We start from the raw sequence: 230,686 nt of genomic DNA, 5'->3' as shown, positions 1-230,686 counted from the left end.
CTAATAGACATAGAGAGTATGATGAAGTATTCCCTTGGGATCATATAGATGTGGGTGTTAGCAAGAAGTTCTTAATAAGAGAGAATGAACTTTCAAAGACTGAAGCTTTAACTCCTGATTGTAGACATAAATGTAATGCTTGTGGTATAAATACTGATTTAGCAAGGGGGTTATGCTAATGAATGTTATAAGATGTAAGCTTATTAAAGAAAATGATATGATATATATATCGCATCTGGATCTTCAAAGACTTTTACAACGAGTTTTAAGAAAAGCTGGGATTAAGGTAGCTTATTCTCAAGGATTTAATCCTCATCCAAAAATCTCATTTGGACAGGCTTTATCTTTAGGTGTTACAAGCTATGGAGAGTACATAGATGTTGAACTTGAGGATGTAGTTAAAGAAGATGAATTTTTAAGTAGAGTGAATAGTGCACTTCCAGATGGAATAAAAATTCAGAAGGTAAAGTATATAGACAAGACTACTACTAAGTCGTTGAGTTCATCTATAAGCCATGGCTCATATGAAATAAGCATGAATATAGATTCTGACTTAGATATTGAAGACATAAAATCTAAGGTTGGAGAGTTTATGAAGCTTGATGAAATAATAAACGTAAAAAAGAATAAAAAAGGAAAATTAAAAGAAGTAAATATAAGACCTTTAATAAAAACATTGAAAGCTATATCTTTAAAACAAAATATACTTACTTTAAATATGGTAGTTGCAACTGGATCTAGTGCAAACTTAAATCCAAATGTCTTAATAGATAAGCTAAATGGATTTGGTGATATAGGTATAGATCTTGAGAATCTTAAAATAACTAGAAATGATTTATATATAGAAAACAAAAATAAACTTGTAGCACCTATGTAGGAAGTGATTTAATGAAGAGTTTATTAGTTGATGTTGCATTATATCAATCTAAGGTTGCTTATGTTGAGGATGGAAAGGTAGTAGATTTATTTATTGAAGATAAAATGAATGAAAAGCTACAGGGAAGGATATATAGAGGAATAGTAAAAAATGTTCTTCTTGGAATGGAAGCTGCATTTGTAGACATAGGCATTGATAAGAATGCGTATTTAAAGCTTTCTAAAGGTCATAATATAAAAACAGGACAAGAAGTACTTGTTCAGGTTAATAAAGAAGCAATAAAAGATAAAGGACCTAAAATAACTCAAGAAATAAGTATACCAGGTAGATATTTAGTATTAATGCCTACTAGAGATGATATAGCTATATCAAATAAGATAAAAGATAAAGAAGAAATAAAAAGAATTAAATCAATAGTAGATGAAATCGGTACTAAGGGCATGGGTCTTATAATAAGAACTGAGGCTATAGACAAACAAGAAATAGATTTCAAAGATGATTTAAATGAACTATTCAAAATATGGGATGAAATTCAAAAATATAATAAACTAGGTATGGGGTCTAGACTTTTGTATAAAGATTTAGATTTGACATTAAAGGTTATAAGAGATATTTTTACACCAGATTTTGAAAAAATAATTGTAAACAACAAACAAGAATATGAAAAAGTAGTTGATGTTCTAACTAAAATAGATAAATCTTTTAAAAATAAGGTTGAACATTTCGATGAAGGACTTGACTTGTTCGATTACTACAAAATAAAAAAAGATTTGAAAACTGCTTTAAATAGGAAGGTTTGGCTGAAAAACGGAGCTTATATAATAATAGATAAGACAGAGGCAATGACAGTTATAGATGTTAATACAGGTAAATTTACAGGTAAACTAGGGCTCGATGAGACTGTATTCAAAACCAATTTAGAAGCATGCAAAGAAATAGCTAGGCAAATAAGACTTAGAAATGTAGCTGGAATTATAATTATAGATTTTATAGATATGAGAAATGATAATTATAAACAGCAAATTCTAAAAAAACTTCAAATATACTTAAATAAAGATAAGACAAGAGCTCAAGTATTAGGAATGACAAACTTAGGGCTTGTAGAAGTTGTTAGAAAGAAATCTAATGATACATTAGATAAATATTTTGAAGCACAGTGCATTTACTGTAGTGGACAAGGAAGTTTAAAATCTAAAAATAAAATACTAAGTGATATAGAAAAAGAAATAATAAGACTTAAAAAGCATACAAGCCTTGAAAAAGTTTTATTCAAATCTTCAAATTATATATTTAATATAGCAAAAAAAGATGACTTTAAACATATAAAAGAAATATCTAAATATTATGAAATTAACATTGAAATTTCAGAGGATAAGGATTTAAATCCAAATGATATAATAACTATATATTAAAGTAAAAATTTTCTTGACAACAAATTAAAACTTTGATAATATTTATATCTGTAGTAAGTAGCCGCACAATCCGGGTTACAAAATCCTAATTAGGTACCTAGAATTGGCGAGACTGGTTTGAGGAGGTGTAACATAATGTACGCAATAGTAGAGACAGGTGGAAAGCAATACAGAGTTTCTGAAGGAGACGTAATATTCGTTGAGAAATTAGAAGCTAATGCAGGAGATGTTGTTACTTTAGACAAGGTATTAGTTTGTTCTAAAGACGGAAATCTTGTAGTAGGAAATCCAGTAGTTGATGGAGCTAAAGTTGAGGCTAAAGTTTTAGAGCAAGGAAAAGCTAAAAAAGTTATAGTTTTCAAATACAAGCCAAAGAAAGACTACAGAAGAAAGCAAGGACATCGTCAACCTTTCACTAAATTAGTTATAGAAAAGATAAACGCTTAATTCTATGATTAAAATTGTGATAAGAAGAAATTTCGAAAGTGATATAGTTGAATTTGATGTGAAAGGCCATGCAGGATTTGCAGAACATGGGCAAGATATTGTTTGTGCAGCAGTTTCTGTATTGACTCAAACAGCACTGATTGGAATACATGAATATGCGAAAGTAGAGTCAGAGTATAAAATCAGTGATGGAAAACTTCGATGCAAAATACCTTTTGATATTTCGGATGATAAAAGAAACATAATTAATCCTATACTTGAGACTATGGTATTAGGACTTGAAAATATAAAAGAAGAATACTCTTCTTATATAAAAATTAAAGAAGAGGAGGTGTAATTATGATGTTAAAAATGAACCTTCAGTTATTTGCCAGTAAAAAAGGAGTTGGTTCTTCTAAGAACGGACGTGACTCTATATCAAAAAGACTTGGAGTTAAGAGATATGACGGACAAGTTGTTACTGCTGGAAGTATAATAGTTAGACAAAGAGGAACTAAAATTCATCCAGGAAATAATGTAGGAAGAGGCGGAGACGATACATTATTTGCTAAGGTTGATGGAGTAGTTAAGTTCGAAAGAAAAGATAAAAAAAGAAAGCAAGTTAGCATATATCCAGTTGCTGCTGCTGAATAATCAAAAAGGAGTGTTTTTAAACACTCCTTTTTATAATGAATAGGAAATATATTTAGATAAAGATTACTTTATAATGAATAGGAAATTGATATCTTTTAAATAATAAATTATATACCTTTAAAAATATAGATAGATATAGTTTTAGTAATGAATTTCTAAAGAATCAACCTTGTAATGTTTGAAATAAAGATTGTTTTATAATGAATAGGAAATTTAAAAGAGGATTGCCCTTTCAGTTAGTAGAATAACATAATTATAACTTAATATGAGGAGGGCTTTATTTGAAAAAAATTAATGACTCGGATTTAAAATACTGGAATTTAATAGATGATTTATTGAAACAACAAAGACATGATTTTTTGAATGAAATACAGATAATATTTGGGTACATAAAACTTAATAAAATAGATGAAGCTGTTGAATATATAAACAAAGTTAGAAAAGAAGCATCTATTAAATCTAAAATTTCAAATATAAGTTGCATGGACTTATATTTTATAATTGAAAAAAAACTAAAACAGTGCCTGTCTAAAGGGCTTAATATAGATTTTGAAATATATACAAATGCTGAAAGAGAAAACTTTAAAAACAAAGAATTATCAAAAAGCTTAACATATATGGAAAGAGCATTAGATGTAATATTTAATTATATGAATAATAATAGCCAATTTGAAGAATATATAATTTATATTGAAGAAACATCAGATTGTTTTATATTGAAAGTTGCTCTTGAATATTTAAAAGACATTGAAAGTATAAAAAAAGAGCTTGATTCAGATATTACCGAAATTATTATTGAAGAAGGTTATCTGATATATGAAATTGAGCTTGAATAAAGGGTGATAAGAATGTTTATAGATAAAGCTAGGATATTCGTTAAATCTGGAAAAGGTGGAAATGGAGCGGTTGCTTTTAGAAAAGAAAAATACGTTCCGGCTGGAGGGCCTGCTGGAGGAGACGGTGGTAACGGAGGTAACGTTGTATTTGAAGTCGATGAAGGTTTAAGAACACTGATGGACTTTAGATATAAGACGAAGTATAGCGCTGAAAATGGAGAAGATGGAAAAAAGAAAAGAATGCATGGTAAGTCTGTGGAAGATTTGGTTCTTAAAGTCCCTCCAGGAACTTTGATAAGAGACGAGGAGACAAACCTTATAATAGCAGATCTTAGAAACCATGGAGACCGTGCTATCGTTGCTAAAGGTGGATCTGGAGGAAGAGGTAATACACACTTTACAACTGCTATAAGACAAGCTCCAAGCTTTGCAGAAGCTGGTAAAGAGGGACAAGAAAGATGGATTATATTAGAACTTAAGATGATAGCTGATGTTGGGTTGGTTGGATTCCCGAATGTAGGTAAATCAACGTTTTTATCTGTTGTAACAAAGGCTAAACCCAAAATTGCAAACTATCATTTTACTACTATAAAGCCTAATTTAGGAGTGGTTCAAACTAAATTTGGAGATTCTTTTGTTCTTGCAGATATTCCTGGGCTTATAGAGGGAGCTCATGAAGGAACAGGACTTGGACATGCGTTCTTAAGACATGTTGAAAGAACTAAGGTGCTTATTCATATAGTTGATGTGTCTGGAATAGAAGGTAGAGATCCTATAGATGATTTTGATAAAATAAATGAAGAATTAAAATTATATAACGACAAACTAACTACTAGATCTCAAATAGTAGTTGCAAATAAAATGGATATACCTGAAGCTAGAGAGAATTATGAAACATTTAAAGAAGAAATTGAAAAAAGAGGATACAAGGTATTTGCTATGTCTGCTGCTACAAGAGAAGGTATAGATGAGGTAATAAGTTATGCAGGCACTATAGTAAAAGAGACAGAAGATATAGAATTAGTATCGGAAGAGGAAATGTTAAAAGAAGAGGACGTAAAGCCTAAGAAAGAAGAAATAGAGATAACTAACGAAGATGGAGTTTTCGTAATACAAGGAAAATCTCTTCAAAGACTTTTATACTCTGTTAACTTTGAAGATATGGAATCTGTTCAATACTTCCAGAAAATAATGGAGAAGAAAGGCGTGTTCCAAAGGTTGAAGGATATGGGTGCGCAAGATGGAGATACAGTTAGATTATATGACTTAGAATTTGAATACTACGAGTAGGGTGGAGGATATTATGTTAAAAGGAAAACAAAGATCTTATTTAAAGGCTATGGCAAATAAAACAAAGTCTATAACTCAAATTGGTAAAGAAGGAGTTACAGAAGCGTTTTTAAGCCAATTAGAAGATGCTTTAGAAGCTAGAGAGATAGTTAAGGTTACAGTACTTGAAAATAGTGGACTTGATACAAAGGAAGCTGCAAATGCAGTAGCAGAAGCTGTAAGAGGAGAATTTGTTCAAGCTATAGGTTCTAAATTCACTATATACAAGAAAAATATTGAAAATCCTAAAATAGATTTACCTAAATAATGAAATCTTATAAATGATACCCGTATTGATTTTAAATTAATACGGGTATTATCATGCCTATATTTAGAAGGGTTATGAGAAGTAGGATGTATATAACTTGACGTTTTTACAATTATGGTGTAAAATTACACTATGGTTGCAAGGATTCTAAATAGAGGAGATAGTAAAAATGAAAGAAAAAATAAAAAGTATTACATATATAGTATTGAATTCATTATATATTGTTGTTATGGGATTTTCTTTAATGATTTATACATCATTGAATAAAAATCTTCCGTGGTACGAATCCTGTGGAACTCAGTTTTTAGCAATACCTATATTAAGTGTACCTATATTATTAGTGTTGGGAATATGTTTAAAAGTTTTAAGTAAAAAGTATGCTATGAGCAGTTTAAATATAAAGGTTCCTTTCTATACAATAATGGGAATGTTTCTTCCTCTTGTTATAGATGGGGGTTTATCTAAAATAACAATTGCTATTGGTACATTCTTTTGTGTAGCATTTGTGTTTGTCGATATTTATGCTGTTATAAGAACTTTTAAGAGTTTAAATCAATCTACTTAAAGGAGTAAATCCTTTTTTACTCTATAGGAAATAATATAATTTTTAAATTCATTTTTTAACTATTTGATTTAGAAAAATGATATACTATTTTGATGTGATTGTAGTTTAAAAAAACAAATGATTGGGGGAGTCGATTAATGAAAATTAAAAAGAAGTTAATACCTGTTATATGTGCTACTTTATTATTTACAGGTTGTGTAAAGCAACAAAGTGCAGTTGAAAATAAAGAAGAAATTAAGCAAGAAGTTGCTGGTGAATTTGCTAAAAAATCAGAAGAAGAGCAAAGCAGGATTATGGATGAATTCCAAAAGCTAATTGAAGGTGATATGAGTGAGATAGAGGTAATGAAATTCGTAAACAATAATATTGATACAATGTCTAAAGAGAATGCTTCTAAACTTGTTCTAGGTATAGAAAAAGTTCAAGGTGAACGCATGTACAAATTCTTTTCAGACGATATTAAAGAGGAATTACAAAAACTAGATTATTTTGTTGATTTAAATAAGTTAGAAAGCTACAATATAGAAAGTAAAGAATTAAAAGAGTTTTTAACTGTAGCTAAAAAGTCGGGATATAAACTTATAGCTCCTGAAGGAATGTATGATTTAATAAAAGATTATGAATTTTTAAAGAATGAATATAGTGAATATGTGACTGAAGAAATTGCAGATTATTTAAATATAGTTGCTATGGAATCTAAAGAACCTTTAATGGATGATGGAGAAGTTGTTATTTCATGGGATGAGGTATATAAAAGACTTGCAGCAAGTGAAAAATTCCTTCATGATTACCCAAAATCTGAAAAAGTAGAAGTAATAAAACCGCTTTATCTTGATTATGTAATGTCATATTTATATGGAGCAAATAATACTCCTGTTTTTGATTATTCAATGAATCAAGATGAGGCTGATACTATGAATGAGAAGGCTAAGGCAAGCTATTTAAGTATTGATTATAAAGCAAGTTCGTTTGGACAACTTGTTAAAACTTACATAGAAATATTAGAAAAGAACGAGTTTAAATTAACTGATGAAGTTGATGAATACAGAAAAGGAATTTACGAAAAGTTAAATATGTAATAAGTTTAAAAGAATTAATTAAAGGGATAAAAGAAAAAACTTTTATCCCTAATAAAATTCAGTATTCATGATTTTGTTTACTACTTTTCTTACGGTATCATAATCAAATCCTTTATAAGTAAGGTGACTAGATAACTTTCGATATACTTTATTTTTATCCTCGTTCTTTATTTTTTCGTATTTTTTATTTCCCAGGTAAAGCGCATTCTTAAATTCTTTATCATCATCTATTTCAGATTCAAGTGCGTTATTTATTGTTGAACTATCAATTCCCTTTGAATATAAAGTCTGTTTGATTTTGTTTTTGCCATATTTATTTATATTCACTTTATCTTTTACTATGTTTTTTGCTAGATGTTCATCATCTATAAATTTGTATTTTTTTAAAAAATCTAGAACTCTCTCTATTGTTTTTTCATCGAATTCATTTTTTGAAAGTTTGTATATTATATTATTTTCGGATTGAGATGATCTAGATAGTATATTTAAGGCTTTATTCTTAGCTTTTAGATACATCTCATCATCTATTATTTTTTGAATAGAGTCTTTATCTATTGTATTTCCTTTTTTTAGTTGTAGAGTATAGACTAAATCTTTATATACTCCCATAAAAAATTCATCATCTACATAAATGTTTACTCTATCTGTGTTCTTTTGTTCTTCTACTTTTGTTATCTTTGGCATATAATCATCCTTTTTTGTTTAGTTAAAAAACTATATAACAGAACCTAATAACAACAGTTCTTCATTATCGTTGTATATCTTATCAAACTGAGATATAGGAAGTGGATTTACTCCTTTTCCAACTTCTACTGTGTATCCTGGGCGTTTATATTCTTCTATAAACCAATCTTTATATCCGGAATAAGAAGTGATTCCATAAGGTTCATCTAAAAGGTATCCGCTAACTTCAGAAAAAGACTCTCCTATGTCTTTGGATTCCGGTGGAGCCATATTCATATAGTTCCAGTAAATAACTTCTCCTTGAGAGTGGTAAGCAAGAACTAATCTAGGATCTATAGCTCTAGTAAATTCTACAACTGCCTTTGACTCTGGCTCTGATTCTGGATATTCTCCTGAGTATCTTGTAGGTCCAGGGCCTGTAATTCCGTATAAAGCTTCTGCCTCTTTTGATAATTCCCAAGAAGCATCATAGTTATGATTAAGATCAACTCCTCTAATATTAGCACTCCAATTTTTAGAAAAATCTGTACTGCCATTGTTCCATTTTATTAAATCATCATAATAAGGATTATCTTCTGAGAGTCCATTTAAAACTAAATCTACTCCATCTGGATTTACCATAGGCATTATATAAATTGTACTTTGTTCCCAAATATCTCTTGGATTATAACCTCTTAGTGTCTTGTTTTTAGAATATGCTTTAGAAAAGTTTTCTATAAATTTCATTAAAAGAGGAGTTGTTATCCATTCAATAGCATGGTGAGATCCATTAAAAAATACCTTGTTAGGTCCATTTCCTAGTTTAACTGAATATAGATTTTTGTCAAGAACGCTTTTTCCAGAATTAGATACTTCTATAAAGGGGTATCTCTTTTTTAAAGCTTCTAAATCTTTTTCTAAAATATCATAGGTATAGTCTATATTAGTATCAACTATATCGAAGTTATATGGAATTACAATAATATCTCCTTCTTTTATGTTATTTAAACTTATATTGGGATTTGCTGTTAATATAGAGTTTACAGTAGTGTTGAAATCTTTTGCTATTTTAGAAAGTGTATCTCCTTGTTTTATTGTGTACTCCTGATAGCCAAGAAGATATTTTTGTAAAGCTTCATATGTTTGAGAATCTAATTCCTTACTTGGGCTTAGGTTGTTGTCAATTTGAAACTGTTCAAGCGCACTTTGAGTTTGAGATCCTAATATGCCATCTATTGGTCCGGGGTCGTAGGATAATTTTTTTAAAAGTGATTGTAATTGTTTGATTTCTGTAGCTTTATAATTCATATTATCAACCTCCGAAAATAATATTGTATTAATATTTTATAGAATTTCAAAGTTTTGGTGAATAATATAATTATAGATGCATATTAGCTTAAACTTGTTAAATTGATTTATATATCTTTAATTTTAAAAAGAAATATTATATAATATGTAGGTTAGTAATATAAAAGAGGTGTTTAAATGAATGTAAGTGATATTTTAAAAAAAGCGATTATTATCAATAAGAAAAAATCAAAAACATTACATACTAGAACAAATCTGAAAAAAATAGGTATAATGGGAGGTACTTTTAATCCTATTCATTATGGACATCTAGCAACAGCAGAGGCGGTAAGAAATAGATATGATTTAGATAAAATTATATTTATGCCATCTGGAAATCCACCTCATAAATCTAAAAAAGAAATCATAGATAAAAAACATAGATACAATATGACTATGATTGCTACTATGAGTAATATTTATTTTGAAACATCAGATATTGAAATAAAAAGAGATGGTATGACGTACACTGTAGATACTCTTGAACAGTTAAAAGAAAATTATAAAAACTCTCAAATATTCTTTATAACAGGTGCTGATGCGTTATGTGATATAGATAGTTGGAAGTATCTCGATAAAAACTTCGAATTAGCTACGTTTGTTGGAGCAACAAGACCAGGAATAGAGTGTGATGAAGTAAATCAAAAAATAGATCAATTAAAACAAAAATACAATGCTAACATACTTAATATATATGTTCCGTCTCTCGATATATCTTCCACTGATTTGAGAGAAAGAATAAAAAAAATAGAGTCTATTAAGTATTTACTGCCTGAAAATGTGGAAAAATATATTTATAAAAATAATTTATATAGGTGATATTATGGAATTAAACGAGATGATACAAATCTTAGAAAAAACAATAACTCCAAAAAGGCTGAAACATTCACTAGGAGTGGTTGAAAGTGCTAAGCGATTGGCTAATATTTACAAAGAAGATATAGAAAAAGTAGAGGTAGCAGCTCTGTTACATGACTGCGCAAAATGTCTAAACAAGGAAGAAGTATTACATTTAGTCCAAAAATATGATATATTATTAGATGATATTGAAAAAAAAGAGACTGAGCTTGCACATGGAAAAATAGGTGCTTATTTATGTAAAGAAGAATTTAGCGTCTATGACAATGACATATTATCAGCTATAACATATCATACAACAGGTAAAAAAAACATGAGTAAACTTGAAAAAATAATATATTTAGCGGATTTTATAGAACCAAATAGAAATTATGATGGAGTCGATAAACTTAGAAATATAGCTTATAATGAAGGGTTAGATGAGGCTTTACTTATGGCATTTGACAATACTATAAAATACGTTATTTCTATAAGAAAGATTATTCATCCTAGAACTATTGAAGCTAGAAACTTTTTACTTGGAGAATTAAATGAAATATAGGAGTGATAACTTTGAAGCACTTTTTTAAAATTTTTATAGTTTTTTTCGTTATATTTAGCATGATATTTGGAACGAGTTTATATCTTATTGTAGCTAAAGAAAACGATCAATTAGTAAAAATCCCAATGCCTGATGAAGTACCTACAACTGTACCTGGAGATGAAGAGAGAGTTAATGTACTGCTTCTTGGGGTTGACAGCTTAAATGGAGATAAAAAAGGTATTAGAACTGATACTATGATGGTTTTGAGTATGGACCCTAAAACAGGTGATTCATCAATATTATCAATACCAAGAGATACTAGAGTTAAGATAAGAGGTAGAAAAGGGTATGATAAAATAAATGCTGCACACGCATATGGAGGAGTTGAATTATCTGTTCAAGCTTCTAAAGATCTTTTAGGAATACCTATACATCATTACGTTAAAGTAGATTATCAAGCACTTTATAAGACAGTTGATGATGTGGGGGGAGTTGAGGTCTATGTTCCTATGAATATGAAATACAATGATCCTTACGCTACTCCACCTCTTCACATAAACCTTTCAAAAGGAACTCAGGTCTTAAATGGAGATAAGGCTATGCAGTTTTTGAGATTTAGAAAGGGATATGCTAATCAAGATCTTGGTAGAATAGAGTCACAACAGAAATTTATGGACGCTCTAGCTAAAAAGGTTCTAAGTGCATCATCTATATTTAGAATAAAAGATTATATAGATACTTTTAATATGTATGTAGATACTGATATGAGTGTATCTGAAATGGCATCACTTGGTATGGAAGCTAAAAATATAGATATAAATAATATAAGAAAAGAAGTTGTTCCAGGAACTGCTATGTATATAAACGGAATATCTTATTACAATCCTGATAATAATAAAATAAATAAATTAGTAAATGAGCTCTATTATGCTAATAATAATCAAAATAATACAGATTTAGATATTGCCGTGCTTAATGGTTCAGGTTTATCTGGAGTTGCAACAGACGTTTCTAATAAGCTTGCACGTCAAGGATTAAAACCAGATACAGTGGGCAATGCTGATGATTTTAATAATCCTAAGACTATAATATATTATGATACTAAAAAAGAAGAAGCTGAAAAAATAAAAAAGATTATAGGAAAAGGCCAGTTGAAAAAAGACAAATCTAAGCTTGAAGATAAAGATATGGATATAATAGTGTTAATAGGTAAAGACATTCGAGGAGGAAATTAAATGATAGAAAATATTGAAAAAATGGTAAAAGTAGCATACGATGCTATAGATGATAAATTAGGAGAAGATACGATTATTCTAAATGTTGGTAAAATATCTTCTGTTGCTGATTATTTTATAATAACTAGTGCATCATCAGAAAGACAAGTAAAGGCTATAGCTCATAATGTAGAAGATGAGCTTAAGAAGAATGACGTATGTGTTATATCAAAGGAAGGACAAGATACATCAAGATGGATACTTCTTGATTATGGAGATGTAGTAGTACATATATTCCATGATGATGAGAGGGATGTATATAGTTTAGAAAGATTATGGAAAGATGCACCAAACGTAGATATTGACAATTTAGTTTAAAAGTTGTATTATATGTAGATAATAGTCTAGAGTAGTAAAAGGAATTTGTTCTTTAAGAGAGCTAGTGGTTGCTGGAAACTAGTAGAGCGGACCTTTGAACTTGCTAGTTAATGCTATTAGGGGTGGCTCCCTTATAAGCTACACTAAGAGGGCTTTTTAGCCAATTAGGGTGGTACCGCGAGATATACTCCTCGTCCCTAAATGTATAGGGATAGAGGGGTTTTTTATATACAAAAATATATGAAAAAGCAAAATTATAATATAAATTTAGGAGGATTAAATATGTATGATTTTAAACAAATAGAACCATATTGGCAAAAAAAATGGGAAGATGAAAAAACTTTTGAAACTGTTGAAAATGATAAGCCTAAATATTATGTTTTAGAGATGTTCCCATATCCATCGGGAAAAATTCATATGGGACATGTTAGAAACTACTCAATAGGAGATGTTGTTGCTAGATTTATGAAAATGAAAGGATATAATGTACTTCATCCTATGGGATGGGATTCATTTGGATTACCAGCAGAAAATGCAGCTATAAAGCATGGAATTCATCCGGATAAATGGACAAGAGAAAATATACAAGAGATGAAAGAACAATTAAAACTTTTAGGTCTTAGCTATGATTGGGATAGAGAAGTGGCTACTTGTCTTCCTGATTACTATAAATGGACTCAAGATTTATTTTTAAAGTTCTATGAAAAAGGACTAGCATATAAGAAAAAATCATTCGTTAATTGGTGTCCATCTTGTGAAACGGTTTTAGCTAATGAGCAAGTAGTCGGAGGCGAATGTGAAAGATGTGATTCTGCTGTAATTAAGAAGGACTTAGAACAATGGTATTTAAAGATAACTGATTATGCAGAGGTTCTTTTACAAGATATAGACAAGCTAGATGGATGGCCTGAGAAAGTTAAGATAATGCAAAAAAACTGGATAGGAAAGAGTACTGGAGCAGAGGCTGATTTTGAAATAAAGGGATATGACAAAAAGTTAAAAATATTTACAACAAGACCAGATACTATGTATGGTGTTACTTATATGGTACTAGCTCCAGAACATGAATATGTTGAGGAACTTGTAAAAGGAACAGAATATGAGGCAGCTGTTAAAGAGTTTAAAACTAAAATTCAACATATGAGTGAGATAGAAAGAACTTCTACCGATACTGAAAAAGAAGGTGTGTTCATAGGAAGATACTGTATAAATCCATTAAATGGACAAGAGATTCCTATTTATATAGCTAACTATGTAATGGTAGATTACGGAACAGGAGCTATAATGGCAGTTCCAGCACATGATGATAGAGATGAAGAATTTGCTAAAAAATACGAACTAGAAATAATACCTGTTATAGATGAAGATTCAAAAATGATAAATTCAGAAGAATTCAATGGAATGGATTCTAAAGAAGCTTTTGAAAAAATAGTTGAAAAATTAGAAGAATCTAAAATAGGTAAAAAGACTATAAACTATAGATTAAGAGACTGGTTAATATCAAGACAAAGATATTGGGGTTGTCCTATTCCGATAGTTTATTGTGAAGATTGTGGAACTGTTCCTGTTGAAAGAGAGAATCTACCTGTTGAATTACCAACTGATGTTGAATTTACAGGAAAAGGACAATCTCCTTTAATAACTTCTGAAAGCTTTATGAATACAACGTGTCCTAAATGCTCAAAGCCAGCTAGAAGAGAAATGGATACTATGGATACATTCATAGATTCATCTTGGTATTTCTTAAGATATATAGATGCTAGAAATGAAAATGAAGCTTTCGATAAAGAGCTAGTACAAAAGTGGATGCCTGTTGACCAATATATAGGAGGAGTAGAACACGCTATACTTCACCTGCTTTACTCAAGATTCTTCGTTAAGGTTTTAAAGGATTTAGATATGGTAGATTTTGATGAGCCATTTAAGAACTTATTAACTCAAGGAATGGTATTAAAAGAAGGAGCTAAAATGTCAAAGTCTAAAGGTAATGTAGTTAGTCCTTTAGAGATAATTGAAAAATATGGAGCGGATACTGCTAGATTATTCGTATTATTTGCTGCACCTCCTGAGAGAGATTTAGATTGGTCTGAACAAGGTGTAGAAGGATGTTATAGATTTATAAATAGAGTATTTAGATTAGTAGAAGAGTTAAAGGATTGTGTAAATGCAGAGACTAATCTTGAAAATTTATCTAAAGAAGATAAACAAGCTAGATTTGTTATACATTCTACAATCAAAAAAGTTACTGATGACATATCTGGTAAATTTGGATTCAATACTGCAATATCTGCTCTTATGGAGCTTGTTAATGAGATGTACAAGTATAAAGAAAATGAAAATAGAAAAGAAGGTATACTAAAAGAAGGTATAGAAGCTATAGTAACTATAATCTCACCATTTACACCACACGTTGGAGAACAACTTTGGAGTATTATAGGAAAAGAAGGAAGTGCATCAGAAATATCATGGCCTGAGTATGATGAAACTGCTCTTGTTAAGGATGAGATAGAAGTTGTTGTTCAAATTAATGGTAAGGTTAGAGGTAAGTTAAACTTAAGTGCTAATGTTACAAGAGAAGAAATGCAAGAAAAGGCATTAGCAGATGAAAAAATAAAAGAACTTACTGAAGGCAAGGAAATAGTTAAAGTTATAGCTGTTCCTAAAAAATTAGTTAATATAGTTGTAAAATAAAAAAAGTTGGACATTGTGACTTAATTGTGATACAATTTTAAAAAAATAAAATATTAATAACCTAAGGTAGAGGAGCCGCAATTAATATTAGTTTTATGGAGCTGGCAAGCTTTGAAGTAAGACGAAAGGAATTGTGGCCGAAGATAAATGATATGCAAAGTCATTTTTCTGGCTGTATGCAAAATATGTATGCAGCTGTCATCGGTTTCGATGGAGAGCTACAGAGGTTTTGTTTGAGTATATTAAAACAGCTTGAGCATTCCTTTGGGGTGCTTAGGCTGTTTTTTATTTATACTCAAAAAATAGGGGTGTGATTTAGATGAGGTTATTTGGAAATTACAATGTTAAAGAAAATGAGATGTATATACATGATTTTAAGTTATCTGATATAGCTAAAGAGTTCAAAACTCCTTTATATGTATATGATGAAGAGTTAGTAAGAAACAACATAAGAAAATTCAAGCAAAACTTTGAATGTTCAGGTAAAAATATAGTAGCATATGCGGGCAAGGCTTTTTTAACACCATATATGTGTTCTATATTAAAAGAAGAAGGTGCTTATTTAGATGTAGTATCTGGAGGAGAATTATATGTAGCTAAATACTCAGGCTTTCCTATGAAAAATATTATTTTCCATGGAAATAACAAAAGTAAAAATGAGATAGTTATGGGAATTGATTATGGAGTTGGAAGGTTTGTTGTAGATAATTTTACAGAACTTAAAATGATAGATGAAATAGCGGGTCAAAAAAATAAAAAAATAAATGTGTTGATTAGGATATCACCAGGTGTTGATTCTAATACACATGAATATATAAAAACTGGTGTTATAGATACAAAATTTGGATTCAGTATGAATGAAAAAGATTATTTAGGAGCTGTTAGAAACTGTTTAGAATATAAAAATATAAATCTTTTAGGTATTCATTGTCACGTTGGGTCTCAAATATGTGAGGTTGAGACTTACATAAACTTATCTAATGTTATGATGAATATAATAAAAGAGATTAAGGAAATTTTTAATTATACTATAGAAGAATTTGATATAGGAGGTGGATTTGGAGTTTATTATAATGAAGATACAAATCCAACAGATATAAGAAATTATACAGATACTATATTAAATTCTACAGAATCAAATGCGATCAATATGAATATAAAAATGCCAAGAATAATAATAGAACCAGGAAGATCTATTATAGCTAATTCTGGTGTTACTATTTACGAGGTTGGAGCTATAAAAAATATAAAAGGAGTTAGAAAATATGTATCTGTAGATGGAGGAATGACGGATAATATAAGACCTGCTCTTTATAAGGCAGAGTATGAGGTTGCATTGACTAACAGGGTTGAAGATAGATTTGTTGAAAAAGTTACTGTATGTGGAAAGTGTTGTGAAAGTGGAGATATATTGATAAGGGATGTCGATCTTCCTAAAGTTAATGAGGGAGATTTGTTGACAATAATGTCTACAGGAGCTTATGGATATTCTATGGCAAGTAACTATAATATGGCTCTAATACCTGGTGTTGTATTCGTAAATAAGGGCGAATACAAGCTTGTTTGCAAGAGACAAGACTACAATGATTTGATAAAAAATTGCATATAAAAATATAATAAAAACGTAAAATAATGAAATTTAAACCGGCTAAAACTAGTGTGAAAAGACTATAAAAAAACGAAAAACACTGTCCAGTTCCTGTGAACAACAGTGTTTTTTATTTGGAATATAATAGTTCGATAAATTATAAAATTGTGAAAACGATTTTCTTGTTGATTTTTAGCAAAATACGATGTAAAATACATGTTGTGGAATAATTAACTTAAGGAGTGATAATAATGGCGAAAGTTACTTTAGAAGATGTTAAAAAAGCAAGAGAAGCAATTAGTGGTATAGCAGTTAAAACTAAATTATTAGAATGTACAGCTCTTAGTAATATGAGCAATAATAGAGTATTTTTAAAATTAGAAAACTTACAAAAGACAGGATCTTTCAAAATAAGAGGGGCTGTTAATAAAATAGCTAACTTAACTGAAGAAGAAAAGCAATGTGGAGTTATAGCATCAAGTGCAGGAAACCATGCACAAGGAGTTGCTTTAGGAGCTAAGATGAATGGAATTAAAGCTACTATAGCTATGCCTGCGACTGCGCCACTTGCAAAGGTAGCTGCTACTAAGTCTTATGGAGCAGAAGTTGTATTAAACGGACTTGTATATGATGATGCTTATGCAAAGGCTGTAGAAATACAAAAAGAAACAGGAGCTACATTCCTTCACCCATTCAATGATCCATACGTTATAGCAGGACAAGGAACTATAGCGCTTGAAATATTTGAAGATCTTGAAAACGTTGACATAATATTAGCGCCAATCGGTGGTGGCGGTATAATATCTGGTATTGCTGTTGCTGCAAAAGCATTAAATCCAAAAGTTAAGATAATAGGTGTTCAATCAGAAAATATAGGTTCTATGAAGGCATCAAGAGAAGCTGGAGAAGTTACAACATTCTTTAAAGCTCCAACAATAGCTGATGGTATAGCTGTAAAGACTCCTGGAGATTTAACTTTTGAAATAATAGAAGAGTTCGTAGATGAAATAGTAACTGTAACTGAAGAAGAAATAGCTCAAGCAATTCTTTTCTTAACAGAAAAAGATAAGATAGTTGCCGAAGGTGCTGGTGCTGTTTGTACAGCTGCTATAATGAGTGGTAAAGTAAAAGAAACTAATAAGAATGTAGTTGGAGTAATTTCTGGCGGAAACATAGATGTAAATATGCTTTATAGAATAATAGATAAAGGATTAGAAAAAGAAGGAAGAAGATTATGCTTTAATACTATACTTCCAGATAAGTGTGGAGAAATGTTAAAGTTCATAAACTTAATAGCTGAAACTAAGGCTAATATACTTCATATAAACCAAAGTAGAATGGGTAATGAAGTTCTTTTAGGAACTCAAGAGGTAGATATAGTTCTTGAAACTTTTGATAATGATCATATAAAAGATATAATATCTAAGGTTGAAGAAAATGGATACCAAGTAAAAGTTAAAAATAAATAATATAAACTAAAATTTACCTTTTATTATTATAAATTTATAGTATAATTAAAATAAATCAAAGATTTTTTTAGGAGGGTTTTAACATGAACAATCAAGTAATTCATACAGATAATGCACCAAAGGCTATAGGACCATATTCTCAAGCTGTAAAGGCTGGAAACTTATTATTCGTATCTGGACAAGTTCCATTTGACCCAGCTACTATGGAAGTAGTTGAAGGTGGAGTTAAAGAGCAAACTGCTAGATCATTAGAAAATGTAAAAGCTATATTAGCTGAAGCAGGAGCTACTTTTGCAGATGTAGTAAAGAGTACTGTATTCATTAAAGATATGAATGAATTTGGACAAATCAACGAAGTATACGCTGAGTACTTCGGAGAAAACAAGCCAGCTAGAGCTTGTGTAGAAGTTGCTAGACTTCCAAGAGACGTTAAAGTTGAAATTGAAGTTATAGCAGTTGTAAAATAATAAAATATTTAATTTAAGACTGTTAGCATTATAATGCTAACAGTCTTTTTTTTATACTTATAACTTAATGTTTTTTTCTTAGATTATATGTGAGTTATCAAAACTATCTATGGAAATACTATTCATATAACGATATTCTCAATACAACTAAGTTTTATAGGAAAATATCTAAAAATCTATAAAAAGTAAATTATTTAAGATGAATAAAAAATTATAGAAAAATATAATTTTTTAAAACTTATTTTATTATATCAAGAATAAAGTAGATGTAAAAAAGTAAAAAATAATGTATGGAAAACGATTTATTATATTTATAAATATAAAATATTATTAATAAATTACAAAATATAATAAAATTAATAATAAAATGCGTGTAATATATTGAAAAAAAATATAGTATAATGATATTTTTTGTAGTATAATTAATTTGTAATAATTAAACTATCATATTGTGTAATTTGAAAGGAGAAACTAATGAAAGACTATAGTGTTTTTGATGTAGTAGGGCCTAATATGATCGGACCTTCAAGTTCTCATACAGCAGGTGCTGCAAAGCTAGGAAGTATGGCAAGAAAAATGGCAGGGGGAAGTGTTAAAAAAGTAAAGTTCTTACTTCATGGATCTTTTGCTCAAACTTATAAGGGTCATGGTACTGATAAGGCTCTTGTAGGAGGAATATTAGGATTTTCTCCGGATGATGACAGAATAAAAACATCATTTGAAATAGCTAAAGAAAGAGGATTAGAGTTTGAAATGATTCCAACAGATTTAGGAGATGATAAACATCCTAATACTGTTAAGTTTATAATAGAGACTGATGATAATAGAAATGTAGAAGTTATGGGAGCTTCAATTGGAGGCGGAAATATAAAAATAACTGAATTAAATGGATTAGCGATACAATTTACGGGAGCATATCCAACTTTAGTAGTTAAACAATGGGATTTACCAGGAGCTGCAGCTCATATAACTAATTGTGTTGCTGACAACAATATTAATATAGCATTTATGAGTATATATAGAGAAGAAAAAGGAAATGAAGCTTTTACTATAATAGAGGCTGATGACAAAATTGATTCTAATGTAATAGTTGATATAAAGTCTAATAATAAGTTAATACAGGATGCATTTATAATAGAAGAAATGTAAATATTGTAGGGAAAAGGTGATATTTATGAATTTTACTAATGGTAAAGAATTATTAGATATATGTGAGAAGCAAAATAAGACAATATATGAAGTTTGTATAGAGAGAGAAATAGATTTAACTTCAAAGACTAGAGAAGAAATAATGGAAAGAATGTCTCGTAGTTTAGAGATAATGAAAAATTCTATTAATAAGAGTATAACAGAAGATATAAAGTCAGTTGGAGGTCTTATAGGCGGAGAAGCAAAGCTTATAAGAAATAGATTAGAAACTAGTAAAACTGTATGTGGGTCTTTAATGTCAAAAGCTATAAGTGCTGCTATGGGAGTTTTAGAGGTTAATGCTTCTATGGGTCTTATCGTTGCCGCACCTACAGCAGGGTCGTGTGGAATACTTCCTGCTGCTATAATAACAGTTGCTGAGGAATACGGATTAAGCGATGAAGATATGTTAAATGCAATATTTGCTGGAGCTGCTATAGGAGCTATAATAACAAGAAATGCTACTGTTGCAGGAGCAGAAGGCGGATGTCAAGCGGAAACTGGTGCAGCGGCAGCTATGGCAGCAGCTGGTGTAGTTGAGATGATGGGAGGTAGCCCAAGACAAGCTATACATGCAGCATCTACTACATTAAAGAATATAATGGGACTTGTATGTGATCCGATAGCTGGACTTGTAGAGGCTCCATGTCAAAAGAGAAATGCTATAGGAGTTGCAAATGCATTAATATCTGCTGAAATGGGACTTGCTGGAGTTGAAAGTATAATACCATTTGATGAGGTTGTTGAATCTATGTATAAAGTAGGAAAAGCTCTTCCTATGGAGCTTAGAGAAACAGCTTTAGGTGGTGTAGCAGCTACTTGCACAGGATGTAGTATAACTAAAAGAGTATTTGGATAAAAATAAGGTGCTGGGAATTCCCAACACCTTATTTTTTTCTTTTATTTATGTATCTTACCAAAAGCATTATAGAAAAAATTACTAATGATATTAATAGCATTATTTTGACTACAGACCATAATATTCTTAATATTTTATTTATGTCTACATTAAATAATATAGAGTTTATATCTTCTAATGCAACCAGGTTAACAGAAGATATTACTTTGCCATTTCTTGAAATTTGTATTTTTCCTACATTGTCACCTTTTTTTATAGGTATTTCAAGAGGTTCTTTTAACATTATTTTAGTTTTTATATCCTCTATATTTTCATCTTTTTTAGTAACTATATCGAAATCTTCTTGTGCTTTGTATTTCAAGATCTTCTCTTTAGTGAATAGAATTTTTTTACTTCCAAGTTCAGCATCTTTACTTATAATATTGTGTTTTGTATAATTGTCGAATCCATAATCTATTACAGTTCTGGAATCTTTATAAACTTCGTTTCCTTCAGATTTTAATACAACTGAAATTAATCGGAATCCGTCTTTTTCCCCACTAGATACTAAGCATTTTCCTGCAATATCCGTATAGCCTGTCTTTATTCCGTCTATTAAATCATACTTTATATCTACAATAGAGCCCTTATACTCTATTGTATTTCCTCCTCTAACTCCCCATAAAAACTTATTTGTACTTTTGAAAACTCTATCATAGGGATACTGCTCAGTTGCAGCAATTTTAATGTATGTAGATTTAACTATCTCTCTAAATTTATCATACTTCATACATTCTTTTGCTATTAAAGCTAAATCGTATGAGCTAGTGTAGTGATTCTCATCTGGAAGTCCATTAGGATTAACAAAATGAGTATTTCGTGCGCCTAATTCTTCTGCTCTTTTTGTCATAAGCTTTGCGAATTCTTCTGTAGAGCCTGAAATATGATTAGCAAGAACTACAGCAGCATCATTTGCAGATTTAATAAGAAGAGCTCTTAAAAGCGTTTCTACTGTAAATGATTCCCCTTGCTTAATATAAATGGAACTACCATCTATATATCCTAAATCATAATCTATAGTCACTACTTCATTTAAATCACAATTTTCAAGAGTTAAGAGAGCGGTCATAATCTTTGTTGTTGAAGCTGGATACATTTTTTTATGTATGTTTTTGCCGTACACAATTTTGCTAGTATCATAATCCATTACAATTGCAGACTCTCCTAAAATACTAGGTCTTTCATCTGCAAAAGAAGTTATAAAGGAAGATGATATTAAAAATATTGCTAGAACTAATGATGTGATTTTTTTCATATATACCTCCTTTGCTTGACAATACAATATGATTTTAGTATATCATATTTTTGTCAATAATATAGAACAGGAGGGATATTTTATGAATTTTAATAAAAGAAACTGTACTGTATTTTTTAGTATATTATTGATTGTGACTATAAGTATGTTTGTAAACAATAAAATAAACTTTGGAAAAGCTGTATATGTAGTAAGCCCTAAAGAAGATAAGTATATTGAGCAAGAAAATGATATTAAAGAAAATATAAGTTTGGAGAGTGAAGAATTAGGTATTGAGGATGAAGACTTAGAAATTGCAGTATTTATAAGTGGAGAGATAAGTACGTGTGGAGTTGTAAATATGAAGAATGATTCAAGGCTTATAGATGCAGTTGAAAAGCTTGGAGGTCTTACCCAAAATGCAGATATGAATAGAGTTAACTTAGCTATAAAATTAGAGGATGGAGCTCACTATATAATTCCTAGTGTTGAGGATAAAGAAATTCAAGCAGATTCTAACGATGATATTGAAAATGATACAGATTATAATAATTATAGTAATTCTAATAATAATTATAATTCTGATAATCATTATAACTCTAATGAAACAGTATCATCTAAAGTGAATATAAATAGAGCCAGTGCTAGTCAACTTAAATCCTTGAATGGAATTGGAGATGTTACAGCTTCAAGAATTGTAGAATATAGAAGCCAAAATGGAAATTTCAAAACTATAGATGAGATAATGATGGTAAAAGGAATAGGTGAGAAAAAATTTGAATCGATAAAAAGCGATATAAAAGTAAAATAAATACAATATGAGCTATTTTACCTAATGAATATACTATCGCTTATATCTATAGAATTAAAAATCTTTAATATATCATCATTTTTAAACCTCACACATCCTAATGATTCTTTTGTTCCAATACTTTTTTCATTATTTGTTCCATGTAATCCATAAGATTTTTTATTTAAACCTATCCAAGCTGACCCATACGGACTTTTGTTTTCTTTAGGATCTTTATTATTTAAATCACTCTTTTGAGATTGATCCATGGCATTATTGTAATTATTGTCTTTTTTTTCAGAGTCGTCCTTTTTCTCGCCTCTTACACTCTCTTCTTTGTCTTTACTATCTAACATACTTTTCTCACTTTCTGTAGATAATAAAGCCTTATTCTCTACATACAACATTCCTATAGGTGTAGGAGTTTCTTCGTCTCCTATAGATACAGGATATTGCTCAGTAATCTTATGATTCTCTAACAAATATGCTTTTTTACCTTTAGTATCAACTATAACTTTATTTTTACTTTCATTAAATTTAGATAGAGAAAAAGGGGATTTCTCCCCTTCTACTTTTGCAATATAAAATTCATAGTTATCTTTTGAATCTTTATCCCATAACACCTGATATGCTATCTCTCCATTAGCATACCTCATATTTAGCAATATCTTCGATTTATCAGTCTTAGACTGTATATCTTCCAGCTCTTTAGTAGCTTTAAGTATTACTTGGGTTAATTTCAAGTCTGCTGATATACGCATATTAGCTATATAAGTGTCCTCATCTATATCTTTTAAATTAAGTACATTTCCATAATAAAAAAATGTATTTTTCTCTTTTGTTATTTTTTCTTCTGCATGAACATTATATATAACATTTTCTGTTCCATGTTTAAAGATATTGAATTTATTTGCTATATCTATATTTTTTGTAACCATAAATATATTTGCTAAAAAAGATAAAAAGAGTAAACAGATAAGTAATGCCATAGTAAATATAGGCTTGTTTACTTTCTTGCTTTTCTTTTCGGAAGTATCTACAGATCTATTTAAACTCATTTTCAAATTATTTAAATCCTTATATTTTTTAGCAGCTTCTTTGCTTCCTTGAGAAGCTAATATATGGAATACATTCATAGCTTTATCTGTATATCCTTTACTTTGATATTCTTTTCCTAGCTCAAACAATGCTTCTTCATTGCTGCTATCTAACTTTAAAACCTTTTTGTACCAATTGTGATCATTTTTAGATATGTACATATTATTTTTAACCTTAATCAAATTATCTTTCACTTCTTATGGAATCCTCCTTTTTATAGATATAGTAATCTTAAATCTTTATATCTATTTTTACTATTATTGAATTTATTTGCTATATTTATACTTTTTGCAACCATAAATATATTTACTAAAACAAATAAAAGGAGTAAGCATGTAAGTAATGCTATAGCAAATATAGGCTTGTTTACTTTCTTACTTTTCTTTTCAGAAGTATCTACGGATCTATTTAAACTCATTTTCAAATTATTTAAATCTTCATATTTTTTAGCATTTTCTTTATTTCCTTGGGAAGCTAAGATTAATATAAATAGAGTCAGTGCTAGTCAACTTAAATCCTTGAATGGAATTAGAGATGTTACAGCTTCAAGAATTGTAGAATATAGAAGCCAAAATGGAAATTTCAAAACTAATAGATGAGATAATGATGGTAAAAGGAATAGGTGAGAAAAAGTTCGAATCGATAAAAAACGATATAAAAGTAAAATAAATACAACTATAAAACAAAATATGATATTATATACTTATGTTAGCGACATGAGTTATGCGCTAGTATGAAGCTAATTTTGTACCAAGAAGGACGGTGGATCTAAATGGAAAATAAAATAAGATTAACTCAGATGACGACTTCTGCAGGATGAGCCGCAAAAATTGGGCCAGAGGATCTGGCTAAAGCTCTTAGTAATCTGCCGAAAATAGAAAGTGATAAGCTTATAGTTGGTCTTGATACAGCGGATGATGCTGCTGTTTATAAATTAAATGAAGAAATGGCATTGATACAGACTTTAGATTTTTTTACACCTGTTGTAGATGACCCTTATTTATTTGGTCAAATAGCAGCTACAAATTCATTATCTGATATATATGCAATGGGGGGGAAACCTACTGTTGCCATGAATATAGTATGCTTTCCATCTTGTGAAAATATGAGCATACTTGGTGAAATATTAAAGGGTGGATTTGATAAAGTAAAGGAAGCAGGAGCCTTATTGGTAGGAGGACATACGGTTGATGATAAAGAACCTAAATATGGTCTTTCTGTATCTGGGCTTGTACATCCTGATAAAGTTTTATCAAATGCAGGAGCTAAAGTTGGAGATGTATTAGTTATAACAAAGCCTGTTGGAACCGGTATAATAAATACTGCTATAAAAGCTGATATAGCAGATAAATCTGTAGAAGATGAAGCAATTAAGATTATGACTCATTTGAATAAATACGCAGCTATTGCTTTTGATGAAGTAGATGTAAACTCGGTAACGGATATAACTGGGTTTGGACTTTTAGGACATACTCTTGAAATGGCAAAAGCATCTGATGTTTGTATTGAAATCAACTCTAATGAAGTTCCTATAATAAACTCTACGATTGACTTTGCTAAGATGGGAATAATTCCAGAGGGAATGTATAAAAACATGAGTTATATGTCAGATGATGTAGAAAGTGAAGGCATAGAGCAACATATAATGGATATTTTATATGACCCACAAACATCTGGAGGATTATTAGTTTCAGTTGAAAAAGAAAAAGCAGATGAGTTAATAAATAAAATGATAGAAAATGGGTCTATAGAGGCGAAGATAATAGGAAATGTGGTCAAAAAAGAAGGTAAACATATAAAAGTTAAATAAAGAGGCTAGCCCCTCTTTATTTTTTTACAAATTTTAAAAAAGTATACGTTTAAAATGTTCATAGGAAGACTTTTTTATAGTCTAAAATATGTTATAATTGATTGTAAAAAGTATTTTTTGAAAAAGTTATATATTAATCAAACTAAAAATAGATGAAGGGGCGATCAACTTGAATAAGAAGAAACTATTTTCTTTATTACCATCTGTAGATGAGGTACTAAATGATAAAATTGTAATAGAATTAATCGAAGAATACCCTAGAAGTTTAGTTGTTGATACAATAAGAAAAAACATAGATGCTATAAGAAAAAATATAATAAGTTTAAAGGAAGAGCAAGCAGAGGATTTTTCTATAGATTATGATGAATTTATAAATAATATTGTAAATGAATTGAGATTATCTTATTCTCTTTCATTAAAAAAGGTTATAAATGCAACTGGAGTAGTTATACACACAAATTTAGGAAGATCTCTTTTAGCTGATATTATAAAAGAGGATGTTTGGCAAGTAGCGTCAAGATATTCTAATTTAGAATACGATATAGATAATGGTAAGAGAGGTTCTAGATATTCTCATCTGGAAGAAATAATTAAAAAAATAACAGGAGCTGAAGACGTACTAGTAGTAAATAACAATGCAGCAGCTGTTTTATTAGTTCTAAGTACTATGTCAAAAAATAAAGAGGCTATAGTATCAAGAGGAGAACTTGTTGAGGTTGGAGGATCATTTAGAATACCTAAGGTTATGGAAGAAAGTGGTGCAATATTAAGAGAGGTAGGTGCCACTAATAAGACTCACTTGAGAGATTATGAAGAGGCTATAAACGAAGAAACAGGAGTATTACTTAAGGTTCATACTAGTAATTATAGAGTATTAGGTTTTACTGATAGTGTTGATATAGATGAATTATCTAAACTATCAAAGGAACATGACATACCTGTAATTGAAGACTTAGGTAGTGGTTTGTTTGTTGATATATCAAAATATGGTCTTAGCTATGAGCCTACGGTTATAGATTCTCTTAAAAAGGGTGCAGACATAGTAACTTTTAGTGGAGATAAAATACTAGGAGGGCCTCAAGCTGGAATAATTGTAGGTAAGAAAGAATATATAGAAAAAATGAAGAAAAACCAGTTAACTCGTGCATTGAGAGTAGATAAATTAACTATAGCAGCTCTTGAGGCTACGTTTAGACTTTATTTAGATGAGAAAAAGGCAGTTAAGGAAATACCTACTTTAAGAATGCTAACTTATTCTATGGATGAATTAAATGATAAAGTTCAAACATTATATAAGATTATAGAAAACAAGAATTTAGATGCTGATATTAAAATCGAAGATGGACATTCTCAAGTTGGAGGAGGATCTATGCCTCTTGAAACTATAGATACTAAGGTTATAACTATAGTTCCTAAGAACATGGGTGTGTCTGAGCTTGAGGAAAGATTAAGACTTAGCGAAGATAATATTATAGCTAGAGTGTATGATAATAAATACGTTTTAGATGTTAGAACTATATTTGATGATGAATTTGAGATTATATCAAAACAACTAGAGACAGTGCTAAAATAGGAGGGTTAGTATGAAAAATATAATAATAGGAACAGCAGGACATATAGATCATGGAAAAACAACTCTTATAAAATCTCTTACAGGAAGAGAGACAGATAGATTAAAGGAAGAACAAAAAAGAGGTATATCAATAGACTTAGGATTTACTTATTTTGATTTACCTAGTGGAAAAAGAGCTGGTATAGTAGATGTTCCAGGTCATGAAAAGTTCATAAAAAACATGTTGGCTGGTATATCAGGTATAGATATGGTTTTACTTGTTGTTGCTGCAGATGAGGGCGTTATGCCTCAGACTGTTGAACATTTAGATATTATGAGTTTTTTAAATATAGAAAAAGGAATTATAGTAATAACAAAGTGTGATATGGTAGAAGATGATTTCTTAGAGCTTATAAAAGAGGATGTAAAGGAGAAGGTTCAAGATACTTTCTTAAAAGATGTATCTATAATAGAAGTTGATTCTATAAGCAAAAGAGGAATAGATGAATTAATAGGTGAGATTGATAGGATAAGTGATGAGGTTAAAGATAAAAATTTAAATGCTCAGCCTAGATTAAATATAGATAGAGCTTTTTCTGTTAAAGGATTTGGAACTGTAGTTACTGGTACATTGATAGAGGGGAGTATAGATGTAGATGATACTTTAAATATATACCCTCAAAATAAACCTACAAAGATTAGAAGTATACAGGTTCATGGACAATCTGTAAAAACAGCTTATGCAGGTCAAAGGGTAGCTATAAATTTATCTAATGTTAAGGTTGATGAAATTGAAAGAGGAAATGTATTAGCTTATCCTGAATCATTAAGTGAATCTATGATGTTGGATGTAAAACTTTCTTTAGTTAAACATTCGTCTAGAATGGTAAAATACTGGGATAGAATAAGGTTTTATCATGGTACTAGAGAAATCCTAGGTAGAATAGTTCCTATAGACAAAGAGGTTTTAAATCCGGGTGAGGAAGGTTATTGTCAAATAAGGCTTGAAGAAACTATTGTAGCTAAGAATAAGGATATGTTTGTAATAAGATTTTATTCTCCTATGGAAACTATAGGTGGAGGAATTATACTTGACTCAAATCCTAAAAAACACAAGAGATTTGATGCAGATGTTCTTAATTCTCTACAGTTAAAGGAAAAAGGAGATTTAAAAGAAATAATAGAAGAAATTATAAAAAAACATAGCAAAGAATACCCTATTTTAAATGATATTGCTGTTTACATTGGCGAAAAAAGGGAAATAATACAACAAGAGATAGATGTTTTGTGTGAACAAAACAAGATCATGAATATAAACAGTATATACATACACAAGAGTTTTTATGATGATTTAAAAAATAATATTATAAGAGTATTATCTAATTCTCATAAAAACAATCCTCTTAAAAAAGGAATATCTAAAGAAGAATTAAGAACTAGAATAGAGAAAAATTTAAAAACTAAGGATTTTGATGTTTTATTAAATCTTATAGTAAAGGATAATGATATAAAGATTGTAGATAATATAGCTAGCTTATATGATTTTGAAGTTGCATTTAACAAATCCCAATTAAATATACAAAAAGATATAGAAACTAAGTTGAAAAATGATAAGTTAACACCTAGAAATATATCTGAAATTATACAAGATAGAAAAGAGTATCGAGAAGTTTTAGAAGCATTATTAGGAGATACACTTGTTATGGTTACTGATGATATTATATATCATAAGGAGAATTATGACATGGCAGTTGATATGGTGAAAAAACATTTAGAAGAAAAGAAGACTTTGACTTTATCGGAATTTAGGGATTTAATAGATGCGAGTAGAAAGTATGCCATGGCCCTTTTAGAAGATTTTGATAGAAACAAGATAACAAAAAGACTAGGAGACAAAAGAATGCTTTTCTAGGAGGAATGCTTATGGTAAAAATATTAATAATAGATTCTCGATTATTATTAATAAAGGAAATAAAATATGCATTTGAATATGAACACTATAGAATTGATAAAGTCAGTAGCTCACAAGAGGCTTTAAGCAAAAAATATAGCGATTATGATATAATAATAATAGATTCTGAAATAGGAAAAAAAGACGGATTTCAGTTGTGTAAAGAAATAAGAGATATATCAGAGGTACCTATAATAATGATAACCCCACAAGGAGAAGACTATAAAAAGATAATGGCACTTGAAATTGGAGCCGATGATTGTCTGTCAAAACCTGTTAATATATTAGAACTTAAGGCTAGAATAAAGGTTATATTGAGAAGAATTCAAAAAATAGAAGATGTAGGAATGCTATCTGAATTTAAGGTTGGAAACTTCGAAATAAATACACTTGGTAGAAAAGTTATTTATAAAAAAGAATATATAAATTTAACAGGGAAAGAATTTGATTTATTATTATTTCTAATAACTAATCCGGGAGAAGTATTTGATAGAGAGTATTTACTTCAAAAAATATGGGGATATGAATATTATGGAGATTTAAGGACGGTAGATGTTCATATAAGAAGACTTAGAGAAAAAATAGAAATGAACTCTTCAAGTCCGAGATACATATTAACTAAATGGGGAAAGGGATACTACTTTAAAAAAAGTTAAAAAAACCTATTTAGTTTAGGAGGTAAATATGAGAAAAAAATTATATTTTATAATGATGATATCAATTCTGATGATATTTGCAGCTGGATGCAATAATAAAGCGTCAAATAGCGATATCAAAAAAGAAGAAGTTAAACTTTATTACTCTAGTATCGACAATTCAAAGATACATTGGGTTACAAGGCCTGTAGAGTATATAGACGGGGAAAAATACGATGTTACTTTAAAAGCTTTATTAAATGGTCCTTATTCTTCTAATATGGTTAGAAGTATAAATGAAAAAACAAAAATAGTATCTATAAACAAAGAAGATGATATATTGCATATAGACTTATCTAAGGATTTTTTCGATTTTAAATCAGATATGGATGAAGTTAATTCGGTGATAACTATTAGTAATACTTTAAATCAATTTGAAGAAATAAATGGTATAGAAATAAAAATCGAAGGTAAGGACTTGATATCTCCTGATGGTGAAAAGTATGGAATATTAAAAGCATTTAATTTAAGTGATGAAAAAAATGCATCTCTTACTCTATATCTTCCGGATGAGAATTTAGAATACCTTGTCCCTATTAAAACTAATATTGTAGTAAAAGAAGGAGAATTAATAGGTCAAAAGGTTATCGAGCAGCTTATAATCGAATCTGATAAGCAAGAATATAACGTAGTACCTAAAGGAACTAAATTATTGAACTATTCACAGGATAAGGGAATAGCAAATGTAGACTTAAGCCAAGAGTTTATAAAAAATTCAAGTGGAGGATCAACAGCTCAGACTATGGCTATATACAGTATAGTAAACTCTTTAACAGAATTTAAAAATATAAATAGTGTATTATTTTTAATAGAAGGAAAAAGTGTAGAAGGTTTTTCTCATTATGAATTTAACAAACCTTTTTCTAGAGATGAAAGCTTGGTAAAACATTAGTTAAAAGCCATATGAATTTTGATTCATATGGCTTTTGGCTGGATTGCAAATTATAAAGGGGGCGAGAGACCTGTATTAGATTATCTGATGGACAGGCTGTATTATATGAAAAATACTAAATGGCAGATTAAACTAGGAATTATGTTGCTGATACTATCAGCTGTATTGTATTATATAAATTATATTGTATTTCATGATCTTCACCATATGTTTGTATTTTTATTGGAAGATTTAGCATTTATACCTATAGAAGTTCTTGTTGTAACATTGATTATAGATAGAGTTATTGAAAAAAGAGAAAAACAGCATCTTATTCAGAAACTAAATATAATCATAGGAGTATTTTTTACTGAGGCTGGAACTGAAATATTGAAATTTTGTGCAAGTAATGATGAAAATGTAGGAAATATAAAAGATAAACTGATTATTACAAATAACTGGTCAGATTCTGATTTTAATAATGCTGTAAAAATTATAAATAATCATACATATTCCATAAAAATAGAAGATGTTGATTTTGAAAAAGTAAAATCTTTTCTTGTAAGCAAAAAAGATTTTACTATGAGACTTTTAGAAAACCCTAATCTAATTGAGCATGAAACTTTTACGGAATTATTAAATTCTATATTACACTTAGAGCAGGAATTGATAATCAGAGATATATCTACATTATCTAAAGACGATATAGAGCACATGGAAATTGATGTTAAAAGAGTGTATAAATATATATTAACTGAATGGGTGTATTATATGAGGCATTTAAAAAAGAAATATCCTTATTTATTTGTAACTGCTATCGATAACAATCCTTTTAAAAAAATGTAAAAGTATAAGCAGAAGTTACAAAAAATTAATTAGTCTTTTTTAATAACAATTTAAATTATGATATATTAAATAATAGTTATTTGAAACTTATGCAAGTTTCAAATAACTATTATTTATTTTTTAACCTTTGTATACCTCCTATTATTAATCCAATAGGTACTATTGAAGCAATGATAAACTGTATTGATTCTATTTTAAATCCATTCTTAAATAGAGTATAAATAAAAGGTAATAGCATAAAGATTCCCCAAATTATTAAAAATAAAGGATATTTGTTTAATCCTGTTAAAGGTTTTTTTACTCTTCCAGTCCCGATGTAATGTCCAGGATTATACTGATTGTCTTGCCATTCTTTTAATTCTTCTAATTCATCATTAAAATCTTTTCTTTCGTCCATAAAATTATAGCCTCCTTTGTTTAACAAAGTAATGAAAAATTATTAATAGAACTTATTTTTATTATAACATAATTAATGTATAAGAAATTGGAGGAATATTTGCGATAATATTGGGAATATTACTATAGAAATATTATATATATCAATTGTGTTTTATTAACATATCCTATTACATCGTCAAAATCATAGCAAAAATGACAAAAAGTACTTGCAAAAATACAATATGCATGTTATTATATAGAGGTGGTAAGGGAAAGTCATAACATGGGAGTAGATGGTGGCTGGTGTTGCCTCTGGTCTTCAAAACCAGTTCGGGGAGTTAAGAGCTTCCTGGGTAGGTTCGATTCCTACATATTCCCGCCAATTAAACGAATAAAAGACCTCTTATATAAGAGGTCTTTTATTCGTTTAATTGTTTTTTCTCTGTTAATTTAAAAATCTTTTCATTTTCATCCCAAGTGTATAGCTCTTGTTGTGAAGTTTTACTAATTTCTTTAAAGTCTTCTTTCTTAGGTGTAGATACAGACTTTGCCTTTGATTGAATGTTTGTAGTTATTGCAAGTATTTTAGGAATGTCTTCATCTAGATAATCTATTGATGTTTTTTGGATATTTTTATTCCAAATATCATTAGGAGCATTTTTATCAAGCCAAATATCCTTGTATATTTCATCGTAATAAATAGATTTTTTGAAAGTATTTTTAAACGAGTTATTATCAAAATAGAAGACTTCAACAAAATTATCTATAAAGAAAGCACCTAAACGTTCATCTAATAATTGTTCTACTACTAAAAAATTCTTAAATAAAGATATGTTTTTTACTGGAGACAGATTTGTTATTTTAGTTTTGTAAAAATACTTATCATTCATACTGTCCTCGTATATGGCTATTAATGCGTTGTCTTTGGATAAATTTAGACTAAATAGAATGTCCTGTTTATCATTAGGAAGAACATCTAACTTATATATTTTAAGGTCTATATAATCTATGTATTCATTCCAATTGTTATATCCAGTAGCATTTAACACATTCTTTATTATTTGCTTTCTCAACACCTCGTTCTTTGGGTCATCCTCAGAAGAACTTAAATAATTATCTACTACATTTTTATCGATTAAGCTATTATAGCACTTAGGAAAAAGTATAAAACAGTTGATTGCTATTAGAATACTTAAAATAAATACTAATTTTCTCAAAAAATCACCCCTTACATATTTATTAATATATGGCTTGGGCATATTCTAATAATTTTATATATTTTTTAGGTTGTTTATCTCATCTAATATTTTTTTTATAAACCCGTCATCAAGATCAAATAAAGAGTATATTTTTTGTTTATTTTTATTCAAATTACACTTTAAAATTTCTTCATTGAACAATAAATAATTTTCATTATTTAAATAGATTCCTGCTAATTTTAAAGTATCTTCGTAATTCGATATTAATTTAGATATTTTAGTTATAGGATAATTATTTATATATTTTGGTGATTTTTTGAAATATAGTATAGATTCATTATACGCATTTACAAAATTTCTTATTGCAGAGATTATATCTTTATCTTCTTTTGTTAAAGGAGGATTTTTTTTATTTGTTTTTTTGTAGATAACTTTTTTAGGTACTTTTTTGAATTTTATATTGTTTTTTTTCTTATTTTGTAGTTTACTATAAAAATGGTCCGAATTTAATACAAAATTAGAGCTTAAAGTATCGTTTGTAGGTTTATTAACTTTATTTATTGGATCGATTTTGGGTATATTATTAACTGGAGATTTATTAGTGATTTTCATAATGTTGATTCTAGAACTATTTATTCTGTTGATCATAATATCACCTTCCTTTAATGATATATCGTTAATATTATATGATTTATATAGGTGTTTTAGATTAAAAAATAAAAATAGGAGGCATAGTATGCAGAAAAATTTTTCTATGAGAACAGAACTTTTATTAGGAAATGAAGGAATGAATAAGCTTAAGAATTCGAAAGTTGCAGTTTTTGGAGTAGGGGGAGTGGGAAGTTTTGTATGTGAAGCTTTAGCTAGAGCTGGGGTAGGAACTTTAATAATGGTAGATCATGATGATATAGATATAACCAATATAAATAGGCAATTACCAGCTCTTCATAGTACTGTTGGAAAAAGTAAGGTTGAATGTATGAAGAAAAGAATACTTGATATAAATCCTGATATAAATGTTATAGCTCATAAGAGATTATATGACAAAGATAGTGCAGATGAGCTGTTAAGCAAAGATTATGACTATGTAGTAGATGCTATTGATATGGTATCGTCTAAAATAGATTTAATAGAGAGATGTTATAAAAATGATATAAGAATAATGAGCTCTATGGGTATGGGAAATAAATTAGACCCTACTAAGATAGAGGTTACAGATATAACTAAAACTCATATGTGCCCTTTAGCTAAGGTTATGAGAAGAGAACTAAAAATTAGAAATATCAAAAAATTAAAGGTTGCATATTCAACAGAGAAACCTATAAAGCCTGTTAAGAGTATATCTAGTGAGTCAAAGAGAGAAACTCCTGGAAGCACATCTTTTGTTCCTTCTGTAGGTGGTCTTATAATAGCATCTGTTGTAGTTAATGATATAGTTAGTCAATAAATAGTTCATTCATTAAATCGTTTACTTCTTTTTTTAGTTTATTTGTTTCATTCAAATCCAAGGAGATGCTATCTTTATTTATTAATATTACATCTCCTTCTTTTGCTGATTTTGGAAGTTTTGATATGTTTATATCTATAAATGATTTATCTTCAAGTTCTACTATTGCAAATTTATTTTCAAATCTATCTATTATTCCTCTCATCAAAATCATCTCCTATAGTTTTAATGGTCTCTTATAACTAAAAATCTCATAGCCGTCACAAAAAAGCACTATATCGTCTTGTTTATCTGTTCTATACAAAGGTATATTATATTTTTTTAAAAGAGTCAATGTTTTTTCACTTGGATGGTTGTATTTATTATTATGCTTGCAAGAAATGATTGCAATATCAGGACTTACCTTTAAGAGGAAACCTTCGCTTGTTGAAGATGAACTTCCGTGATGACCTAATTTTAGAATATTAGATTTTACATTGTAATTTGAATTTATCATATCTTGCTCATTTTGAAATTCAGCATCTGCTGCGAATAAAAAACTTTTGTTTTTATAAGTTGATTTTATAACTAATGAACATAAATTATTTTCGCTATAATTTTTCATAGGACTTAAAACATTGCATTTAATAAATTTACCTAATGAAAAACTCATTCCTGATTTAGCTTTATGTATTTTTAAGCTTTTATTTTTAGCTACTAAGAGAACATCTTTGAATGTATTTGTATTATGACTTTTATTTGGCATATAAAAATAACCTATATCAAAATTGTTTATTATATAATCAAGACCTCCTATATGATCTGCATCAGGGTGTGTTCCTACCAAAATATCTATTTTTTTGATATTAAGTTTATTTAAATAATCAACTACTTTTTGACCATGAGAATTATCTCCTGCATCTATTAACATGGTTTTGTTGTCTGGAGAAATTAAAAGAGTACTATCACCCTGTCCTACATCTATAAAATGAACAGAAAGCAAATTTTTATTTAAACTACAATTTATAGATTCTTCATTTATTTGTGAACAACTGCAAAGGATAGTTGATAATATAATAAATGTTACTAAGAATATTCTTTTCATAAGCCACCTCCATTAAATAGTATTGAGTTATTTCACAAAATTAATAAGTTTATCAAAAAAGAAAATGGGGAATATATTAAAAAGTTATTAAAAACTTCAAGTTGATGATTACAAATACCTGTTGAGGGTATACAAGAATATATGATAGAATAGATAGAGTCAAAGGAGGTAGATTCACATTTTTAAACCAGTAGATATAGAAGTAAAAAATGAACTAGATGAATATTTAAAAAATTTAAATTATGAAGCTTGTGAATATAACTTTACAACGTTATTCATGTGGCAGCATTTATATAAAACTATGTATTATAAAGGAAAAAATTTTATAGTTATTATAGGTGAATATGAGGACCAGAAATTCACTGTAATACCTCTCGCCGAAAAGGAAAATTTAAAAGACGCATTTGAATTTATTGTAGATTATTTTAAAAACAATGATCAAAAAATCCATTTAAGAGCTGCAACAGGAGAATTTGTTGAATTTTTAAAGGAAAATTATAACGAAAAATTTAATTATATAGAAGAAAGAGACTATTTTGATTATGTATATTTAGGAGAAAACTTAAGGAAACTTCCGGGTAGAAAATATCAAAAGAAAAGAAATCATATTAATTATTTTTTAAAAGAGTATGAGGGTAGATTTGAGTATAAAAGATTGCATGAAGAGAATTTTGATGAATGCCTAAACCTTTTAGAAAAATGGACTGAAAATAAAGAAGATGATGAAAGTATATTAAGTGAAAAAATTGCAATTGAGAAGGTATTTAAAAACTACGATAAGCTAGATGTAAAAGTAGGAGGAATCTATATAGACTCTAAATTAGAAGCATTTACATTTGGAGAATATTTAAATGAGAATATGGCACTTATACATGTAGAAAAAGCTAATGCAGAAATAAGAGGATTATATCCTATAATAAATAAGTTGTTTTTAGAAAACGAATTTGAAGATGTTGAATTCGTGAATAGAGAAGAAGACTTAGGGGTTGCAGGTTTAAGAAAAGCCAAACTATCTTATTATCCATATAAATTCGTAGAGAAATATACTGTACTGGAGGTTTAATATGAAAGTTAGATTTGCATATAATGATGATCTACAAGAAATAAAAAATATGTGGGAATACTGTTTTGGCGATACTGAAATGTTCATGAATTATTATTTTGATGATAAATATAAATGTAAAAATACATTAGTAGTTGAATATAAGAATAAAATAATATCTTCTCTTCAACTAAATCAATATAAAATAAAAATAAATAATAATATATATGATACATCTTATGTTGTAGGTGTATCTACACTCCCTGAAGCTAGAGGAATGGGTGTTATGAAGGATTTGATGAATGCTTCTCTTGAATATCTCTATGACAAGGGTCAAGTAGTATCTGTACTTATGCCTATAGATTATAGATTGTATAGAAAGTTTGGATATGAACATTGCTATGATCAGATAAACTATGAAATAGATATGGAGCTTTTAAAAGATTTTAAATCAAATGGTATTTTTAAAAAAGCTTCAAACGAAGATATTAATTCTATTATAGATATTTACGATTGCTTTTTAAAAAATAAAAATGGATACGTAAAAAGGGATAAAAAATATTATGAAATATTATTTAAAGAAATAGAATCAGAAAGCGGATATATATATATGCATGAAAATGAAGAAAAAATAGATGGATATATAATATACTTTAAAATGGACGATACTATGTTCATAAGAGAAATTGCTTATAAAAATATAGATTCTTTAAAATCTATATTAAAGTTTATATACAATCACAATACTCAATTTAAAAAAGCTAGCATTAACTCTGTCATCGATGACAAAATAAAGCTTATAATTCCAACACTTAAAAAAATAAATATGAACATAAAGCCATTTATGATGGGAAGAGTAATAAATGTCCAAAAATTTATAAATGATTTAAATATAAAGGAAGATATAAATTTAAAATTGAAAGTAAAAGATGAGTTTATAGATCAAAACAATAAGATATTTTTGATAAATAATAAAGACGTGATAGAGTGTTTATCTACTGATGAAGAAGATGTTTCCATAGATATAAATACATTTAGCCAATTGGCTTTTTCTTATATAGATGTAGATGAAGCAGTGTTTTTAGGAAATATAGATATGAGAAATACTAGTTGTATTAATATTTTAAAGAAAATATTTAATAAAAAGACTAATTATATAAATGAATACGTTTAAAGAGCCAAGTGCCCTTTTTAATTTTGGTTAAATTATAGAATTTTTAAACTGCAGATAATATTACTTAGAGAACAGAAGTAACAATTATTTTGAACAATGAAGTCTGTAAGACTCGTTGGCGACATGAGTCAATGAGGTAGCATTAGACGGATTTTGTGAATAAAGATATTATTTGTGAATAAAGATATTATAGGAGGTGAATAGGATGGAAGCTTATTCGTATCTTATAATAATACCTTTAATAGTCAGTATAACTCAAGTTATAAAAACAGCAGGAGTTCCAAAAAAATTTGCACCACTAATATCATTAGTTATAGGAATGGTGTTATGTATATTTTATGAAAGTAATGTAGATATAAAACAGCGCGTGTTAGACGGTATAATAGCAGGACTTATTGCTAGTGGGTCATTCTCTGCATTCAAAAGTGTTGCGAAATCTAATAAAAAATGAAATTGTATCGGTTCAATGATTATTGTTATATAAAATTTTCCTTGGTATAATGGAGTTGAAATAATATAATAGGGGGAAATTTTATGAAAAATACAAAATTATCTAGTTTGGTTCTTATGGGACTTATGACTGCAATGGTTTGTGTCGGCACAATGATGATTCAGATTCCTGTACCTGCGACTAATGGGTTTATAAATATAGGGGATAGTATAATATTTATAACGTCTGTTTTGTTTGGACCTGCAGCTGGTATGGTAGCTGGTGGAATAGGTTCAGCTCTTGCTGATATATTAAGTGGATATGCTCATTGGGCATTATTTACATTAATAATAAAAGGTCTTGAAGGATTAGTAGTAGGTATTTTAGTTAAAAAATATAAAAATAAATTTATATTATCTACATCAATGGTTATAGGGTCTATAGTTATGGTAGTAGGTTATTATATTGGTGGAGGAATATTAAAAGGAAGCTTTATAGTATCTTTAGAATCTATTCCTTGGAATGCAGTTCAGGGAGTTTCAAGTACTATAATAGGAGTTTTAGTATCTAGTGCAATAATGAAGACTAACTATATGAAAGTAAACAAGACTGCGAAAAACTAAATTTAAATATATTTTAAATCCGGAAATTATAAAAATAATTGCCGGATTTTTGTTTGTTTATATAGGCCTTTGATTATAATATCAAATAACATTGAGTAAAAAGGAATGATATAAATGAGAAGACCTATTCTCCTAATTTTATTTATAAGTATTATAATTTCACTTGTATATACAAAAAACTATAAGGATAAATTTTATGATATAGAAGATAAATATATAAAGGTTGAAGGTATTGTTAAAAATGCTATTTATAAAGAATACTACTATGAGTACGGGGTTGGGAATTTTTTGATAAGAGATTTTAATAAAACTCAAAAAATAAATATAGGAGAATATATTTATGTAAAAGGAATTTTTAAAAGTTCATATAATATGATGGTAGATGAGTTTAATTATGGAATGTACTTGAAATCAAGAGGAGTAGATGGAATAATAAATTCTGAGTATATAAGATCATGCAAATCCCATAATATATACTCCTATATAAAAAAAGTGAGAACAAGTTTAGAATATTCAACAGAGAATATTTTTAGAGAAAATTCTTCGTTTATAAATGCTTTAATATTAGGAGATAAGTCTAAACTAGACATAAATATAAAAAAAGCATTTTCAAGGGCAGGAGTAAGTCATATAATAGCTTTATCAGGTCTTCATATAGGTATACTCATATATATTATTACCCTTATTATCGGAAGGATTAAAAGTTTATTAAAATTTTTTATAATAAGCTTATTAATATGTTTATATTCCTTTATTGTAGGGTTTAGAGGATCAATGTTTAGAGCTTGTATTTTCAGTTTTATAATATATTTATCTGTGTTCGTACAAAGAGAGTATGATGGTATATCTACTCTTAGTTTTGTAGGAATTATTTTATTTATAATAAATCCGTTTATTATATATGATATAGGAGTTCAGTTGTCTTTTTTAGCTACGATATCTATAATATATTTTTATAATAAAATTGATAAATACATAAGATGTCCTTTGATATCAACAACATTATCTGCGAGTATACTGACTATACCTGTTGTTTATTACAAATTCAACATTATATCCAACATATTTTTAATAAGTAATATTTTGATAGTGCCTACTGTAGGAATACTTATAGGGTTGATTTTTATGTGTATTATTTCTTATTATATTAATTTTAACATTATTTATTTGATGTTATCTAAAATAGTTTCTTTTATAATACTCTATATAAAATCTATTGTATTTTATTTATCTAATATGAAATATTCATATATAGAATTTGAAACTGTGCGTTTGAAATTAGTCGTGCTTTATTATATACTTTTAATGGCATATATGATATATAGCGAAAGAAAAACAGTAAAGGAGCAAATAAATGAAGTACGGGGATATAATTAAAGATATAAAAGCGAATAAATACCAAAAGGTATATACATTTTATGGTAAAGAAACATATCTTATAGATGGATTGATAAAAAAATTTAAGGAGAGTCTAAACAGTGCGTTTATAGATTTTAATTTTTCTACAATAGATGGAGGCCAAACTAGTTTAGATGAAATTATAAGTAGCTTAGAAACTATTCCTTTTATGGATGATAGAAAGATTATAGTTGTTAAAAATTTTGAAATTTTAACTGGTAAGAAAAAGAATTTCACACAACAGGATGAAGAAGAAATTTGTGAGTATATAAAAAATACTCCAGACCATGCTATATTAATATTTGTAGTTTATTCGGATATAGATAAGAGAAAAAAGTTTAGTAAGGAACTTGGAAAACATGGAATATTGTTAAACTGTAATAAACTAGATAATAATGAACTCCTTAAATGGGCTCGAAAAAAATTTAAAGATGAAAATGTAGAAATAGATAGTTCTACATTGAACTATTTTTTGAACAATCTAGATTATCAAAATAAGAACTCGGATAAGACCTTATCTGATGTAGAAAATGAAATTATAAAGGTAACTTCATTTGTAGGATCGGGTAAAAAAGCTTCAGTAAAGGATGTGGATGAGTTATCATCTAAAAAAATAGAAAATGATATATTTAAATTAATAGATTTTATAGGAAATAAAAATGCTAGTGAGGCAATAAAAATATTAAATGATATGATTGTTAAAGGTGAATCTCCTTTAATGGTTTTGAGTATGATTTCAAGACAGTTTAAAATAATAATGCAGGCTAAGGCGTTAAATAGAAAAGGAAATCCAGAAGGCGTTATAGCAAAATCTTTAGCAATTCATCCATATGTTATAAAAAAGGCATTAATACAAAGTAAAAAATTTGATAATCCTACGATAATAAGACTACAAAATGAACTTTTAGAGGCTGACTACAGCATAAAAAATGGCCTTAAAAAGGATATATTGGCTTTAGAAATTATAATATCCAAATTCTGCCTATAGGCAGAGTTTGGATATTAAAAAAAACCCCGTGTATTGGGGTTTTTCTAGTATATTAACCTGCTATAGTGTTTAACTTTTTAGCTAGTTTAGATACTTTTCTAGCAGCAGCGTTCTTGTGCATAGTTCCTTTAGCAGCTACTTGGTATATTTTCTTTTCAGCAGATCTGAAGTTGTTTATTGCTTCTTCTTTGTTTCCAGCAACTAAAGACTCTTCAAATTTTCTTATAGCAGTTTTAACTTGAGATTTTCTAGCTTTATTTAAAGCTGTTTTCTTAGCTATAACGTTTATTCTTTTCTTAGCTGATTTTATGTTAGCCAATCTGTTCACCCCCTTGTATGTATAATGGTTCTTCAAATATCAACAAAGTAGATTTTATCAGAAACAAAACTAAAAATCAAGGATAAATATAGATTAATGATATTTTAAAGTGTAACTTTTAATATAATAGACAAAAATCCGAAAAAATATAATAAAATCTCTTAATTTGTCTTAAAAATTAAAAAATTTTGTATTTAAATATATAAAAATTTAGATAATATATGTGCATATGAAGTTATAAAAAAACAAAAAATTGTAAAAAATAAATAGTAAATATTTATTATAGATTATGGAGGGGTACTTTTGAAGAATATAAGAACTGATTTAGCTATTGAAGCAAGAGAAATGTATAGTGAAGAAAGAGATGTTGAAATACCTGGAGTTAAAGTTGATAAAGAAGAAAATGAGGATTATTCAGTTACTAGAATTGAAATTATGGACGATAAAGGAAAAGAAATAATGGGAAAAGAAAAAGGAAACTATATTACTATAGAATCTAAGTATTTGACATTCGATGATGAAGAATCTAGAAATACAATTGTTGGATGTGTGAGTACAGAATTAAATAAATTATTTGGCGATGAAAAAAATAAAAAGACACTGATAATAGGTCTTGGAAACTGGAATATAACATCTGATGCACTTGGTCCTAAAACTGTATCAAAGACATTAGTTACTAGACATTTATTTAAAGCCTATAATAAAGAAGAGGATAAGGATTTAAGTGAAGTAGCAGCTCTTAGCCCTGGTGTTATGGGAATAACAGGTATAGAAACTAGCGAAACGGTTAAAGCCTTAGTAGAGATGATAAAACCTGATAGAGTAGTTGCTATAGATGCATTAGCTTCTAGAAAATTAGAAAGAGTAAATACCACTATACAGATATCTACTGCAGGAATATCTCCTGGAGCTGGAATTGGAAATATAAGAAAATCTTTGAATGAGGAGTATTTAAATGTACCTGTGATTGCAATTGGCGTTCCTACAGTTGTTGATGCTGCCACATTAACATCTGATGTTATAGATATGACTATAGATAACCTTATGAAAGAAAGTGCAAAAGGAAAACAATTTTACAATATGTTAAAATCATTAGAAGAAGAAGAAAAATATAGTTTAATTAAAGAATTACTAGAGCCATTTGACCAAAATGTAGTAGTCACACCTAAGGATATAGATGAAATAATAGACAATTTAGCTATAATACTTAGTATGTCTTTAAATAAATCACTACATCCAGGAATAAATTAATAAATCTTCTCATAATATTTATAAATAGATTCAATATTATTTTACGAAAGAGGACAAGAATTAGGGGAGGTATACAAATGAAAAGAAGATCAATAATATTAAGTATTATCTTAAGTATATCTTTTGTGGCTATTTTTTCTATTACAAGTAAGGCTATTAGTTCAAATGAAGAAGATTTTTTAAAATATTTAATAACTAAAACCTATCCTGAACTAAAGGAGGAAAAAAAGAACAAAGGACTATTCAAAATTGGAATTAATATGTTTAAAAAAGATGAAAAGCAAACTAGAACTAATAAAGATGGAGAATTTATAAAAATAACTGTTAACGATAAGAAAAACACACAAAACAGCAATAAAACTGTAAAACAAGCAAAACCTATAAAGCCTCAAGTACCACAAAAAGTAGAACTTGTTAATGGAAAGCCTCAAATTTTGATATATCATACTCATGCTACTGAAAGTTATGAGCCAGAAAGAACTGGTAATTATCACTCTTTAAATAAAAAGTATACAGTACTAGCTGTAGGTGAGGAGTTAAAAAAGAACTTAGAGAAAAAGGGATATAGTGTTTTACATAATCAGGAATATCATGATTATCCATCTTTTAACGGATCTTATTCAAGATCTTTAAAAACAGCTAGAAGTGTATTAAGTAAATACGATAGTATAAAGTTTATATTCGATATACATCGAGATGGAATAGAAATAAAAAATGAAGAAATGAGAAAAAGTACGAGAAAACGAGAGACTGTTACTATAAATGGAGAAAAGGTAGCAAGATTTTCAATAGTAGTAGGACCTGAAAGCCCTAATAAAACAGAAGTAGAGAAGTTCGCCAATTATATAATGGATATAAGCAATAAAAAATATCCAGGTCTTGCAAAAAAAGTCATAGTAAAGCCGTATGGGAAATTTAATCAATTTTTATCAAATAATTACGCTTTGGTAGAAATTGGAGGAAATGCAAATACTATAGACGAGTCTTTGAATACTGCTAAATATTTATCAGAGATACTGGATGAGGTTTTAAAAAATATGAAAAGGTGATCTTTATGGGAAGACTAGAAAAAACTATAGAAAATAAAAAAAATAAGAAAATTGTAAGAACTAGAAGATTGTTTACCTTGGTTACCTTTATAATATTTTTATACTGCATAAACACAGTTGATTATAGAACTAGAACTTTTATGGGTATTTACGATAAACCTATTTATTATAAAGTATATACATTTGTTGAAGGCTTATCTTATAAACTAAGATAAGCCTTGTTTAGTTGATATAAATATTAAATGAATAAAAATTTATTGAAATATAGATAATTACATTATAAAATAAAGATTAGATTACTTGTTAAAATAAGTTTATATATGCATATTTTAATATAGATGAGGAGGAAACATAAACGAATGAATAAACAAAGTAGAACTCGTAATTTCAGTATAATAGCTCATATAGATCATGGAAAATCTACTTTAGCTGATAGATTAATTCAACACACAGGACTTATTAGTGAAAGAGACATGAAAGATCAGCTTTTGGATAATATGGATTTAGAAAGAGAAAGAGGTATAACTATAAAGCTGCAAAATATAAGATTGGTATACAAGGCTAAAGACGGTAATGAATATTATCTAAACTTAATAGACACTCCGGGTCATGTCGATTTTAACTATGAGGTATCAAGAAGTCTTGCAGCTTGTGAAGGTGGGCTTTTAGTAGTAGATGCGGCTCAGGGGGTTGAGGCACAGACTCTTGCTAATGTGTATTTAGCAATAGATCAAGATCTTGAAATAGTACCGGTTATAAATAAAATAGACCTTCCAAGTGCTAGACCGGATGAGATTAAGGAAGAAATAGAGGATATAATCGGAATTGATGCATCTGAAGCTCCTTTAGTATCTGCAAAAGAAGGTCTTAATATAGAAGATGTACTTGAGGCTATAGTTAAAAACATACCTGCTCCAACAGGTGATAAAGATGCTCCTTTAAAGGCCTTAATATTTGATTCATACTATGACAGCTACAAAGGAGTGGTGGCATATATAAGAGTATTTGAGGGAACTCTTAAAAAAGGTATGAAAATAAGAATGATGAATACTAAAAAGACTTTTGAAGTTACAGAGGTCGGCGTTATGGCACCTGGACAAGTTCCTATTGATGAATTATGCGCAGGAGATGTAGGATATGTCGCAGCTAGTATAAAAGAGATAAGAAGCTGTCAAGTTGGAGATACTATAACAGATGATGAGAACCCAACAGATGAACATATGCCTGGTTACAAGAAAGCAACACCTATGGTTTATTGTGGTATTTACCCGGCAGAAGGAGAAAAGTATGAAGATATAAGAGATGCACTTGAAAAATTACAAGTAAACGATGCTGCACTTGAATTCGAGGCAGAAACATCAGCCGCTTTAGGATTTGGATTTAGATGTGGATTCTTAGGACTTCTTCATATGGAAATAATGCAAGAAAGATTAGATAGAGAATTTAACCTTAACATAATAACTACTGCTCCATCTGTTATATACAGAGTTACTAAGCATGATGGGGAAGTATTGATGATACAAAATCCAACTAACCTTCCTCCAGTTGCAGAAATACAAATGATGGAAGAACCGATTGTTACATCTAATATAATAGTTCCTAATGATTATGTAGGAGTTGTTATGGAGCTTGCACAAGAAAGACGTGGAGAAATGAAAAATATGGAGTATATAGATACAAGAAGGGTTATGCTTCATTATGAACTTCCGCTGAATGAGGTTATATATGATTTCTTTGACGCTTTAAAGTCTAGAACAAGAGGCTATGGATCTCTAGACTATGAATTCAAGGAATATAAACAAGCAACTTTGGTAAAATTAGATATACTTATAAATAAAGAACAAGTAGATGCACTATCTTTTATAGTACATGAAAGTACAGCATATAATAGAGGTAAGGTTATGTGCGAAAAATTAAAAGATGAAATACCAAGACATCAATTTGTAGTTCCAATACAAGCTTCTGTTGGAAATAAGGTTATTGCAAGAGAAACTGTAAGAGCACTTAGAAAAGATGTTTTAGCTAAGTGTTATGGTGGAGATATATCTCGTAAGAAGAAGTTACTTCAAAAGCAAAAAGAAGGTAAGAAGAGAATGAGACAAATAGGATCTGTAGAGGTTCCTCAAAAAGCATTTATGTCAGTACTGAAAATAGATTAACAATAACAAAGAGTCCTAAAATATTACTTTGTAGTATTTTAGGGCTTTAATATTAGGAGGAATTATATTGGAAAGAGGACTTTATGTACATGTACCTTTTTGTATAAAAAAGTGCAATTACTGTGATTTTAATTCTTTTAAATTAAACTATGAAGATAAAAAAAATTATATTAAAAGTATAATAACTGAAATGAAACTTTACTCTAAACAATTTGATAAAGATTGTTTTTCAACTGTATTCATAGGAGGAGGAACACCGAGTATCTTAGAAAATGAAGAACTTAAATTGTTAATAGACAATATACATAGTAATTTCAATATATCAGATGATGCTGAAATTAGTATTGAAGCTAATCCTGGGACTTTAACTAAAGAAAAATTAAATACGTTGTATTTATCTGGTGTCAATAGACTTAGTATGGGCCTTCAATCAAGTGATAAAAAACATTTAGCGTCCCTTGGAAGAATACATTCATATGAAGAATTTAAAGAAAACTTTGAGATAGCAAGAAAAATTGGATTTGAAAATATAAATGTAGACTTAATGTTTTCTCTTCCTGATCAAACTTTTGATCAGTGGAAACAAACTCTTAAAGATGTTATAGCTCTAAATCCATCTCATATATCTGCATATTCGCTTATAATAGAGGATGAGACTGTCTTTGGGACATTATATGATGAAGGAAAACTAGAACTGTTAGATGAAGAATTAGATTTGAAAATGTATTATTACACAAGAGATTATTTAAAAGAAAATGGATATAATCAATACGAAATTTCAAATTATGCAAAAGATAAAAAGGAATGTAAGCATAATATATTATACTGGAAGTGCGGTCAGTATTTAGGGCTTGGACCAGGATCTCACTCTTATTTAAATAAAGAGAGATTTTCAAACTACAAGGATATAAAAACATACTGTGAAAAACTAAAAGATTTTGAACTTCCTATAGAACATGTAGAAAAGCTTGATAAACAAGACATGATAGAAGAAAAAATATTTATGGGACTTAGGATGAATGAAGGTATAGACTTGAAAAAATTTAATAAAGAATTTGAAGTTGATTTTATGAAAATGTATAAAACTGAAATGGAATCTTTAAAAAATAAGAATCTTGTAAGGCTTGTTGGTTCTAGATTATGCCTTACAAATGAGGGAATAGATATAAGTAATAAAGTGTTTATAGAATTTTTGGAAAAGTAATCTTGACAAAATGAAATAATAGTGATATTTTAAATGCATAAGGTTTTTAGCACTCAGATGTGGTGAGTGCTAACAGCGAAGAGGTGATTCTTGTGAGTTTAACTGAAAGAAAAAGAAAGATACTTGAGGCAATAATAAGTGATTATATTGAGAATGCTGAAGCTGTAGGATCTAGGACCATATCAAAAAAGTATGAATTAGGAGTGAGTGCAGCTACAATACGAAATGAGATGTCTGATTTAGAAGAGATGGGTTACTTAATTCAGCCTCATACCTCTTCGGGTAGGGTACCATCTGAAAAGGGATATAAACTATATGTAAATAGCTTAATGAAGGAAGATGATTTAACAGATCCAGAAAGACAGTTTATAAAGAAGTCTATAATAAAAAATATGGGTGAAGTTAGATATTTATTAGAAGACACACTGAAACTTCTTTCTAAATTTACTAACTGTACGTCTGTGGCATTAACGCCAAAGGCTAGTGAAAGTAAGATAAAGCATTTGCAAATAGTATATGTTAGTGAAAATAGCATTTTACTCATTATAATAACTGATAAAGGTGCTGTTAAAAATACCTTGATAAAACATAATATGCAAATGAATCAAGAAAAAATTGATATAATCTCTAAAATGTTAAGCGAACATTTTATTGGAAAAACAATGAGTGATTTAGATGAAGACTTTATTAGGTATGTAAATTCTAAGATGCTAAATTATAATAAGGTTTTGGATAACATATTAGATGGGATATATTACAATTTATCTCAAACCGATGATTTAGAGATTTTGCTAAATGGAGTTACCAATATATTCAATTTTCCTGAATTTAATGATATAGTAAAGGCTAAGGCTTTTTTAAATCTATTAGAGGAAAAGCAGACTGTTGCAAATATATTGAACACCAAAGGTATAACTAAAGAACATCTTAATATAGTTATAGGTAGTGACAATTATGATGATATAATAAAAGACTGTAGCGTTATAACAGCTACTTGCGATATAGATGGTGTAGTTATAGGCAAAATAGGGATTATTGGACCTACTAGAATGGATTATTCAAAGATGTGTTCTATAGTCAACTGCGTAGGAGATGTGCTAAAAAATTCTATTAAGAAGAAATTGTAATATAGATTGTTAAGGGGTGAAAGTTTTGAAGGAAAAAGAAATGCCTGAAAATGAATTTGATCAAGAGGTTGAACAAGATGTTGAACAAGATGTTGAACAAACAGAGGAATCTTGTGAAAATATAGATTCTAAAGACAATGAATTACAAGAAGCTAAAGATTCACTACAAAGACTTCAAGCAGATTTTAATAATTATAGAAGAAGAGTAGAAAAGGAAAAAAGTGATATAAGCTTATTTGCAAATGAAAAGATAATAACAGAATTACTTCCAGTTATGGATAATATGCAAAGAGCTCTTGACTCTTCGGCTGATGATGAAAAAGAAAGTGGTATCTACAAAGGTGTAGAACTTGTGTTAAAACAATTAGTAGATACTTTAAATAAGTTTGGAGTAGAAGAAATACAAACAGATGAATGTGATTTTGATCCAAATTATCATTATGCTGTGCTTCAAGATGAAATAGAAGGTGTTGAGCCTAATAAGGTAGTAGATGTATTACAAAGAGGATATAAGTTTACAAATAAAGTTATAAGACCAGCAATGGTTAAAGTATCAAAATAGATATAAATGGAATTTAAAGGAGGATATATATATGAGTAAAGTAATTGGAATTGATTTAGGAACAACTAATTCATGTGTATCAGTGCTTGAGGGAGGAGAACCAACAGTTATAACTAATGCAGAAGGAATGAGAACTACTCCATCTATTGTAGCTTTTGGAAAAGATGGTGAAATAATAGTAGGAGAGCCTGCAAAAAGACAAGCTGTTACTAACCCTGAAAAAACTATAATGTCTATAAAAAGACATATGGGAACTGATTATAAGGTTAATATAGATGGAAAAGATTATAGCCCACAAGAAATTTCAGCTATGGTACTTCAAAAGTTAAAATCTGATGCAGAAGCACACTTAGGAGAAACTGTTAAAGAAGCTGTTATAACTGTTCCAGCTTATTTCACAGATGCTCAAAGACAAGCAACTAAGGATGCAGGTAGAATAGCGGGACTTGAAGTTAAGAGAATTATAAATGAGCCAACTGCTGCAGCTTTAGCATATGGTCTTGATAAAGCTAATGAAGATCAAAAGATATTAGTATTTGACTTAGGTGGAGGTACTTTCGATGTATCTATACTTGAAATTGGAGATGGAGCGTTTGAAGTTTTAGCTACTAACGGAAACAATCACCTAGGTGGAGATGACTTTGATGAAGTAGTAATCAACTATATAGCTGAGGAGTTCAAAAAACAAGAAGGTGTAGATTTAAGAGCTGATAAAATGAGTCTTCAAAGATTAAAAGAAGCTGCTGAAAAGGCTAAAAAAGAGCTTTCAAGTGTTATGACTACAAATATAAACTTGCCGTTCATAACTGCAACAGCTACTGGACCAAAACACTTAAATATGGATCTTTCAAGAGCTAAATTTGAAGAACTTTCATCTAAATTAGTAGAAGATACTATGGAGCCAACAAGAAAAGCATTAGCAGATGCTGGACTTAATCCATCGGATATAGATAAGGTATTATTAGTTGGAGGATCAACTCGTATACCAGCTGTTCAAGAAGGTATCAAGAAGTTTATAGGTAAAGAATCTCATAAAGGAATAAACCCAGATGAATGTGTATCTGTAGGAGCATCAATTCAAGGTGGAGTATTAACTGGAGAAGTTAAAGATTTATTACTTTTAGATGTTACTCCTTTATCTCTTGGAATTGAAACTTTAGGAGGCGTATTAACTAAGATAATAGAAAGAAACACTACTATACCAACTAAGAAATCTCAAGTATTCTCTACGGCTGCTGATAATCAAACTGCTGTTGATATTCACGTTCTTCAAGGTGAAAGATCTATGGCAACTGATAATACTACACTTGGAAGATTCCAATTAACAGATATTCCACCAGCACCAAGAGGAGTACCTCAAGTAGAAGTTACATTTGATATAGATGCAAATGGTATTGTTCATGTTTCAGCTAAGGATATGGGAACAGGTAAAGAGCAAAAGATAACTATTACATCTGATACAAATCTTTCAGAAGAAGAGATAGAAAGAAAAGTTAAAGAAGCAGAGATGAATGCTCAACAAGATAAGGAAAGAAAAGAAAAGATAGAAGCTGTTAATAATGCAGAATCTACTATATATCAAACAGAGAAGACTTTAAATGAATTAGGAGATAAAGTAGGAGCAAATGATAAAGCAGAAATAGAAGCCGCTCTTAAGAATTTAAAAGAAGTTAAAGAAAAGCAAGATGCAACTTCAGAAGAACTTAAAAAAGCTACTGAAGATGTAATGACTAAATTCCATAAGGTTTCTCAAGAAATGTATCAACAAGCAGCTGCTGATCAACAAGCACAAGGAGCTGAAAGTCAAGAAGGTCCTAAGGACGATAATGTTGTTGATGCAGATTATGAAGTTGTTGATGACGAAAAATAATATAAATAGCTTGTGGCAAATAAAGTCACAAGCTATTATTATGATATGGGCGGTGATATAAGTTGAGTAAAAGGGATTACTATGAAGTGCTTGGTGTTGATAAAAGTGCTTCAGACCAGGAGTTGAAAAAAGCATACAGAAAGCTTGCTATGAAATATCATCCAGATAGAAATCCAGACAATAAAGAAGCTGAGGAAAAGTTTAAAGAAGCAAATGAGGCTTATGAGATCCTTTCAGATGCTCAAAAAAGACAAAACTACGATCAGTTTGGGCATGCTGGAGCAAATGGAGGATTTGGAGGCCAAGGCGGATTCGATTTTAATGGATCTGGATTCGGTGGATTTGAAGATATATTTGGAGATATGTTTGGGGACATATTTGGCGGCGGAAGATCAAGAAGAAATGGTCCAGAACGAGGTTCTGATATAAGATATAGAATGACTATTTCTTTTGAGGAAGCTGCATTTGGAACTGAAAAAGAAATTAGTATAAATAGAAGTGAAAATTGTGATGAATGTTCTGGAACAGGAGCAAAACCTGGAACATCTAAAAAGACTTGCTCTACTTGTGGTGGTTCAGGTGAGGTAAAACAAGCTCAAAGAACTCCATTTGGGACTATGATGAATGTTAGACCTTGTCATACTTGTTCAGGTACTGGAAGTATAATTGAAACGCCTTGTACTAAATGTAGTGGTAAAGGTGAGATAAACAAGAAAAAGCAGGTAAATATTAAAATACCTGCAGGAATAGATGATGGTTCTGCAATAAGACTTTCTGGAGAAGGTGAATTAGGCTTAAGAGGAGGTCCAAGAGGAGATTTATACGTTGTAATAGATGTATTACCTCATAAATTGTTTGAAAGAGATGGAAATAATGTATACTGTGAAATGCCTATAACATTTGCACAAGCTGCTCTTGGCGATGAGGTTGAAGTTCCTACTCTTGATGGTAAGGTTAAATACAAGATACCTGAGGGAACTCAAACTGGAACTGTATTTAGACTAAGAGAAAAAGGGGTTCCAAGACTTAGATCAAAAGCAAGGGGAGACCAGTATGTAAAAGTTGTAGTAGAGGTTCCTAAAAGACTTTCAGAAAAGCAAAAAGATATATTAAAGCAATTTGCAAAAGAAAGTGGAGAAGAAGTTCATGAACAACGTAAAAACTTCTTTGATAAAATGAAGGATTTATTTAAATAGAATATAAAATATTAAAAAAGTAGCTATCTAGGTTTCGTGTAAACGAGATTTAGATAGCTACTTTTTTGATTAAGTACATAATTTTTCTTATTGTTCTTGATCTTCATTATTTAAATATGGATATTTACCTCTAGGTGTGAAAGTTGTATGAAGATATTTATGAGATACATCAGATAATGGTTTTCCCAAGAATTCCTCGTAAATTTGATGTATTCTAGGGTTATTATGCGATCTTCTTATATTTTTATTGCTATCAACATTATAAAGCGTATCAGCTCTATTGTGTCTGTAGCTTAAAGATATATACTTATAATCTCTATTTGCAAGAATTGGCTGACCGCCTCCACCTACGCATCCTCCAGGACATGCCATAACTTCCATGTAATCAAATTTTTTCTTTCCTGATTTAAAATCTTCAATAGCTATTCTAGCATTTTTTGTACCGTGAGCTATAGCTATAGTAATAGTCTTATCTCCAATATTTACAGTTCCGTATTTTAAACCACTTTGACCTCTAGCATCTTCATAATCAGGAACAGACATTTCTTTTCCTGTAATTAATTTATGAGCACTTCTAACGGCTGCTTCTAATACTCCACCTGTAGCTCCAAATATCATACCAGCTCCACTGAATTGGTCAAAAGGTTCATCATATTCGCTATCTGATAAATTAGCAAAATCTAGGCCTACTTCTCTAATCATTTTAACTAACTCTCTAGTTGTAAGAACATGATCTACATTCCTAAATCCATCTGAAGTCATCTCCGGGCGTGCAGCTTCGTACTTTTTAGCTGTACAAGGCATTATAGCTACTGTAACTATCTTACTTGGATCTATATTGTATTTTTTAGCATACCAGGTTTTTGTTAATGCACCACACATTTCATGAGGAGATTTAGTAGATGACAGGTTATCTAAAATTTCTGGATAGAAATTTTCTGCGAACTTAACCCAACCAGGGCAACAAGATGAGTATAGAGGAAGCTTTTCGGGTTCATTTAAGAGTCTATCAACTAATTCGCTACCTTCTTCCATTATTGTTAAATCAGCAGTAACATCTGTTGCAAATACTTTATCAAACCCAATCCTTCTAAGTGATGTAACAAGTTTTTTAGTTACAAGTGTACCTACTGGCATATTGAAAGATTCTCCAATTGTTACCTGTATAGAAGGGGCTGTTTGAGCTATAACTATTTTATCGGGATCCGATATAGCCTTCCAAACACTGTTTATTTCTTCTTTTTCAGTCAAAGAACCTGTAGGGCAGGCAAGCACACATTGACCACACATTATACAAGTTACATCCGCTAAATCCTTTTTAAAGGCAGGAGCTATTATAGTGTCAAGACCTCTATTTAAAGGAGAGTATACATCACAATCTTGCATAGTATTACAAGCGGCTATACATCTTCTGCAATGTATACACTTATTATAATCTCTTTGTATAGCTGGATTGTTGTCGTTGAATCCATAATCTTGCATTTGTCCGGTGTAAGGTATGTTTCTAATGCCTAAATTATCTGCTAGGTTTTGAAGCTCACAGTTCAAATTTCTAATACAAGTTAAACATTCTCTATGGTGGTTTGATAACAACAGTGTTATAGCTGATTTTCTAGCTTTTCTAACTTTTTCTGTATTAGTTTTAATCTTTAACCCTTCTCGTACAGGATAAACACAAGAAGCTTGAAGATTATTAATACTCTCTATTTCAACGACACATACTCGACAAGCACCTATTTCGTTTATACCCTTTAGGTAGCATAGACTAGGAATTTCAATACTGAGCATTCTAGCAGCTTCAAGTACAGAGATTCCTTCAGGAACTTCATAATCTATATTGTCTATGGTTATATTGACTATTTTATCTTCGTTATTTTCTTTATTAGTTTTCATAAATTTCACCTGCCTTTATTTTTTATATATTGCATCTACTGGACATTTCGGAATACATGCTCCGCATTTAATACAAGTATCCTGGTGTATAGTGAAAGGAGGTTTTTTTATTTGACCTGAAATAGCAGTTACTGGACATATTTTGGCACAAATTCCACAGGCAATACATTTTTCGTCTGAAATAACGACCTTCAAAAGATTATTACAAACTCCAGCAGGGCAAGTCTTATCTTTTATGTGGGATATAAATTCACCTTCAAAATATTTAAGTGTACTTAAAATAGGGTTAGGTGAAGTTTGACCAAGTCCGCATAAAGAAGCATTTTTTATATCGTATGAAAGTTCTTTTAATATATCTAAATCTTCCATTTCTCCTTTTCCAGCAGTTATTTTATTTAATATTTCTAAAAGGCGTTTTGTACCTATTCTACATGGAATACATTTTCCGCACGATTCTTCTTGAGCAAATTCAAGATAAAATCTAGCAATATCAACCATACAGTCAGACTCATCCATTACTATCATACCGCCAGAACCCATCATAGAACCTATATCAGTTAAAGACTTGAAATCTATTTTTGTATCTAACAATTCACTAGGTATACATCCGCCTGATGGGCCTCCGGTTTGAACAGCTTTAAATTCCTTGTTATGATTAATTCCACCACCAATGTCAAAAATTATTGTATCAAGTGATGTTCCCATAGGTACTTCTATAAGGCCTGTATTATTTATTTGGCCTGCTAATGCGAATACTTTTGTACCCGAACTATCTTCCGTTCCGATATTTGTATACCAAGAAGCACCTTTTAAAAGGATTATAGGAATATTTGCATAAGTTTCAACATTGTTGTTTAAGGTAGGTTTACTCCAAAGTCCAGATTCTGCAGGAAAGGGAGGTCTAGGTTTAGGCTCTCCTCTAAGCCCCATGACTGATTGGATAAGAGCAGTTTCTTCACCACAAACAAATGCTCCAGCACCTAGTCTTATATCTAAATCAAAGTTAAATGATGATCCTAATATATTTTCTCCTAAAAGACCGACTTCTTTTGCTTGCTTTATAGCAATTTTTAACCTTTCAACTGCTATTGGATATTCAGCCCTTACATAGACATATCCTTTATTAGCACCTATACAATATCCTGCTATAATCATTGATTCTATTATGCTGTGAGGATCTCCTTCGAGTATAGATCTATCCATAAAAGCACCGGGATCACCCTCGTCTGCATTACATATTACGTATTTTGAATCATCTTCATAAGAAGCTGCATATTCCCATTTGATACCTGTTGGAAATCCACCACCACCGCGACCTCTTAGTTTTGATTTTTTTATTTCTTCGATTATGTCTTGAGGGGGAGTATTATTTTTAAAAATATTTGTTAAAGCGATATATCCATCCATGGCTATATACTCATTGATATTTTCTGGATCTATAAGACCACAGTTTCTAAGGGCTATTCTAACTTGATGGTTGAAAAAATCTATTTCATCAATAGTTTTTTGAATTTCATCGTTTTTAGGTGAATGATATAAAAGTCTATCTACTAATTTTCCGTTTTGAATATGATCATTAATAATATCGTCTACATCATCAGGAGATACTTGAACATAAAAGGTTCTATCTGGGTGAACTACTAATATTGGACCTAACTTACAAAATCCAAAGCAACCTGTTTTAAATACTTTAACATCTTGTTGTAAATTTCTTTTTCTTATTTCTTTTTCAAGCTTTCGTCTTACTAAATCGCTCTTTGATGATGTACAGCCAGTTCCTGCACAAATTAGTATATGGTGTTTATTTATTTCCTTTTCTATACTTTCACTTTTAAATCTTAGGTTTATAGACTCGAGTTCATTTTCTTTTAACTGATTTAAATCTTCAACAGAATTTAATTTTTTTAAATTCAATAAAATCACCTCCTAATTTAAAGTATTTGAACCTTTATGTTCTTTCATATACTTATAAAGTATAGAAGGAACATCAGCAGGAGACACCCTTCCATGTACCTCATCATTTATAGTTATAACTGGAGCAAGACCGCAAGCACCTATGCATCGTGTAGATTTTAAAGTAAATAATTTATCCATAGTTGTCTCATTGACATCTATATGTAGTTCTTCTTTTATTGCATCTATAATATCTTGAGCTCCTTTTACATAACAAGCAGTTCCAAGACAAACTCCTATAGTATATTTTCCTTGTGGTTCTTGTGAAAATAAAGAATAAAAGCTTACAACACCGTTGATAGTTGAGACTGGTATATCAAGTTCTTGTGAAATATATGTTTGGACTTTTTCTGGTAAATAACCAAAATGCTCTTGTGATTTTTGTAAAATATTAATAAGCACACCTTTTTCACTTTTATATTGATTTATTATTTCGTCTAGTTTCTCAAAATCTTTTTTTTCATCTTCATTTACTCTGATTTTCATAGCTTCACCTACTTTCTATTGATAATAAAATCATAATCTTTAAATCACTTAAGAAATTCAAATGTATTATTTGTAAATTTATGTATACTTATTCGCTTTGACAGAAAAAATTAAAAATAATTGCTAAATTTGGATGAGTTAATTACTGAATTGTATATACAAAGTTATTATTGTTGATAATAATATTATGTTTAGGAGAGAAAAGCTAAGAAAAATATAATACATGATATTTTGTGTAGATTCTTGTCTTAAATTACTGTATAATAATTACTACAGTCAAATTGGAAAAAATAATTATATAAAGGAAGGTATCTTTATGAAGTGGATTGAAGTTACAATAAAAACTACTACGGAAGCAGTTGAAGCGGTTACAAGTATTCTTTATGAGTGTGAAGTGGGCGGTGTAGTAATAGAAGATCCTAATGATTTTTTATTTCAAGATAAAGAAGACATTGCATGGGATTACATAGAAGAAAATGTATTTGATACAGGATATGAAGGGGTTATAATAAAGGCTTACCTTAATGAGCAAAAAAACATTGTTGGTGAAGTTGAAATGATAAGAGAAAAAATCAAGCTTCTTCCAACGTATGGAATAAATATAGGAGAAGGTAGCGTTAATATAACTGAAGTTGATGAGCAGGATTGGGCTAATTCTTGGAAACAATATTATAAGCCTGCTAAAGTTGGAGAAAAAATAGTTGTAAAACCTACATGGGAAGAGTATGAAAAGAACGAAGGCGAGATAGTAATAGAGCTTGACCCAGGTATGGCATTTGGTACGGGAACTCATGAAACTACGACTATGTGTATAAGAGAATTAGAAAAGAGAATAAACAATGAAGATGTAGTATTTGATATAGGATGCGGAAGTGGTATATTATCTATTGCAGCTGCTAAGCTTGGAGCTAAGAAAACTATAGGTGTAGACCTTGATGAGGTTGCTGTTAAGGTTTCTAAAGAAAATGCAGAATTCAATAACGTAGATTCTTCTGTTGAAATAAGATATGGTAACTTAATGAACGTTGTTACTGAAAAAGCAGATATAGTAGTTGCTAACATTATAGCTGATATTATAGCTATACTTGCAAAGGATGTTTCTAATTTCTTAAACGATGATGGATTATTCATATCATCAGGTATAATACTTGATAAAATAGAATTTGTTAAGGCTGCTCTTTTAGAAAATAACTTTGAAATCTTAGAGGTTAATACTATGGGAGAATGGGCAGCAATCGTATCTAAAAAGGGTGAATAATAATGGATAGATTTTTTGTGGATCCTAATAACGTAAATTTAGAACAAAAGGAATGTTTAATACAAGGCGATGATGTAAAACACATATCAAAAGTTTTAAGATGTAGCGTTGGAGAAAAACTTGAAATATGTGATAAAAACAATAATGAATATATATGTGAGATAACAGATATAACAAAAAAAGAAGTATTTTTAAACATAATAGAATCGGTCGATATTCAAAGAGAATGTGATATTAAAATAAAATTGTATCAAGGGCTTCCAAAAGGACAGAAGATGGATCTAATACTTCAGAAGTTGACAGAAGTAGGTGTTAGTGAAATCATACCTGTTATAACGAAGAGAAGTGTTGCAAAACTTGAAGATAAAAAAGATAAAAAAATGCAAAGATGGGAAAGAATAGTTTATGAAGCGGCTAAGCAAAGTAAAAGAGGAGTTATTCCAAAAGTAAAAGGTCCTTTAAGCTTTAAAGAGGCTCTTTTACATATGAAAGAAAATAGTATCAATATAGTTCCATACGAAAAAGAAAATTCCAAATCTATAAAGGACGCAATAAATAAATCTAATATAAGTGCGGTAGGTATATTTATAGGTCCAGAGGGCGGATTTGATGAAGAAGAAATAAATATGCTGCAAGATATAGGCGCGTCGTCTATCAGCTTAGGACCAAGAATACTAAGAACAGAGACTGCTTCAATAGTAGCATCTTCAATAGTTATTTATGAACTATCCCATCTAAAAGGAGATGGTAGTATTGAATAAGGTAGCATTTTATACATTAGGCTGTAAAGTAAATCAATATGAGACAGAAGCTATGACAGAGCTTTTTAAAAAAGCTTCTTATGAAGTTGTAGACCATGAAGAATATGCTGATGTATATGTAATAAATACTTGTACTGTAACTAATATGAGTGATAGAAAATCAAGACAATTTATAAGAAGGTCTAAAAAAATAAATCCTAATTCTATAATTGCAGTTGTAGGTTGCTATTCTCAGGTAGCACCAGAGGAGATACTGGATATAGAAGAAGTGAATGTAGTAATGGGAACTAACGATAGAAAGAAAATAGTAGAAATCATAGAGGGTATAAATAAACAAGATAAGATAAGTACGGTTGATGACATAATGAAGGTTAGAGAGTTTGAGGAAATGCAAATAAAAGAGGTAAGAGGAAAGACTAGAGCATTTTTAAAGATACAAGAGGGATGCGATAGATTTTGCTCTTACTGCATAATTCCTTATGCAAGAGGACCAGTTAGAAGTAGATTGTTAGATAATATATCAAGTGAAGTAAAAGATTTAGCTTCTAATGGTTTTAAAGAAATAGTATTAACAGGTATTCATGTAGCATCTTATGGAAAGGATTTAGGGGATGTTACTATACTTGATGTATTAAAGGAAATTCACAAAATAGATGGAATTGAAAGAATAAGATTAAGCTCTGTTGAACCTCTTTTAATGAGTGATGAATTCATAGATGAGATAGCGTCTATGGAAAAAATATGTCCGCATTTCCATTTGTCTCTTCAAAGTGGATGCGATGAAACTCTGAAAAGAATGAATAGAAAATATAATACAAATCAGTATAGAAGTATTGTAAAGAATCTTAGAGAAAAAATAAAACATGTAGCTATAACTACAGATGTAATAGTAGGATTCCCTGGAGAAGGTGATGATGAATTTGAGACAACATATGAATTTTTAAAAGAAATAGAACTTTCTCAAATGCATGTATTTAAATACTCTCCTAGAAAAGGAACTCCAGCGGCTAGTATGAAGGACCAAATAGATCCTAAGGTTAAGCAGACAAGAAGTGAAAAACTTATGAACTTATCCAATGAGAATAACAAAAAATTCATGGAAAGGTTTTTAAATGATACTGTAACAGTATTGTTTGAAACGAAGCTTCAAAATGGATATTATGAAGGTTTAACTTCTAATTACATTAGAGTATTAGTTAAAACAGATGACAATATAGAGGGAAAAATATTGAATGTGAATTTAATTAGTATAAAAGATGTATTCATAGAAGGAATTTTAGCTTAATATAGAGTATATAATATTTAGATTACATTATGGAGGTGTACACTTTGGAAAACTGTATATTTTGTAAAATAATAAATGGAGAAATACCATCAAATAAAGTATATGAAGATGAAAAGGTATTAGCTTTTAAAGATATAAATCCTATAGCTCCTGTGCATATATTAGTGATACCTAAAAAGCATTATGAATCTATAATTGATATACAAGATGATGAAATGGATATAGTAGCTCATATTCACAAGACTATAAATAAAATTGCCGATGATATGAATTTTAAAGAAGATGGATTTAGAATAATAAATAACTGTGGAGAAAATGCAGGTCAAGAAGTCAAACATATTCATTATCATATAATTGCTGGAAAAACTTTAAATTGGCCATAAAGTGAAACTTAATTCAGATGGAATTATAGAATTTTTAGCTTTTAGATAAGCCTATATCATATATTAATAAGTTTATTAAAAATTAATTTTCATAGTTGGTATATATGACTAAAAAGTACTTGAAAAAAATGAGGAAATGGTTTATAATAACTTGGTATGGTATTAAAACCCTGTAGTAAGCCAAGTTTATGATCGTAGCTATAGTTATAGCAGGATTGCTGGTATTGGAGGGAGGGAAGAAGAATGTCAGAAATAAAAGTAAGAGATAACGAAACTTTAGATAGTGCTCTTAAGAGATTTAAGCGCCAATGTGCTGTATCTGGAATAATGTCTGAAGTTAGAAAAAGAGAGCATTACGATAAGCCAAGCGTAAAGCGTAAGAAAAAGTCTGAAGCTGCTAAGAGAAAAGCTAGCAAGAGAAGATAGTGAATAAGAGGTGGAGAAGATGTCTCTTAAGGCAAAATTAATGGATGATTTGAAGCTTGCTATGAAGGAAAAAAATCAAGTGAAAAAATCTGTTGTAACTCTTATAAGAGCTGCTGTTAAGCAGTATGAAGTGGATAATAGAGTTGAACTTGATGAGCAAGGTGTACTTGATATTGTTGTTAAGCAAATGAAACAAAGAAAAGATGCACTTGAAGAATTCACAAAAGCAGGTAGAGAAGATCTTATATCTCAAACACAAGAAGAAATGGAAATACTTAAAGATTACTTACCAGCTCAGTTAAGTGAGGAAGAGATAGAAGCTATAGTAGTAGATACTATAAAGGAAATCGGAGCTTCTTCAAAGAAAGAGATGGGAAAAGTAATGTCAGCCCTTATGCCTAAGGTAAAAGGAAAAGCTGACGGAAAAATTGTAAATGAATTAGTTAAAAAACACTTACAATAGATTTAAAAGACTAAAGCGAATGCTTTAGTCTTTTTATTTTGCATAAAAACAACGTATAAAGGTTTTGCATTGTTCATATAAATATATAAGAAAGGGTGGTGTATATGATAATAGATTTGAGGAACATAAAAAAGCTTACAATAAGCATCTTAATACCTCTTTTAGTAGGGGCTTTAAGTGGGTACATAACTAAGAATTCTATGGAATTATATAGTGATTTAATTAAACCTTCGTTCGCTCCTCCTGGTGAAATATTTGGAATAGTATGGCCTATTTTATACGTACTTATGGGAATTGCTTCTTATAGAGTATGGAAATATGGATATAACAGAAACGAAGTCAAAAGTGCACTTACGTTCTATGCTATACAACTTATATTGAATTTTATGTGGCCAATAATTTACTTTAACTTAGGACTTAGAGGAGTTGCTTTAATACTTATAATATTACTTTTACTATTTGTTATTATAACCACTATAAAGTTTTATAAAATAGATAAGGTTGCAGGATATTTGATGATACCTTATGTAGCTTGGCTTATGTTCGCAACTATCTTAAATTATTATACATGGGTTTTAAATAAGTAAGAATCCCAATTTATTGGGATTTTTATTTATTCACAAGGATATATGAGCACATATAGAGAAATATTATATAGGTTAAACTTAAAAAGGGGAGAGAGATCAGTGATAGAGTCACAGTTTTTGATTGAGGATGCTATACATATGTTTTTAAGTAATCAAAGGCAAAAACTAGATGAAATTATGATAATATTAATCAAGTATAGATTAAACAAAGAAGCTGAAGATTATAAAAGAATATATAGATTTTTTCATAATATAAAAGGTACTGCTGCTATGTTTGAATTGAATGAGTTGTCTGATATAGCGGAAAGATATGAGTCCTATTTAGAAGATTATAAAGGAGATTTATGTAATGACTATTTTGGGGAAATATTAAATGGGTTATCATGTATTTATAAAGAAATCTCTTGTCTTAAAGAGAAACGATGTTGTGATGATTGTAATAAGGATATAGAAAATAACATAAAAGAAGGTAGCAAGAATAAGACAATACTAATAGTAGATGATGATATGGATTTGCTGTCATTATTAGAAAATGTTCTGAAAAAACAGGGGTATAATGTAGTTAAATCTTTAGGTGCTAAAGATGTTATTCTTATACTAAAGAATCAAAACATTGATATGATGATATTAGATATTATAATGCCGGATAAAAATGGATTTGAGATATTAAACCAAATTAAAAAAGAAAATATAAATATTCCTATAATATTTTTAACTGCTAAAAATGTAGCTAGAGATAGAATAAGAGCTTTAAAAGAAGGCGTGGAGGCTTATATAACTAAGCCATTTCAGGTTGAAGAATTAATTGTTACAATAGAAAATATATTAAAAAAAGTTGATCACTATAACGTAAAAATAAGTAAGGATAATCTTACTGGAGTATATAATAAAGATTTCTTTAATAAAAATATTAAAAATATAGAGAACAACTTGAAATATAATGAAAGTATATCAATAGCCTTTATAGATTTTGATTATTTTAAAAGTATAAATGATAAATATGGTCACTTAGCTGGGGATTATGTATTGACTATACTTGTAAATGAGCTTAAAGAGTCTCTTAGAGGAGATGATGAGATATATCGTTTTGGAGGGGATGAGTTTTTAATTTTATTTAAGAATTTATCAAAGAAACAAGTTTGCTGTGTGATGCAAAGGTGCTTGGATAATATAATTAAAAAAAATATTAATTACCGAGGAAATAATATAAAAATATCTTTTAGTGCAGGAATAACAACTACTGCTAAAAATGAATCTATACAGGAGGCTCTTGATCGTGCTGATAAAGCTTTGTATATTTCAAAAGATGAGGGAAGGGGAAAGATAACTTATTTAGAGAAGGAATATACTAAGAAAAAAGTATTGTTAATAGATGATTCTAATATGATAGTTAGAATTATCAAGGATAGACTTATGAAAAATTATGATATAGAATATAGCAATGATGGAAAGGATGGAATAAAAATTTATGAAAGCTTCAAGCCTGATTTAGTAATAACAGACTATATGCTTCCTGGTATGGATGGTTGTGAGATATGCGACTATATAAAGAATACTAGAAAAGACAAATATACAAAGGTTGTTATATTGAGCTGTAACGGTAAACAGGAAGATATAGACGAGTGCTTTGAAAAGGGAGCCGACGATTATATAATAAAACCATTTTGTCTATCTGATTTGGAAAATAGAGTCAATAAAATACTTAATGGATAAGAAGGTGAAATTTTGAAAAATATAAGTAAATCAATACTAATTTTATTTATGATGATGTTGATGTTACCATATAAAGGATTTGCTGATTCTCAAAATATAATATACAAAATCGATGTTAACGGTGAAGTTAATAAGGGTATGTATCATTATATCAAAGAGTCAATAGATGAAGCTAATAAAGAAAATGCAGATTATATACTTCTTGATATAGATACTTATGGTGGGCGTGTAGATTCAGCAGTTGATATAAGCGATATTATAATAGAGCAAGACACACCTACTATAGCTTATATAAATAAAAAGGCAGAATCTGCAGGAGTATTGATATCTATATCTTGTGATTATATATATATGAATAATTATTCTACAATAGGTTCTGCTGAAACTATACCTAATACAGAAAAAAATATATCATATTGGACATCACAACTTAAAGCCGTAGCTGAGCAAAAGGGAAGAAATCCTGAAATTGTGGCTGCCATGGCGGATAAGGATATAAAGATAGAAAAATTAGTGGATAAAGGAAAGTTATTAAATTTAACTACTAAAAAAGCTCATGAAATAGGATTTATAGATGGTATAGCCTCTTCAATGAAGCAAATTTATACTGATTTGAATATAGAAAATTATGTTCAAAAAGATGCAAATATTAAGATTATGGGTATTTTTAGAAACTTAATAACATCTAGTTATGTAGCACCTCTTTTATTATCTTTAGGATTTATAGGAATGATATTAGAAATTTTGACACCAGGATTTGGATTTGGTGGTATAATAAGTATTGTTGGATTTTCTTTATTCTTTTTAGGATCTGTATATACAGGAAATTCTACAACGACAACTGTATTTGTATTTGGAATAGGTATTATTCTACTTGTAATAGAAGCTATGGCTCCAGGATTTGGGATATTTGGAACAATTGGAATAGGAAGTATTATATTTAGTATAATTATGGCGTCTAGTAATATGGTTCAAGCTTTTTTAAGTATAATGATTTCACTTATAGTTAGTGTGGTTGCGCTAATCTATATACTAAAAAAACTTCCTAAGAGAAAAATGTATAAGACTTTATTTCTCAACACTACACTTGATGCTGAAAAAGGATACATTCCATCAAAGGATAATAGAATCTATTTAAACAAAGAAGGAATAACTATTTCATATTTAAGACCATCTGGCAAAATTGAGATAGATGGTGAAATACTGGATGTAATAACAGAGGGAATATTTATTGGAGTTGGACAAAAGGTAAGAGTAGTGAAAATTGAGTCAAACAAAATAATAGTTAGACACATTAAGGAGGGTTAAGATTATGATAGGACCTATAATAGGAATAGCTTTAATAGTTATACTTGTAGTTTTATTTTTTAGTTTTATACCAGTTGGACTTTGGATTACAGCTTTATTCTCAGGAGTTAAGATATCTATTTTAACACTTGTTGGAATGAGATTTAGAAGAGTTTCACCTGCTAGAATTGTAAATCCAATGATAAAGGCTACAAAAGCAGGGCTAGATCTTGGAATAGATAAGCTTGAGGCTCATTATCTAGCTGGAGGAGATGTTAATTCTGTTGTAGATGCTTTAATTGCTGCTCAAAGAGCTAATATAAATCTTGAGTTTGAACAAGCGGCAGCTATAGATCTTGCTGGTAGAGATGTACTTGAGGCTGTTCAAGTTAGTGTAAATCCTAAAGTTATAGAAACTCCAAAAATTGCAGCAATGGCAAAGGATGGTATAGAAGTTATAGCAAGAGCAAGAGTTACTGTAAGAGCAAATATTGAAAGATTAGTTGGAGGAGCAGGAGAAGAGACTATAATAGCTAGAGTTGGAGAAGGTATAGTTACAACTGTAGGTTCATCTGTTAATCATAAGGCAGTTCTTGAAAATCCAGATTCTATTTCTCAGAGAGTATTAGAAAAAGGTCTTGATTCTGGAACGGCATTTGAAATACTATCTATAGATATAGCTGATGTTGATGTTGGAAGAAATATAGGAGCACAACTTCAAACAGATCAAGCTGAGGCTGATAAAAAGATAGCACAAGCAAAAGCTGAGGAAAGAAGAGCAATGGCAATAGCAAAAGAGCAAGAAATGAAGGCTATGGTTGAGGAAATGAGAGCTAAGGTTGTTGAATCAGAGGCTAAAATTCCATTAGCTATATCAGAGGCATTCAAAAATGGAAATTTAGGTGTTATGGATTATTATAACCTTAAAAACGTTATGGCTGATACAGATATGAGAGAGTCTATATCAAAAGTAGGTTCTAATAAATCTAATATGAAGTCTGATAAATAAGGTGTGATAATATGGAAGGTATATTAATACCGGCTATTATATATGTGTTAAGCATAGTATTTAAATCTTTTATTAAAGAAGATGATGATGAAAATACTGAAAGTAAAAAAGAAGGTTCTTTATTGAAAACTGTAAATAATACAGTTAAAAAAATAGAGACTAATTTAAATGAATTAAGTTATAATTACAAGAAACAAAAACATATAGAAGGCTCTAAAGAAAAATATATAGATAAAGAACCTAAAAAAAATGTAGATGAAGATATATCTTCTATATTTACAGAAGATGCTGAAGCCAAACAAGATTCAAGAAACTTATACTATGATATTGATCAGGAAGAAAATATAAATAAAGATTATGATAAAAACATTAAAAATAAAGATTCAGATGAAGTGTTTGATCTTTTTTCAGACTCAAATGACTTGATAAAGGCGATTATTATGTCTGAAATATTAGATAAACCAAAAAGTATGAGAAGATAAAAAATTATATAAGTTTCTACTTAATATAAAAAAGCTATCTCAAAATAGACATTAATTTCTATTTTGAGATAGCTTTTTATATGTTAAGGGATTATAAAATTTCAGGTCTGTAGATAGTATTGACAGAAGAACTATACTTACAATTATTTTAAACGACAGAGTCGTGAGACTTGTTGGAGCCATGAGTCAGTGCGTAGCAACTAGACGAGTTTTTTATATATGTGATAATTAGCACATATAATTATTTTTAACAATGATATAATAAACCTTAAAAAATGAGTTTATAAAATACGGAGGAAGATAAGATGAAAAAAATTGCTATATATGTATGTGGAGAAGTTTCAAAAAAATGTACTGCAAATGGATGTTTAAGAACATTTAATCAAAATGAAGATTCTTTTAAAAGATATGAAGAAGTTGGATGTCAGCTAGTTTGTTTTAATAATTGTAATGGATGTGATGAAAATCCAGTCGAAAGTCTTAAAGTAAAAATAGAAAAGCTTAAAAAAGCAGATGTAGATACAATACATTTATCTACATGTATAAGAGGTAGGTGTGAACACTACGAAGAATTTGCCAAAGAGTTTGCTAAATATTTTGATGTTATTGGGTATACACATGGTTCAGCCAATGGGAAAAAGAATAATAATATAAATATAAATAAATATACTTGTTCAGAGTAAAAACTATTTTTAATAAGAATTAGAAGTAGTTGATTTTTAAAATTAATTGCCATGTATAAAAATAATTATTTTAATAATAATAATATTAAAAGTTATTATCTAAAAGGAATTGTTTGTATGCCGTTTATATTAAAACCTATTCTACTTTATATCGTTGCAGTGGTTTTGATTAGAATAACCGGTAGGCGATCAATTGCCCAGATGACTATTTCTCAAACGATCTTAATGATTTCGTTGGGGAATATAATCGCTGAACCTTTTGCAGACAAAGATATAAAAAAACTATAACTGTATCTATTATTTTCACTATTTTATTGATATTATTTGAAGTTGCAGAGTATTATTTTAAAGGGTTTGAAAAACTTTTAGGTGGAAAAGAAAAAGTTATTTTTAACTATGGAGTTATTAATGAAAAGAATATGAAAAAGCTAAAACTTACGAATGATGAGTTATACTCTAGATTGAGACAAAAAGGGATTAATAAGATTGAAGATGTAAAGAAAGCTATATTAGAGCCAAACGGATAATTAGGTTATGAATTAATAAAAGGTTCTGAGCCTATTACAGTTGGAAACATGGAGTTTATATTAAATAAAATTATTAATAAACAAAATGGTTCTTCGAAATATATAAATTTAGTTGATGATTTGAAAAAGAAAGATCAATAATCTTGTTAATTTGTAATAAAGAGGGGTGCTATCTTAAAATGATTTTTAAAAGTCATTTTGAGATAGCACCTTTTTGATTTTGTAATATAGTTTCATTAGAAACTATATTGGGATATAATGCAATTAGTTAGTTAAAAAGATAATACAAGAAGAAGCAGGAGCTTATATAATATAATTTAATGAACTTTTATATGATAAAGGGGTGAGTTAGGTGGTTGATAAAGAGTACCTATTGGATACGAATGTAGTTATAAAAATATGGAATGAATATCCTTGCTTGTTTCAAGCTATAGAAAGACATGAGGGAATTGATTTTAAGATTTATCACCATATAGCTGCAGAATTGTCTATAAAAGAATCTCGACAATTTAATGGAGTTTCAGTACTTACAGATAGGTTTATAAAATTATTGGGACATATAATTAATGAGGATGTAGTTAGGCTTGCACAAATTCATAAACCTAATATTTGTATCAAGTATGATTCGAATAAACACATATATTCTATAAATGCTAATAAACTTTCTATAAATGACTACAGCCTTATTCGCATTTGTGAAAATCATAAACAATATACACTGGTTACCCAAGATAAAAAGATAATAAATAGTGCAAAAATTATATTAGACCCTTCTAGAGTGTTGACTTTTAATGAATTTCTGTGTGATTTAAAGAAGTTCAATGTGTTATAAAGTGAAACTTAATTCGGATGGAGTCTTAGAGTTTTTAGCTTTCGGATAAAAATAAACTAAATATTACTTCATAATAGATTGTAACCTAGTTGTAACTATCTATTGTAATAAATAAGTTATTATATAGTTAAGCAAAGGGGTAGGAAATAAAAAGCACAGCGTTATAAACTATAGATAATTTAATGGGAGGTTAATAAAATGAAATTAAACAAATTATTATTATCATTGGTATTAGCAACTAGTATTACTGTTGTAGGATGTGGAGTTAAGGAAGAACCAATTGACAATGTACAAAAAGAGGAACAAACTCAAAATGAACAAATTACTTTAGATTATGATATAACAAAAGAAGTATTAGAGGTGAAAGATAAAAATACAAAAATATTTTATCCTCAAATAAAGGGTTACCCAGGTGAACTTTTAATGGATTATATGAACCAAAGTCTTATAAAAACTGCTGATTTATATGGTAATGAAGATCCTTATACTGATGTACAGATAGACTATGAAATCACAAAAATGGATAATAATATACTAAGTGTATTATTTATAGGTACAGGTAAAATACAAGGCCATGGAGATATAAATATTAAGCACAGTGTAAACCTTGATATAAAAACTTCAAATGAAATTAATTATAATAATTTAGTTAAAGATAACGATGGCGTAATTAAAATATTAAACGAAAAGGCTAAAGAAAAAGGGCTAGAATCAGTTGAAGCAGAAGGAATACGTGTATACTTTGAAGAAGAAAATGTAGTGTTCTATTATATGCCTTTAGATGATAGTGCAAAAGAATTTATTGAGTTAAGCATTCCAATGAATGAATTAGAAGGATTGTTAAATGCTGAATTTGGAGAAATGCCAGTAAGTTAAAATATGAACTTATAAAAAAGGGTGATTAATTAATCACCCTTTTTTACTCTATAGGAAATTATTATATTTTGTTTTGTGGATAACTTGTCATAAAAGTTATACTTTCAACTATTTTGAGCAACGGAGCCCATAGGAATTCGTTGGCGATATGAGTCAGTGCGTAGTGACTAGACGAATTTTTTTATACATCCCATATTTTTAGCTTTCTTAAGAAATAAAGAGCAATCAATTGAGCGCTTCCTATAAAAAGTAAAAAGTAATTAAGTGCTCTATCATTTTTTATAAAAGTTAAAAAGATCATTAATGAGGTTGTACTTATTATTCTTCCTGTATTAAGAGCAATATCTCTGTTTATAATATATTCTATTCTCATATTATTTTCATGATGCTGGTCTAGTACATTAAAAGTAGCAGATGTCATAGGTACATAAAAAAATGGCAGAGATATTGCATCTAGTATAATAAAGAATAATATAGAATAATAGTTGATTTTGAAAACTAGTCCTAAAACTGAAATAAACATTAATATTGTGCCTATATGCAGGGCAAACATTCTTCGTTTAGGCTTTATAAACTTTTGTTCTAATATATAAGATGATGATGAAATTAAATATGAAATAAAAAAGAGTTTCCCTAGTTCCATTTCACTTCCTGTTGTTTTATAGATTAGTATATTAAGCAAAAATAGTATTACAACATCTCTTAGACCCCAAGCAATTGTACTTTTTCTTAAATTATTCCAATCAGAATTATTACTACCTATTATTTTTTTAAAATCTAGTTTTTCTCCATAGTGCTGTGAGCGAAGTAATAAACTAATAAGTATTAAAATAACAAAGAATATTAATGAAAGGAAAAATACTATCATATATCCTTTTGTATTATTACTTCTATCAATAATATAAGCTGCTGCAAAAGGAGCAATAGCAGCCGGTATACCCGCTATAAAACCATGATATCCATTAAAAGTATCTCGATTATTAGTAGATGTAAAATCAAAACTTAGAACATCAAAAGCAAGCCAGTAAAATCCTCCTGCTACTCCGAATAATATGCCGAGAGGGTAAATATATTTTATAATATTATCTTTTATTAAAATAATGAGAATAAAAAATAATATATAAAAAACAATTCCAATTCTCAGAGCCCATATTCCATTCTTTTTTTTTGATAGCCATCCTCCTATAGTAAAAGCAATTGGTAAAAATATATATTGAATTAGATTATACTGTGAAATCATGATGAAATCATTTGATTTTTTCCATAAGAATATATTTACAAAAACATTAGATAAACCTTTGGCAAGTGTAAATAATCCACTAATTATTAATAGGATTTTTGCTTCTTTTGACATTTATACCTCCAAAAATACAAGTATTTTAAATTTATTTATTGTTTTATTGTTTTCAATTAGCATGAAAATTATAATGGCAAAAAAACTCATTTTTATCTACAAAATAGCAAACACTAATTACAAGGAGGAATAAAAATGAAAGTATCAGCAGCAGAAAGAGAACTTAAAAAACTTAAAAATCAGATAAAGCAGATTGAGCAAATAGTGGCTAATACAAAAATAAATTCACTGTGGGAGCATGAAGCATCTCTTCGTAAGAAATTGAAGCTTATAGCAGAAATACAGAAAATATTTAATAAAAAAAGAAATTCTACAAAACAGAAGGAAGCAAATCAATTATATAAAAACTATGAGGAATTACTGAATTATGTATCTGAGAGATTGCTTTTAGATTATAACCAAAAGAATAATGCACATCATAAATTAGAAGAAATAATAGATAAGCATTATGAAAATTATAAAAGTTCAGGGTTAATGAATGTTTTGATTACCAAATATATTCCAAAGCTAATAAATGAAAAAATGGATATAATATTTCCTCAAAATCCAAAGGATGAATATAAACAAGCAAGAAAAATAAAGAGAACTATTCATCTACATTTAGGAGAAACTAATACTGGAAAAACATATAATGCAATGCAAAAACTTAAAGAAAGTAGAAAAGGCATATATCTTGCTCCTCTTAGAATACTTGCATTAGAAAACTATGAAAGGTTAAATAATGAAGGGGTAGCATGCAATTTATTTACAGGAGAAGAAGAGATAATTCATCAAAATGCGGATCATATCTCGTGTACTATAGAAAAGCTAAATATAAATGAAGAATTTGAAACAGCAGTAATTGATGAAATACAGATGATAGTTGATGAAAAAAGAGGAGCTGCATGGACTAGAGCACTATTAGGACTAAAATGTAGGGAAATACATGTATGTGGGGCATTAAATGCAAAAAAATTATTAATTGATATTATAAAAGATATAGGTGATGATTATACAATTAAAGAGTATAAACGCAATATTCCACTGGAAATAGAAGAAAAGTCGTTTAAATATAAAGATTTTAAGGACGGAGATGCTCTAGTTGTGTTTTCTAAAAAAAGAGTTCTTGAACTTGCTTTGTTTTATTCAAACTTGGGAATTAAATGTAGCATAATATATGGGGATTTGCCACCAGAAGTTAGAAAGAAACAGTATGCTCAATTTTTAAATAAAGAAACATCTATTTTAGTTACAACTGATGCTATTGGTATGGGAGTAAATCTTCCTATTAAGAGAATAGTCTTTATGGAAATAAAAAAATTTGATGGAAAAGAATTTAGATTTTTAAATTCTCAAGAAGTTAAACAAATAGCAGGTAGAGCGGGTAGGAAAGGAATATATGATGTCGGGTATGTTGCTTCATATGCAGGTAATTATGAATTTATAAAGGAATCTATTAATAAGAAAGATAATGATATTGAATATGCAATTTTAGGACCAAGTGAAGATATATTAAGTATCGAAAATGTTTCTCTAACAGAAAAACTGTCAGTTTGGAGTGAGAAAGAATGTAAATCATTATTATATGAAAAAATGGACATAGATGAATATTTAATTGTACTATATAATATAAGAAGGTATAAACTTTCACAAATTATTCGATGGAAGCTCTTGAAGATACCATTTGATGTAGATAATAATGATCTTATGGATACATTTATATCATATGTTGATGAATTGTTTATTGCAAAAAGAAATGAAATATTCAAGCCTATATATAAATTTGAATCCCTTGATGAATTAGAAATTTATTATCAGAAGATAAATTTATACTATTCTTTTGGTAAAATTTTTGGACCTACTATTGATGAAGAATGGATATATGAAGAAAGGAACAAGTTAAGTGAAAAAATAAATAACCTATTGCTTAAGATATAATAAGGGAATTAAAGAATTTTGTTTCAGACTATGGAAAATTTACATTTGACTGTGGCACAACAAGATGATATCATATGATTTATCGACGAAAAAATTAAATGATGAGTAAGTCGGATAGTCGCGGATACCTTTATAGGTAGACGAGGAAAGTCCGAGCTCCATAGAGCAGGGTGCTGGGTAACACCCAGTGGAGGCGACTCTAAGGATAGTGCAACAGAAATAAACCGCCACAATTATCTGTGGTAAGGATGGAAAGGTGAGGTAAGAGCTCACCAGCAGCTAGGTGACTAGTTGGCTATGTAAACCCCACCTGGAGCAAGACCAAGTAGGAACATGAAAAGAGGGCTGCTCGCTCTCGTTCCGTTGGTAGGTCGCTTGAGCCTACTGGCAACAGTAGGCCTAGACAGATGACTATTTAATACAAAACTCGGCTTATAGATTTACTCATTATATTTAAAAATTATTAAAATAACTTCGGGGGCGTAATGGTCTCGACGAGGGATTGGAACTTAAAGTTGCGAGTCGTGTTTTACTGGTTCACGTAAAAATCAGTACTTAAATATAAACGCAAACGATAATTACGCAATAGCAGCTTAATTAATGCTGCTCGTTCTATTAAGTTTACCCGCAAACTTAAGTAGAACGCCATTTGAGTGGGGAACTGTCTTTAGGATGTCTTGACTAAAGATAGAATAATTAAGGCTAGTCTTTTTTTAAAGTCTGCTGTTAGGCGTTAAAAAAGATGATATGAAAATTAGCAGCTACACTCGTAGAAGCTTTAGGGAAAAAACTTTCGGACAGGGGTTCAATTCCCCTCGTCTCCACCAATTGAAATCATGACCGTACTAGAGAATATGTAGTATGGTTTTTTAGTTTATAGGTTGTTTATAATTAATAGAGATGAACTGTATATATAAGATTTTATAAGGATATATTTAATGCGTTGGTTGATAAATTAAGATTATCACCCCAACGCATTTTATTAATAGAATAGTTTGATTTTAGTATTTTATAAATGTTTTATATAGTATCAAAATATATGAAATAATAAATATTATCCCTATTATTGAAAGGTATTTTGAGAAAAATTGTGAAAAAGATACTCCTAAAAGTATGCCTAATGATATAAGACAAATTTTAAGTAAACTATAATCAAAAATAGTATACTTTCTAGAAGCATTTAATGTTTTATTAATCAAATTTTTCATAATCATTACCTCCTTCATATAATATTAGAGTATATACTATTATTTTATACACAATAATTATATTTGTTAATAAGCATTAATAAATATAATTATGATAATAAAAAGAACAAAGCATTATGCTTTGTTCCTTGTTGGTTTTGACCATATTTATATAGTTATTTTAATTAATAATATCCAGTATCATCTTACCAGCTACTGCTAATGACATAGTTACAAATATAGGCTTTATAAGCTTTGTCCCTTTATCTAGGGCAAGCTTTGTACCAAACTTTGCACCCATAATCATGCACATAGCTACTGGAATACCATAGTAATAATTTATTTGAGAGTTAAAAGCAAATATTAATAGAGCTGTAATATTACTTGTAAAATTTAAAACTCTTGCATTTCCTGCAGCTTTTGTAAAATCAAATCCAAAAACACTTATAAGTCCAAATATTAAAAATGAACCAGTACCTGGGCCAAAAAAACCATCATAAAATCCAAGACTAAAACAGAGTAATATTCCTAATATAAGATTTTTTTTATTAAGTCCAGTAAACATATCTTCTTTTCCTATTGATTTTGAGAATAAACTGTATAATCCCACGAACAATATCATTATTAAAACTAATGATTGAAGTTTACTTTGGTCTATCATAAGAACTGTGTTAACTCCGAATATAGCTCCTATTAAAGTGAATGGTATAAGATATTTTAATATAGAAAAATTCACCTTACCAGATTTAGCAAATTTTAAACTGCTGGTAAATGATGCTGTTGTAGAACAAAATTTATTTGTTCCAAGTGCTAAGTGAGGGGGAATGCCCGCTATTAAAAATGCAGGAATACTTATAAGTCCTCCACCACCAGCTATTGAATCGACAAATGCAGCCAAGAAACCTGAGAAGCATAAGAATAATAATTTGAAAATCATTTTATCACCTACTTAATTAATATCAATTAATTGTAGCATATATTAAAAATAATGACATTAAAAAATAGGTTAACATTTTTAAATATTTTCTTGACTTAAAAACTTAATCAAGCATAATATAGATGATAATATCACAAATATAAATGGAAATGCTGCAACTATAGATATAGTCTGAAGCATACTAAGGCCTCCTGATAAAAGTAAAGACAGGGCTAATAATGACTGTAATATTCCCCATGTTATCTTTGTTTTGTTGTTTGGGTTTAAGTTACCATTAGAAGACATCATACCTAATACAAATGTAGCTGAATCTGCTGATGTAACGAAAAATGTACAAAGAAGTATTATAGCTACTATAGATATTGAGCTTCCTAATGGGTAGTTATTCATAATTATGAAAAATGCAGTTGAAGTTTTTGAAACAGCACTGTTTGCTATAGCTAATCCTAAATTTGTAGCCATAGTACCAAACGTTGAGAACCATAAAAATGAAACTATTGAAGGAACTAATAAAACTCCTATTATAAATTCTCTTATTGTTCTTCCTTTTGAAATTCTAGCTATAAAAGTTCCGACGAATGGAGCCCATGATATCCACCAAGCCCAATAAAATATTGTCCAAGATTTATACCAATCGGGTTTTTCGAATGGATTTATTTCGAGGATAAGATCTATAGAATAATCTTTTAAACCTATAAAAAATGAATTTAGTATATCAAGTGTGGGTCCTATTACCATAGACAATAAAAGTAAAACAATTGCCATTAATACATTTAAGTTAGATAGTATTTTTATCCCCCTATCAACTCCACCAACAGCTGATATTATGAATAAAACTGTAACTATTAATATAATTATAGTTTGTATCATAGAATTTTCTGGTATGTTGAATAAATAGTTAAGGCCACTGTTTATTTGAAGAGTTCCGAGGCCTAGAGAAGTAGCAGCACCTCCTATAGTAGCAAAGATTGCTAGAACATCTATTGACTTACCAATTTTTTTAGTAGAAACATCTTTTCCGAAGAATGGGATAAATAGATTACTTATTAAACAAGGATATTTTTTTCTGAATTGTATATATGCAAGTGATAGAGCTAATATACTGTATACGGCCCAAGGGTGAAGTCCCCAGTGCATGAATGATTTTTTAATAGCGAACCTTTTAGCTAACTCAGATCCACTATCAACTCCTAGAGGAGCTACATAATGATTAAGAGGTTCGGCAACTCCCCAAAATACAAGACCGATTCCCATACCTGCACTAAATAACATAGCAAACCAAGATACATAGCTATATTCTGGTTTTGAATTGTCATCTCCTAATTTTATATTTCCATACTTGCTGAATGCAAGCATTATGCTAAAGATTAAAAACAAAGTCATACTTATTAAATAAAGCCATCCAAATTCATCTACTAAAAAAGTCAAAGCTTTATTTGCTATAGTACTAAATGAATTAGGAATAATAAGACAGCATAAAACTATTGATATTACTAAAATTATTGAAATTATAAATACTTTGTTATCTTTCTTGCTTAAAAACAAATAACCACCTCTTTAATATTTTCTTATTTACACAAAAAAATAAAAACAATTAATTTAATTGTTTTTATTTAAATATCATATTAATAAATCTTGAAACAATCTATTGAATATCTGATGCAACAACTTAATGTTATCATAAGGGTTGTAACTTGTCAAATAAGGTGATATTTTGAAATAATTAAGAATTTCCTTATATAAAAAAGAATCCAGAATATTAATATTCTGGATTCTTTTTTATATATTTTATTTAACTTCTATGCATTTGCTGTTTTCCCAAAGACCATGTATATTACAGTAGCTAAGGGCGTGTATAGTACCAGATTTACCAAGTTTTACACTTGTAATTCCAACTGGTTCAGTTGAGTTGTTTGATTCGCCGTGCGCTGAAAAGTTAAAATTAGCTATCTCAACAGGGAATTTATCATTTTCACCCTTAAAGAATACTTTAATCCAACCTATATGGTGATCTAAAGTATTAGGGTGTTTTATTTCATCTCCTACAGAAACTCTCAAATCAAATTCTTTATCTTTTTCTATGTTTTCAGGTAAATGTATAACAGGTACATGCTTTTCCCCTTTAAAATCTCCAGTTTGTAAAAATTCTTTTAAGCTTTTCATTTATAAAAACCTCCCTTTTAAATTTATTAATTTCAATATATTATATATATTCCCTTTATTAATGAATTTAAACACAATATTTTATAGAGAATATTATTTTTGTTTATTCATTAGGAATTATATTCATCCTTATATATATATGAAAATTAGACTGTATATGATAATAAAAAATATAAGTTGAAAATTAGGAATTAAATAATATAGCTCTCATAAAATTATATAAGGGGAGGTGTGATAATGGTTAACTTGCCTAATGATTTACAAATTGATCTGCCAAGGGTTACTACCATTAGTAATAAATGTATTAATATAGAAAATTATATAAGTGTGATGGAGTATTCTAAACAGATGATAAAAGTTAATACAAAGGTAAATGTATTAAAGATAGAAGGAGAAAACCTTATTATAAAATATATAACTGAAGATGATTTATGCGTTGAAGGAAAAATATACTCTGTTGAATATTGGGTTTAAGGGGGCATAAAAGTTGTGGCAATATATTAAAGGATTTTGTGTTATAACTATAGAAGGGCTAAATTTAGAGAAATTTATAAATAATTTGGCTAAAAATAGAATCTATATATTTAATATAAAAAGGATATCTGAAACAAAAATAGAAGCCTATGTATACAAAGATGATGTTAAAGAGCTTATAAGTATCTATAGAAAATCTAACTATAATTTAAAGATTAAGAGGTCGGTTGGGATTCCGTTTTTTATGAAAAAGGTTTATAAAAGAAAGACTCTTTTATTTGGAGGGGTTTTATCTGTTCTTATATTATTGTTCTTAACAACATTTATAACAAATGTGTACATAGACTGTCCAGAAGGTATAGATAAAAAAGCATTAAGAAGAGAACTTTATGAATGCGGACTTAAGCCTGGAACTAATAAATATATAATAGATAAAAAGGATATAAGAGATAGCATATTGTATAAATTTAATTCTGTTGCTTATATATCTATAAACATAAAAGGAACTAGTGCTTTTGTAGATATAGTAAAAAAAGCTGAGGAGCCTAAAGAAAATAGTAAAATAAATTGTAATATAATTGCCAAAAAAGATGGTATAATAGAGAAAGTAATACCAAGAAGTGGAGAAGCATTGATTAAAAAAGGCGATATAGTTAAAGCAGGAGATGTATTAATAGCTGGTGGAAATCTTACAGCTAAGGGAGAAGTATGGGCAAGAACTTTTTATGAAATAACAGAAAAAGTAGAATATACAAATAAAAGTAAATATAGAACTGGCAAAAATAAAAAAATGTTTAAGATCAAGTTATATGACAAGGAATTTATAACGAATAAAAGCATTCCGTATAAAGAATACGATGTTAAAACAAAAAATTTTAAGATACAATATAAAAATTTTGAATTTCCAGTGCAAGTTCAGGTGGATACTTTTTATGAAGTTAATATAAAGAAGAATGATAAGGATTTGGATGATATCAAAACTACTCTTAAATCAAAAGCTATAAAAAAAATGGATTATTTATTACCAGTACAGGCAAGAATAATAGATAAAAATGAAAATTACAGTGTAGAGAAGAATATCTTGAAATTCACTGTTATAATACAAACCTTAGAAGATATAGGTAAGTATGAACAAGTAGAAGGAGGAAGTTATACTGATGATAAATTGCAAGATACAGATAGAGAATGATGAATTTTCAAAACAATTATTTGGAAATCTTGACAAAAATATAAAAATCATAGAAGATCGCATTAATGTTGATATAGTTTTAAGAGACGGGAGCATAGTTTTAATCGGTGAAGAAAACAATGTAGAACTTGGTAAAAGGCTTATTAAAGAGTTAGAACTTATGGTTGAAAAGGGAAATGAACTAAATAATCAAAATATATCTTACTGTATAAATTTATTATTTGAGGGTAGTGAGGAGAAAATGCAAGAATTATCTGATGATATTATTGCTTTTACTGTAAAGTCAAAGCCTATACAACCAAAAACCCTTGGACAGAAGAAGTATATTAATTTAATAAAAGAAAATAATATCACATTTGGAATAGGTCCTGCTGGTACGGGTAAAACGTATTTAGCTGTTGCCATGGCAGCTAGATCTTTAAAAAAAGATGAAGTCAATAGAATCGTTTTAACAAGACCAGCAGTTGAGGCCGGAGAGACGTTGGGATTTTTACCTGGGGATTTAAAAGACAAAGTCGATCCGTACCTAAGACCTTTATATGATGCTTTGTTTGAGATACTTGGATCTGAAAAATTTAATAGGTATATGGAGAGAGGTATAATAGAAATAGCGCCTCTTGCGTTTATGAGAGGGAGAACACTGGACAATGCATTTATCATACTTGATGAAGCACAAAATACAACTCCTGAGCAGATGAAGATGTTTTTAACTAGGCTTGGATTTGGATCAAGGGCTGTAGTAACAGGAGATATTACTCAAACGGATATTCCAAGCAATAAAAAATCTGGACTTTTACATGCAAAAGAAGTGTTAAAAGATGTAAAAGGAATATCTATTTGTGAATTGACAGAAAAAGATGTTGTAAGACATGAACTTGTTCAAAGGATAATAAAAGCATATAGCAAATATGAGAAAAAACAAGAATATAAAAAAAATAACAAAAAGAAAAATAAAAATTAGAAAGGAGAGGGAAAAATGAAATTTAAGAAATTTTCCCTTGCTCTTTTGTTTTTTATAATTAATTTTATAGTATTATTCACATTTTTAGCTCCTCAGAAGTACGAATTAAAAGTAGGACAAAGAGCTCAAGAAGATATAAAAGCAACAAAAGATATAGAAAACAAGATAGAAACACAAAAACTTATCGATAAAGCTGTTCAGCAGGTCCAACCTGTTTATAAAATCAACCCAACAGTTCAGGCAGAGATAAAATCAGATATAGAAAAGTTCTTTTCTGATATAAATGAAATTAATAATTCCGATAGTGATGATGTTGATAATGACGAACAATTAAACTCAAAGCAAAAACTAGAAAACATACAGAAAAAATATCCGACAATATCTAATAAATCTATAGAGTTAGCTCTTAATATGGACAAAGCTAGATTTGAAAAATTAAAAAATTACATATTTGAAATAATAAATCAAATAATGAGTACGGGTATCACTAAAGAAGAAGTAGAGTATCAAAAAGAGAATATATCAGAGTTTTTTGAAGAAATAAAAACATTCAATCAAAATGAAAAGCTGTTAAGTATAGAGATAATAGATAGTTATATAAGACCTAATAAGTTTTTGGACTTAGAAAAAACACAAGAAAAAACAGAACAAGCAAAGTTATCTGTTGAAAAGGTTATAATACCAAAAAATGAAAATATAATATCCAAGGGAGATATTGTAACTCAAGAAAAACTAGCACTCTTACAAAGTATAGGACTTGTTGAAAAAAAAGGTAAAGAAGATTTCTTTGTTGTAATAGGTCTAATACTTATTATAATAATACTTGAAGCTCTAGGAGTGTTATACATAAACGTTTTTGATAAAAATACATTAAAAAATGAAAAGAAACTATTGCTTATAATATTGATTATTTCTACTACTATGCTCATTAGTATGACTCTTAGTAAAATATCTTTATACATAATACCTGTTGCTGGAGCTAGTATGCTAATAAGCATACTTTTAAATACTAATATAGCTATAATATCGAATTTGATTATATCTATAATGCTTTATATAGCTACGGGTGATATAAACATATTATTGATATCATTAGTTTCTGGAACTTTTGGCTCTTTTGCTAATCTTGAAATAGCTCAAAGAAGAAATATAATAATTACAGGATTTAAAATAGGACTTTTAAATTTATTGCTTGTAATGTCACTAGAATTTATAACTACGACAAGCTTAAAAGAACCTTTTATAAATTCGTTACTATCACTACTATCAGGTATAATTTCATCTATTTTCGTAGTTGGTAGTTTACCTCTATGGGAACATTATTTTGATATACTAACAAGCATTAAATTATTAGAACTATCAAGTGCAAATAATGAAATATTAAAAAGGATGCTAATAGAAACACCTGGGACATACCATCACAGTATAATAGTTGGGAATTTAGCAGAAAGAGCTTGCGATAAAATAGAAGCAAATTCCTTATTTGCAAGAGTAGCTTCATATTATCATGATATGGGAAAACTATCAAAGCCGTATTTTTTTAAAGAAAACCAAATAACTACTGATAATCCTCATGATAAGATATCTCCTACAATGAGTACAAAGATAATTAAAGAACATGTAAGCTATGGAGTAGAGCTTGCTCGAAAATATAAATTGCCTAAAGAAATAATAAATATAATAAGAGAACATCATGGGACAACATCAGTTGCTTATTTTTATTACAAGGCTAAAGAAATGGGAATGGATATAAAAGAAGAGGACTTTAGGTATAAAGGTCCAGAACCTCAAAGTAAGGAAGCAGCTGTAATAATGATGGCAGACTCCGTGGAAGCTGCTATTAGAAGTATAAAAGAACCTAGTAAAGAAAAAATTGAAGATATGATAGAAAAAATAGTTAAAGGTAAATTAAATGATGGACAGTTTGATAAAAGCAACTTGACACTAAAAGAATTAGATCTAATAAAAGAAGCTTTTATAGAAGTCATTATGGGTATGTTTCATCAAAGAATAGAGTACCCAAAAGAAGGAGGAAATTAAATGCAGTTAATAATGGATAATAGACAAGATAAAATAGAAGTAAGTGATGAATTAATAGATATTATAAAGAGTGTAACTAAAGAGTGCTTAAAGCACGAAGGCTTTGATGAGGATTATGAAATAAGCCTTTCATTTGTTGATAATAATGAAATACATAATTTAAATAAAATGTATAGAGGAATAGATAGAGAAACAGATGTACTATCATTTCCCTTAATAGTAGATGATGATTTTGATATAGAGCTTAAGGAAAAAGCTCTTGGAGATATTGTAATATCTATGGAAAAAGCTCTAGAACAAAGTAATGATTATAATCACTCTTATGAAAGAGAAGTTGCTTTTTTAGTGTGTCATAGCATGTTTCACTTAATGGGATATGATCATGACACAGATGAAAATACAAAAATTATGAGATCAAAGGAAGAAGCTGTTTTAGTTAAACTTGGGATAGTGAGGGCGTAATATGAGAGCTAAGAAGCTTATAAGTGCTTTCAATTGTGCTATAGAAGGCATAATATATACGGTCAAAAATGAGAGGAATATGAAAATACACTATATAATATCTATAATAGTTTTGTTTTTGAGCTTGTTCTTTGATTTGACTAAGTATGAAATGATTATCCTGTTCTTTACTATATCTTTAGTTATAATATCTGAAATGATAAACACAGCAATAGAAAAATCAATAGATTTGTTTACTAGTGAATACCATGAACTTGCAAAGATTGCAAAAGATGTTTCAGCAGGAGCGGTTTTGATTGCATCTTTAAATTCTATTGTAATAGGGTACCTACTATTCTTTGATAGAATAAACCCTTTTTCAAATATTGTTTTGAATAAAATAAGAAAATCGGAGATGCATATAACTGTTATAGGAATAGTAATAGTTCTCATATTAGTAGTTGTAGTTAAAGCAATAACAAAAAAAAGGGACTTATTTAAAGGGTGGTATGCCAAGTGGACATGCGGCACTTGCATTTTCCGTTGCAACTGCAGTTACATTTATTTCTGAGGAAATATTAGTATCAACTCTTACATATATATTAGCTTTACTTGTTGCACAAAGCAGGATAGAAGGAGAAATTCATAGTGGGATAGAAGTTGTATTTGGAGCTATATTGGGAATACTAACGACTATACTAGTATTTCAAATAAGTCTTGGATAAAAAATTCGTCTAATTGCTACGCATTGACTCATGTCGCCAACGAGTCCTATGGGACTCCGTTGCTCAAAATAGTTGCAAGTTTAGATCTTTAATCAATGTTATCCATAGTTTGAAATTCATATGGTTTTCTTGTAAGCAAAAGAATGGAAAAACTTCCATTCTTTTAACGACTCTGCATATAACCTATATTTTAAATAAATATTGGATAAAATTTAAATGTTTGATATAATTGAAAATGCTCTGTATTTTGATTTACAGAGTTAAAGCGAAAGGATGAGGGGTTTTGAAAAAAAATATTTCTGATAAAACAGACATAAAAAGAGTATTTATAACGGGAATTTTTACCATTCTTCCAATTGCTGTTACTATATCACTGGTATTTTGGCTTTTTAATAAGGTAGACTATATATTTAGAGTTCCTCTTGAAAAATTATTAGGAATTCACCTTTATGGTGTTGGTATAGTAATAACATTAATATTAATATTTGCTACAGGGATTTTTGCAACAGATGTAATAGGTAAAAAAATATTTAATGGATTTGAAAAGGTAATGCATAGAATTCCTTTGGTTGGAATGATATATTCTTCGGTAAAACAAGTAGTTGATGCTTTTGCTACTAAAAAAGGAGAGAGTTTTAAAAGTACTGTACTAGTTCAATATCCTTCAAAGGGTATATATACAATAGGATTTATAACTACCAATGCACCGTCTTCTATAAATGAATATACAGGAGAAGAAAGTGTATTTGTATTCATACCTACAACTCCAAATCCTACATCTGGAATGCTTATTGCAGTAGCTAAAAAAGATATAATCTATTTAGATGTATCTATTGATAATGCTCTCAAAATAATAGTTTCTGGTGGAATTGTGGGATATAAAGAAAACTAAGGAGGAATTTAAAATGGATAATAAAGAATTATTAAAAATCGCAGAAAAGGCTAAGGAAAATGCATATGTTCCATATTCTAAATTTCATGTAGGAGCAGCTCTTTTGACTAAATCAGGCAAAGTTTTTACTGGATGCAATGTAGAATGTGCATCTTATGGAGGAACTAATTGTGCAGAAAGAACAGCAATATTTAAAGCTGTATCAGAAGGCGAAAGAGAGTTTGAAAAAATAGCAATAACTAGCGATAATATAGGCGAAACTTATCCGTGTGGAATATGTAGACAGGTTATATTAGAATTTGGAAGAGACATTAAAGTTGTATTAGGAGAGTCTGAAGGTGAGTATAGAGAATTATCTATAGAAGAATTGATTCCATACGGTTTCACAGGAGCAGACCTTAAAAAATAAAGAGGTGATAATATGGGTTTTAAATCAGGATTTGCAAGTATAATTGGAAGACCTAATGTAGGTAAATCTACAATTATGAATAAAGTTGTTGGAGAAAAAATAGCTATAATGAGTGATAAACCTCAAACGACTAGAAATAAAGTTCAATCAGTTTTAACTACTGAAGATTTTCAAATAGTCTTTTTAGATACACCTGGAATACATAAGCCAAAGAATAAATTGGGAGAGTATATGGTAAAGGTTGCAACAGATACTCTTAATGAGGTTGATGTAGTTTTATTTGTTGTTGATGATTCTAAGACTATAGGTCCTGGAGATAGAATGATTATAGAGGACTTAAGAAAGGTTAAAACACCTATAGTACTTGTTATAAATAAAATAGATAAGCTTGAAAAAGAAGAATTAATTCTTCTTATGAAAAAATATGATGAAGAAGGTATATTCGATGAAATAGTGCCTATATCTGCATTAAAAGAAGGTCATTTAAATTCATTAGTAAAGACTATAAATAAGCATTTACCTCAGGGACCTAAATATTTCCCTGATGATATGATAACAGATCAACCTGAAAGAGTATTAATTTCTGAGCTAATAAGAGAGAAAGTTCTACACTATGTTCATGAAGAAGTTCCTCATGGGGTTGCAGTTGAAGTTGAGCAAATGAAATCAAGAGAAGGTGGAAATATAATAGATATATCTGCTGTTATATACTGTGAAAGAGATTCACATAAGGGAATTATAATAGGTAAAAATGGAAGAAAACTAAAAGGAATAGGAAAGTCTGCAAGAGAAGATATTCAAAAACTTTTAGGTTCTAAGGTATATCTTCAAACTTGGGTTAAAGTTAAATCTAATTGGAGAAATCTAGAAAATTATATAAGTAATTTTGGATACAACAATAAATAATATATAATGTATATTATTTATTAAGTAGGGGGTGGAATCTATGAACAAAAATGAAATTTTATTTCAAGAAATAATAGTTCAGGTTAACGCATTGATAGACAGTGAAAAAATAGTAGATTTAAATGAATATATAGAGGAACTTCATCCCCGAGATATATCGGAAATATTAGTAGATTTACAAGAAGAAAAAAAAATAAAATTATTTGAGATACTTCCATTAGAAGTTGCAGCTAAGGTGCTTGATGATTTAGATTCTGACCTGTTCACAACTATATTATCAAAAATTAGCATAGATCATAAAAAGAGAATACTAGATCTTATGTCTCAAGATGATATGGTTGATATATTAAGTGATTTATCAGAGGAAAAAAGACATGAGATAATAAATCTTTTAGATAATGAACTAGCTCAGGACATAAAAGAATTACTTGTATACGATGAAGATTCTGCCGGTGGTATAATGACTACAGACTTTGTCGTTTTGAGTAAGGATATTACATGTTATGAAGCTATAGAGTATTTAAGAGAAAATGCTCCAGATGCAGAAACAATATACTATGTATATGTAGTTGACAAGAATGATAAGCTTGTAGGAGTTATTTCTTTAAGAGAGCTTATTGTTTCAAAACCTAATACTATTATAGAAGATATAATGAGTGAAAAGGTAATTGATGTTAATGTAAATGACGATCAAGAAGAAGTTGCAAATATTGTATCAAAGTACGACCTTTTAGCGATTCCTGTAACAGATATAAATGGGAAGATAAGAGGTATAATAACTGTTGATGATATAATCGACGTTATACAAGAAGAAGCAACTGAAGATATATATAAATTTGCAGGAACATCTGAAGCTGAGAGCGAATACTTAGAAGATATTAAATTTTTTCCAAAAGTAATTTCTGCTGTAAAAGCAAGACTTCCATGGCTACTTATAACATTAATTGGAGGTACTTTGTCAGCTCGAATACTTGGAAAATACGAAAGTACAATACAGGCGTATGCAGCTGTATCGTTTTTTATGCCTCTTTTAACTGGAATGGGAGGAAATGTGGGAACTCAATCATCTACCCTGACTGTAAGAGGTCTAGCGACGGGTCATATAGACCAAAAGAATGCAGTTAAGACAATATCTCAAGAAATGAGTATTGGGCTTAGTGTGGGGCTTATATGCAGTCTTATAATATGTGTAGTGGCTTACTTATGGATAGGAGACTTTAAATTAGGAGTAGTTGTAGGCATAGCTATGGCAGCTAATATGCTAACTGCAGCTACAATAGGTACATTAGTACCTATTGTATTTAAAAGACTTGGTGTTGACCCAGCGGTTGCATCAGCTCCGTTTATTTCCACAACGCTTGATATAACTGGACTTACTATATACTTTACATTAACAACTGCTCTTTTACTAAAATTTTCTTAAAATAAAAAAAAATATTATGTATATTATCCCCCTTCTTACCAAAAAATAAATATAAATGGACAGAAGGGGGTTTTTAAAATGAATAAATCAATATGGGAATATTTTAAAAAAACAGGAAACATAAATGCATATATGTATGTCAAGTCCTATGACAGCTTAAAGTGTCAATCGAATAAAGTGAGGGAGATTGAAAATAATTATGTTCATAAATACAGATGGGATAGTACTGAAGTCGATTAAATATGAAGAATCAGATGCTATAGTAGTTATATTTGCAAGAAAGCTTGGAAAAATTTCAGCACTTGCAAAAGGTGCTAGAAGACCAAAGAGCACATTGTTATCAGGAACACAAGTATTTTCATATTCTAATTTTTCTATTAGAAGAAATGGGAATATGTATAAATTAAATCAATGTGAAGTAAAACAGAGCTTCTATAACTTATCTTATAATATAGATACTTTAGCTCATGCTAGCTATATTAGTTCATTGGTTGAACAAAATATATTTGAGAATCAAACTAATAATAGGTTGTTTGATTTATTATTAAAGACACTGTACTTATATTCATATGACGATGCTAACTATCAATTAATAACAAATATATTTGAGCTTAAACTTTTAGATTATATAGGATATAAGCCCAGTGTTTTAAAATGTACAAATTGTGGTAATAATAACTTAAATAAAGGAAAGTTTAGTATAACAGAAGGTGGTATGCTATGCAATGGGTGTATAGATGTAGATAAGTATAGTATAAAAATTGATCCAACAACCATAAACTTAATAGAGTACATATTAAAAAATGATATAGTAATATGTAACAAAATAAGGGTATCAAAATATATACTAAATCAGTTAGATAATGTTTTAAAAAAATATTTAATGACTCATATAGAAAATTTAAATTTGAAATCATTAAATTTTCTTGAAAATTTAAAAGGGTAAGGAGAGGATAGTATGGAAATAACACTTGAAAAAATTGATCAAATTATGGACAGAATGAATGTAGGATATGAAAAGGCTAAAGAAGCACTAGAAAATTCAAATGGAGATGTTATAGAGGCTTTAGTTTATCTTGAAAAAAAAGAAGGAAATGTATTTAAGGGAATAAACGAAAAAAGTAATGAAATGATGGAAAAATTAAAGGAAATTCTTAAAAAAGGAAATATAACTAGAGTTATGCTTGAAAAAGATGGAGATGTTCTACTTAATATGCCTGTAACAGCAGGAGCAATTGGGTTAGTATTAGGGCCTATAGCTGCAATAGTAGGTGTATCTGCTGCTGTTGTAGGGAAATATAAAATAAAAATAGTAAAAACAGATGGTGAAACTGTAGATATAAATGACATGACACAAGAATCATTTAATGATATAAAGGAAAAAACACAAGAATCATTTAATGATATAAAAGAGAAAATGAATTTTAATAAATCTGACAATAAAGATATTACGGATGATATAATGAAAGAAGAATCTCAGGAAACAGGTAATGAACTTGACAAATAAATCTTATTTTGTTAAATTTAAAGTTAGAATTCTTTAAGATTTAGCCTTTCGCCAAAAGCGAAAGGCTAAATTTTTTAAATAAATATAGGAGGGAAAAAAATGAATTTTCAAAATATGATACTTTCTCTGCAAGAGTATTGGTCAAAGCAAGGCTGTATAGTAATGAATCCTTATGATGTAGAAAAGGGAGCAGGAACTATGAGCCCTTATACATTTTTGAAATCACTTGGTCCTGAACCTTGGAAGGTTTGTTATGTAGAACCTTCAAGAAGACCGACAGATGCAAGATATGGAGAAAATCCTAATAGATTATATCAACATCACCAGTTTCAAGTAATACTTAAGCCATCACCAGATAACGTACAAGAGCTGTACTTAGAGAGTTTAAAGGCTATAGGAATAAATCCGCAAGAACACGATATAAGATTTGTAGAAGACAACTGGGAAGCAGCTGCTGTTGGAGCTTGGGGACTTGGTTGGGAAGTGTGGCTTGATGGTATGGAAGTAACTCAATTTACATATTTTCAACAAGTTGGTAATATAGATTGTGAACTTGAATCAGCAGAACTTACTTATGGGCTTGAAAGACTTGCTATGTATATTCAAGAAAAAGATGATGTTTATGATCTTCAATGGAATGATGAATTAACTTATAGAGATATATTCCAAAAGGCAGAATATGAGCATTCTGTTTATAGTTTTGAAGAAGGAAATACTGATATGATGTTTGAACACTTCAATGCTTATGAAGAAGAAGCTAAAAAATTATTAGAAAAAGGCTTAGTTCAACCAGCATATGATTATATATTAAAATGTTCTCATACATTCAATGTATTGGATGCAAGAGGGGCTATTGGTGTAAGTGAAAGAGCGTCATTTATAGCAAAAGTTAGAAATATGGCAAAAATGGTTGCAAATACTTACGTTAAGCAAAGAGAAGAAATGGGATACCCTCTTTTAAAGAAAGGAGGAAAATAATATGAACAAATATCTTTTATTTGAAATTGGATGTGAAGAAATTCCTGCAAGGTTTATGGATAGTTCTTTAAGACAATTAAAAGAAAATTCGAAAAAATTCTTAAATGAGAATAGAATAAACTTTGAAGATATAAAAACTTATGGAACACCAAGAAGACTTACTTTGATAATAGAGGGTCTAGCTGATAACCAAGATGATTTAGAAGAAGAAATAAAAGGACCTGCAAAGAGAATAGCTTTTGATGATAATAATGAACCCACAAAACCTCTTCAAGGTTTTATGAGAAGTAAAGGATTAAATGTAGAGGATCTATATTTTAAGGTTGCAGGTAAGGAAGAATACATATTCGCTAAATTAAAAGAAGAAGGAAAAAATACAGAAGATGTATTAAAGAATATTCTTCCTGATTTGATAAAATCTATAAATTACCCAAAAGCTATGAAGTGGGGCGGTAAACAATTAAGATTTACAAGACCTATTAGATGGATAGTATCTATATACAATGGAGAGGTACTTGATTTTGAAATAGAGGGAATAAAATCATCTAATATTACAAGAGGACATAGATTCTTAGGAAAAGAAAGTATAACTGTAAATTCAGTTGATGAGTATTTAGATGAACTTAGAAAAAATTATGTAATACTTGATCAAAATGAAAGAAAAGAAATTATAAGAAAGCAATGTATAGAAGTTGCAAATTCATTAAATGGACAAGTTCTAATGGATGAAGATTTATTAAATGAGGTTACTTATTTACTTGAATATCCAACTGCCTTTTATGGAGAATTTGAAAAAGACTATTTAAAACTTCCAAAGGAAGTTTTAATAACGCCTATGAAGGAGCATCAAAGATATTTCCCTGTACTAAAAGAAGATAAAGAATTATTACCTAACTTTATAACCGTTAGAAACGGTACTGATTATAAAATTGAAAATGTTAAAAAGGGAAATGAAAAAGTTTTAGAAGCAAGACTTGCTGATGCACAATTCTTCTATAAAGAAGATACTAAAATTGAGCTTGAAAAATATATAGAAAAGCTTAAAAATGTAGTATTCCAAGAACAATTAGGAACTATATATGATAAGACTTCAAGAATAGAGGAATTATCTAAAAAACTAGCTTCAGAATTTGGATATGAACAAGAAATAGACAATACTATAAGAGCTGCAAAAATATGTAAGGCTGATTTGGTTACTAATATGGTATTTGAGTTTACAGAGCTTCAAGGTGTTATGGGAAGGGAGTATGCTAAGGTGTCTGGTGAGAATGATATAGTAGCTGATGCTATATTCGAACACTATCTTCCTAGATTCTCGGGTGATATACTACCTACTACTAATCCTGGAACTGTTATAGCCATAGCCGATAAGATGGATTCAATAGCAGGATTTTTTGCAATAGGAATACAGCCTACAGGATCTCAAGATCCATATGCTCTGAGAAGACAGGCTCTAGGTATAATTAATATATTAATGGATAAAAAGATTAATGTGAGCCTAAAAAGTATAATCGATTATGCTTTAGTGAATTATGAAAACTTAGAATTTGATAAAGAAAAAGTTAGTCTAGAAATATTAGAATTCTTTAATCAAAGAATAAAAAATATATTCAGTGAAATGGGTATAAGATATGATGTTATAGATGCTGTTATTAGCTCTCATATAGATGATGTATCTGATATGTACAATAGAGCAAAAGAGCTTAATATGTGGATAAACAGAGATGAAATAATAGAAATATTAACTGCTTTCAATAGAGTATCTACTTTAGCTCAAAAAGCTGAGTCAAGCGAAATAAAAGAAGAATATCTACAAGCTAATGAAGAAAAAGTTTTATATGATGAGTTTAAAAAAGTAAAAGATGCTGTTAAATCATCTATAGATAAAAAAGAATATTCTAAGGCTTTAGACGAATTCACTGTACTTAAAAGTCCTATTGACAATCTATTTGATACTGTAATGATTATGGACAAAGATGAAAATATTAAAAATAATAGATTAGCTTTATTAAAACAAGTATATGATACTATGCTTTTAATATGTGACCTTTCAAAAATAGTATATAAATAAAAATAGTCGGGATGAATTCCCGACTTTTTTATACACTAAGGAATTATACAATTTTGTAGATAATATTGATGAAAGTATTGAAATATCAACTATGACGAAAATTTTTTCCTTAAATTTAATTTTGTTATTTACATATAACAAATAAGTATATATAATATACTATATAAGGAACGGGTGATATTAAGTATATCACATTAAAAGAAAAGAGGTGTTTAATATACAACTTAACGATAGACAAATTAAGATAATAGATATAGTTAAAGAGCATCAGCCTATAACTAGTGAAAATATAGCATCAATGTTAAATGTGACAAGAGCAACTTTAAGACCAGATCTTGCAATACTTACTATGACAGGGATATTAGATGCAAGACCAAAGGTTGGTTATTTCTATTCTGGAATAAATCAAAATAATATGATATCAGAGGAATTAAAGAATAAAAAAGTTAGTGAAATAATGAGCATACCCGTTATGCTTACAGAAGAAACTACAGTATATAACGCTATTGTTACTATGTTTTTAGAAGATGTAGGAAGTATATATATAATAAATGATGGCCACTTATCGGGTGTAGTATCTAGAAAAGATTTACTTAAAAGCACTATAGGTGGAATTGATATAAATAAAATACCAGTAGGTATGATTATGACTAGAATGCCAAATGTTATCATGTGCAAAGAAGAAGACACTGTAATTAAGGCAGTAAAAAAGATAATAGAGCATGAGGTAGATTCAGTACCTGTAGTAAAAAAAGAATCAAAAGATGATAAAGAATATTACAAAGTTGTTGGTAGAATATCTAAAACCAATATAACAAAATTATTTTTAGAGTTATTTGAAAAATAAAGGAGTGTATTATGGAAAATTTAGTTATATATATAATATCCGATTCCTTAGGGGAAACAGGAGAACAAGTAGCCAAAGCTTCTATAGGGCAATTTAATTTAAAAAACTATGAGATAAGAAAATATCCATATGTGCTGGATAAGCAATTTCTAAATGAAATATTAAATGATGCAAAGCATCAAAACTCTATAATAGTTTATACACTTGTGGATTTAGAACTTGCAAATCGTACATTAGAATTTTGTGAGGAAAATAATATACCTGGATTAGATTTAATAAATCCTCTTGTAAATGCTATAAGATTAAGAACAGATTCAGATCCATTAAGAGAACCTGGAATAATAAGAAAGCTTGATGAAAAGTATTTTAAAAGAGTAGAGGCTATAGAATTTGCTGTAAAGTATGATGATGGAAAAGATTCAAGAGGACTTATAAAGTCAGATCTAGTGTTAGTAGGTATATCTAGAACTTCTAAAACTCCTCTAAGTATGTACCTTGCAAATAAAAATATAAAGGTAGCTAATGTACCTTTAGTTCCTGAAGTTCCAGTTCCTAAGGAATTATTTGAAATATCTAACAAGAAAATAATAGGTCTTACTAATACTCCAGAAAAGTTAAATCAGATAAGACAAGAGAGATTAAAGGCATTAGGTCTATCTGGCAATGCTAATTATGCAAATATGCAAAGAATACTAGAAGAAATTGAATATGCAGAAACTATAATGAAAAAATTAGGATGCCCAATAATAGATGTGTCAAATAAAGCCATTGAAGAAACTGCAGGACTTATTATAAACATAATGAAAGAAAATGGTCTGAGAGTGTATAAGGGGTTTCTTAATAACTAATACAAAATAATGTTAAATACTAAAATATAAGCCAATTAAATAATATTAAAGTCTATATTAAAGGGAGAGTGTAAAACGTGGGGAAATTTGTATACAGCTTTAACGAAGGTTCAAAGGAAATGAAAAATCTATTAGGTGGAAAAGGAGCTAATTTAGCTGAAATGACTAAAATTGGGCTACCTGTTCCTCCGGGATTTACAATTACAACAGATGCTTGTAATACTTACTACGCGAAAGATAAAAAGATTTGGGATGAACTTTTAGATGAAATAATGGATAATCTTTCAAAATTAGAAAAAACTTTAGATAAAAAATTAGGAGATAATGAAAATCCGCTTCTTCTTTCAGTAAGATCAGGTGCTGTTATATCTATGCCTGGGATGATGGATACTATACTTAACTTAGGACTTAACGATATAGCTGTACAAGCACTTTCTAAAAAGACTAACAATGAAAGATTTGCTTATGATAGTTATAGAAGATTTATTCAAATGTTTTCAGATGTTGTTATGGGAATTCAAAAATACAAGTTTGAAAGAGTATTGGATAATGTAAAAGAATCAAAAGGATATAAATATGATACTGAACTTACTGTTGATGATTTAAAAGATATAGTTAAAGAATTTAAGAATATATATAAGAGTGAATTAAGACAAGAGTTTCCATCTGACCCTAAGGAACAATTAATATTAGCTGTAAAGGCTGTATTTGATTCATGGAACAATCCTAGAGCAGATATATATAGAAAGTTAAATGATATACCTCATAAGCTAGGAACTGCTGTAAATATACAATCTATGGTATTTGGAAATATGGGGCAAACATCGGGTACAGGAGTTGCATTTACGAGAAACCCATCTACTGGCGAAAATGTTTTATTTGGAGAGTATTTGGTAGATGCTCAAGGTGAAGATGTTGTTGCAGGTATTAGAACGCCTGAACCGATAGCTAGTCTGAAAAATATTATGCCTGATATATACAATAAGTTCGAAAATATAACTGGAGTACTTGAAAATCACTACAAAGATATGCAAGATATAGAGTTTACTATAGAGAATGAAAATTTATATATTCTACAAACTAGAAATGGAAAGCGTACAGCAAAGGCTGCTATAAATATAGCAGTTGATATGGTAGGTGAAGGATTAATAACTAAAAAAGAAGCTATAATGAGAATAGATGCTAAACAACTAGATCAACTTTTACATCCTAATTTCGAAGATAAAGCATTAAAAGAAGCAACTCTTATATCAAAAGGACTTCCGGCTTCTCCTGGTGCAGCATCTGGAAAAGTATACTTTAATGCAAATGATGTTGTTGCTGCTAATGAAAATGGAGAAAAAGCTATCCTTGTTAGACTTGAAACATCACCAGAAGATATAGAGGGAATGGTATCAAGTGAGGGTATACTTACTGCAAGAGGTGGAATGACATCACATGCAGCTGTTGTTGCAAGAGGTATGGGTAAGTGTTGTGTGGCTGGTTGTTCGGATATAAAAGTTAGTGAAGAGAAAAAGGAACTTAGAGTGAAAGACCTTGTTATAAAAGAAGGAGAATATATATCTCTTGATGGATCAACTGGTAGCGTTTATATAGGAAATATACCTAAAAATGAGGTTGAACTTGTAGGTAAATTTGAAGAGTTTATGGATTGGGTAGACGAGGTAAGAGTTCTTAAGGTAAGAACTAATGCCGATACTCCGAAGGATGCTAAGACTGCTGTAAAATTTGGAGCTGAGGGTATAGGTCTTTGTAGAACTGAGCATATGTTCTTTGAAGAAGATAGAATACCTGTTGTTAGAAAGATGATTTTATCTAAGACTGTTGATGAAAGACAAGAGGCTTTAGAAAAATTACTTCCTATGCAAAGAGAAGACTTTGCACAAATATTTGAAGCTATGGAAGGAAGAGATACAACTATAAGACTTTTAGATCCTCCTCTTCATGAATTCTTACCTAAGAAAGAAGAAGATATAAAGAACTTAGCTGATGATATGAATATATCTTATGAAGATATAGAAAAGAGAATTGAGGACTTAGAAGAGTTTAACCCTATGCTTGGACACAGAGGATGCCGTCTTGCAGTAACTTACCCTGAAATATATATGATGCAAGCAAGAGCTATAATGGAGGGTGCAATTCAGGCTAAAAATAAAGGATTTGATGTAGCGCCAGAGATTATGATACCTCTTATTGGAGATGTAAATGAGCTTAAATATATAAAAGAATTTGTTGTAAATGTAGTAGAAGAGGTTTTAAGTGAGTCAAAAGTAGATATGAAATATATGGTTGGAACTATGATAGAAGTTCCAAGAGCAGCACTTACTGCTGATGAAATAGCAAAAGAAGCTCAGTTCTTTAGTTTTGGAACTAATGACTTAACTCAAATGACATATGGATTCTCTAGAGATGATGCAAATAAATTCCTAGTAGAATATGAATCGAAAGAAATATTTGAAAAAGATCCATTCCAAGTATTAGATAAAAATGGTGTTGGAAAACTAGTTAAAATGGCATCAAAACTTGGAAGAGAGACAAGGGAAGATATAAAACTTGGTATATGCGGAGAACATGGAGGAGAACCTGCTTCTGTAGAGTTCTGTCACAATATAGGACTTAACTATGTATCTTGTTCTCCTTATAGAGTACCAATTGCTAGACTTGCAGCAGCTCAAGCAGCATTAAAAGAAAAATTAGCCATGGCTTAATAAACTAGAAGGTCTTAATATATAAGATATTAAGGCCTTTTATAATATACAAGAAACACATTATAAAAAAAAATAATAGTTAATCTATATTGTATATAAATTTTATATAGTTAAACGATATTTATATATGATATACTTTAATTTGATATATAAGACTCTTCTTAATTAAGAAGAGTCTTATATATATTTAATAAATTATATTATTTTTAAATTGTACGTAAAGCGAAACTTAATTTAAACTCAAAGGGTGAATTGACTATGAAAAAGAGGAATGTAGGAGTTAAATTACATCAATTATCAAGTTTTTCAAAACTTTTTACTGCGTCAAGTGGCTATAATGAAGATAATGTAAAGGCTTTTATTCCAGGGTGTAGCCTAACGGATTATAGTCCTCAAATAGTAATGAAAACGTATAAATACTTAAATGACAATCTAGGAAATACAGGTATTATTTTAAAATGTTGTGCTGCTCCTTCTAAAATATCAGGAGATAAAGAGGGTTTTAAATCATATTATTCACAATTACAAGAAGAAATAGAGAATATGAAGGTGAAAGAGATAATAACAGCATGTCAAACCTGTCATAAGACTATAAAAGAAAATAGCCCTGGTATTGAGGTTAAATCTATTTGGGAATCTATAAACGATATTGGTATACCAGATGATATTAAGAAGAAATATAAAGATTTAGATAAAGTATTTGCTTTGCATGATCCGTGTCCTATAAGAAAAGAAAATAGTATTCATGAAAATGTTAGAGATGTATTAAGTGAAATGGGTATAAAGATAGAAGAGTTTAATAATAGTAGAGAAAGAACTTCGTGTTGTGGAGGTAAATTAAGTATACAAAATAAAGAGCTAGCATTAAATCATATGAGAAAAAGAGCTAATGAAGCTAACTCGGATTATATACTTACATATTGTGAGTCTTGCGTTAAATCTATGAAAACAGCGGGTAAAAACAGTATTCATATATTAGATTTAATATTTAATGATAATATAAATTCAAAGTTTGACCAAATGGGCGTTAATTACTTACAGAAATGGATGAATAGGTATAAGTGTAAAACATATATTGAACAATTAAAAAATACTAATAAAGGAGAGTAACTTATGAGAAAAATAATATCAATTATACTTGTAATATTAATTAGTTTTAGTGCGTTATCTGGATGTGCGAGTAAAGATAAAAAGGAATCATTTAATTTACTTGAAATGAAATGGGAAGATATTGCTAAAGAGGCTGACGGTGAAACTGTTAATATATATATGTGGGCTGGAGATCCATCAGTAAATGAATACATGGATAATTGGGTCAAGCCATTGGTAAAAGAAGAATTAAATATTAATTTAAATAGAGTTGCTATAAACGATCCAAAAGATATGATAAATAAACTAATTACAGAAAAAGAAGTAGAAAAATCAAATGGAAGCATAGATATAATATGGATGAATGGAGAAAACTTCAAATTAGCAAATGAAAATAGTCTACTTTGGGGACCGTTTGCGGATAAGCTTCCAAATTATAATCAATATGTTAATAAAGAAGCAGATGATATTAAGTATGATTTTGGAGAAGATACTATGGGAATGGAAGTTCCTTTTGGAAAATCTCAATTTGTATTTATATATGATTCTAATGCCATAAAAAATCCGCCTAAGGATATAAATGAACTAACTAATTGGATAAAACAAAATCCTGGAAAATTTACATATCCATCAGTACCAGATTTCACAGGAAGTGCGTTTATACGCCAAACTTATATGGATTTATTCAAGAAAGATTATGTAGAAGATAAAGATTTAAATAGTATGTGGAATTATATGAATGAAATAAAACCATATTTATGGAGAAAAGGGGAAACATATCCTGAAAGCAGTGCTAAACTTGACATGCTATATTCAAATTCAGAAGTGTTGATGAGTATGTCTTATAATCCACTTCATGCATTTAACAAAGTACAAAATGGAGAGTTTAAAGAATCAACAGATGTGTTCGTATTAAATGATGGAACGCTGTCTAATACTCACTACTTGAGTGTACCATTTAATGCTTCTAATAAAGCAGGAGCCATGGTAGTTATAGATTTCTTACTATCACCTAGAGCTCAGATACAAAAATTAAATCCTAGCAATTGGGGAGATGGACTTGCTATATCATATGATAAACTTTCAGATGAAGATAAATTGAAAATAGATGATATTTATAAAGAAAATAAGTTAGAATTTTTAAATGAAATTAGAAAATATAAAATTCCAGAAATGAAGGCTACGTATATAGATCAAATAGAAAAAGGCTGGATCGAAAATGTATCAAAAAACTAGGCCATATTTATTATTATTACCAGCAATAATAGTAACTATTGTATTGTTTGTATCGGGATTAATACAAGGGTTTATACAAAGCTTAGGAATACCATCTATTTATAATATGGGTGGTATTACTTTTGTGTATTATAAAGAACTGTTTATGTCTACAGAATTTTGGGTGTCATTTTTTATGACACTGAAAGTAGCTATAATATCGACAGTATTATCTGCATTAGGAGGAACTTGTATAGTATATTTATTGTATATACTAAAGACTGGAGTATTTTATAAATTTACATCCAAATTCAAACTTTTAATTCAAATACCTATGTTATTTCCGTACTTAGTGTATTCATATATTATATTACTTATATTCAATAGAAGTGGATGGATAAGTTCTGTTTTTTTAAAATTAGGGATAATAAATAGTATTAATGAATTTCCTGTGATAGTAAATGATGAGTTTGGCATAGGAATAATATTAACATATGTATTAAAAACCACTCCTTTTATAGTTCTAATGCTATACCCTGTTATTTTAAAGGTTGAATCAAATTGGTTAGAATTAGCATATATGCTAGGTGGAAGTAGAAATGAGCTTTTTAAAAAAGTTATATTAAAGATGTTGATTAATCCCCTAAAGATATCGTGTTTTATAATATTTTCATACACTTTTGCTGAATTTGAAATTCCTTTTTTATTAGGAGTTACCTATCCAAAAATGATCTCCGTCTATTCATATCAAATATATATGAATTCAGATTTGATTGAAAGACCTAAAGCTTTTGCTATAAATATAATTGCAGTATTAGTTATAATAGGAATTGGATATATTTTTAATCGTTTAAGTATGCAAAAATGGAGGAAGATAAAGTGATGAAGGTCAAATATGGGGAGAAGGTATCATTAATAATATTATCCTTATTAATATTATTTTCCCTAGTTCAAATTATTTTTATTATTTTTATGAGCTTTTCTAATGGATGGGTCTGGCCTGATATAATTCCTAAGAATCTAAGTACTGAAGGATGGAAATATGTTTTACTAAATAGTAATTCATTAGATGTTATATTTATGAGTTTAAAAATAGCTTTAATTGTAGTTGTTATAAATTTAATAGTAGCAATTCCAGCAGCAGATGCAATAGCTAGGTATGATTTTAAATATAAAAAGACAATCGAGTTTTTTTTGATTATGCCTATTGTTATACCTCCAATAATATCTACTATGGGAATACACAAAGCTTTTATAAGAATGAATCTAACAGAAAGCATATGGGGAGTAATTTTAGTACATATAATACCGACTCTACCGTATATGATAAGGGCTATTAAAATCAGTTTCGAAAATTTTGGATTTGAATGGGAACAGCAGTGCCAAATGCTTGGAGCAAGTAAATTAAAGACTCTTATCAATGTGAAAATATATTTTTTACTTCCTGGTATTATAGCTGGTTCTAGCCTAACGGCATTGATATCTTTTAGTCAATATATAACTACTATTCTAATAGGAGGAGGACAGATACAGACTCTTTCAACTAATATGATTCCGTATATTAATTCTGGAGAAAAAACTATAGGATGTGTATATGCGATAATATTTGCATTTATATGTTTATCTACACTTGGTATTATGGAATATTATTTAAAAAGATATTATGATTCACTGTGATACAGACATGAGAGGAAGATTTGCTTATGACGAAATTATACTTAAAAAATATAAAAAAAACTTATGGTAAATATGTAAAAACGTCTAATTTTGATTTGAATATAGATAAACTTAAGATTAAGGATAAAGATTTCTTTGGAATAGTTGGAGGATCTGGGTGTGGGAAGACAACACTTTTAAAGATAATAGCAGGCCTTATTAATATTGATGAGGGAACTATTTGTATGAATGAAAAAACAATTAATGAAATTTTACCTCAAAGAAGGAATATAGGTATGATATTTCAAGAAAATTTATTGTTTCCTCACATGAGTGTTTATGAAAATATAAGTTTTGGCCTTAAAATTAAAAAAATTTCAAAAGAAAAAATCTCAGAATTAATAGGTGATGTACTTGAATCTGTAGGACTTAAAGGGTTTGAAAAAAGATATCCAAATGAATTGAGTGGGGGACAAAAGCAAAGAGTTTCTTTAGCTAGAAGTCTAGTATTAAAGCCTGAAGTATTGCTTATGGATGAGCCTTTTAGTGCTTTAGATCCTGAATTAAGAAAAGAAATGAGAAATCTTATATTAAAAATTCATAAAGAATATAAGATGACTATAGTGTTTGTAACACACGATATAGAAGAAGCATTTGATTTATTTGATGATATGATCATAATGAAAGAGGGAAGGATAGTACAAAATGGATCTCCTATGCAAATATATCAAAATCCTATCAATGCTCATGTTGCTAAATTTATGGGAATTAATAATGTTTTATATGGAAATATTAAGGACAAAATATTTAGATCAAATAATTTAAAAATAAAGTTAAATAAATTTAATGAAGATGATGTAATGGGAAATCTTATTTTAAAGCCTGAATGTCTAAAAGTATTAAAATTTGATAATTGTAATAAACATACAAATATTTTTAAAGGTACAATAAAAGAATGCTCATTTAGACAAGGATTTATATTGTTTAGAGTAGACATTAATTTTATCGAATTTGAAACAATACAAGTTTATGAACCGAATATCGAATTTAAAGTTGGTGAAAAAGTTTCTGTACACTATGATGAAAAAGGACTTTTATTTATATCAGATGAGGAGGGAATGCAATGTTAGATACTCATGCAAGAAAATATGTTAATCCTATGATAGATAAAGCGTCCAAAGGTTTTTTGAGTTTGAAAATGACACCAAACCAAGTAACTGTATTAGCATTTATAACGGGAATAATAGCATCTGTTGGAGTGTATTTTGATTATAATATAGTTGCATGCTTATTACTTTGGCTATCTGGATTTTTAGATGCTGTCGATGGTGCTATGGCAAGAAAAAGTAATAAATCAACTCCTTGGGGTACGCTACTTGACATTACTTTTGATAGAATTGTAGAAATATTTATTATAATAAGTTTAGCACTTAAATTTAACGAATTATTATTTAACTACTTGATACTTACTTGCTGCATAATTTTTTCAATGACTATATTTCTAACTGTAGGTGCTTTGAGTGAAAAAAATGGTATAAAATCATTTTATTATCAAGCTGGAATAGCTGAAAGAACGGAAGGATTTATATTTTTTACATTTATGATATTGAGTCCAAACAATATGGCTTTAATAACGAATATATTTTCTTTATTGATATTTGTAACTGCAATTCAACGGATGATGGAAGCAAAAAAAATATTTACAAAAAAATAAAAGCTCAATATTGAGCTTTTATTTTTTTATAGAGATACTAGAAAAATCAAGTTTTTCAAATAGATGAATAAATATTTTACAAGTATATTCAGCATCAATATCAGCTCTGTGCATATTTGTGTCTTCTATTTCTATATCACACAAAGTCAGTGCGTTTGAAAGACTAGCTGTTTTACCTTTTTCTAATTTATTGATTTTAGAAAACTGTTTTTGTATATCTAAAAATTCATGAATCCAGCTTGATTTTATATTGTGAAGTTTGCAATTAGTCTTTATATGGTAATAATCGTCATATCCCCAAGAGCACAACATATAATCTTCACCTAGCCAGTCTTTGAAAGATTTCAATATTAGTTTAAAAGATTTGGCATTGTTTATGTCAATTTGTTTTATATTAGTTTTTTTCTTTATTCTAGAGAATAATCTTGGGAAATACTTAGGCTTTATAAAGGCTTGGAATCTGTCTACTATTTCTAAATCTTCATTTAGCTTAACTGCTCCTATTTCTATTATTTCGTTTGGTATCTTGCTTTTGAAAGGTTTACTATTTAGTTCAAGATCGAAAATTATATAATTCAAAAAAATCACTCCTATTTATATTGCTACGTATAAAGCGAAACTTAATTCATATGGAATCTTTACTCCAGCTGAATTTTTAGCTGAGCTAATCCAGAAGCTGTTAAGTTCTTATCTACAGTCATAAAAAGATGGAGTTTTAGAACTTTTGGCTTTCGGATAAAGCGAAACTTAACAATTATTTATATCTACATTTTATCAATAATGATGAAAAAAGAATAGTATATATAAAGAGTTTTAATTAAACAACTCTTTTATTATTTATACGAGGTGAGATAAATATGCTAAAATGTCCTAAATGCCATAAAGAAATTTCGGATATACCTGGAAGTAGATGTCCTAGGTGTAAAAGAAGAATAACACCAAAGGATGTAGGACATGTAGTTTGTCCTGAACCAGGATGTAAAGCTGTATTACCTAAAACCACTATTTATTGTCCAAAGTGTGGAGCTAAAATAAGGAATGAGGGTATTGAAGAAAAATTAGGTAGAGTAGCGAGAAAGATTGAAAAAATATTAGATTCATTATAAAGTAAAACTTAATTTGGAAATTTTAGAATTCTTAACTTTGGAATAAAAAAATAAACGAGGATATCCTCGTTTATTTTTCATTTATAAGAAAACTATAGTATTGGAGATAACAGTCTTGAAATTGATTCTTTGAATTTTATCATTAAAGGTCTATTTTTATATATTTCTTGAGTGATTTGAGTACAATCTTTCATATCATTTTCGAATATCTCTTTAAACTCATTTGAGATTACACTATCATATATGAAGGCATTAACTTCAAAGTTGAGTTTAAAGCTCCTAACATCCATATTAGCTGTTCCAACAGATGCTACTTTACCGTCTACAACTATTGTTTTTGCATGTATAAATCCTTTTTCATAGATATAGCACTTGGCACCTATTTTAAGTAATTCGCTAGCATATGAAGATGAAGCCCAATATACAAACATATGATCTGGTTTATTTGGAATCATTATTTTGACATCTACTCCTGATAAGGAAGCGAGTTTTAAAGCGTGAAGTATACTTTCATCTGGTATAAAATAAGGAGTCTGTATATATATGCTTTCTTTGGCTGCATTGATCATTTTAAGATAACCGTATTTTATTTGTTCCCATTCAGAGTCGGGTCCACTTGAGATTATCTGGACACCAGTAGTTCCGTTTGAATTTATTTGAGGAAAATATTTAGGTTTTATTTCTAATTTTTTATTGTTGGCACTTCTCCAGTCAAACAAAAACCTAGTTTGCAGCATATGAACAGCATCGCCTGTTATTTTTATGTGAGTATCTCTCCAATAGCCCATTTTTTTATTTAGGCTCAAATATTCATCTCCTATATTAAAACCGCCTATAAAGCCCTCTGTACCATCTATTACAGCTATTTTTCTATGGTTCCTAAAGTTTATATTAAGATTTAAAAAAGGAATTACTATAGGGAAAAAAGCCACAGCCTCTCCTCCTGCTTCTTTAAGATTTTTAAAAAAGTTCCTAGGAAGTGAATGACTACCTATAGCATCATATAAAAATCTTACTTCTACGCCTTCCTTTGCTTTTTTTGTAAGTTCATGTACTATTTTTTTACCCAATGAATCATTTTTTATTATAAAGTAAACCATGTGTATATGGTCTTTTGCATTTTGAATGCTCTCTATTAGTGATTCAAATTTATCGTTCCCATCTGTGAATATGTCAATATTATTGTTTTGTGTGAAAATAGATTCACTATGAGTTAAATGCATATAAACCATGTCTTTGTAATTTTTAATAGATGCATCATTGAGTTTTAAAGAGTTATTTTGTAGTTGCAGTTTTTGATTTTCCAAAATTATATTTATTTTATTTGCTTCTTCTGGTTTAATTTCAAATATTTTTTTTCTGCTTAAATTTCTACCAAATAATAAGTAAAAAATAAAACCTATATTAGGTATCAAAACTAAAAGCATAAGCCAAGCTAGAGTAGCACTTGGTTTTTTTCTTTCTAAAAATATTATTGTAATGGCAAATAATATATTCAATATTAGTACTACGGACAATGCATTTGAAATCATAAAAACCTCCTTTAAGACTAAGTTTAATGATGTATATAGTTTATTTAAAAATAGATAAAAATTCAACTATTTTAAATAAGTTAAAGTGTATATTGTTAACTATTTATGTAAAAAATCATAAAGAATACATATAAATAGGAGGAATTTGATATGAAGAGTAAGGTATTAATTTTTTTTGCTGTTGTTTTATCAATATTTATAATATCAGTTAATAAAAGTAAAACAATACAAACATCAAATGAGGTTTTAAGGCAGGAGGATAAGATTAAAGTTTACACTACAATTTATCCCATGTATGAATTTGCAAAAAATATAGGTAAAGATAGAATTGATTTAAAAATGATGGTTCCAAATTCAACAAAACCAGATAAATTTGAATTAACTGAAGAAATTATAGAAGATTTAAATAAAAGTGATGTATTAATATATGATGGAGCAGAGCCATGGATTGATAATATTATAAATTCTATTTCAAATGATAAATTAATAATTGTAAAAGCGTGCGAAGGTATAAAAATTATAGACGATGTGAAAAAAGATTCAAATATATGGTTAAATCCTTTAAATGTAATAGGAGAGTCAAATAATATAAAAAATGCCTTTATAAAAGCTGATACTAAAAATAAAAAAATTTATGAAAAAAATTACTATTCATTTAAACGAGAATTAATAAAATTAGATAAGTTATATTCTGATGAGATAAATAGTTTAAATGAAAAAGATATATTAGTTTCAAGTAATGCTTTTTCTTATATTGCAAATAGATATGACTTAAATCAAATAGATATTTCAGATATATCTAAACAAGATGATTTAGACAAAATTATAAATGATAATAAAATAAAATATATATTTTCAGAAAATGAAATAGATGAAAATTTAAAAGAAATATCAAAAAAACTTCAAGTTAATATTTTACCTTTAAATTCTATTGAATGTTTGAGTAATAATACAAAGTTAGGCTATATAGATATTATGAAAAAAAATTTAAAACAGATAAAGCTAGGATTAAAACATTAATTTATACTTTGTAAAAAAAAATTATTAGCAATATTAGATTATATTTATTCTATTTTAAAAATTAAATACATATAATTCTGTGAGTAGATTTTAGGGGGTATAAATGTGTTTATTATAATAAATAAAAAGAAATCTTTTATAGGAATTATATGTATACTGACTTTAGCTATATCTTTATATTCATTCGAAATTAAATCCAAGGTTATAATGGCTTTTACTGATCAAGAATGTATGGAAATATTAGAAGAAATATTTGAAACAAGAAATAAGGCACTTCTAGATGCAGATGAGAGTAAATTAAATAATCTATATGATAAAAGCACTAAATATGGAGTATGGGCATATGAACATGAAATGAAAAAAATGAAGTACTTACATATCTGGTCAAATAAACAGGGGGTTACATTTAAAGATATAAAGACTAAACTGAAGATAAACAGAATAAAACCTAAGGAAGGAGGATATTTGATAAATTTTACTGCATCAACTGAATACAAATATGAATATGACAATGCTAAAAATGAAATTAACATGTTTAGAATAGGAACATATCACTCCTTAAATACTATCAAAAATGAAGAGGGATGGTGTATAACTAAAGAGTGGTATACAGATCCTTTTGCAGATTCTCTTGATTTAGAAAATATAAAATTTGATGATATCAAAACTCATATTTTAGAGCAAGGAAAAAGAGATAGTTCTAATATGAATGAAAGAAGAAAAAAAGCTTTAGAATATGCAGATATGTTTTGTGGTGCAGCATCAGATGAAGAGTATGATTTTAAGTACAATAGAAAATATAGAAACTATAATCCCTTAGGAGGAGATTGTGCAAATTTTGCATCTCAAATATTACATGAGGGAGGAAGTTTTAGAAAAACAAAAGCATGGAATTATGATTCCAAAGGAGCTACTAAAGCTTGGGTAAATGCACATGCATTTAAAAATTATATGATATATAGTGGAAGAGCATCTTTAATAGCATATGGAGATTATGACAAGGTTTATAAGGCATCTTATAAACTTGAACCGGGTGATTTTGTAGCTTATGAGAAAAAAGGAAAGGTAACTCATATTTCGGTTGTAACAGGATCTGATTCTAAGGGATATTCTCTTGTGAACTGCCACAATACTGATAGATATAGAGTACCTTGGGATCTTGGTTGGAGTAATAAAAAAATCAAATTTTGGCTTGTTAGGGTACATTATTGATAAGTTTCGTTTTATGTATTGACATTAGGCTGAAAATGTAGTAATTTTAATTATAAAGTAAACAAATGGTATATTTGTTTCAAATTCGTTTTAGGAGGATGTTATAAATGAACAAGGGAACTGTTAAGTGGTTTAATGCAGAAAAAGGTTATGGATTTTTATCTATCGAAGGTGGAGAAGATGTATTCGTACATTTTTCAGCTATAGAAGGAGATGGATATAAAACATTAGAAGAAGGACAACAAGTTGAGTTTGAAGTAGTTGATGGAGCTAGAGGACCTCAAGCTGCTAACGTTAATAAATTATAATATTTAACTTGTATAAGGTCTTTAATAGATTTATTATATTAAAAGTCGCTTTTTTATAAAGCGACTTTTTTATGCTTAAGGAAATTATATAATTTTTAAATTGTGGATAATATTGATGGAAGAACTACAGTTGCAAATATTTTGAGTAACGGAGCCCGTAGGGGGCGTTGGCTACATGAGTCAGTGCGTAGCAATTAGACGAATTTTTTTAGTTCATATCATTTTTTGTATAGGCTTTATTATCTATAAACAATAACAGAGCAAATACGTTTAAAACGCCTATGAGTGCTGCAAAAAACAATTTTTTAAAGTTATCTATATTTGAAAATTGATACGATGATATTAGGCTTAAAATAATTCCAAAAGAACTCATCAATATACCTACGAATCTTATTATATTATTCAAAACTAATCCCTCCCCCATAATTTTTAACTTTTAGTTATAGTGAGAAATACTATACTTACAAGTATAACATGATATAGGTTGATTTTATTATGGGAATTTATACATTGCGTCAAACTTGACATCTTTTTTAATCTCAAGTAAGATACTATTTAGATAGACTAAAATTTAAAAATAGGGGAGAAAACATATGAATATAGCTTTTTTTCTTACACCTAAAATAGAGGTAGCTTATTTAACACCAGAAGCGACAATGCGTCAAGCTTTAGAGAAAATGGAGTACCATAGATATACAGCTATTCCTATAATTGATGATGGAAGGTATGTAGGAACGATTACTGAAGGGGATTTACTTTGGAAGTTAAAGAATACACCTGATTTAAACTTTAAAAATACTAGTAAAATTTTATTAAAAGATATACCTAGAAAAATGGATAATAAGCCTGTTTATATTAATTCAAATATAGAAGATTTGATTTCTCTAAGTATAAATCAGAATTTTGTACCTGTGGTTGATGACCAAAATATTTTTATAGGTATAATAAAGAGAAGTGAAATCATAGATTATTGCTATAAATCATTATTTGACAAAAAAAATTAAAAATATGTTGACACTTTAAAATTATATGTGTATAATACATATTAAGTTAAACAAAACAAGCAAAATAATATTAAATCCAGTGAAGTGGAGAGTAAGTATGATGATTGTTAAAGCGAGCTAGAGTTGGTGTGAGTCTAGCACATAGTTATACCGAAAAGAGCCATGGAGGAGATTTTCTGAAATAATAGTAGGAAAATACGGTACCTATCGTTAAAGGACAATGAGTGGATATAATTTTATTGTATCAACAAGAGTGGTAACACGGGCATATACCTCGTCTCTTATTTTTAAGGGACGAGTTTTTTTATATAAAAATATAATATTTAAATCCAGTGAAGTGGAGAGTAGATATGATGATTGTTAAAGCGAGCTAGAGTTGGTGTGAGTCTAGTAACATAGTTGTATTGAAAAGAGCCATGGAGGAGATTTTCTGAAATAATAGTAGGAAAATACGGTACCTATCGTTAAAGGACAATGAGTGGATACAATTTTATTGTATCAACAAGAGTGGTAACACGGGCATATACCTCGTCTCTTATTTTTGAGAGACGAGTTTTTTTTGTACAAATGTTATGTAGGAGGTGTCTAAAAGGAAATAGTCAACGGTTGCACTTTAGCGATTTAAATTAATAAAGTAAAATTTTAATAAAATATGAGAGGGGAGATTTAAAATGTTTAAAAAGAGTATTAATAAGATGATTGTTGTATTTATGGTTGTATGTTTAGGAATGGTTTTTACAGGATGTGGTAAAAGTGAGGTTTCTCAATATGAAAAAATTAAAGAATCAGGAAAAATAGTACTTGGAACTAGTGCAGACTATCCACCATATGAATTTCACAAAGAAGTAGATGGAAAAGATCAGATAGTTGGATTTGATATTGAAATTGCTAAAGCAATAGCAGATGATATGGGAGTTGAACTTGAAATTAAGGATATGGATTTTGGGGGGTTACTTGCAGCTTTAAATACTGGAACTGTTGATTTTGTAGTAGCTGGTATGAACCCTACTAGTGAAAGAAAAGAAAAAGTAGATTTTACTAATATATATTACAATGCAACTCAAGCTATAGTTGTTAAGGCAGAAAACAAAGATAATATAAAATCTATGGATGATTTAAAAGGAAAAAAAGTAGGAGTGCAAATGTCATCTATTCAAGAAGGTATAGCTAAAGACGAAATAGAAGATGCTCAAATAAAATCTCTTACAAAAATACCTGATATTATTCTTGAACTTAAAAATGATAAGATAGATGCTGCAATAGTTGAATTACCAGTTGCAAAGGCTTATGTAGATAAAAATAGTGATCTTGGACTTGCAGATATAACAATTAAAGATGAAACTGGTGGATCTGCTATAGCTATCAAAAAAGGAAACCAAGAAATTGTAGATCAGATGAACAAGACATTAGATAAATTAGTTAAAGAAAATAAAATAGAAGAATTTGTAGTTGAAGCGACAGAGATGATTGATTAGGAGTTGAGTATAGTGGATTTTTCTTTCTTAAGTAAGTATTATATGTTCTTTTTAACTGGAACTAAAAACACAGTTTTACTTTCAGTATGTTCAGTATTTATAGGTGTAATACTAGGTCTTTTCGTATCTCTTATGAAATTATCTAAGAATAAGGTGTTAAATATAATATCTAGTGTATATATAGAATTTTTAAGAGGAACACCTATATTGGTTCAAATATTTATAGTTTATTATGGGCTTCCTAGATTAGGGTTAGATATGCCGCCTTTTGTATCTGGTGTAATAGCTTTATCGATTAATAGTTCTGCTTATGTAGCAGAGATAGTAAGAACGGGAATTCAGGCTGTTGATAAGGGACAAATGGAGGCTGCAAGATCATTAGGAATGAGTCATAATATGGCTATGAGATATATTATAATACCTCAAGGACTTAAAAATATATTACCTGCACTAGGCAATGAATTTATAGTTTTAATAAAAGAGTCTTCAATAGTCATGGTTGTTGGTATAGCGGATGTTATGTACAATACTAATATAGTAAGAGGTAATACGTATCAACCATTTGAGCCATTAATGATTGCTGCTCTTATATACTTTGTATTAACATTTACACTTTCTAAATTTATGAACAAAATTGAAAGGGGGATGGCTGTAAGTGATTAAGATTAATGATTTAAATAAAAAATTTGGAAACAATCATGTTTTAAGGGGCATTGATGAACATATAAATCAAGGTGAAGTAGTAGTTGTTATAGGTCCTAGTGGCTCTGGTAAAAGTACATTTTTAAGATGTCTTAATTTACTTGAGCATCCTACAAGTGGAGATATAATATTTGAAGGAAAATCTATAACTTGTAATACTAATAATATAGACAAACAAAGAGAAAAGATGGGAATGGTATTTCAACAATTTAATTTATTCCCACATATGAGTGTGTTAGATAATATTACACTTGCACCTAAAAATCTTAAGCGTATGAGTGATGAAGAGAGCAAAGGAATAGCTATTCAGTTATTAAAAACAGTAGGGCTTGAAGATAAAGCAGCTAATTATCCTAAACAATTATCAGGAGGTCAAAAGCAAAGAATAGCAATAGCAAGAGCTCTTGCTATGTCACCTGATGTAATGTTATTTGATGAACCAACATCTGCACTTGACCCTGAGATGGTAGGTGAAGTTCTAGATGTTATGAAAAAGCTTGCATCAAAGGGTATGACTATGGTTGTAGTAACTCATGAAATGGGATTTGCAAAAGAAGTAGGAGATAGAGTTATCTTTATGGATGGTGGGAAAATAATAGAACAAGGAAGTCCTAAAGAAATATTTGAAAATCCTCAAAATGAAAGAACTAAGGATTTCTTAAGTAAAGTATTGTAGTTTTAAGAAATTATAGATATGAACGTATTTAAATTTTATAGTTTTTAATCAAGAAACAACGGTTGTTAGAATATAATTATATTCTAACAACCGTTGTTTTGTGATACAAGGAATATGCCAACTATATTTAAGTAACAAAGCTTATGGAGCTTGTTAGCTACATAGCATAAATAGAATTTTTTATAAAGAATAGGAAATTATAATATTAAATATGTTAACAAAAAGATTTAATCTATGTTGACTTTTGGTGTGTTTTTATATATACTTTGATTATCAAAAGGTTTGAATGTCAAAATAAAAATGAAAGGAAGATAAATTCATGAAATTACCATCTTTAAATATAGGAGATTTAATAGCTAAGGTTCCAATTATTCAAGGAGGAATGGGTGTTGGTGTATCGGGTGCTAGACTTGCAGCATCTGTTGCTAATGAAGGTGGAATTGGAGTTATATCAGGAGTACAAATAGGTTATAAAGAAGATGACTTTAGAGTTGATAACAAAGCAGCTAATATAAGAGCTTTAAGAAGAGAAATAAAAAGAGCAAAAAATTTAAGTCCTAATGGAATCATAGGAGTTAACTTCTTGGTGGCAATGGAAAATTATAAAGAAATGGTAAAGACTGCAGTTGAGGAAAAGGTAAACCTAATAATATCAGGAGCTGGTCTTCCTAAGTCATTGCCAGATCTTATAAAGGGATCAAAGACTAAAATTGCTCCGATAGTATCATCTGCAAAAGCAGCTACATTAATATCGAAGCTTTGGGATAGAAAATATAACTATGTTCCAGATATAGTCATAGTAGAAGGTCCTAAGGCTGGAGGACATTTAGGATTTTCTATAGATGAATTAGAATCAATTGAGAATATAGATTTGATTAAGATAGTAAATGAAGTTAAAGAAAGCTTAAAGCCTTTTAAAGAAAAATATCAAAAGGATATACCGGTTGTTGTAGCTGGAGGAATATTTGATGGTGATGATATAGCAAGATATATTAAAGCTGGTGCTGATGGGGTTCAAATGGGAACTAGATTTGTAGCTACTGATGAATGTGAAGCTCATATAGATTTTAAAAAAGCTTATATAAACTCTAAAAAAGATGATATTGAACTTATAAAAAGTCCTGTAGGTATGCCTGGAAGAGCTATTAGCAATGATTTTGTTAAAAAAACTAGAATTGGAAATATTCCAGTAGGAAAGTGTTATAAGTGTATATCTGGATGTAGTCCGAAAGAGATTCCGTATTGTATAACAGAGGCACTGGTTAGTGCTGTTAATGGAGATGTAGAAAATGGACTTATATTTAGTGGTAGTAATGCATACAAGCTAGATAAAATAGTTACTGTACATGATTTAATGAAGGAACTTGTAGAAGAAGCTAGTGCAAAGCTTAATACTATATAAACATAAAGTGGTGACAAATATGAATGAAAATGTTAAAACATTAAATACGTTAATAACGAGTATTTTTTATGATTTAACAGATATAGAAAAAAGAATATTTGCTCAAGGAAAATTCAATGACGTATCAATAAATGAAATTAGAACTATTCAAGCTATTGGAGTAGAGAATCTTAAAAAAATGAGCGAAGTTGCTATGGCTTTAAAAATTACAGTTGGAACATTGACTATATCTATTAACAGACTTGTAAAAAAAGGTTATGTGCGAAGAGTTAAGATTGAAGAAGATAGACGTATAGTAATGCTTGGTTTAACTGAAAAAGGTAAACTTGTTTACCAAACACATGAAAAATTTCATTGTGAAATTATAGAAAATATAGTTTCTACATTGAATGAAAATGAACAGAAAATGCTTATACAATCATTAGAAAATGTATGTGATTTTTTTAAATCTAAATACTATTAAGGGCTTATGCAAATTGCATAAGCTCTTTTTTGTGCATAAGAAAATTATATTTATTAAAAATATAATAGAATTTTATATAACCTTTAAAATATATAATATTTTTAAGAAATATAAAGATAAATAGGAAATATCTAATAATTTGAGCTAATAAGGGAAAATATAGTCATATATGAAGTTTTTTAGTTTTTATATTTTGATATATAATTGTTCAGTCGGAATAATACAGTAGCATAAAGGAGGTTATAAAATTGGAGAATAGTACCATGATGGCGGTTAATGAAATACTAAGATTAACTGTTATAATATTGATTGTAGGAATGCTTTTTTCAAAAATAAGTAAGTATGTTAAGGTACCAGATGTAGTATTATTTTTAATAGCTGGTATTATAATAGGACCATCCGTTTTAAATATGGCTAGTATAGATGCTTATCCTGTTGGGAATCAACTTATATTGACTTTTGGATCAGCTTATATACTATATGATGGAGGCAGAGAGGTTAAGCTTAGGGTTTTAAATGATGTAAAAATAACAGTAGGATTATTGGCAAGTTTAGGTGTACTAATTTCAGCTTTTTCGATTGGATTTATATCTATGAAGATATTTAATATTTCGTTTATATCTGCTTTGTTGATAGGCTCAGTAATAGCATCTACAGACCCTGCCACACTAGTTCCTGTGTTTAAGGAAATAGATATAAAAGATAGATTAAAACAAACTGTAATAAGTGAATCTGCATTTAATGATGCAGTTGGGGCGATACTTGTATTCTCAATACTCACAATAATAGATTCAGGTAAGATTTCATTAAGTCATAATATTGAAGAATTGTTGATAATGATTGTTGGTGGATTGATTGCTGGTGTAGTTATTGGAGTTCTGGCATCTATGTCTATATCAGAAGGTAAATACGGATTTTTTCATGAATTTGCACCATTAGTTTCTATAGTTGCAGTTATTGCTTCTTACATGTTTGCTGAAACTATAGGTGGAAGTGGGTATATGGCTACATTTATAACGGGACTCGTATGTGGTAATAAAAAAACATTTAGACTATGGGTTCCTGAAAAAGATTACCAAATACAAACCCATGTAAGAGAAACTCTTGCAGTTATAATGAGAATATCCATATTTGTTTTGCTTGGAACTCATGTTGATTTTATATCTTTGGGAATATATTGGAAAGAATCTCTTGTAGTAATAGCTTTATTAGTGCTAGTTGTAAGACCATTATCTGTAATTATATGTGTAATTTTTGATAGAAAAACAAAGTGGAGTATGAATGAGATATTATTTATGATGTGGGTAAGAGAAACTGGGGTAATACCGGCAGCTTTATCTGGAATGATAATGAGTATGAATGTAGATAATAAAGGTATTTTATCATCAGTAGTATTTATGGCAATACTGATAACATTAGGAATTCAAGCAAGTACAACAAAGTGGGTGGCAAAAAAATTAAATGTATTAGAACAAAGTAAAAAATAATAAAAATAAAGAAGTCTCTTTAAATTTAAAGAGACTTCTTTATTTTTATTATTCGTTTATAGTAACGTTATATTTAGATTTTAATTCTTCTACTTTTTCAAAGTATGTAACTTGTTGTTGCTTGTGGATTAATTGTCCATATATATTGTCCTTAACTTCATCAAAAGATTTTGTGTCAGCTTCTTTTTTATCAGTTAATTTTATTATATGGTATCCAAATTGAGTTTTAACTGGTTCGCTAATCTCTCCTTTTTCCATACTGAAAGCTGCATTTTCAAATTCAGGAACCATTTGTCCTTTTGAAAATAATCCTAAATCTCCGCCTCTTTCGTTTGAAGGGCATTTAGAATATTTTTTAGCTGCATCTTCAAATGATAAACCGTTGTTTATTTCAGCTAATATTTCTTTAGCTTGAGCTTCATCTTCTACAAGAATGTGGCTAGCTTGAACTCCTTCAGGAGATTTAAATTGTTCTTTGTTATTTTCGTAGAATTCTTTAGCTTCTGTTTCTTCAACTTTTACGTTGCTTAATAATTTTCCTATAGCGTATTGCTTTAAGAAGTTTTCTTTTATTTTTTTCATTTCATTTTTGAATTCTTCTTCTTCATCAGCATTATTTTCTATAGCATTTAAATAAAATAATTCTTGGTTAATTAAGTCTTCTAAAAGTTTTTTTCTTCCTTCTTCTGATTGGAATTGCATAGCTCTTTGAGGACCTAAGCTATGAAGCGCAGAATCAACATCAGTTACAGTAATCTCTTTTGTGCCAACTACGGCTAGAACATCTTTTTTTTCCATAATTAAACTCTCCTTTAAAATCGTATTCCTTCACATAATAACAAAAAAAATAAATTATGTCCAATTTTATTTTAGATATAAATTTCCAAAAAAATTTCAAAAAAATGTAAGAATGTGATATAATTGTAACAAGGAGTCTGATCATGGGATTAATGTAATAATTCTCAAAAAAAATCATATAATTAAAACAGGTGAATTTTTTTTGAGTTATGAAACAACTTGAATACAAGATGCAAGTTGTTTCATATGGATTGAGTATTTTGAAGGGGGAATTGTAAATGGGTAGTAAGTCCAAGGATTTTAATAGAGTACTATCTAAAAAAGATGTTTTAGCATTAGCTTTCGGAGCTATGATAGGATGGGGATGGATTGTATTAGCAGGAGAATGGATAAAAAAAGCTGGATCATTAGGTGCTGCTATTGCTTTTGTACTCGGTGGTATTATGGTATTGTTTGTAGGATTAACTTATGCAGAATTGACATCAGCAATGCCTGAGTGTGGAGGTGAGCATGTATTTAGTCATAGAGCATTAGGAGAGAATATGTCATTTATATGTACATGGTCTATTATACTAGGGTATATATCAGTTGTTGCATTTGAAGCAGTTGCACTTCCTACTGTTGTAGAATATTTATTTCCTAATTATGTTAAGGGATACATGTATACTGTAATGGGATATGACGTGAATTTTACCTGGGTATTAGTAGGGGTTGTAAGCTCAATTGCTATAACAGCTATAAATTACATTGGTGTAAAGCCTGCAGCTTTTTTACAAGGTGTTTTGACATTTATAGTGGTTGCTATAGGGATTTTGTTTTTTTTAGGAGCTTTAGTCAATGGAGATGTTGTTAATGCGAAGCCTTTATTCATTAATGGTTCAAATGGTATATTGTCTGTTCTTATAATGACACCTTTTATGTTTGTTGGTTTTGATGTTATACCTCAATCTGCTGCAGAGATTAACTTGCCGTTTAAGAAAATAGGAAGGATACTTATATTATCAGTAGTTATGGCTATATTTTGGTATGTAATGATAATTTATGCTGTATCTTTATCACTTAATCAAACTGAATTGAACTTATCTAGTATGGTTACAGCAGATTCTATGAAGGCTGTTTACTATAATAGTCCTTTAGCTGGAAAGCTTATGGTAATAGCTGGGATAGGAGGGATATTGACTAGTTGGAATTCATTTTATGTAGGAGGAAGTAGAGCAATTTATGCTATGGCAGATTCAAAAATGCTTCCTAAGTTTTTAGCTCGTATACATCCAAAATACAAAACACCAACTAATGCTATTTTACTAGTAGGTATGTTCTCGAGTATAGCACCTTTCTTTGGAAGGCAAATGCTTAGTTGGCTTGTTAATGCGGGTGGAATTACAATAGTTATGGCATACTTAATTGTAACAATATCATTTTTAGTTTTAAGATATAAAGAACCAAATATGAAAAGACCATACAAGATAAAATGTGGTAAATTAGTAGGAAGTATAGCTGTTTTATTGAGTTTAGGAATGCTAACTTTATATTTACCAGGTGCTCCAGCTGCTCTTAATTGGCCTTATGAGTGGGGCATTATAATAGGATGGTCTATGATGGGTGCAATATTCTTTGCATGGGCCAAATTATATTATGCAGCTAATAAAGAAGAAGAAAAGAAATTGCTAAAAGTTAAATAAAATATAGAACAATGATGATTTTGTAAAGTCCCAATTAAATATTGGGGCTTTTTTGTCGTTTGAAAAATCACATTTATCAATTAGTTAAATATAATGTATCAAGAAAATTTCAATAGATTACAGTATTAAAAAAATTATTTAAATTTATCTGAGGTATTAAAGAAAGGAGTGTTTTTATGAAGATTGCATTTATTTGTACAGAAATGCTTCCTGTTCCTCCGATTTTAGGTGGGGCTATCCAAATATATATAGAAGGTGTATTGCCTATTTTATCTAAATATCATGAAATAACAGTTTTTAGTGTAGCAAATGATAGACTTCCTTCTAGAGAACAGAAGGAGAATGTAACTTATATTAGAGTACAAAGAGAAAATGCTGATGAGTATATAAATAATGTTAAAAATGAAATTAATGATGAATTTGATTTGATTCATGTATTCAATAGACCTCGTTGGATATCTATATTAAATGAAGTTGTACCTAATACCCCTTTGAGTCTTAGCCTTCATAATGAAATGCTGTTACCAAAAAAAATTGAACCTGAAATGGCTTTAGAATGTATAGATAGAGTTAAGTTCATTACTACTGTAAGTAAATTTGTAGCAGATGAAGTAAAAAGTATATATCCAACTGCTGAAAGTAAATTAAATCCAGTATATTCAGCTGTAGATTCAAATAAAATAAAACCATTTTGGAGTGAAGATGTTGTACAAGATAGGATGAATATGAGAAAACAGTATGGACTTGAGGATTCAAAGGTTATTCTTTATGTAGGTAGATTATCTAAAAATAAAGGGCCTCATGTTTTATTTGAAGCGATGAAAGAAGTAATGAATTCTTATCCTAACGCTGTATTAATGTGTGTAGGAAGTAAATGGTATGGTCTTAATACACCTAGTAACTATACAGTACTATTACAACATATGGCTAAAGAATTAAAAAATCCAGTTATATTTACGGGTTTTTTAACTCCAGATGAAATACCTAAATACTATAATATGGGAGACATATTTGTATGTACTTCTCAATGGAGAGAACCACTTGCTAGAGTTCACTATGAAGCAATGGCAGCTGGGCTTCCTATTATAACTACTGCACGAGGTGGAAATGCTGAAGTAATAGATCAGGGTGTTAATGGATTTGCAATTGAAGAATATGATAACCCTAAGTCTTTTGAACAATATATTAAATATCTTTTAGACAATGAAAATATGGCAATTAATATGGGAAAAAAAGGAAGAGAATTTGCATTGGAAAAGTATAATTGGGAAATCACTGCAAATAAGCTTTTAAAAATTTTTGAAACTATTTAGACATTAAAGAAATATATAATGAAAGGAGGGGGGGAATATCAATCAAAATATAAAAAAAGCAGTAATACCAGCAGCTGGACTTGGAACAAGATTCTTACCAGCAACTAAGGCTCAGCCAAAGGAAATGCTTCCAATAGTTGATAAGCCGATTCTTCAATATATAATAGAGGAAGCTGTACAATCTGGAATAGAAGAAATATTAATAATTACAGGTAGGAATAAAAAATCTATAGAAGATCATTTTGACAAATCTATAGAGTTAGAACTTGAACTTGAAAACAGAGGCAAAAAAGAACTTCTTGAAATAGTAAGGAATATATCAAATATGATCAATATTCACTATATAAGACAAAAAGAACCAAAGGGATTAGGTCATGCTATTTATTGTGCAAAGCATTTTATAGGAAATGAACCTTTTGCCGTAATGCTTGGAGATGATATTGTTGATTCTAAAATTCCTTGTTTAAAACAACTTATAAGTGTTTATGAAAAGTATCAAGCTACAATACTTGGAGTTCAAGATATTCCTAAAAAAGATGTAAATAAATATGGAATAATTAAATCAACGCATATAGATGATAAAATATATAAGATTGATGACTTGGTAGAAAAACCTGATATAGATAAAGCTCCTTCAAATATTGCTATTTTAGGGAGATATATTATAAATCCTAGTATATTCAAAATATTAGAAAATTTACCTCCGGGTAAAGGCAACGAAATACAACTTACAGATGGACTTAAGGAACTTTCTAAAATAGAAGAAATGTATGCTTATAATTTTGAAGGAAGAAGATATGATGTTGGAGATAAGTTAGGGTTTTTAAAAGCAACAATAGATTTTGCTCTAAAACATGAAAAATTAAAATATGAGTTTTTAGATTATCTAAATGAATCAGTAAAAAAGAACCTTATATAAAAAGGGCACGAAAAAGCTATGCTTTTTCGTGTTTTTTTAAGCAAAATCTAATCTTAAGTACTATTAAGAATGAAAAAAATAATTTAATGCTATTATTTAATTATGTGAATTATCCCTCACTTTATAAAAAAAAAAGAAGGTAGCTAAACAAATAAAAAAATAAATTATATAGCTTTAAATACCTTTTACAATAACTGTACATACATAAACCATATTGATAAAATTAAAGTAAACTAAAGGAATGAGGTGTGGAGATATGAGCAGATTAAAAATAAATGAAACTGTATTAAGAGATGCTCAGCAATCACTTATAGCTACAAGGCTTAAAATAGATGAGATAATTCCTGTGTTAGAAGATATGGATAAAGTTGGATACAATGCTATGGAGGTTTGGGGAGGAGCAACTTTTGACTCTTGTCTTAGATTTTTAGATGAAGACCCATGGCAAAGGTTAAGAAAAATAAGAAAAAAAGTAAAAAACACTAAATTACAAATGCTGCTTAGAGGGCAGAATATACTTGGATATAAGCATTATCCGGATGATATAGTAGAAAAGTTTATAAAAAAATCTATAGAAAATGGAATAGATATAATAAGAGTATTTGATGCTTTAAACGACGTAAGAAATCTTGAAACTTCTATAAAAAGTATAAAAGATGAAAATGCTCACTGTCAATGTGCTATATCTTATACGACAAGTAAAATACACACAACAGATTATTATATACAGAAAATAAAGGAAATGGAAAGTTTAGGTGCTGATTCTATATGTATTAAAGATATGGCTGGCATACTTACACCATATAAAGCTTATGAACTTATAAAAAATATAAAAGAAAATACTAATTTAGAAATAAATCTTCATACTCACTGTACAAGTGGAGTAGCTTCTATGACGTATATGAAGGCTGTAGAGGCAGGAGTTGATATTATAGATACTGCTATATCTCCATTTTCAATGGGAACATCTCAACCACCTACAGAGTCTATGGCGATAACGTTTAAGGATAGTATTAAAGATCCTAAATTAAATATGAAAGCTTTGGGAGAAGTATCTGAATACTTTAAACCTATAAAGCAAAAATATATAGATGAAAAAATATTAAATACTAAAGTATTGGGAACGGAACCTAAAACTTTAACATATCAGGTACCAGGAGGAATGCTTTCAAATCTTTTATCTCAGCTTCAAATGCAAAATGCACAAGATAAATATGAAGAGGTTTTAAGAGAGGTTCCAAATGTAAGAGAAGATTTAGGATATCCACCTCTTGTAACACCGCTTAGTCAAATGGTTGGAACTCAAGCAGTATTTAATGTTTTAACTAAAGAAAGGTATAAGCTTATACCAAAGGAAATAAAAGATTATGTAAAAGGACTTTATGGAAGATCTCCAGCACCTATAAATGAAGATATAAAAAGCAAAATAATAGGAACTGAAAAAATGATAACTATAAGACCAGCAGATTTATTAAAAGATGGGTTTGAAGATATGAAAGAGGAAATCAGAGACTTATCAAGCTCTGAGGAAGATGTACTCTCTTATTCACTTTTTCCTCAGGTTGCGACAGAGTTTTTGAAAAAAAGAAAATCAAGCAATTTAAAAGATGAAGTTTGTTATATAGAAGTATATATATAGGGAGGGATAAGGTATGGATATTATAGAAGCTTTAAAAGTAACATTTATAAGTATGGGAATAGTGTTTTTAAGCTTATATATTATTTCTTTAATATTGAATTTATTTAAAGTTTTATTTTATAAGGAAGATAAAAAAAGTAATTCTCAAATAGCTGTGACTAGCACTAAAAATGATGATTTAGTTGATATTAAAAATCTAAAGGATGAAAATGATTTAGTAGCAGCATTGATGGCATCTATTCTTGCAAGCAAGAATAAAGATTGTAAGTTTAGAATTAAAAGTATTAGAAGGGTAGTTTAATATTAAAATATTCAGGAGGCGATGTTATGAAAAAATACAAGATAAAGTTGAACGATAAAGTATACGAAGTGGAAGTAGAAGAGGTAGAAGGAGATAAAACTATCAAAGAATCTATATCTGAAATTCAAAATTTTAATCAAAAAGAACAATCTACAATACAAGAACAATCTAGTGTAGGTAATGACTGTATAAAGGCTCCTATGCCGGGTAAAATTGTTTCTTTACAAGTTAAAGAAGGGGAATTAGTTAAAAAAGGTCAAGTAGTATGTACTCTTGAAGCTATGAAGATGGAAAATGAAATTGTAGCACCTATAAATGGAAAGGTATCATCAATAAGCATAGACCCCGGACAAAACGTATCAGCAGGAGATGCATTGCTGTTCATAGGATAAGTATTTAATTAGATTTAAAGGTGGTGAATAAATGTTAAACATGCTAAACGAATTTTGGTTATCGACTGGATTTAGCGTTATATCATATAAGCAATTAATTATGATTTTTGTTTCTTTTATATTCTTATATCTAGCTATAAAAAAAGGATATGAACCTTATCTTTTAATACCTATATCATTTGGTATGCTTCTGGTTAATTTACCAAAATCTAATTTAATGGGCCAGGACGGACTTTTGAACTATTTATATATGGGAACAAAGCTTGGGATATATCCTCCTTTGATATTTTTATGTGTCGGAGCTAGCACTGATTTTGGTCCTCTTATAGCAAACCCTAAGAGTATACTTTTAGGAGCTGCAGCACAATTTGGTATTTTCTTCGCTTTTATAGGAGCAATACTACTTGGGTTTAGTGGAGCACAAGCTGCTGCTATAGGCATAATAGGGGGAGCTGATGGACCAACTGCTATATATCTTACAAGTAAATTAGCTAAAGATTTATTAGGACCAATAGCTCTTGCTGCTTATTCTTATATGGCGCTTGTTCCTATAATACAGCCACCTATTATAAGGCTTTTAACAACAAAAGAAGAAAGACAAGTAAAAATGGAACAATTAAGACCTGTATCAAAAACAGAAAAAGTACTGTTTCCTGTAGTAGTGGCTACATTTACAATTTTATTACTTCCATCATCAGCTCCTTTAATAGGTATGCTTATGTTTGGAAATTTAATAAAAGAATCTAGTGTCGTTCCAAAACTTGTAGAAACGGCTCAAAATTCTATGATGTACATAATAACAATAATTTTGGGACTTACAGTTGGAGCAAAAGCAGAAGCGGATATCGTACTATCTGTTCAAACAATTGGTATTATATTGTTAGGACTTACGGCGTTTTCTATTGGAACTGCATCTGGTGTTTTAATGGGTAAATTAATGTATAGGCTAAGTGGTAAAAAAATAAACCCTATGATTGGAGCGGCTGGAGTGTCAGCTGTTCCAATGTCGGCAAGAGTTGTTCAGAAGATGGGAGCACAAGAAAATCCTTCTAATTTTCTTTTAATGCATGCCATGGGACCTAATGTAGCTGGAGTTATAGGTTCTGCTGTTGCAGCAGGGATATTGCTTAATATATTTAAATAAAAAATTGCTGATTAAAAATCAGCAATTTTTTCTATTTAGGAAAAAATAGATAAATTGTATGGGCACAATAAACATTGATTTGGAATGTAAATTTAATATAATTAGTTATAAGAATATTAAAAACTAAAGGGAGGTATATAAAGTGGATACAAATATAAATGAATATTCATATCAAAACAGTAAAGCAAAAGATATTGTTATAACGTCTTTATTAATTGCTTTAGTATTCATAGCGACAAAATTTATTAACATAAGGTTGCCTATTTCTGTAAATGGAGGACTAATTCACTTAGGTAATACAGCTTTATTTATAGCAGCAATTGTATTTGGAAAGAAGAAGGGTGCTATAGCAGGAGCTTTCGGAATGTGTTTATTCGATATTTTATCAGGTTGGATTATGTGGGCACCTTTTACATTTATAATAAGGGGAGTAATGGGGTATTTAGTAGGCTATATTGCGTATACAAATGGGAAAAATGGACGAAATTTATATTTTAACTTAATGGGAATTGTATTAGGTGGAATTTGGATGATAATAGGATATTATATGACAGAAGTAATACTTTACGGAAATTGGATTTATCCAATAACATCTATACCGGGAAATATTACTCAAATAATTATAGGAGCAATACTTGGATTGCCTGTAGCATCTATATTAAAAAAGGCCAATATTTCATAAATTATAGGAGGAGATAGTATGAATAAGCCGTTGATAATGACACCTGGACCAACATATATTCACCAAAAAGTAAGACAAGCCTTATCTGAGGAAATAACAAATCCTGATTTAGATCAAAAATTCTATGAATATTATAAGGAAACATGTGATAGATTTAAGGAATTATTAAAAACAAAAAATGATGTACTTATATTAGATGGAGAAGGAATACTGGGTCTTGAAGCTGCGTGTGCATCTTTAATAGAGCCTGATGATAAAGTTTTGTGTATAGATAATGGGGTATTTGGAAATGGATTTGGAGAGTTTGCCAAAATGTATGGAGGAGAGGTTACATATTTTAATTCAAGCTACGATAGGTCTATAGATGTTGAACTATTGAAAAAATTTTTGAACGAAAATAATGATTTTAAAGTAGCAACATTAGTACACTGTGAAACTCCTTCGGGAATTACAAATCCAGTTGATATTATTTGTCCTTTACTAAAGGAGTATGGAATATTAACTGTAGTAGATTCAGTTTCAGCTATAGGAGGAGAAGAGGTAAGAGTAGATGATTGGGAAATAGATATAATATTAGGAGGATCTCAAAAGTGTTTATCAGCTCCTCCAGGGCTTACGTTTTTAAGTATAAGTGATGAAGCTTGGACAAAAATTTTAAATAGAGAAAGTCCAATTAGAAGCTATTATGCTAATCTTGCTATATGGAAAGATTGGTATGAAAAAAAATGGTTTCCGTATACTCAACCAATAAGTGATATATATGGTTTAAGAACAGCACTTGATAGAGTATTAGATGAAGAAAATATTATACTAAGACATAAGAATGTATCTAATATAACAAGAAAAATTCTAATGGAGAAGGGGTTCAAGCTATATCCATCACAAGGTTATTCGAATACTGTAAGTACAATTATTCTTCCTGAAAAAACAAATTTTAAAGAAATTTACAACAAGATGCTGGATGAACATAACATACTTATAGGTGGAGGAATTGGTTTTTTAAAAGATAAGGTTGTAAGAATAGGTCATATGGGTGAGAATTGCTATGAAGACAAAATAAGATCAACTATTGAAGCTTTAAATGATGTATTTGAAGATTTAAATATTTCTTTATAAAATGAAAGCTACTCAAGTTTTATGAGTAGCTTTCATTTTAATTTATTTTATTCAGTAGCTCTTTTGTGGTAGTAAGTATGAAGTAGCTTATGAGCTTTTTCTCCATATGGTTTACCTAAAAAGTCTCTATATAAATTTTGAACATATATATTTTCATGAGATTTACGTGTTTTCTTTGATCTATCTTCTTGATATAATCCTTTTGCTCTTTCTGATATTATATCTAAATTCCCGTGATGGTAAGGTTGACCGCCTCCACCTATGCATCCACCTGGGCAGGCCATTATTTCTATAGCATGATAGTTAGATTTGCCAGATTGAATATCTTCAAGTATTTTTCTAGCATTTCCAAGCCCGTTTGCTACGGCTACATTTATATTCATATCATTTATTTTTATACTAGCTTCTTTTATTCCATCCATACCTCTGAGTTGATTGAACTCTACATTATCTAAAGTATCGTTTGTAATCCACTCATAAGCTGTACGAAGAGCAGCTTCTAAAACGCCTCCAGTTGTACCAAATATTACTGAAGCTCCAGTTGATTCACCTAAAGGATTATCAAAATTGTCGTCTTCTAAAGAGTTAAAGTCAATTCCGGCTTCTTTTATCATTTTAGCAAATTCTCTTGTAGTTATTACTATATCTACATCTTTAGTTGTCTCATTAGAAAGTTCTGGACGAGCAGCTTCATATTTCTTTGCAACACATGGCATTATAGATACTACTACCATATTTTCAGGCTTTATATTCATATTCTTAGCTAAATAAGTTTTAGCTATTGCTCCAAACATTTCGTGTGGAGATTTGCATGTTGAAGGTATATCTAATAAATCAGGAAATTGATGTTCGAAGAACTTAACCCATGCAGGACAACAGCTAGTTAGAATAGGGAGATTTTCATTTGATTCTATTCTGTGAATAAGTTCTGAAGCTTCTTCTATTATAGTTAAATCAGCAGCAAAATCGGTATCAAATACTTTATCAAATCCTAGATTTTTAAGAGCAGTAACTATTTTACCTGTAACAAGTTTGCCGGGTTTCATACCGAATTCTTCTCCTAAAGCAACTCTAACTGCAGGTGCTACTTGAACTATAACAGTTTTGTTTTTATCTGATAAAGCGTTCCATACTTTTGGTATATTATTTACCTCTGTTAACGCTGCTGTAGGACATACTGCTAGACATTGACCACAGAAGGTACATGAACTTTCGTGCATAGAATGGTAAAAAGAAGGAGATACAATAGTTTCAAAACCTCTATCAACTCCAGATAATACATTTACTGTTTGAACCTCACTACACATAGTTTCGCAACGTCTACATAAAATGCACTTATCTAGGTTTTTTACTATAGAGTAACTTGACTTATCTACTCCATGATTTGATGTTTGACCTTTATATTTGATTTCTGAAATTCCAAGGTCAGCGGCTAAAGTTTGAAGCTCGCAATTTGTATTTTTGTCACAAAGAAGACAATCTTGAGGATGATTAGATAAAAGTAGTTCAACTATAGTACGACGTGCTTTTATAGCTCTTAGTGTATCTGTTCTAATTACCATGCCTTCTTTAACAAGAGTAGAGCATGCTGGAAACAAATTATTTTTTCCTTCAATCTCAACTACGCATACACGACATGAAGCAGATTTGTTAACCATTTTTATATTATGAAGGTCCAAATGACATAGAGTAGGTATTTTTATATTTAATCCTTTTGCAGCTTCTAAAATAGTAGTTCCCTTAGGAATGGATATATCTTTATTGTTTATAGTTAAATTAACTAAATTCATATTATCACCTCACCAACTATTTTTTTATTATGGCATTAAATTTACATGCATCTAAGCAAGCTCCGCATTTAAGACATTGTTCATTGTCTATTACGTGAGTCTCTTTTACTTTTCCACTTATAGCATTAGCAGGACAAATTTTAGAACATTTTGTACAGCCTATACACTTATCAGTTATAAAATAATCGAGTAATGCTTGACATGAACCTGCGCTACATTTTTTATGAATAACATGATCTTCATATTCGTTCATAAAATATTTCATTGTACTTAGCACTGGATTTGGTGATGTTTTTCCAAGACCACACAAAGAAGTGTCTTTTATTGTCTCAGCAAGATCCTTTAAGTCATATAAATCTTGCTCAGATCCTTTGCCTTCTGTAATTCTAGTTAATATTTCGTGTAATCGCTTATTTCCTATACGGCAAGGAGTACATTTACCACAAGATTCATCAACTGTAAACTCTAAAAAGAACTTAGCTATATTAACCATACAATCTGTTTCATCTAAAACAAGCATACCGCCTGAACCCATCATAGAGCCTATTGCATTTAAGGAATCAAAGTCAATAGGTGTATCTAAAAACTTAGATGGTATACATCCGCCTGAAGGACCTCCAGTTTGAACTGCTTTAAATTTCTTATTATTAGGTATTCCTCCACCTATTTCAAATATTATTTCTCTTAAAGTTGTACCCATTGGAACTTCAACAAGGCCTACATTATTGATTTTTCCACCAAGCGCAAAAACTTTTGTGCCCTTAGAATTTTCAGTACCTATGCTGGAGTACCATTTAGCACCATTCAGCATTATAGCAGGTATATTAGCATAAGTTTCAACATTATTTACACAAGTAGGTTTACTCCATAATCCTTGTTTAGAAGAACTTATTGTTTTCATTCTAGGTTCTCCGCGATTTCCTTCAATAGAGTGTATAAGAGCAGTTGCTTCTCCGCATACAAATGCTCCAGCTCCATACTTAAGCTCAATATCAAAGTCGAATCCCGTTCCTAATATATCTTTTCCTAGAAAGCCAAATTCTCGAGCTTGATCTATAGCTATTCTAAGTCTATGAATAGCTAAAGGATATTCAGCACGAATATATATATAACCATTATTTGATCCTATAGCATATCCGTTGATTATCATAGCTTCTAGAACGGAGTGTGGGTCTCCTTCAAGAACAGATCTATCCATAAATGCTCCTGGATCACCTTCATCAGCATTACAGATAACGTATTTTTCATGAGATGAAGCATTTAAAGTTGATTCCCATTTTAAACCTGTAGGGAAGCCAGCTCCTCCTCGTCCTCTAAGACCTGATTTCTTTAGTACATCTATGACTTCTTCTCTAGACATAGAAGTTATTGCTTCTCCAAGCGCCATATAACCATTTTCTGCTATGTATTCATTTATATCTTCTGGGTTTATAAGACCACAGTTTCTAAGAGCTATTCGCATTTGCTTTTTATAAAATGACATATCATCGTGTTTTTTAACCTTTTGGTTAATAGTGGGTTCTTCAAATAATAGTCTGTCGATAACATTTCCCTTTAATATATGCTCGCTTATTATTTCTTCAGCATCTTTAGGTGAGACATTTACATAGAATACATTATCTGGAAAAATTTTAACTATAGGTCCTTTGGCACAAAATCCAAAACATCCAGTCAATGAAACTTTTACTTTATTTAATAGATTATTACTTTTAATGCTGGCTTTAAGGTTTTCAATTATCTTATCACTTTCAGCAGAATGACATCCTGTCCCCCCACAAACTAAAATTTCTTTTAAATTTGTATCTGTATCTTCAAAGTGTGTATTATTTCTCATATCGATAAGTGGCTTTAGCGTTTCATTAAGATTAATTAAGTCCTTAAATGATTTTATTTTACTCATAATTATCTTTCTCCCCCCTTATAAATTATATTGAAGATTGTGCTAATTCTTTCTCTTCAACTTCATTATTGTAATTGGAAAGTATTTTTTCAACGTCGTCCAGTGTAACATGGCCATAAACTTTTTCGTTTATAACGACTACAGGTGCTAAACCACAGGCACCAACACATCTTAAACCTTCTAATGTGAACTTACCGTCTGGAGTGGTTTCTCCGCACTTGATATTAAGTGTTTGCTCAAATTTCTCCATTATTTTATCAGCGCCTTTTACAAAACATACTGTTCCAAGGCAAATATTTACAACATATTTTCCTCTTGGTTTTGTAGTAAAGTAAGAATAGAAACTTACAACACCGAATACTTTTGAAGAAGGTACATTCAATTTTTTACTTATAAATAATTGAACATCTTTCGGAAGGTAACCAAAAATATGTTGAGCTTTATGAAGAACTTCTATTAAAGCACCTTTTTTGTCCTCAAGTGAGCTTATAAAATCATCTAGTTCGTTAAATTTGTCTTTACTTAAAGATTTCTGTAACATAATAGTACGCCCCCTTACTAAAAAAGAAAAATTCAGAAAATTTAATCAATTTATTATATTATACCATTTTAACCAAAAAATGGAAACAAAAATGAATAAAAATAATAGTAAATAGTATAAAAATACAAAAGTCATATTCTGAATTAAGAATATGACTTAAATTTTAACCTATAAATTTTATCAATATAGGTGTTAATAAAACAGTTATAATACCTGCAATTCCTATTGAAAGGCTACTCATAGCACCTTCGGTTTCTCCAAGTTCCATTGCCTTTGTAGTACCAAGAGCGTGCGATGAAGTTCCTATTGAAACACCTATAGCTATCTTGTCTTTTATTTTAAAAAATTTACATACTGAAGGGCCTAAAACAGCGCCTATAACACCAGTTATAATTATACAAATTATAGTTATTGAGGGTATACCACCTATTTGATTGGATACTTCGATACCTATAGGGGTAGTTATTGATTTTGGAATCAGTGATAGGCCTATTTGAGTATTTACATTTAAATATTTACTTAAAAATATTATGCTCGATATAGATGTTAAACAACCTATAAATACTCCTATTAAAATAGGAAGTAAATTCTTTTTTAAAAGATCAAATTGCTTATACAATGGAACTGCTAGTATTACTGTAGCTGGAGTTAAGAAAAAAGTAATATAGCTACCTCCTTTATTATATGAATCAAAATCAATATTTAAAACTAAAAGAAATGAAATTATAATTATCATACTTATAAATACAGGATTTAAAATTGGAAGTTTTGTTTTTTTATTTATAAAAACACTAATTTCAAAAGCTATTATAGTTATAAGTATACCGAATATAGGATTATCAACAAAACTCATATTAATCTCTCCTTCTTTTTAATATTTGAATTGTAGTTCCAGTTGTCAATATAACTAATATAGTAGAAATAATAGATATGAAAAATAATATAAACCATTGACCTTTTAATATATCAAGAGACGATATTAAACCTACTCCTGCTGGTATAAAAAAGAAAGCTAGATTGTTTAATAAGAACTTACTTATATCTGCTATCATATAAAGCTCTATTATTCCTGTACTAAGAGCTATAAACAACAATATCATACCGATTATACTACCTGGCAATGGAAACGCTAGAAAATTAGAAATGACCTCTCCTAAAAGACATATAAATAAAATTATACCTAGTTGTCTAAATAATTTCAAATAAAACACCTCTTTCAATTGTATAGTATATTGTATACAATGATATTTTACACTTTTTTATTAAAAAAATCTATATAGAATTAATTAAATTGGATAATATCAAAAATTGTAATTTTAATATAAACAAAAAAACAGAATCTAAATTAAAAGACTCTGTTTTATTAAAAACTATTTAACTATAATAGCAACTTTTTCAGGTTCATTGTAATATAAACGTAAGATTTGATTTTTTCTAACATTATTTTCATTTAAACCTTTTTTAACATTTAATTTAATAGGCAATTTTCCGTTTTTAAGTAAAAGTTCATAGTGATTTTCTTTCTTTTGGAAGTATATAACTTTTCCTTCGTAGTATTTTAATTGTTGAAGTTTATCTCTGTACAATTTTAAATAATAGAAAGATCCAGCTGTAATAGCTAACGTAATTCCAAATCTTACCCAAATATTAGGAATAAATGACTTTGTTCCAAAGAATGATACCAATATTAAAATAATAGGTATAATCGATTTTTTTAATATCATCTTACCGAACATAGTAGATAAGTCTTTTTCGGCTTGATTCATGTTTTTTAAGTCTACTTTCTTTTTTATTTCTTGCTTGAACTCTTTTTTCATAATAAATCCTCCTACAATTATATTTTCTTGAGTTATATGATTTAATAATGATTATATAATTTAAAATTACTATTATATAATTACCATTATTAATTTATATTATAGATAATTATAAATACAACCTAAAAAAACAAGTTTATTAAAATAAAAATCTAATCTAAAATATTTTATCATGAAAACAAGCAAAAATAAACTAGAGAATAAATTATACATAGATAATTATAATAAATTTTTAAATTTAGTAAATAATATGATTAAAGGAGTGATTGACATGAAAAATAAAGACAAAAGAAATAAATTTACTAATTTAGCAGAAAGTCACGAAACTGCAGCATGGGCAGATATTGAGAGTGTATTTGATGAAACAAATGTATCAATACCAAGTCAAAGGGCAACTGAAGAAGCAAAAGAATGGGTAGATGATGAAAATCAAAAATAGATAAAGTAAAATTTAGCTCAGATGAAGTCTTATAACTTTTAGCTTTTGGATGAAACTTTAATGTTAAATTATGTTTGACATTAAAAAATAAAGGTAATATAATGTAAATACTAATTAAAATAAAATATTTAAAAACAATGAAGAGAAGAGTATCTATGAATTATTTTGATTAAAGCGAGTTGGTGGTGGTGAAAGACCAATATTAAAAGTCATAGAGAAGAACAGCTTGGAGTTTCTAACCGAAATCTAATAGGCAGTAGGCTTAGACGGATTCATACCGTTATCAAATGAAAAATATAAAGTAAATCTTTGTATTTAACATTAAGTGGCCATATTATGGCAATTAGGGTGGTACCGCGAATAATAAGTTTTTCGTCCCTTTATAGGGATGAAAGACTTTTTTTTTATTTGTAAAGAAAGTATATCGGTTTTAACTTGCATAAGAATCAATCCAGAAGTGATTAAATTCTTATCTCAAACTTTAAGAGGATTGGCATAGAATTTTTAGCTTTCGGGTAAATAAAAATATATAAGGAGGTATAATAGTATGAAAAACATACTGGTAAAAGAAATTTACAGAGAAACACAAAAGTATTCTGATCAAACTATACAAATATCAGGATGGATAAGAACACTAAGATCTTCAAAGGCATTTGGATTTATAGAAATAAATGATGGTAGCTTCTTTAAAAATATCCAAGTTGTATTTGAAGAAAACTTAGAAAACTTTAAAGAAATAAGTAAATTATCTATTAGTACGTCTATAATTGTTGAAGGTAAGTTAGCATTAACGCCTGGATCAAAACAACCTTTCGAAATAAAGGCTACTAAAATAATTGTTGAGGGAGAGTCTTCAAACGAGTATCCTCTACAAAAGAAAAGACATACTCTTGAATACTTAAGAACTATAGCACACTTAAGACCTCGTAGTAATACATTTTCAGCAGTATTTAGAGTTCGTTCTATAGCTGCTTATGCTATACATAAATTTTTCCAAGAACAAGGATTTGTATATACGCATACTCCTGTAATAACAGGTAGTGACTGCGAAGGTGCTGGAGAAATGTTTAGAATAACTACTTTAGATATGAAAAATCCAGCTATTGATGAAGATGGGAATGTTGATTATTCTAAAGATTTCTTTGGAAAAGAGACTAATTTAACAGTGAGTGGACAATTAGAAGCAGAAGCTTATGCATTAGCATTTAGAAATATTTATACTTTTGGACCAACGTTTAGAGCAGAAAATTCTAATACATCTAGACATGCATCAGAGTTTTGGATGATTGAGCCTGAGATTGCATTTGCAGATCTTAATGATTATATGAACTTAGCAGAAGATATGATGAAATACTTAATTAATTATGTTATGGAAAATGCTCCTGAAGAAATGGAATTTTTCAATAAATTTATAGACAAAGAGTTACTTGATAGATTAAACAATGTGGTTAATTCTGATTTTGGTAGAATAACATATACAGAGGCAGTGGAAATTCTTAAAAATTCAGGTAAAGAATTTGATTATCCTGTAGAATGGGGATGCGATCTTCAAACAGAGCATGAAAGATATTTAACTGATGAAGTATACAAGAAGCCTCTATTTGTTACTGATTATCCAAAAGATATCAAATCTTTCTATATGAGACTTAATGATGACAATAAGACTGTTGCAGCAGCTGACTTATTAGTTCCTGGTGTAGGAGAGATAATAGGAGGAAGTCAAAGAGAAGAGAGACTTGATATACTAGAGTCTAGAATGAAAGAGATGAATCTTAACGAAGAAGATTATTGGTGGTATTTAGAACTTAGAAAATTCGGTGGAACAAAGCATGCTGGATATGGACTTGGATTTGAAAGAGCTATAATGTATTTAACTGGTATGGGTAATATAAGAGACGTTATACCTTTCCCAAGAACACCAAAAAGTGCAGAATTTTAATTAATAATTAAAGTAGATATTAACTTAAGTTAATATCTACTTTTTTTTATACTAAGGGATTGTAAAATTTTAGCTCTATGGGTAGTAATATTGATGGAAGAACTACACTTGCAACTATTTTAAGCAACAGAGTATATAGTCATAATTGGCGACACGAGTCAGTGCGTAGCAACTAGACGAATTTTTAAATTTAAATAGTAATATGAACAGATTTATAATTTAACTATATAATAATTTGAATTATATGGTAAAATATAACTGGAATTAGGTTGTTATATAGTTTGGTTTCTAGTTTAACTAATCGCGAAGCTATTAAGTTCTTGGAAGATGAAGTATTAGAAATTTTAGATTTAGGATAAATTGGAGGAGTGTTATGGAACTTAAAAATAAGGCTAAGGACCTTTTAAAAAAACAAAAAGACATTATAAATCAGTATGAAGAACTTATAAGAGATTTAAATTCTGATAATGCACTAAGTGAAAGTATTGAACTTAAAAAAGAAGTTGATAATTATAGAAAAGATACTCAAAAACTAAAGGAAGAGAAGAGAAAACTATTAAATGAAAATATGAATTTGAAAATTTCACTGAAAGAGCAAATTATCAATGAAAAAATATCTATTTTAAATGCATCTAAGAAAAAAATAGACATGTATTTTAATAATGAAACAAATAAAAAAATTAATAAATTAGAATTGTTAGAGATTTCTGCAAAAGATAGACTTAGCAAAATAAAAAGAATTGCTCAACTAGAATTGGGAGTCGAAAAAAAAGAGATCTTTTCTGATATAGAAAAATTAGAAAGAGAGTTAAATGAAAAAATTAAAATAAAAAAAGAGCAACTTAAAAAAGAAAAAGAAGATATTATTGGTGAAATAAAAAGAGAGTATAATGAACTAAAAAGTGAAGGTATTAGTGAAGAAGTTATTGAGAAAAAGAAAAAGTATAACGATATAGAAGTTAAGATAGGACTTAACTGGATAAATAAAGCGGGTATAATTTTACTTTTATTTGGAATTGCTACTGCAACAAGATATACTTATTCGACATGGTTTAATGAATACATGAAGGGGATCTCCAGCTTTTTGTTAGGGGGAGCACTTCTAGGGGCAGGAGAGTGGTTAAATAGAAAAGAAAAAAACTTATTTGCTCTTGGATTAAGTGGTGGAGGAATAGGAGCATTATACTTTTCTGTTTTTAGTAGTTACTTTATTTTAAACATAATTAGTATGCCGATAAGTGTAGGTTTATCTATTTTAGTAACTATGGCATCTTTATTACTATCTCAAAGATATAAATCTATGACAATATGCGGAATATCTCTTGTAGGAGGGTATTTACCATTTTTTACTTATGTATTTATTGAAGGAATAGCGGGTGGTCAAATATATATAGCTATGGGATATTTATCAGTTTTAAATTTATTGGTTTTAAAGCTATCTTTAGAAAGACGATGGATTTATATAAATTATCTAAGCTTTTTACTTAATATTCCTTGTTTTACATACTTAGCTTTTGAATCACCTAGTGAAGTTATTGGTGTGATTTATTCAATATTAACATTTATAATGTACTTGTTTATAACTTTTACATATCCAATTAGAGAAAAAATTAATCTTAAAAAGGTGGATTTTATTTTACTAGGATTAAACACAGTAATCAATTGTTTAACCGTTTATCAATTATTTGAAATTGGAGGATATGATTCATATGAAGGAATGCTTGCATTTGCATATGCACTAATATATTTGGGACTGGCTGAGTTTATTAAAAAAAGCGCTTCACAAGAAAAAGACACACAAATGATGTTTTATATTATTGCTATGGCTTTTAGTATTTTAATGATACCTTTACAATTTGGTATCAAATGGGCTATACTTGGATGGCTTATAGAATCAATTCTAATGATCTTCTATTCTGTTAAAAAAGATATGAGAAAAATGGAAATTGGAGGATGGATTGTATTAGCGTTAAGTGTAGGATTATTTATTATAGAAGACCTTTGTAATCCTTGGGTTGTTGAGTATTTTATCTTGAAATATACTTTAATTACTTTAAGTATAATATATATATTTAGTCTATATGCAGTAAAGTTAAGTGAAGAAGAGTTATTTAAATATACCAAGAAAGGTAAACTACTAACGTATTATAAGTATTTTATGATTATAACTACTTGGATATATTTATTAAGAATGGGTTCTGTTTTTTATGATAAATACACAAAGTTATATCATTATGATAGCTTTTATTTTTTAATTTCTGAATCCTTAATTACTGCTATTTTTGCTTATTGCATAACTAAAATAAAAGTAATTAAAGATAATATAGTTGATAAAATATCTATTGCTTTATATATATTTGTAGATATACTGGGCTTTGGTATGAACTTTTTAAATGTTAGTCCATCAATAAATAATAGTTATAAAGCATTACCTATTTTAATTCTAATAACGTACAATATATTTGTATTCTTTAGTATAAAGGATTTAACACTAAGATTAATAAAGGAAAAAGGATTAAGTTTAGAAATATACCCTATGACTTTAGCTGTGTATATTTTAGGATCGACTACAGCATTACTTGTAAATCAATTTAATTTAAACAATATAAGTCTTATAATAAGTATATTTTTTATTGTTATGTCTTTTGTCTACATAACTTATGGGTTTAAAAATAAGTTTGCTGTTATAAGAAGATTTGGACTGGGATTATCTATATTTTCAACTGGAAAACTATTTATATTTGATTTAGCATTTTTAAGTACTGGAGGAAAAATAATTGCATATTTCTGTTTTGGTATAGTATTAATAGGAATATCATATGTTTATCAAAATCTTAGAAGAAACATAGAGGCAGGAGATGAAAATGTGTGAAGAAAATTCTAGTAGCATTGATATGTATATTATTTTTTTCTACAAATAGTTTTGCAAATGAGAATATCGATGATTGGAAATTTTCAAAAGAAATTTATCACAATAATGATAATAAATATAAATCATTTCTTTTAGACGAAGAAATTTATAGATATGCAAAAGACGATTTATTAGATATTAGAATTATTAATGATAAAAATGAGTTTCTTCCATATTACGTTGTTAATAAATACTCTAAAAAAACAAAACAAGCTGATTTTAATATTAAACAAGAAAATAATGATACCATTATAATAATAAATAATAAAGACAATCTGAATATAAATGATATTAAAATTATTAGTCAAGATGATTTTAAAAGAAATTATGACATCTACTATAAAAATAATAAATATGAAGAATTCCAAAAAATAGATTATGGGAACATTTATAAAATAAATCTCGAAAACTACAAAGAAGAAAAAAATGTTATAAAGTCAGATTTGCGTGCGGGTTATTTTCTCAACCCAGATAGTATTAAAGTAGTTATACATAATAAAGATGATAGGCCTATTAATATACAAGATATACAGATTAGCTATTATGTAGATAAAATAGTATTTAAAAAAGATAATAGGAATGAATACACAGTCTTATTTGGTAACAAATATTCTCAAATACCTTCTTATGATATACAGAGTTATAAGGATTATATAGAAAAAGAAAATCAAGAAATCTGTACTTTATCAAACTTAACTGAAGAAAATACAAAAGATAAGAACGAAGAAGATAAAAAAATAAACTATAAATTAATGTTAAATATAATTGTTGTATTGATTTCATTAATTTTAGTAATGGTAATAATGAAAAAATCAAATGATATTTAGTTAGCTAGATTTTGTTTTCTATAAAATTTAGGAGCTAAGTTTATTATAAATAATCTATCAATATTAGAGCCGTAAGGCTCTTTTTGATTTTATAGGAAACTACATAGTTTTGAACATATGGATAAAATTAATTAAATATCTACACCTGCAACTATTTTTAAGCAACAGAGTCGTTAGACTTGTTGGCAATATGAGTCAGTGCGTAGCGACTAGACGAATTTTTAATTTTGTACAACTATTAAGCTTATTTGGCTTTTGTTTAAAAACCTTATTGGAAGAGTACTTGTTCCTACACCACTATCTATATAAAGTTTTCTATTGTCATCTAGATTATATAATCCTTTGTCGTATTCTGGGAAAATGCCCTGTCCAGGAGCTATAAGCCCTCCTATTAAAGGAAGTCTAATTTGACCTCCATGCGTATGACCGCATAAAATAAGATCAGAGCTTATGTTTTTATGTTTTATAATAACATTAGGTGAGTGAGACAATAAAATAGTAAAATATTTGTTATCTATATTTTTAAAAGCCGAATATGTATTTTCATGGTTAGTGTAAGGATCATCAATTCCGGAAACATTTATTTTTATATTATTCTTTTCAAATACTTCGTTTGAATTATTTAAATCTATTAGTTTTTTGTCTCTTAGAGAATCTATGAATTCATTTTTATTTGAGTTTCTCCATTCGTGATTACCGCTTACAAAATATACATTTGGATTTATACTTATCAATGAATCTAAAAATGAGTATATGGATTCAAAATCTTCAGTTGTAGCGTCTATAACATCCCCCGTTAAAACAACCATATCTATATTAGATTCTTTAATATAATGTAATAAACTTGTATTGTTTAAATTTCTGTTGTGAATATCAGATATCTGGAGTATTCGTATACTTGAATCATTAGAAATTTTATTTGAATATATATTTACTTTGTTAACTTTAATATCTGTAACTTGATAGTATATATATGAGCATAAAATTATTAATACGAGTATTTTTTTCATATTTTTAACCTCTCTTTTTATTCTATAGAAAACTATAGGATTTTGAATCTGTGTATAACATTGGTTAAAGAATTACACTTACAACTAGATTTGAGCAACGGATCCCAATAGGGATTGTTGGCGACACAAGTCAGTGCGTAGCGACTAGACGAATTTTTTATTTATAAGAAAATTATATAAATTAATGATAAATACTAAAAGTCCTAATTTCAACTAAAATTAGGGCTTTTAGTATTTAAATAAAATAATCTTTAATTTTTCCAAAATACTCAATCTTATTAAAAGCTGGGTATATAGAATTGAATTTAATAAATATAGGAGATTTATATAAATATGAATGAGTTTTAAAAAAAGTTTTATCTCCATTGATTATAGCGGTAAGAGCTAAAGGAAGTTCTTTTTGAAATATATTGTATCGTATTGCAGATTCTTTAAAGTTAAACTCACCACCACTTATATAAGCGTAAAATTGTAGATAATACATATTGTAAAAATTTATCCACTCTCCTAAAATTTCATCCTGAAATGATGTAATAGCTTTGTAGTTATAATCTTTTCCTATATCTAAAAAAAGCTCACCTGTTTCATCTGAATGGGCAAGAGTATATTTTCTTGGGATTATAGGATTGATCTTATTAACTCCATCCATAAAGTTGACATGTAATTTCGACTTATCAAAATTAGACACAAAATATCCCTCCTTATACAACATTTTATGAAGTGTGTGCATTAATTGTTATATAAAATTCCCGGGAAATATCTAGATATTTATTTTTAAATAAGACATTGTATTTTGTTTAAGGATAAAAATTATATAAGTGTCAATAATATATTATAAATGCCTTCTTATAGCAAATAGAAAATTGTAAACGTTTCAAGGTTTTGGATGAATATAATTTATGATACGAATTATAGTATATATGAGATGGCACGATGGGAAATTTTACTTTATAGGAAATTATATGATTCTTAAGTTGTGGGTAACATTGATGAAATAGGTACACTTACAACTATTTTTAAGTAACAGAGTCTTAAGACTTGTTGGCGCTATGAAGGAATGCGAATTTTGAGAATGAAACCCAATAGGGATCGTTGGCGACATGAGTCAATGCGTAGCGACTAGATGAATTTTTTATAGTTTATGGAGGTTTGTATTTCATGAAATGTAAGTGGGAGCTTGGAGATTGTACATGCTATAGGCATACAGATGGTGTTTCAGAATACTGCTTATTTCATAGAAAATTTAAGTCAGAAAAAGAAAAAAAAACTATAACTAATATATTGAATGGAGATATAGAAGCAAGTGAGTATTTATGGAATAAAAAAGAAAACATATATGATTTTAGAGGTATTATATTTGAGCAAGATATTAACATATCAAATATAAAAATAAATAACTTAAACAAAAAAGCTTCTTTCGACTTTTCTTATTCAGTATTTAATAAAAATGTATACTTTGATGATTATAAATTTTATTCGGATGTTTTATTTATAAATACAAGATTCAATCAAAATGTTTCATTTGAAAACTGTGTATTTATAAGAAATTGCACATTTGATAAGAGTGAATTTTTAAGCAGTAAAAGTAAGTCTGTTTTTTATATGTCTAAATTTCTAGGACAGGAGTTTATATTTAAAAATATATCAAATGGAGTGAAACTTGATGGAATCAGATTTTCTTCTAATACTAAATTTATACTTAAAAATGTAGACTACGATAAAAAAAGATATATAGATGCTAGAAATGCATATAGAATTGCTAAAAATCAATCCAATATAATAGGCGATTATGAAGAAAGTGGAAAATATTATTATAAAGAGAGAATGTACAATGGAAAAATGATATTTCCTCTTATAAATGATGAAGATAAAAATGAGTTTGAATCTAAAGCAACTAGTTTTTTTAAAGTTTTAAAACAAAAAAAATATCACAAGTATATAGTCCCTAAAATAATGGATTTGGTATCTAAATATATAGTGGGATATGGAGAAAAACCACAAAATGTTTTATTTTTTTCATTTATTTTGATAAGTATATTTGCTTACTTATATATGATAGCTGGACTTCGATTTAATATAAATGTTGATTGTGCTATAAATTACCATAGGACGATTAAGTATAGCTTTTTAGATATGCTAAGTCTAGATTTTAAAGAATTTATGAGTGATTATTTTCAGGCTTGGTACTTCAGTATAGTTACATTTACGACAGTTGGTTATGGAGAAATTATACCTATCAATCACCATGGACAGATATTAGCTTCAATTGAAATGTTTTTAGGTGTAACTGTTATAGCTACATGGACATCAACTGTTGTGAGAAAGATGTCAAGGTAAAAATTCAATTTATATGAATTATAAAAAAACAAATAGTAAATATTAAATAGTATTAAAACAAGTAAAACTTTGAGGGAGTGATAAATTGAAATCTAAAATTACAACATTAATAATTATATTTGCATTATTTACAAATATATCAAATGCTCAAAACTATGATATGGATAGATATATAAAGGCTTCTATACTTATAGATCAAGAAAGTGGTAATGTTTTATATGAAAAAAATGCAGACCAGCAAATGCCATGTGCAAGTTTAACTAAGATGATGACTTTGTTGGTAACTCTAGATAGCATAAAAAATAAGAAAGTATTAAAAGATGATGTTGTAGAGATAAGCTCTAAAGCAGCTAGAACAAGCGGTTCAACATATAGATTGAAAACTGGAGAAAAGGTTAAATTGATAAACTTAATGAAAGGGATAATGGTTGTATCTGGAAATGATGCTGCTGTTGCAATATCAGAGCATGTAGGTGGAGACACAGAAACATTTGTTGGAATGATGAATAAAAAAGCTAAAGAAATAGGGATGGATAGTACCTCGTATATAAATCCACATGGATTACCTGTTTATGGAATCAATGGAGATATGGAAACTCCTAAAGAAAACATGTCTACGGCTAGAGATTTAAGCGTATTAGCTAAATACTTAATAGACAATTACAAGAAAGATGTTTTAGCTATAACAAGTATACAAACTCATACAAATTATAAAAGAGGGTTTATAGGAAATAATACTAATGCTTTACTTAGAATAATGCAAGATGTCGATGGGTTGAAGACAGGATTTACGGGAAGAGCGGGATATTGCTTAGCTTCAACTATGAATATTAAAAGTACAAATGAAAAGAATAAAGACTTTAGAGTTATAAGTATTGTTTTAGGAGCTCAAAGTTCTAAAAAAAGAACTAGCGCATCAAAACAACTTCTAGAATATGGAAAGAATAATTTTGAGAAAAGTAGAATAGTTAAAAAAGATACATTTATAGGAAAGACATATTTATATGGAATAAGTGAATTGGAAGTAAATTTAAAAACAAAAGAAGATCTATGGATTGTAAAAAAAGATAAAGAAAAGATGGAAAGAAGAATTATTCTAGATAAGTTAACATATCCTATAAATAGAGGGGAAAAAGTTGGAAAAATAAATTATTATACGCAAGATGGAGCCAACATAGCAAGTGTAGATATTGTAAGTGATAGTGAAATTAATACAATACCTATAAAAATTAAATTAAAACTATTTATAGAAAAAATTGTAAATTAATGTATTTAAATTGATTATTTGGAGAGTATATAAATAGTTATTATTTGTGAGGAGTGATTGATATTAAAGCAGTTATTATGGCTGGAGGTAAAGGAACTAGGTTAAGACCTCTTACGTGCGATATACCAAAACCTATGGTACCAATACTTAACAAACCGGTTATGGAGTATTCTATTGATCTATTAAGAAAGCATGGCATAAAAGATATAGCTGTAACTATGGCTTATATGCCATCTATTATAATGGATCATTTTGAATCTGGAGATAAATGGAACGTAAATCTTGAATATTTTATAGAAGATATTCCTCTTGGAACAGGAGGAAGTGTTAAAAATGCACAAGAATTTTTAGACGACACTTTTATAGTTATAAGTGGTGACGCATTAACGGATCTTGATATAAGAAAAGCTATTGATTATCATAGACAAAAAAAATCAAAGGCTACTATTGTTTTGAGAAGAGAAGATGTGCCGCTAGAATATGGAGTTGTTATAACTGATGAATCAGGTAGAGTCATAAGATTTTTAGAAAAACCAAGTTGGTCTGAGGTATTTAGTGATACAGTAAATACTGGTATTTATATATTGGAACCAGAAGTTTTAGATTATTTTGATAAAGGTGTTAATTTTGATTTTAGTAAGGATTTATTTCCTAAATTATTAGAAGACAACATTCCTATGTACGGATATATTACACAAGATTATTGGAATGATATAGGAGATTTAAATTCTTATATGGAGACACATTTTAACATATTAGATAGAAAAGTTTGTGTAGATATTAATGCTAGAGAAATAGAAAAAGGAATATGGATAGAAGATGGGGTTGAAATTGGTAAAAATACTAAATTAGAATCTCCTGTTTATATAGCTAAAAATTCTAGTATCAAAGATAATGTACACATAAATTCATATTCGATTATTGGACCTAACTGTGATATAGGTAATGACAGTAGTTTAAAAAAGAGTATATTATGGAAAAATTCTAAACTAGGAAGTAGCACTCATTGTAGAGGTACGGTTGTATGTAATGATGTAGAACTAAAAAACAGAATAAATACATTTGAAAAATCTGCAATAGGTAAAGGAAGTTTATTGTCGTGTGGAGTAAAGGTAAACCCTAATGCCAAGATATGGCCAGATAAAATAATCAAGGAAGACACGATAATAAGTCAAAATGTTGTATGGGGAACTAAAGTAGGAAAAAATATTTTTGGATATAAGGATGTATATGGACACATAAACACACAGATAAATCCTGAGTTTGCATCTAGACTTGGGTCTGCATATGCGTCTACATTACATAAAGATACATCTATTATTATTAGTTGCGATTGCTTTAATGCTTCACAAATAATTAAAAACTCATTAATATCTGGGATACTTTCAACTGGAGTTGGAGTTATAGATATTAAAAATACAAATCTTGCAGTAAACAGATTTGCAATAAGACATTATAAAGCAAAAGGTGGTATACATGTTAGCATAAATCACTTGAAAAATGATGAAGTTCATATTGAATTTATGAATGAAAGTGGAGCAAATATAGATAGATCTGTAGAAATAAAAATAGAAAATTTATTTAACCGAGATGACTTTGAAAGATGTAAGGCAAAAGACATTAAGGATATCATAGAAGTAAATAATTTTTCATATTTTTATATAGATGAAAATATAAAAAATATAAATAATCTATATGATATAAACACCAGTAGACCTAAAATTTTGATAAGTTCTATATGTAGTGACATTATGAAATTAGCCAATAAGGTTTTCGAAAAAATAGGTTGTGATGTATCTTGTGATTATTCTATTAAAGGTTATGACGACATTAATTTATATTTAAACGATATGTCTAAAAATGTAGTTGATAACAATTTAGATTTTGGAGTTGTTTTGAGTCAAAATGGAGAAAGTATATTGCTAATAGATGGAAAAGGAAGAATTATAAATAATGAAAAGTATAATATTTTAACAACTCTTATTCTACTAAAATCAAAAAAAGCTAAGAAAATAGTAATGCCTCATACTATGCCTATGATAATACAAGAACTAGCACAAAAATACGATATTGAAATAACTAAGACAAAGCACTCTCACTCTTGTTTTATGAATGAGATTTTAAAAGATGAAGAGATGTTTGATCAGTATTTATTTAATTTTGATGCTATTAGTGCTGTTTGTAAAACTATAGATTTTCTAGCAGAAAATAAGATGAAACTTAGTGATATAGTAGATGAAATTCCTGAGTTTTATTTTATAAAAAAACAGATTCAGTGTGAGTGGGATGATAAAGGAAGAGTTATAAAGAATATAATAATGCAAAATAATAATAGAGATATAGAATTATTCGAAGGTGTAAGGATTAATACTGACAAAGGGTGGTGCCTAGTTTTACCAGATAGAGAAAAAGCTTTATTTAATTTATACACTGAAGGTATTTGCCAAGAGTATGCCGAGGAACTTTCGATAGATTTAAGTTCAAAAATAGAGAAATTATTAGAAAATAAGAGGCTATAATGCCTTTTATTTTTTATGATAAAGCGAAACTTAATTCAGAAGAGTTTTTACTCTAGCTGAATTTTTAGCTTTCGGATAAATAGCAAATTAGACGACAACTCTTTTGTAGGAGGAATATAAGATATGAGTGAGTACAATAAAAAAATAGACGGATATGAAAATATCAGTATGGATAATATTTTATTGAGTAATGAAGAGCTCCAAAATCATTCTATGAATATAGCTCGAAAGCATATAGTGAGTGAAAAATATACAAGTTGTAGATCTTTATTACCTAGATTGAATAATAATTATGATGTTATATTTAAATTGTATAAACATTTAAATGAAATAGATGAAGATAAAGAAAATTTATCAGGAGCTTCAAAATGGCTATTAGATAATTTTTATAAATTAGAGGAAGAAGTTAAGTTTGTAAGGCAAGAGGTAGATAAAGATAGATTTTTAGAATTGAATGTATTATCAAATGGTATATTTGAAGGATTTCCAAGGGTATATGATATATTGTTTGAGCTTGTATCTCATACTGATGCAAAATTGGATGAGAGTGTGATAATAGAGTTTATAAAGTCATATCAAAAACATAGTATTCTTTCTATTGCAGAAATATGGTCTTTGTCTATTGTTATTAGATGTTGTATTGTTGAAAAAATAAGAAATATTTGTGAACTTATTTATAAAGATCAATTAAAGTATGAAAATATAAAAGATCTGAATATGAATAATGAAGAATTAATGGATTTTATCAGAAAAGAAATTAATAAAGAAAATAAAATTGACTTTTTTTATGTTGAATATTTAATGAAGAAAATGAGAAGTGAAGACTATGATTTAGGAAAAATAAAGAGTTTTATAGAACAAAATTTGTCTGAATATAATATAACCTTGGATGAAATAATAAAGCTTCAACATAAGGATCAGGCGTATAGACAAATGGCAATGGGAAACTCTATAATAAGTTTAAATCAAATCTCTAAGTTGAACTGGATAAGTGTATTTGAATCATTATCTGTAGTTGAAAAAATCTTAAAGGATGATCCTTGTGATGTATATAATAAAATGGATTTTGAAAGTAGAGATTATTATAGAAGCAAAATTGAAAAATTATCTAAAAAATACAATATACCTGAATTTGAAATAGTAAAAAAAGCTATTGAATTATCAAATCAGATTGGTGATAAAAATAATAAATTAAATCATGTTGGATATTACATAGTTGGAAATGGAGTAACAGAGTTATTGTCATGTTTTGGATATAATGATATTTCAAATAAAAATACTAAATATCCATATGTAATATATTTTTTGCCTATAATAATAATAACGTGGATATTAACTTTATTGATGACTACGTACTCTTATAAAATGAATAACAATATATATGTTAGTTTAGTGGTATTTATTTTTTCTTATATACCATCAAGTACTATAGCTATAAATTTAGTTAATTGGATTGTAACACATAATGTTGAGCCTGATTTTTTACCAAAGTTAGAATATAGGAATGGTATAGATGAGAATGCTTCAACTATGGTTGTAATACCTACTTTAATTACAAGTGAAAAATCTGTTGATGAACTTATAGACAAGTTAGAGGTGTATTATAATTCAAATAAAGAGGATAATATATATTTTTGTATAGCTGGAGATTTTAAGGATTCAAAAGAAGAGCATACAGATGGAGACAATATTATAATAGAGAAAGCATTTGAAAAAGTAAGAAAGTTGAACGAAAAGTATAAAAAAGGAGATATATTCTTTTATTTTCATAGACATAGACAATACTCAAAGCATCAAAATAGATGGATGGGCTGGGAGCGAAAAAGAGGTGCATTAGTTGAGCTTAATGAATTATTAAAAGGATCTAATGATACTTCGTATTCTATGATATCATCAGATATTTCTCATATACAAAATAAAATTAAATATGTAATAACTATTGATGCCGATACAAATCTTGTTATGAATAGTGCTAAAAAATTAATAGGAACTATAACTCATCCTTTAAATAAAGCTATTTTAAGTAAAACAAGAGATGTAGTTGTAGATGGATATGGTATTATTCAACCTAGAATAGGCCTTGATATTGAAAGCACAGGAAAAAGTATGTTTACAAAAATATTTGCAGGTCAAGGTGGTATAGATAGTTATACTACTGCTGTTTCTGATGTTTATCAAGATCTATTTTTTGAAGGTATTTTCACAGGAAAGGGTATATACGATTTAAATGTATTTAGTAAGGTTCTTAAAAATGCTATTCCTGAAAATAGTGTTTTAAGTCATGATTTATTAGAGGGATCTTATATAAGGGCTGGGCTTGCAACAGATATAGAGCTTATAGATTCTTATCCGTCTAATTATAGTTCTTTTAGTATGAGGCTCCATAGATGGATAAGAGGTGATTGGCAGCTTGTAAGATGGTTATTTTCAAAAAATCCATTATCAGCATTATCTAAGTGGAAGATAAAAGATAATTTAAGAAGAAGTTTAGATTCTGTTTCTACATTGATTTTAATTATATTAGGTCTAACTATTCTTCCTGGTTACTGGTGGATTTGGGTAGGATTTTCAGTTTTTGCATTTGTGCTTCCTATAATTTTAGAGTTTATAAACTGTATAGTGTGTAAATATTACAAGAATATAACTACAAAGACGAATTCGGATTTAATATACGGGTGTAAAGGTCTTTTATATCAAGCTTTAATTTTATTTGCTTTTTTACCATATCAGTCATATTTAATGTTAGATGCTATAAGTAGAACTTTGTACAGAGTTTTTATATCTAAAAAGAATCTATTAGAATGGACAACAGCTGCTGACGCAGAAAAGAAACTTAAAAATGATATGAACAGTTATTTAAAAAGAATGCAGGTGTCTATTTATGTATCTGTTATTACATTTGCGCTTGTATATATTTTAAACCCTACAAACACTATATATGCTCTCTTAATATGCTTGTTGTGGCTTATATCGCCTGCTGTAGCTTATAGAATAAGTGAACAAATTGAAAGTGATAGGGAAATTAATATTGATAAAAAAGATAGATTATTAATTAGAAAACTAGCTAGAAAAACTTGGCTATATTATGAAGATTTTGCAGGAAAAGATCAAAATTACCTTCCAGCTGATAATTATCAAGAAAATCCGTACAATGGAGTAGCTGAAAGAACGTCGCCTACTAATATAGGGTTTTTATTAATATCAATAATGTCAGCAAGAGATTTAGGATATATATCTACTACAACTATGTTAAGTAAAATAAGTAACACATTAGAAAGTGTTCAGAAACTAGAAAAGTATAAGGGACATTTATTTAACTGGTATGATACTAAAAATTTGAATGTTTTATTGCCTAGATATGTATCGACTGTGGATAGTGGTAATTTTGTAGGGTACTTAATGACTTTAAAGCAAGGGTTATTAGAATATATTAGTAAGCCTATTGTAGACAAATCTATTTTAGAGGGAATTAGAGATAGTATAATTGTTTGCGATTATGAATATGAAGATATAGAATCTATTATTGAAAAAGAAAATTTATGTATTAATGATTTTGAAAAATTATTTGTAGATTTAATTTTAAATGAAAACTTTTATAATGATGCAGATCTGAATGTATGTGATCTTATTAAAAGTATTATATATGATATCAATTCTGTTTTATTAAATGATTATCATAAGACATATTTAAAAAGCATTGGAGATTTGAATAAATTAGTGGATGAAGTAAACATAAATACGGATATGTTAAGACTTAGACAAATTTATAAAGATATATTAAAAGAAATAGATGAGATAAAAACTCAAAATGAAGAATTGATAAAATCAAAAGAGACTATATCTAATTTAATAAATAATATAGATGAATTTGAAAATAAGATAATAGATTTAACTAAAATTATAGATAATATTGTAGATAATACAGACTTTACTGAATTGTATGATTTTGAAAAAGATTTGTTCTCAATTGGATATGATGTAGATTCAAATAAGCTTACAAATTCATATTATGATCTTTTAGCATCAGAGGCAAGGCTTACAAGTTATATTGCTGTTGCTAAAAAACAGATTCCTCAAAAACATTGGTTCAAATTAGGAAGGTCTTTATCTATAGTTGATGGATACAGAGGGTTGGTTTCTTGGACTGCTACTATGTTTGAATATTTCATGCCTCCTATCGTAATGAAAAATTATAGTAATTCACTTTTAGATGAAACTTATAATACTGTAATTAGAGCGCAAAAAAAATATGGTACTAGGAGAGATGTGCCATGGGGTACTTCTGAGTCAGGCTATTATAAATTTGATATGGATTTGAATTATCAATATAAGGCTTTCGGGGTACCGGATTTAGGACTTAAAAGAGGTCTTTCTAAAGATATGGTTATATCTCCGTATTCCACTGTATTAGCCTTACTATTCGATGAAAATGAGTGTATTAGAAATATTAAAAAGCTTATTGATATGGGTATGGAAGGAAAATATGGATTATATGAAGCTATAGATTTTACAAATGATAGAGTTACATTAGGTAAAGAAAACTCTATAGTAGAAAGCTTCATGGCTCATCATCAAGGAATGAGCTTTGTAACTATTAATAATTATTTAAATTTTAATATAATGCAAAAAAGATTTCATGCAGATCCTTCGGTGAAAGGAGCAGAAATATTACTTCAAGAGAAGATACCTGTAAGAAGTATTATAACTAAAGACTACAAGGAGCAAATAAAGCCTTTAGAAAAAGATAAAAATATTGTCCCTAAGGTGACTAGAGAATACGATGAGGTTGATCATAAAATTCCGAGATGTCACATTTTATCAAATGGGAAATATTTGAGTATGGTTACTGATTGTGGAGGAGGATATATTAAAAAGAATAGATTACAGGTTAGTAGATGGAGAGAAGATTTGGCAACAGGTAATTATGGTCTCTATATATTTGTAAAGAATTTAAATAATAACGATATTTTTTCAACAACTTATAAACCTATAGATAATAAACCAGATTATTATAAGGTGAAATTTCATCAAGATAAGGCTGAATTTACTAGAAAAGATAAGGATATAATAACCAATACTCAGATTGTAGTATCTACAGAGGATGATGCAGAGATAAGAAAGGTTACTATTACTAACAATTCTAAGGAATCTACAATGATTGAGCTAACTAGTTATTTAGAAACTGTTCTTATAGATCAGGCTGCTGACATTGCTCATCCAGCGTTTACCAATTTATTTATAAGAACGAAGCCAGTTTTAGAATATGAGAGTATAATATGTTCAAGAAGGCCTAGAAGTGAAGGTGAGCAAAAAATATGGATGGCTCATACTATTTCTACTAAGGCTGATAGTATAGGAAATTTAGAGTATGAAACAAATAGAGATAATTTCATAGGGAGAGCTAATAATATTAAAAATCCAAAGGCTTTAAATGAACCGTTGACTAATACTTGTGGAGCTGTATTAGATCCAATAATGAGTTTGAGGAAAAAAGTAAATATAGATGCTGGTTGCAGCGTAGAGGTGTTTTTTACTACTTCTATTGGTGATAATATGGATGATGTATTAAGTCTAGTTAAAAAATATCATGATATATCTTGTATGGATAGAATATTTGAATTAGCAGATATTAGAAGTCAAGTGGAAAGTTCATATTTAAATTTTGGTGAAGAAGAAGTAACAACTTATCAAGATATGATATCTCATATACTATATTTAAGTCCTAGCAAAAGAAGGTATCAAGATATAATAAAGAATAATGTAAAGGCTCAAAATTCTCTTTGGGCTTATGGAATATCTGGGGATATACCTATAGTTCTTGTTAGTATAAAGAATGAAGAAGAAATAGATATTGTAAAACAAGTTTTAAATGCTCATGAGTATTTTAGAATGAAGGGATTAGTTGTTGATATTTTAATTTTGAATGAGGATGAGAGTAATTATTTGCAACCACTTCAGGATCTTATAATTGAAACAGTTAGATCAAAGTATGGATATGATTTAATAGATAAACACGGTGGCATATTTATAAGAAATGCAAATACTATTCCTAAAGAAGATCAAATTCTGTTTTATTCTGCTGCAAGAATAGTTTTAAAATCTGGGTGTGAATCTATTAAGTCTCAATTGGATTATACAGATTATGAATATGACATAGAACAAAAAATATTTAATGATGATAATACAGAGTATGAAAGTTTAGATGAACAGTTAGATCTTGATTATTTTAATGGATATGGAGGATTTGCTAAAGATAAAAAAGAGTATGTTATAAGAATAAAGGAAGGCACTAGAACTCCTTTGCCTTGGATAAATGTAATATCTAATAAAAAGTTTGGGTTTCAAGTATCTGAGAATGGTTCAGGATATACATGGTCAAAAAACAGTAGAGAAAATAAGCTGACTCTTTGGTCAAATGACCCTGTAATAGATCCAAGTTCAGAGGTTATCTATATAAGAGACGATTATAGTGGTCGTATATGGACTACAACTCCTCTTCCTATAAGGGAGAAGGAAAGTTATACGGTACATCATGGCCATGGATATTCAAAATTTGTTCATGATAGCAATGGAATACAGCAAGAGCTTGTTATGTTTGTTCCAAATGATGAATCTATCAAAATTAGTATAATTAAGCTTAAAAATAAATCTAATTCTAAAAGAAAACTAACTCTTACAAATTATATAAGACCTGTAATGGGTGTTAGTGATCAGACTATGCAAAAGTATATAATAACAGATATGAATGATGATATAATGATTATTAAAAACCCTTACAACCCAGATTATTCACCTCGAATTAGTTATATGGCGTGTTCGGAAAAAGTTAATTCTTATACTGGTGATAGATTAGAGTTTTTAGGATCTAATGGAGAATTAAAAAATCCAGCTAGTTTAAAAAGAGAAATGTTATCGAATAATGTAGGAGCTGGATTTGATCCATGTGCCTGTATACAAACTTGTATTGAGCTTGATATTAATGAGGAAAAAGAAGTTGTATTCTTATTAGGTCAAGATAGTGATGTTCAAAATATACATCATATAGTAGATAAATATAGGAATGTAGATAAAGCTAAAAGTGCATTAGATGATTCAATTGAAATGTGGGATGATGTATTAGGAAAAATTCAAGTTAAGACTCCGGATCTGTCTATGGATTTGATGCTAAATAATTGGCTTTCTTATCAAAACATATGCTGTAGAATATGGGCAAGATCAGCTTTTTATCAATCTGGAGGTGCTTATGGATTTAGAGATCAACTTCAAGACTCTATGAATGCTCTAAATTTAATTCCAGATCAAACTAGAGAACAAATACTACTTCATTGTGCACATCAGTTTGTTGAAGGGGATGTACAGCATTGGTGGCATCCTGGTCCTGAGGATGATAAGGGTATAAGAACCAAATTTTCTGATGATTTACTTTGGTTACCTTATGCAACTATTGAGTATATAAAAAATACTGGAGATTACGCTATATTAAAAGAACAAGTTCATTTTTTAGAAGAGGATGAACTAAAAGAAGATGATGAAAGATATGGTGTACCTAGAGTATCTAAGGAAAAAGCATCTGTATACAATCATTGCATAAGAAGTATTGAAAGATCTCTAAAATTTGGAGAACATGGTATTCCTCTTATGGGCTCTGGAGATTGGAATGACGGTATGAGTACTGTTGGAAATAAGGGTAAAGGTGAGAGTGTATGGCTTGGATGGTTTTTATACACTATTTTAGTTGACTTCTCAAAAATATGCGAAAAAATGAATGATTTGGATATTCAAAAAAAATATAATGATTATGCTAAAAAGATATTAAGTGGAATAGAAGAAAATGCATGGGATGGTAAGTGGTATAAAAGAGCTTATTTTGATGATGGAACTCCTCTAGGATCTATAGAAAACTCAGAATGTATTATAGACTCACTAGCGCAATCGTGGGCGGTCATATCAAACGGTGGAGATAAGGATCGAAGAGAGGAAGCCATGGAATCTTTAAACAAATATTTGGTAAAAGAAGATGAAGGAATGATTCTTTTATTTACACCTCCTTTCGATGAAGGTAATCTAAATCCTGGATATATAAAAGGATATGTCCCAGGAGTTAGAGAAAATGGAGGTCAATACACACACGCTGCAACATGGGTTATAAAAGCATATGCTATGATGGGAAAGGGAGATAAAGCATGGAAGCTTTATAATAGCATAAATCCTATAAATCACACTAGAACAGCTAAAGAGTGTTTAAAATACAAAGTAGAACCATATGTTATGGCAGCTGATGTATACTCTACTAATTCTCAGATAGGTAGAGGAGGATGGACTTGGTATACAGGAACAGCAGGATGGATGTATAAGGTTGGTATTGAGGATATTTTGGGATTAAAAAAATACGCTGATGAAATAGTAATAGATCCATGTATACCTAAGGATTGGAAAGAGTATTCAATCGAATATAAATATGGGAAATCAAAATACAATATATCAATTAAAAATCCTGATAAAGTAAATAATAATGTAAAATATATTATCATTGATGGAAACAAAAATAACTCAAATAAACTAAAGCTTATAGATGATAATAAAGAACATAATGTTGATGTGATATTAGGATAATGTGAAATTTAATTCAAATGAAATCTAAAGATTTCATTTGAATTAAATTATTTACTAAAATAACATTAAGAACTTTTTGATATATTTGTATTGAAGTATTGACAAAAAAAATGTATAATCTAAATGGAATCGGTAACATAATTATCTTACTAACAATTTTTGAGTTTTTTTGGGGGCGAGTCAAAATGGCTATAACTATAAAAGATATTGCAAAAAAAGCACAAGTATCTCGAACTACTGTATCAAGAGTGTTGAATGATTCTGGATATGTAAAAGAAGAAACTAGAAAAAAAGTAATGGATGTAATTAAAGAATTAAACTATACACCTAGTGCAATAGCTAGGAGTTTATCTACAAGTAAAACAAATACTATAGGAGTTATAGTTCCAGAAATAAACAATCCTTTTTTTGGAGAAATAATAAAAGGTATAAGTCAAATAGCAGATGAAAATGATTTGAATATAATACTTTGCAATACTGATGATAAAAGAGACAAAGAACTTAAAGCTCTTAAAATATTCAAAGAACAGAGGATAGAAGGGATAATAATAACTCCAACATATGCAGAAGATCATTTCAGTAGTGAATATTTAAATACTTTAGAGCAAATAGGAATACCTATTATATTACTGGATGGATATGTTAAATACTCAGAATTTAGCGGTATATTCATAGATCATGTAAAAGGAGCGTATGATGCTACTAGTGCATTAATAAATGCTGGACATAATAAGATAGCAATAATTAATGGTAAACAAAATTACACAATAACCAAAGATAGATTCAAAGGATATGTAAAAGCTTTAAATGAAAATAATATACTTATTGAGGATAAATATGTATTTTATGGAGACTTTGATTATGAAAGTGCATATGAAATCACTAAGCAAATATTAAACATGGAAGACAGACCAAGTGCTATATTTGTAACTAGTAATATGATGATTTTGGGAACTATAAAAGCGATATATGAACAAAACATAAATGTTCCACAAGATATGGCTATAATAGGATTTGACAAGTTAGATCTAGTAAATATTTTAGGAATGAACATAAGCTCAGTAAATGGACCTACTATTGAAATGGGAAAAGCAGGAATGAAAATGCTTATGGATAAATTAAACAATGTGTCTCCAAAAGACCAAATAAAAAGAAGAATAATAATTCCTCAACTTGTTTTAAAAGGATCAGAGAAATTTGTTCCATAATAAATTAAATTGAATATAAACTTAATAAATATAATCTATAAAAATATTACATTTTGATAGGTTGAAATATAAATCAAAAAGGAGAGGTTAAAATGGAATTAGCAAAATACATAGACCATACTGTCTTAAAAGCACAAACAACAGAGGGTGACGTAAAAAAAGTTTGTGAAGAAGCAAAAGAATATGGATTTTTCTCAGTATGCATAAATCCATCATATATAGAGTTTGCAAAAGAGCAATTAAAAGAATCTGATGTTAAAGTTTGTACAGTTATAGGGTTTCCTTTAGGATCAAATACTTCAGAAGTTAAGGCGTTCGAAACTATAGATGCAATCAAAAAAGGTGCTGATGAAGTAGATATGGTTATAAACATAGGAGCACTTAAAGATAAAAAATATGATTATGTTCAAAATGATATAAAAGCAGTTGTAGATGCAGCTGATGGAAAAGCTTTAGTAAAAGTTATAATAGAGACTTGCTATTTAACTGATGAAGAAAAGAAAATAGCTTGTGAACTTGCAAAAAAAGCAGGAACTGATTATGTTAAAACTTCTACTGGATTTGGAACAGGTGGATCAACACCACAAGACATAAAACTTATGAGAGAAACTGTTGGAGAGAATATAGGTGTTAAGGCTTCTGGTGGAGTAAGAAGCACAGAAGATGCAAAAGCTGTAATAGATGCTGGAGCGTCAAGAATTGGAGCTAGTGCATCTATAAGTATAGTTACAGGAAATAAAGACTCAAATAGCGGATATTAATATATAATAAAAAGGTATAATTTTCGAATCGGAAAGTTATACCTTTTTACATATTTTAAAGTAATACAGCTCGTTAGGACTTATCTTCATATAGTATATGATACAGCATGATTTAGACTGAATTATAATTTGGAGGTGTAGATTATGAGGAAACTAGTAATTTATTATTCGCTTGAAGGAAATACAAAACTTTTATCTCAAACAATAGCTCAAAACTTAGATGCAGATATTTTAGAAATTAAACCTAAATATGAAGTTAAAAGAAAAGGGTTTATGAAATATTTATGGTGTGGAAAAAGTGTTTTTATGAAAGAAAAGCCGGAACTTGAACGTATTGAAATAAACATAGATGAATACGATCTGCTAATTATAGGAACTCCGGTATGGGCTGGAACCTTTACGCCTGCCTTAAGAACATTTTTTGACAAATATAATATCAAAAACAAGAAGATATTCTTATTTTGTACACATAACGGGGGTCCAGGTAAAACTTTAGAAAATATGAAATCGGAATTGGATATGAATAATATAGTTGATACTAAAGACTTTGTAAATGTATCTAAAAATGTAGAAATTAACAAAAATATAGCTGAAAAGTGGGTTGAAGAGGTAATATCTAAAATTAATGTATAAAAATTTCGATTTTATACAAATAAATACTCAAAAACTATTGAAAATACACTGCTAAAAATGTAGAATGTATAACGTACATTCAAAAAGACGATGAAATATGAAATGGAGGAAAATGATGTTACAGGCTACTGGAATTGGATTAAGATATGGAGATAAACAATTATTTAAAGATGTTAACATAAAATTTAATAAAGGAAACTGCTACGGAGTAATCGGTGCTAATGGAGCAGGAAAATCTACATTTTTAAAGGTATTATCTGGAGAAGTACAAGCGAATGAAGGAGATGTATCTATAACTACTGGAGAAAGATTATCTGTATTAAAACAAGATCACTTCCAATATGATGAAGAAGTTGTAATAAATACAGTTATAATGGGTCATAAGAGATTACATCAAATAATTAAGGAAAAAGAAGAATTATATGCAAAAACTGATTTTACAGATGAAGATGGAATAAAAGCAGCTGAACTTGAAGGAGAATTTGCTGAATTAAATGGATGGGAAGCAGAAACAGAAGCTGAGATGATTTTAATGGGGCTTGGCTTGCCTAAAGATTTACATTATAAGCAAATGAAGGAATTATCAGGTGCTGAAAAAGTTAAAGTGTTACTAGCTCAAGCTTTATTTGGAAAGCCTGATATACTTCTTATGGATGAGCCTACTAACCACTTAGATTTTAAATCAATCAACTGGTTAGAAAACTTTATTATGGATTTAGAAGACACTGCTGTAATAGTAGTATCACATGATAGACATTTCCTGAATAAGGTATGTACTCATATGGCAGATGTTGACTTTGGAAAAATACAAATGTATGTTGGAAATTATGATTTTTGGTATGAATCTAGTCAATTAGCATTACAGATGGCTAAAGATCAAAATAAAAAGACTGAAGAAAAGGTTAAACAATTGAAAGAATTTATTGCGAGATTTAGCTCAAATGCATCTAAGGCAAAACAAGCTACGTCTAGAAAAAAACAATTAGACAAACTTACAATAGAAGATATTCAACCATCTAGAAGAAGATATCCTTTTGTTGGATTTAGCCCTGAAAGAGAAGTTGGAAATGAATTATTGACAGTAGAAGGAATATCTAAGACTGTAGACGGTGTTAAGGTTCTAGATAATGTAAGCTTTAGACTAGAAAAGGATGATAAAGTTATATTCTTAGGTGATGAAATTGCTAAGACAACACTGTTTGATATATTAATGGGAGTTACAGAACCTGATGAAGGAAGTTTCAAATGGGGAGTTACAACATCTCAAGATTATTTACCTAAAAACCATAATGATTACTTTGATGGCATTGAAATGTCATTAGTTGATTGGTTAAGACAATATTCAGAAGAAAAATCTGAAAGTTTTATAAGAGGATTTTTAGGAAGAATGCTTTTCTCTGGAGAAGAAGCACTTAAAAATGCAAATGTATTATCTGGAGGAGAAAAAGTTAGATGTATGTTATCTAAACTTATGTTATCTAATGCAAACGTATTAGTTTTAGATGAACCTACAAATCACCTTGATCTTGAATCTATAACATCTGTAAACAAAGGGTTAATTAGTTTTACTGGAAGCATACTATTTACATCTCACGATCATCAGTTTATAGAAACTATAGCCAATAGAATAATAGAGATAACTCCAAGTGGACTAATGGATAGAAAAATGCAGTTTGATGAGTATTTAGAAAATAAGGATATACAATCTAAATTAAAAGAAATGTACAAATAAGAAGATGCTTATGCATCTTCTTATTTATTTAAACAAAACTTATTTCTGTTTTATAAAGTAAAACTTAAATTGACAATTAAAATCATATAGAATATAATTAATTGCTAAATTTATACATATTAGCTACTGCGAAGAACTGTTATATAAACAGTTATAAAAGTATGGGTAGTCTTATTTTTTTGGAAAAGGAGTGATTGCGTGAATTTGCTATATAACAAATTAATAGCTGTATTATTTGATGATTCTAAATTTTATAAGAATCTATTAAAAATAGCACTTCCTATAATGATACAAAATTTTATAGCATCATCATTGAATATGGTAGATACTATGATGATAGGTAAGATAGGTGAAACACAAATAGCTGCAGTTGGTATAGCGAATCAATATTTTTTCTTCTTTAATCTGATTATAATAGGAATGTTTAGTGGATGTAGCATTTTTATTTCTCAATTTTGGGGCAAAAAAGATTGTGATAATATAAGACGAGTATTAGGTCTAGGTCTATTATCGGGATGTATTATATCTATAATATTTACGATTGTAGCTTTAGCAATACCAAATAAAATTATAAGTTTATTTAATAAAGACTTAATAGTTATAGAACAGGGTGTTGAATATTTAAGAATAGTATCTATGAGTTACATATTCACAGCTATTACATTTAATTATAGTTTTGCATCTAGGTCTATAGAAAAAGTGCTACTCCCTATGATCGTAAGTAGTATAGCTTTATTAAGTAATACGTTTCTAAATTATATTTTTATATTTGGGAACTTTGGAATGCCTTCTATGGGAGTTAAGGGAGCTGCAATTGCGACTTTAATATCTAGGATAATAGAGATGATTTTACTAATAGGACTTATATATTATAAAAGAGGAATATTGTCTGCTACATTCAAGAAAATGTTTGATTTTAATAAGATATTTATTAAAACGGTATACAAAACAGTTGTACCTGTTGTGTTGAATGAAGGATGTTGGGGAGCAGGGTTTGTTGTATATTCTATTGTTTATGGAAGAATAGGAACGCAAGCTATGGCTGCTGTCCAAATATGTAATACGATACATAACTTATTTATGGTAATTATTTTTTCAATGGCAAGTTCTTCTGTTGTAATGATAGGAAATAAAATAGGTGCAGGTGAAGAGGAAGAGGCCAAGATATATGCTAAAAAGCTTTTAATAGTAGGTTGTTTGGTAGGATTTTTAATTTCTATATTATTATATAATATGTCTTCTTATATATTATCATTCTTCAATGTTTCAGACACTGTAACTTATTATTGTTTAATGATGATATACACAATTTGTGCAATTTTAGTGATAAGAGTATTCAATATATTACTAGTTGTAGGTATTCTAAGAGGTGGAGGAGATTCTAAATATTCATTATGTATAGAAGCTTTTACTATGTGGATAATAGGAGTTCCAATTGCGTTTTTAGGAGCTTTTGTGTTTAAATTACCTGTACATTATGTTTATGCACTGGTTACTATTGAAGAAATAGTTAAGTTTATAATAGGTTACATGAGGTTAAAATCTGATAGATGGATAAAAAACATTGTTAAACATGTATAAAAAGCGTGAGATTAATCTCACGCTTTTTTATTATTCCATCATTGATACAAGTTTTTTATTTAATAACAATAATACAAATCCTAATAATATAGATACTGCTGCTATAGTTCCGAAAATCTGCATATGAGTAAATGTATCCATTACAGAAGCTACCATTCCTGCAACTTTATTTGCAACAGCACTACTAAGTAGCCAAACTCCCATTAAGAAAGAAGCAAGTTTTGGAGGTGATAATTTACTAACCATTGAAAGTCCAACTGGAGATAAACAAAGTTCTCCTACTGTGTGTAAGAAATATGCACCTACAAGCCATAACATATTAGCTTTTACAGCAACATCATTTCAAGCAGATCCTCTTTGTAAAACAGCTCCTACCACTAATAAGAAACCTACACCAAGTAATATAAGACCAAGTGACATCTTTTTAGGAGTACTTAAATCTCCTTGCTTTCTTTTCGACAATTTAATCCATAAAGCTCCCATTATAGGCCCTAAAGTTACACAAAATACAGGGTTTAATGATTGGAACCATGTAACTGGAACTAAGAATCCTCCGACATCTCTATTTATAAAATCTCTTGTATATATAGTTAATGAAGCTCCTGCTTGTTCAAAGCCAGCCCAGAAAAATATGACAAAGAATGATAGTATAAATATTGAAGCAACTCTTTTCTTTTCTTGTTGAGTTAATGGATGATTATCACTAGATTCTTTTGTAGCTGAAGATTTAGTAACAGGGTATTTTCCTATATCACCTAAATATTTATTAGCAAGACCCATAAATCCTATTTGACCTAAAACCATATCAATACCTGCTACTAAGAAACCGTATCTATATGCATAAGATATAATTTCCCCACCTGACTTTTGTGCAAATAATTGTTCGGCTATTGCACCACAAACTAATGGAGCGAAAAAAGCACCTATGTTTATAGCCATATAAAATATTGTATAAGCTGCGTCTTTTCTAGAATCAGTTTTATCATATAAATTTCCTACGATAGCAGACATGTTAGGTTTGAAAAAACCATTTCCTAATATTAAAAGTAAAAGTCCTAGATATAACATTGTTTTGGTTTGGGTTGCAAATAAAGCGAACTGACCAAACATAATTAAAAATCCACCGAGTATTATAGCTTTTCTATGACCTAAATATTTGTCTGCTAACCATCCACCTATAAGCGGAGTTAGATAAACCATACCTGTAAAATTACCGTAGATGATACCAGCTGACATGGTATCCAAACCAAGACCGCCTTTTACAAGCTGTGTTGTTAAAAATAACATTAAAAGGCCTCTCATGCCGTAATAACTAAATCTTTCCCACATTTCAGTAAAACAAATTACATAAAGGCCTACAGGATGTTTCTTTGATTGATCACGATTTGTTTCAGTGTTTGTTGATATAGACGAATTTGACATATTACCCCCACCTAAATTATTTGACTAAAAATATCTTTTGGTAAAAAAAGATATTTATACATATTATATTAATATTATGTATAAAAAATAACAATCAAAATATTAAAAAAATTCAAAAAAATAAAAAGGTTAAATTTGGTCTAAATATACAAGCAATTAAAGATAATAATAATAATATAAATTTTATATTAAAAATAAAATATATGGGAGGCGTAGGTTTACATGAAAAGAATGCTAACTTTTTTTATTATAGGGATATTACTTATAAGTATATTTTTCATATGTCCTAAAACTAAAGATTATCAAGTTTTTAAAAATGAAAATGATAAAAAATATACTATAGATATGAAAAGGAATATACTGTCGTTAATGATGGGATATGATGGTTATATTGTAGATATTGATGCATCTGATGACAATGTGTATTTAATAATGAAATCTGGGAATAAAATACTTTATGATGATAAAAAAAATAAAACTACTCAAGAAAAAATAAATAATCCAGATTTGCAAGATATGATGGAAGAATCATATAATTTAGAGAATACACATAATATAGCAACTAATGATCCGGGTAGGATAAGGCATTATCAATTACTAAAAGAAGTATATGGAAACACAAAAAAAGAAATCGAAGTTAACTTAAAAAATTTGAGATTTGGAAATAAATATTATGCATTTAATAATAAAAACAATGCTTATGATAATTTAAACAAATCTATAAATGAAGCTTTGAACATTTGTAAGCAAGATAATCGAATATATAAATATGTATATCCTATAAGTGGAACTTTTAATTATAGAGTTATATCTGGAACTGGTAGATTAAGTCCTCACTCATTTGGTATAGCTATTGATTTAACAAGTGATAAGAGTGATTATTGGAAATGGGCATCAAAAGAAGCGGGGCAAAATAGATTGAAATCTTATCCAGATAGCCTTGTCAGAGTATTTGAAAATAATAAGTTTATATGGGGAGGCAAGTGGGAGCATTTTGATATATTGCATTTTGAATATAGACCAGAATTTATATATAAAGCAAAACATTTTAATGATAATTTAGATTATTCTAAACCGTGGTATAAAGGAGCTGATATAAAAGATGAAAGGACAAAGCTTTATATAGATTTAATAAATAATAAAATAAAATAATATTAAAATTTAGATTAGATATTAAGAATAAGGGTAAATAAAAAATATAAAGTTAAAAAAATAACATAAAAGAGGGGGAATTCATTATGAAAATAGCGGTTATAGGATGTACTCATGCTGGAACTGCATCTATATTAAGTTGTTCTAAATTATATCCAGATGCAAAAATAACTGTATATGAAAAAAATGATAATATATCATTTTTGTCTTGTGGAATTGCACTATATGTAGGGGGGGTAATAGAAGATCCTAAAGGGTTATTTTATTCATCTCCAGAAGAATTAACTAAGCTAGGGGTCATTACGAAAATGTCTCATGAAGTTTTGGATGTTGATATAAAAAATAAGAAAATAAATATTATTAATTTAAAGACAAATGAAAGGTTTGAAGATGATTTTGATAAATTAATAATAACTACAGGATCTTGGCCTATAATACCAAATATAGATGGAATTAAACTAGATAATATACTACTGTCTAAAAATTTTTATCATTCAAAAGATATAATTGAAAAATCTAAAAATATTAAAAATGTAGTTGTTGTTGGTGCTGGATATATAGGTGTTGAACTTGTAGAAGCATTTCAACAAAATGGAAAAAATGTTACTTTAATAGATGCTCAAAATAGAATACTAAACAAGTATTTAGACGAGGAATATACTAGTAAAGCAGAAGAAGAATTTGTTAAACATTCAGTAAATTTAGAGTTAGGTCAAATGGTACAATCTTTTAAAGGTAAAGAAGGCAAGGTTTCGAAAGTTGTTACCGACAAAGGAGAATATGATGCTGATTTAGTTATAATGTGTGTGGGTTTTAAACCAAATACACATTTATTTAAAGACCAAATTGAAATGTTAGATAACGGTGCTATAATTGTTGATGAATATATGAGAACTAGTGAGAAAGATATTTATGCTGCTGGAGATTGTTGTGCAGTCATATATAATCCTACTAATACACATGAGTATATACCATTAGCTACAAATGCAGTTAGGATGGGAACTTTAGTTGCTAGGAATTTAGTGAATTTAACTACAAAATATATGGGGACACAAGGAACATCCGGAATTAAAATATATGATTATAACATTGCATCTACAGGATTGACATACAATCATGCAAAAGAGAAAGGAATAGATGCTGACTATGTAGTAGTTGAAGATAATTATCGACCGGAGTTTATGCCCACATATGAAATGGTGAAGCTGAAAGTTGTTTATGATAAAAAATCTCAAATAATATTAGGTGCACAGATAATTTCTAAAGCAGATTTAACTCAAAGTATAAATACTATGTCTGTATTCATACAAAATAAAATGACTATGGATGAATTAGCGTTTACAGATTTTTTCTTTCAACCTCATTTTAATAAGCCTTGGAATATACTAAATTCAGCTGGGTTAAAAGCTAAATAAAGTAAAAAGGAGCCTTTATTTTTTATAAAGACTCCTTTTCTATTTTATAGTTTTATTTGAACTTTACTTATTTAATGGTTGGATATTATTTATAAATTGTTATATCCTTATAAAAATGATAGTATAATATATATACAAAAATATATTTTTAACTAATATAGTTTATGATATACATGGTAAACTTATTTATGAGGAGATGGGAACTTAAATGGATTATAATTCGAGACTAAAAGATGAACACATAGATAACCTGTTTGAAGTTATACTAAAAATAAATACTATAGAGGAATGTTATATGTTCTTTGAAGATATATGTACGGTGAAAGAATTGAAATCTTTATCACAAAGGTTACAAGTGGCAAAAATGTTAAGAAATAATAAAACATATACAGAAATAGAAGAAAATACAGGAGCCAGCACAGCGACTATAAGCAGGGTTAGTAGATGTTTAAATTATGGTGCAAATGGATATAATATTATGCTTGATAGAATGGATAAAAAATAGAAACCTTAGATTATAAGGTTTCTATTTTTTTAAATATATTAATATAGAAGAATAAAGAAAAACTTAGTGATATAGGTATTAGTGAAAAAGCTATATATGGTGATAACGAAGCAGATAAAATACCTACCAAGCTGTTCATAAGCATATTTACAATAGAAACAAAGGATAATATTAATCCCATTGTATATGAAGTATTTTCTTTAAATGCTTCCCCTATTATAGTTATTGTAGTTGGAAAAATTATTGAAAAGAAGAATCCTGAAAGTGATATTAATATTATAAAATTAGATTTCAATAAATATCCACTCCAAAATAGCATTAATGACATCGATAAATAAATTAACATAGATCTTTTTATTCCTAACCTATGAACTACAAATCCTCCTGTTAATCTCCCTAAAGTGAATACTAGAAAGAAAATAGCTGAATAATGAGTGGCGTTATCTATTGTAAAATTGTATGAAATTTGTGCAAAGTTAACAAACCAATTTAAAAATCCTACCTCAGAAAAAACATAGAGACCTTGTGCAAATATGAATAATAAGACTAGTTTGTTTTTTAAAGCTTTAAATATACTGGATTTTACATTCACAGATTCAACCTTCGGGAACTTAGTAAATATTATAAAAAGTATAGATAATAACATTAATCCACTGTTTATAAAAAAAACATCTCTAAAAGTGAAACCTTTTAAAATCATAGTTCCAGAAAATTTTTGGCTTATACTAACTCCGAAGCCGTAGAAAAAATGAGTAAGGTTTATAAGTATAGTATTATAAGTAACAAATAAAATTGGTGATATAGAATTTACTGATATACCTTGAAGGCCTGTACCTATATTCGTTATAAATACAGAGACTAGCAATATTGTAAAAGTAGGGGCAACAGATGTTAATAAATAAGAGCCTCCTATTAATACAGTAGAAAAAATAAGGACTTTTTTGTGACCGAATTTAGAGCAAAGTATACCTCCTATATATGTTGAAATTATGTATCCAAATATTGAAAGAGAAAACATAAGACCTATTGAGGAATCGGAAATTTTGAACATTTCCTTAAATTGAGAAACGAATACTCCTTTCATACTTTCGCAAAAACCTATAATAAGCATGTTTAGAAAAATAAAAAATATTGCTGGTTTGTATTTTATGTTTTTTATCATAGTTATTGTCCTTTCTAGATTTGTTAGTTTATCAAAATAAAAATAGATTAACATAAATCTATTATAAAGTCTACATTAATACATACTTTAATTTAGATATTTAAACCTATAAGTTAAGAAGAAGGCGTTTATTAGATTTTATATTGCAAAAAAATACAATAAAGGTATAATTAATAAATTGAAAAAATAGACAAAAACATGTAAAAAATGATATAATTTCATGTAAAAAAAAATTTATATATCTATAATATCTAATAATAAAATTTAAATTAAAATAATCATTTAACAAGTTAAATAAATCAATTCATTTAACTTGTTAAATGAATTAGAAATATCAACTTTTTTACTGTAGATATGATTAAAAAAGGTGTATTATTTAGCTTATTTATGTTGAATATAGGTAAAGCGGGTTAATATAATGTAAAAAAATTAGTAAATTAGTAGTAATTCGTCAAAATTATATTGTTAATAGTTTAAGCCTTATGTAAAATGTATATATAAAGAATTTATTGAAGGATGATAAAAACGGTTTTAAAACATAAAAGCTGGGAAAAAAATAACAGAGGGGGAAATATGAAACTAAATGATAATATAAACTTGTTGAGCAAAAGTCTAGATGCATATTCAATTAGACAAAATGCTATAAATAACAACATATCAAATTCTAATACTCCTAATTACAAAAGAAAGGATGTGGAATTTGACGAAATACTAAGAAAAATGACAAATGAAAGTGGTATGAATATAAAGACAACTGATCCTAAGCATATAGGAAATAATATTGACAAAATTGATCTAGAGCCAAAAATTATTGTTGATAAAAATACGAAATCGAGACTTGATGGAAATAATGTAGATGTAGATGTGGAAATGGCAGAGTTGAGTAAAAATTACATAAAATACAATGTAGTAAGTCAACAGATAACAAATGCATTTAAAAGATATAAAAATGCAATAAGTGGAGGAGGTAGATAATATGTCGTTGTTTCAATCTATAAATATAAGTTCCTCAGGACTGACTGCAGAAAGATTAAGAATGGATATAATATCCAAAAATATAGCCAATGCTAACACAACAAGAACAGCAAATGGAACTCCATATAAAAGACAAGTAGTTACATTTAAAGCTGCTGAAACAGACTCGTTTAAAACACACTTAAATAAATACATGAATAAAAATGAGAATGGTGATATAGGAAGTGGAGTTGAAGTAACTAGCATAAAAGAAGATGATAGCTCGTTCAAAAGGATTTATGACCCGGGACATCCGGATGCTGATAAAAATGGATATGTTTTAATGCCAAATGTAAACATAGTAACGGAAATGATAAACATGATTTCTGCTACAAGGGCTTATGAAGCAAATGTTACTGCGTTAAACTCAAGTAAAAGCATGATGATGAAGGCATTAGAAATTGGTAGATAAAGGGGTGTAATATTGTGCAAGTTCAGGGTGGAAAAATTCATAGCCTAACTATCGGTAGTACAGAAAATAACGTTAAGAAGTCTAATAATCCAGATATAGGATTTAAAGATTTTTTAAATAAAGCAATTTATTCTGTAAGTGACATGGAAAAAAAATCAGATGAAATGAATTTGAAATTTATAAGTGGAGAAGTCGACAATATTCATGAAGTTATGATTGCAACCCAAAAAGCAGATATAGCGATACAAGCATTTACAGAAGTAAAAAGTAAGATGTTGGATGCGTACAAGGAAATTATGAGAATACAAATATAGCAATATACCTAGCTTGGAATGAGGTGTATAAATGGGTGAAAATTTTTTGAAAATGAAAGAAGTTGTAGCTGAGTTTTTAAATAAATATACTAAAAAACAAAAAATAAATGTATTTGTTGGATTTATACTGATATTAATTATAAGTACATTAACTATATTGCATATCACAAAACCTGAATATAGTGTTTTGTATGAAGGTTTGGATATAAAAGAAGCTGCAAATATAACTAAAAATCTAGATGAACTCAAAATTAACTATAAGATGAATGATGATGGAACTATACTGGTTAAGAAAGAACAAATAAACAAAATTAAAATGGATTTATCAACAAAAGGGATACCTAGTACTAAATTTTCATATGATGATTTATTAAAACAAAATACAATGTTTATGAGCGAGGATGAAAAAAATAATGCTTTTAACTACGCTCTTCAAAATCAAATAGAATCAGTCATAGAAGAAATGCCTGCTATTAAAAGAGCTGATCTTAATTTAACTATACCGAAAGATTCTACGTTTATATTGGATGAAAATAAAGAAAACTCAAAAGCATCTGTATTGATAGAACTAAATGATGGGTTTAGTTTAAATAAGCAAAGTATAGAAGGAATAGCATTTCTAGTATCTAATTCTGTTCAAGGATTAAGTGTTGATAATATAACTATTCATGATTCTACTGGACGAGTTCTCAATAAAAAAGATAATGAAGAATCTTATGAATCTACAAATCAATTAGAGATGCAAAATAAAGTAAAAGAAGATATAGAAAACAATTTGGTTGAATTTTTGTCTCGTATATATGGGCCTGGAAATGTGTCTGTTATGGCTAGTGTTAAGCTTAACTTTGATACTGATATAACTGAAACAAAAGAATACAATACGCCTATAGAAGGAGAAGAAAATGGTCTTATAAGAAGCGTAAATGAAAACAATGAATCACTTAAAAATTCTCAAGATGCTGGAATTCCAGGAACAGATACTAATACAGAAGAAATAACTAAATATCAACAAGAAGAGAATGCAGATTCTGCATATGTTAAATTTAATAAAACTGTAAATTATGAATTAAACCAAATAGAAAGAAAAGTTGAAAAAGCTAAAGGACAGATACAAGATATAACTGTAGCAGTAGTAATTAATAGTGAAATATTACCTGATAAAGAACTGACTGAGGACAAGAAAAAACAAATAGTCAATACAGTGTATAGTGCGTCGGGAATAGATACTAAAAGAGTTGAAGTATATGCGCAATCATTTAATAACACTTCAAATGAAGGGGTAGATGAAGTCGATACAGGAAAATTAAATATGCCTATTTGGACTATTATATTAATAATACTTCTTATATTAATACCTATATTTATCTGTATATTATATATTATTAATCTTAAAAAAGAAAAAGAAGCAAAGAAGGAAGAAGAATCTCAAAATATAAATATAATTGAAGAAGAAATAGAGGAATTAGAATTAGATATAAAAGAGTCTGGGTATAAGAAGAGTATAGAAAATCTTGTTAGCAAAAATCCGGAAGTAGTGGCTCAGCTATTAAAAAGCTGGATAGATGAGGAATAAGAGGTGATTGAGCTTGGCGAAAAAGAATAAACGTGAGATAAGTGGTAAGCAAAAAGCAGCTATACTCTTAATAACACTTGGACCTGAATATTCTGCTAAAATGTTTAAATATTTATCTGAAGAAGAGATAGAAGAAATAACATTAGAAATTGCTAATATGAAAAAAGTGGAATCAGAAGTAAAAGAAAAAACATTGCAAGAGTTTTATGAGGTTTGTTTAGCGCAAGACGTTATATCAGAGGGTGGAATAGGATATGCAAAAGATGTGTTAGAAAAGGCTTTAGGACAGGATAAAGCTATAGAAATTATTAATAGATTAACAGCATCATTACAGGTTAAACCTTTTGATTTTGCAAGAAAGGCTGATCCATCTCAAATTGTAAATTTTATACAAAATGAACATCCTCAAACTATAGCGTTGATATTATCTTATTTAGACTCTGAAAAATCAGGACAAATACTTTCAAGTCTTTCTCATGATAAGCAATCTGAAGTTGCAAGAAGAATTGCTACTATGGATAGAACTTATCCTGAGGTTATAAAAGAGGTAGAATTAGTTCTTGAAAATAAACTATCGAATCTTGTTACAGAAGACTATACAACTGTAGGTGGAGTTCAGTCTATTGTTGATATATTAAATTCTGTAGATAGAGGAACTGAAAAATATATTATGGAAGATCTTGAAATGTCAGATCCTGAACTGGCAGAAGATATTAAAAAGAGAATGTTTGTATTTGAGGATATTATTACACTTGATAACGTATCTATACAAAGATTTATCAGAGAAATTGATAATAACGAACTTGCAGTATCATTAAAAGGTGCAACTCAAGAAGTTGCAGAAATTATATTCTCTAATATGTCAAAACGTTTGGCAGATATGATAAAAGAGGATATGGAATTTATGGGTCCTGTTAGGCTGAAAGATGTAGAAGAGGCTCAACAAAAAATTGTTAATACTATAAGGAAACTGGAAGAATCTGGAGAAATAGTAATCTCAAGAGGTGGAGGAGATGAACTGATTGTCTAGAATTATAAAGTATAATCAAGTAAATATTAGCAAAGAAAAAGTTATTGGATTTGAATCTCAAAAAAATAGTGAAGATAATAAGCTGCACGAAGAAAAACTAAAGATAGAAAATGAAATAAAAAATTTGGTTTCAAAAAAAAATGAAATTTTAAAAGAAATAGAATTGATAAAAGAAGATGCAATAAAAGAAAAAAATAATATAATAAAATCAGCTAATGAAGAATATGAAAACATTATAAAGTCAGCTAATGAAAAAGCAAAATTAGAGTTAGATAAGTATAAACAAGAAGGTTATCAAAAAGGTTATGAAGAAGGATTTGAAGAAGGTCAACAAAAAAGTATAGATAAGTATAAATTAGAAATAAACGAAGCTATAAATATAAAAAATGATGTTATTACATGGAAAAATAACCAGATTGATAGAATGGAAAAAGATATTATAGATTTAGTAATAAATTCAGTTGATAAGATAATTAAAATAAAATTGGATGAAAATGATGATATAATATTAAATCTTATACAAGAAGCTTTGAATAAGTTGACTTTCACTGAAAAATTGATAGTAAGAGTGAATGCTGATGATTTTGAAAAAGTAGAGGCATCAAGAGATAAAATACTTGCTATGGCAGGTCATATAGATGATATCGAAATAAAAATAGATAGGTCACTTGAAAAGGGAGATTTAATAATAGATACTAACTCGGGAAGTGTTAATCCGAGTATCAAAAATCAGTTTGAAATAATAAAAGAAGAATTTTTAAGTCTAGTTTAGGGTGAGGATAATTATGAAGTCTATAGATGTATCTAAATATTTTCAAAAACTGGAAGAAATCAATTTGATTCAGTATACAGGAAGAGTATCTCAAGTGGTAGGTCTTACTATAGAGTCTAAAGGACCTGCTGTAAAACTTGGAGAATTATGTTTTATATATCCTATAAAATCTGAGAAAGCAATATTGGCTGAGGTTGTAGGCTTCAAATCAGAAACAGTATTATTAATGCCTCTTGGAGAAATGGATGGAATAGGGCCAGGAAGTAAAGTTATAGCAAGTGGGCATGGACTTGAGGTAAAAGTTGGAGAAGAGTTATTAGGAAGAGTTCTAGATGGACTTGGAAACCCAATTGATGATAAAACTAAATTAAATCTCAAAACTAGTTACCCTGTTATGAATCAGCCACCGAATCCCTTAAAAAGAGAAAAAATAGATACACCACTTCCTTTAGGGGTCAAGGCTTTAGATGGGATATTAACATGTGGTAAGGGTCAAAGAATAGGTATATTTGCGGGATCCGGAGTAGGAAAATCAACTCTTTTAGGAATGATAGCTAGAAACACGAAGGCAGATATAAATGTAATAGCATTAATAGGAGAAAGAGGAAGAGAAGTAAGAGAATTTATAGAAAATGATCTACAAGAAGAAGGGCTGAAAAGATCAGTACTAGTAATTGCAACATCAGACCAACCACCCTTAGTTAGAATGAAAGGGGCATTACTTGCAACTTCTATAGCTGAGTATTTTAGAGATATGGGTAAAAATGTAATACTTATGATGGATTCCTTGACTCGTTTTTCTATGGCGCAAAGAGAGGTTGGACTTGCTATAGGAGAACCTCCTGTTACGAAAGGGTATACACCATCTGTTTTTGCAGTATTGCCAAAGCTTTTAGAAAGAGCAGGCAACTCAGATAAAGGCTCTATTACAGGTTTATATACAGTTCTTGTAGATGGGGATGATATGAATGAGCCAATAGCGGATGCTGTAAGAGGGATACTTGATGGTCATGTAGTGTTGTCAAGAAATCTTGCCAATAAGAACCATTACCCTGCTATAGAAGTGTTATCAAGTGCAAGTAGAGTTATGGGCAATATAACAAATGAAGAGCATATACAAGCAGCTAATAAACTTAAAGATCTTTTAGCAACTTATAGAGAAGCAGAAGATTTGATAAATATAGGTGCTTATGCACCAGGGTCTAATTCAAAAATTGATATGGCAATACAAAAAATAGACGAAATTAATTCTTTTTTGAAACAGTGGACACACGATAAATTTGAATATGATGATGTTATAGAAACTTTATTTAATATATTTAAAGAATAGAGGTGTGTTTGTTGAAATATAAGTTTAGATTTGAGAAGATATTAGAAATAAAGGAAAAACTAGAAGAAAACAAAAAAATGGAAATAAATGAAATTAATAATATGATTAATAACATTAAACTTCAAATAGAAGAACTAAACAAAATTAAAGAAACCAAAAATTATCAAATTCAAGAAAACATGAATGCTGGGACTAGCATTAACGAGATTAAGCTTATGAATGAATTTATAAATTTGATAAATGTTAAAATTAGAAATTTATTTAAAGATTTAAAATCAGCTCAAAATAAATTAGATATAAAGCAAAATGAATATATACAAGTGATGCGAGAAAAAAAGACTTTTGAAAAAATAAAAGAGAAAGATATTGTTAAATTTAATGAAAAGATTAAAAAAGAAGAGGAAAAGTTTGTAGATCAGATAGTTACATTTAAACACAGTATGAGTAACTAGGAGGAAAATATGGAAGAAAATATACAAGAAAAGGACAAGGCTAAAAAGAAAAAAAGAATACCGTTAATGGTAATAGGAGTTTTACTTACAACTTTTACAATTCTTTATTATACGAATACCCAAATAAGTACAATTACCAATAAAATTTTAAAAAAAGCACCTATTGTTGGTGAACGTTTTGAACAAATTCCATCGATTAAAGAGCAGGAAGATAGAAAAAATAAATTAGCAAAATATTATTTAGCACTAGATGAAGATAGAGCTATTGATAAACTGATAATTATCGAAAAAGAGGATAAAAAATTATATGAAGATATAGTTACGAAAATGAAAAAATATGATTTATCCTCTACTAATGTATTAGTTCAAAAAATAAGGGATAAAAGAGTTAAAAAAGATATACTTCAAAGAGAAATAGATTCAATAGAACAAGAAAAATTATTATATACGGAAGAACTTTCTAAAAATTATACAAAGCTAGGTTTATTAGGAACTATTCGAGGGTTAGAAAAAGACATAATAGATTTAAATTTAGATTTCGAAGATGCTGCAAAAATCATCGAAAATTTCAAACCTGGATATGGAGCAAAAGTACTGCATTATATGGATCAAAATATATCACAGAGTATAAAACAAAACTTATCTCAAAAATATATTGAAAATGTGCAAAATGAAAATCAATTATATGATAAATATATATATGATATGAAGACTTTAGCCGATATATATTTAAATAAAAAAACAGAAGAAGCAAGCATACAATTACAGAATAAAGATACGTATTCAGCACAAGATTTAGGGACTATATTTGCTAATATGGACTATTTGGAAGCAAGTAAGATACTTTGTGAATTTGAAGATAGCGACTATTTAGATAGTGTTTTAAAAGAAATAAAACTTTTTGAGCAATTAAATAAAAAAGAAGAAAATGTTAAAGGAATATCTGAAGATATAAATAATACTTTGAAGGTATTAGAGGTATATAAAAGAGATTTAAAAACATTAAAATTATCTTATGAAAAGATGAATTCAAAAGAGTTAGCTGATTTAGTAAACGAAATGACATCAAGTAAACCTAAATATAAAAAGTACCAAATAGATGAAGAAAAGAGTTTTATAATAACAGAAGAAGATCTTATGATAGAAGTTTTAAAACAAGTAAAACCTAAATTATTATCGGAAGTTATATCAAACTTAGATAATCAAAAATCAGCAGAAATAAGTAGAAAAATAGGATTACCAAAACAATAAAAAAAGGGGGGGAAATCTATTGAACAATTTAATGCCTATAAATTTAAATATAAAAAAAGATTATATAGGGAAATCTTCAAAAAAAGATAATACAAGTGATAAATTGGATTTTAGAAAAAAATTAGATTCTCATTCTAAAAAAAATGATAATAAAGAGAACAAAATAAATAAAAAAAATGAAAAAAAAGTTCAAAGTAAAGATATTAATAAACAGGATAAAGAAGATATAAGCACTCAAAATAAAGATATTAATAAACAGAATAAAGAAGATATAAGTACTATAGATATTAACGAATCTGAAGTGCTTGACATTGATGAAAATAAAGATGTAAAACTTGATGAAAATATCATTAAGGAAGATTTAGAGACTGTAATGTCTATTTTACAAAGTATTAATATAGAGGTTGATAATAAACAAGTTGAAGATATTCAAAAGAATATTGGTGAACTTATTGAAAAAATAGAAAATGGAGAAATAAATATTGATGACTTAAAAAATGTATTTGTTAAATTAGAAGATGCTGATTTCATACCTAAAGAAGCTAAAGCAGAAATATTAAATAAACTGGAATTAATGATTAACCAAAAAGATATTGACTCAAAACACATAGAAATAGACGATACAAATATAGACAAAAACATAATTGATGAAAGTAATGTAAAAGAAAATTCTAAAGTAGAAGTAATCAAAGAAGATGGAACAAAACGAGAACATTCACAAAATAAAATTTCGAATTTAGATAAAATGAATGAAAACTTAGATCAAAATACAAGTTATAATCAAAATGAAGATTTGGATAGTATAAACAAAAATTTTTTAATCAAAGATAGACAAGATGTAACAGAAGATAATTTTAATTTTCAGAATTTAAATATAGCTAAGGTGGCGAACGGAATAAAGGGAAATGCAGGTGCTTTACTTAATAATAAGGTTAACAATATAGATTCTTATAACATAATTGATCAAATTACAAAAAAAAGCAATATAATAACAGATAAAAACAATTCAAGCATACAGATGCAGCTAGAGCCAGAGAATTTAGGAAAGCTAACACTTAAGGTGATATTAGAAAGAGGAATTTTAAGTGCTAAGTTCATAGCAGAAAATGATGATGTAAAAACAGCTATAGAAGAAAATATGGAAGAGCTTAAGAACAATCTTGCTGAGCAAGGAATTAATATACAGAGTTTAAGCGTATCTGTAGACAGTCAAGGGGACCTGAATAAGCATAAAAACATATTAGAAGCTATGGCTTATAATAAAAAAATAAGTAAAAGTATTGATAGAGAATTAGATGAGCAATCGAAGGAAATAGAAAATCCATATCTTTTTGAAGATGATAACTTCAATGGATTAGTATAGGGGGGGTATAATGTCAGATATAACAGGCGTTGGATACAATAATTTCACGAAATATACTGGTTCGGGGAAGGTAATTTCTTCAGATAACACCAAAGTTGATTCAAAAACTGTAGCTACAAATGAAACTACAACGGCGACTACAACTATGACTGCGACTAATAAAAATGGAGAACTTGGAAAAGATGATTTTTTAAAACTACTGACAACTCAGTTAAAATATCAAGATCCTTTGAAGCCTATGGAAGATAAAGAATTTATATCTCAAATGGCCCAGTTTAGTTCGCTTGAACAAATGCAAAACTTAAACACATCATTTCAAGATGTATTTGAAGGTATAAAATCTTTAAATAATAACTTTGTAACTGCAAATAAGAATGTAGAAGAGCAAATAGATGAGATTATATCAGCTATTAAAGAGTTAAAAGAAGAATCAACCGAAGGTAAAGAAGAAATAGATAATAATGAAAATGTAGAATTAGCTTAAGGGGAGGTAATTTATTATGATGAGATCGATGTATTCTGCAGTATCAAGTTTAAAAGCACATCAAACAAAAATGGATGTTATAGGTAATAATATAGCAAATGTAAACACTGTAGGATTTAAAGGGTCAAGAGTTACATTTAAGGAAACTTTTGCACAAACAGTAAAAGGTGCAGGTGGAGCACAAGACGGGCGTGGAGGTACTAATCCTATGCAGATAGGTCTTGGTGCAGATGTTGCATCTATTGATGTACTTCAAAGAAGAGGAGCAGTTGAAAGAACTGACAATACAACAGATCTTATGATAAATGGTGAAGGTTATTTTATGGTATCTGATGATACTAACTTTTTGAATAGATATTACACAAGAGCAGGAAATTTTTCAATAGACGGTGGAGGAAACTTAGTTACTCAAGATGGATACAAGGTACTTGGATATATGGCAGATGAGACAGGAAGGCTTAAAAGTAGTATAGAAGGGTTAAAAATAGACAAATCAATAGTATATCCACCTCAAGCTACTAAGCCATCGGTTCCTCCTATACCAGGGGAGGAAATAGTTACATTTGGAGGTAATTTAGATTCTAATACTGTTAAATTAGAAGATGATACAAAGCCACCAACAACGCCACCAACGCTAAAGGGAAAAGTTATAGGCGAAAAAGGTAGTACAGATCCTGCGATATACAGCTTTAATGAAGAAAGATCAAAAGCAGCAGGAAAGCCTATATATACTCAAGAAAATGAAGAAATGAGCAAATCTTTAGGGAGAGAAACTACAATAGAGGTATTTGATGATTTTGGTAACGTGCATCAAGTAAAATTATTGTTTACTAAACAATCTGTAGATAGTGGTACTGGGGAAAGTACATGGCAAGTAGATGCTATGTATATGAATCCTGATGGTGCCATGATAACAAATGGAAAGACAAATAAATATGATACTACTACTGGAGAAGCTCAAGGGCAAGGAGCTGCTGGAGAGGGATTCGAGTACACATCATTCCCTATAACATTTGATAAAAATGGTAAGGTATTAGATGGTAGTACTACAAAAATGAACTTTAATATTGGAACGGATTTAACTAAGGGAGCAGCAGCTTTAAATGTTGAAATGAATTTAAGTGATTTGACTCAATTTGCAGATAAATCTAATGCAGGTGCGACATTTATAAAGGGATATAAGCAGGGAGCTTTAAGTGAATTTGCTGTGGCTCCAAATGGAGAAGTTATAGGAGCTTTTGATAATGGTCAAAGAAGAGTACTTGGTAGAGTTGCACTTGCTAATTTCAAAAATCCTGCAGCGCTTCAAAAATTTCAATCAAATATGTATTTAGAAACTAGAAACTCTGGAACTGCAAATATAGGAAAGCCGAGTCAAGATGGGTTTGCAGAACTTAATCCAGGATCACTTGAAATGTCAAATGTAGATTTAGGACAAGAGTTTACTAATATGATTACAACTCAAAGAGGTTTTCAGGCAAATTCAAGAGTTATAACTACAACTGACTCTATGATTGAAGAACTTGTAAATCTAAAGAGATAGGGTATACATATGATAAAAGTAAAAAGACTAAATAATGAAGAATTTGTAATAAATTGTGATTTGATAGAAACGCTAGAAAACACACCAGACACAGTAATAACTTTGACTAATGGAAATAAATACATAGTGAAAGAGGATGTAAATACTATAATTCAAAAAGTAAAAGCTTTTAAAAAAGATATTATAAAAATAGTAGATGGAAGAAAAGGGGTGTAGTACTTGGATTTAGGGACACTCATAGGAATTGTATTAGGGTTTGCTTTGATTATAGTTAGTATTTTACTAAATGGAAGTTTAGGAGCATTTATAGATATTCCATCTATAATGATAGTTGGAGGAGGAACTATAGCAGCTACTTTAGTTGCTTATCCTCTTCCTAAGGTTAAAGAAATAATCAAGTTAACTCAAAAAGTATTTAAAGATAGACAAAGTAATCCGAATGAAGTTATAGAAAGTATGATTGAACTTGCAAATAAAGCTAGAAAAGAAGGACTACTGGCTCTTGAAGAATCATCTTCTGGAATAGATGATGATTTTATAAAAAAAGGAGTCATGTTAGTTGTAGATGGAACTGACCCTGATCTTGTGAGAACATTATTAGAAACGGAACTTGACTTTTTAGAGGAAAGACATAAATCAGGTCAGGGATTATTTGAAACTATGGGGAGTTTAGCTCCAGCATTTGGTATGGTAGGTACACTTATAGGTCTTATAAATATGCTTAAAAAATTAGATGATCCATCAGCTATTGGTCCTGCTATGGCTGTTGCACTTCTTACAACATTTTATGGTTCATTTTTGGCTAATATGATATTTATACCAATAGCTAATAAATTAAAAATTAGGAGTAGAGAGGAAACTCTTGAAAGAGAAATTATAGTGGAAGGGCTTCTATCAATACAGGCTGGGGAAAATCCAAGAATAATAGAAGAAAAATTAAAAGCATTCTTGCCTCCTTCTATGAGAAGACAGCTACAGGAAGGAGAAGCTTAATATGGCAAGAAAGAAAAGGCAAGAAGAAGCAAAACAGGGTTCACCTGAATGGATGTCTACTTATGGAGACATGGTAACTTTATTACTTTGTTTTTTTGTTTTGCTTTTTTCGATGTCATCAGTAGATGCTCAGAAATTTCAATCTATAATACAGTCATTCAATGGTTCTTTAGGTTTTTTAGATGGAGGAAAGACTTTGTCTAGTGAGCAGTATATAGATAGAGGCCTTAAAGATGATAAAAGCACAAATCAAATAAAAGAGATAGAAAACTTTAATAATCTAGAAAAAAAAATTAAAAAATATTTAGATGAAAACGACTTAAATAAAGATGTTAAAGTTGTCAATGAAAATTCAGGTCTGCTTTTGAGATTTCAAGATAATGTATTATTTAGTTCTGGAAGAGCAGAGTTAAAACCAAAATCAGAAGTTACTTTAAGATATATATCGGATCTTTTGAATAAAAAAGAATTTGATGATAAATTTATAAGAATAGAAGGGCATACAGATAACGATCCAATAAAATATAGTTCAAGGTATCCTACAAATTGGGAATTATCTGTAGCAAGAGCTAGTAATGTAGTTAGGTTTTTAGTTGAAGAAACGGGTATTAATCCGGAACGTATTTCAGCATCGGGTTATAGTGAATACCACCCTGTTGTAGCAAATACTTCAGATAAAAACAAAGCTAAGAATAGGAGAGTAGACATACTTATACTAAAAAATTAAAATGAATTAGCCAATAAGAGTGGAGGCTTATATTATGAATACAAAAAAAATAATGATATTTTCAATTATAGGATTTATAATATCTTTGTTAATATTTGCAGGTACTTTGTACTTTGTATATTTTAAAGATTCTGATAAATCCCAAAAAGATTTGAAAAGATTCAATTATGATGCAGGTCAATTTTCTACTAATATGGGAGATTCAAATCACTACTTCAAAGGCAAAATTGTAATAGAAGTTACTGATAAAGAGGATATAGAAATAATGACACAAAAAAATGTTATAATCAGGGATACTATACTAAAAGTAATAATATCTCAAGATCCTGAAAAAATGACTAGCAATGAAGGCTTAGATAAACTAGAGCGGGAATTAATATCTAATTTATCTACAAACTTAGATTTCAAATCTATAAAGAATGTATATTTTACAGATTATATAGTTCAGTAAAGGCAGGTGGAGTAGTTGTCTGAAATATTATCGCAAAGTGAAATAGATGCTTTGCTGGATGCTTTAAACACTGGAGAAGTAGATGTCGAAGAAATTCAAGAAGATACAAAAGAGAAAAAAATAAAAAAATATGATTTCAAGAGTCCCAAAAAACTAGCAAAAGATCAATTGCGTACTCTTCATATAATACATGATAACTATTCCAGGTTGTTAAATACTTTTTTATCTGGATATTTAAGAAGTTATGTTCAAATAGATGTTCTTTCTGTAGAAGAATTATCATATTATGAATTTAGCAATTCAATATCTAATCCAGCTATGTTGACCATTGTAGATTTAAATCCTCTGCCAGGGCAAATGCTGTATGAAATATCTACGGGACTTTCATTTTGCATTATAGATAGGATATTAGGAGGAGATGGAAACTATCAAGGAGAAATAAGAAGTTTTACAGAAATTGAAATAACTATACTTAATAAGATGCTTAGACAAATCATAAAACTTTTTATTGAGCCTTGGGAAAATGTAATAGAAATTCTTCCGAAAGTTGACAAAATAGAAACTAATTCACAATTTGCACAAATTGTTTCTCCTAATGAAACTGTAGCCTTGATAACTCTAAAAGCTAAAATTGGAGAAATTGAAGGTCTTATAAATATTTGTATACCACATATTGTTTTAGAACCTGTTTTGCCAAAGTTGAGTACTAAGTTTTGGTTTTCAACCGCTTCTAATAATAAAAAAATAACGCCAGAAGAAAAAGTAGTATTAGAAAAGAAAATAAAAAAAGCAGATTTAGATGTAATTGCTGAATTAGCACAAACAAATATAACAGTGGAAGAATTTTTAAACCTTCAAGTAGGTGATATTATAAGTTTAGTAAAAGAAGTTGATGAACAGTTGGATATAAAAATCTCAGACAAGCTTAAATTTAAAGGTTCTCCAGGTACTAAAAAAAATAAATATGCTGTAAAGATAAAACAAGTCATTGAAAAGGATGATGATAATTATGATGAATGATATGCTGTCACAAGAGGAAATCAATGCTCTTTTAAAGGGGGGCTTAGAAGACCCTTCTTCTGAAGATACAGATAAAAATAAAATTTTATTAAATGATATAGAAAAAGATGCTGTTGGAGAGATTGGAAATATAAGTATGGGTACATCCGCTACTACCTTGTTCACTTTGATAGGACAAAAGGTAAATATAACTACTCCAACTGTAGACATTGTTACTTTAAATGAAATGGCTAATAAATATGCACTACCATTTGTTGCTGTTGAGGTAGGTTATAAAGAAGGATTAACTGGAAGTAATTTACTCGTTTTAAAAGAAGATGATGTCAAGGTTATTACTTCTCTTATGATGGGCGGAGATGGAGAAACAAATCTTCCTGAGGAATTAGATGAAATACACTTAAGTGCTATAAGTGAGGCTATGAATCAGATGATAGGTTCTTCTGCTACCGCGCTATCGGATATGATATCAAAAAAAATAGATATAAATCCTCCTAAAGTTTACAAGGTGAATTTATCTAATGAAAACTATGATTTTAAATTTATGAAAAATGATGAACAAATAGTAAGAATTTCATTTAAAATGACTATAGGTAATTTGGTTGATAGTAATATAATGCAATTGCTACCTATTGACTTTGCAAAGAGTTTGGTTGATAATATGTTATATGGGGATTCTGAAGATCTATCAGCAAATAAAAAAGACAACAATAACAATAATGAATCTACTTTTATTGACAACAGCTATGTTGAAGAAGTATCTAATACAACTCAGGAAAATACTTATGTGACTCAAGAAAATACTTATAATCAAAAAAAACAACATATTGAGTCTCCTGTAAATGTTCAACCAGTAAAATTTGAAAGCTTTGAATCTCAAAATATAAATTCAAATAATATGCCCGAAAATATAGATATAATTAAGGACGTATTATTAAATGTAACCGTAGAGTTAGGACGAACTAAAAAAAGTATAGATGATATATTAGAATTTTCTCCAGGCAAAATAATAGAACTAGATAAGTTAGTAGGAGAGCCATTAGATATATTAGTTAATTCTAAAAAAGTGGCAAAAGGAGAAGTTGTAGTTATAGATGAAAATTATGGAATAAGAATAACTGATATTATAAAACCTGAAAAAAGATTAAGATCAATATAATAAATAAAAGTAAAATAGTGTAGTAATTTAAAGGAGGAATTTTGAAATGTCAAAAAGTATATTGTTAGTAGATGATGCAGCTTTTATGAGAATGATGATTAAGGATATATTGGTTAAAAACGGTTATGATGTCGTTGGTGAAGCTGAAAATGGATTAAAGGCAGTTGAAAAGTATAAAGAGTTGACACCAAGCCTTGTAATAATGGATATTACAATGCCTGAATTAGATGGAATACAAGCTGTTAAAGAAATTAAAAAAATAGATGGATCAGCTAGTATAATAATGTGTTCTGCTATGGGACAACAAGGGATGGTAATTGAAGCTATTCAATCGGGAGCTAAAGATTTTATAGTTAAACCTTTTCAAGCTGATAGAGTACTAGAAGCAGTTAAAAAAGTTTTAGGATAATAAGATATGGATATAATGGATGTAATCAACGCAATTATGAAAATACTAGGGTATATATGTATTTTTATAATAATACTTTATTTGGCTCATATTACATCTAAGTACTTAGCTAAAAAAAATGAGTTTATTAACAAAAATAGAAGTATTAAAATAAAAGAAAGACTCTTAGTAAATAAAGATAAAGAGTTGATTTTAATTACATATAAAGATAGAGAATATTTAATAGGTATTTCTCAAGATAAGTTCACTAAAATAGATACTTTTGAGAATAAGGATGATATAAGTGAAGAATTTTAAAAGAATTTTTTTTGTTGCTATAGCTTTTTTATGTACAACAAGTTTAACGTGGGGACAACCAGAAGTACCTAGTATTTCATTACAGGTAAATGGAGCGACAGATCCTGGTAATTTGAGTAATACGGTTGAGATAATATTATTATTTACAGTTCTTTCATTATTACCTACGATACTAATAATGATGACGTCGTTTACTAGAATAATAATAGTTCTATCTTTTTTGAGAAATGCGCTAGCAACTCAACAAAATCCACCTACTCAAGTTTTAATTGGGCTTGCTTTATTCTTAACGTTTTTTATAATGGCTCCTGTGGGAACTGAAATTTACGATAATGCGTTAAATCCTTATTTTAATCAACAGATAAGTCAAGAAGAAGCTTTTGAAAAAGGTATGAAACCCGTAAGGAATTTTATGTTTAGGCAAACTAGAGAAAAAGATATTCTGCTTTTTACTGAAATAGCAAAAATAGAAAAAATTGATGATTTAAAATTAGAGGATGTTCCAAACAGAGTTCTTATTCCGGCTTTTTTAATAAGTGAGCTTAAAACAGGATTTCAAATGGGATTTGTTCTGTTTATACCTTTTATAATTGTAGATATGGTTGTTGCAAGTACATTAATGTCTATGGGTATGATGATGTTACCTCCTGTAATGATATCTCTTCCATTTAAGATATTGTTGTTTATATTGGTAGATGGTTGGAATTTAGTAGTTAAATCTATTGTATTAGGTTTTAAATAAAAGGGAAGTGAAAAAGTGGATGTAAGTTCTGCTGTTAATTTAGGGCAACAGGCTTTAACTATGATTTTAATGTTAGCATCTCCGATATTGATATTAAGTCTTGTAGTTGGTTTATTGGTAAGTATATTTCAAGCTACAACGCAAATACAGGAAGCTACATTGTCATTTGTACCTAAAATTGTAGTTACATTTTTGTCATTAGCTCTATTCGGACATTGGATGATAAATACTATTGTTAATTTTACTCAAAATTTATTTTTAAATTTTGATAAGTTTATGAAATAAAAGAGATGATAATATGAATGATGTTTTAAATCAAATATTAAATTATATAAATGTGTACATGCTTATACTAGCAAGGTGTATAGGTTTATTTATAGCATCACCGATATTCGGAAGGAAAAACCTTCCGAATATTTTTAAATTGGGATTTTCAATAATATTAGCTTATATAGTATTACCATTTATAGATAGTTCTAATTTAGAATATATGCCATTTTTACAGATATTATTTTTATCAATAAAAGAATTGATAGTAGGCCTAGTTATAGGATTTATAGCTTTTATAGTGTTCTCTACTTTTTTCTTAGCTGGGTCTTTTATAGACAGAGATTTAGGATTTAGTATGGCAAATGTAGTGGATCCTCAATACGGATTTCAAGTACCTATTACCGGGAATTTAATTTATATAATAGCTACATTAGTATTTTTAACAATTAATGGACATCATTATTTAATAAAAGCGTTAGTTAACAGTTTTTATATAATACCTATTAAAAGCAACATTAACTTAGATTCTAATATTTTAAAGTTTGTAATAGATATATTTAATTATATATTTATTATGGCAATTAAAATATCAATACCTGTAACTATAATGATACTGTCTACAAATCTAATATTAGGTATATTAGCTAGAACTATGCCTCAAATGAATGTTTTTGTTGTTGGAATGCCCATCAAAGTAATGTTGGGATTATTAATACTGTCTATTGTATTTCCATATTATCAACCTATAATGGAAACTGTATTTAAAGACATGTATAAATTTATATTTAATATTACAAAAATACTTCGAGGATGAGATAAATGACTTGCATGAATATAAATCTGCAGCTTTTTTCAGGAGAAAAATCAGAAAAGGCTACTCCTAAAAAAAAGCAAGAAGCTAGGAAAAAGGGACAAGTAGTCCAAAGTAAAGAAATAACTTCGGCACTTACATTGTTATTTTCTTTATTAAGTTTAAAGTACTTAGGTAAATATATAGTATCTAGTTTTTACGAATCAATTTTGTTTTTTAGAAACAATTTCTTCGATATTGAATTTAATAATACATTAATAGGGTATAGAGTGTTAATATATATTTTCTATTTTGCATTAAAAATAGGATTAATAATAGTACTAATAAATGCCAGCATAGCATTTATTAGTAGTAAAGCTCAAGTAGGAAACTTATTTACAACTGAAAATTTAAAATTTAAATTTGATAAATTAAACCCTATAGAAGGCTTTAAAAGAATGTTTTCTGTAAAGGCTTTATTTGAATTTGGGAAATCAAGCTTTAAAATATTGATTCTAACAGTAATAGCTTACAATTATATGAAAAAAAATATAGTATATATTTTAAAAAGCATCAATTTAAATGAATTTCAAATTTCATATAATCTTTTAGACTTAACTCTTAGTCTTGGTATAAAATTATCAATATATCTTTTAGTTTTATCTTTATTTGATTATTTATACCAATTATATGAACATAATAAAAATTTAAAAATGTCAAAACAAGAAATTAAAGAGGAATACAAACAGTCAGAAGGAGATCCACAAATAAAATCAAAAATAAAAGAAAAGCAGAGACAATCTGCTATGAAAAGAATGATGCAAGATGTTCCTAAGGCGGATGTTATAATAACGAATCCTACTCATTTTGCTGTTGCTATAAAATATGATGAACATAAAAGCGATGCACCATATGTAGTTGCAAAGGGGAAAAATATGGTCGCTTTAAAAATTAAAGAAAAAGCTAGGGAAAGTGATGTACCAATAATAGAGAATAAACCGTTAGCAAGGCAGTTGTATTCAAACGTAAATATAGGAGATATAATACCTCCAGAGCTATATGAAGCAATAGCAGAAATACTTGCTTATGTATATTCGTTAAAAAATGTGACTAGATAGGGTGGTTGAAGTGAAGAAATCAGGAGATATTATAGTTACCTTAGGTATTATAGGTATAATTTTAATGATAATAATACCAGTGCCTTTGTTTATGCTTGATATACTTTTAAGTTTAAATATATCTTTATCATTATTAATACTTTTGATTGCTATATATAATAAAGAAGCTTTGGAATTTTCAATATTTCCATCCTTATTATTAATTACAACGCTGTTTAGACTGGCACTTAATGTAACTAGTACTAGATATATATTAGGTACAGGAAGTGCGGGTAATGTAATAGAAGCATTTGGTAATTTTGTAATGGGCGGAAACGCATTAGTTGGCTTTATAGTATTTATTATAATAGTTGTAATACAATTCATGGTAATAACTAAAGGAGCCGAGAGGGTATCAGAGGTAGGCGCAAGATTTACACTTGATGCTATGCCAGGAAAACAGATGGCAATAGATGCAGATTTAAATTCAGGTCTTATAGATGAAAAAGAAGCTAGAGATAGAAGAAAAAAAATACAAATGGAAGCTGATTTTTATGGAGCTATGGATGGAGCATCTAAGTTTGTAAAAGGAGATTCTATAGCAGGTATAATGATTGCTATTATTAATATACTAGCTGGCTTTGTCATGGGGGTTGTTTTTCAAAAACTTTCAATTCAGGAAGCCGTAGTTAGGTATACACTATTAACTGTCGGAGATGGACTTGTATCTCAGGTACCTGCTTTATTGATTTCAACAGCTACAGGTATAGTTGTTACTAGGGCTGCATCTGAATCCAATTTGGGAAATGATGTTATAAACCAGCTTTTTAGAGAACCTAAAATAATGTATGTAATATCAGGTGTATTATTTTCTTTGTCTTTAACACCACTACCATTTATTCCATATTTCACTCTGTCTATAGTGTTTGTGGTTATAGGTATTAATTTAAAAAAATCAAATCAGAATATAGAAGAAGATGATATAGGCTCTCAAAAACAAGGCGATGAAATTAATGATGAAATAGAGGATATAAGAAAACCTGAAAATGTATTGCCCCTTTTACAAGTTGATTCTATTGAACTTGAATTTGGTTATGGAATAATACCTCTTGCAGACAAGTCTCAAGGAGGAGATTTGTTTGATAGATTAGTTATGATTAGGAGACAATGTGCTCTTGAAATGGGAATTATTGTTCCTATGATAAGATTGAGAGATAATATACAGCTTGAGGCAAATGAATATATTATAAAAATAAAAGGAGTAGAGATGGCTAGAGGTGAGATAATGTTTGATCATTATCTTGCTATGAATTCAGGAGTTGCAGAGGGCGATGTAGTAGGTATTGATACAATAGAACCTGCGTTTGGACTTCCTGCTAAATGGATAGATGAAAAAGAAAGAGAAAAGGCAGAAATATTTGGATATACAGTTGTAGATCCTCCGTCAATAATATCTACTCACTTAACAGAGGTTATAAAGAAGTACACATACGAATTATTAGGAAGACAAGAAGTTAAAATGTTAATAGATAATCTAAAGGAAACTAATGCGGCTTTAGTTGATGAAGTTATACCAAATTTATTCTCATTAGGAGAAATCCAAAAAGTGTTATCAAACTTGTTAAAAGAAGGCATATCTATACGAAATTTAGCTACAATATTAGAGACATTGGGAGATTATGGGGTTTTAACTAAAGATTCAGATGCATTAACAGAATACGTAAGACAATCTTTATTTAGGTCTATTACAAAACAATTTATATCTAATAATCAAGCTAGAGTTATAAACTTAGATACTAATTTAGAACAAGTAATAATGGACTCTATACAACAAACAGAAACAGGAAATTATTTGGCTTTAGATCCACATATTTCTCAAAAATTAGTAGAAAGTTTAAGCAAAGAAGTGGAAAAATTATTGTCAATAGGAGAACAACCAATAATAGTAACTGCTCCTATTATAAGAATATATTTCAAGAGATTTATAGATCAAATTAGTGATGATATAATAGTTCTTTCGTACAATGAAATAGATCCTAAAGTTAAAATACAATCTGTTGGGACGGTGAGTATATAATATGCAGATAAAGAAATTCGTTGCAGATAATGCCCAAGAAGCAATAAAGAAAGTAAGAGATGAATTAGGTGATGATGCTGTAATAATACACACTAAAAAAATAAAGACAAAAGGTATGTTTGGAATTTCGAGTAAGGAAAAAGTAGAAGTGTTGGCTGCTTTGGAAAAAGAAATTGTTGATAATAAAATTCATACATCTCAACAAGAACAATCAGAAACAATAAATAAAAATATAGAAATGTTCAATAAACCTAAAAAAGAATATACTAAAGATAGTTATAATAGGCAGCAAGATGTAACAGAAATAAACAAGCAAATACAAGAGTTAAAAAATATGATGATGAAAATTAATAATAAGGTCGATATTAATTTAAATAATAATTTTAATAAAGATAATTATAAAAAAAATTATGATTTACTAGAAAGCATAGGCTTATCTAAGGCTTTAATTGAAGATATACTAAGCAGTATAGAAGATAAACACTTTGAGGATGATGATTTCATAAAATACACAAAGAGATACTTTATTGAAAAGTTTAAAAAGGATGGATATAAAAGTGTTGATTTTGATGGAAAAATTAATATATTTGTAGGTACTACAGGTGTTGGTAAGACTACAACATTAGCAAAACTTGCTTCAAATCAAGTTTTGAAGAATGATAAAAAGGTAGGTTTTTTGACACTGGACACATATAGAATTTCTGCTGTTGATCAATTGAAAATATATGCAGATATATTAAATGCTCCTCTCGAAGTAGCATATGACTTAGATGATGTATCTTACTCTACACAAAGGTTAAAAAACAGAGATGTAATATTTGTAGATACTGCTGGAAGAAGTCATAAAAATAAAGAACATATGGAGGAACTAAAACAGTTTATAAATTGTTTTGAACAAAAAAATATTTTCTTGGTTTTAAATGCCAACTGGCATATACAAGACATAAAAGAAATTATAGAAAAATATAGTTTTTTAGATGACTACAAAATCATAATAACAAAGACAGATGAAACGTCTAGAGTCGGAGTTATATTGGATATATTGTATAATTTTGGAAAAGAAATAAAATATATAACATATGGCCAAAATGTTCCTGATGATATAGAAGAATTTGATATTGAAAAAATAGTCGATGATATTTTGGGAGGAAGAAATTATGGATCAAGCCTCTAAACTTAGAAGCGCTATTTTGAAAAAAAATAAATATAGCTACTTATCTGAAAGTAACATGGATTCAAATGAAAGCCCTAGAGTTATATGTGTATCTAGTGGGAAAGGTGGAGTAGGAAAGACAAATTTCACATTAAATTTAGCTTTGGCATTAAGACAAAGAGGAAATAGAGTATTAGTAATTGATGCTGACCTAGGACTTGCTAATATCGAAATTTTATTAGGAATAGATATAAGATATGGTTTTATAGATTTGGTAGAAGATGATATAAAAATAGAAGATATAATGGTTGATGGACCCCTAGGAATAAAAATAATTTCTGGTGGTGCTGGAATTAGTGAGGTTGCTGATTTACCAATATATAAAATTAACAAAATACTAAATAATATGGTTTATTTGAAAGAATATGTTGATTTTATATTAGTAGATACAGGTGCTGGAATATCAAAGTCCGTAATGTCATTTGTACTAGCAGCTCAAGAAGTTATTGTAGTGACCACTCCAGAGCCTACATCAATAGCTGATGCATATGCATTAATAAAAGTAATTACAAAAAAAACAACTGATAAAGCAATAAATATGGTTATAAATAGAGTTGATAATAAAAAAGAAGCAGAAATGACATTTAAAAAAATGGAGATTGTATCAAAACGATTTTTAAATAAGCCTATAAATTATATGGGATATATAAGTGATGATAAAAATGTTAGAAACTCAGTAAAAAAGCAAGTTCCATTTGTACTGAATTCGCCTAATTGCTTAGCAAGTAAAAATATAGAAAATATTTGTGATTCATTATTAGGAAATATAGAAAATAAAAATAAATTCAATAATTTTATAAATAGACTATCTAATTTATTTTTAGGGGGGTGAATATTTTCATGAAATATAAGAATTTCTTTGAAGTAGGAGATAAACTAGAAATTAAAGTTATAGATGGGTATATAGATATTAATAAAAACTTAATAAGTCAATTAATGGAAATAACATCTGAAGATGAATATATAGTAGCTATGCCAATACATAAAGGAAAGGTAATAAATATACCTACGAGTAGTAAGGTAAGCATTATATATAGTATAAAAAATAAAGGAATTTATTGCTTTGATGCTACTGTTATATATAGGAATAATGAAAACATTGCATATATAAAAATAAAGCAAATTAATGAAACTAAAAAAAAGCAAAGAAGAAATTATTATAGATTGCCTGTTAGCAATAAAATATCTGTTTACTACAAAGAAAATTTTTTTGCTGATGGATATACAAAAGATTTAAGTGAAGGTGGACTTAGGTTTATATCTGATGTTAAATTAGATTTAAATACAGTAGTAATATGTAAAATGTTTATAGGTGATGAAGAATTAACTATAAAATCAGAAGTAATAAGGTCTAATGTATATGAAAAAAACTTGGAACAGTTTGAAATCAGCCTTAAGTTTATAGAATTATCTAAAAACATTAGAGATTATATAGTTGCTTATATATTTAAACAACAAAGAATATTAAGGCAAAAAGGATTGATTTGATATGAATAAAATAAAAGTATTGATAGTTGATGATTCAGCATTTATAAGAAAACTTATAAAAGATATTTTGTCTTCAGATAGAGAAATAGAGATTGTAGATTTTGCGAAGAATGGCAAAGAAGCTATTGAGAAGTTAATTAAAAATGAAATTGATGTTGTAACACTTGATATTGAAATGCCAGTTATGGATGGTATTGATACATTAAAAAAAATTATGGTAAAAAAACCGACATCTGTCTTGATGTTAAGCAGTCTTACAAAAAATGGGGCTGATTTAACTATAAAGGCATTAGAATTAGGTGCTGTTGATTTTATAACTAAACCATCTAACATTTTTAAAATAAATAATGACGATATGAAAAAATTAGTTATAGATAAAGTAAAAATAGCATCTAGAGTTAAGCAATATAATAAAAATTATAATTACAAAATTAAAACTATTGATAATGTTAAGAATGATTTTAATAAAGACTTTAATAGAAAAGAGAATATAGATAATATAATAGCAATAGCTACATCAACAGGAGGACCTAGGGCTTTACAAGGTGTAATATCTACTTTGTCTAGTGAAATAAATTCTCCGGTAGTTATTGTTCAGCATATGCCTGCTGGGTTTACAAAATCACTGGCCAATAGATTAAACAACATGTCGAGCTTATATGTTAAGGAAGCAGAAGATGGTGAATTATTAAGGAATAATATCGTATATATAGCTCCTGGGAATAGACATATGAAGTTTAAAGAAGAGAGAAACAACATAAGAGTAATATTGGATGATGGTGAAAAGATATCTGGACACAAACCATCTGCAGATGCAATGTTTTATTCATTATGTGAAATAAATATAAAAAAACTAATAACAGTAGTAATGACGGGGATGGGAAGTGATGGTTCTAAAGGATTAAAGAAATTAAAAGAATCAAAAAAAAATATTATATCCATTGCCGAGGATGAGTCGACTTGTGTAGTATTTGGAATGCCCAAGAGTATTATAAATTTAGGTTTAGCAGATAAAGTAATTCCAATTAATTATATAGGGAAAGAAATTAATAAATTAATGGGGAGGTTTTAGATTATGTTTGATTTAGAACAATATATAGATATGTTTTTAGACGAATCAAAAGAACATTTGGATAATTTAAACCAGAGATTATTAGATTTAGAAAATGATGCTTCTAATATAGAAATAGTGAATGAGATATTCAGAATAGCCCATACGTTAAAAGGAATGTCTTCTACTATGGGATTTACAAAAATGGCTAATCTTACTCATAAAATGGAAAATGTACTTGATGATATAAGAAGTAACAAACTGAATATAAACACAAACATAATAGACATTCTATTTGAAGGATTAGATATATTGGAAGGATTTGTTAAAAATATAGAAAATGAAGGTTCTGAATCAGACAAATCTATAGAAAATATATTAAGTAGATTAGAAAAAATAGAAAATATAGAAAATGCAGGATCGGATGATTTGAACATACAAAATGAAGAAATTGAAGATGAATGGAATTATGTAAATGATATAGTAGGCAAAGCTAAAGCTGAGGGTTTAAATGTATATGATTTAAAAATAACTTTAGATGAAAGCTGTATGCTAAAATCAGCTAGAGCATTTTTAGTATTTAAAACAGTGGAAGAAGATGGAGAAATAATATACTCAAATCCTTGTGTTGAAGATATAGAAGATGAAAAATTTTCAAATTCTTTTGATGTAACAGTTGTTACAAAATTGGATGAGAGTATTTTAATAGATAAAATCAAAAATATATCTGAAATAAGTGAAGTCGAAATAACAGAAGTAACAGATATAAAAATCAGTGATCACGCTGAACATAATGAAGAAATTGTAAAAGATGATATAGAGAATAAAAATGAATCTCAGATTAAGAATATAAATGCTGGTAACGAAATACAAAGTAAATCAAAAAAAGGAAAAACAGGAAAAACTGTAAGGGTAGATATAGACAGATTAGATAATTTAATGAATTTAGTTAGTGAACTTATAATAGTAAAAACTAGATTGGAGGATATAGATGTATCTTCTAAAACTCAAAATATGAATGAAGCAATAGAATATTTAGAAACGATAACAACTAGTCTGCATGATGCTGTGACTAAAGTTAGAATGGTTCCTATTGAAAGAGTATTTAATAGATTCCCAAGAATGATAAGAGATTTATCAAAAGAATTAAATAAAGAAATTAATTTGATAATGGAGGGTGAAGATACCGAAGTCGATAGAACTGTAATAGATGAAATTGGAGATCCTCTTATACATCTTTTAAGAAATTCCATAGATCATGGAATAGAAACACCTGAAATTAGAAAATCTTTAAATAAAAATGAGGTTGGAACAGTTACACTGTCTTCTTATCCAGACGGGAATAATGTTGTTATAGAAGTTTGTGATGATGGAGCAGGAATAAATGTTGAAAAGATAAAAAATAAAGCTATAAAAAAAGGTATAATAACTAAAGAGCAATCGCTTGTAATGGATGACAAAGATGCTGCAAACTTGATTTTCTCGCCTGGATTTAGTACAGCGGATAAAATATCTGATATATCTGGACGTGGTGTAGGTCTTGATGTAGTTAAAACAAAAATAGAAGCATTAGGAGGTATTGTAGAGCTAGAGACTCAAATTAATATAGGTACTAGATTTATTATTAGACTACCGTTGACACTAGCAATAATTCAAGCATTATTAGTTATGGTTGGAAGTGAAAAATATGCAATACCATTAAACAATATAAAAGAAATAACTAATATAAACAAAAAAGATATAAGAAATGTAGAAGGAAAAGATATTGTTTTATACAGAGAAAATACTCTTCCGCTTGTAGATTTAGCAAATGTAATAGACACACAAAAAGAAGGTGTAGAATACGGTGACGAATCTACTGTTGTAGTTGTAAAAAAAGGAGATAAAGATTTAGGTATAATAGTGGACAAGCTTATAGGACAACAAGAGATAGTAATAAAATCATTAGGAAAATATTTAAGTGGTATTAATTTTATAGCAGGTGCTACAATTTTAGGGAATGGTAGTGTAGCACTTATAATAGATACAAATTCTCTATTTTAAGGGGGCGTAAAAACAGTGGAAAATACTCAAGAAAGATATGTTATTTTTAAATTAAAGAGTGAGTTTTATGGAGTTAATATAAATTATGTTCAAACCATAGAAAAAATGATTGAAATAACAAGGGTACCTAAGGCAAATCCATATGTAAAGGGAGTTATAAACTTAAGAGGAGAAATAGTACCAGTAATAGATTTAAGAAAAAGGTTCAATATTGAAAGTTCAAGTTATGATAAAGATTCTAGAATTATAGTAAATAAGATAGATGATGTGTTAGTAGGATTTATAGTAGATTCTGCAACAGAAGTAAAAGAAATATACAAAGATGATATAGATTATTCTATAGTTGATGAGGGCTTTAATGATGGTTTTATTAAAGGAATTGGCAAAATAGAAGAACAAATAATAATATTAATAGATGTTAATAAAGTATTAGACAATAGATGTTAATATTAGGGTGTAGGAAGGAAATCTAAAAAATGAATTTTAAATTAGAAAATTTACAAGATTTATATATAGATGTTCTCAAAGAAATAGGTAATATAGGTGCAGGAAATTCTGCTACCGCTCTTTCTAAAATGATTAATTCTAAAATAGATATGGAGGTTCCTTCTATTGAAATATTAGATATAGAAAAAGTGGTTGAAATTTTAGGTGGAGAAGAATTAATAGTAGCAGGAGTATATTTAGAATTTTATGGAGACATAAATGGAACTATACTTTTAATATTGGATAAAAAATCCAGTGATAATTTATTGAGTATATTGTTTGGGAAACCGTGTGAGAATGAGTTTTATAATGATATGGAATTATCAGCTTTTCAAGAAATAGGAAATATATTGGCTAGCTCATATATAAATTCCATATCAGCTTTTTCTAATCTCAAAGTAAATATATCTGTACCATCTGTAAGTATAGATATGGCAGGCTCTATACTAAGTGTTCCGGCTATAGAGTATGGACAAGTTAGCGATAAAATAATTTTAATAGAAAATAGGTTAAAAGAAGGTAAAAGTGAAATTGTAGGCAATTTTTTCTTAATGCCAGATATGGATTCTTTTAAAGTCTTATTTAAGAGTCTGGGAGTGTTAAATGATGAATAATCTTATAAAAGTTGGTATGGCGGATTATAAAATAGGAAAAGATTATGATTCTTTAATAACCTTAGGATTAGGATCCTGTGTAGGAATTGTTTTATATGATAAGTTTAAAAAAATCGGAGGAATGGCACATATAATGCTTCCAAACAGCAAAGATATAAAAAATAATTCAAACAAGGCTAAATTTGCTGATACAGCATTAAAAGAAATGCTAAATGATATGATTAAACAAGGTGCTTCAAAAAACAGAATGATAGCTAAAATAGCAGGAGGAGCACAGATGTTTAATATATCAATAAAAAGCGATACTTTGAATATAGGCAAAAGGAATGTTGAAGCGGTAAAATCAATATTGTCTGAATATAGAATCTATATTATATCTGAAGATGTATTAGGTAATCATGGTAGAACTATAGAATTTAACTGTACCAATGGAGAATTGTCGATAAAGACAATAGGAAAAGGCAAAAAAATAATATAATCTAAAGGTGTGCATTATATGAAAACTTTTAAAAAAGTGTATGTATTTTGGATAATAAATTATTTTATTTTATTTATATGTGCAATATATGTATTAATTAATCACAGCAGTTTTTTAAAATTTATAAATAAGTATTTAACTTTAACAATATCAATAAATACAATATTATTAATATTTTTTAATCTCATACTGAAGAACATTAGTATCTGTGAAAAACGTATAGATATATCTATACCTCCTATAGAATCAGAATTGAAAGATTTGCTAAATAACCAGACTGAAGATGAATTAGAAGATGAGGCATTTAGAGAAGTTGATTTTAAAAATCTAAACAGTTAAATAGGGGTGTATATATATGGGTAGAGAAGATGTGTGGGTTAGATATAAAAATTCCAAAAGTCTTGAAGAAAAAAATGAATTGAAAAAAGAAATTATATTGGAGTATATAAATTTAGTTAAAATAATTTCGGGTAGGCTCTACAATTATTATGGAGCTAATATCGAATATGACGACTTGATGAGTTATGGGGTTATAGGTCTTATAGATGCTATAGGAAAATATGACTACACAAAAAATATAAAATTTCAAACATATGCATCTGTTAGAATAAGAGGTGCCATAATAGATGAAATAAGAAATTTAGATTGGATACCAAGGTCTATAAGACAAAAATCAAAACTTATGAAGGATACTTATTCTAGGTTAGAAAATAAATTAGGAAGAGAACCATCTATAAGAGAACTCAGCGATGAACTTGGAAAAAATGATGAAGAAGTATTAAAAATATTAGAAGAAACTAATATATATAATCTTGTTTCGCTAGAAGAAGAATTAAGTGAAAATTTAAAGATACAAATAAAAGATATTTCTACTGATATTAATCCCGAAGAATCGTTGTTAAAAAAAGATACAATAAAAAATTTAAAATTAGCATTGGATACCCTGAATGAAAGAGAACAGTTAATAGTTAATTTATACTACTATGAAGAATTAACATATAAAGAAATAGGCAAGGTGCTGAATATATCTGAATCTAGAATATCTCAAATTCATAGTAAGGCCATATTGAAAATAAAATCAAAATTGGAATTTATTTAAACTTAGGAGGGTCAAATGGACATAAATTACGTAATTATAATAATAGCTTTGATTACGTGTATAGTTAGTATATTTTTGCTATTTAGAGTTTCAAAGCAGTTTATAGAGCATGAGAATAATAATGAAAAATCAAAAGAATATAGACTGATCATGAATTATGTGCAAAAAATTGACAAAAATACAAAAGAATTAATGGATAATATGACAAAATCAAATGATAATAAAAAATTGATTTTCGAAAAAAAACCACACTATTCCAATGAAATAGAAAAGCTTGAGTCTTTAGGATTTTCAAAAGAAGAAATTGCAAAAAAAACCAACAAAAGCATTCGTGAAGTTGATTTGATTTTAAAACTAAAAAAGGGATAATGACATGAAAAAATATAATGGCATGCAAAAAATCATTCTTTTTACTTTGTTTATAGGATTTTCAACAGGTCTTATAGTATCTTCTGTAATTAATATAAACTTCGACAAAGTAAAAGAAACTAGTGTTTTGGAAATGAAAAATGAAATAGAAAAAAAAGAAAATATACAAGAAGTATTAGCAGATAAAAAAAACATTGAAGATGAATTTGTGAATATAAATATAAAAAATGGATATACTTGTAATGAAATTGCAGATCTTCTTTATGAAAAAGAATTAATATTCAACAAAGAAGATTTTAAAATGATTTATAATTTAATGCTATTGGATATATATGGAACTGGAGATGCATTGACTAAAAAAGGGATTATAAGTAAAGGATGGAAAATAAATACTTTATCGAAAATTATAATATCTAAAAGAGATAAAGTAATAGATATACTGTATAGTTACGGACTAATAGATGACAAATACGCGTTTAATATTATTTTAAATTCGATTAATTCTAATAAAAAAATAGTTTATGGTGAGAAAAAGATAAAAAAAGGGTCATCAAATATAGAAATTATAGAAATATTAACAAAATAATCTATAAAAACATATTGTAAATGAAATTGCTATATGCTATACTATCAGAGGCGAAAATATTACACACGATTTAGAATTCTTAAAAAGGTGCCTATTAGGGTTTTTTAAGAAAATGACTAAATCGGAGGGAAAAAACCATAGGAGGTGCTTTAAATGGCAGTTATATCAATGAAACAATTATTAGAAGCAGGTGTACACTTTGGACACCAAACAAGAAGATGGAATCCTAAAATGTCTAAGTATATATTTACTGAGAGAAATGGAATATACATCATCGATTTACAAAAAACAGTTAAGAAGGTTGAAGAAGCTTACAAGTTTGTTAAAGAAGTTGCTGAAACTGGAAAGCCAATATTATTTGTTGGAACTAAAAAACAAGCTCAAGATGCTATAAAAGATGAAGCAGAAAGAGTTGGAATGTACTATGTAAATGAAAGATGGTTAGGTGGAATGTTAACAAACCACAAAACTATTAAAAACAGAATCAAGAAATTAGTAGAATTAGAAAAAATGGAAGAAGAAGGAGTATTTGAAGTTCTTCCTAAGAAAGAAGTTATAAAGTTAAAGCATGAAAAAGAAAAACTAGAAAAATACTTAAATGGAATCAAAGAAATGCCTGAATTACCAGGAGCTTTATTTATAGTTGATCCAAGAAAAGAAAAAATAGCTATACAAGAAGCTCATAGATTAGGGATTCCGGTTGTTGCTATAGTTGATACTAACTGTGATCCAGAAGAAGTAGACTACGCAATTCCAGGTAATGATGATGCTATAAGAGCCGTTAAATTAATAACTGCTGCAATGGCTAATGCAATAGTAGAAGGAAGACAAGTTATAGAGGAAGAGCAAGAAGAAGTACAAGAATAATAAACTGGTAAGGAACTTCGTTCCTTACCTTTAATAATATATGGGAGGCGATTTTATGGCAATTACAGCTGCAATGGTAAAAGAGATCAGAGTAAAAACTGGTGCAGGAATGATGGATTGTAAAAAGGCTTTAACTGAAGTAGATGGAGATATGGAAAAAGCGATAGATTTATTAAGAGAAAAGGGACTTGCTAAAGCTGCTAAAAAATCAGGAAGAATAGCTGCTGAAGGTTTAGTAGATATGTGCATGTCTGATAACAATAAAGCAGCAGCTATAGTTGAAGTTAACTCAGAAACAGACTTCGTTGCTAAAAACGATGATTTCAAAAAGTTTGTTAAGGATATGGCTATAACTGTATTAAAAACAGATAAGACTGATATTGAATCTTTAATGACTGAAAAATATATAGATTCAGAAGAAACAGTTCAAGAAGTACTTAACTCTAAGATAGCTACTATCGGAGAAAACATGAATGTGAGAAGATTTGAAAAGTTTGAAGTTGAGAATGGACAAATTGCAGGATATATCCATGGTGGCGGAAAAATAGGAGTATTAGTTGCTTTAGAAACAGCATCTGATTCTGAAGATGTTATAACTTTAGGAAAAGATATAGCTATGCAAGTTGCAGCTATGAATCCTAAATATATATCAAGAGATGATGTAGATGAAGCTTACATAGCTCATGAAACAGAAATATTAAAGCAACAAGCTTTAAATGAAGGAAAGCCAGCTCAAATAGTTGAAAAAATGGTAGTTGGAAGATTAAATAAGCAATTACAAGAAGTATGCTTACTTAACCAAACATTCGTAAAAAACCCTGATTTAACAGTTGAAAAACTTGTTAAAGAGGTTGCTACTAAATTAGGAACTGAAATTAAAGTAGCTAACGTTATGAGATTTGAAGTTGGAGAAGGTATAGAAAAGAAAGAAGAAAACTTTGCAGAAGAGGTTGCTAAGCAACTTAAATAATATAAAAAGAGAACACTTTTGTGTTCTCTTTTTTAGAAGAATATTGAATGGAGGACTTTGTTTATGGATAAACCTATATATAAAAGGGTATTATTAAAGTTAAGTGGAGAAGCTTTAGCTGGAGAAATGAAAACGGGAATAAATAATGAGGTTGTAAATGAAATAGCATTATCTATAAAAGAATTACATGAAATGGGCGTTGAAGTTGCTATAGTTGTAGGAGGTGGCAATTTCTGGAGAGGTAGAACTAGTGAAGGTATGGATAGAACTACTGCTGATCATATAGGAATGCTTGCTACTGTTATGAATTCTTTAGCTATGCAAGATGCACTAGAAAATATAGGGGTTTTAACTAGAGTCCAAAATGCTATCGAGATGAGACAAATTGCAGAACCATACATAAGAAGAAAAGCTATGAGACATTTAGAAAAAGGTAGAGTTGTTATATTTGCATCTGGAACTGGTAATCCTTATTTTTCAACTGATACTGCAGCAGCATTAAGAGCAGCAGAAATAGAGGCAGAAGTTATACTTTTAGCAAAAAAAGTAGATGGTGTATATGATAGTGATCCTATGATAAATCCAGAAGCTAAAAAGTTTGATAAACTTTCATATATGGAAGTACTTAAAAGAGGTTTAAAAGTTATGGATTCTACTGCAACTTCTTTATGCATGGATAATAAAATACCTATAAGGGTATTTGGGTTAAATAATTCTAAAAATATAATTGATGTGGTTCAAGGAAAGAATATAGGAACTATAGTAGAGGAGGAATAATAATGAAATTAGAAGTTCATAAGGTTTTAGAAGAAAAAATGGGAAAAACAATGTCTGTTTTAAAAGAAGAATTAGGAGTAATAAGAGCTGGAAGAGCCAATCCTGGAATGCTTGATAGAGTTATGGTAGATTATTATGGATCTCAAACTCCACTTAAGCAAGTAGCTACTGTATCGGCTCCAGAGCCTAGATGTCTAGTTATACAGCCGTGGGATATGACAGCTCTTGGAAGTATTGAAAAGGCTATTCAACTTGCTGATTTAGGATTCAATCCAACTAATGATGGTAAGATGATAAGAATAGTAATTCCTCAACTTACAGAAGAAAGAAGAAAAGATTTATTTAAACTTGCTAGTAAGACTGCAGAAAATGCTAAGGTAGCTCTTAGAAATGAAAGAAGAGATGCTAACGATAAGCTAAAGAAAATGCAAAAGGATTCTGAAATAACAGAAGATGATTTAAAAAAGGCGCAAGATGAAGTACAAAAAATAACGGACAAAAATATAAAATTAGTAGATGAACTTTTAGTGAAGAAAGAAAATGAAATAATGGAGGTTTAATTTGAACTATTTTGATTTATTTGGAATTAAACTTTCTAAGGCAAAACAGGTGCTTGAAAATAATGATATAAAGTATATAATAAAAGAGACGATAGGACATAAAGATAAAGCTTTATTAGTATGTCCTAGAGTTATAAATGTTAAAAAATCAAATGATTATATAGAACTTGTTGTCACGTATTTTTCTAATTCCTTATTATAAGGAGTTAGAAAAATATTTGATTGGAGGAAAATATGGAGAAAAATACATTAAACTGTATAGATAAAAATAATATACCAAATCATATAGCTATTATAATGGATGGCAATGGTCGATGGGCTAAGAAAAGGTTTCTACCTAGAACGTTTGGACATAAGGCTGGAGTTGAAACTATAAGAGAGATTGTTAAAGAATGTAGCAGCCTAGGAGTTGGGTATTTGACATTATACGCTTTTTCTACAGAAAATTGGAAGAGACCTAAAGATGAAGTGAGTGCACTTATGAATTTATTAGTGCAATATTTAAAAAAAGAAATAAAAGAATTACATGAAAATAATGTAATTTTTAATACTATAGGAGATATATCTTATTTACCTAGTACTGCTATTAAGGAAATTGAAAAATCAAAAGAACTTACTAAATATAATACAGGACTGACGCTTACATTGGCTTTAAATTATGGAAGTAGAAATGACATAAAAAATGCTATTGTTAATATACTTGAAGATTATAAAAATAAAAAAATTGATATAGATGATGTTGACGAAGATTTTATTAGGAATTATTTAAGTACCAAATCATTACCAGACCCTGATATATTAGTTAGGCCTAGTGGCGAATATAGAATTAGTAATTTCTTATTGTGGGAAATAGCATATTCAGAATTTTGGTTTTCTGATATATATTGGCCAGACTTTAGAAAAGAAAATTTACATAAACTTATTTTGGATTATCAAAATAGGGAAAGAAGATTTGGAGGACTTAAATAGGAGGATTTATATGTTTATTAGAATAGTATCTTCGATAATATTGTTGCCAGTTTTAGCGTTTATATTAATAAATGGAGGAATTCCTTTGTATTTAGGGGTTACGGTGATTTCATTAATTGCTCTAAAAGAATTTTATGATGCTTTTAGAGTGAAAAATTTTAATTGTGCTAGTTGGTTAGGTTATTTTTTAACCTTAAGTATTTATTTTGGTTCAATTTTACAAATTGATAATAGATATATGGCATGTAGTTTTTTTATTGTTTTTTTTATATTATGTATATTACTTGTAATGAGAAAGTATAATATTATTGATATGAGTATAACTTTTCTGGGAATAATATATATACCATATCTTTTGAACCATATTATACTGATTTCGAAGTTTTCAAACTATAATTACATATATTTGATTTTTATAATAGCATGGATGACTGATACATTTGCGTACTTTAGTGGTTATTTCTTTGGTAAGCATAAATTAATACCTAAAGTTAGCCCTAAAAAGACTATCGAGGGAAGTATAGGAGGAGTTATAGGAAGCTCTTTATCTTGTATTGTGTTTGGATATATATTTGGATTTGATTTAATACATATGGGTATGATTGGACTGATAGGAAGTGTGATAGCTCAAATTGGAGATCTATTTGCATCTTCAATTAAAAGATTTTTGGAAATTAAAGATTATGGAAAATTAATACCTGGGCATGGCGGTATATTAGATAGATTTGATAGTATAATTTTAACAGCTCCTTTTGTTTATTATTATATATACTTTTTTATAAAGTGAAACTTAATTCAGATGGAGTTTTCACCCTAACTGAATTTTTGGTTGCGTGTGCCCTGTGGGTAAACTAATCCAGAAGCTGTAGAGTTCTTATTTCTAGTCTTAAGAGGGTGAGTCTTAGAACTCTTAGATTTCGGAGAAATTAAAATATAATTGAAAAGAATAAATTTAAATTTAGAGCTTCAGAGTTTTCTGAAGCTATTATATTACGCTGTTTAAGAAGGGATGGATAATATGAAAAAAATATCTATTTTAGGTTCAACAGGTTCTATAGGGACTCAGGCTTTAGATGTTGTTAGAAATAATAAAGACAAATTTAAAATAGAGGCCTTAGCTGTAAACACTAGCATAGAAAAACTTAAAAACCAAATAATAGAGTTTAGACCAAAAGTAGTTGCCGTTTATAATGAAGATAAAGCTAATGAGTTAAAAAAAATTCTACCAAACGAAGTAGATGTTGATATATATTCTGGGATGAAAGGATTAAAAACTATAGCATCTTTAGAAAGTGTAGATATAGTTTTAACAGCTCTTGTGGGAATGATAGGGCTTGTTCCTACTTTAGAAGCTATTAAATATAGAAAAACAATAGCTTTGGCAAATAAAGAAACACTTGTAACTGCAGGTAGCTTAGTTATGAATGAAGCTAAAAAAATGGGAGTTGATATTCTGCCAGTTGATAGTGAACATTCTGCTATATTTCAATGTTTAAATGGAGAAAATAATAGGGAGATTGAAAAAATAATATTGACAGCATCAGGCGGTCCATTTAGAAATAAAACAAAGGAAGAACTTATAAATGTAACGAAAAATGAGGCTTTAAAACATCCTAATTGGAGTATGGGTAGAAAAATAAGTATAGATTCAGCTACTTTAATGAATAAAGGTCTTGAAGTTATAGAAGCAAAGTGGTTATTTGGAGTTGAGGCAAGTGACATAGATGTATTAGTTCATCCTCAAAGTATAATACATTCTATGGTGCAATTTATAGATGGTTCTGTTATAGCTCAACTTGGTAATCCTGATATGAAGCTTCCTATACAATATGCTCTTTCATATCCTAGTAGAATAAATAATGACTATGAGAGGTTAGACCTTGCAAAAATAAGTTCATTGACATTTGAAAAACCAGATGTTCAAACTTTTTCGTGTTTAAAGCTTGCTTATGAATGTTTAGAAAAAGGAGGTACATATTCTACTGTTTTAAATGCAGCTAATGAAATTTTAGTAAGTGAATTCCTAGATGATAAAATTAAATTTTATGATATACCTATTTATATAGAAAAAGCATTAGAAAAACATTCTAGTATAAAAGAACCTACATTAGAGGAAATATTACACATAGATAATTGGAGTAGAGAATTTGTAAAAGAAAGTATAAAATAGGAAGGTGAAAATATGAATATCATTATATCTCTTATAGTATTTGGAATACTTGTTTTGTTTCATGAGTTTGGTCATTTTATAGTTGCTAAAAAAGCAGGGGTTAAAGTACATGAATTTGCTATAGGAATGGGACCTAAAATTTATGCGTATAAGGGTTATGAAACAGAGTACTCAATTAGATTATTACCTATAGGTGGATATGTTAGAATGGAAGGTGAAGATGAAGAGTCTACTGATCCTAGAAGTTTTAATAATAAAACTATATTCCAAAAGATAAGTATAGTTTTTGCTGGACCTTTGATGAACTTTATACTGGCTATATTGTTGTTTACATTGATGTTTATGAATAAGGGTGTTCCAGGAACTATTATAGAAAATACTATTGATAACTTGCCAGCTCAACAAGTTGGAATTAAACAGGGAGATAAGATATTAAAAATAAATGATACTAGTATAAAAAATTGGGATGATATAAGAAAAACAATATCTGCCTCTACTACGGACACTATAAAAATTCAAGTGCAAAGAGATGATAATGTATTAAACTACAATATTACACCTAAATATGAAAATGGTAAAAAAATGATAGGTATAGAGCCTAGATATGAAAAAAATATAGTATCATCTTTTAAATATTCGGTAGAACAAACTTTTTCTATATTAGGACAGATGATAGATTTCCTGGGAAAAGCTATAACTGGAAATGTATCAAAAGATGAAGTTGCAGGTCCTGTAGGGATAATAAATGTAGTAGGTCAAGCAGCGGATGCCGGTATAATAAATGTTATATTCTTGGCAGCTGTCATAAGTATAAACCTAGGATTATTTAATTTGCTTCCTATACCAGCTTTAGATGGAGGACGAATCGTATTCTTGCTTATAGAGCTTATAAGAGGAAAGAAAATGGATCCTGAAAGAGAAGGGTCTATACATTTTATAGGATTTGTTGCATTGATGCTTTTAATGGTATTTACAATTTATAATGATGTATCTAGAATAATTAAATAGAAGGTGATTTTTTGAAAAAATTAACAAGAGTGATTGATTGTGGTAAAGTTGAAATAGGAGGGAATAATCCTATTTCTATTCAATCAATGACGAATACGGACACAAGAGATGTAGAGGCTACAATAGATCAAATAAAAGGGCTTGAAGAAGTAGGTTGTGATATAGTTAGAGTAGCTGTTCCTGATATGGATGCTGCTTTAAAATTGGGTCAGATAAAAAAAAGTATAAATATACCTATTATAGCAGATATACATTTTGATTATAGATTAGCTCTTGAAGCTATAAATCAAGGGGTAGATGGACTTAGAATAAATCCTGGAAATATAGGAAGTACAGAAAGAGTAAGAATGGTAGTTGAAAAGGCCAAAGAAAAAAATATAAAAATAAGAATAGGTGTGAATGGAGGGTCTTTAGAAAAAGATTTACTTGAAAAATATGAAAAGGCTACACCGGATGCTTTGGTAGAAAGTGCAATGAGACATATAAGAATTTTGGAAAGTATGGATTTTTACAATATAGTTATATCTTTAAAGTCTAGTGATATACATACGACTATAAATGCATATGAACTTATGTCTGAAAAGGTTGACTATCCATTACATGTTGGAATAACAGAGTCTGGAAGTGTAAAAAAGGGTACAATTAAATCATCTATAGGAATAGGATATCTATTACTTAAAGGTATAGGTGACACAATAAGAGTATCTTTGACTGGAGATCCTAAAGAGGAAATATTCGTAGGTAAAGAAATTTTAAAATCTATAGGACTGTTAGATGAAGGAATTAAGGTTATATCTTGTCCAACTTGTGGAAGATGTAATATAGACTTGATAAGTATAGCTTCAAAGGTTGAAGATCAAATAAAAGATATAGATAAAAAAATGACTGTAGCTATAATGGGTTGTGCTGTAAATGGACCTGGAGAGGCGAGAGAAGCTGATATTGGTATAGCTGGTGGGAACGAGAATGCTATATTATTTAAAAAGGGTGAAATTGTAAAAAAAATAAAGAGTGATGATTTGGTAAATGAATTAATAAGTGAAATAAAAAAATTCTAGACTTTTTAGTCTAGAATTTTTATGTTAATCTATATATTGAAACTTTATCCGAAAGTTAAAAGTTCTAAAACTCCATCCTTAAGGCTGGAGGTAAGAACTTAAAAGCTTCTGGATTGGCTTAACTAAAAATTCCATCTGAATTAAGTTTCGCTTTATGAAAAAAGATTGAAACTGTCTAGGAGGTATTATGGATAGTATAAAAAAATATCTAGAAAAAATAGGAGTATATAAAAACTTAGATAAGAAATACGATAATATTTTATTAAGTAATATAGTTTATTTTAAAGAAGATAAGATTGTATATTTTTATTTAAAATCAAAGCAAATACTCAATATATCTGAACTTAGGGATATAGAAGGTAAGATAAAAAATGAGTTGACTTTTTTTAATGATGTGAAATTCAAAATTAGATACATGGATATTGAAGATGATGTAAATGCTGTTATAAATAAGTATTGGAATAATATAGAGTTTATAATGAAGTCTATGGTTCCATCTATAAAATCTAGTGAAAAGATTAAATGGGAATACATAGATAGGTGCTTAGCTATAAAGGTAGAAAATGAAATAATATATAAAATATTAGAGACGAAGAAGGCTTCTTATTCTATAAAAAACATGATAAATGAAGAATTAGGTTTTGATTTAAGTGTTAGATTTGATCTTGTGAATGAATGCCATATGGATTTAAAAGAATATATAAGTAAAAAAGATGAAGAAACCGATAATTTACTTTCTAATAGGATTATACCGAGCACAAAATCTGAAACAATTGAAACTAAAAGTAATGATCATAAGGTTGAAAAAGAGGAAACAGACATTATATATGGTAAAGGTATTACCGATTCTATTGAAATTATTAAAAATGTAACCCCAGAAACAGGAAGAGTATGTATAAAAGGAGAAGTATTTGACGTTGAAAATCGAGAGTTAAAGGGTGGTAGAACTCTACTAACTATTTCTATAACAGATTATACAAGCTCTATAAAATGTAAATTATTTTTAAGAGAAAATAATAAAGATGGTGTAGTGGACAATATAAATAAAGGTTCGTATTTAAAAATTAGAGGTAATGCTTTGTTTGACAATTATTCTCAGGAGTTGATTGTAAATATTTCTGATATACAAAAATCAAAGAAAAAAGAAAAGCATGATAGAAGTGATAAAAAAAGGGTAGAATTACATTTGCATACTCAAATGTCTGCTATGGATGCAGTAACATCAGTATCAAAGGTAGTTGAAAGAGCTGCAAAATGGGGACATAAAGCTATAGCCATTACTGACCATGGCATAGTGCAGGCTTTTCCAGAGGCAATGGATGCATCTAAAAAACATGGCATTAAGCCTATTTATGGAGTAGAAGGATATTTAGTAGATGATACTAATCCTGTTATAAAAAATCCTAATAAACTATCTCTAAGTCAAACTTTTGTGGTATTTGATCTTGAAACAACAGGTTTTTCAAATAAGAATGATAAGATAACAGAAATTGGTGCTGTTAAAATAGAAAATTACGAAATTGTGGATAGGTTTAGTGTGCTAGTAAATCCGCAAAAGCCAATACCGTATAAAGTTCAAGAACTTACAGGGATAACTAATGATATGGTTAAGAACGAGAGAACAATTGAACAAGTACTGCCTGATTTTTTAGAGTTCATACAAGATAGTGTATTAGTTGCTCATAATGCTGAGTTTGACATAGGTTTTATAAGAGAAAATTGCAAAAGAATGTCTTTAGATTTTAATAACATATATGTTGATACTATAAATCTTGCTAAAGAATTACTTTTAAATCTTAAAACATACAAATTAAATACGGTAGCCAAGGCTCTTAAAATTTCTCTTGAAAATCATCATAGAGCAGTAGACGATGCTGAAGCTACTGCAAATATATTTATAAAATTTTTGGATATGCTAAAAGATAAGGGTGCAACTCATTTGCATCACGTTAATGAACTGTTTAAAGTTGCTGATTTTAAAAAGATAAGAAGTAACCATATAACTATATTAGTTAAAAATTATACTGGTCTTAAAAATTTATATAAGTTAATATCAAAATCGCACATAGAATATTTCTACAAGACTCCTAGAATACCAAAAAGTGTTTTGAAAGAATACAAAGAGGGACTCTTAATAGGATCTGCATGCGAAAATGGAGAAGTATATCAGAGTATACTTAAAAACAAAGAAGAGTATGAAATAGAGGAAATATTAGAATTATATGACTATCTAGAAATAATGCCACTTGATAATAATAAATTTATGATAGAAAAAGAAATTGTTAAAGATTATGAGGAACTCAAAGACCTAAATAAAAAAATTATACAACTCGGCAAAAAGTATGATAAATTAGTTGTGGCAACAGGAGATGTTCACTTTATAGATCCTCATGATGAAATATATAGAAAGATATTAAAGCATTCTCAAGGATTTAAAAGTGCTAATGAGGAGGTACCTCTTTACTTTAGAACAACAGACAATATGTTAGATGAATTTAGATACCTAGGAGATAAAGTAGCTAGAGATGTAGTTATAACTAATACAAACAAAATAGCAGATTTAATAGAAGAAATAAAACCGATACCAGATGAAACATGTACTCCTGTCATAGAAGGGTCAGAAGAGGATCTTAGGGAAATGTGTTATAAAAAAGCTCATGGTATGTATGGAGAAAAACTTCCGGATGTTGTTGAAAAACGACTTGAGAGAGAGTTGAATTCTATAATAAGTAACGGGTACGCAGTATTATATATAATATCACAAAAACTGGTTACAAAATCTTTACAAGATGGATATTTAGTTGGATCGAGGGGTTCTGTTGGATCATCATTTGTTGCTACTATGAGTGATATAACAGAGGTTAATCCTTTACCAGCTCACTATAGATGTGAAAAGTGTCTAGGATCTGAGTTCTTTGAAACAGGTAGCTATACGTCGGGAGCTGATTTGCCTGATAAAGAATGTCCGGTTTGTAAAATACCTTATATAAAAGATGGACATGATATACCTTTTGAGGTTTTCTTGGGTTTTGAAGGTGATAAGGAGCCAGATATTGACCTTAATTTTGCAGGAGAATATCAGCCAAATGCACATAAGTATACAGAAATACTATTTGGGGAAGGATATGTATATAGAGCTGGAACAATAGGAACAATAGCTGACAAAACAGCCTATGGATTTGCTAAAAAGTATATTGAAGAAAATGAGATAAAAACTACATCGGCAGAAATAAATAGATTATCTAAAGGATGTACTGGTATTAAAAGAACATCAGGTCAGCATCCTGGAGGTGTAATGGTTGTGCCTCATTATAAAGAAATATACGATTTTTCTCCTATTCAATATCCTGCTAATGATTCTACATCTGGAGTTATAACGACTCATTTTGACTATCACTCTATAAGCGGTAGAATACTAAAACTTGATATACTAGGTCATGACGTTCCAACTATAATAAGAATGATTGAGGATATAACTGGAATTAACGCTACTAAAATACCTCTTGATGATCAAAAGACAATGTCTATATTTACATCGACAGAGGCTTTAGGTGTTACTAGTGAAGAAATAAATTGTACTATAGGAAGCCTTGGAATACCTGAATTTGGAACTAAATTTGTAAGACAAATGCTTATAGATACTCAGCCTACAACTTTTGGAGAGCTTGTCAGAATATCGGGCTTATCACATGGTACAGATGTTTGGCTTAATAATGCTCAAGACTTGGTTAGAGACGGAGTAGTTACACTAAAAGATGTTATATCTACAAGAGATGATATAATGAACTATTTGATATTTAAAGGTTTAAAGCCTAAGCTTTCATTTAAGATAATGGAGAAGGTCAGAAAAGGTAAGGGACTAACTCCAGAAGATGAAGAGGAAATGAAGAATAATGATGTTCCGCAGTGGTATATAGATTCTTGTAATAAGATTAAGTATATGTTCCCAAAAGCGCATGCGGTAGCCTATGTTATGATGTCGTTTAGAATAGCTTATTGTAAGGTTTATTATCCACATTCGTTCTATGCTACTTACTTTACTACTAAAGCAGAGGATTTTGATGCGGATTTAGTTATAGAAGGTAAGGATGAGGTTGTTCACAAGATAAAAGAAATAGAAAGTCTTGGCAACAATGTTACTGCAAAAGAAAAAGGTATGTTAACTGTACTTGAGGTTGTTATTGAGATGTTTGCAAGAAATATAGAGATTTTAAGAGTAGATCTTTACAAATCAGATGCTAAAAAGTTTAAAATAATAGATGATAAATTATTACCACCTTTAATAGCTCTTCAGGGAGTTGGAGCTAATGCTGCTATTAATATAGCTAAAGAAAGAGAAAAGGAAGAATTTCTTTCAATAGAGGATTTGAGAAAAAGGACTAAGATTTCAAAAACTGTAATTGAAACATTAAAGGGCCATGGCTGTATTGAAGACCTTGATGAGACCAACCAGCTATCTCTTCTGTGATAAGTTGCACAAAAAAACATTATATGGTATACTGTTATAGAAAAATATATATACTATTAAAATATAGAGTGGGGATGATGCCCACTCTTTCTTTTATAATAGATAAGAAACAAGAATTATTAATGAAATGAATAAATTAAAAACTAAATAAAGGAGGTATACATACATGAAAAGAAGTATAGAAAATACAATAGAAGAAATAGTTTTGCCAATAGTTGAAAAAAATAACTTTGAATTAATAGATGTAGAGTATGTTAAAGAAGCTGGACATTATTACTTAAGAGTGTATATAGATAAAGAAGGCGGAATTGGATTAAATGACTGCAAAATGGTAAGCGAAGAATTGAGCGAGTTGTTAGATGAAACAGACCCAATAAAAGAAAACTATTTTTTAGAAGTTTCATCACCAGGAATTGATAGACCATTAAAAAAGGACAAAGATTTTGACAGATATAAAGGTAGAGACGTTGAATTAAAACTTTATAAAGCTGTAGATGGTCAAAAACAATTTGAAGGAAAGCTTGAAGGATTATTTGAAGGAATAATAAAGATAAAAACAGATAAAGACGAAATATTAGAATTCAATAAAAAAGAAGTATCTATAATCAGATTATCTGTAAAATTTTAACAAGGAGGAGAAATAATGAATTTAGAATTCATAGAAGCTTTAGAGCAATTAGAAAAAGAAAAAGGTGTTTCTAAGGACATACTAATAGACACTATTGAAGCAGCACTTGTTTCGGCATATAAAAGAAATTTTGGTTCGTGTCAAAATGTTAGAACAGAAATAGATAGAGATAGTGGTGAAGTTAAGGTTTACTCTCAAAAAAGAGTAGTAGAATCTGATGATGTATATGATGATTTTTTAGAAATATCAATAGATGAAGCTAGAGAGATGAATAAGAATTACGAACTAGAAGATCTGGTTGAATTTGAAGTTACGCCTAAAAACTTTGGAAGAATTGCAGCTCAAACAGCTAAACAAGTTGTTGTTCAAAGAATAAGAGAAGCTGAAAGAGATGTTATATATGAAGAATTTATAAATAGAGAAACTGAAATAGTTACAGGAATAGTAGCTAGAGTAAGTAAAGGTATAGTATATATTTCACTTGGCAAGATAGAGGGAGTGTTAAATCAAACTGAACAAATACCAGGTGAAACATATGAAGTTGGTCAGAGAATAAAATCATATATATTAGAAGTTAAAAAGACAACAAAAGGGCCTCAAATACTTCTATCTAGAAGTCATCCTGGTCTTATCAAAAGATTATTTGAATTAGAAGTACCTGAGATATATGATGGAGTTGTTCAAATAAAATCAATATCAAGAGAAGCAGGATCTAGAACTAAAATGGCAGTTCACTCTATAGACGAAAATGTAGATTCAATAGGAGCTTGTGTTGGATCTAAAGGATCTAGAGTAAAGAATATAGTAGATGAGTTAAAAGAAGAAAAAATAGACATAATAAAATATAGTGAAAACCCTGCTGAATTTATATCTAGTGCACTAAGCCCATCAAAAGTAATTTCAGTTGAATTAGATGAGCAAGAGAAAAGTGCAAAGGTTGTAGTTCCAGATTATCAATTATCATTAGCTATAGGAAAAGAAGGACAAAATGCTAGACTTGCAGCAAAGCTTACTAACTGGAAAATAGATATAAAAAGTGAAAGCCAAGCTAATAATTAATAAAATAGGAGGCGATATTCTTGAGTCAAAAGAAAATACCTCAGCGAAAATGTATAAGTTGTCAGGACAGAAATTCTAAAAAAACATTGATAAGAATAGTAAAAAATAAAGACGGAGAAATATTTATAGACAATACAGGTAAAGCTAATGGTAGGGGAGCTTATATTTGTGCTAGTAAAGAATGCTTAGAAAAAGCTATAAATACTAAGGCATTAAATAGAGCCTTTAAACTAGAAATACCAAAAGAAGTCTATGATAGTTTATCGGAGGAAATAGAAAAATATGAACAATAAAATTCTTTCGTTATTGGGTATTGTTTTAAGAAGCGGGAACTTGGTTTCTGGAGACGATACTACATTATCTGAGCTTAAAAAAGGAACAATAAAATTAATTATAATAGCAGCTGATGCATCGGAAAACACAAAAAAGCTTTTTAGAGATAAATCTGAATATAGAGATGTACCTTATATAATAGATTTTACGAAAGAAGAGCTAGGAAGAAGTATAGGAAAAAGCAATAGAGCAGTAATAGGTATAAAAAGCGAGCAATTTGCAATGAAAATAAAAGAAATTAGTAGGGGGTGAAGCTTTTGTCAAAGACAAGAGTTTATGAAATCGCACAAAAATTAGGAATGTCAACTAAAGAAATTATGGAAAAATTAGAATCATTAGACATAAATGTAGCCAATCATATGAGTACTTTAACTGATGAAGAAGCAGAATTAGTAATGGAACTTTCAAGCGAAGAAGCTGTAAGTAGCGAAGAGGATAATATGACTGAAATTAAAATAGGAGATAAAATAACAGTTCAAAATTTATCTCAATTAGTAGAAAAAAGCCCTACAGAAATTATAACTAAACTTATAAAATTAGGAATAATGGCAAGTATAAATCAAGAAATAGATTTTGATACAGCAGGATGTATAGCTATGGATTATGGATTTAAAGCTGTACAAGAAGAGGAATTAGAAGAAGAGAACGATATAGAAATAGAAGAAGATAGACCAGAAGACTTAAAACCAAGACCTCCTATCGTAACTGTTATGGGACATGTTGATCACGGTAAAACGTCATTACTTGATGCTATTAGAAATAGTAAGGTAACAGATAAAGAAGCTGGTGGAATAACTCAACATATAGGAGCTTATGAAGTCGAAGTTGATAGTAAGAAAATAGTATTCTTAGATACTCCTGGACATGAAGCGTTCACATCTATGAGAGCAAGAGGAGCACAAGTTACAGATGTAGCTATACTTGTAGTTGCAGCAGATGATGGTATAATGCCTCAAACAATAGAAGCTATCAACCATGCAAAAGCAGCAGAGGTACCTATAATAATAGCTATAAACAAGATAGACAAGGTTGGAGCAAATCAAGATAGAGTAAAGCAAGAATTGACAGAACATGGACTTTTAGTTGAGGACTGGGGAGGAGATGTAATATCAGTTCCTGTTTCAGCTCTTAAAAACGAAAATATAGATACATTACTAGAAATGATTTTATTAGTTTCTGAAATGGAAGAGTTAAAAGCTAATCCTAACAGAAAAGCAGTAGGAACTGTTGTAGAAGCACAACTTGATAAAGGAAGAGGTCCAGTAGCTACTGTACTTGTTCAAAATGGAACATTAAAAGTTGGAGATGCAGTTGTTGTTGGTTGTGCTTATGGTAAAGTAAGAGCAATGGTAAATGATTTAGGAAAAAGAGTAAAACAAGCAGCTCCATCTATACCAGTTGAAATACTTGGACTTTCTGAAGTTCCACAAGCAGGAGATCAATTTGTAGTAGTTGCAAATGATAAAATGGCTAGAACTATAGCAGAAAAGAGAAAAGATAGAGTTAGAGCACAACAAATGAAGGCTAGTCAAAAAGTTTCATTAGATGATTTATTCAAGCAAATGGAACAAGGTGATATGAAAGAGCTTAATATAATAATAAAGGCAGATGTTCAAGGTTCAGTTCAAGCTGTAAAACAGTCTTTAGAAAAATTAAGCAATGAAGAGGTAACTGTAAGAGCGATTCATGGAGCTGTTGGAGCTATAACTGAGTCTGATGTAATGCTTGCTAGTGCATCTAATGCTATAATAATAGGATTTAATGTAAGACCAGTTGGAGCAGCATCAGATGTAGCTGAAAAAGAAAAAGTTGATATGAGATCATATAGAGTAATATACAAGGCTATAGAAGATATACAATCTGCAATGAAGGGTATGCTTGATCCTGAGTTTGTAGAAGAAGAATTAGGAAAAGCAGAAATTAGAGCTACATTTAAAGTATCTGGAGTTGGAACTATAGCTGGAGCATATGTAACTCATGGAAAACTAGCAAGAAATGCCCAAGTAAGACTAGTTAGAGATGGTATAGTTATACATGAAGGTGAACTTAGCTCTTTAAAGAGATTTAAAGACGACGCTAAAGAAGTAGCTAAAGGCTATGAATGTGGATTTGCTTTAAATAACTTTAATGATTTAAAAGAAGGCGATGTAATAGAAGCCTTTGTAATGAAAGAAAAAGAAAACAGATAGAAGGGTTGTAGATACTATGGCATCATATTCTAGAACAAGAAGAATAGGAGAAGAAATAAAAAAGGTTATAAGTAGATTGCTTTTAGAAGATCTAAAAGATCCTAGAATATCTTCTCTAGTAAGCATTACAGATGTTAATGTAACTTCTGACTTAAAGTATGCGTATATATATATTAGCGTACTTACAGGAGATAAAGATGAAACCCTAAAAGGATTAAAAAGTGCCAGTGGATTTGTTAGAAAAGAAATAGGAAAACAAGTTAAACTAAGATATACTCCTGAGATGATATTTAGACTTGATGACTCTATTGAAAAAGGAGTTTATATGTCTAGCTTAATCAAAGATGTCAACTCAAAAAAAGAAGATGATGTAAATGAATAAAATAATAAATGCTATAATGGGAAGTAATAATTTTATTATTACTTCCCATTATAGTCCAGATGGAGATAATTTAGGATCATCAATAGGATTATATTATGCACTTAAAAGTATGGATAAAGAAGCTGTATTCGTATTAGATGATAATCTTCCCGCTAATTTAGATTTTTTATATAAAGATATTAAAATATATAAATCTGAAGAAATAAAAACTGAAGACTATATACTTATATCTCTTGATTGTGGAGATAAAGATAGACTTTGCTGTAGTAATACTATAAAAAATAATGCAAAAATTACTATAAATATAGATCATCATAGTAGTAATGATTTGTATGCTGATTTAAACTATGTAGACGCTAAAGCTTCATCTACATGTGAAGTTGTATATGATATGCTTATGAAAATAGATAAGAATATTATAGATAAAAAAATAGCCAACTGTCTTTATACAGGGCTTATAACTGATACGGGAAATTTTATGTATTCAAATACTAACCCTAGTAGCTTTGAAATGGCATGTAATTTATTAAAATTAGGAATAGATAAACAAGACATAATACAAAGTATATATCAAAATAATCCTGTAAACTATGTCAAAATACTAGGCGAATCTTTAAATACATTAAATGTTATACAAGAAAAAATAGCGACTATCGAATTAACTACTCAAATGTTTAAAAACAATAATATAACATTTAATGATGTAGATGGATTTGTGAACTATGCTAGAGATATAAGTGGAGTAGAGGTTGGAATTTTATTTAAGCAAAAGAGATCTAATCAAATTAAAGTAAGTTTAAGATCAAAATCATATGTTAATGTAAGTGAAATAGCCAAAGTATTTGGAGGAGGAGGCCATGTAAGAGCTTCTGGATGCACAGTAAATGATTCTTTAGAGAATGCTAAAAAAAGAGTTGTAGAAGAAGTAATAAAGCATATTTAAGAGAGTGATAATATGAATGGGATACTTAATATACTAAAACCAACAGGTATGACATCTCATGATGTTGTATCAAGGGTTAGAAGAATTGCAAATATGAAAAAAGTAGGACATACAGGAACCTTAGATCCAAATGCAGCTGGGGTTTTGCCTATATGTCTTGGTAAGGCGACTAAAATAGCTGAACTTATATTAAATAAAGAAAAAACTTATATAGCAGAGTTAACATTTGGAATACAGACAGATACCTATGACTCTTTTGGTAAGATTATAGAAAAGAAGGATGCAACACATATAAAAGAAGAAGATATATATAAGGTGTTTGAAAAATTTGAGGGAGAGATAATTCAAACACCTCCTATATATTCTGCTATAAAAGTCAATGGGAAAAGATTATATGAACTAGCAAGAAGTGGACAAACTGATATCGAAATAAAATCTAGAAAAGTATTAGTAAAAGATATGAAAATAAAAAGCATAGATAATGAAAAAGTATTATTTGAAGTAACAGTGTCTAAAGGCACATATATTAGGAGTCTTTGTAAGGATATAGGGGATGAACTTGGAGTTGGTGCTCATATGTCATTCTTACTTAGAACGAAATCTGGGAACTTTGATATAAAAAATGCATATACACTTGAAGAAATTGAACAAGCAGCTAAAGACTCTAAACTACAAGATTATGTAATCGGTATAGACTATCCACTTACAAACTATAGAAGAATAGATGTAAAGCAAAGTGCATATAAGGCATTTTCTAACGGGAACACTATATATCCAAAAGGTCTAATAATTAACCAAAAATATCATGATGAAGAATTGGTAAAAGTATATATAGATGATAAGTTTTGTGCCATTGGTAGAATAAAAATACAAGATAGCGATATGTTGTTAAAAAGCCATAAATTATTTATTTAATTATTGGAGCTGAGTTTGATGAAAATAATTACAGATTTACAAGATGTAAATATAGAGCAAGATACTGTTGTAACTATCGGAAATTTCGATGGTGTACATAAGGGTCATCAAAAGATAATAAAAGATACTATATCAATAGCTAAAAAGAAAAAAATGAAAAGTGTACTTTTTACATTTGCTAATCATCCTGTTAATTTTTTTGAAAAAGATAAACTGAAAAATATAATTACTAAGGAAGATAAATATGAAATTATAAATGAAATGGGAATCGATATAGTCGTCTCTATACCATTTAATGAATTTATAACAAAATTAGATCCAAAAGAGTACATACAGGAAATTCTCTTGGATAAATTGCATGCAAAACAAGTAGTTATAGGGCATGATTTTAGATTCGGTCAAAATAGAGGTGGAAATGCTCAGTTTTTAGAAAATATGGGGGGAATTTATGGCTTTGATGTAAAAGTTATGGATCCTATTTGTATGGAAGAGATAAGGATAAGTAGTACTTATGTAAGGAATTTGTTAGAGCTTGGTCATGTAGATAAGGTGAGTGAATTTTTAGGAAGACCATATGAGCTTAAAGGAACTGTTGTACATGGTAAAAAAATAGGAAAAGATATACTAGGATTTCCAACTATTAATTTAAGGTATGATGAAAATATATTGATTCCTAAAATTGGTGTTTATCAAACAAAAGTAAATATAGACGGGAAAATCTATGATGGTGCAACCAACATAGGATATAGTCCAACTGTCAAACAAAATGAATTTACAGTTGAAACATATATACTTAAATATGATGGAGACTTATACGAAAAGGAAGTATCTATTAATTTTATCAGAAGAATTAGAGATGAAATAAAGTTTGATACAATACAGGATTTAAAGAAACAGATGAATATGGATATAGAGAATATAATTTCGTATTCATCATAAAAATAAGTTTACTTATAAAGCAAGTTATGTTACAATGGTTAATGTTGAAACCATTGCTCGGCATTTGATTCACCGACGAATGCTTAGCAATAGGTGATAAAAAATATGGAGGTGTTTTTGATATGTTACAAGGAGCTAAAAAGCAAGAAATAATCGAAACTTACAAAACTCATGAGGGAGATACTGGTTCTCCAGAAGTGCAAATAGCATTACTTACTACTAGAATAAATGAGTTAAATGATCACTTAAAAATGCACAAGAAAGATCACCACTCAAGAAGAGGTCTTTTAAAGATGGTTGGAACTAGAAGACGTTTACTTAAGTACTTAAAAGAAAAAGATTTAGACAGATATAAGACTTTAATCGCAAAATTAGGATTAAGAAAATAATAAAGGGCAGGGTTTACCTGCTCTTTTTAAGTACATAATAAATTATAATTTATTTCTAATAGGGAATAATAAATATATGACGTATTTTAAATAAAGTTGTTTACTAAAACTAAAATTTGTAGTATCTTTTACGTATGAGAGGAGGCAAATTATGTATAAAAATTTTGAAATGGATTTAGCAGGAAGAAAACTTTCTGTAGAAATAGGTAAAGTATGTGAAATGTCAAATGGAAGTTGTATGATAAAATATGGTGACAGTGTTGTACTTGTAAATGCATGTGCATCTTCTCAACCAAGAGAGGGAATCGATTTCTTCCCACTTAGCGTTGATTATGAGGAAAGACTTTACTCGGTGGGTAAAATACCTGGAGGATTCATAAAGAGAGAAGGAAGACCATCAGAAAAGGCTATTTTAACATCTAGATTAATAGATAGACCTATTAGACCTTTATTTCCAAAGGGATATAGAAATGATGTACAAGTTGTAACAACTGTAATGTCTACAGATCCTAATTGTCCAACTGATATAGTGGCAATGATAGGTTCATCTGTGGCTCTTTCGATATCAGATATACCATTTAATGGGCCAACTGGAGCTATATGCATAGGATTAATAGACGAGGAGTTCGTGGTTAACCCAACTGTAGATCAGAAAAAAGAAAGTCAGTTAAACTTAGTAGTATCTGGAACTAAAGATGCTATAATGATGGTTGAAGCGGGTTCTAATGAAGTAAGCGAAGATTTAATGCTAGACGCTATTATGTTTGCGCACGAACAGATAAAAGAGATAGTTGCGTTTATTGAGAAGATAGTAGAAGAGGTCGGCAAAGAAAAGCAAGATGTTGTTTTATATAAGCCAGATGAAGATATTGAAGTAGCTGTTAGAGAATATGCTTGTGAAAATATGAGACAAGCTATAAGAACAGTTGAAAAGCTTGAAAGAGCTGAAAATATGGCCAAGGTTAAAGAAGATACTTTATCTCATTTTGAAGAAATGTATCCAGAGAATATTAAAGATGTGGATGCAGTTTTACATAGTATCATAAAAGAGTTAGTAAGAGATATGATTGTAAATGAAAAAATAAGACCGGATAATAGAAAGTCAGATGAAATAAGATCTATATGGTCAGAGGCTGGAGTTCTTCCAAGAACTCATGGTTCAGGACTTTTCACAAGAGGACAAACACAGGTTTTAACTGTAGCAACTCTTGGAGCTTTAGGTGATGTACAAATAATAGATGGACTTGAGGATGAAGAAGATAAAAGATATATGCACCATTATAATTTCCCTGCGTATAGTGTAGGAGAAACAAGACCATTAAGAGGCCCTGGAAGAAGAGAAATAGGACATGGAGCACTTGCAGAAAGAGCACTTGAGCCTATGATTCCAAGTAAAGAAGAGTTCCCATATACAATAAGATTGGTATCGGAAGTATTAAGCTCTAATGGATCTACATCTCAAGCAAGTGTTTGCGGTAGTACATTATCATTACTTGATGCAGGAGTTCCTATAAAAGATATGGTAGCAGGTATTGCGATGGGACTTATAAAAGAAAATGAAAATATAGCGATTCTATCTGATATACAAGGAATGGAAGACTTCCTAGGAGATATGGACTTTAAAGTTGCCGGTACTCCAAATGGAATAACAGCTATACAAATGGATATAAAAATAGCTGGAATAGATAAAGAAATACTAAAAACTGCACTTGCTCAAGCTAGAGAAGGTAGAATTCATATACTTAATGAAATGAAGAAGACATTAGATACTCCTAGAGAAGAAATGTCTAAATATGCTCCTAGAATAATAAAATTAAAAATACATCCAGATAAGGTTAGAGACGTTATAGGACCTGGTGGAAAGACTATAACTGCTATAATAGAAGAGACTGGTGTTAAAATAGATATAGAAAAAGATGGAGAAGTATTTATAATGTCTCCAGATAAAGAATTAGGACAAAGAGCAAAAGATATGATATTAACTATTGTTAAAGAAGTTGAAGAAGGGGAAATTTATGAAGGAAAAGTAACTAGAATAATGAATTTTGGTGCTTTTGTAGAAATATTACCTAAAAAAGAAGGTTTAATTCATATATCTAATATAGCTCATGAAAGAGTAGAAAAAGTTGAAGATGTTCTTAAAATAGGAGATACAGTAAAAGTTAAAGTTACTGAAATAGATAAGCAAGGAAGAATAAATCTTTCAAGAAAAGCATTAATTGAAAAGCCTGTAAAGAAAGAAACTGAAAAGAAAGATACAGAAGGAAAATAAGCGCTTTATAAAGTGCTTATTTTTTTTTGCATAAATCCATGAATTTAATAATAGATATATATTGGACGAGGTATTAAAATTTAAAACCCTCAAGATAAATTAAAAGGAGATGGATTTATGATAGTTATAATTAAAAAGAAAAAATTAATTAGAGCGGTGTTACTTATATTAGCTATTGGAATGATGAGTCTTATAACTAACTATAGTGTAACATGCTTTAATAATAAGCAAGAACCATTCTATAAAGGGAATAAAGAAAACTCAAACCATGTAGCTATAACCTGTAATGTGGATTGGGGAAATGAATACATAGAGGGTATACTCCAAACTCTTAAAGAAGAAAATATTAAAATAACTTTTATGGTTACAGGTAGGTGGGCAGATAAATATCCAGACCTACTGATGAAAATAAAGGAAGATGGTCATGAAATTGGAAATCATGGATATAAACATATCGATTATAGTAAACTTGACTATAAATCAAATTACGAAGAAATAGAAAAATCAAAAAAGATAATAGACAATATAATAAAAGAGGATACTAAATTTTTTGAACCTCCATCTGGATATTATAATGAAAGTACTGTAAAAGCAGCAGTGGATTTAAATTATATACCTATAAAATGGACAATAGACACTATAGATTGGAAGTATAAAGACAATCCTGAAAAAATAGTACAGAGAATAAAATCAAAAAACATGGAGGAATCTGGTATTATATTAATGCACCCAACAAAAGCTACATCACAAGCTTTAAAATCTATAATAGAAACTATAAGAAACAATGGATATGAGGTGGGAAGCCTTAGCGATGTATTTGATGTTGAATAAATATATAATGTAAACTATAATTAGATGTATAACTTTAAAGGTTGGGAGGCTAGAAAGTGTCTAAGAAATGTACTCTAGATAATGGTTTAGTTATAGTAGGTGAAGAAATAAATCACGTAAACTCTGTAAGTTTTGGAATTTGGATAGGTGCTGGAAGTAGGTATGAAGATGAACATACAAATGGAATGTCTCACTTTATAGAGCATATGTTATTTAAAGGAACTAAGAATAGAACTGCAAAAAAAATAGCTCAGGAAGTAGATAGTCTAGGTGGACAGATAAATGCTTTTACTAGTAAAGAAACAACTTGCTATTATGTAAAAATGCTTGATGAACATATAGAGTCTGGAATAAATATATTGTCGGATATGATATTAAATCCTCTGTTTTTAGATCAAGATATATCAAAAGAAAAAAGTGTTGTACTTGAAGAAATAAGTATGTATGAGGATTCACCAGAAGATTTAGCTCATGACATGTTATTTGAAATGATTTATAAAAACCAAGGAATTGGAAGAAATATATTAGGAACAAGAACTTCTTTACAAAAAATAAAAAGAGAAGATATGATAGAATTTTTTAATAACTACTATGTTCCTAGCAATTGTGTAATATCTATATCTGGTAACTTTGACTTTGATAAAATGGTTGAAATTATACAACGAAAATTTAAAGGCTGGAATAATAAAAAAGATAAAAACATAAATATTAATAATTGTAATTTTAATTTAGGAATTACAACTAAAAATAAAGATATAGAACAAATGAACTTATGCATGGGACTTGAAGGTATAGGACTTGAAAGTGAAGATATATATGCTTTATCAATTGTAAACAATATATTTGGATCTAGTATGAGCTCTAGATTATTTCAAAATATAAGAGAAGAACAGGGAACAGTGTATTCTATTTACTCATATTTAACTATGAACAAGGGGTTAGGTGTATTTAATATAGCTTCGAGTATGAGTGAAAAAAATATATATAAAGTGTACAATTCTATTGTTAATGAAATAAAATCGATTAGACAAAACAGTCTTACAAAAGAAGAGATAAAAAGATCAAAGGAGCAATTAAAGGGAAATTATATATTAAGTCTTGAAAGTACCAGCAGCAGAATGATGTCTATGGGTAAGTCACAAATTTTACTAAATAAGATAAATAACCCAAAAGATATAATAAATAAAATAAACAATGTAGCAGATGGTGAAATAGATAATATAATAAAAGAGATTTTTGACATAGATAAAATAGCCATTTCTGTAGTTGGTAAGAACAGTGAAAATTTAAGTTTTTAGGGGGGAGTAGTATGAAATTATCTTCTATTGCTGGCAAAGAGATTGTTAATCTGACAACAGGGGAGAGGCTGGGAATTATAGCTGAATCAGACTTAGTAGTTGATGAAGGAACAGGAAAAATTATGGCTTTGGTTATACCAAGAGATAGAAGCTTCTTTTCATTTAGAAGAGATAAATCTACCTTAGAGGTTCCATGGAAAAATGTAAAAAAAATAGGTAATGATATGATCATAATTGAATATGAAGGCAATATATAACGTTGGAGGGCTAGACTATGAGTATATTAGTTCAAAAATTTGGAGGAACATCAGTAGAATCGTATGAAAAAATGAATAAGGTATGCGAAATAATAAAAAAATACAAAGATGATGGACATGACTTAGTTATTGTAGTCTCTGCAATGGGAAGAAAAGGCGCTCCATACGCAACAGATACTCTGATACAACTTTGTAAAGAAGTTAATGAAGATGTATCAAAGAGAGAACTTGATCTTATAATGTCTTGCGGTGAGATAATATCTGGTACTATACTTGTTAATATACTAAAAAGTAAAAAAATCAACTCTGTATTATTAACAGGTGCTCAAGCTGGAATTATTACTAATGGAAAATACGGAGACTCATCAGTTGTTGATGTGAATCCGAATAGAATAAAAGAAGAACTAGAAAAAGACAATGTAGTAGTAGTAACTGGATTCCAAGGAGTAACAGAAAATGGAGAGGTCACAACACTTGGAAGAGGAGGAAGTGATACATCTGCTGTAATTGTTGGAGCAGGGCTAAATGCGAGAGTTGTTGAAATTTATACAGATGTAGATGGAATAATGACTGCTGATCCTAGAATAGAACCAAATGCTAAGGTTATAGAGTGTATAAACTATGAAGAAGTATTCCAAATGGCTGAAAAAGGGGCTAAGGTCATTCACCCAAGAGCAGTTGAAATAGCTAAGAATAATAATATTATTTTGAAAATTAAGAATACTTTAAATCCAGGAAATGGAACCAGTATAGGTTCATATTTATCAAAAGAAATAGACACATATATGAATAATAACAAAGATTTAATGACAGGCATAGCTAATGCAAACGGTATAGTGCAGGTTAAAATTATGGATTGTGAAGAAACTATATTCACAGATGTATTAAGTGATATGGAACAAAATGATATAAGTATAGATATGATAAATTTCTTTGTAAAAGAAAAGGCATTTACTATTGATGAAGAAAAATCAAAGTGTCTTGAAAAATTGCTTGATAAATACAGTATAAATTACGAAATAGTAGAAGATTGCTCAAAAGTCACTTTAATAGGTAGCAGAATCAATGGTATACCAGGAGTCATGGTTAGAATAGTTAGGGTATTATCTCAAGAAAAAATAGAAATACTTCAAACATCAGATTCTCGTATGACTATATCTTGCCTAATAAAGAAAAAAGATTTGATAAAAGCCGTTAATGCTCTTCATAGAGAATTTAACCTATCAAAATAAAGCGAAACTTAGATTTAGATGGAGTTTTGACTGCAACTAAATTTTTAGTTGAGCTTTAAAAATTCTATAATTAAAGTATAAATAAGTTGCTATTTAAATAGTAGCTTATTTTTTTGCTTAATTTCCTATATATTGGGCAAAATAAGATGAAAGTAAATTGTTTGTTAATGCAATTACAATAATAGGAGGAAATTATGGAAAATAAAAAAAATAAAGATGAGTCTAAGAATAAGGAAATGATAGAAGATATAAAACAGTTAGGAACTCCTAATTTAGGGCTTGATAATAAAGAAATACAGTGTATAACTATAATTGGTGAAATAGAGGGACATATGATGTCTGCTCCTCAGAAAAAAACAACTAAATATGAGCATATAATTCCACAATTATACGCAATCGAAGAAAATCCTAATATAAAAGGAGTACTCGTAATATTAAATACTGTAGGAGGAGATGTAGAAGCAGGGCTTGCTATATCAGAACTTATAAATAGCTTATCTAAACATACGGTTACACTTGTATTAGGAGGAAGTCATAGTATCGGAGTGCCTCTTGCCACATCAGGAGACTATTCTTTTATAGCTCCAACTGCAACCATGACAATTCATCCTATAAGAATGAATGGGCTTGTAATAGGGGTAAGTGAGACTTTTGAATATTTTAGAAAAATGCAGCAAAGGATTACAGATTTTATAACTAGAACGTCAGATATAGATAAAGAAAATCTAAATAAATTAATGAACTCAAGAGATGAACTTGTAAATGATGTAGGAAGTGTACTAATAGGAAAAGAAGCGGTAGAATACGATTTAATAAATGAAGTGGGAGGATTAAAAGAAGCTATACAGCATTTGAAAAATTTAATTTCAGATGAAAAATCAGACGAAAATTCGCAGGAAAATAAATAATATGTTATAATTATAAGATAAAAGTGTTAGTGTGAAACGCATTAGCACTTTTATTAATGTAATAATATACACAATTTATGTACATAATCTATGTATTATATATTTTAATGGGGTGATGCTTATGGGAAAAAGAAAGAAAAAACAAGCTAAAAACAAGTTAGACAATAAGTTTATGCAAGAGCTTAGAGACCTTAGCTTGATATTTTTAGGATTATTCCTTTTATATAGCTTAAAGACTAATTCGATGGGAAAAGTAGGGTATTTCATTAAGGTAATGTTTTTGGGATTTTTCTCAAAGTTATCGATAATAGTACCGTATATTATAATTTTAATAGGAGTAATCAATCTAATAAACAGTGACAAAATTAAAAATGTAAAAAACTATAAATTGTATTATCCTTTAATATTTATAATGGTTTTAATTTATGGACTTATGAAAAAGGATTTTATACCAATAGATAGTCCGTTTATACCTCAGAATTTAAAAATAATATTTTCTATATCTATAGAGGGGAACGGCAGTGGGATATTTAGTACTATAATAGCATATTATTTTATTAAATTATTTGGAGTTAAAGGTTCATATATAGTGAGTAGTTTTGCTTTAATTGTTATTATTTTATTTGCTTTTAACATATCAATACAAGATGCTTTAGAAAGATTAAATAGTTTACTAATAGATAGTTTTACTTCTTTTAAAAATTTTGTTGTTGGTTTTGTAACAGTTGAAAGAAAACAAAACAATAAACCTAAAAAGAAAATTAAAATTAACAATGAAAAAGATTCTTGCGAAGAAAGTCCAAAAGAAAAGCCTATAAAAATAATAAACTTTGATCAAGAATCTAAAACTGAAAATGAAGTAGACAATGTAAAAAACGAAGAATACAACAAATTAAGCTTAGAAGATAATAATGTACAAAAGCCTAATGGAAAAAATATAGATGAAAAACAAAATATAGATAAAAAACAAGATGATGATAAAGAAAAAGAAATAAAAATAGTAACAAATTCTGAAGTAGAAAATTTCTCTGATTATAAGATACCTAATATAGAGTTATTAAAAGAGTCTGCCAATAATGTTGATTTAAAAGATAAAAAACAAATACTAAAAAATGCTAAAGTATTAGAACAGACACTAAAAGATTTTGGTGTAGAAGCAAATATAAATCAAGTTACTAAAGGACCAACTATAACTAGATATGAAATTCAACCAAAAGCTGGAGTAAAGGTTAGTAAAATTGTAGGACTAGTTGATGATATTGCTTTAAGTTTAGCTGCAAAGAGTATAAGAATAGAGGCTCCTATACCAGGAAAAGCCGCTGTTGGGATAGAAGTTCCAAATGAACAAGTACAAATTGTAACACTAAGAGAGGTTATAGAATCTAAAGAATTTACAACTAATGAATCAAAATTATCATTTTCATTAGGTAAGGATATATCAGGAATGCCTATAATTACTGACATATCAAAAATGCCTCATCTACTTATAGCGGGTGCAACTGGATCTGGTAAAAGTGTTTGCGTTAATACACTTATAAATAGTATACTGTATAAAGCAAAGCCAGATGAAGTTAAGTTTTTAATGATAGATCCAAAAGTTGTAGAGCTTACAAATTATAATGGTATACCACATTTACTTATACCTGTTGTGACAGACCCTAAAAAAGCAGCATCTGCTCTTAGTTGGGCAGTAAGCGAGATGAATAGAAGATATAAATTGTTTGCAGAAAATTCAGTAAGGGATATAACTGGATACAATAACAAGATAGAAGAAAAATTGCCTAAAATAGTAATAATAATAGATGAACTTGCAGATTTAATGATGGTAAGTCCGAATGATGTTGAGGATGCTATATGTAGATTAGCACAGATGGCAAGGGCAGCAGGAATGCATCTTATAGTAGCTACACAAAGACCTTCTGTAGACGTAATAACAGGGGTTATCAAAGCTAATATACCATCAAGGATTGCATTTGCTGTATCTTCTCAGGCAGATTCAAGAACAATACTAGATATGGGTGGAGCAGAAAAACTCTTAGGAAAAGGAGATATGTTATTTTATCCCGTTGGATCTGCTAAGCCTGTAAGACTTCAAGGAGCTTTCATATCTGATAATGAAGTGGAAGAAGTGGTTACTTTTGTTAAAAGTCAAGTAGAAGAGGTTACATATACAGAAGATATAATAGAAGATATAAATAAAGGAATAAGCATAGAATCATCTGATGTCGATGATTTATTGAGTGATGCTATAGAACTTGTATTAAATAGTAATCAAGCTTCAGCTTCTATGCTTCAAAGAAAATTTAGAATAGGATATAATAGAGCAGCAAGACTTATTGATCAAATGGAGGAAAGAGGATTAATAGGTCCAAGTGAGGGAAGTAAACCAAGAAAAGTTTTAGTTACTAAAGAAGAATTTGAAAGTACAGTGGGTGAATAATTTGAGTAATATTATAGAGATTGAAGATTCCTTAGAGTTAAAAAACAGTATATTTGTAGATGTAAGGTCTGAATCAGAGTATGAAGAGGATAGAATTAAAAATTCGATTAATATACCTATTTTAAATGATGAACAAAGAAAAATAGTAGGTACATTATATAAACAAGAAGGCAAAGAAAAAGCTATAGAAAAAGGTTTAGAATTAATAGCTGATAAATTAAAGGATATTTACATAAAATTAAAGAAACTATCAAGTGAGTATGATAATTTAATAGTATATTGCGCAAGAGGAGGAATGAGGAGTTCTCTTTTGGTTAACTTTTACTCAGGACTAGGTATTAGCATGTATAAGCTAGATGGAGGGTATAAAAGTTATAGAAACTATGTTATAGATTTTTTAGAAAATGCAGATGAAAATTATGAATTTATAGTACTGCATGGATTAACGGGTGTTGGAAAAACAGATGCTCTTAAATACTTAACAAAAAAAAATATTAGCAGTTTGGACCTAGAGGGATTTGCTCAAAATTGTGGGTCTGTATTTGGTTATTTGGGCTTTCAGGAAAAACCACCTAGCCAAAAAATGTTTGAAACTTTACTATTTGAATATATAAGAAATTCAAACTCTAAGTACATATTTACAGAAAGTGAAAGTAGAAGAGTTGGATATGTGATGTTGCCAGAAAATATATATAACATGACTATAGAAAAGGGATACCATATACTTGTTGAAGATAGTACAGAAAACAGAATTAAGAGATTAGTAAATCAATATGTGAGTTTAAGCTCAAAAGATGATGATAAAATCCTAGAGTCAATAGAAAAGCTTAGAAAAAGATTAGGAAGCGAAAAAACAAATTACTTAATTGAAAAGCTCAATTTAAAACAATACGATGAAATAGCAAAAGAGCTTATAATAAATTATTATGATCCTTTATATAAATATTCTATTGATAAATTTAAATATGATTATGTTATAGATTGTAATGAATTTGAAAAAGCCATGGATAATTTAATAGACATACATAGACAGTTACATGAAGGGAGCTTAAAATAAATGAGTTTAAAAATAGCATTAGAATCATTAGGATGTTCTAAAAATTTAGTAGATGCTGAGGTTATGTTAGGGATACTTAAAAATAATGGATATAGACTTACAAGTAATTTTGAACAAGCAGATGTAATAATAGTAAACACTTGCGGGTTTATTGAGTCGGCAAAAGAAGAGTCTATAAATACAATATTAGAACTTGCAGAGTATAAAAAAACAGGAAATTTAAAAATACTTATAATGTCTGGTTGCCTAGCACAAAGATATAGCGAAGAAATGAAAAACGAAATAGAAGAAATAGATGCTATAGTTGGTACAGCAAGTTATTCTAAAATAGCTGAAATAATAAAGAGATTGTCTGAAGAAAAAAATATAGTTGAACTTGATGAAATTGATTTTGTATATGATGAAACACTACCAAGATATACTACAACTCCGTCTTATATGGCTTATTTAAAAATAGCTGAAGGATGTGACAATCACTGTACTTACTGTATAATACCTAAATTAAGAGGAAAATATAGAAGCAGAGAAGTAGAAAATATACTAAGAGAAGCAAAAGAACTTGCAAAAAATGGAGCTAAAGAACTAGTAGTAATAGCTCAGGATACAACAAGATATGGAATTGATATATACAAAGAGAAAAAACTTGCTTACTTACTTCAAGAACTTGCAAAAATTGATGAACTTAAATGGATAAGAGTTATGTATTCATATCCAGAAGAATTAAATGAGGAAACAATAAAGGTCATAAAAGAAAACGAAAAAATATGTGCTTATTTTGATATGCCAATACAACACTGTAATAATAGAATATTAAAGCTTATGAATAGAAGAACTACTAAAGAAGAGATAAAAAGTAAGATAGAACTTATAAGAAAAGAAATACCAAATGCTTGTATTAGAACATCTATAATAGTAGGATTTCCTTCAGAAACAGAAGAAGAGTTTGAAGAATTAAAAGAGTTTGTAAAAGAAGTTAAATTCGATAGACTTGGAGTATTTGCTTATTCTCAAGAAGAAGGAACTGGTGCAGCTAAGCTAGAAAATCAAATAGACGAAGAAATAAAATATACTAGAAGAGATGAATTGATGCTTGTTCAGCAAGAAGTATCTCTTGACAATAACCAATCTAAGATAGGGGATATGTATGAAGTCTTAATAGAAGAAAAATTAGAAGACAACGTATATATAGGAAGAACATACCAAGACGCTTATGAAATAGACGGCGTTGTATATGTAAATACAGATAAAAAATTAGATATAGGGCAATTTGTAAATGTAAAAATAAATGATGCTTTAGAATATGATTTAATGGGAGTGATGTTAGATGAACCTAGCAAATAAGCTGACTATACTTAGAATATTGTTAGTACCTGTATTTGTAGTAGTAATACTTTCTGGTATTAAAAATTCACTATTGATTTCAGCATTAATATTTGCAATAGCATCGATAACAGACTTTTTAGATGGATATATAGCAAGAAAATATAATTTAGTAACTAATTTTGGAAAGTTTATGGACCCTTTAGCCGATAAATTATTAGTTGCAGCAGCTTTTATAACTATGATAGATTTAAATCTAGTATCATCATGGGCTGTAATAATAATAATATCAAGAGAATTTGCAGTTAGTATATTAAGAGCAATAGCAGCATCATCTGGAATAGTTATAGCTGCTAGTAAATGGGGAAAAGCAAAAACAGTGTCTCAAATACTAGCTATAATGATGATTTTATTAAATATACCATACTCAAATATAGTTATGGGTATTGCTGTAATACTTACAATATACTCAGGATACGATTATATAAATCTAAACAGAAATATATTTAAAGATATGGATTAAAATAAATAAGACCTTGAAATCTATGTGGATTTTAAGGTCTTATTTCTGTTATATTACATTATAGTAAAAATAATATGAATAATATAATACATAATTGACTATAAAGAAAATATAATATATAATTCTATATAGAACGTCTGTTCTTTATATGAAAGGTGGGTTAATTATGAATGAAAATAAGAAAAAAGCATTAGATATGGCGCTTTCTCAAATAGAAAAAGAATTTGGTAAAGGATCTATAATGAGACTTGGTGAAAATACAAAAATGAATATAGAAACTATATCAACAGGATCTATAGGTCTTGATATAGCTATTGGAATCGGAGGTCTTCCAAAGGGAAGAATAGTAGAAATATATGGACCAGAATCATCTGGTAAAACAACAGTAGCACTTCATACAGTAGCAGAAGCACAAAAAGCAGGAGGAATAGCTGCATTTGTTGATGCAGAGCATGCTCTTGATCCGGTATATGCAAAAGCTCTAGGAGTAGATATAGAAAACTTAATAGTATCTCAACCTGATACAGGAGAGCAAGCATTAGAAATAGCAGAAGCATTAATAAGAAGTGGAGCTGTAGATATAATAGTAATAGATTCAGTTGCAGCACTTGTTCCAAAGGCAGAAATAGAAGGAGAAATGGGAGATTCACACGTAGGTTTACAAGCAAGACTTATGTCACAAGCTCTTAGAAAACTAACTGGATCTATTAAAAAGTCAAACACAATAGCAATATTTATAAATCAGCTTCGTGAAAAAGTAGGAATAATGTTTGGTAATCCAGAAACTACAACTGGAGGTAGAGCGTTAAAGTTCTATTCATCAGTAAGACTTGATGTTAGAAAATGCGATACTATAAAACAAGGAGATAGTATACTTGGAAGTAGAACAAGAGTTAGAGTTGTTAAAAATAAAGTAGCGCCTCCATTTAAAAAGTGCGAATTTGATATAATGTATGGAGAAGGAATATCAAAAATTGGAGATTTATTAGATGTAGCGGTAGATGTAGATATAGTTAAAAAATCTGGTTCTTGGTATAACTACAATGATACAAAATTAGGACAAGGAAGAGAAAATGTTAAAAAATTCTTGGCTGAAAATAAAGAGTTAGTAGAAGAGATAGATATTAAAGTAAGAACTCATTACGGATTAATAAAAGCTGAAGAGGCGGATGTAGCTACTGAATAAGGAGTGTAAACCTTGACACTTCAACCAAAAAATTATACAATTAGGGAATAAGAGGCTTTTAAATATATAGAGACCTATGTCTCTATATATTTTTGATTAAGTTTATCTTTAAATTAGAAAATGAAAAGAAAGACTTTGTTTAGTTTAGCTATTTTAATGACTTAAATTTTTACTATTTATGTTTGAAATAAAAATAAAAAATATAAATAGATTATTTTCGTTTAATCCAGAGATTTTAGGGTTGAATTAGTTGAATTTAATTCATTTAAACGACAATGTGAATTGGATTTCACTTTAGAAAAGGGAGGTGGAGATTATATTAATAAAAATATTATTAGCTGCAGCAGGGACTGGAATAGGTATCTTAATAGGCTATATAGTTAGAAAAAGTATAGCAGAGAAAAAGATTGGAGCTGCAGAAGAAGTATCTAAGCAAATAATGGAAAAAGCTGAAAAAGATGCTGAAACTATAAAAAAAGAAAAATTATTAGAGGCAAAAGAAGAATCTCATAAAATGAGAAGCGAAGTAGAAAAAGAAAACAAAGAAAGTAGACGTGAACTTCAAAGATATGAGAAGCGATTAGTTCATAAAGAAGAAAATATAGACAGAAAATTACAATCACTAGAATCAAAAGAATCTAATTTGAATGAAAAATTAAAAGCTATAGTAAAAAAAGAATTAGATATAGAAGAAGTAAAAACTAAACAAATTGAAAAGTTAGAAAGTCTTTCAGGAATCACATCAGAGCAAGCAAAGAATATTATATTGACTAATACTGAAAAAGAAGTTAGACATGAAATGTCAATGATGATAAAAGAAATAGAAGTTGCTGCTAAAGAAGAAGCTGAGAAAAGAGCTAGGGAAATAATAGCATATTCAATTCAAAAATGCTCAGCAGATCATGTTGCTGAAACTACAGTTACAGTAGTAAATCTTCCTAATGATGAAATGAAGGGACGAATCATAGGTAGAGAAGGTAGAAATATAAGAACGCTTGAGACTTTGACTGGTATAGACTTGATAATAGATGATACTCCGGAAGCAGTAATATTATCAGGATTTGACCCAATAAGAAGAGAAGTGGCAAGAATTGCTCTAGAAAAACTAATATCAGATGGAAGAATACATCCAGCAAGAATAGAAGAAATGGTTGCAAAGGGAAGAAAAGAAGTTGAAAATATAATAAAAGAGCAAGGTGAACAAGCTACTTTTGAAACTGGTGTTCATGGGCTTCATCCAGAACTTATAAGATTACTTGGTAGACTTAAATATAGGACAAGTTATGGTCAAAATGTTCTTAAACATTCTATAGAAGTGTCTCATTTAGCTGGAATAATGGCAGCTGAAATTGGAGCGGATGTTAAACTTGCAAAAAGAGCAGGACTTTTACATGATATAGGAAAAGCAGTTGATCATGAGATGGAAGGAACTCATGTTGAGTTAGGAATGGATTTACTTAGAAGATATAAAGAATCTAAAGACGTAATTCATGCTATGTCAACTCATCATGGTGATTATGAACCTCAAACGGTTGAAGCTGTTATAGTTACTGCAGCAGATGCTATATCTGCTGCAAGACCAGGGGCTAGAAGAGAAACACTAGAAGCTTATATAAAGAGACTAGAAAAACTAGAAGAAATATCTAATTCATATGATGAAGTAGAAAAATCATATGCTATTCAAGCAGGTAGAGAAGTTAGAATAATAGTAAAACCTGAAAATGTTACGGATGACGGAATGCATTTACTTGCTAGAGAAATAACTAAGAGAATAGAAGATGAATTAGAATACCCAGGACAAATAAAAGTAAACATAATAAGAGAAACAAGAGCAATAGAATATGCAAAATAAAAAAGTAGCCATAGGCTACTTTTTTATTTGAATTTATTTCTTATTATAGAAACCACAAATATTAACACCATTATTGTAATGAATGAGTATATCATTATATCGAAAAAGCTAAGCCCTGAACTGTAAAATCCATGATTGCTGTAAAATGGGTATCTAAAATTGAAAAAGGTATTAGATCTTTTTGGAGTATAGTCTTCATTGTTAGAAATCTGTTTTTTACTTGAATTATCATATGTTTCTTCATTTTTAGTGTTTTTTGTTGTATTTGAAAAGCTACCACTTTTCATAGAGCTCTTAGGTGTAGAGTCTTTATATGTAGTATCCTTGGTGTTTGAATAAGTACTAGAATTATTTGAATTACTTTTTGTAGTATCTGAAAAACTTCCGCTTTTTAATCCAGATTTACTAGATTTTGGAGCAGTAGAATATGTATCCGTTGTTTTATAATTACTATCTTTTGTATCAGTACTACTTTTAAAACTAGAACTTTTTAATGTGCTATTACTGCTATTCGTGTTTTGATATGAAGAAGAATTGCTTTTATATGATTTGCTATAAGAAGAGCTCCTAGGCTTAGAATAGGAGCCACTTCTTGTTTTAGCATAAGCAGTATTTGCTATTATTTGAGAAAACAGTAGTGTAAATATCAAGAATATAGATAAAAACACTCTTTTAAAATTTTTATTCATAAAAACACATCCCCTTAATCTAAGTTGCAAGAATTAAATATTTGAGCTATATAATCGAACTCACAAGCATCCGATATTTCCCCATAATTATCTTCTTTTATACCAGGATAGTGGTATAGTATATATTTTTCGTCATGATTATTTGTGTTTTGAATTACGATATATCTCTTATTGTCATTTAATACTTGTATAGTAGATAACACGTTATATGTATCATTTTCATTTGTATCGTTATTTGTAAGATCTAAAGTATAATCCTTATAAGCTGTAGCATTTACATCTTTATGGTCGCACATAACAATTTTTGAGTTCGCTCTACATCCAAGGCAAGTATCAAAATTACATTCTTTTATACATCTGAAGCATGAGCATTTTAAGCAGTTTTCGATCTGCTTAAAATGGGACTCATGTTCTTTCTTGTATTTATTTAGTTTTTCTATATAATGATCTTCCTTTTGGAAAACTTTGAAAATAGATTTTTTATTATATTGAGATTCTAAAGTATCTATAAGATCTATATAGTCTTTCAATATATTTGATTTGGATATATATTTTCTTTGGCTTATTCTATCCTTTGATAAAAAGTCATTTATATCATTTATTGCGTAATTTATATCTACGTATATTTTTTCATATTTATTTTTTTCATCTTTAAATAAATTAGAGTCCATTTTAACCACCTTAACTAGTTTTTATATTTTTGAAGTTCTAAGTCTA

At 28.9% G+C, this 230,686-nt stretch carries 225 protein-coding genes, 1 tRNA gene, 2 other RNA genes, 2 pseudogenes, 1 riboswitch and 4 other annotated features (2 of these 235 running past the window's edge); of the genes and pseudogenes, 194 read left to right on the top strand and 36 right to left on the bottom strand.

The features are described from left to right. From M2214_RS11435 to M2214_RS11385, 11 genes are all read left to right on the top strand, one after another. Positions 1-179: the 3' end of a TIGR03960 family B12-binding radical SAM protein gene (locus tag M2214_RS11435; RefSeq protein ID WP_248478114.1), read on the top strand. Its footprint begins 1,672 nt before the window's first position; the window shows 179 of its 1,851 coding nt (coding positions 1,673-1,851); its start codon lies beyond the left edge, outside the window; its stop codon occupies positions 177-179. Beyond that, positions 179-877 carry a TIGR03936 family radical SAM-associated protein gene (locus tag M2214_RS11430; RefSeq protein WP_248478112.1) on the top strand — a complete coding sequence of 233 codons (699 nt, stop codon included), beginning with the start codon at positions 179-181 and terminating at the stop codon, positions 875-877. Before M2214_RS11435 ends, M2214_RS11430 begins: the two co-directional genes overlap by 1 nt. An 11-nt stretch (positions 878-888) precedes the next feature. After that, entirely contained in the window at positions 889-2,289 is a 1,401-nt protein-coding gene (locus tag M2214_RS11425) for an Rne/Rng family ribonuclease (RefSeq protein ID WP_248478110.1), read from the top strand. 135 nt (positions 2,290-2,424) lie between these two features. After that, entirely contained in the window at positions 2,425-2,736 is a 312-nt protein-coding gene (gene rplU / locus M2214_RS11420) for a 50S ribosomal protein L21 (protein WP_099187432.1), read from the top strand. A 4-nt stretch (positions 2,737-2,740) separates the two neighbouring features. After that, positions 2,741-3,073 carry a ribosomal-processing cysteine protease Prp gene (locus M2214_RS11415; RefSeq protein ID WP_248478108.1) on the top strand — a complete coding sequence of 111 codons (333 nt, stop codon included), beginning with the start codon at positions 2,741-2,743 and terminating at the stop codon, positions 3,071-3,073. Between the two features lie 5 nt (positions 3,074-3,078). Further along, positions 3,079-3,369, top strand: a complete 291-nt coding sequence (rpmA, locus tag M2214_RS11410) for a 50S ribosomal protein L27 (protein WP_248484838.1) — start codon at positions 3,079-3,081, stop codon at positions 3,367-3,369. 281 nt (positions 3,370-3,650) lie between these two features. Then, entirely contained in the window at positions 3,651-4,205 is a 555-nt protein-coding gene (locus M2214_RS11405; RefSeq protein WP_248478106.1) for a Spo0B domain-containing protein, read from the top strand. A 12-nt stretch (positions 4,206-4,217) separates the two neighbouring features. Next, positions 4,218-5,495 (top strand): GTPase ObgE, encoded by a 1,278-nt coding sequence (gene obgE, locus M2214_RS11400; protein ID WP_248478105.1) that lies wholly within the window; start codon positions 4,218-4,220, stop codon positions 5,493-5,495. A gap of 13 nt (positions 5,496-5,508) precedes the next feature. Next, entirely contained in the window at positions 5,509-5,802 is a 294-nt protein-coding gene (locus M2214_RS11395) for a YhbY family RNA-binding protein (RefSeq protein ID WP_248478104.1), read from the top strand. A 169-nt stretch (positions 5,803-5,971) separates the two neighbouring features. After that, positions 5,972-6,367 carry a hypothetical protein gene (locus M2214_RS11390; protein WP_248478103.1) on the top strand — a complete coding sequence of 132 codons (396 nt, stop codon included), beginning with the start codon at positions 5,972-5,974 and terminating at the stop codon, positions 6,365-6,367. Positions 6,368-6,504: 137 nt separating this feature from the next. Further along, entirely contained in the window at positions 6,505-7,446 is a 942-nt protein-coding gene (locus M2214_RS11385; RefSeq protein ID WP_248478101.1) for a hypothetical protein, read from the top strand. Positions 7,447-7,494: 48 nt separating this feature from the next. Here the strand turns inward: M2214_RS11385 and recX are convergent, their stop codons facing one another. Both recX and M2214_RS11375 read right to left on the bottom strand, forming a co-directional pair. Further along, the gene (gene recX / locus M2214_RS11380) at positions 7,495-8,130 is read right to left on the bottom strand and encodes a recombination regulator RecX (RefSeq protein WP_248478099.1); all 636 of its coding nucleotides are present in this window, start codon (positions 8,128-8,130) and stop codon (positions 7,495-7,497) included. A gap of 30 nt (positions 8,131-8,160) precedes the next feature. Continuing rightward, positions 8,161-9,417 (bottom strand): M14 family metallopeptidase, encoded by a 1,257-nt coding sequence (locus M2214_RS11375; RefSeq protein ID WP_248478097.1) that lies wholly within the window; start codon positions 9,415-9,417, stop codon positions 8,161-8,163. A 177-nt stretch (positions 9,418-9,594) separates the two neighbouring features. Here M2214_RS11375 and nadD point away from each other — a divergent pair, with 177 nt between their 5' ends. From nadD to sdaAA, 10 genes are all read left to right on the top strand, one after another. Next, a complete protein-coding gene (gene nadD / locus M2214_RS11370) occupies positions 9,595-10,275 on the top strand; it encodes a nicotinate-nucleotide adenylyltransferase (RefSeq protein WP_248478094.1) in 681 nt (226 codons plus the stop codon). Between the two features lie 4 nt (positions 10,276-10,279). Then, the gene (gene yqeK / locus M2214_RS11365) at positions 10,280-10,855 is read left to right on the top strand and encodes a bis(5'-nucleosyl)-tetraphosphatase (symmetrical) YqeK (protein ID WP_248478079.1); all 576 of its coding nucleotides are present in this window, start codon (positions 10,280-10,282) and stop codon (positions 10,853-10,855) included. A gap of 11 nt (positions 10,856-10,866) precedes the next feature. Continuing rightward, complete coding sequence (locus M2214_RS11360) at positions 10,867-12,072, top strand: LCP family protein (RefSeq protein WP_248478077.1); 1,206 nt, start codon at positions 10,867-10,869, stop codon at positions 12,070-12,072. Beyond that, positions 12,073-12,429: a ribosome silencing factor gene (rsfS, locus tag M2214_RS11355; RefSeq protein ID WP_248478075.1), complete on the top strand. Its 357-nt coding sequence runs from the start codon at positions 12,073-12,075 to the stop codon at positions 12,427-12,429. Positions 12,430-12,441: 12 nt separating this feature from the next. Then, positions 12,442-12,631: a binding site (T-box leader), on the top strand. An 80-nt stretch (positions 12,632-12,711) separates the two neighbouring features. Beyond that, positions 12,712-15,120, top strand: coding sequence for a leucine--tRNA ligase (gene leuS / locus M2214_RS11350; RefSeq protein ID WP_248478073.1), 2,409 nt, complete (start codon positions 12,712-12,714; stop codon positions 15,118-15,120). Positions 15,121-15,179: 59 nt separating this feature from the next. Beyond that, a riboswitch (Lysine riboswitch) is annotated at positions 15,180-15,349 on the top strand. A 90-nt stretch (positions 15,350-15,439) separates the two neighbouring features. Beyond that, positions 15,440-16,729: a diaminopimelate decarboxylase gene (gene lysA, locus M2214_RS11345; RefSeq protein WP_248478072.1), complete on the top strand. Its 1,290-nt coding sequence runs from the start codon at positions 15,440-15,442 to the stop codon at positions 16,727-16,729. 230 nt (positions 16,730-16,959) lie between these two features. Further along, entirely contained in the window at positions 16,960-18,177 is a 1,218-nt protein-coding gene (gene ilvA / locus M2214_RS11340) for a threonine ammonia-lyase (protein ID WP_248478069.1), read from the top strand. A gap of 83 nt (positions 18,178-18,260) precedes the next feature. Continuing rightward, positions 18,261-18,644, top strand: a complete 384-nt coding sequence (locus tag M2214_RS11335; RefSeq protein ID WP_099187406.1) for a RidA family protein — start codon at positions 18,261-18,263, stop codon at positions 18,642-18,644. 474 nt (positions 18,645-19,118) lie between these two features. Then, a complete protein-coding gene (gene sdaAB, locus M2214_RS11330) occupies positions 19,119-19,793 on the top strand; it encodes an L-serine ammonia-lyase, iron-sulfur-dependent subunit beta (RefSeq protein ID WP_248478067.1) in 675 nt (224 codons plus the stop codon). 25 nt (positions 19,794-19,818) lie between these two features. Next, the gene (gene sdaAA / locus M2214_RS11325) at positions 19,819-20,691 is read left to right on the top strand and encodes an L-serine ammonia-lyase, iron-sulfur-dependent, subunit alpha (protein ID WP_248478065.1); all 873 of its coding nucleotides are present in this window, start codon (positions 19,819-19,821) and stop codon (positions 20,689-20,691) included. Positions 20,692-20,719: 28 nt separating this feature from the next. Here the strand turns inward: sdaAA and M2214_RS11320 are convergent, their stop codons facing one another. Then, complete coding sequence (locus tag M2214_RS11320) at positions 20,720-21,985, bottom strand: D-alanyl-D-alanine carboxypeptidase family protein (protein ID WP_248478063.1); 1,266 nt, start codon at positions 21,983-21,985, stop codon at positions 20,720-20,722. A gap of 82 nt (positions 21,986-22,067) precedes the next feature. On the opposite strand from M2214_RS11320, the gene M2214_RS11315 reads away from it, so the two are divergent. Beyond that, positions 22,068-22,775, top strand: coding sequence for a helix-hairpin-helix domain-containing protein (locus M2214_RS11315; RefSeq protein WP_248478060.1), 708 nt, complete (start codon positions 22,068-22,070; stop codon positions 22,773-22,775). A 17-nt stretch (positions 22,776-22,792) separates the two neighbouring features. Here M2214_RS11315 and M2214_RS11310 read toward each other — a convergent pair whose 3' ends face one another. Beyond that, a complete protein-coding gene (locus tag M2214_RS11310; protein ID WP_248478052.1) occupies positions 22,793-24,046 on the bottom strand; it encodes a L,D-transpeptidase family protein in 1,254 nt (417 codons plus the stop codon). A 20-nt stretch (positions 24,047-24,066) separates the two neighbouring features. Then, a complete protein-coding gene (locus M2214_RS11305) occupies positions 24,067-24,270 on the bottom strand; it encodes a hypothetical protein (RefSeq protein WP_248478050.1) in 204 nt (67 codons plus the stop codon). Here M2214_RS11305 and M2214_RS18450 point away from each other — a divergent pair. The 7 genes from M2214_RS18450 to M2214_RS11275 all read left to right on the top strand — a co-directional run bounded on the left by M2214_RS18450 (position 24,215) and on the right by M2214_RS11275 (position 31,577). Further along, on the top strand, positions 24,215-24,451 hold the full coding sequence (locus tag M2214_RS18450) for a ComEA family DNA-binding protein (RefSeq protein WP_408648329.1): 237 nt from the start codon (positions 24,215-24,217) through the stop codon (positions 24,449-24,451). The genes M2214_RS11305 and M2214_RS18450 overlap by 56 nt on opposite strands. A gap of 173 nt (positions 24,452-24,624) precedes the next feature. After that, on the top strand, positions 24,625-25,662 hold the full coding sequence (selD, locus tag M2214_RS11300) for a selenide, water dikinase SelD (protein WP_248478048.1): 1,038 nt from the start codon (positions 24,625-24,627) through the stop codon (positions 25,660-25,662). A gap of 169 nt (positions 25,663-25,831) precedes the next feature. Next, positions 25,832-27,235: an L-seryl-tRNA(Sec) selenium transferase gene (gene selA, locus M2214_RS11295; RefSeq protein WP_248478046.1), complete on the top strand. Its 1,404-nt coding sequence runs from the start codon at positions 25,832-25,834 to the stop codon at positions 27,233-27,235. A 10-nt stretch (positions 27,236-27,245) separates the two neighbouring features. Continuing rightward, complete coding sequence (gene selB / locus M2214_RS11290; protein WP_248478043.1) at positions 27,246-29,126, top strand: selenocysteine-specific translation elongation factor; 1,881 nt, start codon at positions 27,246-27,248, stop codon at positions 29,124-29,126. 11 nt (positions 29,127-29,137) lie between these two features. Then, a complete protein-coding gene (locus M2214_RS11285; protein WP_248478036.1) occupies positions 29,138-29,821 on the top strand; it encodes a response regulator transcription factor in 684 nt (227 codons plus the stop codon). Positions 29,822-29,849: 28 nt separating this feature from the next. Next, the gene (locus M2214_RS11280) at positions 29,850-30,752 is read left to right on the top strand and encodes a GerMN domain-containing protein (RefSeq protein ID WP_248478034.1); all 903 of its coding nucleotides are present in this window, start codon (positions 29,850-29,852) and stop codon (positions 30,750-30,752) included. 105 nt (positions 30,753-30,857) lie between these two features. Further along, positions 30,858-31,577, top strand: coding sequence for a hypothetical protein (locus M2214_RS11275; protein ID WP_248478032.1), 720 nt, complete (start codon positions 30,858-30,860; stop codon positions 31,575-31,577). Positions 31,578-31,686: 109 nt separating this feature from the next. On the opposite strand, the gene M2214_RS11270 is transcribed toward M2214_RS11275, so the two are convergent. Beyond that, positions 31,687-31,974 carry a hypothetical protein gene (locus M2214_RS11270; protein WP_248478030.1) on the bottom strand — a complete coding sequence of 96 codons (288 nt, stop codon included), beginning with the start codon at positions 31,972-31,974 and terminating at the stop codon, positions 31,687-31,689. A 266-nt stretch (positions 31,975-32,240) separates the two neighbouring features. Between M2214_RS11270 and M2214_RS11265 the strand changes: the two genes are divergently transcribed. Next, a tRNA-Sec gene (locus M2214_RS11265) sits at positions 32,241-32,337 on the top strand. 37 nt (positions 32,338-32,374) lie between these two features. Here the strand turns inward: M2214_RS11265 and M2214_RS11260 are convergent. Together M2214_RS11260 and M2214_RS11255 are read right to left on the bottom strand one after the other, a co-directional pair. Then, complete coding sequence (locus M2214_RS11260) at positions 32,375-33,172, bottom strand: hypothetical protein (protein ID WP_248478028.1); 798 nt, start codon at positions 33,170-33,172, stop codon at positions 32,375-32,377. A 54-nt stretch (positions 33,173-33,226) separates the two neighbouring features. Next, positions 33,227-33,802 (bottom strand): hypothetical protein, encoded by a 576-nt coding sequence (locus M2214_RS11255; protein ID WP_248478026.1) that lies wholly within the window; start codon positions 33,800-33,802, stop codon positions 33,227-33,229. A gap of 88 nt (positions 33,803-33,890) precedes the next feature. Here M2214_RS11255 and M2214_RS11250 point away from each other — a divergent pair, with 88 nt between their 5' ends. After that, positions 33,891-34,601, top strand: coding sequence for a tRNA threonylcarbamoyladenosine dehydratase (locus M2214_RS11250; protein ID WP_248478024.1), 711 nt, complete (start codon positions 33,891-33,893; stop codon positions 34,599-34,601). Here the strand turns inward: M2214_RS11250 and M2214_RS11245 are convergent. Together M2214_RS11245 and M2214_RS11240 are read right to left on the bottom strand one after the other, a co-directional pair. Then, the gene (locus M2214_RS11245; RefSeq protein ID WP_248478022.1) at positions 34,591-34,806 is read right to left on the bottom strand and encodes a DUF3006 domain-containing protein; all 216 of its coding nucleotides are present in this window, start codon (positions 34,804-34,806) and stop codon (positions 34,591-34,593) included. The genes M2214_RS11250 and M2214_RS11245 overlap by 11 nt on opposite strands. A gap of 12 nt (positions 34,807-34,818) precedes the next feature. Next, positions 34,819-35,685 carry a ComEC/Rec2 family competence protein gene (locus tag M2214_RS11240; RefSeq protein ID WP_248478020.1) on the bottom strand — a complete coding sequence of 289 codons (867 nt, stop codon included), beginning with the start codon at positions 35,683-35,685 and terminating at the stop codon, positions 34,819-34,821. A 178-nt stretch (positions 35,686-35,863) separates the two neighbouring features. On the opposite strand from M2214_RS11240, the gene M2214_RS11235 reads away from it, so the two are divergent. The 6 genes from M2214_RS11235 (at position 35,864) to holA (ending at position 41,340) form a co-directional block, all read left to right on the top strand. Further along, positions 35,864-36,748, top strand: a complete 885-nt coding sequence (locus tag M2214_RS11235; protein WP_248484837.1) for a DUF2156 domain-containing protein — start codon at positions 35,864-35,866, stop codon at positions 36,746-36,748. 1 nt (position 36,749) lies between these two features. Then, positions 36,750-37,901: a GNAT family N-acetyltransferase gene (locus M2214_RS11230; protein ID WP_248478018.1), complete on the top strand. Its 1,152-nt coding sequence runs from the start codon at positions 36,750-36,752 to the stop codon at positions 37,899-37,901. A gap of 205 nt (positions 37,902-38,106) precedes the next feature. After that, complete coding sequence (locus M2214_RS11225; protein WP_248478016.1) at positions 38,107-38,352, top strand: hypothetical protein; 246 nt, start codon at positions 38,107-38,109, stop codon at positions 38,350-38,352. An 83-nt stretch (positions 38,353-38,435) separates the two neighbouring features. Continuing rightward, on the top strand, positions 38,436-38,954 hold the full coding sequence (locus tag M2214_RS11220) for an ECF transporter S component (protein ID WP_248478014.1): 519 nt from the start codon (positions 38,436-38,438) through the stop codon (positions 38,952-38,954). 114 nt (positions 38,955-39,068) lie between these two features. Beyond that, a complete protein-coding gene (locus tag M2214_RS11215) occupies positions 39,069-40,331 on the top strand; it encodes a ComEC/Rec2 family competence protein (RefSeq protein ID WP_248478012.1) in 1,263 nt (420 codons plus the stop codon). Beyond that, positions 40,309-41,340: a DNA polymerase III subunit delta gene (gene holA, locus M2214_RS11210; protein WP_248478010.1), complete on the top strand. Its 1,032-nt coding sequence runs from the start codon at positions 40,309-40,311 to the stop codon at positions 41,338-41,340. The genes M2214_RS11215 and holA overlap by 23 nt, the downstream gene beginning before the upstream one ends. A 52-nt stretch (positions 41,341-41,392) precedes the next feature. Here the strand turns inward: holA and rpsT are convergent, their stop codons facing one another. After that, positions 41,393-41,659: a 30S ribosomal protein S20 gene (rpsT, locus tag M2214_RS11205; RefSeq protein ID WP_248478001.1), complete on the bottom strand. Its 267-nt coding sequence runs from the start codon at positions 41,657-41,659 to the stop codon at positions 41,393-41,395. Positions 41,660-41,962: 303 nt separating this feature from the next. On the opposite strand from rpsT, the gene gpr reads away from it, so the two are divergent. From gpr to dnaJ, 9 genes are all read left to right on the top strand, one after another. Further along, complete coding sequence (gene gpr / locus M2214_RS11200; protein ID WP_248477999.1) at positions 41,963-42,910, top strand: GPR endopeptidase; 948 nt, start codon at positions 41,963-41,965, stop codon at positions 42,908-42,910. 77 nt (positions 42,911-42,987) lie between these two features. Continuing rightward, positions 42,988-43,959 (top strand): stage II sporulation protein P, encoded by a 972-nt coding sequence (gene spoIIP / locus M2214_RS11195; RefSeq protein ID WP_248477992.1) that lies wholly within the window; start codon positions 42,988-42,990, stop codon positions 43,957-43,959. Positions 43,960-43,964: 5 nt separating this feature from the next. Beyond that, positions 43,965-44,174, top strand: coding sequence for a hypothetical protein (locus M2214_RS11190; protein WP_248477990.1), 210 nt, complete (start codon positions 43,965-43,967; stop codon positions 44,172-44,174). A 144-nt stretch (positions 44,175-44,318) separates the two neighbouring features. Next, positions 44,319-46,118: a translation elongation factor 4 gene (lepA, locus tag M2214_RS11185; protein ID WP_248477981.1), complete on the top strand. Its 1,800-nt coding sequence runs from the start codon at positions 44,319-44,321 to the stop codon at positions 46,116-46,118. Between the two features lie 67 nt (positions 46,119-46,185). Beyond that, a complete protein-coding gene (hemW, locus tag M2214_RS11180) occupies positions 46,186-47,322 on the top strand; it encodes a radical SAM family heme chaperone HemW (protein ID WP_248477978.1) in 1,137 nt (378 codons plus the stop codon). 92 nt (positions 47,323-47,414) lie between these two features. Beyond that, complete coding sequence (hrcA, locus tag M2214_RS11175) at positions 47,415-48,449, top strand: heat-inducible transcriptional repressor HrcA (RefSeq protein ID WP_248477975.1); 1,035 nt, start codon at positions 47,415-47,417, stop codon at positions 48,447-48,449. A 16-nt stretch (positions 48,450-48,465) separates the two neighbouring features. After that, positions 48,466-49,011 (top strand): nucleotide exchange factor GrpE, encoded by a 546-nt coding sequence (gene grpE / locus M2214_RS11170; protein ID WP_408648291.1) that lies wholly within the window; start codon positions 48,466-48,468, stop codon positions 49,009-49,011. Between the two features lie 31 nt (positions 49,012-49,042). Beyond that, positions 49,043-50,881, top strand: a complete 1,839-nt coding sequence (dnaK, locus tag M2214_RS11165) for a molecular chaperone DnaK (RefSeq protein ID WP_248477963.1) — start codon at positions 49,043-49,045, stop codon at positions 50,879-50,881. A 62-nt stretch (positions 50,882-50,943) separates the two neighbouring features. Next, on the top strand, positions 50,944-52,077 hold the full coding sequence (dnaJ, locus tag M2214_RS11160; protein ID WP_248477961.1) for a molecular chaperone DnaJ: 1,134 nt from the start codon (positions 50,944-50,946) through the stop codon (positions 52,075-52,077). A gap of 87 nt (positions 52,078-52,164) precedes the next feature. Here the strand turns inward: dnaJ and M2214_RS11155 are convergent, their stop codons facing one another. Genes M2214_RS11155 through M2214_RS11145 form a run of 3 tightly spaced genes read right to left on the bottom strand, consistent with a single transcriptional unit; the run spans position 52,165 to position 56,409 of the window. Next, positions 52,165-53,970, bottom strand: a complete 1,806-nt coding sequence (locus tag M2214_RS11155; RefSeq protein ID WP_248477946.1) for an NADH-dependent [FeFe] hydrogenase, group A6 — start codon at positions 53,968-53,970, stop codon at positions 52,165-52,167. Between the two features lie 15 nt (positions 53,971-53,985). Then, positions 53,986-55,884 carry an NADH-quinone oxidoreductase subunit NuoF gene (locus M2214_RS11150; RefSeq protein ID WP_330651491.1) on the bottom strand — a complete coding sequence of 633 codons (1,899 nt, stop codon included), beginning with the start codon at positions 55,882-55,884 and terminating at the stop codon, positions 53,986-53,988. Between the two features lie 12 nt (positions 55,885-55,896). Further along, positions 55,897-56,409: an NADH-quinone oxidoreductase subunit NuoE family protein gene (locus M2214_RS11145; RefSeq protein ID WP_248477938.1), complete on the bottom strand. Its 513-nt coding sequence runs from the start codon at positions 56,407-56,409 to the stop codon at positions 55,897-55,899. A 316-nt stretch (positions 56,410-56,725) separates the two neighbouring features. Here M2214_RS11145 and prmA point away from each other — a divergent pair, with 316 nt between their 5' ends. The 15 genes from prmA (at position 56,726) to M2214_RS11070 (ending at position 68,981) form a co-directional block, all read left to right on the top strand. Then, a complete protein-coding gene (gene prmA / locus M2214_RS11140; protein ID WP_248477935.1) occupies positions 56,726-57,667 on the top strand; it encodes a 50S ribosomal protein L11 methyltransferase in 942 nt (313 codons plus the stop codon). A 2-nt stretch (positions 57,668-57,669) separates the two neighbouring features. Then, on the top strand, positions 57,670-58,428 hold the full coding sequence (locus tag M2214_RS11135; protein ID WP_248477933.1) for a 16S rRNA (uracil(1498)-N(3))-methyltransferase: 759 nt from the start codon (positions 57,670-57,672) through the stop codon (positions 58,426-58,428). Further along, a complete protein-coding gene (gene mtaB / locus M2214_RS11130; protein WP_248477931.1) occupies positions 58,421-59,713 on the top strand; it encodes a tRNA (N(6)-L-threonylcarbamoyladenosine(37)-C(2))-methylthiotransferase MtaB in 1,293 nt (430 codons plus the stop codon). Before M2214_RS11135 ends, mtaB begins: the two co-directional genes overlap by 8 nt. Positions 59,714-59,742: 29 nt before the next feature. Next, entirely contained in the window at positions 59,743-60,096 is a 354-nt protein-coding gene (locus M2214_RS11125; RefSeq protein WP_248477923.1) for a histidine triad nucleotide-binding protein, read from the top strand. A gap of 243 nt (positions 60,097-60,339) precedes the next feature. Further along, the gene (rpsU, locus tag M2214_RS11120) at positions 60,340-60,522 is read left to right on the top strand and encodes a 30S ribosomal protein S21 (protein WP_248477915.1); all 183 of its coding nucleotides are present in this window, start codon (positions 60,340-60,342) and stop codon (positions 60,520-60,522) included. A gap of 19 nt (positions 60,523-60,541) precedes the next feature. Continuing rightward, positions 60,542-60,985, top strand: coding sequence for a GatB/YqeY domain-containing protein (locus M2214_RS11115; RefSeq protein ID WP_248477913.1), 444 nt, complete (start codon positions 60,542-60,544; stop codon positions 60,983-60,985). Between the two features lie 104 nt (positions 60,986-61,089). After that, a complete protein-coding gene (locus M2214_RS11110) occupies positions 61,090-61,572 on the top strand; it encodes a TspO/MBR family protein (protein ID WP_248477911.1) in 483 nt (160 codons plus the stop codon). Between the two features lie 99 nt (positions 61,573-61,671). Beyond that, positions 61,672-63,285 carry a response regulator gene (locus M2214_RS11105; RefSeq protein WP_248477909.1) on the top strand — a complete coding sequence of 538 codons (1,614 nt, stop codon included), beginning with the start codon at positions 61,672-61,674 and terminating at the stop codon, positions 63,283-63,285. 12 nt (positions 63,286-63,297) lie between these two features. Further along, positions 63,298-64,593, top strand: coding sequence for an NfeD family protein (locus M2214_RS11100; RefSeq protein ID WP_248477907.1), 1,296 nt, complete (start codon positions 63,298-63,300; stop codon positions 64,591-64,593). A gap of 4 nt (positions 64,594-64,597) precedes the next feature. Beyond that, positions 64,598-65,581, top strand: a complete 984-nt coding sequence (gene floA, locus M2214_RS11095; protein WP_248477898.1) for a flotillin-like protein FloA — start codon at positions 64,598-64,600, stop codon at positions 65,579-65,581. An 11-nt stretch (positions 65,582-65,592) separates the two neighbouring features. Continuing rightward, positions 65,593-66,063 carry a hypothetical protein gene (locus tag M2214_RS11090; RefSeq protein ID WP_248477888.1) on the top strand — a complete coding sequence of 157 codons (471 nt, stop codon included), beginning with the start codon at positions 65,593-65,595 and terminating at the stop codon, positions 66,061-66,063. Positions 66,064-66,368: 305 nt separating this feature from the next. Next, positions 66,369-66,746 (top strand): CGGC domain-containing protein, encoded by a 378-nt coding sequence (locus M2214_RS11085; protein ID WP_248477886.1) that lies wholly within the window; start codon positions 66,369-66,371, stop codon positions 66,744-66,746. A 314-nt stretch (positions 66,747-67,060) separates the two neighbouring features. Continuing rightward, complete coding sequence (locus M2214_RS11080; RefSeq protein ID WP_248477884.1) at positions 67,061-67,273, top strand: YetF domain-containing protein; 213 nt, start codon at positions 67,061-67,063, stop codon at positions 67,271-67,273. 352 nt (positions 67,274-67,625) lie between these two features. Then, positions 67,626-68,105 carry a PIN domain-containing protein gene (locus tag M2214_RS11075; RefSeq protein ID WP_248477875.1) on the top strand — a complete coding sequence of 160 codons (480 nt, stop codon included), beginning with the start codon at positions 67,626-67,628 and terminating at the stop codon, positions 68,103-68,105. A gap of 198 nt (positions 68,106-68,303) precedes the next feature. Then, entirely contained in the window at positions 68,304-68,981 is a 678-nt protein-coding gene (locus tag M2214_RS11070) for a hypothetical protein (protein ID WP_248477873.1), read from the top strand. 181 nt (positions 68,982-69,162) lie between these two features. Here the strand turns inward: M2214_RS11070 and M2214_RS11065 are convergent, their stop codons facing one another. Further along, on the bottom strand, positions 69,163-70,335 hold the full coding sequence (locus M2214_RS11065) for an MFS transporter (RefSeq protein ID WP_248477871.1): 1,173 nt from the start codon (positions 70,333-70,335) through the stop codon (positions 69,163-69,165). Positions 70,336-70,470: 135 nt separating this feature from the next. Between M2214_RS11065 and M2214_RS11060 the strand changes: the two genes are divergently transcribed. The 3 genes from M2214_RS11060 (at position 70,471) to ssrA (ending at position 73,079) form a co-directional block, all read left to right on the top strand. Beyond that, positions 70,471-72,252: a helicase-related protein gene (locus M2214_RS11060; RefSeq protein ID WP_248477869.1), complete on the top strand. Its 1,782-nt coding sequence runs from the start codon at positions 70,471-70,473 to the stop codon at positions 72,250-72,252. Positions 72,253-72,354: 102 nt separating this feature from the next. After that, positions 72,355-72,703, top strand: an RNA gene (gene rnpB / locus M2214_RS11055) — RNase P RNA component class A. A 25-nt stretch (positions 72,704-72,728) separates the two neighbouring features. Beyond that, positions 72,729-73,079: a transfer-messenger RNA gene (gene ssrA, locus M2214_RS11050) on the top strand. A 174-nt stretch (positions 73,080-73,253) separates the two neighbouring features. Here ssrA and M2214_RS11045 read toward each other — a convergent pair. The 4 genes from M2214_RS11045 to M2214_RS11030 all read right to left on the bottom strand — a co-directional run bounded on the left by M2214_RS11045 (position 73,254) and on the right by M2214_RS11030 (position 76,539). Next, positions 73,254-73,460 (bottom strand): permease of phosphate ABC transporter, encoded by a 207-nt coding sequence (locus tag M2214_RS11045; protein WP_248477867.1) that lies wholly within the window; start codon positions 73,458-73,460, stop codon positions 73,254-73,256. A 160-nt stretch (positions 73,461-73,620) separates the two neighbouring features. Then, positions 73,621-74,376: a TSUP family transporter gene (locus tag M2214_RS11040; RefSeq protein WP_248477864.1), complete on the bottom strand. Its 756-nt coding sequence runs from the start codon at positions 74,374-74,376 to the stop codon at positions 73,621-73,623. Between the two features lie 78 nt (positions 74,377-74,454). After that, entirely contained in the window at positions 74,455-75,921 is a 1,467-nt protein-coding gene (locus M2214_RS11035) for a BCCT family transporter (RefSeq protein WP_248477862.1), read from the bottom strand. Between the two features lie 243 nt (positions 75,922-76,164). Beyond that, positions 76,165-76,539 carry a class II SORL domain-containing protein gene (locus tag M2214_RS11030; RefSeq protein WP_248477853.1) on the bottom strand — a complete coding sequence of 125 codons (375 nt, stop codon included), beginning with the start codon at positions 76,537-76,539 and terminating at the stop codon, positions 76,165-76,167. A 237-nt stretch (positions 76,540-76,776) separates the two neighbouring features. Between M2214_RS11030 and M2214_RS11025 the strand changes: the two genes are divergently transcribed. The 24 genes and pseudogenes from M2214_RS11025 (at position 76,777) to M2214_RS10910 (ending at position 100,632) form a co-directional block, all read left to right on the top strand. Beyond that, positions 76,777-77,013, top strand: coding sequence for a YabP/YqfC family sporulation protein (locus M2214_RS11025; RefSeq protein ID WP_248477844.1), 237 nt, complete (start codon positions 76,777-76,779; stop codon positions 77,011-77,013). Between the two features lie 13 nt (positions 77,014-77,026). Beyond that, positions 77,027-78,202 carry a sporulation protein YqfD gene (gene yqfD, locus M2214_RS11020; protein ID WP_248477842.1) on the top strand — a complete coding sequence of 392 codons (1,176 nt, stop codon included), beginning with the start codon at positions 77,027-77,029 and terminating at the stop codon, positions 78,200-78,202. After that, on the top strand, positions 78,168-79,163 hold the full coding sequence (locus M2214_RS11015) for a PhoH family protein (RefSeq protein ID WP_408648328.1): 996 nt from the start codon (positions 78,168-78,170) through the stop codon (positions 79,161-79,163). Before yqfD ends, M2214_RS11015 begins: the two co-directional genes overlap by 35 nt. 15 nt (positions 79,164-79,178) lie before the next feature. Next, on the top strand, positions 79,179-81,203 hold the full coding sequence (locus M2214_RS11010) for an HD family phosphohydrolase (protein WP_248477838.1): 2,025 nt from the start codon (positions 79,179-79,181) through the stop codon (positions 81,201-81,203). Next, on the top strand, positions 81,204-81,665 hold the full coding sequence (ybeY, locus tag M2214_RS11005; protein ID WP_248477836.1) for an rRNA maturation RNase YbeY: 462 nt from the start codon (positions 81,204-81,206) through the stop codon (positions 81,663-81,665). Between the two features lies 1 nt (position 81,666). After that, positions 81,667-82,369, top strand: a pseudogene (locus M2214_RS11000) (diacylglycerol kinase). Between the two features lie 283 nt (positions 82,370-82,652). After that, the gene (locus M2214_RS10995; protein WP_248477827.1) at positions 82,653-83,261 is read left to right on the top strand and encodes a DUF502 domain-containing protein; all 609 of its coding nucleotides are present in this window, start codon (positions 82,653-82,655) and stop codon (positions 83,259-83,261) included. Next, positions 83,248-83,670 (top strand): cytidine deaminase, encoded by a 423-nt coding sequence (locus M2214_RS10990; protein ID WP_408648327.1) that lies wholly within the window; start codon positions 83,248-83,250, stop codon positions 83,668-83,670. Before M2214_RS10995 ends, M2214_RS10990 begins: the two co-directional genes overlap by 14 nt. Before the next feature lie 12 nt (positions 83,671-83,682). Then, the gene (gene era / locus M2214_RS10985) at positions 83,683-84,576 is read left to right on the top strand and encodes a GTPase Era (RefSeq protein WP_248477822.1); all 894 of its coding nucleotides are present in this window, start codon (positions 83,683-83,685) and stop codon (positions 84,574-84,576) included. Positions 84,577-84,616: 40 nt separating this feature from the next. Continuing rightward, complete coding sequence (gene mgtE, locus M2214_RS10980) at positions 84,617-85,999, top strand: magnesium transporter (protein ID WP_248477798.1); 1,383 nt, start codon at positions 84,617-84,619, stop codon at positions 85,997-85,999. A 78-nt stretch (positions 86,000-86,077) separates the two neighbouring features. Beyond that, positions 86,078-86,239 (top strand): hypothetical protein, encoded by a 162-nt coding sequence (locus tag M2214_RS10975; protein ID WP_248477781.1) that lies wholly within the window; start codon positions 86,078-86,080, stop codon positions 86,237-86,239. Then, positions 86,199-86,945 carry a DNA repair protein RecO gene (recO, locus tag M2214_RS10970; protein WP_248477780.1) on the top strand — a complete coding sequence of 249 codons (747 nt, stop codon included), beginning with the start codon at positions 86,199-86,201 and terminating at the stop codon, positions 86,943-86,945. The genes M2214_RS10975 and recO overlap by 41 nt, the downstream gene beginning before the upstream one ends. Positions 86,946-86,957: 12 nt before the next feature. Further along, the gene (locus M2214_RS10965) at positions 86,958-87,506 is read left to right on the top strand and encodes a DUF4342 domain-containing protein (protein WP_248477772.1); all 549 of its coding nucleotides are present in this window, start codon (positions 86,958-86,960) and stop codon (positions 87,504-87,506) included. A gap of 99 nt (positions 87,507-87,605) precedes the next feature. After that, positions 87,606-88,484, top strand: a complete 879-nt coding sequence (gene glyQ, locus M2214_RS10960) for a glycine--tRNA ligase subunit alpha (RefSeq protein WP_248477770.1) — start codon at positions 87,606-87,608, stop codon at positions 88,482-88,484. Position 88,485: 1 nt separating this feature from the next. Continuing rightward, entirely contained in the window at positions 88,486-90,555 is a 2,070-nt protein-coding gene (gene glyS, locus M2214_RS10955) for a glycine--tRNA ligase subunit beta (RefSeq protein WP_248477768.1), read from the top strand. Positions 90,556-90,763: 208 nt separating this feature from the next. After that, positions 90,764-91,402 carry a helix-turn-helix transcriptional regulator gene (locus tag M2214_RS10950; protein WP_248477766.1) on the top strand — a complete coding sequence of 213 codons (639 nt, stop codon included), beginning with the start codon at positions 90,764-90,766 and terminating at the stop codon, positions 91,400-91,402. An 11-nt stretch (positions 91,403-91,413) separates the two neighbouring features. After that, the gene (locus M2214_RS10945) at positions 91,414-92,250 is read left to right on the top strand and encodes a pyruvate, water dikinase regulatory protein (protein ID WP_248477764.1); all 837 of its coding nucleotides are present in this window, start codon (positions 91,414-91,416) and stop codon (positions 92,248-92,250) included. A gap of 77 nt (positions 92,251-92,327) precedes the next feature. Then, positions 92,328-94,958, top strand: a complete 2,631-nt coding sequence (gene ppdK, locus M2214_RS10940; RefSeq protein WP_256466674.1) for a pyruvate, phosphate dikinase — start codon at positions 92,328-92,330, stop codon at positions 94,956-94,958. Positions 94,959-95,216: 258 nt separating this feature from the next. After that, positions 95,217-96,068, top strand: coding sequence for a (Fe-S)-binding protein (locus M2214_RS10935; RefSeq protein WP_248477762.1), 852 nt, complete (start codon positions 95,217-95,219; stop codon positions 96,066-96,068). 3 nt (positions 96,069-96,071) lie between these two features. Further along, complete coding sequence (locus M2214_RS10930; RefSeq protein WP_248477760.1) at positions 96,072-97,283, top strand: ABC transporter substrate-binding protein; 1,212 nt, start codon at positions 96,072-96,074, stop codon at positions 97,281-97,283. Continuing rightward, entirely contained in the window at positions 97,267-98,145 is an 879-nt protein-coding gene (locus M2214_RS10925; protein ID WP_248477745.1) for an ABC transporter permease, read from the top strand. The genes M2214_RS10930 and M2214_RS10925 overlap by 17 nt, the downstream gene beginning before the upstream one ends. Then, positions 98,145-98,939 (top strand): ABC transporter permease, encoded by a 795-nt coding sequence (locus tag M2214_RS10920; RefSeq protein WP_248484831.1) that lies wholly within the window; start codon positions 98,145-98,147, stop codon positions 98,937-98,939. Before M2214_RS10925 ends, M2214_RS10920 begins: the two co-directional genes overlap by 1 nt. Positions 98,940-98,965: 26 nt before the next feature. Further along, positions 98,966-100,048 (top strand): ABC transporter ATP-binding protein, encoded by a 1,083-nt coding sequence (locus M2214_RS10915; RefSeq protein ID WP_248477742.1) that lies wholly within the window; start codon positions 98,966-98,968, stop codon positions 100,046-100,048. Further along, positions 100,042-100,632, top strand: coding sequence for a CDP-alcohol phosphatidyltransferase family protein (locus M2214_RS10910; protein WP_248477740.1), 591 nt, complete (start codon positions 100,042-100,044; stop codon positions 100,630-100,632). Before M2214_RS10915 ends, M2214_RS10910 begins: the two co-directional genes overlap by 7 nt. An 18-nt stretch (positions 100,633-100,650) precedes the next feature. Here the strand turns inward: M2214_RS10910 and M2214_RS10905 are convergent, their stop codons facing one another. Continuing rightward, positions 100,651-101,211: a 3'-5' exonuclease gene (locus M2214_RS10905; RefSeq protein ID WP_248477738.1), complete on the bottom strand. Its 561-nt coding sequence runs from the start codon at positions 101,209-101,211 to the stop codon at positions 100,651-100,653. 278 nt (positions 101,212-101,489) lie between these two features. Here M2214_RS10905 and M2214_RS10900 point away from each other — a divergent pair, with 278 nt between their 5' ends. Then, entirely contained in the window at positions 101,490-101,738 is a 249-nt protein-coding gene (locus tag M2214_RS10900) for a hypothetical protein (protein ID WP_248477736.1), read from the top strand. A 92-nt stretch (positions 101,739-101,830) separates the two neighbouring features. On the opposite strand, the gene cls is transcribed toward M2214_RS10900, so the two are convergent. Beyond that, positions 101,831-103,270, bottom strand: coding sequence for a cardiolipin synthase (cls, locus tag M2214_RS10895; protein ID WP_248477734.1), 1,440 nt, complete (start codon positions 103,268-103,270; stop codon positions 101,831-101,833). A gap of 150 nt (positions 103,271-103,420) precedes the next feature. Between cls and M2214_RS10890 the strand changes: the two genes are divergently transcribed. The 3 genes from M2214_RS10890 to M2214_RS10880 all read left to right on the top strand — a co-directional run bounded on the left by M2214_RS10890 (position 103,421) and on the right by M2214_RS10880 (position 105,810). Further along, positions 103,421-104,290, top strand: coding sequence for a metal ABC transporter solute-binding protein, Zn/Mn family (locus M2214_RS10890; protein ID WP_248477732.1), 870 nt, complete (start codon positions 103,421-103,423; stop codon positions 104,288-104,290). A gap of 105 nt (positions 104,291-104,395) precedes the next feature. Next, positions 104,396-105,502: an amidase domain-containing protein gene (locus M2214_RS10885; RefSeq protein WP_330651487.1), complete on the top strand. Its 1,107-nt coding sequence runs from the start codon at positions 104,396-104,398 to the stop codon at positions 105,500-105,502. Between the two features lie 107 nt (positions 105,503-105,609). Beyond that, positions 105,610-105,810 (top strand): cold-shock protein, encoded by a 201-nt coding sequence (locus M2214_RS10880; RefSeq protein WP_248477729.1) that lies wholly within the window; start codon positions 105,610-105,612, stop codon positions 105,808-105,810. Between the two features lie 208 nt (positions 105,811-106,018). Here the strand turns inward: M2214_RS10880 and M2214_RS10875 are convergent, their stop codons facing one another. After that, entirely contained in the window at positions 106,019-106,216 is a 198-nt protein-coding gene (locus M2214_RS10875; RefSeq protein WP_248477727.1) for a hypothetical protein, read from the bottom strand. Between the two features lie 187 nt (positions 106,217-106,403). Between M2214_RS10875 and M2214_RS10870 the strand changes: the two genes are divergently transcribed. From M2214_RS10870 to M2214_RS10840, 7 genes are all read left to right on the top strand, one after another. Further along, the gene (locus tag M2214_RS10870; RefSeq protein WP_248477717.1) at positions 106,404-106,814 is read left to right on the top strand and encodes a CBS domain-containing protein; all 411 of its coding nucleotides are present in this window, start codon (positions 106,404-106,406) and stop codon (positions 106,812-106,814) included. A gap of 70 nt (positions 106,815-106,884) precedes the next feature. Further along, positions 106,885-107,099: a binding site (T-box leader), on the top strand. 38 nt (positions 107,100-107,137) lie between these two features. Then, positions 107,138-107,353 (top strand) — a binding site (T-box leader). A 132-nt stretch (positions 107,354-107,485) separates the two neighbouring features. After that, complete coding sequence (locus M2214_RS10865; RefSeq protein ID WP_248477706.1) at positions 107,486-108,289, top strand: ABC transporter substrate-binding protein; 804 nt, start codon at positions 107,486-107,488, stop codon at positions 108,287-108,289. A gap of 12 nt (positions 108,290-108,301) precedes the next feature. Next, positions 108,302-108,952, top strand: coding sequence for an amino acid ABC transporter permease (locus M2214_RS10860; RefSeq protein WP_248477704.1), 651 nt, complete (start codon positions 108,302-108,304; stop codon positions 108,950-108,952). Next, entirely contained in the window at positions 108,945-109,667 is a 723-nt protein-coding gene (locus M2214_RS10855) for an amino acid ABC transporter ATP-binding protein (protein WP_248477702.1), read from the top strand. The genes M2214_RS10860 and M2214_RS10855 overlap by 8 nt, the downstream gene beginning before the upstream one ends. A gap of 319 nt (positions 109,668-109,986) precedes the next feature. Then, complete coding sequence (locus M2214_RS10850) at positions 109,987-111,069, top strand: NAD(P)H-dependent flavin oxidoreductase (protein WP_248477676.1); 1,083 nt, start codon at positions 109,987-109,989, stop codon at positions 111,067-111,069. Between the two features lie 19 nt (positions 111,070-111,088). Beyond that, entirely contained in the window at positions 111,089-111,532 is a 444-nt protein-coding gene (locus M2214_RS10845; RefSeq protein ID WP_248477674.1) for a MarR family winged helix-turn-helix transcriptional regulator, read from the top strand. A gap of 248 nt (positions 111,533-111,780) precedes the next feature. Next, a complete protein-coding gene (locus M2214_RS10840) occupies positions 111,781-113,019 on the top strand; it encodes a cation:proton antiporter (RefSeq protein WP_248477664.1) in 1,239 nt (412 codons plus the stop codon). A gap of 48 nt (positions 113,020-113,067) precedes the next feature. Here M2214_RS10840 and M2214_RS10835 read toward each other — a convergent pair whose 3' ends face one another. Continuing rightward, complete coding sequence (locus tag M2214_RS10835) at positions 113,068-113,817, bottom strand: peptidylprolyl isomerase (RefSeq protein WP_248477662.1); 750 nt, start codon at positions 113,815-113,817, stop codon at positions 113,068-113,070. 278 nt (positions 113,818-114,095) lie between these two features. Here M2214_RS10835 and M2214_RS10830 point away from each other — a divergent pair, with 278 nt between their 5' ends. From M2214_RS10830 to M2214_RS10790, 9 genes are all read left to right on the top strand, one after another. Next, a complete protein-coding gene (locus M2214_RS10830) occupies positions 114,096-115,499 on the top strand; it encodes an APC family permease (protein ID WP_248477660.1) in 1,404 nt (467 codons plus the stop codon). Between the two features lie 176 nt (positions 115,500-115,675). Further along, a complete protein-coding gene (locus M2214_RS10825; protein WP_248477658.1) occupies positions 115,676-116,812 on the top strand; it encodes a glycosyltransferase family 4 protein in 1,137 nt (378 codons plus the stop codon). A gap of 37 nt (positions 116,813-116,849) precedes the next feature. After that, positions 116,850-117,731, top strand: a complete 882-nt coding sequence (gene galU / locus M2214_RS10820; RefSeq protein WP_248484827.1) for a UTP--glucose-1-phosphate uridylyltransferase GalU — start codon at positions 116,850-116,852, stop codon at positions 117,729-117,731. 256 nt (positions 117,732-117,987) lie between these two features. Further along, entirely contained in the window at positions 117,988-119,370 is a 1,383-nt protein-coding gene (locus M2214_RS10815) for an oxaloacetate decarboxylase subunit alpha (RefSeq protein WP_248477656.1), read from the top strand. A 13-nt stretch (positions 119,371-119,383) separates the two neighbouring features. Beyond that, the gene (locus M2214_RS10810) at positions 119,384-119,671 is read left to right on the top strand and encodes an OadG family protein (protein WP_248477654.1); all 288 of its coding nucleotides are present in this window, start codon (positions 119,384-119,386) and stop codon (positions 119,669-119,671) included. A 26-nt stretch (positions 119,672-119,697) separates the two neighbouring features. Continuing rightward, on the top strand, positions 119,698-120,063 hold the full coding sequence (locus M2214_RS10805) for an acetyl-CoA carboxylase biotin carboxyl carrier protein subunit (protein WP_248477652.1): 366 nt from the start codon (positions 119,698-119,700) through the stop codon (positions 120,061-120,063). Between the two features lie 31 nt (positions 120,064-120,094). After that, a complete protein-coding gene (locus M2214_RS10800) occupies positions 120,095-121,207 on the top strand; it encodes a sodium ion-translocating decarboxylase subunit beta (protein WP_248477650.1) in 1,113 nt (370 codons plus the stop codon). 142 nt (positions 121,208-121,349) lie between these two features. After that, on the top strand, positions 121,350-121,889 hold the full coding sequence (locus M2214_RS10795) for an ECF transporter S component (protein ID WP_248477642.1): 540 nt from the start codon (positions 121,350-121,352) through the stop codon (positions 121,887-121,889). Positions 121,890-121,907: 18 nt separating this feature from the next. After that, positions 121,908-123,005 carry a pyridoxal-phosphate-dependent aminotransferase family protein gene (locus tag M2214_RS10790; protein ID WP_248477639.1) on the top strand — a complete coding sequence of 366 codons (1,098 nt, stop codon included), beginning with the start codon at positions 121,908-121,910 and terminating at the stop codon, positions 123,003-123,005. Positions 123,006-123,052: 47 nt separating this feature from the next. Here the strand turns inward: M2214_RS10790 and M2214_RS10785 are convergent, their stop codons facing one another. The 6 genes from M2214_RS10785 to M2214_RS10760 form a co-directional block, all read right to left on the bottom strand. Beyond that, positions 123,053-124,795: an NADH-dependent [FeFe] hydrogenase, group A6 gene (locus M2214_RS10785; RefSeq protein ID WP_248477636.1), complete on the bottom strand. Its 1,743-nt coding sequence runs from the start codon at positions 124,793-124,795 to the stop codon at positions 123,053-123,055. A gap of 16 nt (positions 124,796-124,811) precedes the next feature. Beyond that, complete coding sequence (locus M2214_RS10780; RefSeq protein WP_248477634.1) at positions 124,812-126,695, bottom strand: NADH-quinone oxidoreductase subunit NuoF; 1,884 nt, start codon at positions 126,693-126,695, stop codon at positions 124,812-124,814. Between the two features lie 25 nt (positions 126,696-126,720). Then, the gene (nuoE, locus tag M2214_RS10775) at positions 126,721-127,236 is read right to left on the bottom strand and encodes an NADH-quinone oxidoreductase subunit NuoE (protein WP_248477632.1); all 516 of its coding nucleotides are present in this window, start codon (positions 127,234-127,236) and stop codon (positions 126,721-126,723) included. 163 nt (positions 127,237-127,399) lie between these two features. After that, positions 127,400-128,089 (bottom strand): LrgB family protein, encoded by a 690-nt coding sequence (locus M2214_RS10770; protein WP_248477630.1) that lies wholly within the window; start codon positions 128,087-128,089, stop codon positions 127,400-127,402. A gap of 1 nt (position 128,090) precedes the next feature. Further along, positions 128,091-128,438 carry a CidA/LrgA family protein gene (locus tag M2214_RS10765; protein ID WP_248477628.1) on the bottom strand — a complete coding sequence of 116 codons (348 nt, stop codon included), beginning with the start codon at positions 128,436-128,438 and terminating at the stop codon, positions 128,091-128,093. A 168-nt stretch (positions 128,439-128,606) separates the two neighbouring features. Then, positions 128,607-129,053 carry a hypothetical protein gene (locus tag M2214_RS10760; protein WP_248477626.1) on the bottom strand — a complete coding sequence of 149 codons (447 nt, stop codon included), beginning with the start codon at positions 129,051-129,053 and terminating at the stop codon, positions 128,607-128,609. A 271-nt stretch (positions 129,054-129,324) separates the two neighbouring features. Between M2214_RS10760 and M2214_RS10755 the strand changes: the two genes are divergently transcribed. From M2214_RS10755 to M2214_RS10740, 4 genes are all read left to right on the top strand, one after another. Further along, positions 129,325-129,492, top strand: coding sequence for a CDIF630_02480 family spore surface protein (locus M2214_RS10755; RefSeq protein ID WP_248477624.1), 168 nt, complete (start codon positions 129,325-129,327; stop codon positions 129,490-129,492). A 128-nt stretch (positions 129,493-129,620) separates the two neighbouring features. Beyond that, positions 129,621-129,875 (top strand) — a binding site (T-box leader). A 164-nt stretch (positions 129,876-130,039) separates the two neighbouring features. Then, positions 130,040-131,431, top strand: a complete 1,392-nt coding sequence (gene asnS, locus M2214_RS10750; protein WP_248477622.1) for an asparagine--tRNA ligase — start codon at positions 130,040-130,042, stop codon at positions 131,429-131,431. 373 nt (positions 131,432-131,804) lie between these two features. Beyond that, on the top strand, positions 131,805-134,303 hold the full coding sequence (locus M2214_RS10745; RefSeq protein ID WP_248477620.1) for a DUF2339 domain-containing protein: 2,499 nt from the start codon (positions 131,805-131,807) through the stop codon (positions 134,301-134,303). After that, on the top strand, positions 134,300-135,169 hold the full coding sequence (locus tag M2214_RS10740) for a hypothetical protein (RefSeq protein ID WP_248477611.1): 870 nt from the start codon (positions 134,300-134,302) through the stop codon (positions 135,167-135,169). The genes M2214_RS10745 and M2214_RS10740 overlap by 4 nt, the downstream gene beginning before the upstream one ends. Positions 135,170-135,390: 221 nt before the next feature. Here the strand turns inward: M2214_RS10740 and M2214_RS10735 are convergent, their stop codons facing one another. After that, positions 135,391-136,179, bottom strand: coding sequence for a metallophosphoesterase (locus M2214_RS10735; RefSeq protein ID WP_248477603.1), 789 nt, complete (start codon positions 136,177-136,179; stop codon positions 135,391-135,393). A 235-nt stretch (positions 136,180-136,414) separates the two neighbouring features. Beyond that, complete coding sequence (locus M2214_RS10730) at positions 136,415-136,867, bottom strand: staygreen family protein (RefSeq protein WP_248477593.1); 453 nt, start codon at positions 136,865-136,867, stop codon at positions 136,415-136,417. A 470-nt stretch (positions 136,868-137,337) separates the two neighbouring features. On the opposite strand from M2214_RS10730, the gene M2214_RS10725 reads away from it, so the two are divergent. The 9 genes from M2214_RS10725 (at position 137,338) to M2214_RS10685 (ending at position 156,830) form a co-directional block, all read left to right on the top strand. Continuing rightward, on the top strand, positions 137,338-138,516 hold the full coding sequence (locus M2214_RS10725; RefSeq protein WP_248477591.1) for a potassium channel family protein: 1,179 nt from the start codon (positions 137,338-137,340) through the stop codon (positions 138,514-138,516). An 85-nt stretch (positions 138,517-138,601) separates the two neighbouring features. Continuing rightward, entirely contained in the window at positions 138,602-139,783 is a 1,182-nt protein-coding gene (locus M2214_RS10720) for a D-alanyl-D-alanine carboxypeptidase family protein (protein ID WP_248477589.1), read from the top strand. Between the two features lie 53 nt (positions 139,784-139,836). Next, a complete protein-coding gene (locus tag M2214_RS10715) occupies positions 139,837-142,302 on the top strand; it encodes a sugar phosphate nucleotidyltransferase (protein WP_248477587.1) in 2,466 nt (821 codons plus the stop codon). A gap of 123 nt (positions 142,303-142,425) precedes the next feature. Further along, on the top strand, positions 142,426-150,915 hold the full coding sequence (locus tag M2214_RS10710) for a GH36-type glycosyl hydrolase domain-containing protein (RefSeq protein ID WP_248477579.1): 8,490 nt from the start codon (positions 142,426-142,428) through the stop codon (positions 150,913-150,915). Positions 150,916-151,100: 185 nt separating this feature from the next. After that, a complete protein-coding gene (locus M2214_RS10705) occupies positions 151,101-152,123 on the top strand; it encodes a LacI family DNA-binding transcriptional regulator (RefSeq protein ID WP_248477577.1) in 1,023 nt (340 codons plus the stop codon). Between the two features lie 92 nt (positions 152,124-152,215). Next, positions 152,216-152,884 (top strand): deoxyribose-phosphate aldolase, encoded by a 669-nt coding sequence (gene deoC / locus M2214_RS10700; RefSeq protein ID WP_248477575.1) that lies wholly within the window; start codon positions 152,216-152,218, stop codon positions 152,882-152,884. Between the two features lie 144 nt (positions 152,885-153,028). Then, a complete protein-coding gene (locus tag M2214_RS10695; protein ID WP_248477573.1) occupies positions 153,029-153,517 on the top strand; it encodes a flavodoxin family protein in 489 nt (162 codons plus the stop codon). A gap of 115 nt (positions 153,518-153,632) precedes the next feature. Further along, the gene (locus tag M2214_RS10690; protein WP_248477571.1) at positions 153,633-155,249 is read left to right on the top strand and encodes an ABC-F family ATP-binding cassette domain-containing protein; all 1,617 of its coding nucleotides are present in this window, start codon (positions 153,633-153,635) and stop codon (positions 155,247-155,249) included. A gap of 198 nt (positions 155,250-155,447) precedes the next feature. After that, positions 155,448-156,830: an MATE family efflux transporter gene (locus tag M2214_RS10685; RefSeq protein WP_326521595.1), complete on the top strand. Its 1,383-nt coding sequence runs from the start codon at positions 155,448-155,450 to the stop codon at positions 156,828-156,830. 30 nt (positions 156,831-156,860) lie between these two features. Here the strand turns inward: M2214_RS10685 and M2214_RS10680 are convergent. Further along, positions 156,861-158,252 (bottom strand): annotated as a pseudogene (locus M2214_RS10680) (peptide MFS transporter). Between the two features lie 222 nt (positions 158,253-158,474). Here M2214_RS10680 and M2214_RS10675 point away from each other — a divergent pair. From M2214_RS10675 to M2214_RS10665, 3 genes are all read left to right on the top strand, one after another. Next, on the top strand, positions 158,475-159,404 hold the full coding sequence (locus M2214_RS10675; protein WP_248477569.1) for a M15 family metallopeptidase: 930 nt from the start codon (positions 158,475-158,477) through the stop codon (positions 159,402-159,404). Positions 159,405-159,490: 86 nt separating this feature from the next. Then, entirely contained in the window at positions 159,491-160,819 is a 1,329-nt protein-coding gene (locus M2214_RS10670; protein WP_248477567.1) for an FAD-dependent oxidoreductase, read from the top strand. A gap of 208 nt (positions 160,820-161,027) precedes the next feature. Beyond that, the gene (locus M2214_RS10665) at positions 161,028-161,324 is read left to right on the top strand and encodes a YerC/YecD family TrpR-related protein (protein ID WP_248477565.1); all 297 of its coding nucleotides are present in this window, start codon (positions 161,028-161,030) and stop codon (positions 161,322-161,324) included. Between the two features lie 10 nt (positions 161,325-161,334). Here M2214_RS10665 and M2214_RS10660 read toward each other — a convergent pair whose 3' ends face one another. Next, a complete protein-coding gene (locus tag M2214_RS10660) occupies positions 161,335-162,435 on the bottom strand; it encodes an MFS transporter (protein WP_248477563.1) in 1,101 nt (366 codons plus the stop codon). A 624-nt stretch (positions 162,436-163,059) separates the two neighbouring features. On the opposite strand from M2214_RS10660, the gene flgB reads away from it, so the two are divergent. The 70 genes from flgB (at position 163,060) to rny (ending at position 229,280) form a co-directional block, all read left to right on the top strand. Next, complete coding sequence (flgB, locus tag M2214_RS10655) at positions 163,060-163,461, top strand: flagellar basal body rod protein FlgB (protein WP_248477546.1); 402 nt, start codon at positions 163,060-163,062, stop codon at positions 163,459-163,461. Between the two features lies 1 nt (position 163,462). Beyond that, on the top strand, positions 163,463-163,912 hold the full coding sequence (gene flgC, locus M2214_RS10650) for a flagellar basal body rod protein FlgC (protein WP_248477537.1): 450 nt from the start codon (positions 163,463-163,465) through the stop codon (positions 163,910-163,912). A gap of 14 nt (positions 163,913-163,926) precedes the next feature. Then, the gene (gene fliE / locus M2214_RS10645; RefSeq protein ID WP_248477535.1) at positions 163,927-164,226 is read left to right on the top strand and encodes a flagellar hook-basal body complex protein FliE; all 300 of its coding nucleotides are present in this window, start codon (positions 163,927-163,929) and stop codon (positions 164,224-164,226) included. 31 nt (positions 164,227-164,257) lie between these two features. Continuing rightward, positions 164,258-165,799 carry a flagellar basal-body MS-ring/collar protein FliF gene (gene fliF, locus M2214_RS10640; RefSeq protein ID WP_248477533.1) on the top strand — a complete coding sequence of 514 codons (1,542 nt, stop codon included), beginning with the start codon at positions 164,258-164,260 and terminating at the stop codon, positions 165,797-165,799. A gap of 13 nt (positions 165,800-165,812) precedes the next feature. Then, the gene (gene fliG, locus M2214_RS10635) at positions 165,813-166,829 is read left to right on the top strand and encodes a flagellar motor switch protein FliG (RefSeq protein WP_330651486.1); all 1,017 of its coding nucleotides are present in this window, start codon (positions 165,813-165,815) and stop codon (positions 166,827-166,829) included. Next, positions 166,822-167,601: a FliH/SctL family protein gene (locus tag M2214_RS10630; RefSeq protein WP_248477523.1), complete on the top strand. Its 780-nt coding sequence runs from the start codon at positions 166,822-166,824 to the stop codon at positions 167,599-167,601. The genes fliG and M2214_RS10630 overlap by 8 nt, the downstream gene beginning before the upstream one ends. A gap of 13 nt (positions 167,602-167,614) precedes the next feature. After that, the gene (fliI, locus tag M2214_RS10625; protein WP_248477521.1) at positions 167,615-168,931 is read left to right on the top strand and encodes a flagellar protein export ATPase FliI; all 1,317 of its coding nucleotides are present in this window, start codon (positions 167,615-167,617) and stop codon (positions 168,929-168,931) included. Between the two features lie 11 nt (positions 168,932-168,942). Beyond that, positions 168,943-169,383: a flagellar export protein FliJ gene (gene fliJ, locus M2214_RS10620; protein WP_248477519.1), complete on the top strand. Its 441-nt coding sequence runs from the start codon at positions 168,943-168,945 to the stop codon at positions 169,381-169,383. 9 nt (positions 169,384-169,392) lie between these two features. Then, positions 169,393-170,634 carry a MotE family protein gene (locus tag M2214_RS10615; protein ID WP_248477495.1) on the top strand — a complete coding sequence of 414 codons (1,242 nt, stop codon included), beginning with the start codon at positions 169,393-169,395 and terminating at the stop codon, positions 170,632-170,634. A 19-nt stretch (positions 170,635-170,653) separates the two neighbouring features. Next, positions 170,654-171,997, top strand: a complete 1,344-nt coding sequence (locus tag M2214_RS10610; RefSeq protein ID WP_248477484.1) for a flagellar hook-length control protein FliK — start codon at positions 170,654-170,656, stop codon at positions 171,995-171,997. Between the two features lie 10 nt (positions 171,998-172,007). Continuing rightward, positions 172,008-172,481, top strand: coding sequence for a flagellar hook capping FlgD N-terminal domain-containing protein (locus M2214_RS18315; RefSeq protein WP_248477482.1), 474 nt, complete (start codon positions 172,008-172,010; stop codon positions 172,479-172,481). A gap of 16 nt (positions 172,482-172,497) precedes the next feature. Beyond that, complete coding sequence (locus tag M2214_RS10600) at positions 172,498-174,024, top strand: flagellar hook protein FlgE (protein WP_248477480.1); 1,527 nt, start codon at positions 172,498-172,500, stop codon at positions 174,022-174,024. A 9-nt stretch (positions 174,025-174,033) separates the two neighbouring features. Next, positions 174,034-174,240: a flagellar FlbD family protein gene (locus M2214_RS10595; protein WP_248477472.1), complete on the top strand. Its 207-nt coding sequence runs from the start codon at positions 174,034-174,036 to the stop codon at positions 174,238-174,240. A 3-nt stretch (positions 174,241-174,243) separates the two neighbouring features. Further along, positions 174,244-175,017, top strand: coding sequence for a flagellar motor protein (locus M2214_RS10590; protein WP_248477461.1), 774 nt, complete (start codon positions 174,244-174,246; stop codon positions 175,015-175,017). A gap of 1 nt (position 175,018) precedes the next feature. Continuing rightward, positions 175,019-175,744 carry a flagellar motor protein MotB gene (locus M2214_RS10585; protein WP_248477459.1) on the top strand — a complete coding sequence of 242 codons (726 nt, stop codon included), beginning with the start codon at positions 175,019-175,021 and terminating at the stop codon, positions 175,742-175,744. A gap of 34 nt (positions 175,745-175,778) precedes the next feature. Continuing rightward, entirely contained in the window at positions 175,779-176,195 is a 417-nt protein-coding gene (locus M2214_RS10580) for a flagellar basal body-associated FliL family protein (protein WP_248477457.1), read from the top strand. Between the two features lie 15 nt (positions 176,196-176,210). Beyond that, positions 176,211-177,215 (top strand): flagellar motor switch protein FliM, encoded by a 1,005-nt coding sequence (gene fliM / locus M2214_RS10575; RefSeq protein ID WP_248477448.1) that lies wholly within the window; start codon positions 176,211-176,213, stop codon positions 177,213-177,215. Beyond that, positions 177,205-178,371, top strand: a complete 1,167-nt coding sequence (gene fliY / locus M2214_RS10570) for a flagellar motor switch phosphatase FliY (protein ID WP_248477438.1) — start codon at positions 177,205-177,207, stop codon at positions 178,369-178,371. The genes fliM and fliY overlap by 11 nt, the downstream gene beginning before the upstream one ends. A gap of 46 nt (positions 178,372-178,417) precedes the next feature. Continuing rightward, positions 178,418-178,780 (top strand): response regulator, encoded by a 363-nt coding sequence (locus M2214_RS10565; RefSeq protein ID WP_248477436.1) that lies wholly within the window; start codon positions 178,418-178,420, stop codon positions 178,778-178,780. 6 nt (positions 178,781-178,786) lie between these two features. Then, positions 178,787-179,077 (top strand): flagellar biosynthetic protein FliO, encoded by a 291-nt coding sequence (locus tag M2214_RS10560; RefSeq protein ID WP_248477425.1) that lies wholly within the window; start codon positions 178,787-178,789, stop codon positions 179,075-179,077. Continuing rightward, positions 179,064-179,819 carry a flagellar type III secretion system pore protein FliP gene (fliP, locus tag M2214_RS10555; RefSeq protein ID WP_248477422.1) on the top strand — a complete coding sequence of 252 codons (756 nt, stop codon included), beginning with the start codon at positions 179,064-179,066 and terminating at the stop codon, positions 179,817-179,819. Before M2214_RS10560 ends, fliP begins: the two co-directional genes overlap by 14 nt. 15 nt (positions 179,820-179,834) lie before the next feature. Beyond that, positions 179,835-180,104, top strand: coding sequence for a flagellar biosynthesis protein FliQ (fliQ, locus tag M2214_RS10550; RefSeq protein ID WP_248477420.1), 270 nt, complete (start codon positions 179,835-179,837; stop codon positions 180,102-180,104). Positions 180,105-180,117: 13 nt separating this feature from the next. Then, complete coding sequence (gene fliR, locus M2214_RS10545; RefSeq protein ID WP_248477418.1) at positions 180,118-180,903, top strand: flagellar biosynthetic protein FliR; 786 nt, start codon at positions 180,118-180,120, stop codon at positions 180,901-180,903. A 5-nt stretch (positions 180,904-180,908) separates the two neighbouring features. Beyond that, on the top strand, positions 180,909-181,997 hold the full coding sequence (gene flhB, locus M2214_RS10540) for a flagellar biosynthesis protein FlhB (protein WP_248477415.1): 1,089 nt from the start codon (positions 180,909-180,911) through the stop codon (positions 181,995-181,997). 64 nt (positions 181,998-182,061) lie between these two features. Then, on the top strand, positions 182,062-184,053 hold the full coding sequence (flhA, locus tag M2214_RS10535) for a flagellar biosynthesis protein FlhA (protein ID WP_248484823.1): 1,992 nt from the start codon (positions 182,062-182,064) through the stop codon (positions 184,051-184,053). 1 nt (position 184,054) lies between these two features. Continuing rightward, entirely contained in the window at positions 184,055-185,227 is a 1,173-nt protein-coding gene (gene flhF, locus M2214_RS10530) for a flagellar biosynthesis protein FlhF (RefSeq protein WP_248477413.1), read from the top strand. After that, positions 185,211-186,098 carry a MinD/ParA family protein gene (locus M2214_RS10525; RefSeq protein ID WP_248477411.1) on the top strand — a complete coding sequence of 296 codons (888 nt, stop codon included), beginning with the start codon at positions 185,211-185,213 and terminating at the stop codon, positions 186,096-186,098. The genes flhF and M2214_RS10525 overlap by 17 nt, the downstream gene beginning before the upstream one ends. 8 nt (positions 186,099-186,106) lie before the next feature. Then, positions 186,107-186,754, top strand: coding sequence for a flagellar brake protein (locus M2214_RS10520; protein ID WP_248477409.1), 648 nt, complete (start codon positions 186,107-186,109; stop codon positions 186,752-186,754). A gap of 1 nt (position 186,755) precedes the next feature. Then, positions 186,756-187,826, top strand: a complete 1,071-nt coding sequence (locus M2214_RS10515) for a protein-glutamate methylesterase/protein-glutamine glutaminase (RefSeq protein ID WP_248477407.1) — start codon at positions 186,756-186,758, stop codon at positions 187,824-187,826. 3 nt (positions 187,827-187,829) lie between these two features. Beyond that, the gene (locus M2214_RS10510; protein ID WP_248477398.1) at positions 187,830-189,848 is read left to right on the top strand and encodes a chemotaxis protein CheA; all 2,019 of its coding nucleotides are present in this window, start codon (positions 187,830-187,832) and stop codon (positions 189,846-189,848) included. Positions 189,849-189,863: 15 nt separating this feature from the next. Further along, positions 189,864-190,295, top strand: a complete 432-nt coding sequence (locus tag M2214_RS10505) for a chemotaxis protein CheW (protein ID WP_248477396.1) — start codon at positions 189,864-189,866, stop codon at positions 190,293-190,295. Between the two features lie 29 nt (positions 190,296-190,324). Then, positions 190,325-190,948, top strand: coding sequence for a chemotaxis protein CheC (locus M2214_RS10500; RefSeq protein WP_248477388.1), 624 nt, complete (start codon positions 190,325-190,327; stop codon positions 190,946-190,948). Then, a complete protein-coding gene (locus tag M2214_RS10495) occupies positions 190,941-191,426 on the top strand; it encodes a chemotaxis protein CheD (protein ID WP_248477386.1) in 486 nt (161 codons plus the stop codon). The genes M2214_RS10500 and M2214_RS10495 overlap by 8 nt, the downstream gene beginning before the upstream one ends. A gap of 18 nt (positions 191,427-191,444) precedes the next feature. After that, on the top strand, positions 191,445-191,765 hold the full coding sequence (locus M2214_RS10490; protein WP_248477384.1) for a hypothetical protein: 321 nt from the start codon (positions 191,445-191,447) through the stop codon (positions 191,763-191,765). 16 nt (positions 191,766-191,781) lie between these two features. Continuing rightward, positions 191,782-192,525, top strand: coding sequence for a sigma-70 family RNA polymerase sigma factor (locus tag M2214_RS10485; RefSeq protein WP_248477376.1), 744 nt, complete (start codon positions 191,782-191,784; stop codon positions 192,523-192,525). Positions 192,526-192,540: 15 nt separating this feature from the next. Next, positions 192,541-192,894: a hypothetical protein gene (locus M2214_RS10480; RefSeq protein WP_248477367.1), complete on the top strand. Its 354-nt coding sequence runs from the start codon at positions 192,541-192,543 to the stop codon at positions 192,892-192,894. Positions 192,895-192,898: 4 nt separating this feature from the next. Beyond that, entirely contained in the window at positions 192,899-193,480 is a 582-nt protein-coding gene (locus tag M2214_RS10475) for a hypothetical protein (RefSeq protein WP_248477365.1), read from the top strand. Between the two features lie 153 nt (positions 193,481-193,633). Further along, positions 193,634-194,347 (top strand): 30S ribosomal protein S2, encoded by a 714-nt coding sequence (rpsB, locus tag M2214_RS10470; protein WP_248477363.1) that lies wholly within the window; start codon positions 193,634-193,636, stop codon positions 194,345-194,347. A 55-nt stretch (positions 194,348-194,402) separates the two neighbouring features. After that, positions 194,403-195,317, top strand: a complete 915-nt coding sequence (tsf, locus tag M2214_RS10465; protein ID WP_248477361.1) for a translation elongation factor Ts — start codon at positions 194,403-194,405, stop codon at positions 195,315-195,317. 63 nt (positions 195,318-195,380) lie between these two features. After that, the gene (gene pyrH / locus M2214_RS10460) at positions 195,381-196,094 is read left to right on the top strand and encodes a UMP kinase (RefSeq protein WP_248477349.1); all 714 of its coding nucleotides are present in this window, start codon (positions 195,381-195,383) and stop codon (positions 196,092-196,094) included. 2 nt (positions 196,095-196,096) lie between these two features. Beyond that, a complete protein-coding gene (gene frr / locus M2214_RS10455) occupies positions 196,097-196,654 on the top strand; it encodes a ribosome recycling factor (protein WP_248477335.1) in 558 nt (185 codons plus the stop codon). Position 196,655: 1 nt separating this feature from the next. Beyond that, positions 196,656-196,856 carry a hypothetical protein gene (locus M2214_RS10450; RefSeq protein WP_248477333.1) on the top strand — a complete coding sequence of 67 codons (201 nt, stop codon included), beginning with the start codon at positions 196,656-196,658 and terminating at the stop codon, positions 196,854-196,856. A gap of 32 nt (positions 196,857-196,888) precedes the next feature. Beyond that, positions 196,889-197,623, top strand: coding sequence for an isoprenyl transferase (locus M2214_RS10445; protein WP_248477331.1), 735 nt, complete (start codon positions 196,889-196,891; stop codon positions 197,621-197,623). A 10-nt stretch (positions 197,624-197,633) separates the two neighbouring features. Then, complete coding sequence (locus M2214_RS10440) at positions 197,634-198,410, top strand: phosphatidate cytidylyltransferase (protein ID WP_248477329.1); 777 nt, start codon at positions 197,634-197,636, stop codon at positions 198,408-198,410. Between the two features lie 231 nt (positions 198,411-198,641). Further along, positions 198,642-199,793, top strand: coding sequence for a 1-deoxy-D-xylulose-5-phosphate reductoisomerase (locus M2214_RS10435; RefSeq protein WP_248477327.1), 1,152 nt, complete (start codon positions 198,642-198,644; stop codon positions 199,791-199,793). Between the two features lie 12 nt (positions 199,794-199,805). Further along, entirely contained in the window at positions 199,806-200,801 is a 996-nt protein-coding gene (gene rseP / locus M2214_RS10430; protein WP_248477325.1) for an RIP metalloprotease RseP, read from the top strand. 11 nt (positions 200,802-200,812) lie between these two features. Next, a complete protein-coding gene (gene ispG, locus M2214_RS10425) occupies positions 200,813-201,859 on the top strand; it encodes a flavodoxin-dependent (E)-4-hydroxy-3-methylbut-2-enyl-diphosphate synthase (RefSeq protein ID WP_248477295.1) in 1,047 nt (348 codons plus the stop codon). Between the two features lie 187 nt (positions 201,860-202,046). After that, a complete protein-coding gene (locus tag M2214_RS10420) occupies positions 202,047-206,327 on the top strand; it encodes a PolC-type DNA polymerase III (RefSeq protein ID WP_248477293.1) in 4,281 nt (1,426 codons plus the stop codon). 166 nt (positions 206,328-206,493) lie between these two features. Further along, positions 206,494-206,955, top strand: a complete 462-nt coding sequence (gene rimP, locus M2214_RS10415; RefSeq protein WP_248477277.1) for a ribosome maturation factor RimP — start codon at positions 206,494-206,496, stop codon at positions 206,953-206,955. A gap of 15 nt (positions 206,956-206,970) precedes the next feature. Beyond that, complete coding sequence (nusA, locus tag M2214_RS10410; protein ID WP_248477275.1) at positions 206,971-208,014, top strand: transcription termination factor NusA; 1,044 nt, start codon at positions 206,971-206,973, stop codon at positions 208,012-208,014. Between the two features lie 20 nt (positions 208,015-208,034). Next, entirely contained in the window at positions 208,035-208,307 is a 273-nt protein-coding gene (rnpM, locus tag M2214_RS10405; protein WP_248477267.1) for an RNase P modulator RnpM, read from the top strand. Beyond that, positions 208,297-208,599: a L7Ae/L30e/S12e/Gadd45 family ribosomal protein gene (locus M2214_RS10400; RefSeq protein ID WP_248477265.1), complete on the top strand. Its 303-nt coding sequence runs from the start codon at positions 208,297-208,299 to the stop codon at positions 208,597-208,599. The genes rnpM and M2214_RS10400 overlap by 11 nt, the downstream gene beginning before the upstream one ends. Before the next feature lie 5 nt (positions 208,600-208,604). Next, positions 208,605-210,536: a translation initiation factor IF-2 gene (gene infB, locus M2214_RS10395; RefSeq protein WP_248477263.1), complete on the top strand. Its 1,932-nt coding sequence runs from the start codon at positions 208,605-208,607 to the stop codon at positions 210,534-210,536. A gap of 16 nt (positions 210,537-210,552) precedes the next feature. Next, positions 210,553-210,918 carry a 30S ribosome-binding factor RbfA gene (gene rbfA / locus M2214_RS10390; RefSeq protein ID WP_248477241.1) on the top strand — a complete coding sequence of 122 codons (366 nt, stop codon included), beginning with the start codon at positions 210,553-210,555 and terminating at the stop codon, positions 210,916-210,918. Further along, positions 210,911-211,861, top strand: a complete 951-nt coding sequence (locus M2214_RS10385; RefSeq protein WP_248477227.1) for a DHH family phosphoesterase — start codon at positions 210,911-210,913, stop codon at positions 211,859-211,861. Before rbfA ends, M2214_RS10385 begins: the two co-directional genes overlap by 8 nt. 12 nt (positions 211,862-211,873) lie before the next feature. Then, positions 211,874-212,776 (top strand): tRNA pseudouridine(55) synthase TruB, encoded by a 903-nt coding sequence (gene truB, locus M2214_RS10380; protein WP_248477225.1) that lies wholly within the window; start codon positions 211,874-211,876, stop codon positions 212,774-212,776. Positions 212,777-212,794: 18 nt separating this feature from the next. Then, entirely contained in the window at positions 212,795-213,715 is a 921-nt protein-coding gene (locus tag M2214_RS10375) for a bifunctional riboflavin kinase/FAD synthetase (protein ID WP_248477222.1), read from the top strand. A 122-nt stretch (positions 213,716-213,837) separates the two neighbouring features. Continuing rightward, entirely contained in the window at positions 213,838-214,104 is a 267-nt protein-coding gene (rpsO, locus tag M2214_RS10370; protein ID WP_248477220.1) for a 30S ribosomal protein S15, read from the top strand. A gap of 151 nt (positions 214,105-214,255) precedes the next feature. After that, complete coding sequence (gene pnp / locus M2214_RS10365; protein WP_248477218.1) at positions 214,256-216,376, top strand: polyribonucleotide nucleotidyltransferase; 2,121 nt, start codon at positions 214,256-214,258, stop codon at positions 216,374-216,376. Between the two features lie 117 nt (positions 216,377-216,493). Continuing rightward, a complete protein-coding gene (locus M2214_RS10360; RefSeq protein ID WP_248477216.1) occupies positions 216,494-217,207 on the top strand; it encodes a polysaccharide deacetylase family protein in 714 nt (237 codons plus the stop codon). 56 nt (positions 217,208-217,263) lie between these two features. Continuing rightward, positions 217,264-218,505, top strand: a complete 1,242-nt coding sequence (locus tag M2214_RS10355; RefSeq protein WP_248477214.1) for a M16 family metallopeptidase — start codon at positions 217,264-217,266, stop codon at positions 218,503-218,505. An 11-nt stretch (positions 218,506-218,516) separates the two neighbouring features. Continuing rightward, positions 218,517-218,762, top strand: coding sequence for a YlmC/YmxH family sporulation protein (locus M2214_RS10350; protein ID WP_248477212.1), 246 nt, complete (start codon positions 218,517-218,519; stop codon positions 218,760-218,762). A 17-nt stretch (positions 218,763-218,779) separates the two neighbouring features. Beyond that, the gene (gene dapG / locus M2214_RS10345; RefSeq protein ID WP_248477210.1) at positions 218,780-219,994 is read left to right on the top strand and encodes an aspartate kinase; all 1,215 of its coding nucleotides are present in this window, start codon (positions 218,780-218,782) and stop codon (positions 219,992-219,994) included. Between the two features lie 194 nt (positions 219,995-220,188). After that, the gene (locus M2214_RS10340; RefSeq protein WP_330651485.1) at positions 220,189-220,902 is read left to right on the top strand and encodes a ClpP family protease; all 714 of its coding nucleotides are present in this window, start codon (positions 220,189-220,191) and stop codon (positions 220,900-220,902) included. Positions 220,903-221,023: 121 nt separating this feature from the next. Continuing rightward, positions 221,024-223,342 carry a DNA translocase FtsK gene (locus M2214_RS10335; RefSeq protein ID WP_330651484.1) on the top strand — a complete coding sequence of 773 codons (2,319 nt, stop codon included), beginning with the start codon at positions 221,024-221,026 and terminating at the stop codon, positions 223,340-223,342. Position 223,343: 1 nt separating this feature from the next. Continuing rightward, entirely contained in the window at positions 223,344-224,399 is a 1,056-nt protein-coding gene (gene mnmH, locus M2214_RS10330; protein WP_248477207.1) for a tRNA 2-selenouridine(34) synthase MnmH, read from the top strand. Beyond that, positions 224,400-225,740 (top strand): 30S ribosomal protein S12 methylthiotransferase RimO, encoded by a 1,341-nt coding sequence (rimO, locus tag M2214_RS10325; RefSeq protein WP_248477204.1) that lies wholly within the window; start codon positions 224,400-224,402, stop codon positions 225,738-225,740. It begins immediately after the preceding gene. After that, positions 225,724-226,242, top strand: a complete 519-nt coding sequence (pgsA, locus tag M2214_RS10320; protein WP_248477202.1) for a CDP-diacylglycerol--glycerol-3-phosphate 3-phosphatidyltransferase — start codon at positions 225,724-225,726, stop codon at positions 226,240-226,242. Before rimO ends, pgsA begins: the two co-directional genes overlap by 17 nt. Before the next feature lie 166 nt (positions 226,243-226,408). Then, complete coding sequence (gene recA, locus M2214_RS10315) at positions 226,409-227,428, top strand: recombinase RecA (protein ID WP_248477200.1); 1,020 nt, start codon at positions 226,409-226,411, stop codon at positions 227,426-227,428. 313 nt (positions 227,429-227,741) lie between these two features. Continuing rightward, a complete protein-coding gene (rny, locus tag M2214_RS10310) occupies positions 227,742-229,280 on the top strand; it encodes a ribonuclease Y (RefSeq protein ID WP_248484818.1) in 1,539 nt (512 codons plus the stop codon). 23 nt (positions 229,281-229,303) lie between these two features. Here rny and M2214_RS10305 read toward each other — a convergent pair whose 3' ends face one another. The 3 genes in view from M2214_RS10305 to M2214_RS10295 are tightly spaced (at most 14 nt apart) and all read right to left on the bottom strand, a layout consistent with a single transcriptional unit that may run on beyond the window. Beyond that, positions 229,304-229,969: a hypothetical protein gene (locus tag M2214_RS10305; RefSeq protein ID WP_248477191.1), complete on the bottom strand. Its 666-nt coding sequence runs from the start codon at positions 229,967-229,969 to the stop codon at positions 229,304-229,306. Between the two features lie 14 nt (positions 229,970-229,983). After that, positions 229,984-230,640, bottom strand: coding sequence for a DUF1292 domain-containing protein (locus M2214_RS10300; RefSeq protein ID WP_248477189.1), 657 nt, complete (start codon positions 230,638-230,640; stop codon positions 229,984-229,986). 14 nt (positions 230,641-230,654) lie between these two features. Continuing rightward, a protein-coding gene (locus M2214_RS10295) for a PspA/IM30 family protein (protein WP_248477187.1) crosses the window boundary here: on the bottom strand, positions 230,655-230,686 show its final stretch. Its footprint extends 622 nt past the window's final position; 32 of the gene's 654 nt are visible here — the last part of the coding sequence; its start codon lies beyond the right edge, outside the window; it ends in the stop codon at positions 230,655-230,657.

The sequence above is a fragment of the Tepidibacter aestuarii genome (genome assembly GCF_934924865.1).
Taxonomy (GTDB): Bacteria; Bacillota; Clostridia; order Peptostreptococcales; family Peptostreptococcaceae; genus Tepidibacter_A; species Tepidibacter_A aestuarii.
The sequence above is the reverse complement of the archived record's forward strand: the minus strand, read 5'-3'. Positions and strand labels throughout refer to the sequence as shown.

Excerpts from the sequence above, each read along its gene's own strand:
- M2214_RS11430 (WP_248478112.1), top strand. The coding sequence starts at position 179 with ATGAATGTTATAAGATGTAAGCTTATTAAAGAAAATGATATGATATAT.
- M2214_RS11425 (WP_248478110.1), top strand. The coding sequence starts at position 889 with ATGAAGAGTTTATTAGTTGATGTTGCATTATATCAATCTAAGGTTGCT.
- rplU (WP_099187432.1), top strand. The coding sequence starts at position 2,425 with ATGTACGCAATAGTAGAGACAGGTGGAAAGCAATACAGAGTTTCTGAA.
- M2214_RS11415 (WP_248478108.1), top strand. The coding sequence starts at position 2,741 with ATGATTAAAATTGTGATAAGAAGAAATTTCGAAAGTGATATAGTTGAA.
- rpmA (WP_248484838.1), top strand. The coding sequence starts at position 3,079 with ATGTTAAAAATGAACCTTCAGTTATTTGCCAGTAAAAAAGGAGTTGGT.
- obgE (WP_248478105.1), top strand. The coding sequence starts at position 4,218 with ATGTTTATAGATAAAGCTAGGATATTCGTTAAATCTGGAAAAGGTGGA.
- M2214_RS11395 (WP_248478104.1), top strand. The coding sequence starts at position 5,509 with ATGTTAAAAGGAAAACAAAGATCTTATTTAAAGGCTATGGCAAATAAA.
- M2214_RS11390 (WP_248478103.1), top strand. The coding sequence starts at position 5,972 with ATGAAAGAAAAAATAAAAAGTATTACATATATAGTATTGAATTCATTA.
- M2214_RS11385 (WP_248478101.1), top strand. The coding sequence starts at position 6,505 with ATGAAAATTAAAAAGAAGTTAATACCTGTTATATGTGCTACTTTATTA.
- recX (WP_248478099.1), bottom strand. The coding sequence starts at position 8,130 with ATGCCAAAGATAACAAAAGTAGAAGAACAAAAGAACACAGATAGAGTA.
- M2214_RS11375 (WP_248478097.1), bottom strand. The coding sequence starts at position 9,417 with ATGAATTATAAAGCTACAGAAATCAAACAATTACAATCACTTTTAAAA.
- nadD (WP_248478094.1), top strand. The coding sequence starts at position 9,595 with ATGAATGTAAGTGATATTTTAAAAAAAGCGATTATTATCAATAAGAAA.
- yqeK (WP_248478079.1), top strand. The coding sequence starts at position 10,280 with ATGGAATTAAACGAGATGATACAAATCTTAGAAAAAACAATAACTCCA.
- rsfS (WP_248478075.1), top strand. The coding sequence starts at position 12,073 with ATGATAGAAAATATTGAAAAAATGGTAAAAGTAGCATACGATGCTATA.
- leuS (WP_248478073.1), top strand. The coding sequence starts at position 12,712 with ATGTATGATTTTAAACAAATAGAACCATATTGGCAAAAAAAATGGGAA.
- lysA (WP_248478072.1), top strand. The coding sequence starts at position 15,440 with ATGAGGTTATTTGGAAATTACAATGTTAAAGAAAATGAGATGTATATA.
- ilvA (WP_248478069.1), top strand. The coding sequence starts at position 16,960 with ATGGCGAAAGTTACTTTAGAAGATGTTAAAAAAGCAAGAGAAGCAATT.
- M2214_RS11335 (WP_099187406.1), top strand. The coding sequence starts at position 18,261 with ATGAACAATCAAGTAATTCATACAGATAATGCACCAAAGGCTATAGGA.
- sdaAB (WP_248478067.1), top strand. The coding sequence starts at position 19,119 with ATGAAAGACTATAGTGTTTTTGATGTAGTAGGGCCTAATATGATCGGA.
- sdaAA (WP_248478065.1), top strand. The coding sequence starts at position 19,819 with ATGAATTTTACTAATGGTAAAGAATTATTAGATATATGTGAGAAGCAA.
- M2214_RS11320 (WP_248478063.1), bottom strand. The coding sequence starts at position 21,985 with ATGAAAAAAATCACATCATTAGTTCTAGCAATATTTTTAATATCATCT.
- M2214_RS11315 (WP_248478060.1), top strand. The coding sequence starts at position 22,068 with ATGAATTTTAATAAAAGAAACTGTACTGTATTTTTTAGTATATTATTG.
- M2214_RS11305 (WP_248478050.1), bottom strand. The coding sequence starts at position 24,270 with ATGAGTTTAAATAGATCCGTAGATACTTCTGAAAAGAAAAGTAAGAAA.
- selB (WP_248478043.1), top strand. The coding sequence starts at position 27,246 with ATGAAAAATATAATAATAGGAACAGCAGGACATATAGATCATGGAAAA.
- M2214_RS11285 (WP_248478036.1), top strand. The coding sequence starts at position 29,138 with ATGGTAAAAATATTAATAATAGATTCTCGATTATTATTAATAAAGGAA.
- M2214_RS11280 (WP_248478034.1), top strand. The coding sequence starts at position 29,850 with ATGAGAAAAAAATTATATTTTATAATGATGATATCAATTCTGATGATA.
- M2214_RS11275 (WP_248478032.1), top strand. The coding sequence starts at position 30,858 with ATGAAAAATACTAAATGGCAGATTAAACTAGGAATTATGTTGCTGATA.
- M2214_RS11270 (WP_248478030.1), bottom strand. The coding sequence starts at position 31,974 with ATGGACGAAAGAAAAGATTTTAATGATGAATTAGAAGAATTAAAAGAA.
- M2214_RS11255 (WP_248478026.1), bottom strand. The coding sequence starts at position 33,802 with ATGATCAACAGAATAAATAGTTCTAGAATCAACATTATGAAAATCACT.
- M2214_RS11250 (WP_248478024.1), top strand. The coding sequence starts at position 33,891 with ATGCAGAAAAATTTTTCTATGAGAACAGAACTTTTATTAGGAAATGAA.
- M2214_RS11245 (WP_248478022.1), bottom strand. The coding sequence starts at position 34,806 with ATGAGAGGAATAATAGATAGATTTGAAAATAAATTTGCAATAGTAGAA.
- M2214_RS11240 (WP_248478020.1), bottom strand. The coding sequence starts at position 35,685 with ATGAAAAGAATATTCTTAGTAACATTTATTATATTATCAACTATCCTT.
- M2214_RS11230 (WP_248478018.1), top strand. The coding sequence starts at position 36,750 with ATGAAAGTTAGATTTGCATATAATGATGATCTACAAGAAATAAAAAAT.
- M2214_RS11225 (WP_248478016.1), top strand. The coding sequence starts at position 38,107 with ATGGAAGCTTATTCGTATCTTATAATAATACCTTTAATAGTCAGTATA.
- M2214_RS11220 (WP_248478014.1), top strand. The coding sequence starts at position 38,436 with ATGAAAAATACAAAATTATCTAGTTTGGTTCTTATGGGACTTATGACT.
- M2214_RS11215 (WP_248478012.1), top strand. The coding sequence starts at position 39,069 with ATGAGAAGACCTATTCTCCTAATTTTATTTATAAGTATTATAATTTCA.
- holA (WP_248478010.1), top strand. The coding sequence starts at position 40,309 with ATGAAGTACGGGGATATAATTAAAGATATAAAAGCGAATAAATACCAA.
- spoIIP (WP_248477992.1), top strand. The coding sequence starts at position 42,988 with ATGAAAAGAAGATCAATAATATTAAGTATTATCTTAAGTATATCTTTT.
- M2214_RS11190 (WP_248477990.1), top strand. The coding sequence starts at position 43,965 with ATGGGAAGACTAGAAAAAACTATAGAAAATAAAAAAAATAAGAAAATT.
- lepA (WP_248477981.1), top strand. The coding sequence starts at position 44,319 with ATGAATAAACAAAGTAGAACTCGTAATTTCAGTATAATAGCTCATATA.
- dnaK (WP_248477963.1), top strand. The coding sequence starts at position 49,043 with ATGAGTAAAGTAATTGGAATTGATTTAGGAACAACTAATTCATGTGTA.
- M2214_RS11155 (WP_248477946.1), bottom strand. The coding sequence starts at position 53,970 with ATGAAAACTAATAAAGAAAATAACGAAGATAAAATAGTCAATATAACC.
- M2214_RS11145 (WP_248477938.1), bottom strand. The coding sequence starts at position 56,409 with ATGAAAATCAGAGTAAATGAAGATGAAAAAAAAGATTTTGAGAAACTA.
- prmA (WP_248477935.1), top strand. The coding sequence starts at position 56,726 with ATGAAGTGGATTGAAGTTACAATAAAAACTACTACGGAAGCAGTTGAA.
- M2214_RS11135 (WP_248477933.1), top strand. The coding sequence starts at position 57,670 with ATGGATAGATTTTTTGTGGATCCTAATAACGTAAATTTAGAACAAAAG.
- M2214_RS11125 (WP_248477923.1), top strand. The coding sequence starts at position 59,743 with ATGGAGGTGTACACTTTGGAAAACTGTATATTTTGTAAAATAATAAAT.
- rpsU (WP_248477915.1), top strand. The coding sequence starts at position 60,340 with ATGTCAGAAATAAAAGTAAGAGATAACGAAACTTTAGATAGTGCTCTT.
- M2214_RS11115 (WP_248477913.1), top strand. The coding sequence starts at position 60,542 with ATGTCTCTTAAGGCAAAATTAATGGATGATTTGAAGCTTGCTATGAAG.
- M2214_RS11110 (WP_248477911.1), top strand. The coding sequence starts at position 61,090 with ATGATAATAGATTTGAGGAACATAAAAAAGCTTACAATAAGCATCTTA.
- floA (WP_248477898.1), top strand. The coding sequence starts at position 64,598 with ATGATAGGACCTATAATAGGAATAGCTTTAATAGTTATACTTGTAGTT.
- M2214_RS11090 (WP_248477888.1), top strand. The coding sequence starts at position 65,593 with ATGGAAGGTATATTAATACCGGCTATTATATATGTGTTAAGCATAGTA.
- M2214_RS11085 (WP_248477886.1), top strand. The coding sequence starts at position 66,369 with ATGAAAAAAATTGCTATATATGTATGTGGAGAAGTTTCAAAAAAATGT.
- M2214_RS11070 (WP_248477873.1), top strand. The coding sequence starts at position 68,304 with ATGAAATTAAACAAATTATTATTATCATTGGTATTAGCAACTAGTATT.
- M2214_RS11065 (WP_248477871.1), bottom strand. The coding sequence starts at position 70,335 with ATGTCAAAAGAAGCAAAAATCCTATTAATAATTAGTGGATTATTTACA.
- M2214_RS11060 (WP_248477869.1), top strand. The coding sequence starts at position 70,471 with ATGAAAGTATCAGCAGCAGAAAGAGAACTTAAAAAACTTAAAAATCAG.
- M2214_RS11045 (WP_248477867.1), bottom strand. The coding sequence starts at position 73,460 with ATGAAAAATTTGATTAATAAAACATTAAATGCTTCTAGAAAGTATACT.
- M2214_RS11040 (WP_248477864.1), bottom strand. The coding sequence starts at position 74,376 with ATGATTTTCAAATTATTATTCTTATGCTTCTCAGGTTTCTTGGCTGCA.
- M2214_RS11030 (WP_248477853.1), bottom strand. The coding sequence starts at position 76,539 with ATGAAAAGCTTAAAAGAATTTTTACAAACTGGAGATTTTAAAGGGGAA.
- M2214_RS11025 (WP_248477844.1), top strand. The coding sequence starts at position 76,777 with ATGGTTAACTTGCCTAATGATTTACAAATTGATCTGCCAAGGGTTACT.
- M2214_RS11010 (WP_248477838.1), top strand. The coding sequence starts at position 79,179 with ATGAAATTTAAGAAATTTTCCCTTGCTCTTTTGTTTTTTATAATTAAT.
- ybeY (WP_248477836.1), top strand. The coding sequence starts at position 81,204 with ATGCAGTTAATAATGGATAATAGACAAGATAAAATAGAAGTAAGTGAT.
- era (WP_248477822.1), top strand. The coding sequence starts at position 83,683 with ATGGGTTTTAAATCAGGATTTGCAAGTATAATTGGAAGACCTAATGTA.
- mgtE (WP_248477798.1), top strand. The coding sequence starts at position 84,617 with ATGAACAAAAATGAAATTTTATTTCAAGAAATAATAGTTCAGGTTAAC.
- M2214_RS10975 (WP_248477781.1), top strand. The coding sequence starts at position 86,078 with ATGAATAAATCAATATGGGAATATTTTAAAAAAACAGGAAACATAAAT.
- recO (WP_248477780.1), top strand. The coding sequence starts at position 86,199 with ATGTTCATAAATACAGATGGGATAGTACTGAAGTCGATTAAATATGAA.
- M2214_RS10965 (WP_248477772.1), top strand. The coding sequence starts at position 86,958 with ATGGAAATAACACTTGAAAAAATTGATCAAATTATGGACAGAATGAAT.
- glyQ (WP_248477770.1), top strand. The coding sequence starts at position 87,606 with ATGAATTTTCAAAATATGATACTTTCTCTGCAAGAGTATTGGTCAAAG.
- glyS (WP_248477768.1), top strand. The coding sequence starts at position 88,486 with ATGAACAAATATCTTTTATTTGAAATTGGATGTGAAGAAATTCCTGCA.
- M2214_RS10945 (WP_248477764.1), top strand. The coding sequence starts at position 91,414 with ATGGAAAATTTAGTTATATATATAATATCCGATTCCTTAGGGGAAACA.
- M2214_RS10935 (WP_248477762.1), top strand. The coding sequence starts at position 95,217 with ATGAAAAAGAGGAATGTAGGAGTTAAATTACATCAATTATCAAGTTTT.
- M2214_RS10930 (WP_248477760.1), top strand. The coding sequence starts at position 96,072 with ATGAGAAAAATAATATCAATTATACTTGTAATATTAATTAGTTTTAGT.
- M2214_RS10925 (WP_248477745.1), top strand. The coding sequence starts at position 97,267 with ATGTATCAAAAAACTAGGCCATATTTATTATTATTACCAGCAATAATA.
- M2214_RS10920 (WP_248484831.1), top strand. The coding sequence starts at position 98,145 with ATGAAGGTCAAATATGGGGAGAAGGTATCATTAATAATATTATCCTTA.
- M2214_RS10915 (WP_248477742.1), top strand. The coding sequence starts at position 98,966 with ATGACGAAATTATACTTAAAAAATATAAAAAAAACTTATGGTAAATAT.
- M2214_RS10910 (WP_248477740.1), top strand. The coding sequence starts at position 100,042 with ATGTTAGATACTCATGCAAGAAAATATGTTAATCCTATGATAGATAAA.
- M2214_RS10900 (WP_248477736.1), top strand. The coding sequence starts at position 101,490 with ATGCTAAAATGTCCTAAATGCCATAAAGAAATTTCGGATATACCTGGA.
- cls (WP_248477734.1), bottom strand. The coding sequence starts at position 103,270 with ATGATTTCAAATGCATTGTCCGTAGTACTAATATTGAATATATTATTT.
- M2214_RS10890 (WP_248477732.1), top strand. The coding sequence starts at position 103,421 with ATGAAGAGTAAGGTATTAATTTTTTTTGCTGTTGTTTTATCAATATTT.
- M2214_RS10880 (WP_248477729.1), top strand. The coding sequence starts at position 105,610 with ATGAACAAGGGAACTGTTAAGTGGTTTAATGCAGAAAAAGGTTATGGA.
- M2214_RS10870 (WP_248477717.1), top strand. The coding sequence starts at position 106,404 with ATGAATATAGCTTTTTTTCTTACACCTAAAATAGAGGTAGCTTATTTA.
- M2214_RS10865 (WP_248477706.1), top strand. The coding sequence starts at position 107,486 with ATGTTTAAAAAGAGTATTAATAAGATGATTGTTGTATTTATGGTTGTA.
- M2214_RS10850 (WP_248477676.1), top strand. The coding sequence starts at position 109,987 with ATGAAATTACCATCTTTAAATATAGGAGATTTAATAGCTAAGGTTCCA.
- M2214_RS10845 (WP_248477674.1), top strand. The coding sequence starts at position 111,089 with ATGAATGAAAATGTTAAAACATTAAATACGTTAATAACGAGTATTTTT.
- M2214_RS10835 (WP_248477662.1), bottom strand. The coding sequence starts at position 113,817 with ATGGAAAAAAAAGATGTTCTAGCCGTAGTTGGCACAAAAGAGATTACT.
- M2214_RS10830 (WP_248477660.1), top strand. The coding sequence starts at position 114,096 with ATGGGTAGTAAGTCCAAGGATTTTAATAGAGTACTATCTAAAAAAGAT.
- M2214_RS10825 (WP_248477658.1), top strand. The coding sequence starts at position 115,676 with ATGAAGATTGCATTTATTTGTACAGAAATGCTTCCTGTTCCTCCGATT.
- M2214_RS10815 (WP_248477656.1), top strand. The coding sequence starts at position 117,988 with ATGAGCAGATTAAAAATAAATGAAACTGTATTAAGAGATGCTCAGCAA.
- M2214_RS10810 (WP_248477654.1), top strand. The coding sequence starts at position 119,384 with ATGGATATTATAGAAGCTTTAAAAGTAACATTTATAAGTATGGGAATA.
- M2214_RS10805 (WP_248477652.1), top strand. The coding sequence starts at position 119,698 with ATGAAAAAATACAAGATAAAGTTGAACGATAAAGTATACGAAGTGGAA.
- M2214_RS10800 (WP_248477650.1), top strand. The coding sequence starts at position 120,095 with ATGTTAAACATGCTAAACGAATTTTGGTTATCGACTGGATTTAGCGTT.
- M2214_RS10790 (WP_248477639.1), top strand. The coding sequence starts at position 121,908 with ATGAATAAGCCGTTGATAATGACACCTGGACCAACATATATTCACCAA.
- M2214_RS10785 (WP_248477636.1), bottom strand. The coding sequence starts at position 124,795 with ATGAATTTAGTTAATTTAACTATAAACAATAAAGATATATCCATTCCT.
- M2214_RS10780 (WP_248477634.1), bottom strand. The coding sequence starts at position 126,695 with ATGAGTAAAATAAAATCATTTAAGGACTTAATTAATCTTAATGAAACG.
- nuoE (WP_248477632.1), bottom strand. The coding sequence starts at position 127,236 with ATGTTACAGAAATCTTTAAGTAAAGACAAATTTAACGAACTAGATGAT.
- M2214_RS10770 (WP_248477630.1), bottom strand. The coding sequence starts at position 128,089 with ATGAGTTTTGTTGATAATCCTATATTCGGTATACTTATAACTATAATA.
- M2214_RS10760 (WP_248477626.1), bottom strand. The coding sequence starts at position 129,053 with ATGAAAAAAGAGTTCAAGCAAGAAATAAAAAAGAAAGTAGACTTAAAA.
- M2214_RS10755 (WP_248477624.1), top strand. The coding sequence starts at position 129,325 with ATGAAAAATAAAGACAAAAGAAATAAATTTACTAATTTAGCAGAAAGT.
- asnS (WP_248477622.1), top strand. The coding sequence starts at position 130,040 with ATGAAAAACATACTGGTAAAAGAAATTTACAGAGAAACACAAAAGTAT.
- M2214_RS10745 (WP_248477620.1), top strand. The coding sequence starts at position 131,805 with ATGGAACTTAAAAATAAGGCTAAGGACCTTTTAAAAAAACAAAAAGAC.
- M2214_RS10735 (WP_248477603.1), bottom strand. The coding sequence starts at position 136,179 with ATGAAAAAAATACTCGTATTAATAATTTTATGCTCATATATATACTAT.
- M2214_RS10725 (WP_248477591.1), top strand. The coding sequence starts at position 137,338 with ATGAAATGTAAGTGGGAGCTTGGAGATTGTACATGCTATAGGCATACA.
- M2214_RS10710 (WP_248477579.1), top strand. The coding sequence starts at position 142,426 with ATGAGTGAGTACAATAAAAAAATAGACGGATATGAAAATATCAGTATG.
- M2214_RS10705 (WP_248477577.1), top strand. The coding sequence starts at position 151,101 with ATGGCTATAACTATAAAAGATATTGCAAAAAAAGCACAAGTATCTCGA.
- deoC (WP_248477575.1), top strand. The coding sequence starts at position 152,216 with ATGGAATTAGCAAAATACATAGACCATACTGTCTTAAAAGCACAAACA.
- M2214_RS10695 (WP_248477573.1), top strand. The coding sequence starts at position 153,029 with ATGAGGAAACTAGTAATTTATTATTCGCTTGAAGGAAATACAAAACTT.
- M2214_RS10690 (WP_248477571.1), top strand. The coding sequence starts at position 153,633 with ATGTTACAGGCTACTGGAATTGGATTAAGATATGGAGATAAACAATTA.
- M2214_RS10675 (WP_248477569.1), top strand. The coding sequence starts at position 158,475 with ATGAAAAGAATGCTAACTTTTTTTATTATAGGGATATTACTTATAAGT.
- M2214_RS10670 (WP_248477567.1), top strand. The coding sequence starts at position 159,491 with ATGAAAATAGCGGTTATAGGATGTACTCATGCTGGAACTGCATCTATA.
- M2214_RS10665 (WP_248477565.1), top strand. The coding sequence starts at position 161,028 with ATGGATTATAATTCGAGACTAAAAGATGAACACATAGATAACCTGTTT.
- M2214_RS10660 (WP_248477563.1), bottom strand. The coding sequence starts at position 162,435 with ATGCTTATTATAGGTTTTTGCGAAAGTATGAAAGGAGTATTCGTTTCT.
- flgB (WP_248477546.1), top strand. The coding sequence starts at position 163,060 with ATGAAACTAAATGATAATATAAACTTGTTGAGCAAAAGTCTAGATGCA.
- flgC (WP_248477537.1), top strand. The coding sequence starts at position 163,463 with ATGTCGTTGTTTCAATCTATAAATATAAGTTCCTCAGGACTGACTGCA.
- fliF (WP_248477533.1), top strand. The coding sequence starts at position 164,258 with ATGGGTGAAAATTTTTTGAAAATGAAAGAAGTTGTAGCTGAGTTTTTA.
- fliI (WP_248477521.1), top strand. The coding sequence starts at position 167,615 with ATGAAGTCTATAGATGTATCTAAATATTTTCAAAAACTGGAAGAAATC.
- M2214_RS10615 (WP_248477495.1), top strand. The coding sequence starts at position 169,393 with ATGGAAGAAAATATACAAGAAAAGGACAAGGCTAAAAAGAAAAAAAGA.
- M2214_RS18315 (WP_248477482.1), top strand. The coding sequence starts at position 172,008 with ATGTCAGATATAACAGGCGTTGGATACAATAATTTCACGAAATATACT.
- M2214_RS10600 (WP_248477480.1), top strand. The coding sequence starts at position 172,498 with ATGATGAGATCGATGTATTCTGCAGTATCAAGTTTAAAAGCACATCAA.
- M2214_RS10595 (WP_248477472.1), top strand. The coding sequence starts at position 174,034 with ATGATAAAAGTAAAAAGACTAAATAATGAAGAATTTGTAATAAATTGT.
- M2214_RS10585 (WP_248477459.1), top strand. The coding sequence starts at position 175,019 with ATGGCAAGAAAGAAAAGGCAAGAAGAAGCAAAACAGGGTTCACCTGAA.
- M2214_RS10580 (WP_248477457.1), top strand. The coding sequence starts at position 175,779 with ATGAATACAAAAAAAATAATGATATTTTCAATTATAGGATTTATAATA.
- fliY (WP_248477438.1), top strand. The coding sequence starts at position 177,205 with ATGATGAATGATATGCTGTCACAAGAGGAAATCAATGCTCTTTTAAAG.
- M2214_RS10565 (WP_248477436.1), top strand. The coding sequence starts at position 178,418 with ATGTCAAAAAGTATATTGTTAGTAGATGATGCAGCTTTTATGAGAATG.
- M2214_RS10560 (WP_248477425.1), top strand. The coding sequence starts at position 178,787 with ATGGATATAATGGATGTAATCAACGCAATTATGAAAATACTAGGGTAT.
- fliR (WP_248477418.1), top strand. The coding sequence starts at position 180,118 with ATGAATGATGTTTTAAATCAAATATTAAATTATATAAATGTGTACATG.
- flhB (WP_248477415.1), top strand. The coding sequence starts at position 180,909 with ATGACTTGCATGAATATAAATCTGCAGCTTTTTTCAGGAGAAAAATCA.
- flhA (WP_248484823.1), top strand. The coding sequence starts at position 182,062 with ATGATAATAATACCAGTGCCTTTGTTTATGCTTGATATACTTTTAAGT.
- flhF (WP_248477413.1), top strand. The coding sequence starts at position 184,055 with ATGCAGATAAAGAAATTCGTTGCAGATAATGCCCAAGAAGCAATAAAG.
- M2214_RS10525 (WP_248477411.1), top strand. The coding sequence starts at position 185,211 with ATGGATCAAGCCTCTAAACTTAGAAGCGCTATTTTGAAAAAAAATAAA.
- M2214_RS10520 (WP_248477409.1), top strand. The coding sequence starts at position 186,107 with ATGAAATATAAGAATTTCTTTGAAGTAGGAGATAAACTAGAAATTAAA.
- M2214_RS10515 (WP_248477407.1), top strand. The coding sequence starts at position 186,756 with ATGAATAAAATAAAAGTATTGATAGTTGATGATTCAGCATTTATAAGA.
- M2214_RS10510 (WP_248477398.1), top strand. The coding sequence starts at position 187,830 with ATGTTTGATTTAGAACAATATATAGATATGTTTTTAGACGAATCAAAA.
- M2214_RS10500 (WP_248477388.1), top strand. The coding sequence starts at position 190,325 with ATGAATTTTAAATTAGAAAATTTACAAGATTTATATATAGATGTTCTC.
- M2214_RS10495 (WP_248477386.1), top strand. The coding sequence starts at position 190,941 with ATGAATAATCTTATAAAAGTTGGTATGGCGGATTATAAAATAGGAAAA.
- M2214_RS10490 (WP_248477384.1), top strand. The coding sequence starts at position 191,445 with ATGAAAACTTTTAAAAAAGTGTATGTATTTTGGATAATAAATTATTTT.
- M2214_RS10485 (WP_248477376.1), top strand. The coding sequence starts at position 191,782 with ATGGGTAGAGAAGATGTGTGGGTTAGATATAAAAATTCCAAAAGTCTT.
- M2214_RS10480 (WP_248477367.1), top strand. The coding sequence starts at position 192,541 with ATGGACATAAATTACGTAATTATAATAATAGCTTTGATTACGTGTATA.
- M2214_RS10475 (WP_248477365.1), top strand. The coding sequence starts at position 192,899 with ATGAAAAAATATAATGGCATGCAAAAAATCATTCTTTTTACTTTGTTT.
- rpsB (WP_248477363.1), top strand. The coding sequence starts at position 193,634 with ATGGCAGTTATATCAATGAAACAATTATTAGAAGCAGGTGTACACTTT.
- tsf (WP_248477361.1), top strand. The coding sequence starts at position 194,403 with ATGGCAATTACAGCTGCAATGGTAAAAGAGATCAGAGTAAAAACTGGT.
- pyrH (WP_248477349.1), top strand. The coding sequence starts at position 195,381 with ATGGATAAACCTATATATAAAAGGGTATTATTAAAGTTAAGTGGAGAA.
- frr (WP_248477335.1), top strand. The coding sequence starts at position 196,097 with ATGAAATTAGAAGTTCATAAGGTTTTAGAAGAAAAAATGGGAAAAACA.
- M2214_RS10445 (WP_248477331.1), top strand. The coding sequence starts at position 196,889 with ATGGAGAAAAATACATTAAACTGTATAGATAAAAATAATATACCAAAT.
- M2214_RS10440 (WP_248477329.1), top strand. The coding sequence starts at position 197,634 with ATGTTTATTAGAATAGTATCTTCGATAATATTGTTGCCAGTTTTAGCG.
- M2214_RS10435 (WP_248477327.1), top strand. The coding sequence starts at position 198,642 with ATGAAAAAAATATCTATTTTAGGTTCAACAGGTTCTATAGGGACTCAG.
- rseP (WP_248477325.1), top strand. The coding sequence starts at position 199,806 with ATGAATATCATTATATCTCTTATAGTATTTGGAATACTTGTTTTGTTT.
- M2214_RS10420 (WP_248477293.1), top strand. The coding sequence starts at position 202,047 with ATGGATAGTATAAAAAAATATCTAGAAAAAATAGGAGTATATAAAAAC.
- rimP (WP_248477277.1), top strand. The coding sequence starts at position 206,494 with ATGAAAAGAAGTATAGAAAATACAATAGAAGAAATAGTTTTGCCAATA.
- nusA (WP_248477275.1), top strand. The coding sequence starts at position 206,971 with ATGAATTTAGAATTCATAGAAGCTTTAGAGCAATTAGAAAAAGAAAAA.
- M2214_RS10400 (WP_248477265.1), top strand. The coding sequence starts at position 208,297 with ATGAACAATAAAATTCTTTCGTTATTGGGTATTGTTTTAAGAAGCGGG.
- rbfA (WP_248477241.1), top strand. The coding sequence starts at position 210,553 with ATGGCATCATATTCTAGAACAAGAAGAATAGGAGAAGAAATAAAAAAG.
- M2214_RS10385 (WP_248477227.1), top strand. The coding sequence starts at position 210,911 with ATGAATAAAATAATAAATGCTATAATGGGAAGTAATAATTTTATTATT.
- truB (WP_248477225.1), top strand. The coding sequence starts at position 211,874 with ATGAATGGGATACTTAATATACTAAAACCAACAGGTATGACATCTCAT.
- M2214_RS10375 (WP_248477222.1), top strand. The coding sequence starts at position 212,795 with ATGAAAATAATTACAGATTTACAAGATGTAAATATAGAGCAAGATACT.
- rpsO (WP_248477220.1), top strand. The coding sequence starts at position 213,838 with ATGTTACAAGGAGCTAAAAAGCAAGAAATAATCGAAACTTACAAAACT.
- pnp (WP_248477218.1), top strand. The coding sequence starts at position 214,256 with ATGTATAAAAATTTTGAAATGGATTTAGCAGGAAGAAAACTTTCTGTA.
- M2214_RS10360 (WP_248477216.1), top strand. The coding sequence starts at position 216,494 with ATGATAGTTATAATTAAAAAGAAAAAATTAATTAGAGCGGTGTTACTT.
- M2214_RS10350 (WP_248477212.1), top strand. The coding sequence starts at position 218,517 with ATGAAATTATCTTCTATTGCTGGCAAAGAGATTGTTAATCTGACAACA.
- dapG (WP_248477210.1), top strand. The coding sequence starts at position 218,780 with ATGAGTATATTAGTTCAAAAATTTGGAGGAACATCAGTAGAATCGTAT.
- M2214_RS10340 (WP_330651485.1), top strand. The coding sequence starts at position 220,189 with ATGGAAAATAAAAAAAATAAAGATGAGTCTAAGAATAAGGAAATGATA.
- M2214_RS10335 (WP_330651484.1), top strand. The coding sequence starts at position 221,024 with ATGGGAAAAAGAAAGAAAAAACAAGCTAAAAACAAGTTAGACAATAAG.
- rimO (WP_248477204.1), top strand. The coding sequence starts at position 224,400 with ATGAGTTTAAAAATAGCATTAGAATCATTAGGATGTTCTAAAAATTTA.
- pgsA (WP_248477202.1), top strand. The coding sequence starts at position 225,724 with ATGAACCTAGCAAATAAGCTGACTATACTTAGAATATTGTTAGTACCT.
- recA (WP_248477200.1), top strand. The coding sequence starts at position 226,409 with ATGAATGAAAATAAGAAAAAAGCATTAGATATGGCGCTTTCTCAAATA.
- M2214_RS10305 (WP_248477191.1), bottom strand. The coding sequence starts at position 229,969 with ATGAATAAAAATTTTAAAAGAGTGTTTTTATCTATATTCTTGATATTT.
- M2214_RS10300 (WP_248477189.1), bottom strand. The coding sequence starts at position 230,640 with ATGGACTCTAATTTATTTAAAGATGAAAAAAATAAATATGAAAAAATA.